Genomic DNA, 223115 nt, shown 5'->3' on the forward strand with positions numbered 1-223115 from the left:
AGGTTCGAATCCTACCCGCGGAGCCACTCTTTCCCCACCACAGCGTCAGACCGAAAAAAAAAGCCCGACGCAGGCGCCGGGCTGAAGAAGTTCGGTGATGGTGGGTGCCCTCGAAGAAAGAAGACGATCCTCCGTTGCCCTGAATTGGTTAATCGATCGTAAAGCGGTCATTCGCCGTCCGGCAGCCAGGTCGTCTGCCGCCCGCCCGCCGGGCCACTCCAGACCACACGCCAGCCCGCGCCCGCCCGTTCGACCCGCGTACCCTCGCCGCCGCCTTCGCCCGGCCAGGTGAAGACGCGACCGCCGACCCGGATTTCGTCCGGCCCCGTGGAAGGGCCAAGCACGAGGCTCCAGCGCCCCGCGGCGTCCGACTTGACCGCCCCGCCCTCGCCCCCGGCCGACACATCAAGCGGCTCACCCGCCAGAGCGCTGAGGCCGGACGCGAGCCGCATCCGGCCGTCGCTGTCGACCGCGCCCAGGGCCGGCGCACGGTCCAGCCGCCGCGTCGCTGCGCCCGCACGGAGGATAGCGACAGGGCCACGCCCCCCGGCGACGATCAGCAGACGTTCCGGCGCCGGCGCGGCGTCCTGCCCCACCTGGGTTTCCGGGCGCAGCAACAGGTCGCCGGCCGGAGCGGTCATGCGAATCTCGAACCGCCCCTGGTCATCGGCGGCCGCGGCATGAGCGGGACCGGACTCACTGCGCAGCACGACACGGGCGCCCGGCTCGGCCTGTCCCGAAAAGACCAGGCCGCCAGGGACGCGCCGCACCGACCGAATCATCGGCGGACGGGTCCATCCCCCCACCGCGGCGGGGGCCCGGGTCTCCTCCGACGCCGCCGGCGCGGGCGGCGAACAGGCGGCGCTCGCGGCGCACAACACGACCGCTATCGCCGCCTTGCCCAATATGGCCCGTTTCATCGCATGCATCCGACCGCTAGGAGTAGCGGTCCAGATAGCGCGCCAAGGCGGCTGCTGTCTCCCATCCGTTCCCGAGGCCCCATGTCTTCGCCTGTCGTCATCCAGCCCTTCGACGGAAAGTCCGTCTGCCTGTTCTGCGGGTCCTCCGACCTCTCCGACCCGGCCTACACCGCCGCGGCGCGCGCCTTCGGCGAGCAGACCGCCCAGGCCGGCTGGCGGCTGGTCTATGGCGGCGGCGGGGTCGGCCTGATGGGGGCCTCCGCCCGTGCCGCGCACGCGGCCGGCGGTCGGGTCCTTGGCGTCATGCCCGGCTTCCTGCGCAGCCGTGAGCGCCTGTTCGACGACGTCGAAACCCTGATCGTGCCCTCGATGCATGAGCGCAAGACGATCATGTACGACCAGTCCGACGCTTTCGTGGTCGCACCGGGCGGCGTGGGCACGCTGGAAGAAGTCATCGAGGTCCTGTCCTGGAAGCGCCTCGACCTCCACTCCAAGCCGGTCATCTTCTTGAATCTGCACGGCTTCTGGGAGCCCCTGCTGGCCGTCATGGAACACAGCATCGCCGAGGGCATGACCCCGGCCAGCTTCCGCCAAGCCTGGGTCGTCTGCGACACGGTCGAGGCCGCGATCGAAGCCATGCAGTCCGCCGACGACATGCCGCACTTGCAACATGATCGCCGTTAAGTAATCACTGGTTAGTCAGCCGGTGTCCGTACGTTTCTTTTAGAGACGCACTTTGACAGTTGCGTATGAAAACGGACATTGGCGCCTCGGGACGGATGACCGCTCCCGCCTAATCGGAGACCTCCCCATGCGTGCTCTGCTCATTGCCGCGGCCCTGTTCGCCGCCGCCCCTGCCTTCGCCCAGACCCCGACCACCAGCGCCGTCCTCGTCGACGCCGCCCGCGCCCCGGTCGCTGCCATCATCATCGACGGTGCCTCCTGGCGTTGCCAGGGCGCGTCCTGCACCGCCAGCGGCGGCGCCAACCAGCCGGCGACCCGCGCCTGCCGCCGCGTCGTGGTCCGCTTCGGTGCCGTGTCGTCGTTCAGCTACAAGGGCGTCGCCCTGACCGCCGAACAGATCGCCGCCTGCAACGCCTGATCGCCTTCAGGCCCTGAAACGACAAAGGCCGCCCTGCGAAGGGCGGCCTTTTGCTTGCGCCGGGCATGGAGGGCGAAACTGCCTCAGGCCGCTTCGCCCTTCAGCCGCTTCACGATCCGCTCCCGCCCGATCATCGGTGCCAGCGTCGCCATGTCCGGGCCATGCTGCTGGCCGGTGATCATCATCCGCAGGGGCATGAACAGGGCCTTGCCCTTGGTACCCGTGGCCTCCTTGACCGCGTTCGTCCACACTGGCCACAGCGTCTCATCGATGGTCTCCGGCAGGGCGGCCAGAGCCGCCGCCGCAAAGGCTGCATCCTCGATCACGGGCGTGACCGGCCCGCGCACGATCGTCGCCATTTCAACGACATCAGCGAACTTCTGAAGGTTACCGCGCACGCCGTTCCAGAAGGCCGCGCCCAGATCGGCGTCCAGTTCGGCCAGCCGCGGCCGGGCCGTCGCATAGTCCATCACATGCAGGGACTGCGCATTCAGCCGGTCCAGGTCGGCCGTGTCGTAACGCGCCGGAGAGCGGCCCATTTTCGAGAAGGCGAAGCTGCTGCCGAGGGCATCGATCGAGGTTCCGACTTCCAGCGGATCCGAGGTGCCGATCCGGCCGAGGTGGCTGGTGATGGCGATCGGCTCATAGCCGAGATCGCGCATCTCGCTGATCGACAGCGAGCCCAGCCGCTTGGACAGGGCCTGACCGTCGGCCCCGACCAGCAGCGGCATATGGGCGAAGGCCGGCGTCGGCCCGCCCAGGGCCTCGAAGATCTCGATCTGGGCACCGGTGTTGGTGACGTGATCCTCGCCACGGATGACGTGGGTGATGGCCATGTCGATGTCGTCGACGACCGACGGCAGGGTGTAGAGGAACAGGCCGTCCTCGCGGATCAGCACCGGGTCCGACATCGAGGTCGTGTCCACCTCGGCATGGCCGCGCGCCAGATCCTCCCAGGCGACCCGCCGGCCCTCGAGCTTGAAGCGCCAGTGCGGACGACGGCCCTCGGCCTCATAGGCCGCCTTCTCCGCCTCCGTCAGCTCCAGGGCCGCGCGGTCGTATATCGGCGGCAGGCCACGCGACAGTTGCACCTTGCGACGGCGATCCAGCTCTTCCGAGGTGTCGTAGCAGGCGTAGAGCCGGCCGGAGGCCTTCAGCCGCGCCGCGGCCTCCTCATAGCGGTCGAACCGCTTGGACTGGTTGTAGCGTTCGTCCCAGACCAGCCCCAGCCAGGTCAGGTCGTCCTCGATGCCCTGTTCGAACTCGGGCGTGGACCGCGCCAGATCGGTGTCGTCGATACGCAGCACGAACTTGCCGCCCTGCCCCTTCGCGAACATCCAGTTCACGAGAGCGGTGCGGACGTTGCCGACGTGCAGCTTACCCGTCGGCGACGGGGCGAAACGAACCTTGACGGACATGGAGCGCAGAAGACCTCGATTGGGAGGCGGCTAGGTCGCGCTCCCTTGCGGCCAAGTCAAGGCGCGGGGGCCGCATCGAACAGCCTGTGCAGGCCCCGACGATAGGCGTCCGGCGCATTGGCGGCATGGGTGCCGCCCTCGATCCGCTCGCCGAACAGCCGCCACGGCCGCTCCGGGCGGGCCTGCCAGACCGACAGCCAGTGGGCGGCCTCGACCTGCAGATCCTGCCGGTCGCGCGTGCCACTGGTTACGACCAGGGTCAGGTCCCGGCGTGTGGCGGGGGCGGCTGCCTCCAGAAGGGATTCGATGCCGGGCGTGATGGAGGGATTGCTGGCGATCCGGCCCCAGACCAGGTCCGGATCGGTGACCGCCGAATACAGCACGAAGGCCCCGCCCCGCGACTGGCCGAACAGCACGCGCCGCGCGCCGTCAGACCGGTGCCGCCGCTCGATTTCGGGGATCAATTCGGTCTTGAGGAAGCGCTGGAAGGCCGCCGCACCGGCCTCGCCGGGCGCCACGCCGGTACCCGGCGACTGGAAGTCGATGTGCCGCCGGTTCACGGCCGGATCGAAGCCGCCATAGGCAATCCCCACCAGGATCGCCTCAGGCAGGCCGTCGTCATACGTCAGGAACAGATGGCCGGGGGCCAGCATCGGAAACAGCGAGTCGCCGTCGGTCAGATAGACGGTCGGGTAACGCGTCGCCGCCGCAGGATCATAGCCGTCGGGCAGGCGGACATAGATGTGATGGGTCCGCCCCGTGGCCGCGGACTGAAGCGCGAAATACTCGCCCCGAAGCGCGGGCAGATAGTCCAGCGGCGTGACCGGCGTTACGGGTCCGGGCCGCGACGTGGCGCAGGCCGCGGCTCCGGACAGGACAGCGATCAGGCAGAGCGCAGTCGCTGTCCGCATCCGTCCCTCCAGGGTCTTCAGCCGGTTCGCCCGGGGTTCAGTCGTCCCGGTGCACGCGCTCGCGGCGTTCATGCCGCTCCTGCGCCTCGACCGACAGCGTCGCCGTCGGGCGGGCTTCCAGCCGTCCGAGGCTGATCGGCTCGCCGGTCTCCTCGCAATAGCCGTAGGAGCCGTCCTCGATGCGGCGCAGCGCCTCGTCGATCTTGGAGATCAGCTTGCGCTGACGGTCCCGGGTCCGCAGCTCCAGTGCCCGGTCGGATTCCGACGACGCCCGGTCGACCAGATCCGGATGATTCTCCGTCTCGGCCTTCAGGTTGACGACAGTCCCCTTGGACTCGCGAAGGATGTCATCCTTCCAGTCCATCAGCTTGCCCTTGAAATAGGCCAGCTGCCGCTCGTTCATGAACGGCTCGTCGTCGGACGGCCTGTACGCGGCCGGCTCGACAATCGCAGACGCCAATGCGGTCATCGTTCGCACTCACGGTCTTAAACAGCGCCCCCCTGTGGCGCAGCCCTGCCTATAGGGAGGACGAGGAGTCGCGGCAACAACACTCGCGCGAGCGTGACCAGTGAAGCTGAGACTCCGTGCGCGACCGTGACATTTCTTCATCACCCGCCGCTCGCGGACCCTGTTTTTACAAAGGATTTCGGAGGCTTATGCTGCACTGCGGCGTAACTCGGCCTTGGCCAATTCGACCGCGGCGCGGAGATCGATCTGATCGAGGAGGCTGTTCAGCTCAGCGTCGGCGTCAACCGGACGTTCTTCGCGCAGGGTCCGCGTCAGCCGGTCCAGGGCGCCTTCGCCCGCCTCACCCATCAGAAGGGCCAGTTTCAGCTCCTCCAGCCGGTCGAGCAGCCCGCCGCCGCGGCGGATCGCCCGGCGACGCCGCTCGGTGGCATCCTCAACACCCTGCAGCGCCATCAGGGCCGAGACATCCGTCACGGCTGACGGTGCCGAGGCCGAGGTCGTGGCGCTCGCGCCGGCCGCCGCGGGGGCGGACGGCACAGAAAAGCCGCCGCCGGCGCGGGCGGCGCGGGGCCCCGGGGCCTGGGACGGCCCGGACGGACCTGTGACCTTCATGGCATGCGACTCCAGTCCATGCCGGACCATCGTCGGAGCCACGTGACCGTTTGGTTAACGGCCCGGCACTTTCTGCCGTGGCCCGCCGCCCCGATCCCCGACGCTCTGTTGTTTTTACGGACCTTTCTGACTGGCACGGCGCTGGCATGACGCAGAGCGCAACAGTTCGTGGACGCCCCGCCTATGCAGAAACTGCTCGCTACCCTCCTGACCGCCGCCGCCCTGGCCGGACTCGCGTCTCCGGTCCTGGCCCAGTCGCGGATCAAGGACATCGCCGCGGTCGAGGGCGTCCGCTCCAACCAGCTGGTTGGCTACGGCCTCGTGGTCGGGCTGAACGGCACGGGCGACAGCCTGCGCAACTGCCCCTTCACCCGGCAGTCGCTGGAAGGCATGACCGAGCGGCTCGGCGTCAACATCCGCGGGGCCAACGCCAACTCCAAGAACATGGCCGCCATCATGGTGACGGCCGAGCTGCCACCCTTCGCAACCCCGGGTGCCCGCATCGACGTGAATGTCTCCTCGATGTGTGACGCCAAGAGCCTGCTGGGCGGCACCCTGCTGGTGACCAGCCTCCAGGGCGCCGACGGCCAGGTCTATGCCGTCGCCCAGGGCTCGGTTCAGACCGGCGCGGTCTCCGGCGGCGGGGCCTCGGGCTCGTCCGTCACCCGCGGCGTGCCCACCGCCGGCCGCATCGCCTCGGGTGCCACGGTCGAGCGCGAGACGGGCTTCCACCTCGCCAATATGAACGAGGTCCGCCTGACCCTGCGCAATCCCGACTTCACGACGGCCCAGCGCATGGCCGCCGCGATCAACCAGGTCTATCCGGACACCGCCCTCGCCGAGAACGGCACCGTCGTCGCCCTGCGCGCGCCGGGCCAGATGGGCATGGCCGGCTTCATCAGCCGGGTCGAGAACCTCGAGGTCATGGTTGACTCCCCGGCGCGCGTGATCGTCGACGAGGTCAACGGCGTCATCGTCATGGGCGAAGCGGTCCGCGTCTCAACCGTCGCCATCGCCCAGGGCAATCTGACCATCTCGGTTCAGGAAAGCCCGACCGCCAGCCAGCCCACCCCCTTCAGTCGCGGCGGCGAGACCGTCGTCCTTCCCCAGACCGATGTGGCGGTCGAGGAGGAACTGGGTCGCCAGATGCGGATCGTCGGCGGCGGGACGTCGCTCTCCACCCTGGTCAACGGTCTCAACGCTCTCGGCGTCAGCCCGCGCGACATGATCAGCATCCTGCAGGCCATCAAGGCCGCCGGCGCCCTCCAGGCCGAAATCGAGGTGATGTGATGATCCAGTCCACCGTCTCCCCCGCCACCCTGCCCCCGGCTGCGCCGCCGGCCGTGACCGCCCGGATGCGCGAAACGGCCGAGCAGTTCGAGGCCTCCTTCCTGTCCCAGATGCTCAAGCCGATGTTCGAAGGCCTCTCGACCGAGGCCCCCTTCGGCGGCGGTGAGGCCGAAGGCACCTGGCGAGGCTTCCTCGTCGACGCCATGGCCAAACAGGCCGTCCGCGGCGGCGGCATCGGCCTGGCCGATCAGGTCGTCGCCCAGATGCTGAAAATGCAGGAGCAGGGTCAATGACCGACACCGCCACGCTGAACGCCACGGCCCGTGTTCGCCAGCTGACCGACCTGACGACCCGCCTGACCGCTCGCCTGAGCGAAGAGTCGAAGGTCTTCGAATCCCATCGCCCCCAGGACGCCGCCGCCGCCCTGGCCGGCACCCAGGATCTCGCCAACACCTACCGGCGCGAGTCGGCCCAGCTGAAGGCCGACCCCGCGTCGGTCGCCGCCGCATCGCTGGCCGACAAGACCGCCCTGATCCGCGCCACCGAAGCCTTTGAGGCGGTGCTGTCGCGTCATGCCCGTGCCGTTGAGGCCGCCCGCATCATCTCGGAGGGCCTCGTCCGCACCATCGCCGCAGAGGTCAATGACCAGCGCGGCAGCCCTTCCGCCTACGGCGCGACGGGCCGGGCCAACGCCGGCGACGGACGCGCCGTGGCGTTCAACCGCCAGGCCTGAATGCGCCGTTAAGCTTCTTCGTGGAGCCAGTGTTCATTTCCATGCAGTAACCGGTAGACATGAACACAAAGTCCCGTCTCCTCGGTATGGCCTTCGCTGCAGCCGACACCCTGCTTGAACTCCAGGCTGATGGACGCGTCGATATCGCGCTTGGAGCCGGCCCTTGCCCGGGCGGCAGCGGTGCGGACTGCTGGAGCGGTGCCCTGCTGACGGAGCTCGTCGGCAAGGCGGGCCAGAAACCTTTGATCGATGCGCTGGCGGCGATCCGGCCAAATGAGCGCCCCGCGCCGATCGAGGTCCTGATCAGCTGCGACACGGAATATGTCCGTCGTGCCCGCCTGCGGCTTTTCCAGCTTCCCGACCTGGCCCCGGCCATTTCCTGCGCCATCACCTATGAAGGCGCGCCCTTCACGCTCACCGTCCCTGAGGCGCCCAGCTTCCTGTCGGCTGACGGGCTGCTGTCACGCGTGCGCGGTTCGATCCTCACCCGGGGCGAGCCGGTCGCCGTCGCCTTCGTCGACGTCCCCGGCCTTGATGCCCCCGGCGAGGCCAACCAGCGCGCCGCGGCCCGTGTCGCCGCCGTCCTCCAGGCCTCGTCCGTCGACGGCGTTTCGGCCGCGCGCCTCGCCCCTGAACGGTTTGCCCTGGTCCGCGACGCCAACTCCCCGACCGATCTGGCCGCCGAGGTTCGCGATGCCGGCGCGGCCGAAGGTATCGATCTTGTCGCCCGCACGACCGAGGCCGCCCTGTCCGGCGGGGTCGGTGCCGAGCCGACGGTTCGCGCGCTGCGCTTCGCGCTTGAGGCCTGCATCAAGGATGGCGGCGTCGAGGGGGCTGGCGCGGCCTTCTCGGAAAGCCTGAAGCGCACGCTCAAGGAGGCCGAACGCTTCGGGGCCATGGTCAAGAGCCGCGACTTCGCCCTCGAGTACCAACCCATCGTCGACCTCGGGACCGGGGTCACGCACCATTTCGAGGCCCTCGCCCGCTTCGGGTCCCGCGGCCCCGCCGACTCCATCCGGCTGGCGGAAGAGCTCGGCCTGATTGAGGGTTTCGACCTCGCCGTCGCCGAAAAGGCGCTGCAACAGCTGCGGCGGCCCGGCTTCGGCCTGACCCGGATCGCGGTCAATGTCTCCGGAGCCTCACTCGGCACCGATGCCTATGTGGAGGGCCTGCTGCGGCTCACGGCGTCCGCGCCGGACATCCGCAACCGGATCCTGATCGAGGTCACCGAGACCGCCGCCGTGGCCGACATCGAGGCCGCCGCCCGTCGCCTCACCGCCGTGCGCAAGGCAGGCATCAAGATCTGCCTCGACGATTTCGGCGTCGGTGCCGCCTCGCTCGACTATCTGCACCGCCTGCCGGCCGACACCGTCAAGATCGACGGCCGGTTCGTGCGCGAGATCACCAGCGACAGCCGCGCGCGCGACCTGGTCGCCCACCTGGTCGAACTGTGCGGCGACCTGAAAATGTCCACGATCGCCGAAATGATCGAGACCGACGAACAGGCGACCGCCATACGGTCGCTCGGCGTCGGCTATGGCCAGGGATGGTTGTTTGGTCGACCGGCCTCCGAACCGACCGTCGCCGTAGCCCAGCCGGTCACCGCGCGTCGCCGCGGGGCGGTTGCGAGCTGGGGCTAGGGCCTGGCCCCGAGGGCTAAGGCCAGGACGTCAGTCGCGCGGTGCTGCGTCGCGGCGGGCGCGAACCCGGACCCGCTTGGGCCGCGGAAGGCTGAGGGCGAAGACGAGCGCCATCAGCGTGGCGGAAAGGCCGAAGCCGATTTCCAGAGCGCTGATCATCATCGTCTGATCTCCAAAAGCCTGTACCAAGCTCGAAGATGCGGTCGAAGCCGCTATCGCGCAAGCCATTTCGGCAATAGCGCTGCTCCAGGACGCATGAGACCATGCCGCCGGAGGAGATTTCATGCGCCGTATTCCCGCCTGCGCCGCCATCGTCCTGGCTGCCGCCCTGTCGGCCTGCGCCCACGCGCCTCAAGGTGCGACCGGGCCCGCCGACTATTCCCCGATCGCCGGCGAACCGGCCCCGCCCAATGCCCGCTACTACGCCGAGTGCATCGCCCAGGCGGCCGGCTCAGGACGCTTCCGTCGCGCTTCTGACGGCGGCGGCGACGAGCTGATCCTGTTCACCTGCACCGGGGCGCCTGCCCGTGCCTTCTGGGACGTCCTCGGCCCGTGGAGCGTGGCGCACGACTCTGCCTTCGTCCATGCCGGCCGCCGCTATCGCTCGACCGCCAGGGTCGTCGCCAATATGTACGGCGTCGATTCCTGCTCGGTGGACGCCTCGGACTCTGACCCTCGCTGCGTCATCACCTTCAACGCCGGGGACTTCCTCGACGGCCAATAGCCGCAATGGCGGACCATCGCCCGACGGCCTAGGTAGGAGCCGTGACCCTGTCCGATGATCCCGAAGCCCGCCGCCAGGCCGCCGTCAGCCGCATTGAGGCCGAGACCGGCATCAACGAACCGATGATCGCGCGACTGGTCGACGCCTTCTACGACCGCGTCCGCGCCGATCCGCTGCTCAGGCCGGTCTTCGCCGACCGGATCAGTGACTGGGGGCCGCACCTCGAGCAGATGCGCCGGTTCTGGTCGTCCGTGGCCCTGATGAGCGGCGTCTATCACGGTCGCCCGATGCCCAAACACCTGCCCCTGCCGGTCGACGCCCACCATTTCGATCGCTGGCTGGAACTGTTCGAGGCCACGGCCGCCGAGGTCTGCCCACCAAGGGCCGCGGCGCATTTCGTCGAACGCGCTCGACGGATCGCGGAGAGCCTCGAACTGGGTATCGCCGGGGCCCACGGCGTGCTGCTCCGCAAGGGCGAACGCTATCTGCGACCGACCGAAGCGTGGCTGCCGCCAGCCTGACGCTGTCCCTGCTGACACATGATGTCAGCAAGGCCTGTCCTGCCGATGGTGTTCCTACATTGTTCTTGCTGAATTCCGCGAATTGCTCCCCATATAGCGGCGTCGCACCGGACCCTCCCCGGCCCTGTCGCGTTCCCTGACTCCCAGCCATCAGGCCCCATGACCGAAAAGCACAACTTCATCCGCGTGCGCGGTGCCCGCGAGCACAATCTCAAGGGCGTCGACCTCGACATCCCGCGGGAGCAGCTCGTGGTCATGACCGGCCTGTCGGGCTCGGGCAAAAGCTCGCTCGCCTTCGACACCATCTACGCCGAGGGGCAGCGTCGCTACGTCGAGAGCCTGAGCGCCTACGCCCGCCAGTTCCTCGAACTGATGGGCAAGCCTGACGTGGACCTGATCGAGGGCCTGTCCCCGGCCATCTCGATCGAACAGAAGACCACCTCGAAGAACCCGCGCTCGACCGTCGGCACGGTGACCGAGATCCACGACTATATGCGCCTGCTGTGGGCGCGCGTCGGCGTGCCCTATTCGCCCGCCACCGGCCTGCCGATCGAGAGCCAGACCATCTCCATGATGGTCGACAAGCTGACCGCCCTGCCCGAGGGTGAACGCCTGCTGCTGCTGGCCCCCGTCGTCCGTGGCCGCAAGGGCGAATACCGCAAGGAAATGGCCGAGTGGCAGCGCGTCGGCTTCCAGCGCGTCAAGATCGACGGCGAATTCTACGCCATCGAGGACGCTCCGACGCTCGACAAGAAGTTCAAGCACGACATCGACATCGTCGTGGACCGGATCGTCACCAAGGCCGGGCTCGAAAGCCGTTATGCCGACAGCCTGCAGACCGCCCTGGGTCTCGCCGACGGCATCGCCGTGGCCGAATGGGCCAGCATCGCCGAGGGTGAGACCGCCCCGCGCCGGCTGACCTTCTCCGAGAAATTCGCCTGCCCGGTCTCCGGCTTCACGATCAGCGAGATCGAGCCCCGGCTTTTCTCGTTCAACAACCCCTTCGGCGCCTGTCCGACCTGCGACGGTCTGGGGGTCAAGCTGGCCTTCGACGCCGACCTGGTCATCCCCGACCGCGACAAGACCCTGCACAAGGGTGCCGTGGCCCCGTGGTCGCGCGGCCCCTCGCCGCTCTACACCCAGACCCTGCAGTCGCTCAGCCGCCACTACGGCTTCTCGATGGACGTGGCCTGGCGCGAGCTGCCGGAAAAGGCCCAGACCGTCATCCTGCGCGGCACCGGGTCCGAGAAGATCAAATTCACCTATGACGACAACGCCCGCAAATATGAGGTCTCCAAGGCCTTCGAGGGCGTGCTGCCGAACCTCGAGCGTCGCTGGCGCGAGACCGATTCCTCATGGGTCCGCGAGGAGCTGGGCCGGTTCCAGTCCGAGACTCCGTGCGAGGTCTGCCACGGCAAACGCCTCAAGCCCGAGGCCCTCGCGGTCAAGGTCGCGGCCACGGACATCGCCGAGGTCTCCTGGCTGTCGATCAAACAGGCCCACGCCTGGTTCACCGACCTCGACGGCAAGCTGACCGACAAGCAGATGGAGATCGGCCGGCGCATCCTGAAAGAGATCACCGACCGGCTGCGCTTCCTGAACAACGTCGGCCTCGACTATCTCAGCCTGTCGCGCGCCTCGGGCACCCTGTCCGGCGGCGAGAGCCAGCGCATCCGCCTGGCCTCCCAGATCGGCTCCGGCCTGACCGGCGTGCTGTACGTTCTGGACGAGCCGTCCATCGGCCTGCACCAGCGCGACAACTCCCGCCTGCTGGAAAGCCTGCGCGGCCTGCGCGACCTCGGCAATTCCGTCCTCGTCGTCGAACATGACGAGGAGGCCATCCTGACCGCCGACTATGTCATCGACATGGGCCCCGCCGCCGGCGTCCACGGCGGCGAGGTCTGCGCCCAGGGCACGCCGGCCGAGGTCATGGCGGATGCGAAGTCCCTGACCGCCAAATACCTGACCGGCGAGCGCGAGATCGAACTGCCCGCCGAGGGCCGCCGCCCGGTCGACCGCAAGAAGATGCTCCGCGTCTCCGGCGCCACCGGCAACAATCTGAAGAACGTCACCGGCGAGATTCCCGGCGGCCTGTTCACCTGCGTCACCGGCGTGTCCGGCGGCGGCAAGTCGACCTTCACAATCGAGACCCTCTACAAGGCCGCCGCCCGACGGCTGCACAACGCCTCCGACGCCCCCGCCCCGTTCGATCGCATTGAGGGGCTGGAGCTGTTCGACAAGGTCATCGATATCGACCAGTCACCGATCGGCCGCACCCCGCGCTCGAACCCGGCCACCTATACCGGTGCCTTCGGTCCGATCCGGGACTGGTACGCCGGCCTGCCGGAGTCAAAAGCCCGCGGGTATGGCCCCGGTCGCTTCTCGTTCAACGTCAAGGGCGGTCGGTGCGAGGCCTGCCAGGGCGACGGCCTGATCAAGATCGAGATGCATTTCCTGCCGGACGTCTACGTCACCTGCGACGTCTGCAAGGGCAAACGCTACAACCGCGAAACGCTCGAGATCGTCTTCAAGGGCAAGTCGATCAGCGACGTCCTCGACATGACGGTCGAGGAGGCCGCGTCCTTCTTCAAGGCGGTGCCCTCGATCCGCGACAAGATGCTGACCCTGAACCGCGTCGGCCTCGGCTATGTCCAGGTCGGGCAGTCCGCGACCACCCTCTCGGGCGGCGAGGCCCAGCGGGTCAAACTGTCGAAGGAGCTCTCGAAGCGGGCCACCGGCAAGACCCTCTACATCCTCGATGAGCCCACGACGGGCCTGCATTTCGAGGACACGAGGAAGCTGCTGGAGGTGCTTCAGGAGCTGGTCGACAACGGCAACACCATCGTGGTGATCGAGCACAATCTCGACGTCATCAAGGTGGCCGACTGGCTGCTCGACTTCGGGCCCGAGGGCGGCGACGGCGGCGGCGAGATCGTTGCGGTCGGCACCCCCGAACAGGTCGCCGCCAATCCGAAGAGCTGGACCGGCAAATACCTGAAAGAGATCCTCGACCGCCACGAGGTCCGCCGCAAGGCGCGGGTCGCGGCCCTCAAAAAGAGCGCCTGACGGCTCAGGCCGGCCCGGCGACCGGGTCCGGAGCGGCTTCGACGCCGTGACCGCGGGTGCGGCCGCGCAGGGCCAGCACGAGCGTGCCGGTCAGCAGGACCGCCGTCGTCACCAGACTGGCCTCGGGTCCGAAGCTCGCGCCGGTCAGCCACCAGGCCGCGCCCGGGGCACCGGTCAGGTCGGTGATCAGCGGCAGGCTGTCGATCTTCATCCCGGACACTTCCAGCCCGAAGCCCAGGCCCAGCAGCCAGTTCCAGGCCGCATGCCAGCCGCAGACACCCCACAGCGAGCCCTCCCGCACGGCGTAGAGGCTGATGAACAGGCCGAACAGGACGATGTTGGCCAGCCCGACATACAGCTCGTTGGACGGCTCGATATTGCCGGCATGGGCGAGGGCGAACAGGGCCGAGTTGCCGATCACCGCGATCCACAGACCGTGCCGCGAGGCGATCAGCTGCATCAGCCAGCCCCGGAACAGCAGCTCCTCCGACGAGCCCTGGATGATGAAGCCCAGCATCAGCACACCGATGGGAAGCAGGGCCGCACCGACCGCGGCGGAGCCGAATGCCCCCGCGCCCTCGACGACATAGCCGCCCGCTGCCCAGATGATCCCGACCACGCCGCCGAGGAAGGCCAGACCGATCAGATAGCCGCGCAGGAAGCGCATCGGCCCCTTCGCATTCAGGCCCAGCGCAGCCGGCCCGCGCCGCTCGAACAGCCAGGCCCAGAGCAGCACCAGCACCGATCCCAGGCCGAAGGAGGCAACCAGCTCATAGGCCAGCTGCGGCCAGCCGTCCGACCCGCCGCCCGGCGTCACGAACCCCGTCGCAATGGCCGGCAGGAAGGCGCCCAGCTGCCCACCGACCATAAAGACCGCGCCGAGCACAATGGCCGCGAGGGTCCAGGTCCGGCGATGCCTCAGCTTGCGCGGGGCGTAGAGTTCAATGCCGGCCATGCGGCGCTCCTTGTGAAAGCTCTGCGGACATCAGTCCGTCCCGGCATGAGGCCGCGACGCCGCAGAATGGATGCGGGGCGCGTGGAATTCCCTTCACCGGGCCTCCCCGCACCCCGAAGCCGCTCTCTATTCAGACGCCGCAGCGCCCTCGGCCGGACCAACGATATCGCGATAGGCGGCCGAGAACGGCGCATAGAGGACGGCGACGGTCAGGGCGTAGACGAAGGCGTTCACGACCGAAGAAGCGATGATCCACGGGTTCGTCGGGTTGAAGTCCCGGAACATTTCGGTGGGGTCGCCGCCCATGTTTCCGAACATGGACATGCCGCCCATCATGCTGATCGGCATCGCCACGATCCCGGCCAGAAGCGAGACGATGACCACCATGACGAAGGCGATGAATGCCATGCCCAACAGGGGCCAGAACCGGCCCTTGGTCACGGCGAATGAATCGAAGATGGCGAATTTCTTCTGAGCGATCGTGATCGGCACGGCCAGGCTCCAGCGCACCGCGAGCCAGATCATGAAGGCAATGGCCGCCAGCATGGCCAGCACCATCACCAGAGCACCCCAGCCCTCGATGGCACTGATGGCGATCCCGCCGATGACGGCCGCGGCGACCACGGCGATACAGGCCGCGATCGAGTACAGAATGGCGATGACGATGGTCACGACGAAGACCCGCACCTCATCCATGCCGAGACGCATATATCCGAAACCGCTGGTCCCGGGCGTGAGCACAGCCCGGGCGATCGCCGCCATCAGCACGGCACCGATGACCAGCGACAGGGGAATGGCCCAGGCCATGTGGCTCATCGCCGCGACGTAGGATTCCATGATCGGGACCAGAGCCTCGGGCGAGCTCGGCGGCGGGCCGGCCTCCAGGGCCTCCACCTGCTCCATCCATACCGACATGGACCGCATCATGCCGCCGGCCGCGAACAGGGTGGCCAGGGTGTAGACCAGATAGAGCAGCGTCCAGCCCACTAGGGCGACGGGGTTGCGGCGGACGAGGCGGAAGCCTTCGAACGCCGCGTCAGTTGCGGAAAACGCCATGGGTCGTTCCTTCTTCGGGATAGTGCTTGGTTCAGTGGGCCGGTTCGGGCGAGACGGTCTCTTCCACCACGGCCGGCTGTGAAGTCCCGGCGAGTTGCCGGCAGGCTGAGGCAAAGGGCGCGACCATCAGCGTCATGAACGCCCCGTACACCCACGAGAGGACCAGCCCGCCCACGACCAGCCATGGCCAGTTGACCGCCATCCACGCGCTTACCCCCTCAAAGGGGTTCGCATCATGGCCCGCGCCTTCAAAGGCCGATCCGGTGGCCGCGATGAGCCCCCCCGCCGCCAGGACGACGACGAGGACGACCACGAAGTAGATGACCAGGATCATCAGGCCGATCAGCAGCTGCATGCCCAGCAGCGACCAGCCCTTGCCCGCCGCCAGCTTCCAGCCCTGGGCGAAGGCGAAGTCCCGGTACAGCACGCTGGCGGGCGCGATCAGGCTGACGCGCGCCAGCCCCCAGAGCAGCGCGACGATCATCGCCAGCCCCACGAGCCCGCAGGTCCAGAGGGCCACCGCCTCGCCCTGGGGCCAGAGGCCGAAGCCGAGCGCGACGCACAGCAGGATGCCGAGGATCATCACGATATAGATGCCGATGCCGATCGCGAGCCCCGCGACCGCGACGCGCAGTTCATCCATGCCCAGCCGCACGGAAAAGAACGAGCGCTCGTCCGGTCGAAGGACGGCGCGGAAAATGGCGGTATAGACAATCCCCATCCCCAGATACTGCCCCAGATTGGCCAGCAGGGAGGCCATCTGGAACTGCATCATCTGGGCGAACATGCCTTCGGAAAACGCGGAATCTGCCGCGGCACCCGAGTCAGGGTCCGGCATGTTGGCGAACATCTCGCCCATCGCCGGGAACATCAGGCCGAGCGCGGCAAACATGGGGGCCACCATCAGCAGACCCCAGGCGAAGACCGCAAACGGTCGCCGGCCGATCAGGCCGAACCCGTCTCCGATCGACGTGCCGATCGAGAATCTCTTCATAGCCCCCTCCTCTTTCCCCGCCTCACGCTAGCCCGGATTGCCTTGCCCCGCTAGAAGCCGCCCATGACGGACACCATCCAGCCTGTACACATCATCGGCGGCGGCCTTGCCGGTTCAGAAGCCGCCTGGCAGATCGCCCGTGCCGGCGTGCCCGTGGTCCTGCACGAAATGCGCGGCGTGCCGGGCGTGAAGACCGACGCCCACAACACAGACGGCCTCGCTGAGCTGGTCTGTTCCAACTCTTTCCGCTCGGACGACTGGGAGCACAACGCCGTCGGCCTGCTGCACGCCGAGATGCGCGCGCTCGACTCCATCATCATGAGCTGCGGCGACGCCCATCAGGTCCCCGCCGGCGGTGCCCTCGCCGTCGACCGCGACGGCTTCTCGCAGGCCGTGACGGCGAAGCTCGAAGCCCACCCCCTGATCACCGTCGTGCGCGAGGAGATCGCCGGCCTGCCGCCGGAAGAGTGGGACAATGTGATCGTCGCCACCGGCCCCCTGACCTCTCCGGCCCTCGCCGAGGCCATCCTCAAACTGACCGGAGAGGACGCGCTCAGCTTCTTCGACGCCATCGCCCCGATCGTCCACGCCGACTCCATCGACTTCGACATCGCCTGGCGCCAGTCGCGCTACGACAAGGAAGGCCCGGGCGGCGACGCCGCGGCCTACGTCAACTGCCCCATGGACAAGGCCCAGTACGAGGCCTTCATCGACGCCCTGCTGGACGGGCCCAAGGCCGAGTTCAAGGAGTGGGAGAACGTCCCCTATTTCGACGGCTGCCTGCCTATCGAGGTCATGGCCGAGCGCGGCCGCGAAACCCTGCGCCACGGCCCGATGAAGCCCGTCGGCCTGACCAATCCGCGTGATCCCCAGGTCAAGTCCTACGCCATCGTCCAGCTGCGTCAGGACAATGCCCTCGGCACCCTGTTCAACATGGTCGGCTTCCAGACCAAGCTGAAGCACGGGGCCCAGGCCGAGGTTTTCCGCATGATCCCCGGCCTGCACGAGGCCCAGTTCGCCCGCCTCGGCGGCCTGCACCGCAACACCTTCCTCAACAGCCCCAAACTGCTGGACCGCCAGCTCCGCCTGAAAGCCATGCCACGCCTGCGCTTCGCCGGCCAGGTCACCGGCGTCGAGGGCTATGTCGAGAGCGCCGCCATGGGCCTTCTGACCGGCCGCCTCGCCGCCGCAGAGCGCCTGGGCCGCCCGCTGGAGGCACCGCCGGTTCACACCGCCCTCGGAGCCCTCGTCGAACACATCACCGGCGGCCACCTCGACGGCCCCGGCGGCATCTCCAAATTCCAGCCGATGAACATCAACTACGGCCTGCTCCCGCCGCTCGAGGCCCCCAAGGTCGACGAGGCCGGGGTCAAGATCCCGATGAAGGAGCGCGGCCGGGCCAAGAAGCGGCTGATGAGCCTGCGCGCCCTGGAGGCGTTGAAGGCGTGGCGGGACGCGGCTTGATCGTCGAGCCCGCCAAGGTCGCGATCCGCCGCCGGATCACCGACCTGTTCAACGACGCCGCAAAGGGCGAGCGCCCCATCCTGCGCCGAGCCGACGCACTGTTCGCCCCGGACTCCGTCGCCTGGCGGGTCAATGGCGACATCGTCACCATGATGATCGGCGGCGTTTCCGGCCTGCTGCTGCAGATGCTGCATCCGGCGGTGCTGGCCGGCGTCTGGGACCATTCCGACTTCCGCTCCGACATGCACGGCCGACTGCGGCGTACGGCCAAATTCATCGCCGTCACCACCTATGATCACGCCGAATACGGCATCGCCGCCATCGACCGGGTGCGCGGCATCCACGACCGGATCGGCGGCGTCCTGCCCGACGGGACGCCCTATCGCGTCAGCGACCCGGCCCTTCTGGCCTGGGTCCATGTCACCGAAGCGATCAGCTTCCTGAACGCCTGGATCCGCTACGCCGAGCCCGACATGCCGCGGGCCGACCAGGACCGCTATTTCGCCGAAATGGCGGTCGTCGCCGAACGGCTTGGCGCCGACCCGGTGCCGCACGACCGCGCGGCCGCCGAGGCGCTGATCCGGTCGATGCACCCGCCCCTGCGCGCCGATGCCCGGACCCGGGAGGTGGCACAGCTGGTGCTGAACCAGTCGGTCGGTGCCGCCATGACCGACGCCGCCTCGGCCGTCATCATGCAGGCGGGGGTCGACCTTCTGCCCGACTGGGCGCGACAGATGCACGGACTGAAGACCCCACCGGCACCGGTGGTCCGCGGAAGCGCCCGCCTGCTGGCCCGCACCCTCGGCTGGGCCTACCAAGGCTCACCGAACCTGGAGGTCTGGCCTGACGAGGTGACTGTCTGGCCGCGAGACTGACGATCAGTCCGGCGTGACCACATCGACCCATTGAGCGGTGTCGGTATACTGCTGGAACCCCGTGACCTTGCCGCCCGTGACGGTGAAGACATGGGCGAACTGGGCGTCCAACGCCTCGCCGGTCGCCCGGTTGGTTCCGGTATAGCGGCCCAGGGCGACCACCCGATCACCACTGGCGATGAAGACCGTGGGCGTGACGACGAACCCTTCGTACCCGGCGCCGATACGGGCAAAAACGCCCTCGAACACTGCGGCGGGGCCATTGTACGGATTGCGGTCCGCATAGGGGCCGCTCTCGGCCTCCATCCAGACCAGGTCAGCGGCCAGAAGCCCGCCGATCGTGGCACCGTCATTGGCGGCAAAGGCCCGGTACAGGGCCTCGACCACGGACTGGTTGGCCGCATCGCTGGCCGCGTCGGTGGCGACGACCGGCGGCGGGGCGGCTGACAGCGGCGTGGCGATCAGGCCGGCGGCGGCCAATGCGATGATCGAAACCCGTCGAAGATTCATGAGGCTCACCCGCCAACAGCGTCAAAGATCACCGTTCGCTAGCGTGCATCCCGCTTGCGGGCAATCACCAATCCGGGGCGATCCACTAGCGCTGGTGTGTGAGCGCAACCGGCGTCTGGTCCGCCTCGGCCTCGTGCAGGGCTTTCTGGGCCACGGCTACGTCGGTGAAATACTCCGGCGTCGGACCCGTCAGCTCATAGACGACGCTGCAGACCTGCCCGCTCACGCCGATGAATTCCGTCTGGACCAGAACCCGATCGCCCACCCGGTCCAGCTCTCGCTTGATCACCATGTTTCTGTCCCCGTCTTCCCCGGAGAGAGGTACGCGCGCCGCGGCAAAGAGTTGCAGGTGCGGCTCGGTCCGACCCGCGGGTCAGGCGGCGATGCGCCCGCGCAGGATGGCCCAGACCAGTCGCAGCCGCTTCACCGGTTCCGGGGCTTCCGGCTCGACGAGGGCGGCATGGGCGACGGCCGGAAAGGCCTTTGCCGGCAGTGTCCGCAGGTCGGCATCCGCGCCCTTTCGGGCGGCCCGCGCCGCCACCGTCTGGCCGGTCTGAGCCTGGCCGCGCACACGCCCTGCCTCGACGACAAGGCGGTCCAGCCCCGGCCCGGCCAGAACCTGCACCGCCGACTGCATCGGCCCAACATAGAAGGCGTCAAGATCATGCGGCTCGCCATGCACCCGACCGATATGGGCCTCGATCAGGGCGTCGAACGGCGCGCGGTCCAGCCCGTGCCGCGCAACGCTGTCAGTGAGCGCCTCAAGCACCGGATGACCCTTGCGCGCCGCCCCGGCGAAAACGCCGTCCATCTGCTCGCGCCACCAGACATAGCGCATCTCGGCCAGCAGCGGCTGGGTCACCCGGGTCGGAATGGCCATCAGCTCTGCCTCGAAGGCATAGAGGGCGATCAGGTCCGCGCGCAGCTGTTCATCCGCCACGAACCGGCTGGACAGCCACCGGTCGAGGTCGGCAGAGCGGACCTGGGCATCGAGATCGGAGGGCGGATTCAAGCCCGGCTTGCCGACAGGGAGCCACGGGCCAGCGCCCAGCCGAACGCCAGCAGGAAGACCGCAAGCGAACCCTCCAGCGCGCGTTGAAACAGCCCGCCCAGTTCAACATCAACGATGATCGCGGCGAACCCGGCCACCGCCACGCCGGCGCAGACCAGACCCAGGGGCCGAAGCCATCCGGCCCCGTCGAACCGGATCGCCAGGGCAGCCAGGGCCACGCCCAGGATCCCGGTCAGATAGCCCGTCCCACCGACCAGATCATGCATCATGGCGTTGAAGGTGACCTCGGTTCGGGCACATTCAAACGCACAGGGATAGACGCCCGCCGCCGACAGGCTGAGCCCGTACCAGGCCAGCATGACGCAGGCCACGACGGCCAGCGCGTTACGCCTCAGCAGCCAGGCGGCCACAAGGCAGAAGGCGGTGATCAACAGACCGCTGGGCACAAAACCCAACCAGCTCACCGCCGGCCCGGTAACCGCCCCGGTGGCTCCCAGTTCGCTGATATACTGCCGTGCGTGGTCATAGCCCGGATAGAAAGCACCGCCCGCAAGCACCGTGCCCAGCTGGATCAGTTCTCCGATGACCAGAAGACCGAAGGCGAGACGGGCGAGCTTCATCGCCGGTCTCAGCCAAACAGGGTCTGGTACATCGCCATCGAGGTCAGCATCGGCAGCGACAGCAGCAGATTGGTGCGGCTGGCCAGCATGGCGACCCGCGCCGCCTTCGCCTTCACATCATCCGCGGCCGGCACGATGCCGAGGGCGCGTTTCTGGTTCGGCCAGATGATGCCCCAGACGTTGAGGAACATGATGATCGCCAGCCAGATGCCGATGCCCATCAGGGTGAAGCCCTTCTGGTCCTCGGTCAGGCCCTGGACCAGACCGAAGCTCATGACCTCGGCGGCATAGGCGTGGCCGCGCGCCAGCATGACGCCCAGCCCGGCCAGCACCGTCACCAGCGCCGACCAGCGGAACCAGAACAGGGCCTCGGGGGCGATGTGCTTGCCGATCGCCGGCTTCAGCTCGGCCGGGATATTGGGCATGACCCGGATCTGGACGAAGTTGAAATAGTACAGCAGGCCGATCCACAGGATGCCGGCCACCACGTGGACCCAGCGCAGGGCCGCCTGCCAGAAGACCTCACCGAAGCCACCGGACACCTCGCCGAAAGCGAGGATCATCACGCCTGCGAGCACAAGGCTCAGCAGGATGGTGGTGCGAAAGTTCGAAAGCAGCTTGCCCATGGTCCGCCCCTCCCCGGGCGCTTCAGGAACGCCGCGCGCCCGACGGGGCGGCGCGACTCATTGAACCGGCACCATAGCGCCGCCGGTCTGCGACAAAAACCGAAAGACTGTAGGGGCTTTCGCCGCCCCTACGGACGGCTGGCCATACCCAGTTTGATCGGCTTGGCGTCGTCGGCCGCACCGCCGCGCTTCACACCCCACAGCAGGATGATCGGCGCGCCGACATAGATCGACGAATAGGTGCCGCAGACGATGCCGAACATCAGGGCGATCGAGAAGCCGTACAGGGCCGGGCCACCGAAATAGGCCAGGGCCGCCAGCACCATCACGGCCGTGAAGCCGGTGATGATGGTCCGGGTCAGGATCTCGTTGATGGTCAGGTCGATGACCTCGCGCAGCGGCATCTGCTTGTACTTCCGCAGGTTCTCGCGAAGGCGGTCGAACACGACGACGGTGTCGTTCATCGAATAGCCGATGACCGTCAGGATGGCGGCCACCATGTTCAGGCTGAACTCGAGCCGCATCAGCACGATCAGTCCGAACACCAGGATGACGTCGTGCAGCAGGCCGGCCACGGCGCCCAGACCGAACTGGGGCTCGAACCGGAACCAGATGTAGGCGAACATCAGCAGGACCGCCGCGCCCAGGGCCAGGAGGCCCGAGGTGAACAGCTCGCCCGAAACCTTGGACCCGACGACGCTGACGCCGGAATAGGCGACCTCGCCGACCGCGCCGGTGATGGCGGTCTGGACGCGCTCGACCACCCGGGCCTGGGGCTCGTCTTCCGGCACCTGGAATTTCACCATGGCGCTGGCGTCGTCGTCGATGCCCTGGACGTTGACGTCGCCGAGGCCCAGCCCGTCGACCGCGTGGCGCACGGCCTCAAGGTCGAGCGCCTGCCCGCCGGGCTTGGTCAGCTCCATCACGGCGCCGCCGCGGAAGTCGATGCCCATGTTCAGGCCGGGCTTGAACACGCCGACCAGCGACGCGATCACGAGCACCGTCGACAGGATCGCGGCGTATTTGGCGAACGAAACGAACTTCAGGTCCGTCTTGATCGGAAGGACTTTGATGAGGGGCCACCAGGACATCGCCATCACTCCGCGATCGGCAGTTTTTTGGGTTTGGCGATCTTCAGCCACCAGGCCAGACCGACCTGGGCCACCAGCACCGCCGACAGCATCGAGGTGAAGACGCCGATGGTCAGGGTCCAGGCGAAGCCCCGCACGGGGCCCGCGCCGAAGATGAACATGATCAGCGCCGCGACCAGGGTCGTCAGGTTGGCGTCGACGATCGTGCCCATGGCCTTGTTGAAGCCCGCGTCCAGGGACGCAATGACGGATCGTCCCGCCCTCGCCTCGTCTCGCATCCGCTCATAGATCAGCACATTGGCGTCCACCGCGACCGCGAAGGTCAGGATCAGACCCGCGATGCCCGGAAGGGTCAGGGTCGCCCCCGTCATGGACATGGCGGCCACGATCAGCAGGCCGTTGAGCAACAGACCCACAACGGAAATGCCGCCGAAGAGGAAGCCGTACGCCAGGAACATGAAGACGACGATGATGGCGAAGCCGATCATGGTCGAAATCTTGCCGGCCTGGACCGCGTCTGCGCCCAGTTCGGCGGTGACGGTGCGGCGCTCGATCACGTTCAGCGGCGCCGGCAGGGCGCCACCGTTCAGCAGATTCACCATTTCCGAGGCCTGCTCGATGGTGAAACTGCCCTCGATGATGCCCGAGCCGCCGGTGATGGCGCTGTTGATCCGCGGAGCCGAAATGACCTTGCCGTCGAGGATGATGGCGAAGGGCCGGCCGATGTTGGCGGCGGTCGCCTCGCCGAACCGGCGGGCGCCGGCCCCGTCGAAGCGGAAGCCGATGGCGGTCTGGTTGTTCTGGTCCGAGGTCACCTCGGCCTTGGTCAGGTTCTCGCCCGACACCAGTACCCGGCGTTTGACCAGATAGAAGGCCTGGCCGGAGTCCGGTGCGCCTTCGATCAGTTCGGAATCCGGCGGGATCGCCCCGGCCATGGCTTCCTGGACCGAGTTCTCGACGTCGACCATCTGGAAGGTCAGCTGGGCGGTCTGGCCGATGACCCGTTCAAGCTGGGCCGGATCGCTCTCGCCCGGGGCCTGGACGACGATACGGTCGGTGCCCTGGCGGGTGATGGAGGGTTCACGGGTGCCGAGGCTGTCGATCCGGCGGCGCACCACCTCGATCGACTGGGTGACGGCGTCCGACGCCATCGAGGCCATCGCCTGTTCGGTGAAGACATAGCGGATGCGATCGGTGCCCTGGCGCTGCACCGACCGGTCAACGACGCCGCTGGTATTGGCGCCGATCAGGCCACGCATCGACTGAAGGGCCAGGTCCATCTGCGACGGATCGGCGAGGGTGACGACGACGCCGGACGGGTCCTTCGCGATGCTCAGCACGCCCACGCGGGCCTCGGCCAGCACGGTGCGAGCGTCCTCACCGAGGTTGCCCAGCCGCTTCTCGCGCATGGCCGGGACATCGACTTCCAGCAGCAGATAGGACCCGCCCTGCAGGTCGAGCCCGAGGTTCAGGCCGCTCTTCGGCAACCAGCCGGGCAGCGCCGCCTTCTGGTCGGCCGTCAGGGCATTCGGATAGCTGAACAGCAGGCCGAACAGCAGCGAAAGGACAAGAAGGACGACCTTCCAGCGCGACAGATGGATCATGCGGGCGTCCCCGGACCTTTCAGGACGGTATCAGGACTTGGCGATTGTCTTGGTGTCGTTGGCAGCCACCGCGGTGCGGTCGCGCACCTGGGTGATCATCTGCTTGACCACCGCGACGTTCACTCCCTGGGCGATCTCGACCATGGCCTGGTCGGCCTCGACGCGGGTGACCTTGCCGATCATGCCGTTGGACAGAACCACCGTGTCGCCGCGCTTCAGACCGGCAACCAGCGCCTGATGGGCCTTCATCGCCTTCTGCTGCGGACGGATCAGCATGAAGTAGAACAGGATGATCACGGGGACGAAGAAGATCAGGGTGCCGAACGGCCCCGCCATAAGTTCCGCCACGATAGTCTCCGAAAACGTCTGGAGCCGCTCAACGCGGCCCTTGAAAATGAGGCGCGGAAACTAGGGTGCGCCGTCACACATTGCAACGCGACGTGTGATCCCCGCGTCGCTTTGCGCTATCGCGGCAACACGGTCAGCGGGTCGACGGCCACCGGCTGGTCCCCGCGCATCCGCCAGGTCTCGAAATGGATCGAGGGCCGACCGTCGCCGGCGGTGTTGCCGACCGTACCGATCTGCTGGCCCGCGCGGATATCGTCGCCGTCCCTGACCGTCGCCGTGCCCAGATGGCCATAGACCGAGCGCCAGCCGTCGCGGTGCACGATCAGCACCGTCAGCCCCTGCCCCGCCAGGTCATCGCCGACATAGCCGACCCGCCCTGCCGCCGCGGCCCGGACCTCGGACCCTGCCGCCGCGCCGATGTTGACGCCGTTGTTCCGCTCGCCCAGCCCGACCGGACCGAACCGCCGCAGGATGTCGCCTCGGACCGGCCAGTCCAGCGCCGTCGTTGAAGCGGCCGGAGGCGGCACGGCAGCCTCCACCGGCGCGCGCGGCGGCGGAGGACTGGTGGCATTGCCCGACGGCGGCGGTGGCGGCGGCGGGGGCGGCGTTCCCTCGTCCGGCACATAGACCCCGCTCGGCGACGGCCCCGTGGCGTAGGGATCGCCCCCGATATCGACCGCGGTCGACGGCAGGATGATCCTCTGGCCGGGGCTGATCGCCGCGCGCGGGCCCAGACTGTTCAGGTCGATCAAGGTCTGCACCGGCGTCTGGAAGCGCCGGCCGATGCCCGAGATCGTGTCGCCGGGCTGGATCTCATAGGCGGCGCCTGCCGCGAGCGCGCCACCGGAGCGCGCGGGCGGCGGCGGCGTCGCGAAGCCGTCGGACGCGGGCCCGGCCGCCGGGGCCGCAGCGGGCGAAGGACGGGGCCCGGTGTTGACCGGTGACCCGAGCGCACCACCCTCGATCTCGGCCACGGGGGCCGTAATGGGCGGCGGAGCCTCGCGGGCGGGGTCGGTCGGACCGCGCACGCCTTCACCGCTCGGTGCCGGTCGGGTCGGATAGGCCGGCTCCCGCGACGGCGGCGGGGCATCGGCGGCGTGGATCGCATAGCGCGGCGCGTCCGGATAACTGGCGCAGGCCGCCAGCGTCGTCACCGTGCCCAGCACCGCCAGGGCCCTGATCGCGAATCGAATCGTCATGCCGTCTCCCACCGCCCGGTCGTCGGCCAGATGTGCCCCGACCGTCGCCCCAAGCCAACCTGTCAAAGGGCGCGAAAGTTGGGCGCGAAGGTTAATGGCGAGGGAATAGGGCTTAGGGCCTAGGGCCTGGGGCTTGGAGGACCGGCACCGTGCAACATACCCCACGGGGCACCATCTGCCTGCTGCCTAAGCCCTAAGCCCCAAGCCCTCACCCCTCCTTGGCCGTCCCCTCGACCAGCGGCACGAACCGTACCTCGGCCAGGCTTTCGCGCTGGAAGCTGCCGTCCGGTTGGCCGACATAGCGGTGCAGCCGCTGCACAGACGAACGGCCCACCGGACAGACCAGAATCCCGCCCGGCTTCAGCTGATGCAGCAGTTCGGTCGGCTCGCCCGGCGAGGCCGCCGTGACCATGATCCGGTCGAACGGGGCCTGCTCGGGCCAGCCCAGGCCGCCGTCGCCGTGGCGCGTGATCACATTGTCGATCTTCAGATCCTTCAGCCGGCCCTCGGCCTCGTTCAGCAGGCTGCGGTACCGTTCGATCGAATAGACGTAGCGCGCCAGCCGGCTCAGCACCGCGGCCTGGTAGCCGCTGCCCGTGCCGATCTCCAGCACCCGGTGACGCGGCTGCACATCCAGCGCCTGGGTCATCAGGCCGACGATATAGGGCTGGGAAATCGTCTGGGCGCAGTCGATCGGCAGAGCCTGGTCTTCCCACGCCTGGTCGAGGAATTTCTCGTGCACGAAGACGGCGCGGTCGATCGACTCCATCGCCGCCAGCACGCGCGCGTCCATCACCCCCTGCTGACGCAGCCCGAGGATCAGCCGTCCGGCGCGGTCGTCATTCAGCTTCATACGGCCACGACCGTCTTCGGCGGCGCCCCGCCCAGCACGCCCTTCAGGTCGTGGAGGCTCGGCGCATGGGTCAGGTCGATGTGCAGCGGCGTGACCGAGATCTTGCCGTCGTCCATCGCCCGCAGGTCGGTGCCCGGCGGATGGTCGTGCTTGGTCCCGCGGAAGCTCATCCAGTAATAGTCGCGGCCGCGCAGGTCGGTGCGCTTCACCGCATGCATCTCGCCTATGTCGCGGAAGCCCTGCCGCGTCACCTCGATCTCCGTCACAGCCTCCGGTGCGCGGGCCGGGAAGTTCAGGTTCATCACCACCCCGGCCTGCCAGGGCTGGGCCAGCAGGCGCGAGATGATCGCGGGGGCGAAGGCCTCCGCCGTCTCCCAGTGCGCCCGCACCTCGTCATGGAACCGCTCCAGCGACTGGCTCAGGGCGATCGAGCGGATGCCGAACGCCATCCCCTGCAACGCCCCCGCCACCGTCCCCGAATAGGAACAGTCCTCGCCGACATTGTGCCCGCGATTGACGCCGGACAGCACCAGATCGGGCCGCTCGGGCATCAGGTCATTGACCGCCAGCACCACACAGTCGGTCGGCGTCCCGGTCACGGCGAACCGCTTCTCCGAAATCCGGTTGACCCGCAGCGGCTCGGTCAGGGTGATGCCCCGCCCCTTGCCCGACTGCTCGGTCTGCGGCGCGCAGACCCAGACGTCGTCCGAAAGGGTGCGGGCGATCCGCTCGAGGCACTCCAGCCCCTCGGCCTCGATGCCGTCGTCATTGGTCAGGAGGATTCGCATGGGGTCTGACTAATGCCTGGGCCGTCGCCGCGCACTCGAAAAATCGTGGCCTCCGGAGCGATCCCTTGTCATCCCGGACAGCGCGAAAGCGCTGAACCGGGGCCAGGGTCGGTTCAACCCTGGCCCCGGACGAGCTGCGCTCTCCGCGGCGATGAAAAAGGCCGGCACCGCGCCCCGGCTCTCCGCCTCACTTCGGCCGGGATGACAGGGGGTTCGAAGCTACCGCAGCACTTCCACCCGGTCAGCCAGGATCACCACATCCTTGCGGCAGTCGTTGGTGATGTTCGAGCCCTGCCAGTCGTGGGTCTGGGCCTGACCGCGGTCGGACCAGGCCAGGGTCCGGCCGCTGAACCGTACCTGCGAGCCGGAAATGTCGCCGGACGCCCGTTGCAGGTTCCGCGGCAGCGCACCCGAGACACAGGCGCGCGAAGCTGGATTGTTCAGGTCGCGCTGCTCGGAGAACAGCTCGAATTCCTCACCGGTCACCCGCACCCAGCCGGTGAACGCGCTGGCCGAGGCGTCGAAGCCGGCGGGCGGCGAGGCGGTGGCCGCGTCGCCCGTGGCGCAGGCGGTCAGGGCCAGGGATCCGGCCAGGATCAGAACAGTACGCATCTCAAGTCCTCTACAGACCGCTCGCACCGGTTCGCTCCGGATTGAGCGGGGTTATCGTTGTCCGCCCACCTGGGTCACGCCGCCCATATAAGGTACGAGCGCATCGGGAACCCGGATGGATCCATCGTCCTGCTGATAGTTCTCCATGATCGCGACAAGCGTGCGACCGACGGCCAGGCCCGAGCCGTTCAGCGTGTGCACGAACTCGGTCTTCTTCTCCCCGGCCCGCTTGAACCGCGCATCCATCCGCCGGGCCTGGAAATCCCCGCAGTTGGAGCAGGAGCTGATCTCCCGATAGGTCCCCTGCGACGGCAGCCAGACCTCGAGGTCGAAGGTCTTCTTCGCGCCGAAGCCCATGTCGCCCTTGCACAACAACATCCGGCGATGGGCCAGGCCCAGCTTTCTGAGAATGGCCTCGGCGCATCCCGTCATCCGCTCGTGCTCGGTCTCGCTGTCCTCCGGACGCGTGATGGAGACCATTTCCACCTTGTAGAACTGGTGCTGGCGGATCAGGCCGCGCGTATCGCGGCCAGCCGACCCCGCCTCGGCACGGAAACAGGGCGTCAATGCCGCCAGCCGCATCGGCGTCTCCAGGTCAGCCTCCACGAGCTGCTGGCCCATCACAGTCGCCGTCAGCGACACCTCCGCCGTCGGAATCAACCAGCGACCGTCCGTGGTCCGGAACAGGTCATCCGCAAACTTCGGCAGCTTGTCGGTGCCATAGGCCGCCGCGTCATTCACCAGCAGAGGCGGATTGACCTCCTGATAGCCGTGCTCGTTCGTCTGCACGTCCAGCATGAACTGTCCGATGGCCCGTTCAAGCCGGGCCAGTCCACCCTTCAGCACCGCAAACCGCGCGCCCGACATGCGCGCCGCCGCCTCGAAATCCAGCAGACCGAGCGCTTCGCCCAGATCGGCATGATCCTTCGCAGGCCCGCCTTCACGGGGTGTCCCCCAGCGCGAAACCTCGACGTTGCCATGTTCATCGTCGCCGTCCGGCACGTCGTCCGCGGCAAGGTTTTTCTGGGCGGCCAGAATATCGCGCAAGGCGTTTCCGGCACGCGCCTCCTCGGCCTCGGCCGCCGCGATCTCGCCCTTCAGGCTCTCGACCTCGCCCTTTAACCGGTCGGCCTCGGCGAGGTCCTTCTTGCCCATCGCCGCGCCAATGAGCTTGGAGCTCTCGTTGCGCTTCGCCAGCGCCGTCTGCCCCGCCGTCTGCGCCGCCCGCAGCGCGGTATCCAGAGTCAGGATCTCATCGACCAGCGCCTGGGCGTCCGCCACCCCGCGCGACGACCAGCCGCTCACGAAGGCGGCGGGATTGTCTCGAATGGCGCGGATGTCGTGCATGGTCGTTCAGTCTGTATGGGAAGGAAGCGATGCTCTAGCCCCGGCAAGGGATTCCGCCAACCTCTCGCCCCCCGCTATCGTCATTCCGGGCGGAGAGGCGCGCAGCGGCTCGCAGACCCGGAACCCAGCGGCGCCGCGACGGCGGCGAAACACCGCGCTCCCGACAGCTTCGCGCTCACGCGCGCCGCTGGGTTCCGGGTCTCGCAGCGCTCGCCCGGAATGACGGCAGCGGCAGGGCTCCCTTCCCTTGCCGTGTCTTCTCACCCCTTTCGACCCCCAACAGTGTCTTCTCGCCCCTGCCCGCCGGGCCGATTCCGCCCTGCGTCCAAACCTGACGCAGCCATATGCCTTACTGCCCAAACCCCCACGGGGCCGGTCTTTGACAGCCTTGATCCACCGCTCTGTCCGCTCCAGGACGCAGCGCCGCCATGCAACGAAGTGCGGACTTCAATCGATTCCGACCACAATTTCGGGGTCGACTGAAGACTCTCAGATCAGCCCGGCCATCGGCGAGCTCGCACTCGCATACATCCGCCGCGGCATCCGTCCGGCCAGATAGCCCTGACGCCCCGCGATCACGGCATGCTTCATCGCCGAAGCCATCAGGATCGGATCCTTCGCCCCCGCGATCGCCGTGTTCATCAGCACCGCGTCGCAGCCCAGCTCCATGGCCAGCACCGCGTCGGAGGGCGTGCCTACCCCCGCATCGACCAGCACCGGCACCCTGGCCTGTTCGATGATCAGCCGGATATTGACCGGGTTCTGGATGCCCAGACCCGAGCCGATCGGCGCCGCCGCCGGCATGATCGCCGCAGCCCCCGCCTCTTCCAGCCGCCGGCACATCACCACATCGTCGGTGCAATAGACCATCACCTGGAAGCCGTCCTTGATCAGCAGCTCCAGCGCGCGCAGCGTCTCGACCATGTCCGGATACAGGTGCGCCGTGTCCGACAGCACCTCCAGCTTGACCAGATCCCAGCCGCCCGCCTCGCGCGCCAGCCGTAGCGTCCTCACCGCGTCCTCGCCGGTGAAACAGCCGGCGGTATTGGGCAGGAAGGTGAACCGGTCCGGCTTCACATAGTCGACCAGCATCGGCTGGTTGGGGTCGGTCAGATTCACCCGCCGCACCGCCACGGTGACGATCTCCGCCCCCGCCGCCTCGGCCGCGTCGGCGTTCTCCTGATAGGTCTTGTACTTGCCGGTGCCGACGATCAGCCGGCTGGAGAAGGTCCGTCCGGCCACGGTCCAGGTGTCTTTGGGAGAGGTCATGGCCGGGGTTTAGCCCCCGCCGACGAACTGCACCAGTTCCACCCGATCCCCGTCCGCCAGCGTGGTCGTCGCATGCAGGGACCGCGGCACAATCTCCAGATTGCGCTCCACCGCCACCTTGCGCACGTCCAGCCCAAGTTCCTCCACGAGGGCAAGAATGGTCGCGGCTTCAACCTCGCGATGTTCCCCGTTGACCTGGATGCGCATGCCCTTACGTCACTCTTTCACGCGCGTGGTTTGATAACCGCCACGCCTCAGCTAAAAGGCCCGTCCGATTCCGGTCGGATCGCCACAATCGCGAGCGCAATGCCCGAGACCCCCGTCCTCTACGTCCTGAACGGCCCGAACCTCAACCTGCTTGGGGTGCGCGAGCCCGACATCTACGGACATGAGACCCTCGCCGACGTCCAGGCCCTGTGCGAAAAGACTGCCGCCCATGCCGTTCCGGGCGCCTCGGTGGTCTTCCGCCAGACCAACCACGAGGGCGAACTGATCGACCAGGTCCAGGAGGCCCGCGAGAAGGCCTCGGCGCTCGTCATCAACGCCGCCGGCTACACCCACACCTCGGTGGCCCTGCTGGACGCGCTCAGGACCCTGACGATCCCGATCGTCGAATGTCATCTGTCCAATCCGGCAGCGCGCGAGCGCTTCCGGCACCGCTCCTATGTCTCGCCGGTCGCCGCCGGCGTGGTTTCGGGCTTCGGCTCATTCAGCTACGAACTGGCCGTCAGGGCCGCTCTGCGGCTGGCGCAGGAACAGCGCGCCGCCGCCGATCGTTCGGTTTAGAAGGTAACAAGAGGCTCCCATGGCCGATTCCAAAACGCCCGCTCCCAAGCTCAAGAACGAAGCCGAGATCGACACCGCCCTGGTGCGGTCGCTGGCCGACATCCTGAACGACACCTCCCTCACGGAGATCGAGGTTGAGCGTGGAGAGCTTCGCATCCGCGTTGCCCGCGAACTCGTGGCCGCGCCGGTCATGCAATACGCCGCCGCCCCGGCCCCCGCTGCCCATGCGCCCGCCGCGGCTCCGGCCGCCGCCGCCCCGGCCGCCATGCCGTCGGACCCCGCCACCATCGTCTCCAAAAAGGGCGAAGAGGTGAAGTCGCCCATGGTCGGCACCGTCTACCTCCAGGCCTCGCCGGAAGCGCCGCCGTTCTGCCAGCCGGGTGACAAGGTCAAGAAGGGCCAGACCCTGCTGATCGTCGAGGCCATGAAGACGATGAACCCGATCCAGGCCCCCCGCGACGGCGTCGTGGTCGAGGTGCTGGTCGGCGACGCCCAGCCGGTCGAGTTCGGCGAGCCCCTCGTCCTGCTCGAGGCGTAAGCCATGTTCACCAAGGTCCTCATCGCCAACCGCGGCGAAATCGCCCTGCGGATTCACCGCGCCTGCAAGGAGATGGGCATCTCCACCGTCGCCGTGCACTCCGAGGCGGACCGCGGCGCCATGTGGGTGCGGCTGGCCGACGAAAGCGTCTGCATCGGCCCGGCGCCCGCCGCCAAGAGCTACCTCAACATCCCGTCGATCATCGCCGCCGCCGAGATCACCGGCGCCCAGGCCATCCACCCGGGCTACGGCTTCCTGTCCGAAAACGCGCGCTTCGCCGAGATCGTCGAGGCCCACGGCATGACCTTCATCGGGCCCAAGCCCGAACACATCCGGGTCATGGGCGACAAGATCACCGCCAAACAGACCGTCCTTGAAGCCGGTATCCCCTGCGTGCCCGGGTCGGCCGGCGAGGTCGAGACCATCGAGGACGCCATCGCGGCCTCGAAGACCATCGGCTTCCCCCTGATCGTCAAGGCCGCCGCCGGCGGCGGCGGACGCGGCATGAAGGTCGCCCTGACCGCCGAAGACCTGGTCGAGGCCGTCCAGACCGCCCAGTCGGAGGCCACCGCCGCCTTCGGCAACGGCGCCGTCTATATGGAGCGCTACCTCCAGAAGCCGCGCCACATCGAGCTTCAGGTCATCGCCGACAGCCACGGCAATGTCGTCCACCTCGGCGAGCGCGACTGCTCCCTCCAGCGCCGCCACCAGAAGGTGCTGGAAGAGGCCCCCTCGCCGGCCCTGTCGGCGGCCGAACGCGTCGCCATCGGCGAGACAGTCAACAAGGCCATCGCCGCCATCGGCTACCTCGGCGTCGGCACCATCGAATTCCTCTGGGAAGACGGCGAGTTCTTCTTCATCGAGATGAACACCCGCCTGCAAGTCGAGCATCCGGTTACGGAAATGATCACGGGCGTCGATCTGGTCCGCGAGCAGATCCGCATCGCCGCCGGCCTGCCGCTGTCGTTCAAACAGTCGGATGTCAGCTTCACCGGCCACGCCATCGAATGCCGGATCAACGCCGAAAACGCCGAGACCTTCACCCCCTCGCCCGGCACCATCACCGACTTCCACGCCCCGGGCGGTCTGGGCGTCCGGCTGGATAGCGCCATCTACGCCGGCTATTCGATCCCGCCCTATTACGACAGCCTGATCGGCAAGCTCATCGTCCACGGCCGCGACCGCGAGGAGTGCATCGCGCGCCTCAAGCGCAGCCTGAACGAGATGGTCGTCGGCGGCATCGACACCACCATTCCCCTGTTCCAGAAGCTGCTGCAGGAGCCCGACATCCTGTCCGGCGACTACGACATCCACTGGCTGGAAAACTGGGCCAAACGCCAGAAGGGCGAAGCCTGAGCGATCCCGGCTTCAGCGCCGGCGGGCCCTTCGGCGGCTTCGGCCCCGACGAACTGCTGAACTGCTACGCCACCGGCGTCTTCCCCATGGGCGAGGCCCGCGACGATCCGCGGATCTTCCTCGTCGAGCCGGAGCAGCGGGGCATCCTCCCGCTGGACCGGTTTCACGTCCCGACCCGGCTGAAGCGCACGATCCGCGCTGACGCCGTCTCGGTCCGCGTCGACACGGCCTTCGACGCCGTCCTCGACGCCTGCGCCGCCTCAGGCCCCGGCCGCGAGGACAGCTGGATCAACGCCCCGATCCGCCGCCTCTACATGGAACTGAACGCCCGCGGTCAGGCCCACAGCATCGAGTGCTGGCGCGACGAGACCCTGGTCGGCGGCCTGTACGGCGTTACGCTCGGCGGGGCCTTCTTCGGCGAAAGCATGTTCAGCCGCGAACGGGACGCCTCGAAGATCGCCCTGGTGCATCTGGTGGCCCGGCTGAAGCGCGGCGGCTGGCGTCTGCTCGACACCCAGTTCCTGACCAGCCACCTCAGCCAGTTCGGCGCGGTCGAAACCCCGCAGGCGGCCTATCTCAAACTGCTGCGGACGGCCCGTCCGCTGCGACCCAATACCCGGTCGCTGTTCGATCCGATGACGGGATCAGAGGCGCTCTTCTACGCCTTGCAGCCCACGATCCAGGCGTCATAGATCGGATGCTGCAGGCCGCTGACGGCGGGCGATGAGGCGAACATCCAGCCCCGGAAGATCTGCCTCGGCTCGCTGACCTGGATGACACCCCGCGGCTGGAGGCTGACTTCCAGATAGGCGACGGCGTCGGACACCTGCTCATCGGGTGCCGAGACCTCACAGGCCCGGGCGGTGAAGATCAGCGTCCGCTGGAACCGGACCGGCCGCCCCCCGACCTCGACCTCGAACCGCATCGTTTCCGCCGTGATCTTGTCGACGGCTTCGACGATGGCCACCCGCCGGCGCTGGCGACGCGACGGCGCAGCCGGTGCCTCGACACGCTGGGTCTGGGCCTCGTCCGCTTTCTCTTCCTCGCCGGCCTTCTCGGCCTCTTCGGAGATCACGATGGGCGGAGTGATGGGCGTGACGGCGATCGGAGACGCCGGCGCCGGCGCGGCTTCCGGTGCCGGCTCCACCGGCGGAGTCTGGGGCGCGGTCTGGCGGTTCAGCGCGGCCGTCGGATCCTGGATCGGCACCGCGTCCTGGGGCAGGTCATTGATCGCCGAGGCAAGAACCGCGCCCGACGCCAGCAGCGCCGCAGCGGTCACCGCGACCATGATTGCCCCCCGCGGCGTCATTCCGGACGCCAGGCTTCGTAGTCGCCGGTCGCGGGCGGACGCACGCCGTCCGAGGCGAGCGACCCCTTGGGCTTCCAGGCCATCGGCGTACCGGTCAGATTGGGTAGATGATCCTCTTCCCAAGCCCGGCGCGGCAGAGGTTGATCGGTCGGCAGCTCGTCAAAGGTGTAGTGCAGCCAGCCGTGCCAGTCGGGCGGCACCTTCGAGGCGTCGGCATAGCCGTTGTAGGTCACCCAGCGACGACGGCGGCCATCGTAGCTCGAGCTGTCGCGCGACAGGTAGTAGCGGTTGCCGAACTCATCGGTCCCCACGTGCTCGCCACGCTTGGCGATGGTGAAGAAGGTGCCGATGGTGGCGCCGCTGGTCCAGCCGAAGATTCTGCCTAGCACGTCGGGAAATCCACTCACGCTCGGTCACCCGGCGGGGGCCGGCGACGCAGACTGCATCATAGAAAGCGCCGGGCCTTCCGTCCAGCACCGCGCAGAGCTCTGAACCCTCAACATCTTGGGGGTAACAGCCCCGCGACACGCCAGATTTATTGCCGAGAGGTCTGCCCCGCCGCTAGTCTGGCCGAAAGGCCACGCCGAGTCCGCCCATGCGATTTCCCTTCGCCACCCTCGCCGCCGCAATGCACCGCCCTCTGCGCGAGATTGAACGTGCGGATCGGGTTGTCGCTCTCCGCGCGCCCGAGGGCTGGACCGACGTCCAGGTCGAGGCATGGCTGGACTGGGCCGAGACAGACGAGATCGTGACGACCGGCGAGGATGCCCTCGCGGAAATCGCCGCCGCCTGGAGCAGCCGCCTGGCTCCCGGCAAGGCAGAGGCTCTTGCGGCGACCCTGATGCTCGGGCTCGTCTCCCCTGCCCGTTCATCGGACCACGCCGTTGGACTGATCAATCTGTCCGAGCCCGACGCAGCCCGCCGCCTGCAAGCGGAAGCGGCCCTGAGGCGGGGCGAGCGACTCGCGGCCGGCGCAGTGGAAGCGGTCGCGGCGGCGCTGGAGCGCGTTGTCGACGCGGTCTCGCGCTGTGAGGGGCCGCGCGGCGATTGCGCCGACCCGCAGCGAAATCCCGCCCTTGCGCGTGCAGCACTCGCAGCCCGGAAGGCCGGTGCCGCCGACGCCGACATCGTCCGTGCGATCCAGGGCGAACGGTTCCAGGTCGCTCCCATCCCCGTGCCATCGCCTCCGCCCCGGATCGCGCTTGCCGACCGGGCCATGATCGCATCCGGCGCGCCTGAAGCCCTGGCAGCTGCCGAGGCCGCCCTTGATGGCGATCTGCTCCTCACCTTCGATCCCGACACCGCCGAGGCCATTTCAGAAGCGACGCGCGCTCCCGCAGTCCTCCTGTCGCTGCCGGCCCTGATGCAGGTCGCCGGCCCTGAGTTTGAGCCCGCCCTGCGCGAGCTCGTGCGCCTCTGGACTGCGGCCCTTACGAAAGATGGTGCGACGGTCGTGGCCTTCGGTCTGGGTGGCCTGGCCGACCTCGTGGTCGGCAGCGCCGGCTCGGCCGATCCCACGACGGCGGCCCGCTTGGCGGACCTGGTGCGGAGGGCGGCAGGCAAGGCCCCGGTGGCATTTTTCGCCGATGATCGGGAGGCCCACCTTCGACTCGGCCTTTCGCCGCTCGCGGCCGTGGACATTTGGCAGACCGCGGATGGCGCAACGGCGCGGCGCCTGCGCCCCGCCTTCGCGGCCGCGATCGCGCGAAACGGTGGTGACATCGACTCTGCTGAACGCCACCTGTTCGGATGGCGCTCCCTCGTTGACGCCCCTAGCCTCGACCACTCAGCCCTGCGCACAAAAGGCTTCACGGATGTTGAACTTGAGGCACTGGAGCACGCGCTGACCTCGGTCGACACCCTCAACGACGCCTTCCGGGCCCCGGTGCTGGATGCCGGATTCCTCCGCGACGTGCTGGGCTTCGACGGCTCCGTGGACAATCTGCTCCCGCAGCTCGGTTTCTCAGCGGAGGATGTCGCGCTCGCCGAAGCATGGGTCTTCGGCCATGGCGACCTCTCGGCCTGGGCCGGCGTTCCGGCGGACCTTGAACCGGCCGTTTCCGATCCGTCCGCCTTTGAGGGCGGGCTTCGTATCGATCTGGACACCGTCAGCGCGATTCCGGACATTGCCCCGTCCCTGATCGACTGGCGCACCACTCCGGCGCAGGCGGCTCGCCTGCTGGCCGATCGTGCCAGGGATGGCCGACGCGCGGTCCGGTTGATGCGGGCGGTGCCACCCGCAGGTCCGCTGCTCGAGCTTCCCGAGCCCGAGCCGGCCCAGCCACCCCGGACAAATCGCTGGGAGCCCGAGGCAAAGGCCGTCGAGCGGGTCGTGGAAAAGGTAATCGAGCGCGACCGCACCCGCCGCAAGCTGCCCGACAGGCGCAAGGGCTATATCCAGAAGGCCGCGGTCGGCGGACACAAGGTCTACATCCACACCGGCGAATACGAGGACGGAGAGCTCGGCGAAATCTTCATCGACATGCACAAGGAAGGCGCCGCCTTCCGCTCGCTGATGAACAATTTCGCCATCGCGATCTCGATCGGCCTGCAATACGGCGTGCCGCTTGAGGAGTTCGTGGACGCCTTCATCTTCACCCGGTTCGAGCCGGCGGGAGCCGTGACGGGCAATGATTCGATCAAGTCCGCGACCTCCATCCTCGACTACATCTTCCGCGAACTGGGCGTGTCCTATCTGGATCGCCATGAGCTGGCCAATGCCGGGACGGACCCCTTGAACGGCAATGGTCTGGGCACGCTGGAAGGCGATGGCGACGCGCCAGAGGCAGTTCCGGCCGCCCGGTTCATCTCCAAGGGCTTTGCCCGCGGCGCGGCCCCGGACAACCTGGTCGTCCTTCCCTTTGGCCAGAAGCGGGATGCGCCGATCGCACCCGCCACGGCCACCGAGGCGGTCGCCTGCCCGGCCTGTGGCGATTTCTCGCTGCAGCAGCGCGGCGCGGGCTGGATTTGCGACACCTGCGGCGCGGCACCCTCGATGCAGGGTTGATCAACGAATTGGCGTCATGATGCTTCGCGTCGAGCCTCGCCCGACACCGAGACCGGAGCCCGCCATGAAGCCGATCCTGACCGCAACCGCCGTCGCCGCCCTTGTCGCCATCGCCCTGCCGGCGGTCGCCCAGAACGCCGGCCAGATCGCCCGCGTGCGGGCGGGCGCAAGCTGCGCCGGCTGCAACCTGTTCCAGGCCGCACTGTCGGGACTGGAGGCGAACGGGCTCAATCTGTCGGGAGCCAGGCTCCGGCAGGCCGACCTCAGCCTGAGCGTGATGAACCGCACCCGCTTCGCCAACGCTGACCTGCGCGATGTCGAGGCTTATGGGGGCGTCTTTTCCAGCTCGAACTTCTCGGGGGCCAATCTGACGAACGCCAGCTTCGTCGGTGCCTGGCTGGACGGCGCGGCCTTCGCGGGCGCGACCCTGACCGGGGCCAATTTCTCGGGCGCATCGATGCGGCGCGCGACCGGCCTGACACAGGTGCGCCTGAACCAGGCCTGCGGCGACGAGGCCACCCAACTGCCCGGCAACCTGTCCATTCCCCGCTGCTGAACCGCCCCGGACCTTACGGCGAATTAAGTAGGGTTTGCCGATGTTTGAAGTCATGAAAGAGGCGTGAAACAGATCGTTTTCCCCCTGTTCCGTCGCCTCTCGACCGCCGGCCTCGCCCTGGGCGCCGCGACGGTGGCCCTCGCCGCGGCCGGATCGGCCAGCGCTGAAATCCAGCTGCAGTACCAGGATCGCGACGTGGCCCGGATGGTGTCGCTGGGCGGGACCTGCAACCGGTGCGAACTGTCCGGCCGGGATCTGACCGGCGCAGCCTTCGCCGGCGCGGTCTTCACCAACGCCACCCTGGTCGGGACCAGCCTGCGCGGCGCGGAGCTGGTAGGCTCGAACTTCTCCGGCAGCGATTTCAGTCGCGCCGACCTGTCGGGCGCGGAGATGATGGGCGCGGACTTCACCGGGGCCAATTTTTCGGGCGCAGACCTGACGGGCGCTGAGGTCCAGAGCGCTACCCTGGTGCGGGCGCGGCTGGCGGGTGCCGATCTGTCGGGCGCTGCGCTGAACTGGGCGAACATGAACAGCGCGATCCTGACGGGGGCGGACCTCGAAGGGGCGGAGCTGAACGCCACCACCCTGGCCAATGTGAACGCCCGTTCGGCGGACTTCTCCGATGCCGAGGTCGCCATGTCGAACATGGCCAATGGCGACTTCCGCTCGGCGGACTTCAGCGACGCCACCCTCAATGGAGCTCGCCTGACGGGCGGGCGGTTCGGCGGGGCTGATTTCGACGGCGCTTCAATGAACCGCACCGATATCCGAGGTGCGGACCTGTCCGGCGCGCGCGGTCTGACCCAGGCGCAGGTCGGACGGGCCTGTGGCGACGCAAACACCCGTCTGCCGGGCAATCTTACCGCCCGTGTCTGCCGTGGTGTCAGCAGCGTCCGCGTTGCGACGCCCCGGCCGCCGGCTCCGCCCACGCCCCCGGTTCCGCCGCGTTCGCGGAACGTGGTCGTGGCCAGCGCCGACAACTGATCTCCGTCAGGTCTTGAGCGGCAGCGCTGCACGGATGTGCAGCTCCTTGTACTGACGCTCGGCCGCGTCCGACGGCGCGCTCATCAGCAGATCCTGGCCCTGCTGGTTCAGCGGGAAGGCAATGACCTCGCGGATGGCGACCTGGTTGGCCAGCAGCATGACGATCCGGTCGATACCGGGGGCCAAGCCTCCGTGCGGCGGCGCGCCGTAGCGGAAGGCGTTGAGCATGCCGCCGAACTGGTCCTCGACGACCGAGGCGTCATAGCCGGCAATCTCGAAGGCCTTGAGCATGATCTCGGCCTTGTGGTTCCGGATCGCGCCCGAGCACAGCTCATAGCCGTTGCAGACGATGTCATACTGGTAGGCGCGGATGGTGAGCGGGTCCTGCGTCTCCAGGGCCTCCAGCCCGCCCTGCGGCATCGAGAACGGGTTGTGGCTGAAGTCGACCTTCTTCTCTTCCTCGGACCATTCGAACATCGGGAAGTCGACGATCCAGCAGAATTTGAACTGGTCCTCGTCGATCAGCTTCAGCTCGGTGGCCACGCGGGTGCGGGCCAGGCCGGCGAATTTGGCGAAGACCGACGGCAGGCCGGCGGCGAAGAAGGCGGCGTCGCCCTTGCCCAGACCCAGCGTGGCCATCAGGGATTCGGTTGGCTCCTGACCGAGGTTCTTGGCGATCGGGCCGCCCCAGGCCTGCTGGTCGTCGGACCAGAAGATGTAGCCGAGGCCGGGCTGGCCTTCGCCCTGGGCCCAGGAGTTCATACGGTCGCAGAAGGCACGGCTGCCGCCGGTCGGCGCCGGGATCGCCCAGACGGCGTTCTTGTCGTCGGCGCCGAGGATCTTGTTGAACAGGCCGAAGCCGCCGTCGCGGAAGTGGACGGAGACGTCCTGCATCTTGATCGGGTTGCGGGTGTCCGGCTTGTCGGTGCCGTACCACTTCATCGACTGAGCGTAGGTCAGGCGCTCGAAGCCGGCGTGCTCCATGGTCTGGCCGAAGTCGTTGGTGAAGGTGTGGGTTCCGGCGATCGGCGACACGGGCTTGCCGTCGGCGAACTCCTCGAACACGCCATGCATGACGGGTTCGATGGCGGCGAAGACGTCTTCCTGGGTGACGAAGCTCATCTCGACGTCGAGCTGGTAGAACTCCAGCGAGCGGTCGGCGCGCAGGTCCTCGTCGCGGAAGCACGGTGCGATCTGGAAATAGCGGTCGAAGCCCGAGACCATCAGCAGCTGTTTGAACTGCTGCGGGGCCTGCGGCAGGGCGTAGAATTTGCCGGGATGCAGGCGCGACGGGACCAGGAAGTCGCGCGCGCCTTCGGGCGACGAAGCCGTCAGGATCGGGGTCTGGTACTCGAGGAAGCCTTGGCCGACCATGCGCTGGCGGATCGAGGAGATCACGCGCGAGCGCAGGACGATGTTCTTGTGCAGGGTCTCGCGGCGCAGATCGAGGTAGCGGTGCTTGAGGCGGATTTCCTCGGGGTATTCGGGCTCGCCGAAGACCGGCAGCGGCAGTTCGGCGGCTTCCGACAGAACCTCGATGCCGGTGACGCTCAGTTCGATCTCGCCGGTGGGCAGGTTGGCGTTCACGACCGAGGCCTCGCGGGCCACGACCTCGCCGTCCACGCGGATGACGCTCTCGGCGCGCAGGCGTTCGACGGCCTCGAAGCCCGGCGTCTCGGGGTGGAGGACCAGCTGCGTCAGGCCGTAGTGGTCGCGCAGGTCGATGAACAGCAGGCCGCCGTGGTCGCGCTTGCGGTGGACCCAGCCGGACAGGCGGACATTCGAACCTGCATCGGTCAAACGGAGGGCGCCGCAGGTGTGGGAGCGGTAGGCGTGCATGGTCGGTTCGTCTTGGATTACAGGCCGCAAGGGGCGCAATTCGGGAGGCCGGAAGGGCGCATCATCGCCCCGGAAAGTCAAGGTTTGCGGGCCTGACAGGGGTCAAAAGACACCACCCGTCCGAAAATCCCGAAAAGCTGTCCTGTCGATACATTCGCCCCCTCCCTACGCGGTTGATGGGCCGAGGCTAGCGGAACCCTGCGTCAGGATCGGACGCAGGCGGGATTCCGGCGGCCCGGGGCGCGACTTTCGGGGCGGGAATGCCGGATCGAGGGTCGGGAAGGCGCAGAAGATCGGGGGCGGGAAGACAGCCCGCGCGTCCACAGGCGCGTAAGCTTGTCCACGGGCGTGCGCGCCGTGCCGTTCCGCGTCTGCTATGAGGGGCTCAATGACTCCCCGTCCCTCGCCCGCCGACCAGATGCGACTGCCGCTGCAGCGCGACCTGCCCGATGGGGCCGAGGGCTTTGTCGTGTCCGACTGCAACCGGGCCGCGGTCGAGGCCCTCGCGGACTGGCCCAATCTGATCGGCGGCGCGATGGCAATCTGCGGGCCGGCCGGCTGCGGCAAGAGCCGGCTGGGGCAGATCTGGGCCGAGCGCGTCGGGGCGGTGGCCATTCATGGCTCGGAGGCGGCGCAGATCGATCCGCTGGAGCTGGACGGCCGGCCGGTGCTGCTGGACCCGGCGCGGGAGGTCGATGACGAGACCCTGTTCCACCTGATCAACCTGGCCCAGGCACCGGGCGGGGCCCTGCTGCTGATCGCGCGATCGGCGCCGTCGAGCTGGGAGGCCGCCCTGCCCGACCTGCGCTCGCGGCTGGACGCGGTCCGGACGTTTCCCATGGGGGTCCCGGACGATGCGGTGCTGTCGGCGATGCTGGAGGCCCGGTTCGCCGAGCGCGGCATTCGGCCGCAAAAGGATGTGGTGCCCTTTCTGCTGAGACGGATCGACCGTTCAGCAGCGGCCGCGGCGGATGTGGTCGAACGGCTGGACGCCCTGCACAGGCCGGTGACCCGGGCGCTGGCGCGGGAGGTCGTGGAGGGTGCGGAGGCGAGCGGGGAGTTGTTTGAGTGAGACTCATTCCTTCTCCCCTTGGGGGAGAAGGTGTCAGGCGGAGCCTGACGGATGAGGGGGATGTGACCGGACACTCGCTACGTGCCGCCGAATCGCGTCCAGCAACTCGTTCGGATTCCGCAGAAAAGCCTCGTTCCCGAACCGAAGGGTGATGAACCCGGCGTCCGCCAGCTTCAAATCACGCTCCGCATCCACGACCTCCCGAAGCCTGTGGATGCCGCCGTCCAGCTCGATCACAAGCTTGAACTCGGGACAGAGGAAGTCTGCGATCGCGCCCGCGACCGGGACCTGACGGCGGAATTTCAGGCCCTCGAAATTTCGGCCCCGCAGCATTTTCCAGAGGTGAGCTTCCGCGCCCGTCATGTCAGACCGGAGTCGACGCGCTTGCCGCGTTCTGGATTCTGTCTGGTGCATCGCCCTGACATCCCCCTCATCCGACCCGCTGCGCGGGCCACCTTCTCCCCCTGAGGGGAGAAGGAAGCGAACTAAAGCCCCAGCTTGGCCTTCAGGATGTCGTTGACCGCGGCCGGATTGGCCTTGCCGCCGGTGGCCTTCATGACCTGACCGACGAACCAGCCGAGCGACTGGGGCTTCTCGGCGACGCCGGCGGCCTTGTCGGGGTTGGCGACGATGATCTCGTCGATGGCCTGTTCGATCGCGCCGGTGTCGGTGACCTGTTTGAGGCCGTGTTTCTCGACGACCTCGGCGGGCGAGCCCTCGCCGTTCCAGACGTAGTCGAAGACCTCCTTGGCGATCTTGGACGAGATCACATTGGTCTCGATCAGTTCGACCAGCTGGGCGACGTGGGCGGCCGGGACCGGGCTCTGGTCGAAGTCGAGATGGTCGGCGGCGAGGCGGGCCGACAGCTCGTTCGTCACCCAGTTGGACACCAGCTTCGCATCACGGCCTTTTGCCGCCGCTTCGAAATAGTCGGCCTTGGCCTGTTCCGAGATCAGCACCACGGCGTCGTATTGCGACAGGCCGTAGTCGGCCATCAGCCGGCGGCGCTTGGCGTCCGGCAATTCGGGCAGTGACGCCTTGATGCCGTCGATCCAGGCCTGTTCCAGCTCCAGCGGCAGCAGGTCGGGGTCCGGGAAGTAGCGATAGTCCATCGCCTCTTCCTTGGAGCGCATCGAACGGGTCTCGCCGGCCGTCGGGTCGTAGAGGCGGGTCTCCTGATCGATCTTGCCGCCGTCCTCGAGGATCTCGATCTGGCGCCGGGCCTCATAGTTGATGGCCTGGGAGATGAAGCGGAACGAGTTGACGTTCTTGATCTCGCAGCGCGTGCCCAGATGGCTGAAATCACCGGTCGCCTTGAACTTCTCGTACTGGCCCTCGCGGCAGACGGAGACGTTGACGTCGGCGCGCAGATTACCCTTCTCCATGTCGCCGTCGCAGGTGCCGAGATAGATCAGGATGGTTCTGATCTTCTTGACGTAAGCCACGGCTTCTTCAGGGGAACGGATGTCCGGACGCGACACGATCTCCATCAGGGCCGTGCCGGCGCGGTTCAGGTCGACGTAGCTCTCGGTCGGCGACAGGTCGTGGATCAGCTTGCCCGCGTCCTGCTCCAGATGCAGGCGCTCGATGCCGACGTTGAAGAAGGAGCCGTCCTCGGCCTCCACCTCGACGACGCCCTCGCCGACGATCGGGAAGTAGAGCTGGCTGATCTGATAGCCGGTCGGCAGGTCGGGGTAGAAATAGTTCTTCCGGTCGAACTGGCTGCGTTTGTTGATCTGCGCATTGAGGCCAAGGCCGGTGCGGACGGCCTGTTCGACGCAGTATTTGTTCAGGGTCGGCAACATGCCGGGGAAGCCGGCGTCGACCAGCGACACCTGCTCGTTCGGCCCCGCGCCGAAGCCGACGGCGGCACCCGAGAACAGCTTGGCCTTCGACGCTACCTGGGCGTGGATCTCCAGCCCCATGACGATTTCCCACGGGCCGGTTCGGCCCTGGATGAGTTTGGACGTGTCAGCTTGGATCATTCTCGCTTTTCGACGGCGGAGGCCCCTAGATCAACCCTGTTTTAGCGGAGCGCTCTGCCGCCAGCTTCAATAGCCAGGGCCTGCCAACGAGTTTCATCAGTTTGGGTGCCGAGCTTGTCCAATTCAGACGATACGCTTTCGTCAGCCATCAGATCACCCATAGCGATCTCGCCTACTGCGCTGAACGCCTCCTCAACGGCGGTAAACCCCTCATACCGGAGTGCGAGGATGGCTTGTGGCCGGCAATCCTCAAGCACGAGACGCTCCATCAGCCGGGCGGTCGCGATTGTATTCTCTTGACGACGGGCTTCAGAAATATTCGAAAAATCGGAAACTGCCGGATGATCGGCAATCGCCCCGAAGAGCCAGCGAACAAACGCCAGTCGGTCCTCAGGTGAAGTCGATGCTACGATGCAGCGCTTGAGATCATCGGCATATACCTCGGCCTTGGCAGTTCCTGCGGAGAGTAGCGAGGCGGCTACAAGAGCCATAAGACCCAGTTTCATTCTTTACTCCCAGCCGACGGAAGAATCCGTTCGCACCTTAACATAGAGTTTTATCGACTAACCCCTTTAGGTCGAGTCTATCACCACCACTTCTCAGGCTTCGCGACAAACCCCGCCGCATCTTCCAGCGCGCTGGCGACCTGGAAGACCGTCGCCTCATCCAGCGCCTTGCCGATGACCTGGAGGCCCAGCGGCAGGCCGCCCTTGTCGACGCCCGCGGGCACGGAGATGCCCGGCAGGCCGGCGAGGTTGGCGGTGACGGTGAAGATGTCGTTCAGATACATCTGCAGCGGGTCGATCTGCCTGTCGCCGATCGCAAATGCCGCTGACGGCGTAGAGGGCGTCACGATGGCGTCGACCTTGTCCCAGACGGCGTCAAAATCCATGGCGATGCGGCGACGGACCTTGAGGGCGCGGACATAATAGGCGTCGTAGAAGCCGGCCGAGAGCACATAGGCGCCGATGGTCAGGCGACGCTGGACCTCCTTGCCGAAGCCCTCGGCGCGGCTGGTTTCATAGAGGTCGGCCAGGCTGGTCGTGCCCTCGGCGCGGTGGCCGAAGCGCATGCCGTCGTAGCGGGCCAGGTTGGACGAGGCCTCGGCGGGAGCGATGATGTAATAGGCCGGCAGGGCGTATTTGGTGTGCGGCAGGCTGATCGGCACGATCTCGCAGCCGGCGGCCTTGAGCCATGCGATGCCCTGGTCCCACAGCGCCTGGATCTCGGCCGGCATGCCGTCGACGACGTATTCCTTGGGCACGCCGATGCGCAGGCCCTTGACCGACTGGCCGAGGGACCGGGTCCAGTCGGGCGTCTCGACGTCGAGACTGGTGGCGTCCTTCGGGTCGTAGGAGCACATCGAGCGCAGCAGGATGGCGGCGTCCTCGACCGTCTTGGTGATCGGGCCGGCCTGATCGAGCGAACTGGCGAAGGCGACCATGCCGAAACGGCTGGCGCGGCCATAGGTGGGCTTGATCCCGACCGTGCCGGTGAAGGCGGCGGGCTGGCGGATCGAGCCGCCGGTGTCGGAGGCGGTGGCGGCGAGGCAGAGGTCGCCGGCGACGGCCGAGGCCGAGCCGCCCGAGCTGCCGCCCGGGGTCAGATCAGCATTGGAAGTCGTTGACTTCCATGGGTTCACGACCGGGCCGAACGCCGAGGTCTCGTTGGACGAGCCCATGGCGAACTCGTCCATGTTGAGCTTGCCCAGCATGACCGCACCGTCGCGCCACAGGTTGGCGGTGACGGTGGACTCATAGGGCGGCACGAACCCGCGCAGCATGTTGGAGCCGGCGGTGGTCTGGACGCCGTCGGTGCAGAACAGGTCCTTGATCCCGAGCGGCGCGCCTTCGAGGGCACCGCCCTCCCCCTTGGCCAGCTTCGCGTCAGAGGCGCGGGCCATGGCGAGGGCCTTGTCCGTGGTCTGGACGACGAAGGCGTTCAGGCGCGGATTGGCGGCGTCGATGCCGGCGACGAAGGCCTTGGTGATTTCCTCGGACGAGAAGTCGCGGGCCTTGAGGCCGTCGAGGGCGGCTTTCAGCGTGAACTTGGTCAGGTCGGACATTCTATTCGACCACCTTGGGCACAACGAAGAAGCCGTCGGCCGAGCGCGGGGCGTTGCCGAGCACGTCAGCAACCTTGTCGCCGTCGGAGACGACGTCGTCGCGCAGGCGCATGGGCTGGGCCACGTTGGAGGTCATGGGCTCGACGCCGTCGACGTCGACCTCGTTGAGCTGTTCGATCCAGGCGAGGATGCCGTTCAGCTCGGCCGCGAGCGGCTCGAGCCTGTCCTCGGGGGTCTTGATGCGGGCGAGGTGCGCCACGCGGCGCACGGTCGCGGCGTCGATGGCCATGCGGCCCTCCAATGCGAAACCAGAACGGGCGGGATTAGCGTTCCAGCCCCGGTTTCACAAGGATTCTGACGCCCTCCGCGTCACTGCGCCGGCGTGACCGTCACCGTGGCCGGGACCGAGCCGTCGGTGGCGACCGCCCAACCGACGATGATCCGCCGGGTCCGGCTGCTGATATTGCCCGAGGCCTCGTCCATCACGCTCTCGCTGATCTCCAGATCGACCCGCCCCGGCGCCTCGGACAGGACGCGGTAGTCGAGGAAGTCACCGATGCGGAAGACGCGCCAGCCCTCGGCCGGAGAATCGAAGAAGGCGACGTGGGTGTAGAGGCCGTTCATCGCCGGATCGCCGCCGGCCGTGCCGAACAGTTTGATGGTGTGGTCGCCCTGACGCATCAGCGGGGTCAGCTCGACGACGGCGGCGGCCCATTGGTTGCCGTCTTCCGTGTCCGGCTGGACCGTGGCGGCGGGGCCTGCGGCAGTCAGGGGCGCGGCGGCGGGTGCCGTCTGTTCAGCCGGAATGGCGGCCTTGCGGCTCTCGACCTGGGCGTCGCAGGCGGCCAGTCCGAGCAGGGCGGCGAGGAAGGTTACGGGCTTCATCGGAGATTCTCCCAACAGCAACGGCGCAGCTTGCACTTTGACAGGGCGGCTCGCCAGTCCTACCGCCAAGCCGTGACAGTTCTATCGCTCGAAGACCTCGCCGCCTCCACCCCGCCGGGCACGCCGTGGCTGGGGCTGGATCTGGGCGAAAAGACCATCGGCGTGGCGGTCAGCGATACGACGCGGATGATCGCCAGTCCGCTGTCCCTGGTCCGCAAGACGAAATTCACCGACGACGCCCATGCGGTGCTGAAGCTGATGGACGGGCGCAAGGCGTCGGGGCTGGTGATCGGCCTGCCGCTGAACATGGATGGCAGCGAGGGACCGCGGGCGCAGTCGTGCCGGGCCTTCGCCCGCAATCTGCAGCGTATCCGCGCCGTGCCCTGCGCCTTCCAGGACGAGCGGCTGTCGACCAGCGCGGTCGAGCGGTTCCTGATCGAGGAGCTGGACCTCAACCGCAAGCGCCGCGCCAATGTGATCGACCGCACCGCCGCCGCCTGGATATTGCAGGGCGCGCTGGACCGGTTGCGCATCGGATGACAGGGCTGATCCTCGGCATCGTCCCGGTCTTCGTGCTGATCGCCATCGGCTACGGCTTGAGAAAATCAGACTTCCTGCCCGATGCGACCTGGCGGCCGATCGAGAAGCTGTCGATCCATCTGCTGTATCCGGGCTTTCTGATCCCGGCGATCTGGAACGCCGATCTGTCGGGCGGCAGCGCCGGGGCGGCGGGGGCCAGCGCGGTGATCGCCGTGCTGATCGTGGCGGCCATCACCCTGCTGTCGAAGCCGCTGATGACCATCGACGGCCCGGCCTTCACCAGCGTGCTGCAGGGGGTGATCCGCTGGAACAGCTTCGTCTTCCTGCCGGTGATCCAGTCGACCTTCGGGGCCGAGGGGTTGGCGCTGGCGGCGGTGATGATCGCGGCGATCATTCCGGTGACCAATATCGTCTGCGTCGTGGCCCTGGCGCGTTGGGGGGCGGACCAGAGAGGCACGCGGCCACTGGCGCTGGCGAAGGCGGTGTTCTCCAATCCGATCCTGCTGGCCTGCCTGATCGGTCTGGCGCTGAATTTCGCGGGTGTGCCGCGGCTGACCGGGATTTCGGAGACGCTGGAGCTGCTGGGCGGGGCGGCGCTGCCGCTGGGCCTGATCGTCGCCGGCGCGGGGCTGAGCTTCGCCGAGGTGGCGCGGCGCAAATGGACGGTGATGAGCGTCAGCTTCGTCAAACTGGTGCTGATGCCGCCGCTGATGTGGGGGATGTGCGTCCTGCTGGGCGGGGATGAGCTGGCGCAGGGCGTGGCGCTGCTGTGCGGCGCGGCACCGGGCGCAGCGGCCAGCTATATCCTCGCGCGGCAGATGGGCGGGGATGCACCGCTGATGGCCGGGATCGTGGCGCTGACGACGGTCGGAAGCGCCTTGAGCATCCCGATCCTGCTGGCGCTATTCCATCTGGCCTAGATGCACCCTATAGGCGGGCCTCGATGAGCCAGCCTGCCGCCCTCACCGATCTGATTCTCGAGCGGCTGGCGCCGTTCCCGCGCAGCCATTTCCTGTCCGCGGGCGATCTGAACGCCGCGACCACCCCGCCGCTGCTGGATCTGGCCGACGCCTTCGTCGACTTCAATCGCCAGTCGTCAAAGTCGCTGGACCTGATGCGCGGGCGCACGGTCATGAACCTGTTCTTCGAGAACTCGACCCGCACCAGCGCATCGTTCGAGATCGCGGCCAAGCGGCTGGGCGCGGATGTGACAGCGCTGAGCCCGCGCACCTCGTCCACCGCCAAGGGCGAGACCCTGATCGATACGGCGGCGACGCTGAACGCGATGAAGCCCGATGTGCTGGTGGTGCGCCACGGTGCCTCGGGTGCCGCGGCCCTGCTGTCGCAGAAGGTCGGCTGCGCGGTGGTCAACGCCGGCGACGGGCGGCATGAGCATCCGACCCAGGCGCTTCTGGATCTGCTGAGCCTGCGCCGGGCCTTCGGCGACGTGGGCGGACTGACGGTCGCGATCTGCGGCGACATCGCCCACAGCCGGGTGGCGCGGTCCAATGTCTCGATGCTGTCAATGATGGGGGCGCGGGTGCGGCTGATCGGGCCGCCGACCCTGGTGCCCGGCGACGCCGACCGCTGGGGCTGCGAGGTCTTCCACGACATGCGCGAGGGCCTGAGAGGCTGCGACGTCGTGATGATGCTGCGGCTGCAGCTGGAGCGGATGGAGGGGGCGCTGATCCCCTCGACCCGCGAGTATTTCCGCTTCTGGGGTCTGGACCGCGAGAAGCTGTCCTGGGCGAACGCCGGGGCGAAGGTGATGCATCCGGGGCCGATGAACCGCGGCGTGGAGATCGATTCCGACGTGGCCGACGATCTGAGCGTCTCGCTGATCCAGGATCAGGTCGAGATGGGGGTGGCGGCGCGGATGGCGGTGCTGGCGGCACTCTCCGCACGGCTGGATGGAGACGCGGCATGAGTGCCATCGCCATCCTGAACGCGCGGCTGCTGGACCCGGCCACGGACTATGACGGTCCCGGCGCGGTGCTGGTCGAGGACGGGCGGATCACCGAGGTCATCCACGGCGGCGGCGCGGTCGCTCCGGCGGGCGTGACGGTGATCGATGCCGGAGGCCTGTGCCTGTCGCCGGGCCTGATCGACATCCGGGTCAAGACCGGCGAGCCCGGTGCCGAGCCGAAGGAGACGCTGAAGTCGGCCAGTCTGTCGGCGGCGGCGGGCGGCGTGACCACCATCGTCATCCAGCCCGACACCGACCCGGCCATCGACGACCCGGCGATGATCGAATTCATCCTGCGGCGCGGCGCGGCCCTCGGGCTGGTCAATGTCCGGGCGGCGGGCGCGGCGACGAGAGCCCGCGACGGCGTCCACATGGCCGAGCTCGGCCTGATGGATGAGGCCGGCGCCCTGTATTTCACCGATGTGGACCGGGTCATCGCCAATACCCGCACCCTGCAAAGGGTGATGAGCTACGCCGCCGCCTTCAACGCCCTGATCTCCTGCCGCCCGGCCGAGCCCTGGCTGAGCGAGGGCGCGGTGGCGACCTCGGGCGAACTGGCGACGCGGCTGGGCCTTTCCTCCGCCCCGGCCATCGCCGAGCGGATCCAGCTGGAGCGGGACCTGGCGCTGGTCGAACAGACGGGCGCGCGCTTCCTCGTCGACCAGATCTCGACCGAGGGTGCACTGGAGACCCTGGCCCGGGCGCGGGCGAAGGGGCTGGAGGTCGCCGCCTCGGTGTCGATCAACCACCTGTGCTTCAACGAGATCGATATCGGCGACTACCGCACCTTCTACCGGCTCGATCCGCCGTTGCGGCCCGAGAGCGACCGGCAGGCGCTGATCGAGGCGGTGCGCGACGGCCTGATCGACGCCATCACCTCGGCCCATGCCCCCGCCCCTGCCGAGGACAAGCGCCGCCCGTTCGCGGAAGCAACGCCGGGTGCCGTCGGGCTCGAGACCCTGCTGCCCGCCGCCCTGACCCTGCACCATGAGGACGGGCTGGAGCTGCTCGACATCCTGCGGCCCCTGACCCAGGGTCCCGCGACCCTCCTGGGGCTCGACGCCGGCGTGCTGGCGGCCGGAGCGCCGGCAGACCTTATCCTGTTCGATGCGGGCGCGCCGGTGGTGGTCGACGCCGACGCCCTGAAGTCCAAGTCGAAGAACTCGCCGTTCGACGGGCGACGATTGCAGGGCAAGGTCTTGCTCACCGTCGTCGGCGGACGCATCGTCCACGACACACGTTAAGAGGGACGAATCACTTGCAGGATCTGGTCGGCCCGGCCCTGGGGACGCTCGCGCTCGCAGCGGCGGGCGGTTACCTGCTGGGCTCCATTCCGTTCGGCGTCATTCTGACCCGCCTGGCGACGGGCGAGGATGTGCGCAGCATCGGCTCCGGCAATATCGGTGCGACCAACGTCCTGCGGACCGGGCGCAAGGACCTGGCCTTCGCCACCCTGATCCTCGACGCCGGCAAGGGCGCGGCGGCCTTCCTGATTGCCCAGGCCCTGTTCCCGGGTGTCCCGGCCATCGCCGCCATCGCCGGCGGCGCGGCCTTCCTCGGCCACCTGTTCCCCGTATGGCTCGGCTTCAAGGGCGGCAAGGGAGTGGCGACATTCTTCGGTCTGTTGCTGGCCGCGGCCTGGCCGCTGGGCCTGATGGCCGGGGCGACCTGGCTGATCGTGGCGGCCCTGTTCCGCATGTCGTCTTTCGCCGCTCTGATCGCGGCGGTCATGGCACCCCTGTTCGCCCTGCTGCCCCTCCCCGTGATGGGCCTCCCGGCCTCGGGCCCGATCCTCGCGCTGTCGGTCGCGACCGCGCTGCTGATCTGGATCCGGCATCATGAGAATATCGCCCGCATCCTGAAGGGGACCGAACCCCGGATCGGCGCGAAGAAGGGGTGACCCTTCCAGCCGCAGAGCGTTTCTCGCGCCTGCGTCTGGCGCGGACCGACCAGGTCGGTCCGGTGACCTTTCAACAGTTGCTGGAGCGGTTCGGCTCGGCGGAGCGGGCCCTCGAGGTCCTGCCCGACCAGATCCGGCGCGGCGGCGCTCATGGCTACGCGATTCCGCCGGTCGAACGGATCGAAACCGAGATAGCAGCGGGCGAGCGTCTGGGTGCCCGGCTGATCGTTCTGGGCGACGCCGACTATCCAGACATGCTGGCGGCGGTCGATCCGCCGCCGCCCCTGCTTTGGACCCTTGGCGACGCGAGCCTGATGACACGGCCCTGTATCGCCGTGGTCGGGGCGCGGATCGCCTCGGCGGGTGGGCAGAGGATCGCGCGCGGGCTGGCGCAGCAGCTGGGCGAGGCCGGCCATGTCGTGGTGTCGGGACTGGCGCGGGGCATCGACGCCGCGGCCCATACCGGGGCCCTGCCGACCGGGACCGTGGCGGTGCTGGGCGGCGGCGTGGACGACATCTATCCGCCGGACAACGCCGACCTCTATGCCCAGGTCGCCGAACAGGGCTGTGTGGTCTCGGAGAGTCCGGTCGGCGCACGGGCGCAGGCGAAAGACTTCCCGCGTCGCAACCGGATCATCTCGGGCCTGTCGCGCGGGGTGATCGTGGTGGAGGCGGAGTTGCGCTCCGGCTCGCTGATCACGGCGCGGCTGGCGGGCGAACAGGGTCGTGACGTCTTCGCCGTGCCGGGATCGCCGCTGGACCCACGCTCGCGGGGCCCGAACGAACTGCTGCGACAGGGCGCCATTCTCTGCGAAGGGCTGGAGGATGTGGAGCGTGCGTTCTCGACCCTGCGGACGCTCCGCGAGCCCGGACCGGACAATCCGTTCGAGGGCGCGCCGGACGAGATCGAGGCGGCGCTGATCGAGCGGGTCGCAGCCCTGCTGTCGCCGACGCCGACGCCGCGGGACGAACTCGCCAGGGCGCTGGGCCTGCCGATCGGGACGGTGGCGGCCGCCCTGCTTGAGCTCAATCTTGCGGGTCGCGCCGAGCTGCTTCCGGGCGGTCTGGCCGCGGCACGATCACCCTGAATTCCAGCGCCGATTGACAGCGGCCTTCCCGCCAACCACGTTCCGCCCCCTTTCCGAGCCCGCGCAAGGCCCCCTCCCCGCATGAACCTCGTCGTTGTCGAGAGCCCCGCAAAGGCCAAGACCATCAACAAATATCTGGGCCCGGACTTCACCGTCCTGGCGTCCTATGGCCACGTCCGGGACCTGCCGTCGAAGGACGGCTCGGTGCTGCCCGACGACGATTTCGCCATGAGCTGGGAAGTCGACGCCCGCGCCTCCAAGCGGATGTCGGAGATCGCCGAGGCGGCGAAAAAGGCCGACCGCGTCATCCTGGCGACCGACCCTGACCGCGAGGGCGAGGCGATCAGCTGGCACGTTCTGGAGATCCTGACCAAGAAGAAGGCGCTCAAGGACACCGCCGTCGAGCGCGTCACCTTCAACGCCATCACCAAATCCGCCGTGCTGGAGGCCATGGCCAATCCGCGCCAGCTGGATATGGAACTGGTCGAGGCCTATCTGGCCCGCCGCGCGCTGGACTATCTGGTGGGCTTCACCCTGTCGCCCGTGCTGTGGCGCAAACTGCCGGGCGCGCGCTCGGCCGGTCGGGTGCAGTCGGTTGCCCTGCGCATCGTCGTCGACCGCGAGATGGAGATCGAGGCGTTCCGGGCCCAGGAATACTGGTCGGTCGAAGCCGATCTGGCCGCCGACAGCCCACCCTTCACGACGCGTCTGGTCAAACACGCCGGCAAGCGGGTGCAACGGCTGGACATCACCTCTGAGGCCATGGCGAACGCCGCGCGCGACGCCATCAAGGCCGGCAGCTTCACCATCAAGTCGATCGAGAAGAAGCCGGTCAAGCGCAGCCCCTCGCCGCCCTTCACCACCTCGACCCTGCAGCAGGAGGCCGCGCGCAAGCTCGGCTTCACCGCCCAGCGCACCATGCAGGCGGCGCAGAAACTGTATGAGGGCGTCGACGATACAGGCGGCCTGATCACCTATATGCGGACCGACGGCCTGTCGGTCAGCCCCGAGGGTATCGCCCAGGCCCGTGAGGTCATCGCCGACCGGTTCGGCCCGGCCTACGTCCCGGAGCAACCGCGATATTACAAGACCAAGGTCAAGAACGCCCAGGAAGCGCACGAAGCGATCCGGCCGACCAACCTGACCCGCCACCCCGACAGCCTGCGGCTCGAGGGCGACCTGTCGCGACTGTACGAGCTGATCTGGAAGCGGATGGTCGCCAGCCAGATGGAGTCCGCACGGCTCGACCGGACCACGGTCGACGTCGAGACTCCGGACGGCCAGACCGGCCTGCGCGCCACCGGCCAGGTCGTGGCCTTCGACGGCTTCATCGCCGTCTATGAAGAGGGTCGCGACGACAAGCCCAAGGACGGCGTCGACGATGAGGACGACACCACCCGCCTGCCCGCGCTGAAGGAAGGCGCCGTGGCCAGGGTCGAGGCGATCCGCACCGACCAGCATTTCACCGAGCCGCCCCCGCGCTTCTCGGAAGCGACCCTGGTGAAGAAGCTGGAAGAGCTCGGCATCGGCCGGCCGTCGACCTACGCCTCGATCCTGACCACCCTGCGCGACCGCGAATACGTCCGCATGGACAAGAACCGGTTCATTCCAGAAGACAACGGACGGCTGGTCACGGCCTTCCTCGAGCAGTTCTTCACCCAGTGGGTCCAGTACGACTTCACCGCCGCGCTGGAGACCCGTCTCGACGAGGTCTCGGCCGGTGATCTCGACTGGAAGGTCGTGCTGCGCGACTTCTGGAGCCAGCTGAAGCCGGCGACGGACGCCGTCACCGCGCGCCAGGGCGTGATCGACGAGCTGGACACGGCGATCGGGCCCTTCCTGTTCCCCGACAAGGGCGACGGGACGGACGCGCGGCTGTGCCCCCTGTGCAAACAGGGCCGGCTGCATCTGAAGGCCAGCTTCAAGATGAAGTCGTCCTTCATCGGCTGCTCCAACTATCCGGAGTGCCGCTATACGCGGGGCTTCGGCGCCGCGACCGGCGTCGAGGATGGCGGGGACCGCGATCTGGGCATCGATCCGGACACCGGCGCGCCCGTGGCCCTGAAGATCGGGCGGTTCGGCCCCTATGTCGAAACCACCATCCCCGGCGAGGAGAAGCCGAAGCGCTCGTCCCTGCCCAAGGGCTGGTCGCCCGCGACCCTGGCGCTGGAACAGGCCCTGCGCCTGCTGGCCCTGCCGCGTGCGGTCGGGATGCATCCGGAGGACGGCCAGCCGATCTCGGCGGGCCTGGGCCGTTACGGGCCGTTCGTGCTGCATGCCGGGACCTATGCCAATGTCGCCGACATCGACGAGGTGTTCGACATCGGCCTGAACCGGGCCGTGGTGCTGCTGGCCGAGAAGCGGGCGGGCAAGTTCGCGGGACGCGGGGCGGCCACCGCGCCGCTGAAGGACCTCGGCGCCCACCCGGAGACGGGCGAGCCGGTGCACGTCATGGCCGGGCGGTTCGGTCCCTATGTGAAGTCGGGCAAGATCAACGCCACCCTGCCCAAGGGCTCGGCACCCGAAGACATGACGATGGAGATCGCCGTGCCGCTGCTGGCCGCGCGCGCCGCGGCCGCTCCGGCCAAGGGCAAGAAGGCACCGGCGGCGAAGAAGGCCGCTCCCAAGGCGGCGGCCAAGAAGCCGGCGGCGAAGAAAAAGCCGGCCGCCAAAAAGCCGGCGGCGAAGAAGACCGGGGCCTAGGGCTTCAGCAGCCGGTCACGGGCGGCGTTCAGACGGGAGGCCAGGCCTTCCGTGCCGCCCTGATCGGGGTGAGCGCGGCCCATCAGCCGCTTCCAGGCCGTGTTGATCTCCTGCGGCGTCGCATCAGCCGAAACACCGAGGAGAGAGCGGGCCTCGGCTGGACTCATCGCCTCGGTCCGGGGTGCCGGCGCGCGCTGGCGCGAGGACAGGGTCAGCCAGATGCCGGCCCCGGCGAGGGCGGCGGCCGGCAGCCATGAACCCCGGGCCGCGAGCAGGACCGCACCGGCGATCAGCACGGCGCTGAACAGGGTGGCGGTGATGCGCCAGTGGCCGCGGCCCCGTCGTTCAGTCTGACGACCCAGCCGGACCAGCGCCCAGACAGCGATCGCCGCCAGCGCCAGCCAGACGAGGCTCAAGACCTCACGCCGCCGCGTCCAGCGGGGCGTCCAGCGCGCTGCCATCCAGCCCGAGGGCCAGCATCAGATTGCGCATCTCCTGGCGGGCCGCGACATGGGCCAGCGACACGGCGACCGGGCGAACCTCATTCGACAGGTCAGCGACGGTCAGGCCGAAGGGGAAGAGCTCGCGATAGATGACGCGGTCGCGCAGGCCGGGGCCGATGCGGAAGCCGACCCGGCGGGCCAGCTTCTCCATCCGCTCCTCAAGCCGCTGGCGGTTGCGGGCAGCGGCGACGGCCATACGGTTGACCACGACGATCCAGTCGATGGCCGCAGTGCGGCCCTCGGTGATCGCCCGGTGCTTGCGGGCCTCCCAGACGCTCTCCGAATAGATCGAGGGCTTGAGCAGTTCGAGCGTGACCGGATCGATCTGACCCAGCAGGTCGAAATCGACGAAGCTGTCGTTCATCGGGGTGACGATCTGGTCGGCGAGGCCGTGGGCGGTCCGCGACAGCAGGGTGTCGCCGCCGGGCGTGTCGATCAGGATGACATCAGCCTCTGCGCGGGCCCGGGCCATGGCGGCCTCGAAACGGGCCAGCTGTTCGGTTTCGTCGGCCCTGGCCAGCGCCTTGCCGTCGCCCATGTCGGGTTCGACCGGCATGGGCAGGACCTGGTTGTTGCCGGCCATCCAGGCGGCGCGGTTGGCGAAGAATTTGGCCATCGAGCGCTGGCGCAGGTCCAGATCGATGATCGCCACGCGCCGGCCCGCGTGCAGCAGGCCGCAGACGATGTGGATGGCGAGGGTGGACTTGCCCGCCCCGCCCTTTTCGTTGCCGACGACGATGACCGAAGGGTCAGCCATGGATGTTCACGCCCCGTTGGCGGCCGCCGACTCAGACACGCGGCCACAGGCTGACAGAATCGCGTCCGGGAAGGCCAACGTCAACGACAGGATGGGCAGCGGCTGTGGATGCGCGCGTCAGGCGACCCGATTGCACCAGGGATCATCGATGCCGGCGGCGGCGCAGACGGCGGCGGCTCCCGCTGAGGGGGCGACAACCTTCAGCCGGGTCAGACGGCGACCGCCGACCTCGACGCCCTCATAGACGGGCGACAGGCCGTTGAGCGCCCAGGCGGCCTCGCCGGACTTGAGGCGGGCCCAGGCCGAACGGGCGGCGGCCTCGCTGGAATAGGCGCCGAGCTGGACGAGACCGCGGTTGGCGCGCGGGGCGGCCGGGCGGGCAGTCGACAGGGCCGGACGCAGGCCGGCGCGGGACGAGGCGGCGTCGATACGGGTGGACACCCGTTGCACCACGGCGTCGGCGACCGCGGGCGCGGCGGCGGCGACCAGTTGCGGTGCCGCGCGCTCGACCGCGCCTTCAAGACCGTCGCGGGCATCCCAGAGCGCATGCGGGTCCATCACCTCAACGCGCAGCGCCGGGCGCAGGCCCGCTTCAGCCGCTGTGTGCCGCGGCGTAGCGGCCACGCCGTTGCCGTCGACATCGATCGCGGCAACGGAATTGGCCAGGTTCTCGAAGCGATTCGGGTCGCTGTCGATCATGCCGCAGGCGTTCAGGGCGACAGCCGACACAAGGACGACGACTGGACGAATGATGAGGCTGGGCTTCATAAGCCCACACTTGCACGGCAAGATTTGCCGCCCGGTTCACAATCAGGCTTAAGCCGGAAGGTTAATCCGTTCATCATGACCGAGACCGACGCCCTTCCCGTGGTTCGCAGCATCGCGGCACTGCGCCAGACCGTAAGCGGCTGGAGGCGGCAAGGGTTCTCCGTCGGTTTCGTGCCGACCATGGGCGCGCTGCACGAAGGTCATCTGACGCTTGTGCGGGAAGCCGGCCGGCGGGCGGACCGGGTCGTGGCCAGCGTGTTCGTCAATCCGACCCAGTTCGCCGCCCACGAAGACCTGGGGACCTATCCGAGGCAGGAGGCGAAGGACGCCGAACTGCTGGCCGGCGCGGGCTGCCACCTGCTGTTCGCCCCGGCGGTCGAGGAGATGTATCCGGCGGGTGCGACGACCACGATCAGCGTCGGCGGACCGGCCGAGGGACTGGAAGGCGCGTTCCGTCCGCAGATGTTCGGCGGGGTGGCCCTGGTGGTGGCCAAACTGCTGAACCAGGTCCAGGCGGATGTGGCCGTGTTCGGCGAAAAGGACTGGCAGCAGTTGATGGTCGTACGGCGGCTGGTCCGGGATCTGGATATTCCCACCGACATCATCGGCTCGCCGACCATGCGGGACGGTCACGGCCTGGCCCTGTCGTCGCGCAATGCCTACCTCTCCGGCCCGGAGCTTGCGATCGCACGGCAGCTGAACGGCGTGCTCGCCGAGGCGGGGCTGGCGGCCGCGTCCGGGGCGGCGCTGGAGACGGTTGAGCGGGACGCCCGCGAAGCCCTGCTGCAGGCCGGCTTCAGCCATGTCGACTATGTCGCCGTTTGCCGCGCTGACGATCTGGCCGGGTTCGAGGCCGGTCGGGTCGACGCGCCGGGCCGGATCCTGACGGCCGCCTGGCTGGGGCGAACGCGGCTGATCGACAATATGGCGGTCACCCCGCCGGCCTGACCGGCCTCAGGCCAGCTTCAGGTCCATCGCCCCGCCGATCCATTCGATCCGCGACCGGCGGCGCGCCTCGGCGGCGGCGGTCGCATCGCCCAGGGCCGCTTCGGCCTCAGCGAGGACGAAATAGCTGTAGGGGTCGTTCGGCCAGTCCTCGATCAGTTCGAGCACCTTGGCCCGCGCGCCGGCGGCATCGCCTTTGAGCAGCAGGGCGGCGGCGAGGCTGCGGCGGGTCGGATACCAGATGATCGGCGGGTCGCCGCCCTCCTCACCCTGCCCCTGGATCGCGGCTGCCCGGGTGAAGGCGGCGATGGCGGCGTCCGCGTCGCCCTCGATCATGGCCGCACGGCCTTCAAGGACGCGCTGGGAGAGTTCGGTGAACTCGCGCCGCTCGGTGGCCATCGGCCCGGAAGCGAATGAGGGCTCGGCGCGCAGCGCCTCGATCGCGGCGGCCTCGGCCCGGACACCCGCGGCGTCACCCGCCCGTGCCGCGGCCTCGCCCCGCGCATAGCGCCAGCTGACACGCAGCATCGGATGGCTGGCGGCCGGCTCCGGCAGGGCCGCGACCTGTTCCGCCGATCCGAACCGGCCGTAGTTGGCGTAGGCATTGTTGGCGACCATCTGCCTCCACAGGTTGTCGGCCGGAATGTCCGGATAGGTGGCCAGGAACCATTCGGCGAGCTTGAGCCCCTCCTCGGCCCCGCCGGCCATGAGGGCACCACCCATGCCGAAATGGATGTTGTGGCCGTGCAGGGGCATGCCGGGCACGCCACCGGGCGGCCGGGCGAGGCGGTCGTACTGCCGGTCCAGCGCCACGGCGTTGACGTTGGACATCATGGCGTCGCGATAGCGGCCGACCCGGTAGAAGGTGTGCGACGGCATATGCACCAGATGGCTGGCACCCGGTGCCAGGGCAGCCAGCCGCTCGCCATACGGAATGGCCTTGTGCGGATCGTCCGACCATTCGGTCAGATGGATGTAGAGGTGGATGGCACCCGGATCATTCGGTGCCGCGGCCAGCGCCTGTTCGAGGATACCCATGGCGCGGGTGATGCCGGGATCTTTCGCCTTCCCGTCGTCATCCCACCACTCGTCGGCCTTGAGCATCCAGGCGTCAGCGGTGATGGCGGCGACGGTGATGTCCGACGGATTGCGGCGGGCGATCCGGTCCATGGCCTGGGCGAAGCGACGGTCTCGGGTGCTCTTCAGCCCCGAATAGCGCTGCACCAGGGCGTCGATCATCTGGCGCTGCATGGGGGTCGCGCGACGCGCCAGCCGACGGGCATCGCGCGCGGCCCTCAGGGCGGCAGCCTGGCTGTCGTCGTCGTTGCCGCCGCCGTTCAGATTGGGCCCGAGCGCCCAGGCCTCGCCCCAGGCGCACATACCGCAGCTCGGGTCGAGCAGACGCGCCTTGCGGAAGGCCCGCACCGATTCCTTGTGCTCAAAGGCCCAGCGCAGCCGGACCCCGTGATTGAACCATGCCTGGGCCTCGGGAATTTCGGTATCGACCGCGAAGCCGCCGGTTCCGAAGCCCTCGACCATGACCATGTCCGCGACCGGTGTGCCGGTGTTGGCGGAGACGGCGGGCCCGCAGACCTGGGGCCGTTCGATCCGGTCGAGCATGGCACGCTCGGCCGTCGCGTCAGCGACGGCGGCTGGGCCGATCAGGGAAACGGTCAGGGCGACGCCGGCCAACAGAAGTTTGCGCATGATCGGGGCCTCCCCTGCCCTTGCCGTCACCTTGTCTCGAAAGCCGGCGTTCGCCAAGCGCCGAGGCGGGGTCAGCCGCAGTCCACACGCTCGATGATACCGGTCGCCTCGACGAACCGGATGTTCAGCCGGTCCGGCCGCAGGTCCTTCGTCGTCGGGCAGGTGGTGCAGACGATCCGGACGTTGGCACCCTGCGGGAAGGACACCGCACCGACATGCGAACCGATCAGGGAGCGGGCGGCATCGGCGTCGCATTGCTGCGGAATCGGCACTGTGTCCGGCTCAACCGGCGCGCAGGCCGCGAGGGCGAGACCGGCGGCGACGATCAGGCCCCTCATCCGCATTTGACCTCGCGGATCACGCCGGTGGGCTCCTCGAAAAGGATGTTCAGGCGACCGGGGCTGTAGTCCATGGTCACCGGACAGGTGGTGCAGGTGACGCGCCAGACTTCGCCGGACGGCCGCGCGGGCAGTTCAGAGCGGTTGCGGCCGACGTAGCGTTGATACTGGTCAGCCTTGCACCGGGAGGGATCGTCTTCCGGCGGAACCGGCGCCGGGTCGCCCGCGTCGACGGGTGCGCAGGCCGCGACCAGCAGGGCCGTTGCGGCGAGGGTGAGGGCCTGGAATTTCATAGGCTCGTCTCCTGTGGCGGGCTCAGCCGCAGCGGACCTGTTCGACGACTTCGGTCTGCTCGTTGAAGAAGATGTTGAGGCGGGTCGGCGAATAGTCCTCGGTGACCGGGCATGTCGTGCAGGTGACGCGCCGGTTCACCACATCAACGGGAACGGGGATTTCGGTCTTCGGTTTCCCGACCAGCCATTGAAGTTCGCCCGCGCGACACATGTCGGCCGTCGGGTTCGACGAGCGTGAGCCGGTCGGCTGGTTGATCTGGGCTTCCTCGATCGTGCGGGGTGCCAGGGCCTCCGAGGCGGGCGCCGCGCACGCCGCCAGCGCCAGCAGGGCGATCAGGCCGCCTTTTCCCAGCGTCCTTCCGGAGACTGTTTCCAGTAGGCCAGTGCCGCGCCCGCATCCTTCAGCGACTTCCACCGGACCCGCGCGCCCGTCAGCGCCGTCTCGTCGCGTCCGTCGAAGATGATGAAGCATCGCTCGAAGCCTTTCGTGTCGCCCAGTTCTGAGCCGTCCACAATGAACAGCGCCTGAGCGGCGTTCGGGTTCTCAAGCGATTCGGTCAGCAGTATGGGCTGACGCGCCGCCTCCGGCCCGGACGCCCGCCCATGGGCGAGGAAGCTGTCGTCGCGGTACGTCCAGAGCCGCTCGTCGATGTCGTCGAGCAAACGCGGATCGGCGGCGCGCACCAGCGCCCGCCAACCCCGCTCGCGCGTCTTTTCCATCAGGCCGGGCAGCACCTGTTCGAGGGTCGACCGCTCGAGGTGGTAGAACCAGATTTCCGGCTTGGCGTCAGACACCCGGTCCTACCTTTTCAGAGCCTCAGGACTCGTAGCTGTCGGCCACCATCCGGTCGAGCGTACGCACGCCCCAGCCGACGGCACCGTCCGGAACCGTCGGGTTGCGGCTGTCCTTGACCCAGGCGGTCGGGGCGATGTCGATATGGGCCCAGGGCACACCATTGGTGAAGCGCTGCAGGAACAGGGCGGCGGTGATCGAGCCGCCGGCGCGGCCGTTGCCGGTGTTCTTCACGTCGGCGATCGGGGTGTCGATGTGGCGCTCGTAGAAGGCCGGGATCGGCATCCGCCAGGCGTTCTCGCCGACCTTGGGACCGGCGGCGAGGAAGTTGTTCGCCAGTTCGTCGGAGTTGGAGAACACGCCGGCATACTCGAGCCCGAGGGCCACGATCATGGCCCCGGTCAGGGTGGCGAGATCGAGCATGAATTTCGGCTTGAACCGGTCCTGGGTGTACCAGAGGCAGTCAGCCAGAACGAGGCGGCCTTCCGCGTCGGTGTTCAGGATCTCGACCGACTGGCCCGACAGCGACATGACCACGTCACCCGGACGCTGGGCATTGCCGTCCGGCATGTTCTCGACCAGGCCGATGACGCCGATCGCATTGACCTTCGCCTTGCGGCCGGCGAGCGCATGCATCAGGCCGACGACGGCGGCCGAGCCGCCCATGTCCCACTTCATCTCTTCCATGCCGTCGGCCGGCTTGATCGAGATGCCGCCGGTGTCGAAGGTCACGCCCTTGCCGACGAAGGCGATCGGCTGATCGCCCTTGTTGCCGCCGTTCCACTTCATGATGACGACCTGGCTGTCGCGCACACTGCCCTGGCCCACGGCCAGCAGGGTGCGGAAGCCGAGCTTCTCAAGCTCTTTCTCGCCGAGGACCTCGACTTCGAGGCCCAGCTTCTCGAGCGCCTTCACGCGCTTCGCATATTCTTCCGGGTAGAGGACGTTGGCCGGTTCGGCGACGAGATCACGGGCGAACTCGACCGCCGTGGCGATGGCGGCATGCGCCGCATAGGCGGCCTCAGCGGCCTTCGGGTCGGCGGCGACGACGCGAATCGTCTCGATCGACGGCGTCTTCTCCGGTTTCAGCTTGGTGCGGTATTTGAGGAACCGGTAGGCGGCCAGACGGGCGGCAAAGGCAGCGCGGGCTGCCTGGTCGGCGGTCAGGTGGGCGGCGTCGAGGGTCAGGGCGGACGCGCCCGACAGCTTCACCGCATGATAGGCGGCACCGGCAGCGGACTCGAGCGCGAGGTCGTCAAACTTGCCGGCCTCACCAGCGCCGCTGAGCAGGATGGTCCCGGCGTCGACCCCGGCCGGGGCGGCGACGATCAGGGTGCTGTTCGAGCCGCCGGTGAACCGGCTGGCAGTCATCGCCTTCGTCAGGGCTCCGGAGGTCGCCGTATCGAGCTGCGGGCCCGTGCCGGCCAGAACCCGGCCTTCGTGGACCAGAACGGCCAGAACCTCAGCGGCGCCCGCGGACGCGACGAACTCGATCTGCATTTACTACTCCCGCCGGGCGATACGCCCCGGCTCTGTGTCGATGGTATGAGCGCGCGCGGTTTCACCGGCGCAGTCGGGTGTGTATTAGATGCGCTCCCTCGCCGTCGCCTGCAATGTGCGAATTCTTTCGAAACATGACACTGATCCAAGGCTACCTTTTCCGGCAGATCGGGCGCCCCGTGGTGGCTGCGTGCGCTGCGCTGGCCGGAATCGGTATCCTGAGCCAGAGCCTCGACCAGCTGGAAGTCATCGTCGAGCGCGGCCAGAGCGTCTGGGTGATGGTCAAGCTGACCCTGCTGGCCGTGCCGCAGCTGCTGGCGGTCATCATTCCGATCGGCCTGTTCGTCGGTGCTCTGATCGCCCTGACACGTCTCCAGCGGGAGCAGGAACTGACCGCGGTCTTCGCCTCCGGGGTCACGCGCTGGTCGGCGATCCGGCCGGCCGTCCGGATCGCGGCGATCGCGGCCTTGCTGACCCTGGTGGTCACGACGGTGGGTCAGCCATGGGCGCAACGTCAGGCGCGGGCCGAGGCCTTTGCCGTCCGCACCGATCTGGCCGCCTTGCTGGTCGAGGAAGGACAGTTCGTCCGGGGGCCCAACGGGCTGACCGTCTACGTCCAACAGATCGAACAAAACGGCCTGCTCAAGAACCTGTTCGTCTACATGACCGACGGCGATGATGCGGTCACATGGGATGCTGCCGAGGCGCGGTTCGGGCGGATTGAGGGCCTGCCGGTCCTGACAATGAAGAACGCGTCGACCACCCGCTACTCGAGCCGGGGGGTCCTGACCTACGCATCATTCGCCCAAACCGTCGTCGATCTCTCGCCCTATGCGGCCATGACCGAGCAGGTCCGCTACAAGCCGTCGGACCTGTATCTGACCCAGCTGTTCAATCCGTCGCCGGCGGACCTTGAGCGGGTCGGATCGGCGGGCGAGCTGATGGCAGAGGGGCACTCCAGACTGTCGGCCCCGCTCTACGCCCTGATGGCCATGGCCATGGCGCTGACGGCGATCCTGGGGGGGCCGTTCAGCCGGACGGGATACGGGCTGCGAATCGCCAAGGTCGCGGGCGTTTTCCTGCTCGTGCGCATCGCCGGCTATGGCGTGGTCTCCGCCAGCGCCTGGAACGGCTGGCTGAACATCTTCCAGTATCTGCTGCCGATCGTGGCGACGGTCGTCGCCCTGAGGTTGCTGTTCCGGGCGCTCAAGCCCCGCCGGCGGCCCGTCTGGCCGGCCTATGAGCGGCTGAAGGCGCGGTTCGCATGATCAGCCGCACCTCCCTGCCCGTCCCCTGGCTGCGACTGGGTCGAATCGAACGCTATGTGCTGGTCCAGCAGGCGCGGTCGCTGGGCATAGCGCTGGGCGTCATCGCCGCCCTGATCATGCTGATCGACTTCGTGGAGATCTCCCGCGGCGTCGGCTCGGATGTCGACCTGTCTGGCGTGCGCATCCTCGGGCTGATGCTGCTGAAGTCGCCGCAGGTGATCATCCAACTGCTGCCGTTCGTCTTCCTGTTCGGGACGCTGGCGGCCTTTGTTGGCCTGAACCGGCGCAGCGAGCTGATCGCCATGCGGGCGGCGGGCGTGTCCGCCTGGCGGTTCGTGCTTCCGGCGGCCGGCGCAGCCCTGATGTTCGGCGTGATCACCGTCGCGGCCCTCGGGCCGCTGGCGGCCTCCGCTGACGGCCTGTTCCAGCGCGAGCGGGCGCGACTGTCCGGATCCGCGGCCGGGGCGGAGGCCCGCCCGACCGTCTGGATCCGAGAGGGCGACGACACCCGTCAGATGGTGATCCGCGCCGAGCGTCAGGACCGGTCGAACGCCCGGCTGCTGGACGTGACCTTCTTCATCTACACCAATGACGCCGCGGGCATGCGGACCTTCTCCGAGCGGATCGACGCCGAGTCGGCGTCGCTGTCGAACGGCAGCTGGCGGCTGGTCGATGCGGTCGGGGCGGAGATCGGCCAGCGTGCCGTGCGCTACGCCACCCTGGACCTGCCCTCGAGCCTGGCCGACGAAGAGGCGTTCGAACGGTTCGCCCGACCGCAGGCGACCTCCTTCTGGTCCCTGCCGGCGCAGATCGACCGGGTGGAGGCCGCGGGCTTCTCGTCGACGGCCTACCGGCTCCGGCTGCAGCAGCTGCTGGCCACGCCACTGATGTTCGCGGCCATGTCGATCCTGGCCGCCGCCTTCTCCCTGCGACTGATGCGGCTGGGCGATCTGGCGCGGATGAGCGTCGCCGCCGTGGTGCTTGGGTTCGGGTTTTTCTTCGTCAATCAGGCGGCGTCCGCCTTCGGATCGGCGGAAGTGATCCCGCCATGGCTTGCGGCCTGGCTTCCGCCCTTGCTGACAGCGCTCGCCGCCTTCACCTTGCTGTTCTATACCGAAGACGGCTAAGCGAACCGGCCTGCCATCCGGCTTGCCGGACCGTCCGCCCTTCAGAGTGATTTCTTGCATGCAGCGTGATCGCCGCGCGCCCGATTTGGGAGCCTTGCGCTACCGGCTTCTGGCCGGTGCGGCCGCCATCGCGCTGTCGTCTCTGGCGGGTGCGGCCCAGGCGCAGCAGGCGCCCGCAGCGACATCCCCGGTGCCGCCCGGTGCCGACGGACTGGCCCCGGAAGCGGTCTATATCGAAGCGGATTCCGCCGGCCGGACGGGCGATGTGATCACGGCGGAAGGTGCCGGAGCCGACCGCGTCCTGGCCCGGTTCCGCGGCGCGACCCTGAGAGCCGGCGCCGTCACCTATGACCTCGGGCTCGGCATCGCCACGGCGGACCGGCAGGTCGAGTTCAGTGATCCCGAGGGCAATGTCGTCTTCGCCAGCCATCTGGAGCTCGGCTCGGATCTGAAGACGGGCGTAGCGGTCGATTTCGCCACCCGCCTGCGCAACGGGGCCAGCCTGATGGCGGCGACGGCCGTGCGCCGGAGCGAGAACGTCAACGAGCTCAACTACGCCCTCTTCACCCCCTGCCCGATCTGCGACACCGACGGAAATCCGAAGGAGCCCAGCATCTCCATCCAGGCGGAGAAGGTCGTCCAGGACGAGGAGTTGCGCGCGATCCTGTATCGCAATGCCGTGTTCCGGGTCGGCGGCGTGCCCGTGTTTTACCTGCCGTTCTTCGCCCACCCTGATCCGACCGTCGAACGGGCCTCAGGCTTCCTCGTGCCCATCCCCAGCTATGATGAGGGACGCGGCCTGAGCCTTGAGGTGCCCTATCTTCATGTGGTGTCGCCGTCCGAGGACTGGCTGATCAGCCCGCAGCTGAACACCGACGTCGCGCCCCTGCTGAACCTGCAATGGCGCCGCCGGTTCGCCGACGGGATGATCGTCGCCCGTGGCGGTTACACCTACGAGCGCAGCTTCGGGGACTTCGACCTCGACAACGACGGCGACGCCGAGAGCAACGTCAAATACGGCGATCGCACGAGCCGCAGCTATTTCCTCGGCCACGGCCGATTCGATCCCATGGGCCCGTGGCGCTGGGGTTTCACTGTCGAGCGCGTGTCGGACAAGACCCTGTTCGACCGCTACGACGTCCGTGATCCCTATCAGGACAACGGCCTCTATTATGGCGACCAGCGGCGGCTGATCAGCCAGCTGTACGCCGAGCGGCAGACCGCGCGGTCCTATCTGTCGGTTGCCGCCTTCGACCTGCAGAGCCTGCGGGTCAGCGTTTTCGATCCCGTAACGCCGGCGTTGAACGAGTTCGAGGCGGACGGTGCCCTGCCGGTGGTCGCACCGCTGGTCGAGGCGCGCTGGGAGCCGGACGGCCCGATATTCGGCGGCCGTCTGCGGCTGCGGGGATCCGCCGTGTCGCTGTATCGCGACGACTATGTCGGCGGCCCCGTGCTGCGGCCCCAGATCATTCCGGCCGTGCTGACGCCGGATCTGCCCGGCGTCGACAGCCGTCGGATTTCGGGTCAGGCCGAATGGCGGCGCACCCTGATCTCGCCGCTGGGCGTGCGGTGGGAAACCTTCGTCGATGTCCGCGCCGACTTCTATTCCGTCGGTGACCTGCCGCCCATGCTGGGGCTGGAGGAGGAAGCTATTTCCCGCGGCCGCGCCACGGCGGGCCTCGACATCAGCTATCCCCTGTTCCGCAGCGTCGGCCCCGGTGCCGACCTGATCCTGGAGCCGATGGCGCAGCTGTCGGCCTCGACCGCGTCCGACCTCGATCCGCGCATCCCCATCGAGGACAGCCAGACGCTGGAGCTGGACGAGAGTTCGCTGTTCCGGACCGACCGGTTCCCCGGCTACGACCTTTATGAAGGCGGTCTGCGTCTGACCCTCGGGACCCGCGCGACCCTGCGCTGGAACGAGGGCCGGCAGGCCAGCCTGTTCATCGGCCGCAGCTATCGCGCCGACGAGGAGCCGGCCTTCCTGACCCCGGTCCCGGACCTGCCGAGCCAGCTCTATGATCCGAGCGGCCTCGCCTCCCAGACCTCCGACTGGGTCGTGCAGGGCAGCTTCTCGCCCTCTGACCGGATCCGCGGCTGGGGCCACGCCACGATCGATGCCTCCGGCGAAATCCGTCGGGCGGAAGCGGCGGTGGATGGCCGCTGGGGCCGGCGCAATCTGGCGACCGTCAGCTACATCATCGACCGCTCCAATCCGTTGCCCGGCCCTTCAAACCGCAACTACGAATTCGTGCAGCTGTCTGCACAGCAGTTCGTCTATGGCAACTGGGGCGTGGCAGTTTCGGCGACGGCCGACTTCGATCCCCAGCCGCGTCCGGGCGATCCCGACCCCGACTTTCTTGTAACCAGGTCCGAAGTCGGCCTGCTGTTCGATGACGACTGTTTCCGCTTCGAGATCGGTTACCGGCGCGACAACACCCGGGTTCGCCCGACCGGGCCGTCCGAGGGCATCTATGTGCGCCTAAACCTCGCCACTTTCGGCGGTACAGGGTATTGACGCAGCGACGGGCGCTGACGGCCGCGCGGCCCGGGGGCGCGCGGTTCGCAAATCCGGGACGAAAACCGGACCAGCGCCGCTTGAGGAACCAGGACTGACATGGGTTTGCAGCGTTACATGACGGGCGTGGCGATCGCCGCCCTCCTGGCCGGTTCGGCCATGGCCCAGACCGCGCCTCCGGCGCAGCCTGCCGCCGCCGGCAATCTGAATCCCGCGGCCGAGGCCGCGCCGGTCGCGCCACCCGCCGCGCCGGCCTTCCAGATGTCGGACGGCATCCTGGCCACGGTCAATGACAGCGTCATCACCGGGTTCGACCTGCGCCAGCGCATGCTGTTGCTGATCGCCATGACCCAGGTGCAGCCGACGCCCGAGAACATTCCGGCCATCCAGCAGCAGGCCCTGAACGCCCTGATCGACGAGCGTCTGCAGACGCAGGAGCTCAGGAGCTTCGAGGATCTGGTCGTCTCCGACGAACAGGTGGAGCAGGAAATCACGGCCATGGCCCAGGAAGTGGGTGCCTCGCCCCAGGCCTATGTGGACTTCCTCACCCAGGGCGGCATCCGTCCGAGCACCCTGCGCGAGCAGCTGCGGACCCAGATCGGCTGGTCGCAACTGGTCGGCGGCCGGTTCCAGAGCCGCGCCCGCGTCAGCCGCTCCGCCGTGGCCGCCGCCCTGCGTCAGGTGTCGGAAGCCGCGTCGAAGAAGCAGTATCTGATCGGCGAAATCTACATCGAGTCCGCCCGGGTCGGCGGCCAGCAGGCCGCGCTGAACGGCGCGAATCAGCTGGTGCAGCAGATGGTCCAGGGCGCGCCGTTCCAGGCCGTGGCCCAGCAGTTCTCGGCGGCCCCCTCCGCAACCCGTGGCGGCGACGCCGGCTGGGTTGTCGAAGGCACCATGCAGCCGGCCCTGCAACAGGCGCTGGACCAGCTTCAGGTCGGCCAGCTCTCGCGGCCCATCCCCGTCGATGGCGGCGTCTATATCGTCTACATGCGCGACAAACGGGACGGCGCATCGGCCAGCCTCGTAACGATCAAACAGGTGATGATCGAACTGCCGGATACGGCCAGCGAAGCGGAAGTGGCGGCGGCGACGACGCGGCTCGAAGCCCTGCGTCCGCAACTGACCTGCGACACCATGCTGGCCCGCGCCACCTCCGAGACGGGGCTGCTCGGTGCCGATCTGGGTGAAGCCGATGTCCAGAACCTGGCCCCGCAGTTCCAGCAGGTCGCCCGGTCCGCGGAAGTCGGTTCGGTCAGCACGCCCGTGCGCACCCCGCTCGGCGTCCACCTGCTGGGCGTCTGCGGCCGTCGCGTCGGCGGCACCGAAGCCCCCAATCCGCAGGAAGTCGAGAACACCCTGTTCCGCCAGAACCTCGCCACCCTCGGCCGCCGCTATATGCGCGACCTGCGCGAGGACGCGCTCATCGAGTACAAGTAATGACCCCCGGCACCGCGCCGCTGGCCCTGTCCATGGGCGAACCGGCGGGCGTGGGGCCGGAGATCATTGCTGCGGCCTGGGCGGCGCTCAGGACAGACGGGCCGGCCTTCGTCGTGATCGGCGACGCCGCCCTGCTGCGGCTGCAGGGCCTGCCCGTGGAAGCGGTTCTGACCGTCGCTGACGCCGTCGACGTCTTTGGCCGGGCCATTCCTGTGCTGGACCATCCCCTGCCCGCGCCCGTCACGCCGGGTCGTCCCGAGCCGGCCAACGCCGGGGCCGTGGCCGACTGGATCGAACAGGCTGTCAATCTGGCCCTCTCCGGCGAAGCCTCGGGCGTCGTCACCGCCCCCATCGCCAAGGCCCCGCTCTACGCCGCGGGCTTCCGCTTCCCCGGCCATACCGAGTTCATCGCCGAACTGACCGCCGACGTCCCGTTCGCCGGTACGCGCGGGCCGGTGATGATGCTGACGGCCAAAGACCTGCGCGCCTGTCTGGTGACCATCCACGCCCCGCTGGCCGAGGTTCCGGAACTGGTCACGGCCGAACGGGTCTGCCGCACCGCCCGCGTCGTGCATGAAGCCATGAAGCGGGACTTCGGCATCGCCGCGCCAAGGCTGGCGCTGGCAGCGCTCAACCCTCACGCCGGCGAGAGCGGTTCGATCGGGCTGGAGGAGATCGAGGTGCTGATCCCCGCCGCCGTGAGCCTTCGCGCGGAAGGCATCGCCATCAGCGACCCCCGGCCCGCCGACACCCTGTTCCACGACGACGCCCGCGCGACCTATGACGCCGTCCTCTGCCTGTACCACGACCAGGCCCTGATCCCGGTCAAGACGCTGGACTTCTGGGGCGGGGTGAACACGACCCTCGGCCTGCCAGTGATCCGCACCTCGCCTGACCATGGCACCGGTTTCGACATCGCCGGCAAGGGCGTGGCGCGGGCCGACAGCCTGATCGCGGCGATCCGTCTGGCGGGAACGATGGCGGCGGCGCGCGCGGCGGGCTAAGCACCGGCTGTGACCGACCTCCCCTCCCTCCGCGAAACGCTCGACGCCCACGGCCTGCTGGCGAAAAAGAGTTTCGGCCAGCATTTCCTGCTCGACCTGAATGTGACCCGAAAGATCGTGCGTCTGGCCGGGCCGTTCGACGGTCGGGCCGTGATCGAGGTCGGCCCCGGTCCCGGCGGCCTGACCCGTGCCCTGCTGGAGAGCGATGCCGGCAAGGTCGTACTGGTCGAGAAGGACCCCCGGTTCCTGCCGCTTCTGGCCGAACTCGACGACGGCACCGGCCGGCTGACCGTGGTCGAGGCGGATGCCCTCAAGGTCCACGAGGCGGCGCTGGTCGATGGGCCGGCCCATGTCGTCTCCAACCTGCCCTACAACGTCGGCACGCCGCTGCTGATCAAATGGCTGACCGGGCCGTGGACGCCCCACGCCCTGACCCTGATGTTCCAGAAGGAAGTCGCCGAGCGGATCACCGCCGCTCCCGGAGACGACGCCTATGGCCGGCTGGCGGTGATCGCCCAGGCGGTCTGCGAGGCGAAACTGGTCATGCACCTGCCGGCCGCGGCCTTCACCCCGCCGCCCAAGGTCGCCAGTGCCGTCGTGCATCTGATCCCCCGCGCCGAGCGACCCGAACGGGCGCTGCTGGCCGCACTGGAGCGGGTGACGGCCGCGGCGTTCGGTCAGCGGCGAAAGATGCTGCGCTCCAGCCTGAAACCGCTGGGCGGGGCCGAGCTGTGCGAAGCCGCGGGCCTGAGCCCGGAGGACCGGGCCGAGGTCATCGATCTGGCCGGCTTCCTGCGGCTGGCGCGAGCCGTCACGGGTGAGGCGCAGCCGGCCACGCCCGGCGACGGCGGGGCAACGATGATGCGTCGCAAGCGGGGCTGAGCGGCTTTCAGCCTGCGTGTCGGCCGGGCTGAAGCGACCGGCCTTGTTTTCAATCAAGGCAAGGGCGGCCCGGGCAGCCCAGGGTGTCCGTCTTCACAGGGGACATGGCCCCGTCATGCGACCGGCAACCGCGCCGGCTGCGGGACGTTATCCAGGCCCCCACACAATCGGAGACCACCAGATGATAATTTCCGCAGGTACACTCGTGGCCGTGGTCGATGGCGAGAAACTGGCGCTGTTCCACAACACGGGGCATCAGTCGGTCGAGCTCACGCCCCAGCCGACACCGGATATCGCAGAGCGCGCCTCGGGCACCGCGGGCCGCGGCTCCAGCGAGGCCAACCCCGACAATGACACCCAGGCCGAGGACGGTTTCGCCATGGGCGTGGCCGAGGTGCTGAACAGGATGGTGCTGAGCCACAAGGTTGAACACCTGCTGGTCATCGCGGCGCCCAAGACCCTGGGCCAGCTGCGCAAGGGTTGGCACAAGGAGACGACAGCGCGGCTTGTCGGAGAGATTTCCAAGGACCTGACCGGACATACCCCGGCGCAGATCGCTGCGGCGATCGACAAGGCCTGATCCAGTCCCCGCCTCCCTGCGGGGAGGCGGACGGCGTCAGACCGCCTCGTTCAGCAGGGCACCCTTGTAGGCCTCGATCCAGATGTTGCGGAACCGCTTCGACCGCTCGGCGTGATAGATGTGGGCCAGTTCGGCATAGCTGCGGTCAAAGTCGTCGTTGACGAAGACGTAGTCGAACTGGCCGCAGTGCTCGATCTCGCCCTTGGCGTTGCGGATGCGGCGCTCGATGACGTCGGCGGCGTCCTGGGAGCGGGTGACGAGGCGGCGGCGGAGCTCTTCCAGGCTCGGCGGCAGGATGAAGACCCGGACGGCGTCCTCGGGGCATTTTTCCGCGATATCGCGGGCACCCTGCCAGTCAATATCGAACAGGACGTCGCGGCCCTCGGACAGGGCGCGATCGATGGGCCCGCGCGGGCTGCCGTAGCGGGCGCCGTGGACGTCGGCCCATTCGAGGAAGGCGTCGGCGTCGATCAGCCGCTGGAACTCGGCATCATCGACGAAATGATAGTCGCGGTCGGCGACCTCGCCGGGGCGGATGCCGCGGGTGGTCATGGAGATGGACAGCTCGAGCCCGCCGTGATCGGCCATCAGGCGGCGGCACAGGCTGGTCTTGCCGGCGCCCGAGGGGCTGGCGACGATCAGCAGGACGCCGCGGCGGGGATGGCGTTCATTCAACATTCTGGACCTGTTCGCGCAGCTGTTCGATCACGGCCTTCAGCTCCAGGCCGATTCCGGTGAGCGCGGTCGTAGCCGATTTCGAGCAGAGGGTATTCGCCTCCCTCATGAATTCCTGCATCAGGAAGTCGAGTTTCCGACCGGCGGGGGGTTGCTGCAACAGGGTGCGGGCCGAGGCGACGTGGGCGGCCAGCCGGTCCAGCTCCTCGCGGACATCGGCCTTTGTGGCCAGCGAGGCGGCCTCAAGGAAGATGCGGTCCTCAAGGCCCGGCGCGTCGGGGGCCAGCTCGGTCATGCGCCGGCTGAAACGCTCGCGAATGGCGGCGGTCTGGGCGGCTGCTTCGGTCTCGGCCTGGGCCGTCAGGGCGGCGATGCGATCGATGAAGTCGGTGATCACCGGCAGGAGCTGGGAGCCTTCCCGATCGCGGGAGACCTTGAGGGCGTCGAGCGCCTGATCGATCGAGGCGGCCATGGCGGCCTCGACCACGGCGCGGGCCTCGGGGTCGTCGACTTCCTCCGGCGCTTCCAGCACGCCGCGCAGGGACAGCAGGCCGTCGGCGGACGGCGGCGTGGCCCCCTCCTCCGCCAGCTGGTTGGCGAGGGTCAGATAGCGGGCGAGGACGTCCTGATTGACCTTCAGCGAGGCGACGCCGACCTCGCGTTTGGCCTGGATTCCCAGCGTGATCTGACCTCGGCTCAAACGGGCCTGGGCGGCCGTCTTGGCCTGGCGCTCGAGGCTGTCGAAGCCGGGCGGGCCGCGGAAGCGGACCTCCAGATTGCGGCCGTTGACCGAACGAGCCTCGACCGACCAGGTCCAGTCGCCCTGTGTGCCATCGGCCCGGCCGAAGCCGGTCATGCCGGAGATGGCGGTCATTGGGCGGGTGCCGGGGCCGGAATGCGGATCACGCGTGCGCCGGGGGGAACAGCCATGCCGGACGTCGGGTTGGCCGGGGGAACTTCCGGGACCGGCGTCAGGGTCGGGGCCTCGGGCGCGGCAGGCGGCAGCCCCGCCCGGCGGCGCTCGACCTCGCGCCAGCGGGCGACATTGGCGAGGTGCTCGTCATAGGTCCGGGCGAAGGCGTGGCCGCCCGAGCCGTCGGCGACGAAGAACAGGTCGCTGGTCGAGGGTGGATTGAGCACGGCGGCGACGGCGTCCCGGCCCGGGTTGGAAATGGCCGTCGGAGGCAGGCCGTCGATCTGGTAGGTGTTCCACGGATTGGGCCGGTCGAGTTCGGACCGTCTCAGGCCCCGGCGCAGCGGCACGCCCTTGGTGATGCCGTATTCGATCGTCGGGTCGCTCTCCAGCCGCATGCCGGACCGCAGCCGGTTGGTGAAGACGGCGGCGACACGCGGGCGTTCGGCGGCCACGCCGGTCTCCTTCTCGACGATGGAGGCAAGGATCATCGCCTCCTCCGGCGTGCGGACCACGGTGGCGGGGCCGCGCGCGGCCCAGAGGCGGGCGAGGTTCTCGTCACGGGCGCGGCGCATGCGGCCAATGACCGAGGCGCGGGTCTCGCCGCGGCTGATCTCATACGTGTCGGGCCAGAGGCTGGCCTCCGCCGGGATGGCGTTGATCGTTCCGGTCAGAATCGCCTGTTTGTTGAGGATCTCGACCGCCTGGGCCGAGGACCAGCCTTCGGGCAGGGTGACATAGTGGCGGACCACCCGGCCCTCGACCAGCAGGACAAGGACGGAGCGCAGCGAGGCCTTGCTCGGCACCTCATATTCGCCGGCGCGCAGCTTGCGGTCGGCGCCGGTCAGGGTGGCGGCGGCCTTGAACATGTCGGTCGAGCGGATCACGCCCGCGGACTTGAGTGTGGCCGCGATGGCGCTGACGCCGGCGCCGCTGGGCAGGCTGACGACGGTCGACTCACCCTCGCGGGCGGCCGGTCCGGGGGCGTAGAAGACGCTCCAGGCCGCGACGAGGGCGATGATCAGGAAGGTGCTGAAGGTGGCCGTGGCGGCCAGAAACGCCGTCTTGCGGCCGGAACGACGCTCCACCGACATCAGCCGACCTTCCGGAAGATGACCGAGGCGTTGGTGCCGCCGAAGCCGAAGCTATTCGACATGGCCACGTCGATCTCCATCGGCTGGCCCTTGCCGCGCACCATGTTCAGGGCCGTCTCGCGCTCGGGATTGTCGAGGTTGATGGTCGGCGGGGCGATCTGGTCACGGATGGCCAGGATGCAGAAGATGGCCTCGATGGCCCCGGCGGCGCCGAGCAGGTGGCCTGTCATCGACTTGGTTGAGGACAGGGCGACGTTGGGCGCGTGCTCGCCCATCAGCTTCTCGATGGCACCGGCCTCGATCCAGTCCGCCATGGTCGAGGTGCCGTGGGCGTTGACGTAGTCGATGTCGGCGGCGGTGATGCCGGCGCGTTTCACCGCCATCTGCATGGCGCGATAGCCGCCGTCGCCGTCCTCGGCCGGGGCCGTGATGTGATAGGCGTCGCCGCTCATGCCGTAGCCGACGACCTCGGCATAGATGGTCGCGCCGCGTGCCTTGGCGTGCTCGTACTCTTCCAGCACCACAATGCCGGCGCCCTCGCCCATGACGAAGCCGGAGTGGTCATTGTCCCAGGGCCGCGAGGCCTTTTCGGGCGTATCGTTATAGGCGGTGCACAGGGCCTTGCAGGCGAGGAAGCCGGCGATGCCGATGGGGACGATGGAGCTTTCCGCCCCGCCCGCGACCATGACGTCGGCGTCGTCCAGCATGATCATCCGCGCCGCGTCGCCAATGGCGTGGGCCCCGGTGGCGCAGGCGGTGACGACCGAGTGATTCGGGCCCTTGAGGCCGTGGCGGATCGAGATCTGGCCCGAGGTCAGATTGATCAGGGCGGAGGGGATGAAGAAGGGGCTGACCCGGCGCGGGCCCTGCTCCTTCAGGATGATGGCGGTGTCGGCGATGGGGCCGAGGCCCCCGATGCCGGAGCCGACCATGACGCCGGTGCGCTCGCGCTGTTCCTCGGTCTCGGGCTTCCAGCCGGCGTCGGCCAGGGCCTCGTCGGCGGCGGCGATGGCGTAGACGATGAAGTCGTCGACCCGCTTGCGGTCCTTGGGAGACATGACCTTTTCGTGGTCGAACACGCCCGGCTGGCCGGGGGCACCGCCGCCGCGGCCATCGACCGACGGGATCTCGCCCGCGATGGTGCAGCCATAGCCTTCGGTGTCGAAATTGGTGATCGGGCCGATGCCAGAGCGACCTTCGAGGATGCCCTTCCAGTTATGCTCCACGCCCCATCCGAGCGGGGTGAGCAGACCGAGGCCGGTGACGACGACGCGGCGCATGAGCGCTCCTCGTTACAGAATCCAGACCACAAACAGTAATGGCCGCCGGGCGGCCCCGCTAGGGGCGCGCCACGGCGGCCATCAAAGCCGTTCGAAAAGGGCGGCGATCAGCCGGCCAGCTTCTCGTCGATGAACTTCACGGCGTCGCCGACCGTCTGGATGTGTTCGGCGGCGTCGTCCGGGATTTCGATGTCGAATTCTTCCTCGAAGGCCATGACCAGTTCGACGTTGTCGAGCGAGTCAGCGCCCAGGTCGTCGATGAAGCTGGCCTTTTCAACGACCTTTTCCGGATCGGCGTCCAGGTGGTCGATGACGATCTTGCGGACGCGTTCCAGGGTGTCGGACATGGGTGTCTCTGCTTTCAGGGCCGCCGCAGCGGCTGTTGTCTCAAATCCTGCCGTATGACGACGGCGACGGCGACGCAAGCCTTGAACGAAGACTCACGACAACCGGTTGCCGAGGCTTTAGCACGGCGGCGCGGGCGGAAAATAGCCCGTTACCGGGTTTGAACGCTCCGGTTCACCCACCAGACCAGCCCGGCACCCACCAGCGCCAGAGGCGCGCCGTAGATGGCCCAGATGATCTGGCCGGTCATGAAGCTGCCCGGCAGGATGTTCAGCCCCTGCAGAACCCAGATGATGCCGATCAGCAGCATGGGGCCGCTGAGGATGGTGGCGAGGATGCGGAGAAATTTCATGTGTTCTGGTCCTTTCGTCATCCTCCGGCGAGCGCAGCGAGACCGGGGGACCCAGCGGCGCCGAAGGCGATCTGTTCACGTACAACGTCTGACGTTCCGGTTCGCGACAGCTTCGCGCTCGCGCGCGCCGCTGGGTCCCCCGGTCTGCGGCGCTGCGCGCCTTGCCGGAGGATGACGAAAGAGATCAGATCATCGCCATGCCGCCGTTCACGTGCAGGGTCTGCCCCGTGACATAGGCGGCTTCGTCCGAGGACAGATAGACGGCAGCGGCGGCGATCTCGTCGCCCGTACCGAGGCGGCCGGCGGGGATGTTCTTCAGAATGGTCTCGCGCTGGGTGTCGTTCAGGACGTCGGTCATGGGCGAGGCGATGAAGCCGGGCGCGATGCAGTTGACCGTGATGCCGCGCGAGCCGACTTCCTGCGCCAGCGACTTGGAGAAACCGATCATGCCGGCCTTGGAGGCGGCGTAGTTGGTCTGGCCGGGGTTGCCGGTGACTCCGACCACCGAGGTGATGCCGATGATGCGGCCCGAACGGCGTTTCATCATCCCCTTCATCGCGGCGCGCGACAGGCGGAAATAGCTCTCGAGATTGACCCGGATCACATCCTGGAAGTCCTCGTCCTTCATCCGCATCAGAAGGCCGTCCTTTGTGATCCCGGCGTTGGCGACGAGGATGTCGAGAGGGGCGCCCGCGGCTTCCTCGGCCCGGGCCAGCAGGCCGTCGACCGATTCTGCGTCGGACAGGTTTGCGGCGGCGGCGAAAGCGCGCTCGCCGAGTTCCTTAGCCAGATCCTGCAGCACGGCCTCGCGGGTGCCGGACAGCACGACGGTCGCGCCCTGTGCGTGCAGGGCCCGGGCGATGGCCCCGCCGATGCCGCCGGTGGCTCCGGTCACGAGGGCGGTCTTGCCTGTGAGATTGAACATTGGCGGGCTCCGTGTCGGAAGAATGGAGGGTGATTGGTGGTTGGTGGCTGGTGATTTGCGCGGAAAGGCTGGTGATCAGAGATCACGGGCGGCGCCCCAAACCGGCCCGTCACCAGTCACCAACCACCAATCACCTCAAAACGACTTCGCGAACGCTTCCAGGTCTTCGGGCGTGTTCAGCGACAGGCTCTCGGCATCCGGCGCGATTCGCTTCGCCATGCCGGCCAGCACCTTGCCCGAGCCGATCTCGGCGAAGCGGGTCACCCCGCCCTCCCCGGCCATCCACTCCATGCTCTCGCGCCAGCGGACACGGCCGGTGACCTGTTCGACCAGCAGGCGGCGCAGGACCTCGGGGTCGCGCTCGGGGCGGGCGGTGACATTGGCGACCACGGCGACCGAGGGGGCGACGATGGTCGCGGAGGCGAGGGCCGTGGCCATCTCATCGGCGGCGGGCTGCATCAGCGGGCAGTGGAAGGGCGCGGAGACGTTCAGCGGAATGGCGCGCGCGCCCAGCTCCTTGGCCTTTTCGATGGCGCGGTCGACGGCGGCCTTGTCGCCCGAGATGACGATATTGCCGGCGTTGTTGTCATTGGCGACGACGCAGACGCCGACCTCGGAGCCCGCGGCAGCGGCAGCCTCGGCGAGGGCCAGGTCGGTCTTCGGCCCGATCAGCGAAGCCATGGCGCCCTTGCCGACGGGCACAGCGCGCTGCATGGCCTGACCGCGCAGTTTCAGCAGGCGGGCGGTGTCGGCGAGGGTGATCGAACCGGCGGCACAGAGGGCCGAATATTCGCCGAGCGAATGGCCGGCGACGAAGCCGGCGCGGCTGACGTCGACGCCGAACTCGACCTTGAGCACGCGAGCGGCGGCCAGCGAGACGGCCATCAGGGCCGGCTGGGCGTTCTCGGTCAGGGTCAGCTGGTCCTCGGGGCCCTCACGCATCAGGACCGACAGCTTCTGGCCCAGGGCCTCGTCGATCTCGGCGTAGACCTCACGCGCCGAGGCGAAGGCGTCGGCCAGCGCCACCCCCATGCCGACCGACTGGCTGCCTTGTCCGGGGAACAGCAGGGCGAGGGTCATGTCGGGTCTCCGGCGGTGTTGAATCGAGCCGGAGGGGTAGGACGATCAGGCCGCAGGGGCAAGATCGCTGGAAACCGCACAGGGTTCATCACAACGGCCACAACGGACTCACAACGAACACGACGGTGCCAGTGGGCCCGCGTCTCCCGTCAGGGAGGCGCAAAAGATCCCGATTGCGGGCAAGGGCCCGCGACGAAGGAACCAGGCTGGCTCCCGTCGTGTCTCTTCGTTGTGTTCGTTGTGATGAAACGGCCTCGCCCCGGGGCAAGCCCGCAACCTCGGAAGCCCACTACGACCCGATCAGAACAACACCGCCGGGTTCATGATCCGGTGCGGGTCGATCGCGGCTCGGACCGCCTGCATGGTCCGGATTTCCAACGGCGACTTGTAGCGCCGGGCCTCTTCCGTCTTGAGCCGGCCGAGGCCGTGTTCGGCCGAGATGGATCCGTCGTAGCGGGCGACGATGTCGTGGACGATCTGCGAGCCTTCCTCCCAGCGGGCAAGAAATGCCTTCAGGTCGCCGCCCGGCGGGCACAGGACGTCATAGTGGAGGTTGCCGTCGCCGACGTGGCCGAAGGCGCTGACCCGGGCTCCGGGGTGGAAGCGCTCGACGGCGGCGGTGGCCTCGTCGAGGAATTCGGCGATGCGGGAGAGCGGGACGGAGACATCGTGTTTCCAGCCGCCGCCCTCCGGCTTCTGGGCCCCGGACTGTTCCTCGCGGACCTTCCAGAAGGCGGCGCGCTGGGCGTCGTTCTGGGCGATGGCGGCGTCGTTGATCAGGCCGGTCTCGAAGGCATGGGTCAGCAGCCGCTCCATGGCCGCGTCGGCCGCGCCGGGCTCGCCCGAGACCAGTTCGATCAGAACGTACCAGGGCGGCGTCGAGTCCAGCGGCTCGCGCGTGTCAGGCACATTGGCGAGGACGAAACCCATGCCGATCCGCTTCATCAGCTCGAAGGCCTCGACTCCGCCGCCGGTCTCGGCCTTGGCGCGGGCCAGCAGTTCGATGGCGGCAGCGGGCGCGTCGAGCCCGACCATGGCCGTGGCCCGGCTGCGCATGACGGGGAACAGTTTCAGCGTCGCGGCGGTGACCACGCCGAGCGTGCCCTCGGCCCCGATCAGCAGCTGTTTCAGGTCATAGCCGGTGTTGTCCTTGCGGAGCCGTTTGAGGCCGTTGAAGACCTCGCCGTCGGGCATGACCGCCTCGATGCCCAGCACCAGATCGCGCATCATGCCGTAGCGGAGCACGGCGGTGCCGCCGGCATTGGTCGAGATGACCCCGCCGATGGTGGCCGTGCCCTCTGCCGCGAGGCTGAGCGGGAACAGGCGGTCGGCGGCGGCGGCGGCCTGCTGGGCTTCCAGCAGGGTGATCCCCGCCTCCACGATCATGGCGTCGTCCAGCGGCGTGACATCCCGCACGGCGCGCAGCTTGCGGGTCGAGAGCAGGACCTCGCCAAAGGGAATCTGGCCGCCGACGAGGCCGGTATCGCCGCCCTGGGGGACAATGGCGATGCGGTGCTCCGCGCAGACGCGGATGGCGGCGGCGACCTGGGCGGTCGAACGCGGCGTCAGCATCAGCGGCGAATGGCCGTGCCAGCGATTACGCCACTCGGTCAGCCACGGCGCGATCTCGGCCGGATCCTCGGTCCAGCCGCCCTCGCCGAGGGCCGATTTCAGGGCAACGAGGGCGGCGGGCAACGGGACGGTCATGCCGCCCTTGTCTCAAAGTCGTGGGCTCGGCGAAAGGGCCGTGTCAGGGTTGGCGCATGTCCATCCCCCTGCCCGCTCCCGTCCCCGCTGTCGGCGTCGTCTGTCTGCGCGGCGATTCGGTGCTGCTGATCCGGCGCGGGACGCCGCCGCGGCAGGGTGAATGGAGCCTGCCGGGCGGGCGCATCGAGCCCGGCGAACGGGCCGTGGACGCGGCCCTGCGGGAACTGCGCGAGGAGACCGGGGTCGAGGCGGAGATCACGGGGCTGATCGACGTGGTCGACGGGCTCTTCCCCGAGGCGGGACGGCACTATGTGCTGATCGACTATGCCGCGCGCTGGCTCTCGGGTGAGCCGGTGGCCGGCGACGATGCCGCGGACGCGCGGTTCGTGGCGCTGGATGAGATCGAGGCCCTGATCGACTGGTCCGAGACGCGGCGGATCATCCGGATGGCCGCCGCCGCGCGCTGAACGACCCGGATTACGCGGATGTCATCTATGCCGCAGCCGGTTTCTGTGGCGTGGCGGCCACAGGGTGCTAACCTGCACGCGACAGGGAGATATCATGGACATGTCGCTTCTATTCACCGTCGCACTGGTCGTGCTGGCCTTCGTGCTGCTGTTCAGCGTGGTCAAGATCGTGCCCCAGGGCCGCGAGATGACCGTCGAACGGTTCGGCAAATACACCCGGACCCTCGCGCCCGGCATCAGCATCCTGACGCCGTTCGTCGAGCGTATCGGCCGTCGCATGAACATGATGGAGCAGGTCCTCGACGTGCCCCAGCAGGAGGTCATCACCAAGGACAATGCCATGGTGAAGGTGGACGCCATCGTCTTCATCCAGGTGATGGAGGCCTCGGCCGCCGCCTACCGGATCGAGAACCTGCCCTACGCCATCACCCAGCTTTGCTCGACCAATCTGCGAACCGTGGTCGGCTCGATGGAGCTGGACGAGGTGCTGTTCCAGCGCGACTCGATCAACTCGCGCCTGCTGACCGTGATCGATGCGGCGACCGAGCCGTGGGGCGTCAAGGTCAACCGGATCGAGATCAAGGACCTGACCCCGCCGGCCGACATCACCAATGCGATGGCCCGCCAGATGAAGGCCGAGCGCGAACGCCGCGCCGTCATCACCGAGGCCGACGGCGAGAAACAGGCCGCCATCGCCCGCGCCGAGGGCGCCAAACAGGCCGCCATTCTGGAGGCCGAGGGCCGCCGCGAAGCCGCCTTCCGCGACGCCGAGGCCCGCGAACGCGAAGCCGAGGCCGAGGCCAAGGCGACCGCCATGGTGTCCCAGGCCATCGCGGCCGGCGACGTCAATGCGATCAACTACTTCGTGGCCCAGAAATATGTCGAGGCCTTCGCCGAACTGGCGCGCAATCCCACGGCCAAGACGGTCATCGTCCCGGCCGAGATGTCCGGCCTGGTCGGCACCATCGCCGGCCTGGGCGAACTGGTGGGTCTGGCCAAGGAACAGCAGCAGGGCCGCAGCGACGTGCGCCGCGACGCCCCGCCGGCGCCGCCCGCGCCCGCTCGCGCCACGCCGCCGCGCCCGCCCCGCCCCTCCGTTCCGAGGACCTGATCCATGGAAGCGCTGACTGACCTGCACGCGGCCCAGCCGTTCTGGATCTGGCTGGCTCTGGGCGTGCTGCTGCTGGCGGTGGAAGCCGCCTTCTCGACCGAATGGCTGCTGTGGCCGGCGGTGTCGGCGGGGGTCGTGGCGGTGGTCACCGCCCTCGGCCTGCCGCTCAACTTCCTCGGCGAAATGGCGCTGTTCGCCGCCCTGACCGTGGCCGCGACCCTGCTGTCACGCCGGCTGATCCAGAGGGTCAATCCTTCAGACAGTCCGGACATCAACGCCCGCGACGCGCGTCTGATCGGCCAGCGGGCCCAGGTGGTCCAAGGCTTCGTGGACGGCCGCGGCCGGGTGTTCGTTTCCGGGGCCGAATGGGTCGCCGAGATCGAGGGTGCCGCCCCTCTGGCCGGCGAGAGCGTCATCGTCGAGGGAATGGACGGGCCGAAGCTGAAGGTGCGGCCGGCCTAACCGGCCCGCATATCCTCGATCCCGCGGTTGGCGAGACCGTCGGCGCGTTCGTTCAGCTCATGGCCGGCGTGGCCCTTGACCCAGTGCCACTTCACCTCGTGGCGGGTACGGGCGGCGTCGAGGCGTTTCCACAGGTCCTCATTCTTGACCGGCTTCTTCTCGGCCGTCTTCCAGCCGCGCGCCTTCCACGGCCCGATCCATTTGGTGATGCCGTCCATGACGTAGCGGCTGTCGGTGTGCAGATCGACGCGACAGGGGCGGGTCAGAGCCTCCAGCGCGCTGATCGCGCCCATCAGCTCCATGCGGTTGTTGGTGGTCAGCGGCTCTCCGCCCCACAACTCCTTCTCGTGACCGCCGCCGGTCTGCAGGATCGCGCCCCAGCCGCCGGGGCCGGGGTTGCCCTTGCAGGCGCCGTCGGTGTGGATGATCACGTGACTCATTCGCGCCTCCTAACAGGTTCGCTTGGCGTCGCGCCACTGAAGCGCCTATATGCGGCTCAAGTGTTTGAACGGGCCGCGCATCGGCCCGAACGAGGAGACGGTTCGTGGGTACTTTCGGCATCTGGCACTGGGCCATCGTCGCGATCGTCGCCCTGCTGTTGTTCGGCGGGCGCGGCAAGCTGTCGGGCCTGATGGGCGACGCGGCCAAGGGCATCAAGGCTTTCCGCGAAGGCCTGAAGGACACCGATTCGGACAAGCCTTCGGACGAGCGCGCGGGTGCCTTGCCCCGCACCGACGCCGAAAAAGAAGACCTGAAGTCGTAACCCCCTCACTGACGTCGGAGACCTGACGGATGGGTGGCCTCGGCCCCGGTATCGGCGGCTTTGAAATCCTCGTGATCGGCATCGTGGCCCTGCTTGTGGTGGGGCCAAAGGATTTGCCGTTGCTGATGCGCAAGATCGGCAAGGTGATGGCCCGCGCCCGCGCCATGGCCAATGAGTTCCGCTCGAGCTTCGACGAGATGGCGCGCCAGTCCGAGCTGGACGAGCTGCGCAAGGAGGTCCAGGCGCTGCGGACCGGCCAGGGCCTGGTCCCGCTGGGTGCCGAGGCCGACGCCGCCTTCCGGGAAATCCGCGATGATCTGAACCGCCCGCTCGACGAGCCGGTCATGCTGGCCGCGCCCGACGAATGGCCCGACAGCCCGCCGGTCATGACGCCGCTTGAGGCCGAACCGGCGCAGGCACCGAAGGCGAAAGCGAAAGCCGCCGCCAAGCCCCGCACGGCGCCGACCAAGGCCGCCGCGCCGGTGGCCTCCATCAAGACCGCCAGCGGCAAGTCCCGGCCCATCCGTGCGAAGAAGGTGGACCTGTGAGCCGGCTCGACACCGACGAGGATGAGATCGAGGCGTCGCGCGCGCCCCTGATGGATCATCTGATCGAACTGCGCGGGCGGCTGGTGATCTGCGTGATCGCCTTTGTCGTCGGCTTCATCGGCTGCTTCTATTTCGCCGAACCGCTGTACATCTTCCTGGTCAAGCCGTTCGCGGCGGCGGCGGCCTTCCACCAGTCGGTCGGGCCGCACGGCCATGTATCGCCGCTGGACCTGATCCTGGGCACCGCGGGGCTGAAGCCCCTGCCCGGCGTCGACGGCCAGACGGTCAATCTGATCTATACGGCACCGCTGGAAATCCTCTTCACCAAGATGAAGCTGGCGGGCTTCGGAGCCATCGTCGTGGCCTTCCCGGTGCTGGCCTGGCAGCTGTATCGTTTTGTGGCCCCCGGCCTGTACCGCAATGAGAAGGGTGCTTTCCTGCCCTTCCTGGTCGCGGCCCCCCTGTTGTTCATGCTGGGCGCGGCCCTTGTCTATTTCGTCATGCTGCCGTTCGTCATGTGGTTCTCTCTGAGCCAGCAGATCACCGGCGGCGGCGTCTCGGCGGCCCTGCTGCCCAAGGTGTCGGACTATCTGAACCTGGTCACCGCCCTGCTGCTGGCCTTCGGCCTGTGCTTCCAGCTGCCGGTGGTGATGACCCTGCTGGGACTCGCCGGGATCATTTCCTCAAAGGTCATGGCCGAGGGCCGCCGCTACGCCATCATGGCCGTCGTGGTGGTCGCCGCCGTCGTGACCCCGCCCGATCCGATCAGCCAGATCATGCTCGCCGTGCCGCTGGTGCTGCTCTACGAGATCTCGATCTGGTGCGTCCGGCTGATCGAGTTCCGCCGGAAGAAGGCGGATGCGGCCGAGGGGCTGACCTGAGCGCTGGCGACGCCTTGCACCCGATTGTGCTAAGGAAGACGACATGGTTGCGCCCGACACTGTCCTGATGCCGCCGACCGGCCGCGCCGCCGTCCTGATCGCGCGGCTGAAGCGGATTCCCGGCGCACGGTACTGGGCCGCGGCAGGTCTGGTGCTCATCTCGCTCTGGGTGCGGCTGCTCGTCTCGCCCTATCTCGCCAGCGGCTATGGCTACACCTGCTTCTATCCGGGCGTGATCCTGTCCGCCTACTGGCTGGGCGCGCGGCCCGGGCTCATGGCGGCCGGCCTTTCGACCGTGATCGTTTATAACTTCATGGGACCAAAGCCCTTCTCCTTCCCGACCGACGGGCGGGCCATGGTCGCCCTGGGCTTCTTCCTCGTCTCGTCCCTGCTGCTGATTCACGTGCTCAGCACCATCCGCGCGCGGCTCAACACCCTGACCACCAAACATGCGCAGGTCGAAGCCCTCGCCATGGGCCAGGCCGAACTGTTTCGCGACCACGCCCAGCGCACGACCGATCATCTGCAGCTGATCTCCGCCATCCTGCAGCTGCGGGCGCGTGAGGAGGCCGATCCGTTGGCTTCGCAGGTTCTGACCAACGCCGCCTCACGCACAATGGTCATCTCGCGCGCCCACAGGGCGTTCACGGGCGGCACAGACCGCCGCATTCCATTCGAGGCCTTCGCGCGCAAACTGGTCGAGGCCGCCGCGGCCCGCGGGGGCGTGCCGTCCGATCGCGTGAGCATCTCAGGCGGCGCGCGCGACATCCCGCTGGAGCAGGCAACCTCGCTGGGTCTGGTCCTGCTGGAATATCTGAACACCCTGAAAGCCCAAGGCGCCGCCGTGGCCCTCGCCGTCACCCTGGACGACGACGGACGGGACCGGTTCCTGGACCTGGCGGTGACCGAGGGCCAGGGCCCCGCCCCCGACGATATCCCCCTGTTCGAGGCGATCACCGAACAACTGGGTGGACGACTGCTGATCACCCGCGGTGCCCCGGGTGGCGGCGGGGGCGGCGTGCGGATCACCTTCCCGGCCGAAATCCAGCCGGTGGAGCGCTGGAACCCTGTCGCGGTCAGCCTCCACTAAACCGGAACAACCCCCGAGCGGGGCCGTTAGCACCGGGTTCCCATCCAGGAGTCCGTCCATGACCATCCGCCACACGCTCACCACGGCCGCCGCCTTCGCCGTTGTCGCCCTCGGCGCCGCCGCCTGCACCCCGGCCGCCAACGATACGGACGCCGCGCGCGACACCGATACGACCACCATCATCGAGCGCGAGGTCCCGGCCGCCCCCGTGGTCATCGAACGCGAAGTCCCCGTCCCTTCCCCGCCGGTGGTCATAGAAACCGATCGCACCGACGACAGCACCACGGTCCGCGCCGGCCGCGACGGCATCGAGGTCGAGACCACCAACCGCTAGTCGCGCGAACGGCCAACGCGCGGGAGCTGCTGGCATCCAGCGCCCACCGACGCTGGTTCAGAGCGCGACGTCAGAACATCTCCAACAGGGCGAGGCCGGCCACGTTCCACACAATGTGTGCAGTCGCCGTCTCGCTCCATGCCCGACGAAGGCCGCCGTCGGTCCGGGCTCGCAGAAAAAGGAGCCCGAGCAGGGCGAATGCGACTCCGCGACTGAGCGCCAGCGGGGTTCCGCCGTGGGCCACGAAAGCGAGCACGGCGACAATGGTCACATAGGCCAAACCGGCTCGCGGGTTCTCCGGATTCCGGGCGAACGTCTTGGTGAGCACAATCCATATCAGCGCCATGACCACGGTTTCGGACAACGGCGTCAGGACGCCGCTGATGACCCAATCCGCGACTTGCGGTTCGAATGAGAACACACGTTCGGCAGCTTGAGACAATGCCGCCCGTCCCAGCCAGCTAGCGAACAGGAGGTTCCAGCCCAGAGTCAGGGCAAGGCAGGCGGCACCGACCGCAACCGGCCTCAATCGCACCGGGCAGGTTACGCCATCGCGCCGGGGCAGGTTCGCAACGTCCATTGCTCGTCCTCAAAGCCAGCGCCAAGCTTTGAGAAGCAAAAGGGGGCCGGTTGGTCGCCCAACCGGCCCCCTTAGTCGATCAGCAGAACGTCTTGTCGATCAGCAGCTGTAGTACATGTCGAATTCGACGGGGTGCGGGTGCAGTTGCAGGCGCATCACCTCTTCCATCTTCAGCTCGATGTAGCTGTCGATGAAGTCGTCATCCATGACGCCGCCCTTCTTGAGGAAGGCGCGGTCCTGGTCGAGGTTGTCGAGCGCTTCCTTCAGCGAGCCGCAGACCTCGGGGATCGAGCCGCGCTCTTCCGGCGGCAGGTCGTAGAGGTTCTTGTCGGCGGGCGCGCCCGGATCGATGCGGTTCTCGATGCCGTCCAGGCCCGCCATCAGCAGGGCCACGAAGGTCAGATAGGGGTTGCCCATCGGATCGGGGAAACGGGCTTCGATGCGCTTGGCCTTGGGCGAGTTGACCCACGGAATACGGATCGAGGCCGAACGGTTGCGCGACGAATAGGCCAGTTTCACCGGGGCTTCGTAGCCGGGCACCAGGCGCTTGTAGGAGTTGGTCGTCGAGTTGGCGAAGGCGTTGATGGCCTTGGCGTGTTTGATGATGCCGCCGATGTACCAGAGGCAAAGGTCCGAGAGGCCGGCGTATTTGTCGCCCGCGAACAGCGGCTTGCCGTCACGCCAGATCGACTGGTGCACGTGCATGCCCGAGCCGTTGTCGCCGAAGGTCGGCTTGGCCATGAAGGTGGCCGACTTGCCGTAGGCGGCGGCGACGTTGTGGATGACGTATTTGTAGAGCTGCAGGCGGTCGGCCATGGTCAGCAGGTCGCTGAACTTGAGGCCCAGTTCGTGCTGGGCCGGGGCGACCTCGTGGTGGTGCTTCTCGGGCTGCATGCCGAGGTCGCGCATGACGCCCAGCATTTCGCCGCGCAGGTCCTGGGCGCTGTCGGTCGGGTTGACCGGGAAATAGCCGCCCTTGTGCGTCGGGCGATGGCCCATATTGCCTTCGGAATACTCCGCGCCCGTATTGGCCGGCAGTTCGATCGAATCGTAGGTGTAGCCCGTGTCATGAGGGGCCGTGGACCAGCGGACGTCGTCGAAGATGAAGAACTCGGCTTCCGGGCCGAAGAAGACGGTGTCGCCCACGCCCGAGGACTGGACATAGGCCAGGGCCTTCTTGGCCATCGAGCGGCTGTCGCGGTTGTAGGGCTCGCCGGTGTCGGGGTTCAGCACGTCGCAGAACAGGAACATCGTCGTCTGCTGGTAGAACGGATCGATCCAGTAGCCGTTCAGGTCCGGCTTGAGCAGCATGTCGGACTCGTTGATCGCCTTCCAGCCGGCGATCGAGGAGCCGTCGAACATCGTGCCCTCTTCGAGGAACTCTTCATCGACCAGGTCGATATCGAAGGTGACGTGCTGCATCCGACCCTTGGTGTCGGTGAAACGGAGATCGACGTATTTCACGTCCTTCTCCTTGATCTCCTTGAGAATCTTTCCGGCGCTCATGTCTTGTGGATCCTGTCTGGCGGGGGAGGAAGAAAAACGGCCGTCCCTTTCGGAACGGCCGGATGGGAGGGTTATACGGCTTGCGCGCCGGATTCACCGGTGCGGATGCGGATGACGTTGAGAACGTCGGAAATGAATATCTTGCCGTCGCCGATCTTGCCGGTGCGGGCAGCGGCCTGGATGGCGTCCACGACTGAATCGACCATGTCGTCGGGAACCACGACCTCGATCTTGATCTTGGGCAGGAAGTCGATGACGTATTCTGCGCCGCGGTAGAGTTCGGAATGCCCCTTCTGGCGACCATATCCCTTGGCCTCCAGCACGGTCATGCCTTGCACGCCCGCGTCCTGGAGCGCTTCTTTTACTTCATCCAGCTTGAAAGGCTTGATGACGGCTTCGATCTTTTTCATCGGCGATCCCAGGCGGGCTATTTCGTGCCGCACACTTGGACCGCAAGGGGACATTGCATTGCACAATAAGGCAAGTGTTTTTCGTCCGGAGTCGCCATCCGTGAACGGACGCAAGTCAGGATGACCCACCCTGCCCTTCCAGACTGGCGTGGAGCCCTGCCCTGGCCGGGGGTGGATGCCCACAAACACGCGCGGGGGCGGCTGGGGGTGGTGTCCGGCAAGGCCAGCCAGACCGGGGCGGCGCGACTGGCCGCGCGGGCCGGCCTGCGGATCGGCGCCGGCCTGGTGCGTATCCTGTGCCCGCCGGATGCGGTCGCCGTCATCGCCCCGGCGATCGAGGCCATCATGCTGACCCCCTTCGGCTCCGATGAGGTCCTGGCCGAGGCCGCCGCGAACCTGGACGCCGTCGTCATCGGGCCTGCGGCCGGGGTCAATGACGCCACCCGGGCCAATGTGCGTGCCCTGGCAGAGACGGGCGCGGCGCTGGTCGTGGACGCGGACGGTCTGACGGTGTTCGAGGGCTGGCCCGACGATCTGTTCGAGGTGCTGGATCGGGATGACGTGCTGACGCCGCATGAGGGCGAGTTCCGGCGACTGTTTCCCGGCCTGCTGGAACAGGGGCGTGAGGCGGCGGCGGTCGAGGCGGCGACGCGGGCCGGTGCGGTCGTGGTGCTCAAGGGGGCCGCGACGGTGATCGCGGCGCCGGACGGACGGCTGGCCATCAACGATAACGGGACACCCTGGCTGGCGACGGCGGGCAGTGGCGATGTGCTGGCGGGCATGATCGCCGGGCTGATGGCCCAGCGGATGGACAGTTTCGACGCCGCCCGGGCGGCCGTCTGGATACACGCCGAGGCCGCGCGAGGGTTCGGACCCGGGCTGATCGCCGAAGACCTGCCGGACCGGATCCCGGCGGTGCTGGCGGCGCTTTATTCACAGGCTGTCTGAGCGCGACGCCCCGCCCGGTTCAATTCGTCACCGAAGCGGCCTATTCCGACGCAACGTCGCCGGAGCCCTGCCTTGTTGATCGTCCTGTCCCCGGCCAAGCGGCTGGATTTCACCGAAGCCGATCCCGGCCTGCCCGCCAGCGAGCGCCGCTTCCTTGAGGATACCGGCTCGCTCGCCAGGACCGCGCGCGGCCGCACGTTGGCCGAACTGCGCCAGCTGATGAGCCTGTCCGACGATCTGGCGCGGCTGAACCGGGAGCGGTTCCAGGCCTTCGACCCCGACTCGACCGACGGGGTGCAGGCGGCCTTCGCCTTTGCGGGCGACGTCTATGAGGGACTGAAGGCGCGGGAGCTGGATGCGGCCGGTCTGGCCTTCGCCCAGGACCATGTGCGGATCCTGTCGGGCCTGTACGGCCTGCTGCGGCCGCTGGACCGGATCCAGCCCTATCGGCTCGAGATGGGGACGCGGCTGAAGACCCGGCGCGGGTCCAGCCTGTATGATTTCTGGGGCGACCGGATCGCGAAACAGCTGAACGCCGACGCCGAAGGTCAGGGCCGGCGGGTGCTGGTGAACCTGGCGAGCCAGGAATATTTCGGCGCCGTCGACGCCCGGGCGCTGAAACTGCCGGTGGTCACGCCGCAGTTCCGCGAGTCGAAGGATGGCGAGAGCCGGATCATCTCCTTCTTCGCCAAGAAGGCGCGCGGCGGCATGACGCGGTTCGCCATCGACGAGCGGATCGAGAAGGCCGAGGACCTCAAGGCGTTCGATCGCGACGGCTATCGCTTTGACAAGGCGGCCTCGAGCGAGACAGAGTGGATATTCATCAGGTCGGGAAATTAATCCCGGCTGTCGCCTTCGCAAACGCGAACGGCTAGGCTGGCGACACAAGACTGACGGACGGACGAGACCCCATGTTCCAATGGCCCAAACGCGGTGACGGCGCTGAGACGGCGAACGAGCCCTTCCGCGACATCGGCGACCTGAAGGGTCAGGTGGCGGTGATCTCGGGCTCGACCTCCGGCATCGGTCTCGCCTTCGCCCGCGCCATCGCCTCGCGCGGCGGCGATGTGGTGCTGAACGGCCTCGGTGACCCGTCAGAGATCGAACGCACCCGGTCGGAGCTGGAGGCCAGCTGCGGCGTGCAGGTGCGCTATCACGCGGCCAATATGCTGCGCGGCGACGAGGTCGCCGACATGGTGGCCTATGGCAAGCACCAGCTGGGCCGGGTCGACATCCTGATCAACAATGCCGGCATCCAGCATGTCGAGGCGGTCGAGAAATTCCCGTCCGACAAGTGGGAACAGATCATCGCCATCAACCTGTCCTCGACCTTCTACGCGACGCGCGCGGCCATTCCGATCATGAAGGCCCAGGGCCGCGGGCGGATCATCAACGTCGCCTCGGCCCACGGCCTGGTCGCCAGCCCGTTCAAGTCCGCCTATGTCGCGGCCAAACACGGCGTCCTCGGCTTCACCAAGACGGTGGCGCTGGAAGTCGCGCAGGACAACATCACCTGCAACGCAATCTGCCCCGGCTTCGTCGAGACGCCGATCGTTGAAAAGCAGATCGCCGACCAGGCCCGCACGCGCGGCATGTCAAAAGAAGCTGTGCTGAAGGACGTGATCCTCGGCTCCCAGCCGACCAAGCGGTTCGTCACCACCGACGAACTGACCGGCATGATGCTCTATCTGGTCAGCGACCTGGGCGCCTCGGCCAACGGTGCCAGCTTCTCGATCGACGGCGGCTGGACGGCGCATTAGGCCGCGGGCAGTCGATGCCAATTCCCGGGATCATGGAATCGAGCGGTTCCCTGTCATTGATTGCGGCGACGCACGCTTCCCTGGACGCCGAGGAAATGGGCGGCGATCACCTGGCCGGGCACCTGGGCGTCGGCGCTCCCCCAACCTGGCCACCCGAGCACAATGACGCAGGGACCCGGGCGTGGATGCGAGCGCTCCTGCTCGCCCATCCTGACGAACCCGGCTGCGGATCCTGGTACATTCTGGCCGACGCCCGGTTGGTCGGCATCTGTGGCTACAACGGCCCCCCGGACGCCATGGGGGCGGTGGAGATCGGCTATTCGGTGATCGAAGCCGAGCAGCGCAAGGGATACGGCAGTGCCGCCACCGGCCTGCTGGTGGCGAGGGCTTTTCGGGACAGTCGGGTCATGTCCATCGCCGGCGAGACCCTGCCGGCGCTTGAGGCGTCGCAGAAGGTGATGATCCGCAACGGGTTCCGGCTGGTCGGTTCGAGAACTGATGACGAAGCCGGAGAGATACTCCGCTTCGTCCGGTCCCGCCCGGCCTAACCGACATACCCCGCCGCGCGCCGCAGACGGTCGTTGATCGCCTCGCCCAGCCCCTTTGCCGGTATCGGCGACACCGCAATCCCCGACGGCCGCTCGCGATCCGCCTCCCGCAGCCGACGGAACAGGTTGGCGGCCGCCTCGCGCAGGTCGCCGGTCGCGCTGAGGCTCCAGCGCGGATCGCCGACGCCGGGACCGAAGCCGAGCAGGATCTCGCCGGGCCGCGTCGCTTCTGCCTCGATGCGCACCGGCGCGTCCGGCGCGTAGTGCAGGGCCATGCGGCCGGGGGAGCGATGCCCCTCCCCGTCCCGGTCCAGAGGGCCGACGACGGCCTCGATCTCCTCGCGGGTGACCGAGCCGGGACGCAGCAGGGAGACGCGACCGTCCAGCACCGAGACGACGGTGCTTTCGACGCCCACGGCGCAATCGCCGCCGTCCAGCGCGGCCGCCGCGAAGGCCCCCGTCTCCTCGACGGCATCGGCGAAGGTGGTCGGGCTGGGGCGGCCCGAGCGATTGGCGGAGGGGGCGACCACCGGGCGGCCGAAGGCGGCGATGACGGCGCGGGCACGGGCGTGGCCGGGCACCCGGACGGCGACGCTGTCCAGCCCCGCCCGGGCCAGGTCGCAGACCCGGTCGCGATCCCGGACCGGGGCCACGATGGTCAGGGGGCCGGGCCAGAAGGCCTCGCCCAGGGCCCGCGCCCGGGCGTCGAATACCGCGATGGCCTCGGCCTGGATGGCGTCGGCGACATGGGCGATGAGCGGATTGAAACGGGGGCGGCCCTTGGCCTCGAAGATGGCGGCCACGGCGGTCGCGTTTCCGGCGTCAGCGCCCAGGCCGTAGACGGTCTCGGTCGGCAGGATGACGAGGCGGCCATCGGCCAGGATGCGCGCGGCCTCGGTGTCGGACACGTTCAGCCGCGTTGCGCCTGAAGCGCCACCCGCACCGTCACCTGTCGTCCGACCAGCCCGTTCCACGGCCCCGATGTCCCTATGCCGAAATCCACGCGATTCAGGACGAATGCGCCCGCCAGATGCGCCCGGTCGCCGGTCACGCGCAAGTCCACGGGAAAGGCGACCGGCCGGGTCACCCCCTTCATCATCACCCGGGCGCGCGCGGTATAGCGGTCGCCCCCGAGCGGCTCCAGAGACTGCAGATCGAAGCGGATCTGCGGATAGCGGGCGGCATCGAGGAAGGCCGGGCTGGTGGCGCGCGCCGAGGCGACGGCCGGTGACATCGCCAGCGAGGCTGACTGGACGATCACTGTGGCGCGCGTCCGGTCCGGATCGGCCGGATCGAAGACGATGTCGCCCCGCCAGTCCCCGAACCGGCCGCTGTGCGAGCCGCCGAAGGCCCGGACCGAAAGCTCGATGCGCGACGCGTCGCGGTCCACCGTCCAGGGGATGGTCGCCGCCCCGGTCAGGGTCAGCAAGGCCAGACCGGCGACAATCAGGGTGGCGACGCGCCTCACGACCGGCGCGGAATCCACGGGATCATCCGGTGCAGGACATTGTCCCGGTCGACGAACTGATGCTTCAGCGCGGCCAGGACATGCAGGGCGATCAGGACATAGAGGCCTTTCATCACCAGCTCATGGATGTCGATGATGGAGCGGAAGGCGTCCCGGCCGCCGGTGATCGGCAGCAGCGGCCAGTTGAACAGGCCAAACATGCTGAGGTCACGCCCGGTCGCGGACACCGCCGCCCAGCCGGTCAGCGGCATGGCGATCAGCAGGATGTAGAACAGGACGTGCGTCACCCGGGCCAGGACCTTCTCCCAGGGCTTCATGCCGTCCGGCAGAGGCAGGGCGGGATTGGCGAAGCGCCAGCCGATCCGCACCAGCGTCAGGATCAGAACGGTCAGCCCCAGCGCCTTGTGAATCTGGACGAATTCGCGGGAGATCGTCTGCCCCTCGGTCGCCTCATGCGCGGTTATCAGGAGCACCTGGGCGAGAATCATCGCCGCGATCAGCCAGTGCAGCATGAGCGAGACGGCAGAATAGCGATTGCGTGGTTCGGCCATGGGTCCTCGGCATATTGAACGCCCCAGACTGGACCAGCCGGACGCCGACGCCAAGGCCGCTTGCATACCGTCGCGGCAAGGCGGCATGAACGCGGATCAGAACGCCAACAAGGCCCGCTCTCCCATGACCTACCGCGCCCCCGTCCGTGATCTCGCCTTCACCCTCCAGGCTGTGGCGGGCATCGACCAGGTCGCGGCCACCGGTGCCTTTCCCGACTATGACGCCGACCTGATGGGTGCCGTGCTCGAGGCGGCAGCGCAGTTCTCCGAGGGCGTGCTCGCCCCGCTGAACCGGATCGGCGACCAGAAGGGCTCGCTCTGGGCCGACGGAAACGTGACCGCGGCACCGGGTTTCGCAGACGCCTACCGCCAGTTCGCCGAGGGCGGCTGGACCGGCCTGTCGGCGCCCGCCCATGCCGGCGGCCAGAACCTGCCCAAGGCGCTGGAGCTGGCAGCCTATGAGACGGTGCACGCCGCCAACATGGCTTTCGGCCTCTGTCCCATGCTGTCGCTGGCCGCCATCGAGGCCCTGGAGGCCCACGGCACGCCGTCGCAGAAGGAGATCTACCTTTCGAAGCTGGTCAGTGGGGAGTGGACCGGCGCCATGGTGCTGACCGAACCGCAGGCCGGTTCCGACCTGGGCGCCCTGACCAGTACGGCGACGCCGAACGGCGACGGGACCTACAGCCTGAGCGGTCAGAAGATCTACATCACCTGGGGCGACCACGACGCCACGGACAATATCGTCCACCTGGTGCTGGCCCGCCTGCCCGACGCGCCCGCGGGGCCCAAGGGGATCAGCCTGTTCCTGGCGTCGAAATTCCTGCTGAACGACGACGGCTCGCTGGGCACCCGGAACGCCTTCCGCGCGGTCGGGGTCGAGCACAAGCTGGGCATCCACGCCTCCCCCACCTGCGTGATGTCCTTTGAGGGCGCGACCGCCGAACTGGTCGGCCAGCCCAACCAGGGCCTGGCCCACATGTTCATCATGATGAACGCCGCCCGCCTCGCCGTCGGGGTCCAGGGCGTCGGTATCGCCGAGCGGGCGTATCAGCACGCCCTCGCCTATGCCCGCGACCGGCGGCAGGGCCGTTCGGCCTGGACCGGCGAGGCCAATGCCCCGATCGTCGACCATCCCGATGTGCGCCGGATGCTGGCGGTGATGAAGGCGAAGATCGCCGCGGCCCGTGCCATCTGCCTCTCGACCGGCGTCGCCGCCGATCTGGCGAAACACGCCGCGACCGAAGAGGATCGCCGTCGCTGGAAGGGCCGCGAGGACCTGTTCACCCCCGTCGCCAAGGCATGGTCGACCGACATCGGCTGCGAGGTCGCCTCCATGGGGGTCCAGATCCACGGCGGCATGGGCTTCATCGAGGAGACCGGCGCGGCCCAACACTATCGCGACGCCCGCATCGCCCCGATCTATGAGGGTACCAACGGCATCCAGGCCATCGACCTGGTGGGCCGCAAGCTGTCGCAGGACGGCGGCCAGTCGGCGCACGACCTGATCGCCGACATGAAGGCCACGCTGGCGGTGTTGCCGCGCCTCTATTCCGGCAAGCCGCTGGAGACGTTCGCCGAGGGCGTCGCAGCCGTCGAGGCAGCCACCGCATGGCTGCTGGAGCGCAAGGGCGCCGCCGACGGTGCCGCGGACGTGCTGGCGGCCGCCGATGCCTATCTGAAACTGGTCGGCGATGTCGCGGGCGGCTGGATGCTGGCGCTGGGCGCGATCCACGCGCGCGACCAGCTGGACGGCGGCCAGGGCGACCCGGCCTGGCTCGAAGGCAAGATCACCCTGTACGAAATCTATGCCGCCAATGTTCTGGCCGGCGCGGCGAGCCGGATGGCCGCCGTCCATCAGGGCGGGGCGCTGCTCGAGCGGATGAGCGCCGACGTGCTGGCGGGCTAGATCTCAATCCTCTCCCTCCCCTCACGGGACGGGAGGGGCGCTACATCAGATGTGGATCACGCGCCCATAGGCGTCCAGCGCCGCCTCATGCATGGCCTCGGACATGGTCGGGTGCGGGTAGACGATGCCGTGGATGTCTTCTTCCGTGGCTTCCATGGCAATGGCGGTGACATAGCCCTGGATCATCTCGGTCACCTCGGCGCCGATCATGTGGGCCCCGATCAGGGCACCGGTCTTCGCGTCGAAGATGGTCTTCACGAAGCCGTCGGTGTCGCCCGAGGCGATGGCCTTGCCGTTCACCTTGAAGGGGAAGCGACCGATCTTGACGTCCAGCTTCGCCTCGCGCGCGCCCTGTTCGGTGACCCCGACCGAGGCGACCTGCGGCTGGGCATAGGTACAGCCGGCGATGGGCGAGTTCACATTGGGGGTCTTGAAGCCGGCGATATATTCGGCGGCGTGGATGCCTTCGTGGCTGGCCTTGTGCGCCAGCCAGGGCGCACCGGCGCAGTCGCCGATGGCATAAAGGCCCTTCACATTGGTCTGGCAGTGGCCGTCGATGGTGATGTGGCCGCGGTCCATGTTGACGCCCAGCGCCTCCAGACCGATGCCGTCGGTGTTGGCGGTGATGCCGACCGCCGAGATGCAGACCTCGGCCTCGAGCGTCTCGGCCTTGCCGCCGGCCTCGATGGCCACCTGGACGCCCTTGCCGCCCTTCGACACCTTCGTGACCTTGCAGCCGGTGCGGAATTTCATGCCGCGCTTCTCGAACGACTTCTGGGCGGCTTTCGAGACCTCTTCGTCCTCGACCGGCATGATCCGGTCGACGGCCTCGACCACGGTCACCTCGGCACCGAGGGCGCGATAGAAGCTGCCGAACTCGATGCCGATGGCGCCGGAGCCGATGACGACGATGGAGGCAGGCATGGCCTTGGGCGCCATGGCCTCGCGATAGGCCCAGATGCGGTCGCCGTCGGCTTCGAGGCCGATCTGCGGAATGGCCTTGGCGCGGGCACCGACGGCCAGCATGACCGCCTTGGCCTCAACCGTACGCGAACCGCCCGCCTTGAGGGCGATGACGACCTTGGGCGCGGCGGTGCCCCTCTCGAGTTTGGCCGAACCTTCGATGACCTCGATCTTGTTCTTCTTCATCAGATAGCCGACGCCCGAGTTCAGCTGCTTCGCCACGCCGCGCGAGCGGGCGATGATGGCGGCGAAGTCGAAGCCGACCTTGTCCGCGGAGAGGCCGTAATCCTTCAGGTGTGAAAGACTTTCGTACTTCTCCCCGGACTTCAGCAGCGCCTTGGTCGGGATACAGCCCCAGTTGAGGCAGATGCCGCCCAGGTTCTCGCGCTCGACGATGGCGACCTTCAGGCCCAGCTGGCTGGCGCGGATGGCGGCGACATAGCCGCCGGGGCCCGAACCGATGACGATGAGGTCGAATTCAGCAGATTGAGAAGGGGTGGGCATGTCAGATCAGCTTCTCGATATCGGCCTTGATGGCCTCGGGTTCGACCTGGGGGGCGTAGCGCGCGACCACGCGGCCCTCTCGATCGGTCAGGAATTTGGTGAAGTTCCACTTGATGTCGCGGCTGCCCAGGAAGCCCTTCTTCTGGCTGGTCAGCCAGGCGTAGAGCGGATGCCGGTCGGGGCCGTTGACCTCGACCTTGTCGAACATCGGGAAGTCGACGCCATAGGTGGTCGAGCAGAAGCTGGCGATCTCGGCGGCCTTGCCCGGTTCCTGGGAACCGAACTGGTTGCAGGGAAAACCCAGCACCTGGAACGGCTTGTCCGCATACTGCCGGTGCAGCGCCTCAAGGCCGGCGTACTGGCCGGTGAAGCCGCATCTCGAGGCCGTGTTGACGATCAGCAGGGCCTGGCCGCGATACTGCTCCAGCGCCGTCTCGGCGCCGTCGATGGCCGTGGCGCGAAAGTCGTAGACCGAGGTCACACCGTGTCTCCGATCAGGCCAGCATCGTCACAGGATCTTCGATCATCGCCTTGAAGACCTGCAGGAATTTCGCGCCAATCGCGCCGTCCACCACGCGGTGATCGCAGGTCAGGGTGACAGTCATGACAGTGGCGACCGCCAGCTGGCCGTTGACCACGACTGGCCGTTGCTCACCGGCGCCGACGCTCATGATCGCGCCCTGCGGTTCATTGATGATCGAGGCAAAGGCCTTGATGCCGAACATGCCGAGGTTGGAGACCGAGAAGGTGCCGCCCTGGAATTCCTCGGGCTTCAGCTTGCGGTCGCGGGCGCGTTTGGCGAGGTCCTTCGACTCCGTTGCGATCTGCGACAGGGTCTTGGTCTCGGCCTTGCGGATGATCGGCGTGATCAGGCCGCCGTCGATCGCCACCGCCATCGCCACATCGGCGTGATGGTGCATGGCGATGCCCTCGGGCGAATAGCTGGCGTTGGCCTCCGGCACGGCCTTCAGGGCCATGGCGCTGGCCTTGATGACGAAGTCATTGACCGAGACCTTGACCCCGTCCTTCTCGAGCAGGGCGTTGACCTTGGCGCGGGCGGCCAGCAGGCCGTCGATGCGGCAGTCGATGGTCAGCGGGAAATGCGGCACGTCGCGGAAGCTGTCCGTCAGACGCCGGGCGATGGCCTTGCGCATGCCGTCCAGCGGGACGAGGTCATAGCTGCCGTCCGGAATGCCCATCTGGGCCAGCGACTGGACCTTGCGGGGCTCGCCGGAGACAGTCGGGGCCGATGCGGCGGCCGGCTTCGCAGCAGCGATCGGAGCGCCTTCGAGATCGCGCTTGACGATCCGGCCGTGCGGGCCGGTGCCCTTGACCCCGGACAGGTCGATATTGCCCTGGGCCGCCAGACGACGGGCCAGCGGCGAGGCGAAGACGCGGCCACCGTCGGCCCTGGCCGGCGCGGCGGGTGCCTTTGCCGCAACCGGGGCGGTCTGAGCCGGCGCGGACTTCGCGGGTTCGGCGCTCGGGGCGGCCTTCGGAGCGTCGGCCTTCGGAGCCGGGGCCGCGGCGCCGCCCTCGTCCTTCAGGCGCGCGATCGGCGTATTGACCTTCACGCCCTCGGTCCCTTCGGCCACGAGGATGTCGGTGACCTGGCCCTCATCGACGGCCTCGACCTCCATGGTCGCCTTGTCGGTCTCGATCTCGGCGATGACGTCGCCGGCCTTGACGGTGTCGCCGACCTTGACGTGCCATTTGGCCAGAACGCCCTCTTCCATCGTGGGCGACAGGGCGGGCATCAGGATGTCGGTCATTGCACGCTCCCGGTCGGTTCCTCGACGACGGTCGCGACGTCAGGGCCGTTCAGCACATCGGAAATGCCGGCGAGAATCTTGTTGTAGGCCTGCTTTTCGTCATGGCCATGCCGGACGTTGTAGCCGTGGGCCATGTGCTGGGCCGCCAGGGCCAGGACCTGGCCGAACTGGCGCGGGTCGTTGAAGGCCGGCTTGATCGACATGACCGGCTCGCCCTTCGACCACCAGATGCGCAGGATTTCGACCGCCTCGGCGTCGGCGGCGACGCTGGCGGGCGTCTTCAGCTGGAATTCCGGGGACTCGCTCATGCCATCACCGCCCGGACAGCCTTGATGATCTTGTCCACGCCCGGGAGCGACAGGACTTCCAGATTGGCGGCGTAGGGCAGCGGCACATCCTCCTGGTGGACACGGAGCGGCGGGGCGTCGAGGTAGTCGAAGGCGTGTTCGATCACCCGGGCCACGACCTCGGCACCGACACCCATCGGGCCCCAGCCTTCCTCGGCCGAGACCAGACGGCTGGTCTTCTTGACGCTCTCGACGATCGTCTCATGGTCGAGCGGACGCAGGGTGCGCAGGTCGACGACCTCGCAGGAGATGCCCTCCTCCGCCAGCTTCTCGGCGGCCTGCAGGGCAAAGCCGACCATGCGGCTGTGCGCCGTGATGGTGACGTCGGTGCCCTCGCGGCGGACCTTGGCCTTGCCGATCGGCAGGACGTAGTCGCCTTCGGGCACGTCGAACTCCAGCCCGTACATCATCTCGTGCTCGAGGAAGACGACGGGGTTGGGATCGCGGATGGCCGCCTTCATCAGCCCCTTGGCGTCGGCCGCGTCATAGGGCGCGATGACCTTCAGGCCGGGGACGTTGGCGTACCAGGCGGAATAGTCCTGGCTGTGCTGGGCACCGACGCGGCTGGCGGCGCCGTTCGGACCGCGGAAGACGATGCTGGCGCGGATCTGGCCGCCCGACATGTAGAGCGTCTTGGCCGCCGAGTTGATGATGTGGTCGATGGCCTGCATGGCGAAGTTGAACGTCATGAACTCGACGATCGGCTTCAGGCCCGCCATGGCGGCACCGACGCCCAGACCGGCAAAACCATGCTCGGTGATCGGGGTGTCGACGACGCGCTTGTCGCCGAACTCCTGCAGCAGTTCGCGGCTGACCTTGTAGGCACCCTGGTACTGGGCGACCTCCTCGCCGATCAGGAAGACCTTCTCGTCGCGGCGCATCTCCTCGGCCATGGCGTCGCGCAGGGCGTCGCGCATGGTCGTTTTGACCATGGGGGTGCCGGCGGGGATTTCGGGGTCGTGCAACTCGACCCGAGGCGCTGAAGCCAGGGGCGCGGCAACGGCTTCGGCGGCGGCCGGAGCCTCTGCCCTGGGCGCGGGCGCGGCGGCACCGGCCTCACCGGCCAGACGGGCGATGGGCGTATTGACCTTCACATTCTCGGAGCCTTCGGCCACGAGAATTTCCAGGACCTCGCCCTCGTCGACGGCCTCGACTTCCATCGTGGCCTTGTCGGTCTCGATCTCGGCGATGACCTGGCCGGCCGAGACGGTGTCACCCGCCTTGATGTGCCATTTGGTCAGCGTGCCCTCTTCCATCGTGGGCGACAGCGCCGGCATCAGAATGTCGGTCATGCCGAGGCCTCCACATAGACGTCGGTATAGAGCTCGGACGGGTCCGGCTCGGGGCTTTCCTGGGCAAACTGCACCGCTTCGGCGACGATGGCCTTGATCTCGGCGTCGATGGCCTTGAGGTCGTCCTCGGTCGCGCCGGCCTGGTCCAGCAGCATCTTGACGTGGTCGATCGGGTCGCGGGTCTTCTTGACCTCGTCGACCTCTTCCTTGGCCCGGTATTTGGCCGGATCCGACATGGAGTGGCCACGGTAGCGATAGGTCTTCATCTCGAGAATATAGGGCCCACCGCCTTCACGGGCGCGCTTGACGGCGCGGGCCGTCGCCTCGCGCACCGCCAGCACATCCATGCCGTCGACCTGTTCGCCGGGGATGCCGAAGCTGGAGCCGCGCTCGCTGAGCTGGGTCGTGGACGACGAGCGCTCGATGCTCGTGCCCATGGCGTACTGGTTGTTCTCGATGATGTAGATGGCTGGCAGCTTCCACAGCTGGGCCATGTTGAAGCTCTCGTAGACCTGGCCCTGGTTGGCCGCGCCGTCGCCGAAATAGATGAAGGCCACACTGTCATCGCCGCGGTAGCGGCCGGCGAAGGCCAGGCCGGTGCCCAGGGCCACTTGCGCGCCCACGATGCCGTGGCCGCCGTAGAAGCCCGTGGCGGTGTCGAACATGTGCATCGACCCGCCCTTGCCCTTGGACGAGCCGCCGATACGGCCGGTCAGCTCGGCCATGACCTCTTTCGGATCCATGCCGGCGCACAGCATGTGGCCGTGGTCGCGATAGCCGGTGATGATCTTGTCGTGGCCCTGTTTGACGCTCTCCTGAACGCCCACCGCCACGGCTTCCTGGCCGATGTAAAGGTGGCAGAAGCCGCCGATCAGGCCCATGCCGTAAAGCTGGCCCGCGCGCTCCTCGAAACGGCGGATGAGGACCATCTCGCGATAGAAGCGAAGCAGGTCCTCTTTTGACGCCGACGGCGCATTGGGAATCTTCTTGGACGCAGTCTTTGCGGCGGGGGCTTTCGCCATCCGTCATCTCCCGGCTGGGCCCACACGGCAGGGCCTCTTGTCGTTACGGAAAGGGGCTTTAGCAGCCTTCGTTCCCGAAAGGCAAAGCGCTCAAGCCGAGCTGTAACGAAAGTTCACGCACGAACGAAACCGGTTCGGATGCCCCGCATCGGACCTCAGGTCTTCGTTCGAGAATACAGGCAGAGCCTGATCTCTGATCAGGCTCGGGGCGCGGAGCCGTTTGTCGCGACCGGGGCCGAGACGCGGATGACGTAGTCGCGGGGATCAGCGAAGCCGAGGACGGCCCGGGCACGCTCTTCCAGCAGATCGCGCGAAAGACTGTCGGTGCGCAGGTAGCGGACCCGAACCTCGAGGTCGCGTCGCTGGTCCATGATTCCGGCCAGCTGCGCTTCGCGCCTCACCATCAGGGCATCGCGCTCATGGCCGCTCAGCAGGCCGCGCTGGCCCGTCAGGGCCTGTACGCCCAGATAGACGACAAGCAGCAACAGAATTGCGGAAGGGAAATACGGCTTCATCCGTTCAGGCACTGGGAACGCTCCTTCTGAGCGTGGACTCAAGATTGAGAGAGTCTGATCGAAAATGCCTAACGAACCGTAGCTTGGCCGTGAGGTTACGCCAAAAACACGAAGCCCCCTCCCCGGCGTTCAGCGGCGACAGCCGGGGCCACCGCCGCCGAACCCGACCCGGACCTATTGCTCGCCGGACGTCGACGTCGGCGTGAGCGGCAGGGAGGCCTGGGCGAAGGCGTAGCGCCAGCCGGACTCCGTGCGGATATAGGTGTCGCTGAACCAGAGCGTCCGGTCGAACGGTCCATGCCCGTTGACGCCCTTGAGCCAGAGCTTGGCGGTCACGATCGCCGTATCGCCATAGACCCGGACGGTCTGGGTGCCCGGTTCTTCGTCCTGCTGCTCATAGGTGGTCTGCCGTTCATTGGCGAAGAGCGCCTCGCGGGTGATCGCCCGGCCATCGCCGAGCATCAGCACGAAGTCCTCGTGAAGAATGCGGTCCATCGTGGCGAAATCATTGTGCTTCACCGCCAGTTGATACTCGATGTCCAGCGCGGCGACCGTGCGGCGATCTTCCTCAGGCGTCTGCGCCATGGCGGCGGACCCGACACAATCGACTGCAATCATCAAAATCCCGCTGATCAGAATTGAACGAAGGCTCATGGCCCGACTCCCCTGGTTTGAGGGCATCAGACCTAGGCACTCGCAGGAATCCGGACTTCCAGAATTTTATGGTCGGACGGTCAGGCCGCCTGGGCGTGAATCGGCGAGCGCGCATTGGCCCGGTACTGCGACGGGCTCTGTCCGAAGCTGGCCTTGAAGGCGGTGCTGAAATGCGCGTGGCTTGAAAAGCCGAGATCGAGGGCCAGGGCGGTGATGTCGTTGCTGTGGGGCAGTTCGACCAGCGCCCGGTTCAGCCGAAGACCCAGTTGATAGCGATACAGCGGCTGCCCCTCGGCGCGCGTGAAGGCCTGGGTCAGATAGACCGGAGAGACGCCGACTTCCCGGGCGATCCGGTCGAGGGTCATCCGTTCGAATCCAAAGGCGTGCAGGACTTCTTTCGCCCGATTTATGACACGCGGAATGGCGCTGACCGGATCACGAAAGCCGACCGTCAGGACCTCGCCCAGGGTCGCCACCACCGATTCCTCATCGCGCAGCGGGTCCGGCTGGTCCTGCCCGAGACGGCGAAGCTCCTGCGTACGAAGGCGGATACCGGCCGTCGTGGGCAGGCCGACACGCTGGAAGCCGGGGTGATCCCTCGGCGTCGTTGTGCCGCAAAGGTCCTCGAGCACGGCGGGCGCGGGCGTCAGGACCAGGGTGGCGTGCCCCAGCCCCTCGACAGGATGGCTGTCCGAATAGTCGCGGCCGGCGGTGACGAACAGCATGCGCTGGGCGTCGAACAGACCCATGCGGCTGCCGACCCGGAAGCCGAACAGGCCATGGTACGGCAGGGCGATCTGAAACTGGGCGGAATGGCCGGATGGTGGCTCGGACGCCGGGGCGCAGATGTCTGTGACGCGCGCAAGCGCGCCGTCATGCAGGGTGTGCCGGTAACTCACGGCCTCCCGCCTGGTCGCCCACCCTTCACCTGTCGATTCGGAGGCGTGCATCCCGAAACCTCGCCACGGCCACAACGCGCCGTGACGCATAGTCTACCGAATCCGCCGGTTTTCGTCGCGCCTGAATGGCCCTTGGTCGCACACCATCCCGCGAGACGGCGGAGACAGCGCCCGAAAGCCGCCTAGCGGTTCAGGAGCATGCCGTCGCCGAAATAGGCCCCCTGGTCACCGAGCATCTCTTCAATGCGGAGCAGCTGGTTGTATTTGGCCGTGCGATCCGAACGGGCCAGCGAGCCCGTCTTGATCTGTCCGCAGTTGGTAGCGACGGCGAGGTCGGCGATGATCGAATCCTCGGTCTCGCCCGAACGGTGGCTCATGACAGCGGTGTAGCCGGCGCGGTGCGCCATATCCACAGCATCCAGAGTTTCGGACAAGGTCCCGATCTGGTTCACTTTCACCAGAATAGAGTTGGCCAGCCCCTCGCCGATCCCGGCGGCCAGACGCGCGGGGTTGGTGACGAACAGGTCGTCACCGACGATCTGGCAGCGGTCGCCCAGACGCTCGGTCAGCAGCCGCCAGCCATCGAAATCATCCTCAGCGCAGCCGTCCTCGATCGAAACGATGGGGAAGCGTTCGCACAGGTCGGCGAGGTAGTTGACCATGGCCTCGGCCTCGAGCGTCTTGCCCTCCCCGGCCATGACGTATTTGCCGTCCTTGAAGAACTCCGTCGCCGCGACATCGAGCCCGAGGTGGAAGTCCTCGCCCGCCAGATAGCCGGCGGCCTGACCGGCGCGGGTGATGAAGCTCAAGGCCTCTTCGGCCGAGGCCAGGTTGGGGGCGAAGCCGCCCTCGTCGCCGACATTGGTATTGTGTCCGGCGTCCTTCAGTTGCTTGCGCAGGGCGTAGAAGATTTCCGAGCCCATGCGCAGGGCCTCGGAGAAGCTGTCCGCCCCGGTCGGCAGGATCATGAACTCCTGGATGTCGATCGGATTGTCGGCATGGGCGCCGCCGTTGATGATGTTCATCATCGGGGTCGGCAGGATGCGCGCCGAGACGCCGCCCAGATAGCGGTGCAGCGGCAGGCCGGAGGAGATGGCGCTGGCCTTGGCGACGGCAAGGCTGACGCCGAGGATGGCGTTGGCGCCCAGCCGACCCTTGTTCTCGGTGCCGTCGAGGGCGATCAGGGCCTCGTCGATGCGGCGCTGGTCCTCGGCGTCCATGCCGCTGAGGGCGTCGAAGATCTCGCCGTTGACGTTGTCGACGGCCTTGCCGACGCCCTTGCCGCCCCACAGGTCCTTGTCGCCGTCGCGCAGTTCCACGGCCTCATGGGCGCCGGTCGAGGCCCCCGAGGGCACGGCGGCGCGGCCGAAGCTGCCGTCATCGAGGATCACATCCACCTCGACCGTCGGATTGCCGCGGCTGTCGAGGATCTGGCGGGCGACGATGTCGGCGATGTCGGTCATGGGTGTGCTCTTCTGTCGGGGACTGGGCGGGGTTTAGCCCAACCCCCGCAGAATCGCCAACCGTCAGGCGCAGCCTTCGACGTACTGGATGCTCGGCCCGCCCGCGGCCACGTGTTCGGCCGTGCCGTCCGTGCCGATGTGATAGGCGATGCCCCGCGCGGCGGGGTTCTGGACGTAGCCGGCGGAGCCGCCGACGCTCCAGGTCGTGATGTATTCCGCCGGGGCGGCGGAATATTTGTGCGGCGTAGCGGTCGCCGTCGGGCCGTAGGCGGCCTTGATCGCCGTGGCCGTATCGCCGACGCCGAAGCCCTTGTCCGTCTTCAGGGTCGCGCCCCGGTCCAGCCAGATGCTGGTCAGGACGCCCTGTTCAATCATGACCCTCAGGCCCGTCGGGGCGCGGGCCGGATGGAAGGTGTCGCAGGCGGCCGGGTCAGGACCACCGACCGAGCCGGGGCTGGAATCGGCCCCCAGGGCCGTCTCGACCTCGGCGCGGGTCATGCCGATACGGAGCGGCCCGAAGCCCTGGGACGTCAGCACGTTCGCGGCCGGGACGGGCGCGGGGACCGGCGCAGGCTCGGGGGCCGGGGCCGGAGCGGTGTCAGGCGCGCCGCAGGCGGCGAGCGCGAGGACGGCGGTGGTGAGCATCAGGCGGCGGATCATGGCGCAACTCCGTTGGGTGGGAGGTACAACGCACGAAAACGGCGCGCGGTGCACCGCGCGCCGTTATTCAGCTTCGTCCCGGCCCGGCCTTCGCGCGTCGCGCTCCGTCGGCCGGGATGAGGAGGTTCTAAGGCCTAGTCTTCCTTGGGCGTCAGGACCTGGCGGCCGCGGTAGGTGCCGGTCTTCAGGTCGATGTGGTGCGAGCGGCGCAGCTCGCCCGTGTCCTTGTCCTCGACGTGCGGGTTGGAGCCCAGCGAGTCGTGCGAGCGGCGCATGTTGCGACGCGAGGGCGATACTTTGCGCTTCGGAACGGCCATGTCCGTCTCAATCTTCTCAAGGGTGGCGCCGGCGGAGGCGCGAAAACAACAGCGGCGGCCCGAAAGAGCCGCCTGCGAGGGCGGGCTTATGCCTCAACCCGGCCCGGAGTTCAAGCGGGAGCTTGTCCGGTCGCCCCGGAAGCCCGATCCGTCCGCGACACGGCGTAGAAGACGCTGTCCTTCCAGACGCCGCCGACGTTCCAGGTGCGCTCGCCAAAGCCGGTCCTGACGAACCCCAGCCGCTCCAGCAGGCGAATCGAGGCGGCGTTCTCCGGGTCGACGTCGGCGGTCAGGGTCTCGATGTCCCGGGTCCCGAAGACATGGTCGACCGCCGCCCCCACGGCCTCGGACGCCAGCCCCTGCCCCCAGCAGTCGGGATGCAGGATGTAGCCGACGTCGGGCAACCTCCAGAATCCCGCCTTGCCGATCACCCGGCCGTCCAGCTCGATGACGAAGTCGGGATGGTCGGGGCCATTGGCGATCATGGCGTCCAGCCACGTCCGGCTCTCGTCCAGCGTCTCGTGCGGGGGCTCCGACCACCAGAGGGTGGCACGGGGGTCCGACAGCACGGCGTGCATGGCCTCCAGATCGTCCGGCCGGGCGGAGCGCAGGATCAGGCGGGGCGTGCGGATCTCCACCGGCTCAGGCCAGTCCATGTTCCATGACGACGAAATACAGGTCGTCACGTTTGGGCAGGCCGAAACGCGGGTTGCCATAAGGGAACGGCAGGGTCTCGCCCGTCCGTTGATATCCGAGCCGTTGGTACCAGGCGATCAGGGTCTCGCGCTGGGGGAGGACCGAGATGCGCACCCGACGGGCACCGAAGCGTTCGGCCAGCGCAGCGTGGGCGGCCTCGACCAGTCGGCGGCCCAGACCGCCCCCCTGAAGCGTCGGGCGGATAGACAGCATGCCGAAATAGCCCATGCCTTCGCCGCGGTCCGCAATCAGGATGCAGCCGACCAGCTCATCGTCGCGCCAGGCCGTCAGCAGGGCCTGCGCCGGATCGGCCAGAATGTCGGCGAGGTCATCGGGATCGGTGCGCTGGCCGTCCAGCAAGTCCGCCTCGGTGGTCCAGCCGGCGCGCGAGGACTCGCCGCGATAGGCGCTCTCGATGAGGGCATGCAGGGCCGGAATATCCGCCGGAGCGGCGTCACGGATCGTGATCTCAGTCATGGGCCAGCATTTCGCTGACCGCCTCGCCGATCGCAAGGGAGCTGGTCAGACCGGGGCTTTCAATGCCGAACAGGGCGACCAGTCCGTCGAGGCCATGAAGATCGCGGCCGTGCAGCTGGAAGTCCGGCTGCGGCTCGCCCGGTCCGTGCAGTTTCGGCCGGATGCCGGCGTAGTCGGGGGTGAGCGCACCGTCCGGAAGGCCGGGCCAGAAGCGGCGGATGTAGCCCTCGAACTCGGCGGCCTTGGCGGCGTCGACCGCATAGTCTTCGGTTTCGACATAGACGAGGTCGGGCCCGAACACGGCCTGACCGCCCAGGTCCTTGCGATAGTGGGTGCCCAGCGCGCCGTGGATGGGCGGTGGATAGATCAGCCGCTCGAACGGCGCCCTTCCGGTCAGGCGGAAATAAACCCCCTTGCCGAAATGCCCCGCCGGGATGCGGTCTTCCGGATAGCCTTCGATCCGGGCCGCCACGGCCTGCGCGGCGAGACCCGGCACGGTGACCAGGAGGCGGGTGGTCAGGGTCGCCCCGCCCTCCCCGCCCGCTGTGAGGGTGAAGCCGCCGCCGGGCAAGGGCTGCGCCCGTTCGAACGGGGTGGAGACCACCACCGAACCGCCCGCCTCAACGATCTCGCCTTCCAACGCCAGCATATAGCCGTGACTGTCGAAGACGCCGCTCTCGGGCGACAGGATGGCGGCGTGGGCGTTCAGGCCCGGCTCCAGCGCCTGCGCCTGGGCGCCGGTCAGATGTTCCAGTCCTTCGACACCGTTGGCCGTCGCCTGGACGAAGATAGCCTCGATCCGCTCGACCTCGGCCGCGTCGGTGGCCACGACCAGTTTGCCGCATTTGCGGAAATCGACCTTGTGGCTGTCGAGGAAGGCGTAGAGCGCCCGCCGCCCCTCGACGCAGAACCGTGCCTTCAGCGAACCGGTCGGATAATAGAGGCCGCCGTGGATGACCTCGGAATTGCGCGAGGACACGCCCTGACCGATGTGGGGTTCCTTCTCCAGCACCAGCACCGACAGGCCCCGCTTCGCCAGCGCCCGGCCGCAGGCCAGGCCGACCGCGCCGGCCCCCACCACCGTCGCGTCGAAGTCGAAGCTCACCGCCTGGCCGTGGAAGATTGGGGTCCGTAGAGTTTCGCCGCCCGCGCCTCGAAACAGCTCATCAGCTTGCTGACGGCGCGGTCGAAATTGGCGTGCAGCATGCCGTCGAGCAGTCGCGACTTGAAGGCGAAGTCGATCATGAACTCGACCCGCGTCCCGGCCGGATCGGGGAAGAATTCCCAGCGGTTCTTGAGGTGCCGGAACGGCCCGCGGATCAGGCCGACCTCGACCATGTCGCGGTTCCGGTCATGCCGCACCCAGGTCGAGAACCTTTCCCTGAGGAAGGAGAAGCCCACGGCCGCCTCGGCGTCGACCAGGCTGACACCGGCCCCCTCCTCGCGCGGGCTCCAGGTCCGCATGGCGGTCACCCAGGGCACGAACTCGGGATAGGCGCGCACATCGGCGACCAGACCGGCCAGCTGGGCCGGCGTGTACGGCAGGATTTTGGTGACGCGGTGGACGGCCAAGCGCGGCTCAGCGTCCGGTCTGCGCCAAACGCGCCGCCCTCAGCCGGGCGAAGTCGTCGCCGGCGTGGTGCGAGCTGCGGGTCAGGGGCGAGGACGACACCATCAGGAAGCCCTTGGCGCGGGCGATGGCCTCATAGGCCTTGAACTCGTCCGGGGTGACGAAGCGGTCGATGGCGGCGTGTTTGCGGGTCGGCTGGAGGTACTGGCCGATGGTGATGAAGTCGACGCCGGCCGAGCGCATGTCGTCCATCACCTGCATGACCTCTTCGCGGGTCTCGCCCAGGCCGACCATGATGCCGGACTTGGTGAACTGGTTGGGGTCGCGTTCCTTGACCATCTGCAGCAGGCGCAGGCTGTGGAAGTAGCGGGCTCCGGGCCGGATCTTCAGATACAGCCGCGGCACGGTCTCGAGGTTGTGGTTGAAGACGTCCGGGGTCGCATCGATCATCACCTCGGCCGCCCCGTCCTTGCGCAGGAAGTCGGGCGTCAGGATCTCGATCGTCGTGTTCGGCGCCTGGATGCGGATCTGGCGAACCACTTCCGCGAAATGGGCCGCGCCGCCGTCGGAGACGTCATCCCGGTCCACGCTGGTGATGACGACGTGATTCAGGCCCAGCTGCGCCACGGCCAGACCGACCTTGGCCGGCTCTTCCGGATCCAGCGGCTGGGGCAGGCCCGTCTTGACGTTGCAGAAGGCGCAGGCCCGCGTGCAGGTGTCGCCCATGATCATCAGGGTGGCGTGCTTCTGGCTCCAGCACTCGCCGATGTTCGGGCAGGCCGCCTCCTCACACACGGTGACGAGGCCCTTGTCCTTCACGATGGCCTTGGTGGCATTGTACTGGCCCGAGCCGGGCGCCTTGACGCGCAGCCAGTCGGGCTTCTTCAGCACCGCCGTCTCGGGCCGGTTCTGCTTCTCGGGGTGACGCAGTTCGGCCGGCGTCTTCGTCAGGGTGTTGATCAGCGTAACCAAGGCGACGCGGGCTCCGGAGCGGTGCGGAACCGCTATGTCGTCCTTCCGCGGGGCGAAGGCAAGGCGGGCCGGCTCCTCACGCGAGGTAACGCACCTTTTCAAGGCGACGCGGCCGCCCTAGTCTGACCGCTGAACATAAAAAGGGCGCGGGACAAACCGCAGCCGCACGGAGGATGGACTTGCGCGTACCCCTGGATCCCCGTCACGTTGAGGAAACGGTTTTTGACGCCCTCATCTCCGCCCGGGAAAAATTCGGCGACAAGGAAATCCTTGAGGACATCGACCGGAATCCGCTGACCTACACCGGGCTGATCCGCTCCGCTTTTGTGCTGGGCCGCAAGATCGCCGCGATGACCGAAGTGGGTGAGCGGGTCGGCATATTGCTGCCCTCCAGCTCTGGTGTCGTCGTCACCTATTTCGGCCTGCATGCGCATGGCCGGGTGCCTGTGATGCTGAATTTCACGTCCGGTCAGGCCAACATCAAGGCGGCGATCAAGGCCGCCGGGCTGAAGAAGGTCCTCTCCGCCAAGCGGTTCATCAACCAGGCCAAGCTCGAAGACCTGATGGAGGAACTGGGCAAGGTCGCCGAGATTGTCTGGCTGGACGATATCCGCAAAACCATCGGACTGCAGGACAAGGCCTATGGCTTGCTGGCCGGCATGCTGCCCAGACAATTCAGGGTCAGGACCGAACCATCCTCGACGGGCGTCATCCTCTTCACCTCCGGGAGCTTCGGCGCCCCCAAGGGCGTGGTGCTCAGCCAGTGGAATCTGGTCTCCAACTGTCGGCAGGGCTCCCAGCATATTGACCTGAAGCCGGAGTGGGTGATGTTCAACCCGCTGCCGACGTTCCATTGTTTCGGACTGACGGGCGGGGTCATGCTGCCGCTGCTGAACGGCATGAAGGCATTCCAGTATCCCTCGCCGCTGCACGCAAAACAGATCGTTGAGCTGCTACCCGAGGTGAAGGCCTCGATCCTGTTCGCGACCGATACCTTCCTGAACCAGTATGCCCGGGTCGCGTCACCCGATGATTTCGACACCCTGGAGTTTGTGGTCGCCGGCGCCGAGCGCGTGCGGCCCGAGACCCACCACCTGTTCAACACCCGCTTCCACGGCCTCAAACTGCTCGAAGGCTACGGGGCGACCGAGGCGGCCCCCGTTGTGGCGATCAACCACCCGGACCGGAACCGGCCGGGGACGGTCGGCCAGATGATCCCGGGCATGGAATGGCGGCTCGATCCGGTCGAGGGCATTCCGGACGGGGGGCGGCTTTTCCTGCGCGGGCCGAACGTGATGCAGGGATATCTGTCGCCGAATGACCCCGAGGTCGTCGAACCGCTGCCCGGCGGCTGGCACGACACGGGCGACATCGTCGACATCGACAAGGACGGCTATGTCTCGATCCTCGGCCGGATCAAGCGGTTCGCCAAGATCGGCGGCGAGATGGTGTCCCTGACCGCGGTCGAGGGTCTGGCCAGCGCGGTCTGGCCCGAGGCGCGGCACGCCGTGGTCTCGATCCCCGACGCGCGCAAGGGCGAGAAGCTGGTGCTGGTCACCGACCGCCGGGACGCCGACGTCGCCCGTCTGGCCGAATGGGCCCGCAGCCACGGCGCGCCCGAACTGGCCGTTCCCAAGAAGATCATGCGCGTCGCCGAGGTGCCCGTGCTGGGCACCGGCAAGACCGACTATGTCCGCATCCAGCAGATGGCCGAACTGGAGAAGGCCGCCTGACGGACGAGCTCTTGACTGCAACAGTAACAGTTTCAATATGACGAACGGTCCGAGCCGGGCCGGTGACGGAAGGAACTGACCATGAGCCTGTTTTCCAAACTCGATCCCCATGCCGACAAGGCGCTGGCGGGGCTGCGCATCGTCTCCGGCCTGATGTTCATGCAGCACGGCGCGCAGAAGATCTTCGGCTTCCCGGCCCCCGCCATGGGTCCGTTCGACATCGCCAGCCAGATGGGCGTCGGCGGCGTTCTGGAGCTGGTCGGCGGGGCGATGATCGTCCTCGGGCTGTTCACCCGACCGGTCGCCTTCCTCATGTCAGGCATGATGGCCGTGGCCTATGCCCAGTTCCACTGGCAGTTCGGTGGCGCGTCCTTCTTCCCGATGGTCAACCAGGGCGAGCTGGCGGCGCTGTACTGCTGGGTCTTCCTGTATCTCGCCTTTGCCGGACCGGGCACCTGGGCCCTGGACCACGTCCTGAAGCGCAAGACCGACCTCGCCTAACCGATCCGCACGCCCGTCATCGAGATTGAACCGCCCTCGATGACGTCGTTGAAGAAGCTGACGTCGTCGCCCGGCCTGCGCTGGGCGGCGACGTAGAGCAGCGGCAGATAGTGTTCGTCGGTCGGGACGCTCATCTGCGCGTCCTCCGCCAGCCCGACCCAGTCGATCAGGGCCTCGTCGTCGCCGCGCAGCAAGGCCGCCTTGACCGCTTCATTGAAGCCTGAGGCCCAGGGGTAGGCCTCTCCGCCGGCCCGCTTCCAGGTCCGCAGATTGTGCACGAAGTCACCCGAGCCGGCGATGACGATCCCCTCGTCCCGCAGCGCCGTGAGGCGTTTCGCCAGCGTATGATGACCGCGCGCTTCGAGGCCGCGGTCCAGCGACAACTGGACCACCGGAACATCGGCCTTGGGCCAGACATGGGCCAGCACCGACCAGGTCCCGTGATCGAGGCCCCACTGCGTCGTCGGCGTCGCTCCCGTCAACGTGGCGACCCGCGCGGCCAGCTCGGGTGAGCCCGGCGCCGGGTATTGCATCGCATGCAGTTCGTCAGGGAAGCCTCCGAAATCGTGAAGGGTTTCGGGCTTCGACTGCACCGTCACGGCCAGGCCGTTCGTCTCCCAGTGGGCCGAGACCATGACCACGCCCCTCGGCTTCCCGACGGCTTCGCCGAGCGCGCGCCAGGCGTCGGCGTAAGGCCCGCCGAGAGCGTTCATCGGGGAACCATGGCCAAAGAAGATCACGGGCTGGCGCATCAGGGTTGGGCTCATTCTATTAGAAACAGTGTATGTTTCTAATATGGGCTGCGGGACAGGCGGCGCAAGCCTCAACCACTGATCCGCGGACCGATCGGACAGACCCGGTCATAAAAGGCTGGATCCGCCGGCGCCGGCTGGCCGCGCGTCAGGCGGAACCGGTGCTCGACCACCATGGCCTGCTGTTCGATGTTCAGGCCGCCCCAGTCGCAGTCCACCCCGACCGGATATTCATAGGACGCGGGTCGATCGCCCGCCCGGATCTTGCCGGTCAGGAGATTGACCCCCTGCTGCGCCTGCCAGACGTGGGTCAGTTCATGGATCAGCAGGGCCTGAAGCTTCAGGGGTGCAGCCGATACGTCCGATGGCAGGGTGCGCGCCGGCCAGACGATCCACTCCCGTCCGAACCAGCGCCCGGGCACAAAGGCGCGGTCGAAAGGCCACGGCGCAGGCAGGAATCGGATGAAGTCGAGCGCAAGGGCGTCGCCGAAGGCCTCGACCGCCAGCGCGCGTTCTCCGTCCGTGAGGGCCCGTATCACGACGGCGGCGGCGGCCCGGCATAGCCGCTCGCCGGACTGACCCACTCCCAGTGCCAGGGCTCGAAGGCGTAGGGGACGAAGCCGAAACGGCCGGCGTTCTTCACCAGCCAGCGATAGGTGGCCCCGCGGCTCATGTGCAGACGGCTGGGCGGCGAGGTGTTGTCGACGCCGAGACCGACGACCTGGCCGACATAGAGGTCGACCGCCGTGCCGGTGCGGTGCGGTGAACAGACCGCACGGCGGACGCCGTCGCAATTGCCGGCCGCCGCGCACCGCGCCGCATCGGCCTCCGGGTCCCGGAAGCCCGAGAAGATCTGCAGCAGCTCCGGATCGTTGGCGACCTCGGGCACCTCGGCCCGGGCGGCAGCAACCATCTGGCGATAGGCCTCAAGCACATCACGGCGCAGCAGGCGGGTCAGACGGTCGGCGTGTTCCTCGGACGCGACCAGATAGCCCAGCTGGTACAGGGGCGGCGGATCAGGACAGGGCTCCTCGCGGACCCGCGCCATGATGAAGGGCCGGCGCTCCTGCCACAGGCCGCGGAAGGTCTGGAAAGTCGCCTGGTCGAATATGCCGGTCGAGGGCAGTTGATGCGCGGTCTGGAAGTCCGCCAGCCGACGCGCGAAGACCGGAGAACTGGCCGCGCAGCCGGTGGCCAGTTCCTGCTGGATCAGCGGCACATAGGTCTCCCAACCCCATTCGGCCGAGCCGAAGGGGGCCCATTCCAGCGAATGCAGCGAAATGCCGTTGGCGAGGGCCGGGCCGCCCCAGTCCTCGATCTGGCGGTCGCAGAACTCGGCCTGCGCCTTCGCCGGCCCGGCGACCAGGACGGTCGCGAGGGCGCTGATCAGCAGCAGGAGCAGACGTATCGGCATCGGGGAAGCTGACCCTGTCTCTGTGTCCGCTGCAAGGCCCTTCACGCCGGGACAGAACGCGGGGTCGACGGCTCGCGTGATGCGCGCAAAGGCGGCATGGTGTCCGAACGGCCGACTCAGGGCCGGACCGCCGGACGCATCCATGACCGACGCCGCCCCGACTGCGCCTCCAGCCGCCGCTCCGGCGCGCCGATCCAACGCCATCCTCGCCGCCTTCTCCGGCCCCTGCCTGCCGCTGGCGGCCTTCGGCGTCGCCCTGCCGGTGACCCTGCCCGAGTTCTACGCGACCTATGTAGGGCTGGAGCTGGGGGTGGTCGCCGCGGTCTTCATGGCCGTGCGGCTGATCGACATCGTCTTCGACCCGTTCATCGGCTGGGGCATGGACAAGACGAAGACGAAGTGGGGCCGATACCGGCCGTGGATGGCGATCTCGACGCCGATCCTGATGCTGTCGGCCCTTATGATGTTCGTCCTGGTCCAGCCGGGGGCCGGCGCGGCCTATCTGTTCGGCTGGCTGCTGGTCCTCTACCTCGGCTTCTCGATCGGCACTCTCGGCCAGCTGGGCTGGGCGGCGGTGCTTGCCCCTCAATACGACCAGCGCAGCCGCGTCTATGGCTGGTGGCAGGTGTTCAACATCATCGGCGTGATCCTGATCCTGATCCTGCCGACGGTGGTGGTGAAGACCGGCATCGGCGACTACGCCGCGGGGGTGCGGATCATGGGCTGGGCGATCATGATCGCCCTGCCCGTCACCATCGGCCTGGCCATGTTCGTCGTGCCCGAGCCGGTCAACGCCGGTGCCGCGCCGCATGGCGGGCCGAAGGCCTACCTCGGCCTGTTCAGCAAGAAGACGGTGCGCAAGCTGCTGTTCGCCGACCTGCTGCTGGGCGTCGCACCGGGCATCACCGGCTCGCTGCTGTTCTTCTTCTTCGGCCAGATCAAGGGCTACGACCACACCCAGGCGTCGCTGTTCATGCTGTTCTATTTCGTCGCCGGACTGGTCGGAGCGCCTTTCTGGGCCTGGCTCGCGACCCGCATCGGCAAGGACAAGGCACTGGCGACGGCCAGCCTTGTGTTCGCGGCCTTCTACATCGGGGCGACCCTGGTCCCGGGCGGCAATTTCGCCCTGACCGCCGCCGCCATGTTCATCGCCGGCCTGCCCTATGCGGCCGGCCTGTTCCTTTTGCGGGCCATGATGGCCGACGCGGGCGACGAGGTGCGGCTGGACACGGGCGTGGACCGCACCGGTCTGATGTTCTCGATCCTGTCGGCCACGACCAAGATCGGCCATGTCGTGGCCCTGATCCCCTATCTGATCCTGCAGTGGGTCGGGTTCAGCGCCCTTCCGGGGCCGGAGGGCAACAGCGAGGGCTCGCTGCTGACGCTGCAGATCCTGTTCATCCTCGTCCCCGGCCTGTTGCTGGCGGCGGCGGCGCTGGTGCTCAAGGGCTATCCGCTGACGCCCGCCCGGCACGACGAGATCCGCAAGGCGCTGGAAGAACGCGACGGCGCGGCGACGGCCTCCGCATGACACCTATCGACCGCCTGATCGGCATCATGGCCCGGCTGCGCGACCCCGACGGCGGCTGTCCGTGGGACGTGGAGCAGACCTTCGCCACCATCGCCCCCTATACGATCGAGGAGGCCTATGAGGTCGCCGACGCCATCGAGCGCGGCGACATGGACGAGCTGAAGTCCGAGCTCGGCGACCTGCTGTTCCAGACCGTCTTCCACGCCCGCATGGCCGAGGAACAGGGGCTGTTCGCCTTCGACGACGTGGCCAACGCCATCGCCGACAAGCTGGAACGCCGCCACCCGCACGTGTTCGGCGACGAGGCGGCGAAACCGGATGGCGTGGCCCAGAAGGCGCGCTGGGAGGACATCAAGGCCGCCGAGCGCGTGGCCAAGGCCCAGCACGGCGCGCTGGACGACGTGCCGGTGGGCCTGCCCGCGTTGGCGCGGGCGGCGAAGCTGACCAAACGCGCCGCCCGCGTCGGCTTCGACTGGCCCTCGACCGACGAGGTCTTCGACAAGCTGCACGAGGAGGTCGCCGAACTGCGCGTCGAGATCGCCGCGGGGGACCTGGACAAGGCCCGCGGCGAGGTCGGCGACCTGCTGTTCGTGGTGGCCAATCTGGCACGGAAGCTGGGCGTCGAGCCGGAGGACGCCCTGCGCGGGGCCAATGCGAAATTCGTCCGGCGGTTCGGGTTTATCGAGGCCGAGCTGGCGAAAGACGGGCGCGGACCGGAGCAGAGCGATCTGGCCGAGATGGACGGGCTGTGGGACGCGGCGAAGGCGGCGGAGCGCAGCGGCAGCTGACGCCCCCTCCCCACAAGGTGCGGAGGCAACTGAATATCACCCTAGATGGTATTATGTAGACACTCTTAACGTACGCACCTACCGTCTCCTCCCTGTGGCGAAGCCATGGGGAGGGGGACCATGCGAAGCATGGTGGAGGGGTGACAGCGCTCCTGACAGTCGAGAGGGCCCGCGAGCTTCGCCGGCGCATGACGCCACCGGAGATGCGGCTATGGGCCTGTCTGCGCGGCAAGCGACTGGCGGGACTGAAGTTTCGCCGTCAGCATCCGATCGGCCCCTACATCCTGGACTTCTACTGTGCTGCAGCGAAGCTGGCAGTCGAGGTGGATGGACGGGGTCACGAGCGTCCGGACCGCATCGCACATGACCGACGGCGGACTGTCTGGCTTCGGGAGCAGAACATCCGGGTTATTCGGCTTGCGGCCGACAGCGTGAGGACTGAGCTTGACGGAGTCCTCGACTTCATCGCGCATATCGCCCGGGAGCGGTGCGGTTGAAACCCCTCCACCACGCTTCGCGTGGTCCCCCTCCCCATTCGCTTCGCGAACAGGGAGGAGACGATTACCCGAACTGCCGCTCGAACCGGCCCAGCGCCGCCGGGTGCAGCCGCACGACCACATGGGTGCGGCCCTCGTCGTCCGTCTCCCGGCGGGTGACCCGCCCGTTCTCATAGAGCCAGGCCAGCGCCTCGCCCTGCGCGGGTAACAGCACCAGTTCCGTCTCCGGGTCGTCGTCGATCAGGCCGGCAATGGTGTCGCGCAGGGGTTCGATCCCCTCCCCGGTCCAGGCCGAGACGGCGACCGCCCGGCCCTCGCGGGACAGGCGTTCGGCCTGGCCGAGCACGGCCTCGCGGACCTCGTCATCGAGCAGGTCGATCTTGTTCCAGACCTCGAGCACCCGGCGGGTCTTGCCCTCGGGCGTCTCGATCTGTTTCAGCACCGCCTCGACGTCCTTCGACTGGGCCTCGCTGTCGGGTGACGCGATGTCGCGGACGTGCAGGATCAGGTCGGCCTCGCCCACCTCCTCCAGCGTCGCCCGGAAGCTCTCGACCAGTTCGTGCGGCAGGTCGGAGATGAAGCCGACGGTGTCGGCGACGATGGCCGGGCGGCCCTGCGGCAGACGGATGGTGCGCTGGGTGGTGTCGAGGGTGGCGAACAGCAGGTCCTTGGCCACCACGTCCGAACCCGTCAGCCGGTTGAACAGGGTCGACTTGCCGGCGTTGGTGTAGCCGACCAGGGCGATGGTCGGGAACGGCACCTTCTGGCGCTGTTTGCGATGCAGGCCGCGGGTGCGGCGCACCTCGTCCAGCTCGACCTTGAGCTTGACGATGCGGTCGGCGATCAGGCGGCGGTCGAGCTCGATCTGGGTCTCGCCGGGGCCGCCGGTCGAGCCGGTGCCGCCGCGTTGCCGCTCGAGGTGGGTCCAGGTCCGCACCAGCCGCGACTTCTCATAGTCGAGCCGCGCCAGCTCGACCTGCAGCCGGCCTTCCTTGGTGCGCGCGCGGCGGCCGAAGATCTCGAGGATCAGGCCGGTGCGGTCGATGACCTTGCAGTCCCAGGCCTTTTCCAGATTGCGCTGCTGCACCGGCGACAACTGGTCATCGATGACCACGGCCTCGGCCTCGGCGGCGCGGACCAGGGCGGCCAGTTCCTCGACCTTGCCCGAGCCGAACAGGGTGGCGGGCGTGACCTTGCGGATGCGCACGATCTCTTCCCCGCGGACGTCGAGGTCCAGCGCCCGGGCGAGGCCGACGGCCTCCTCCAGACGTTCGACCGACTGGCGCGAACTTTCACTCGCGCCGGAGTCGGAGCGTTCGGGGTGGATGACGACCGCCCGGATGAGGGGGACGGCGTGGTCGATATGTTTGGTGGTCAGGTCTCGGGCTTTCGTTACGCCGTCATCCTCGGGCTTGACCCGGGGACCGGATTTCGTGGTGCTGGTCGACAGATAGGAAGTCGCCGGCCATCGGGCCATCCCTGACGCATCGCCGCACCACGTCTGGCCCTCGGGTCAAGCCCGAGGGTGACGGCAGAAGGGACCGGGCCGTCAGTCCTCGTCCGCCTCCGGCTCGTACAGCTGCACGGGCGCGGACGGCATGATGGTCGAAATGGCGTGTTTGTAGACCAGCTGCGACTGGCCATCGCGGCGCAGCAGCACACAGAAGTTGTCGAACCAGGTCACGATGCCCTGCAGCTTGACGCCGTTGACGAGGAAGATGGTCAGCGGCGTCTTGGTCTTGCGGACGCTGTTGAGGAAGGTGTCCTGAAGGTTCTTGGACTTGTCTTGCGACATGGCAGGTTCAGCCTGTTCTTGCTTGTTCTCCGGCCGAGGGAGCGGCGCGGGGCTGGATCGAATGTCCGGCCCGGCACCTTAGCCACCGGCCATACAGGTCCGCAACGCCTGGATGGCGTGGCGGTACCTCTGGTCAAGGCTTCGGATCGCAGGAAGACACCAGCCGCTTCCCGAATCGAGCCCCCGGTGGTGTATTTCGTCACACTCAACCTTGCAGGGGTCAGGTCAATGGATGCGGTTCGTCTGACGGGTCGTCCGGTCACCAAAGTCTGCGGGGTTATCCTGCTGGCTCTGTTTGCAACAGGAGCGAGCCGGCAGGACACCCCACCGAGAACGGGAGCCGAGATGGTTGCGCATGAGCGCGCGCGCTGGCCGTTCATTGTGGCGCCTGACGGACGGGTCGGCATTCCGGTGCGAGCATCGAAGGAACTGGCCCGGTCAGCACAGTTGCGCGTCTGCACGTATCAAGGGGGCAGACCCCGAACGTGGGAGGTGCTTCGGCGGAGTTGTAGAGGCGGAGCGGACTACTGCACGGTGTTCGTCGCGGCCGCGATCCATGATGAGATGCTCTACATCGAGTATGACATCGACAACCCGCCTGTCGCGGTAGCGTCAGACGAACCCTGCACCCAGCCGTATCGCCAGCCCACCGGCATTCTCCCCCGGGTCATGCCTTCGAACTGACCGCGCGGATCAGACCGCGTCCCGCATCGCCTGATCGAGATACAGCTCCCGCAGCCGGGTCGCGATCGGACCGGGCTTGCCGTTGCCGATCTTCACGCCGTCGATCGAGGTCGCCGGCATCACGAAGCCGCTGGCCGAGGTGTAGAAGGCCTCGCGCGCGCGTTTGGCCTCGTCCACAGAGAAAGCCCTTTCCTCGAAGGCCAGACCCTCGTCGGCGATCAGGGCCATGACCGCCGCGCGGGTGATGCCGTGCAGGATATTGGCCTGGGTGTCCCGCGTCCGCAGCGTGCCGTTCTCGTCTACGATCCAGGCGTTGGTCGACGAGCCCTCGGTGACCAGACCCATCTCGTCGACCATCCAGGCCTCCGCGGCGCCGCGTTCCTTGGCCGCCTGTTTGGCGAGGACGTTGGGCAGCAGGCCGACCGTCTTGATGTCGCAACGGCCCCACCGGATGTCCGGATGGGTGACGACGGCCACCCCCTTCTTCGCCGCCGCATTGCCCTTCGACAGCGGCAGGGATTTCGCCGTGATCACAACGCTGGGCGGGGTGCCTTCCGGCGGGAACGGGTGATCCCGGCGGGCCGTGCCGCGGGTGACCTGGATATAGACCAGCCCCTCACGCACCCGGTTGCGCCGGACCGTCTCGTTCAGCACGCGGGTCAGGGCCTCGGGCGTCATCGGGATCGGGATGCGCAGCTCGTTCAGGCTGCGGTGCAGGCGGGTCATGTGGCCGTCGAAATCGGCCATCCGGCCGTCGAACACCGACCAGACCTCATAGACTCCGTCGGCGAACTGGAAGCCGCGATCCTCGACATGGATCACGGCCTGACCATGCGGCTGGTACTGGCCATTCACATAGGCGACGCGGCTCATTCTTCGATTGCCTCTTCGATATCGTCTTCGCCGCCCCTCGACGGGGACACGCCCAGGGATTTGAGTTTCCGGTGCAGGGCCGAGCGCTCCATGCCGATGAAGGCCGCGGTGCGCGAGATATTGCCGCCGAAGCGCATGATCTGGGCCGCCAGATATTCGCGCTCGAACACCTCGCGGGCCTCGCGCAGCGGCAGGGCGATGATCCGCTCGCCGCCGAGCGTGCCGGTCGAATTGGCGTTGGTCGCCTCCTGCGGCAGCATGTCGGCGCTGATCGGCTGGTCAGGATCGCCGGTGGCCAGGATCAGCAGCCGTTCCACGTTATTGCGCAGCTGACGGACGTTGCCGGGCCAGGGATGAACCTGGAGCACGGCGATGGCATCGTCGCCGAGGCGGCGCTTTGGCAGGCCCTGGGACGCCGACAGGGTGTCGATGAAATAGTCGATCAGTTCCTGGATGTCCTCGCGCCGCTCGGACAGGGCCGGCACGCGGATCGGCACGACGTTCAGGCGGTGGAACAGGTCCTCGCGGAACCGGCCCTCGGCGATCTCGACCTTCAGGTCGCGCGAGGTCGAGGTGACCACGCGGATGTCGACCTGGACGTCCTGTTCGCCGCCGACGCGGCGGAAGCGTTGTTCGACCAGCACGCGCAGAACCCGGCTCTGGCTTTCGCGCGGCATGTCGCCGACGTCGTCCAGATAGAGGGTCCCGTTGTGGGCGCGCTCGAAGACGCCGATCTTGCGCGGGCGACCGTCGTGGCCCTCTTCGCCGAACAGTTCGATGTCCAGCCGTTCGGGCGTCATCCCGGCGGCGGCGATGGCGACGAACTCACCCTTGGAGCGGGCGCTGGCCTCGTGGATCTGACGCGCCACAAGCTCCTTGCCCGAGCCCGGAGGCCCCGAGATCAGGACCCGGCTGTTGGCCGGGGCGACCTTGGCGACGGTGCTGCGCAGGGTCTGGGCCGCCGCCGAGCGGCCGATGAAACCGGACGGCGCTGCGACCTGGGCCCGCAGTCGACGGTTCTCGCGCTTCAGCGATGACGCCTCAAGCGCCCGCTGCACAACGACCACGAGGCGATCGGACTTGAAGGGCTTTTCGATGAAGTCATAGGCCCCCCGCTGGAGCGCGGTGACGGCCGTCTCGATGTTGCCGTGGCCCGAGATCATCACCACCGGCAGGTCGGGATCCAGCTCCTTGATGACGTCGAGCAGCTCCAGTCCGTCCAGACCGCCGCCCTGCATCCAGATGTCGAGCAGGGCCAGCGACGGCCGCCGGGCCCGGATCGCGGCCAGGGCCTCGTCCGAGTTGGAGGCGACGCGCACGCCGTGACCCTCATCCTCGAGCAGGCCTGAGACCAGTTCGCGGATGTCGGCCTCGTCGTCGACGACCAGAATGTCGGCTCCCGTGGATCGCATGACGCCTCGCTATTCGGCGGCCGGAACGGTGCGGGACCGGGAAGCTTTCGCCTCCTTCGTCCCGGCGGCGCCGGTCGGTTTCGGTTGGGATTTCAGGGGGAAGATCAGGCAGACGCGCGCGCCGGCCAGGGTCTCGGCGTCGGCGAGCTTCAACTCGCCGCCGTGTTCCTCGCAGATGCGTTTGACGATGGCCAGGCCGAGGCCCGTACCCTTCTCGCGCGTGGTCACATAGGGCTCGGTCAGGCGATCGCGGTCCTTGGCGGGCAGGCCCATGCCGTCGTCCTCGATGATGAAGACCACGGTCTCGTCCTCGACCAGCAGGCGCGCGGAAATGCCCGGGCGGTCGCCGTCACCGTCGCGCGGGGCGATGGCCCGTCGCGCGGACACGGCCTCGCCGGCGTTCTTGAGGATGTTGGTCAGGGCCTGGCCGACCATGGGCCGGTCGGCGTGCAGCACGATACTGGGCAGGGGCTCGATCAGTTCAACGCCAACCGCAGCCGCCGCCACGCGCTGGGCGAACACCGCCTCGCGCAGCAGTTCCGCCGGATCGACGGCGGTAAAGCGCGGTGCCGGCATGCGGGCAAAGGACGAAAACTCGTCCACCATCCGGCCGATATCGCCGACCTGACGGATGATGGTCTCGGTGCAGCGGTCGAACACCTCGACATCCTCGCCGACCTGGCTGCGATAGCGCCGCCGCAGACGCTCGGCCGACAGCTGGATGGGGGTCAGGGGGTTCTTGATCTCATGGGCGATGCGGCGGGCCACGTCGCGCCAGGCGGCGTTGCGCTGGGCGGTGACCAGACGCGTGATGTCGTCGAAGGTCAGGACCATCTCGCCCCCGACGCCGCCCTCGATGCGGACGCGCAGTCGGCGGGTCTCGCCCTCGAGGCTGACATCGATCTCTTCCTCGATATGGGCCTCGGCGCGGGCGGCCAGTTCGCTGAGTTCGGGTGAGACCTCACCCAGCGGCCGGCCGATGATGGCCGGGTCGCGGATGGCCAGAAGCTCGACGGCGCTGTCGTTGATGGCCGAGACCCGACGCCGGCGATCGAGGCCGATGACACCCGCCGAGACGCCGGACAGCACGGTCTCGATGAACCGGCTGCGGCCCGTCGCTTCCTCGCTGGCAGCCCTCAGCGCGGCCTGCTGGGCCTCAAGGTCGCCGGTCATGCGGTTGAAGGCAGCCGAAAGGGTCTTGATCTCGCCGGGTCCATCCTCGCCATCGACGCGGGCCGTCAGGTCGCCCGAGGCCACCCGGTCCGCCGCCTCGACAAGACGGCCGATGGGTGCCGAGATCGAACTGGCGGCCCCCATGCCGAGCCAGATGGCGCCGACAAGCACAAGCAGGGCGGTCTCGAAATAGCCGAGGGCAAAGGCGGTCTGGATCCGCGCGCGGCTCTCCTTCGCTTCCCGGAAGGCGGCGATGGAGTCCTCGCCGTTGCGCATCTGGGCGATCAGGCCGGGCTGCATCGGCCGGACCAGATACAGATAGGCGTCACCGTACCCCGTCAGCGGATAGAGGGTGCGAATGGCGTCGGGATTTTCGGTCACCTCGATCGGCGCGGTCTGTCCGCCCGCGGCGGTTTCGAGATCCTCGCGCGAGGGGGCGAAATAGGGCGGCGCGTCCGGCAGTTCGCCGCGCGCCAGCACCTGCCCGTCTCCATCGACAATATAGAGCGCCGGATAGCCGAACAGGTCAGCGATCTGGGCGAGGAGTTCAGAGAATTGGATCGGATAGTCAAAACGGGCACGCGCCTCAGGCGCGGCCAGTTCGTCTGTGATGGTCTCCAGATCCGACTCAACCTGCAGGCTCACGTCCCGCACATAGGCTTGCCCGATGTCGGCGCTGTTGGTGACGGCCGACTGGACGTTGTCGCTGAACCACTGGTCCACGCCGCGGTTGACCAGCACGCCGAAGACCAGCGCGATCAGCACGGCGGGGATCAGAGCCACCATGGAGAAGAGCGTCACGAAACGCAGGTGCAGACGCGCCCCCGCATCGGTGCGGCGGCGGAACAGCATCAGGGCGCGACGGCCGACAACGACGGCCAGCCCGCCGATCAGCAGCAGATTGACCCCGAGAATGGCCAGAACGGCCTGGCTGGCCGCGGCCCGCGCGCCCTCCCCGCTGGCCCCCGGTGCGACCGCCACCAGCCAGATGGCCGCGGCAGTGACGAGGAAGGCGACGGCGTAGGCGATCAGGAAGCCGTTCCGACGGCGCTCTTCAGACCAGCCGGAGAACCAGCGAACCGCGCCGCGTCGATCAGCGGGCGGAGCGGGCTCTGTCTCGGCGGCGGGCGTATCCGTCATGCCACAGCAGTGTCGACCACCTGTGGCGGAATATCAACACCCGAGTTGCCGGAATGCGTCACTTCGGTCCAGAGCGCCGCCAGACCCTGTTCGACGGCTTCGGGGCTTTCCAGCCGGCACAGCTGTCCCTTGGCCGCACGCCGCTCCAGCGGATCCGCCGGCCAAGGGGCTTGTTCGACGTACCAGCCAAGGTGTTTGCGGAACATCTTCAGCCCAAGCGGCAGGCCGTAGAAGGCGACCGAGGCGCGCAGGTGTTCGATCACGATGCCGAGCCGCTCCTCCCGGTCCGGCTCCAGCAGCACCGTCCCGTCGGCCAGGGCCCGTTCCATATGCGCCGCCAGCCACGGTCGGCCATAGACGCCGCGGCCGAGCATCAGGGCGTCGGCACCCGACTGCCTGAGGGCTTCACGCGCATCGTCGGCGGTCAGGATGTCGCCATTGACGATGACCGGAATGCCCACCGCCGCCTTGACCTCGCCGACGGCGGTCCAGTCCGCGACGCCGGTGTAGAACTGCTGCCGGGTCCGTCCATGCACGGTCACCGCCCGGACCCCGATCTCCTCGGCCCGCCTCGCCAGCAGGGGCGCATTGCGGTGCGCGTCGTCCCAGCCCAGCCGCATCTTGACCGTCACCGGCCGGCTGGTGGCCTCGACCGCCGCCTGCATCAGGCGACAGGCGAGTTCGGGCGTCCGCATCAGGGCCGAGCCGCAGGCGGACCCCGTGACCTCCTTGGCCGGGCATCCGAAATTGAGGTCGACGATGTCGGCACCGGCCTGTTCCGCCATCCGCGCGCCTTCAGCCATGGCGGCCGGGTCGCGGCCGACCAGCTGGATCACCGTCAGGGGCAGGCCCTCACCCACGGCCGCTCGGCGCACGACATCGGGTCGGGCCCGCGCCAGTTCAGCGGCCGCCACCATCTCGGTCGCGACATAGGCCGCGCCCAGCCGCGAGGCGAGCCGCCGGAACGGCAGGTCGGTGATGCCGGTCATGGGCGCGGTCAGCACCCGGCCGGGCACCCACACGTCACCGATCTGCAGGCCGTTTTGCATGGCGGGCAGATAGGGCCTTTAGCGGTCCGGGTCCAACCCGGACTCAGACCTGGAAGACAGCCATCGCGGCGCGGAGGGCGAGGACGACCAGGACGCCGCTCGCGATCATGAACACAGAGAACCTGACGAGGATCACATTGACCAGGGCCTGGATGAGACTGTGCAACACCCGCAGCACCACATAGGCCCAGGCCAGTCCGAGGGTCAGCGCGTCGCCCTGTTCCAGCAAGGCCAGCGTCAGCATGGTCGCATAGAAGAGCGTCGGCTGTTCCATCAGGTGATTGTAGTTGTCGGCCTTCCAGCGCACCCGCGGCGGCAGACCCCCGAGCATGACGTCACGCGGCAGGGTTGGATCCAGTTTCGGCCGCGTCTTCAGCATGGCCGGCACGCGGGTGGCGTAGAGCCAGCCCCACATGACCATCGACCAGAGCACCAGAGCGATGACCGGCTGCAGGATCAGATGCACCATCGAAAGTCCTCCCGACGGGAGGCTGACTCCGCCACAGCCCCTTGTCAAAACCGGATCGACCCGGTGCCGGGAGGCCTCGTCAGGCTCGCGCCGGGTCGATAGAAGCGGCCCCATGAGCTTCTCCGCCATCATCGTCGCCGCCGGAACCGGATCCCGGGCAGGCGAAGCCAAACAGTGGCGCAGACTGGGGGGCCGGCCCGTCCTGCGCTGGTCCGCGGAAGCCCTGCTGTCCGCGGGGGCCTCCGAGCTGGTCGTGGTCGTGGCAGCCGGTGCCGAGGCCGCGGCCGCCGAGGCGCTGGCCGGCCTCGAAGGCTGGTCCGCCGTGGCCGGCGGCGAGACCCGCGCGGCCTCGGTCCAGGCAGGCCTGGACGCGCTGACGGCGGCGGCCGATGCGCGGGTTCTGATTCATGACGCCGCCCGCCCTTTCCTTGACGGGGCCACGATCCGCCGGGTTCTGGCGGCGCTGGAACATCATGAGGCCGCCCTGCCCGTCCTGCCCGTCGCCGACAGCCTGCGTCGCGGCGCGGACGACCTGCTGGGCGAGTCGGTCGATCGGGACGGACTCTGGCGGGCCCAGACGCCCCAGGGCTTCCGGCTGGAGACGATCCGACGCGCTTATGCCGCCTGGCCCGAAGGCCCGGCACCGACCGACGACGTCGAAGTGGCCCGCGCCGCCGGACAGACCGTCGCCATGGTGGCCGGCGATTCAAGGCTGATGAAACTGACCTACCCCGAGGATTTCGACATGGCCGAAGCGCTCATCCCCCGCCAGACCCGGGTCGGTCAGGGCTTTGACGCGCACCGCTGGGGGCCGGGGTCTACGGTCTGGCTGTGCGGCGTCGAGATTCCGCACGACCAGACGCTGATCGGCCATTCCGACGCCGACGCGGGTCTGCACGCCCTGACCGACGCCATCCTCGGGGCCATGGGCGACGGCGACATCGGCGACCATTTCCCGCCGACCGATCCGCAGTGGAAGGGGGCCTCGTCCGACCGCTTCCTGATCCACGCCGTCGAGCGACTGGCCGCGCGCGGCGGACGGCTGGTCAATGTCGACGTCACCCTGATCTGCGAGCGGCCGAAGGTAAAACCGCACCGTCAGGCCATGCGCGAGCGCCTCGCCGAACTGTTGTCGCTCCCGCTCGACGCGGTCAGCGTCAAGGCGACGACGACCGAGGCCATGGGCTTCACCGGCCGTGGCGAAGGCCTGGCCGCTCAGGCCATCGCCACGATCGAGCTTACTGGCTCCTGAGCGCCTGAAGCTCGGGCGTGTCGAACATGCTGCGCTGGAGCGACCCGAACAGATTGACGTAGTCGTCCGTCCACGGCCGCACCGCGGTCCGGGCCGGGCTGTTCCAGCGCTGGTCGGCGCTGAAGTCGCGAAGACCCTCCGCCGTCGGCGACAGGATCAGGGCCTCGGTCGAGGCCTCGGCCATCTCGGGCGTGGTGTCGCTCTCATAATAGAGCTGGTGAAGGCTGGGTTTGCCCAGGGCCTGCGCGGCCGCCACGGCGGGCATGGTGATGTCGAGGTTGCGGTTGGACAGGTGCAACAGCACCACTCCATCGGGCTTGAGCATCGTCAGATAGCCCTGGATCGCCTCGACCGTGAGCAGGTGGGTCGGTACCGCGTCTGACGAGAAGGCGTCGATGATCAGCAGGTCGTAGGAGCCCGGCGTCTCCTTCGCCAGGGTCAGACGGGCATCGCCCAGCACGGTGTTGATCGGGCCGGACGCGCAGGTGGAGATGTAGCTGAACCACTGCGGATCGCGGGACAGCCGATCCACCATCGGGTCGATCTCGAAGAAGGTCATGGTGTCTTCGGTGCGCTTGTAGGTTGCCATGGCACCGGAGCCCTGGCCGACCACGCCGATCCGGGCCGGACCGCGCCGGCCGACCATGGTCGCCGCCTGACCGATCGGCGTGGCTTCGGCGTAGTACAGGGTCGGGACGCAGTCGAACTGCCCGTCGCGCGCCTGCGCCCCGTGCAGGGTCGTGCCGTGCATCAGCACATGGACGTCGCCGCCCAGACGCGGGTCAGGCGCATTGGCGACCCGCATCACGCCGAAGAAGCTGCGCTCCGAATAGCTCCAGTCATACCCCCGCGCGATCCACTGGGCGGACAGGGTGATCATCAGCAGGATGGCGGTGAACAGCAGCGCCCGGTCCCGGAGCAGGAAGGCGCAGATGGCCGCGGGCATCAGCATGACCATGGCCAGTTGATCCATCCCCAACGGGAAGTTGGCGTAGAACCAGCCACGCGCGTCGTCATTGGCATTGAGCCAGATCGACAGCAGCACTGGCGAGGCCGCGACCGCGCATGCGGCGACAAGGGTTCCGATGTGAGTCCCGGTCAACTGCCCCTTGCCCCACGGGCGGGCGAGGCCGACAAGCACCAGCACCAGCGGATACTCCCACACCATGTTGAAGATCACCGGGGCCAGCAGCGCCGTGAAGGCCCCGCCGACGACTCCGCCCAGCGACATCAGCAGATAGAATTCCGTCAGCCGGTCCGGCGGCGGCCGCCTCGACGCGAGCAGCTGGTGACACATCAGGGCGGCGAAGAAGAAGGCGGTCAGGTGCAGGCCGAAGGCCAGCGACCAGTTGGCGGAGCGGAAGGCCACGATCAGGACCACGATGGCACCGGTCGCCCCCTGGATGATCAGGGTGACGTTCAGTGGGATCCACGGGCGGTTCTGGAAGGCGATGACGAAGGTCAGCAGGTAGAGGGCCAGCGGCAGCACCCACAGGAAGGGTGCCGAGGCGACGTCCGTCGACAGGTGGGAGGTCACGCCCAGCATCAGGCTGGACGGGGCCGCCGCCAGCAGGACGAGGATGCCCTTCTCACGCCAGGAGATCGGCGCGCTGGCCTCAAGCTGCGCCGGCTCGGCGGTCTGGTCCAGACGCCGGCGCCAGACGGTGAAGGCCAGGGCCACGACCATCAGCATGAAGGCGACATAGCCTCCGCTCCAGCCCCACCGCTGACCCGACAGGGTCGCCAGCGGCTCGATCAGGATCGGATAGGACAGCAGGGCCAGGAAGCTGCCGAGGTTGGAGGCGGCATAGAGGACATAGGGGTTCTGGCCATCGGCGTGGCCGGCCCGGACCCGGGCGTACCAGGCCTGGAGCAAGGGCGCGGTCGCGGACAGCACGGCGAAGGGTGCGCCCACCGAAAGGGTCAGGGTGGCCAGCAGCCACATGATGGGTGCCGCGGGATCCGGATCGCCCAGCAGGCCATTGACACTGAGCGGCAGGAACAGGGCGGCAACCAGCAGGAGCGCCAGATGGATCCCCACCTGGAGCTTGATCGATCCGACCCTCTGCAACAGGTGGGCGTAGCCGTAGCCGGCCAGCAGCGCGGTCTGGAAGAAGACCATGGCGGTGTTCCACACCGCCGGCGATCCGCCCAGCATGGGCAGGACCAGTTTGGTCACCATGGGCTGGACTACAAAGACCAGCGCCGCGGAGGTGAAGATGGCGACCGCGAACAGGATCGGCGTCAGCCGGTCCGGCGCGCCCGACACAATGCCGGAGTCCCCTGTGGTGTCGCTCATGCCCGCCCCGTATGCTGGCGCCGTCTCCGGGCGCATTGCGCCACCCTGAACCGACTCGCCGCCCTTCCGGAAGGCCCAGAACGCATGTTCCCTGACGACATCCAGACCCTCGCCCGTCAGGTGATCGAAGCCGCCGCCGCGCGGGGCCTGATGATCGCCACGGCCGAGAGCTGCACCGGCGGCCTTGTCTCCGGTGCCCTGACAGCGATCGGCGGCTCCTCGGCGGTCGTCGAGCGCGGGTTCGTGACCTACAGCAACGATGCCAAGACGGAACTTCTGGGCGTGCCCGCAGACCTGGTCGACACCCACGGCGCGGTATCGGAACCGGTCGCCCGCGCCATGGCCGAGGGTGCCGTTGCGCGCTCGAAGGCGCAGGTCTCCGTCTCAGTGACGGGCGTCGCCGGACCCGGCGGCGGCACGGCGGACAAGCCGGTGGGCCTGGTGCATTTCGGGGCGGTCGGGCCCGCCGGAACGATCCACGCCGCGCACCGCTTCGGCGACGCCGGTCGCGAAGCGGTCCGGTTGGCCAGCGTCCGCGTGGCGCTTGGCCTGCTGCTGGACCGGATCGACGCATGATCGTCGATGCCCGCGGCCACCGCTGCCCTGCCCCGAGCCTGAAACTTCAGAAGGCGATCCGCGAGGCCGCGCCCGGTGCACAGCTGACCCTGCTGGCCACCGATCCGATGGCCCGGATCGACGTGCCACATCTGATGGCCGGACTGGGGGGCGAGGTCCTCTCGATCGGCGAAGCCGACGGCGTCCTGACTATCGTGGTCGCGACGCCCGGCGGTCCGACAGGCTGACCACAGAGTCCGGAAGAGGCTCGTCGGGCTCGATCTCCGGTGCACCCATGGAACGGGCCGCGATCTCCATCTCGGTGGCGAAGGCACCCCCGTAGAAGATGGCGTTGACGTTCCAGGACAGCCAGATCAGCAGAACCACCACTGCGCCGACCGAGCCATAGGTGGCCCCCAGGGGCGCGATCTGTTCGACGTAGATGGCGCAGAGCCAGGACGAGACGGTCGACATCACCGTGGCCACCACCCCGCCCGCGATGGACGGGGCCCAGGCCACCGGCGTGCGATGGGACATGGCGTAGCGGTAGAGCATGGTCAGGCCGATCGCGAGGCCCAGCGCGGGCCACAGGCCGTCCAGCGGCACGCCGCCGCTGGACGCTACCGCCCCTTCCGGACCAGCGTGCTCCAGCAGGCGTGACGTCACCACCGCGCCGGACACAACCGTGAACAGCAGGAAGGCCGCCAGGGCGACGAAGAAGGCAAGCAGGTTGAACTTGAAGAAGCCGTGCGGCTCCTTCTCGTCGTGGATCAGGTTGAGCCCGGCCAGCAGGGCCTTGAACCCCCGATGCGCGGCGTAGCCGCCGATGACCACGGCGAAGAAGCTCTGGGCCGAAACGGTCCGGGCCGAGGCATTGGCCAGCCGTTCGATCTCCAGCCGGAAGATGGCCCGCGCCGCCGTCGGCATGACATCGGCGAGCGCCGCCGCCTGTTCGCTGACCTGGGTGATGGACAGCACGGCCTTGTAGAAGCCGATCAGGATGGCGATGGCCGGAAAGACCGCCAGCAGGGCGAAGAAGGACACACCCCCGGTGTAGAGCATCACGTCGCGGCCCCAGCTGCGCGTGAACGCCTTGACCGACAGGTGCCCCCACAGCATGGGCGTGGCCCAGCGGGCCGCCGCTTCGATGTCTGATTTCGCCTGCAATCCGGTCCCCGAGCCCTGCAAGCTCGCACTACTACCGCAATTCGCCCCCGGGGAAACACCGGCGTGGATTGCGACAGCCAGCCGTTGCCTGTAGCCGCCTGCGCTCGCTATGGTCCGCAAGCATGAGACCGCGCCCGGGCTGGGAGCGGCTGGAGATTTTGCCCTTGGGTTCCGATCCACGCATTCTGGTCGTCGCCCCCGACGATGACCTGATCGGCCCGCTGTGTCAGGGCCTTGACGCCCTTGGCTGGCGGACCGTGACTGCCCGCTCCCTGGGCAGCGCCATTCAGGTGCTGATCGACTGGCCGCTGGAGACCGTGATTCTCGACGCCCGCCTGCCGGACGCCGTCGAAGGCATCGGGGCCCTGCGCCGGACCGTCACGCCGCGTCGCCTGCCGGTGCTCGCCATCGGGCCCCAGGCCGCGGCCTGGGAGCCGGGGGTGGCCGATATCGTCATGTCCGCCCCGCCACACGCGGCCCAGGCGGCATTGAGACTGGAGAATCTCGTCCGGTCCGCCATCGCCGAGGAAGAGGTGTCGCTGCGCGAGGCGACCTTCGCCGCACGGGGCCAGCCCCTGCCCAGCGTCGTCATCGATGCCACGCCCTTGCGCGTCCTCGCCGCGGGCAAGCCGGACCGGCACTTCCTCGCCCTCTCCAACGCCCTGACCGAACGGGGCTGTGAAGTCGTGGCCGCGCCGACGCCCTACACGGCGTTCGACTATCTGCACGAACGGCCGTTCGACGCCGCCGTGCTCTGGGGCGCCGAGGACCATACGCCCGCCCTGTCCATCGCTTCGGGCATGAAGCGGAACACGCGGCTCTATCATATCCCGGCGGTGCTCTATCTGCGGGGCTCCGGCGAGATCAATCTGTCGGAGCTCTACAACCGCGGCTTCGCCGACGTGGCCGCCGCCGATACGCCCGAGGATGAGACCGCCGAGCGGATCACCGCCCTCGCCCGCGCGCATCGCCGCCACGTTGCCATCCGCAAGGCACTGGAGAGCGCCCGCGGCTCGGGCCTGACCGATCCCACAACCGGCCTGTTCACGCCGGAACTGTTCGCCAGCCACCTCGCGCGCGTCGCCGAGGGGGCCCGTCTCCGCCGCCGCCCGCTGTCGGTCGCCGTGCTCCGCGTCTCGGAGACCGAGGCCGTGGCCGAGGCGCGCAAGGGCGGCTGGCTGGACCGCGCCCTGCCCCAGATCGGGGCCATGGTCTCGCGCCTGATCCGAACCGAAGACACGGCCGCCCGGCTTTCGCCCGACGTCTTCGCCCTCGCCCTGCCGGCGACCCACGGACCGGCGGGCCGAATCGCCGCCGACCGGATCGCCGCCGTCATCGGCTGCACCGCCTTCGACGCCGGTCCCGACCGCTCGCCCTTCGTGGTCGAATTCGAGGTCGGCGTGGCCGAAGTCAGCGTCGGGGAATCGCCGGCGGCGGTGCTGGAGCGGGCCTCAAGGGACGTCCGGACCTCCGCCTGACATCCATTTGACAAATATTTTTGTCTAATACATTTTGAGGGCATGACGGCCCGACCTTCCGCCCTGCTGGATGATCTGGACACCGCCCTTCTGGCGCTGGCCCCGGTTCGCCGTCGCATCCTGACGGCCCTGACCGAGCCGGCGTCGGCGGCCGGACTGGCCGAGCGACTGGGCCTGCCGCGTCAGAACATCGGCTACCATCTGAACGCACTGGAGGCCGCCGGTCTGGTCCAGCTGGCCGGAGAGCGCCGCAAGCGTGGCTTCACCGAACGCCTGTTCATCGCCGCCCGGAACCACGTCTTCGACCCCGGCATGATGCAGGCTCCGCCCGACCCCGACGCGGTCGAGGCCCAGGACCGTCACGCCGCGGACCATTTGATCTCGACCGCATCGGCCATGGTTCGCGATGTCGCCCGCATGCGCCAGGATGCCGCCGCCGAGGGCTCGCGCCTGCTGACCCTGACGGTCGAGGCCGACGTGACCTTCGCCATCCCGGCCGATTTCGACGCCTTCACCGAGGAGGTCAGCGCCGCTGTGGCCGCCCTCGCCCGCAAATACGCCGCGCCTTCCGGACGGCGCTACCGGCTCACCGCCGTCGCCCATCCCGCCGTCGCCAAATCCGCCCCAGCCAGGAACTGACCGCCATGACCGAAGTCGCCAAACCCATGGAGGACCACGTCCTCGTCGAGGTCACTGTCCCCGCCCCCGCCGACGCGGTCTGGGCCGCCCTCCGCGACCCGCAGAAGATCCACCAGTGGTTCGGCTGGGAGACCGAGGGGCTGAAGGACGAGATCGACTTCATCTTCGTCACCCACGCCAGCGCCGACGACGAGAAGCGGGTGGTCACCTTTGTCGGCGTCAACGACCGCTACGAGGTCGAGGCCCGGGGCGACGCCTGCCTTGTCCGGGTCGTGCGCTCAGCGCCTGCGGGCGACTGGTCCGACGTCTTCGACGGCATGATCGAGGGCTGGATCTCCTTCACCTGGCAGCTGGCCTTCGCCTTCGCCCGCCACCCCGGCCAGACGCGCCGCACGCTGTTCTTCTCGGGCCCGCCCCGCGAGGACCGGCTCGCGCGCTCGCTTCTGGGTCTCGACGCCGCCCCCGCGCCGGGCGAACGCTGGTCCATGCCGATGGGGCCGGATGCCGACGCCGCCGGCGAGGTCTGGTTCCTCGCGCGCCACCAGACCGGCGTGACCGTCGACGCCTGGGGTGACGGCCTGCTGGTTGTCGTGGATCAGCCGCCGACCGAAAAGCATCCGCGCGGAACGACCATGATGACCCTGACCACCTATGGCTTCAGCGAAGCGACCCTCGCCGGGTTGCAGACCCGCTGGCAGGGCTGGTGGGACGCGCGGTTCGAGACCGTGGCACCGGGCTGCGACTGACTGGAGCCATCCGCCCATGTGCAACACCTACCGGTTCAAGCCCTTCGCCGAGCAACCGTTCGAGGAACTCCGGGAGATCGGCATCGAGCTCGAATTCCCGGACGGCAGGCCCAACATCGAGCCGCGCGACGACATCCGCATCGGCGATACGGCGCCGGTCGCCACGCGCACGGACCGTGGCGTGGCCGTGAGGATGACGAAATGGGCCTGGACCTCGCCCCAGGGGCGGCCGGTGTTCAACTTTCGCTCGGACGACCGCTCGTTCGCCAACAGCGTGAGATGCGCCATTCCGGCGGACGGCTTCTATGAGTTCACCGACGCCCTGCCCGGCCAGAAGCGCAAGACCAAATGGCTGTTCACCCTGGTCGACGCTCCGGCGTTCTGGATCGCCGGCGTCATCCGGGACGGTGCCTTCGCCATGCTGACGACGACGCCGGGCCCCGATATCGCGCCGTACCATGACCGGCAGATCGTGCTGCTGGAGCCGGGTCGTGCCATGGAATGGCTGGACCTGACCACGCCGGAAGCGAGCCTCCTCAGGGCCCTGCCCGCAGGCCGCCTGGCGGTTCAGCAGGTCTTCCCGACTCCGGAGACCGGCCAGCTCTTCAGCTGAAGCGGCCCGACACCCGCCGGGCCGGCGACACCGATGCCGACATCTGACCGTGTCAGGACAGTGTTTCATCGAAGTGCGAAGACAACTTCACAGAAGCGCACCGGAACCGTCACCGATCAGCGCTCGGTCTGTCTTATCCCACCGCTAGCTACAGCGACGGGTGGGGGCGAGTGATCGCAACGGGAGGCGAAATGCCTGCCGATCCCTGCCGTGAAATTCCTTGGACAGACACGGTGAAAACGATGACCGGCCTTCGACTGACCACCCTGCTCGCGATTTCCGCCAGCGCCCTTACACTCGCCGCCTGCGGCTCGGCTGAAGTTGCGTCGCCCGGCGAAGGCGATTTCGGTGGCACGGGCGGTGGCACCGGTGGCGGTACGACCCCGCTGCCCCCGGGCACGCCGGCCGCCGACTGCCCCACGGGCTTCGCCAACGTCGGCACCGTCGCCGGTGGCACGCTCCGCGCCTGCCAGCTCCCGCAACAGATCAACGGTGCCCTGACGGTGCCGCTGCGCGCCGGCACCATCTATTCGATCAGCGGCCGCACCGCGGTCGGCACGGACCAGGGCGTCGACCCGGCAGCCCCGATCGCCGGCAGCGTCCAGGGCATTCTGACCATTGAAGCCGGTGTGCGCATCTTCGCCTCGGGCGGCTCCGACTATCTGCTGGTCAACCGCGGCTCGCAGCTGTTCGCTGAAGGCACCGCCACCACCCCGATCGTCTTCACCAGCCGCCAGAACGTCGAAGGCACCACGACCGAGAGCTCGCAGGGCCAGTGGGGCGGCATCGTCCTCGCCGGCCGCGCGCCGCAAGCCAACTGCCAGCTGACCGCGCCGGTCACCTGCACCGGCACGGTCGAGGGCACCAGCGCCTTCTTCGGCGGCAACACCGCGGCCGACAACTCGGGCCGCGTCCGCTACGTCCAGATCAAGTTCTCCGGCTTCGAAATCTCGACCGGCAACGAGCTGCAGGGCCTGACCATGGCCGGCGTCGGTTCGGGAACCACGGTCGAGTTCGTCCAGATCCACAACAGCTCGGACGACGGCATCGAAATCTTCGGCGGTAACGTCAACCTGCGCCGCATCGTCATCACCGGCGCCGACGACGACGGCCTGGACACCGACACCGGCTGGCGCGGCGGTGCCCAGTTCGGCATCGTGACCCAGCGCCCGGCGGGCTCGACCAGCCGCAGCGCCGGCTTCGAGTTCTCGTCCGCTCCGGCCTCCGTGCCGCTCGCGACCCGCTACGTCTCGCAGCCGAAGATCGCCAACTGGACCCTCGTCGGCCGTAACGCGACGACCGACGCCCACACCGTGGCCCACTTCGACACGGGCAACGACGGCACGATCATCAACTCGGTGTTCACCAACGTCGCCGGTTCGCTGGCCGGCTGCATGGCCATCAACGACGCCGACACCGCCACCAGCGGCGTGACCTTCAACTCGGTCTTCATGTCCTGCGGCCTGGCCTACCGGACGGCCAACACCGCCCTGTCGACGGCCGCCTTCACTGCCGGCACCAACAACACGGCGAACGGCGTCTCGACCCTGACCGCTCCGGCCTCGGGCACGAGCCTGAGCAACCAGGTCCTGACCTTCATCAACGGCGCCAACGAAGCCGCCGTGACCCCGGTCGCTGCGGCCACGACCTACGCCTTCTTCCAGAACACCACCTACATCGGTGCCGTCCAGAACGCCGCCGACACCTGGTGGCAGGGCTGGACCTGCGGCCTCACGGCCGGCGCGACCTGCTGACGACGGATGCGGAGGCGGCCCATCCGGGCCGCCTCCGGCTTTCGCCCAGTCCGTTGAACTCCTTCAAGGCGCAGATCATGAAGACCGTTACCCTGACCCTGAGCGGGGTCCTCCTGGCCACCAGTGCGCTGATCGCGCCCGGGCTCGCCTTCGCTCAAACCCCGGCCGTCACGGCACCGGCGGCTGTTCCCCAGGATGAGCCTGAGGCAACCGGCGAGCTGGACGAGGTCGTCGTCCTCGGTCGCTTCATTCCCGAACCGAACCGTGAGAGCGCGGAAGTCGCGGCCTTCCTGACGTCCGAGGACCTCGAGCGCACGGGTGACAGCAGCGCTGCCGGCGCCCTGGCCCGCGTCACGGGCCTGACCGTCGTCGAGGGGCGGTTCGTCTACGTCCGCGGTCTCGGTGAACGCTACTCCTCGGCCCTGCTGAACGGCTCGCCCCTGCCGAGCCCCGAGCCTCTGCAACGCGTCGTGCCGCTGGACCTGTTCCCCTCCAGCATCCTCGAGAGCGTCACCGTCCAGAAATCCTATTCGGTCGACTTCCCGGGTGAGTTCGGCGGCGGCGTGATCGACCTGCGCACGGTCGATGCACCCAACGATCCCTTCTTCTCGATGTCGACGTCGGTCGGCGGCAACACCGAGACGACCGGCGATGAAAGCCTGATCTATTTCGGCTCCCGCACCGACTTCACCAGCTTCGACGACGGCACGCGCGACGTTCCCGACTCGCTGGCCCTCGCCTTCGCCGAGGGGGTTCCGGTCAACAGCGCCAATTTCGGCGCGCTGGAGCTTGAGCGGATCGGCCACTCCCTGGTCAACTCGCCGCTGCGCCTTCTGCAGCGGGATACGACGCCGGTGAATTTCGGCTTTGATTTCGCCGGCGGGTTCAAATCCGACAGCAGCCTCGGCACCTTCGGTCTGATCGGCGTGGCCGGGTACAGCAACAGCTGGTCGACCCGGAACGGCATCCAGGAAGAGGCCCAGTTCTCCGGTGCCGTCCTCGTGCCCGTGACCAGCAAGGCGTTCGAATCGAACCAGAATGACATCCAGCTGAACTTCCTCGGCGGCCTGTCGCTGGTGACGGACAACAGCGACTACCGGTGGACCAATTTCTTCGTCCGCAACGTCACCAAGGAGGCGCGGATCAGCGTCGGTCCCGATTTCGACGCGGGCGGCGAGGTCCAGCGCACCGACTACACCGAATGGTACGAGCGCCAGCTCTTCTCCAGCCAGCTCTCCGGCGAGCACGAGTTCATGGACGGGGCGCTGGAGTTCGCATGGCGGGGTGCCTATTCGCTGACCGAACGCAACGCCCCCTATGAGAGCCGCTTCGAGTACGGGGTCGCCGCAGACGGTGCCTTCCTGCACGAGATCGGCGGCAACCGGATCTCCTTCAGCGAACTGGACGACGACATCGTCTCGGGCGGCGCGGATCTGAGCTACACCATGGCCCTGTCCGACTATCGGGACGCGACCTTCAGCTTCGGCGTCGCCTATTCTGACAACAACCGGGATGCCGAGCGTCGCGACCTGCAGTTCGTTCCCGCCAGCACCCTGACGGAAGAGCAGCGCCGGTCGCGGGTCGACTACCTCTATTCCGACGTCAACATCGGGCCGGCCGGCCTGATCCTGGCGGAAGTCACCGGCAGCGCCGGCAGTGGCGCGGCCGCCTATTCGGCCCAGCTCGAGGTCGCCGCGGCCTATGTCCAGGTCGATGCCGAGTTCATCCCCCTGGTCCGCACCACCTTCGGTGTGCGCTACGAGGACGGCTACCAGTCCGTGACCACGCGCGATCTGTTCGGCGGTGCCGCGCCTTTCGCACCGACCGAGATCGAGGAGCAGTATTTCCTGCCCTCCTTCACGGCGACCTGGAATTTCGCCGAGGACCAGCAGTTCCGCGTCGGGGCTTCGCAGACCATCGGCCGGCCCCAGTTCCGTGAACTGGCACCGCAATCCTATACGGACCCGGAAACCGATCGCGAGTTCACCGGCAACCCGTTCCTGGTCGACACCGAGATCCTGAACCTCGACGCCCGCTACGAGTGGTTCTTCGCCCGGCAGCAGTATCTGACGGCCGGCGTCTTCTTCAAGGATCTGGACAAGCCGGTCGAGGCGACCATCGTCACCTCGGGCAATGCGCGCCAGCAGTCGTATCTGAACTCGCCCCAGGCGACCGTCTACGGTGCCGAGATCGAAGCCAAGAAATACTTCGAATTCCCGGACAGCGGCTCGTCCTTCATCGCCGACAAACGCTGGCTGGTGCAGGCTAACTACACCTGGTCCGACTCCGACGTGAGCGTCGAGGCCGGCGACATCGTCCGGACCCCGGGCGGCGGCGGGGCCAATGAGGATGCGACCTTCTTCATCGAGGACGGCAGCCGCCTCCAGGGCCAGTCGGAGCACGTCGCCAACCTGCAGCTCGGTTGGGAAGACGACACCGCACGGTCCCAGGCGACCATCATCGTCAACTATGTCAGCGAGCGCGTCAGCGCCCGCGGCGCCGGCGGCGCGGGCAACCGCGAACCTGACTACATCCAGGACCCCGGCGTCTTCGTCGATTTCGTCTACCGCAAGGATTTCGAGGCCGGCGGCCGCGAGCTCGGCTTCGCCCTCGAACTCCGCAATCTGCTCAACACGGATTTCGACGAGTATCAGGAGCTGGGCAACAAGATCCTGATCAACAACTATGAGCTGGGATCCAGCGCTTCGGTCAGCCTGAGCGCACGCTTCTAGGCCGTCTGGGGAGGCGGTCGCCTGACCGCCTCCCCTTCCGGACGACAAGACAGATTTGCGGCGGTTCATCCGAACCCCCCGCAACCGTCACAGCAAGTTCGCCGCGCCGTCACGATCCGATGAAGCCCGGACACGGACGATCGGTCTAGGAAGGCCGCGGGCCGTCGGGGTCCGCTTGAGGCACGCCACAGTGATCGGCGCAGTTCACCGTTTCAGCACACAGGTCCGGGACGCGATGGCGACGCGGCCTGACCGCATGCGCCAGAGCGTCGAGGTCGTGCTTGCCCTCGCCCTGACGGCGCAGCTGGCCCAGCTCGGCTGGATTGCACTCGGGCCGGCGGCCGCGGCCGGGGCCGCGACCAACCCGACGCCCGCACCTTTCCAGCCCGCTGACCCGACGGTCTTCCAGCGTTTCGACGCGTTTTTCCGTACGGGTGGTCAGAGCAGTCTTGCGGAGGCGAGTGCGGCGGGGAACGGGCAGATGCGGTTGTATGGTCTGCGCTCGGACGGCGCGGGCGGGGGTTCGGCGATCATCGGGCTGGCGGATGGGCGTCAGGTTTCGGTGGGCGTGGGGGAAGAGGTTGAGCCGGGGCTGGTGCTGCGCGGGGTGGGCGCGGATCATGTGACGCTGGCGCGCGGCGGGTCGGTGAGCCGGCTGGTGTTTACGGATCTGCCGATGGGGGTGGCGCCGGTGCCGCCGCCGCCGCCGGGCCCGCAGACGGTGACGCCTGCGCCGGCGGTGTCGGGCGCGCCGGCGGGGGCTTCGATTGATCCGGCGCGGTTGCTGGGCCAGGCGGGGCTGCGGCCGCGGATGCGCGGGGCGCGGCTGGACGGGTTTACGGTGTCGGGCGCGGGCGATGCGGCGGTGCTGCGGGCGGCGGGGCTGCAGGCCGGGGATGTGATCCTGGCGGTGAACGGCCAGCCGCTGGACAGCCTTGAGCGGATCGCGGCCCTGCGCAGCCAGCTGGCCAACAGCGCGGGCGCCGAACTGCGCATCGAGCGCGACGGACAGGTACAGACCTCCACCCTGGGAAGCGGCCAATGAAGCGATCGAACCTGATCGGCGCCGTGATGGCCGCCGTCCTCGCCGTGCAGGGGCCGCTGGCCGCCGGGCCGGCGTGGGCCCAGTCGCAGACCCTGAACGTGCAGGGGGCGGACATCCGCGCCTTCATCCAGGACGTGGCGCGCTCGACGGGACGGACCTTCATCGTCGATCCGGGCGTGAGCGGCACGGTGACGGTGTCGAGCGACCGGCCGCTGAGCCGGACCCAGCTGTTCGAGGTCTTCCTGTCGACGCTGCGGGCCAACGGCCTGGTGGTGACCCCGACGGCCTCGGGGGCCTACCGGATCAGCCCGGCGCAAGGGGCCGCCCAAGGCCCCGCGACGGTGGGCTCGGAGCGGTTCTCGACCGAGGTGTTCCAGCTGAGGAATATCGATGCGGCGGCGGCGGCGGAGACGATCCGGCCGCTGGTGGGGGCGCAGGGCCAGGTGCTGGCCAACCCCGGCGCCAACAGCGTGGTGGTGGCCGACTTCGCCGACAACCTGGTCCGCATCCGCGCCCTGATCGGGCGGATCGACGTCGACCGGACCGGGTTCGAGGTGGTGACGCTTGAAAACTCCTCGGCGCGCGAGATCGCCGCCGTCCTGCAGACGGTGCTGGCCCCGCCCGGCGGGCAACCCGGCTCGGGTATGGTCAGCGTGACCCCGGTGGAGAGCTCCAACTCGATCGTGCTGCGCGGTGATCCGGCGGCGCTGGCGCGCATCCTGCCGCTGATCGGCGACCTGGACCGCCGGGCCGAGAGCGCCGACGACGTCAAGGTGGTGTTCCTGCAGCATGCCGACGCCGAGGCCCTGCTGCCGGTGCTGCAACAGGTGGTCGGCCAGCCGGTGACGGCGGCCAGTGCCGCTGCCCCGCTCAGCGGGCGAGGCGGCGCGGGCGAGACGGCCGCGGCGGTTGCGCCGGCGAGCGTGCCGGCGGCGCCGGTGGCGGGACAGAGGGCGGTGATCGCGCGCTTCCCGGGGGCCAATGCGCTGGTCATCTCGGCCTCGGCCGATACGCAGCGGATGCTGGCCGAGGTGATCCGCCAGCTGGACCAGCGCCGTCAGCAGGTGCTGATCGAGGCGATCGTGGTGGAGCTGTCGGACAATGCGGTGCGCGAGCTGGGGGTGCAGTGGCTGCTGGCGGGCGAGGACGGCAATCCCGTCGGCCTGACCAACTACTCCGACCGGGCCGCGCCGCTGGTGCCGCTCGCGGGCGGGGCCGGGGCGGGCCAGCTGGAGGCCGACGACCCCTTGCGCGACCAGCTGCAGACGCTGGCGCTGAACACCCTGCTGGGGGCCAATGGCTTCATCGGCGGGGGCGGCGGGCGGATCGGCGACGGCCTGTTCGGCTTCATCATCAATGCGGCCAAGACGGATGCGGGCTCCAACCTGCTGCAGACGCCGTCGCTGATGACGCTGGACAATGAGGAGGCGACCATACTGGTGGGTCAGGAGGTGCCGATCACGACCGGCGAGACCCTGCTGGACGGCAATGCCAATCCCTTCCGCACGACCCAGCGCCAGGACATCGGGGTCAAGCTGGTGGTGCGGCCGCAGATCAATGCAGGTGGCTCGATCACCCTGTTCCTGCGTCAGGAGGTGTCCAGCATCAACGGCGTGCTGACCGACAGCGCCAATGATCTGGTGCTGAACAAGCGCGAGCTGGAGACGACGCTGGTGGTCGACGACGGCGACATCGCGGTCGCCGGCGGCCTGCTGGACCAGAACGACCGGCTGTCGGTGGACGGGGTGCCGGGGCTGGCCAGCCTGCCTTACGTCGGCGGCCTGTTCCGCTCGACCAGCCGCCAGCGCGGGCGGACCAATCTGATGGTGTTCATCCGCCCGACCATCATCCGCAGCCCGGCCGATGCCCAGGCGCTGGCGGCGGACCGCTGGGGCTATATGCGCCAGCAGCAGCTCAGCAATGCGCCGGGGGTGGAGCCGTCGCTGGACGAGATGCTGCGCGACTATATGCGCACGCAGCCTCCAGCAGCGCCCGACGATACGATCACCGCCCCCGTGGGCGAGGTGACCGCCGCGCCGCTGGCTCCGGTCTCTTCAGGCCAGTGAGGCGGCGGTGATCACCCTGATCAATCCGACCCTGCCCTATGGCTTCGCCAAACGGCACGGGGTGATCCTGCTGGAGGCGGGCGAGGTCTGCGTGGTGGGCCTGCGCGAGGGGGCCGATCCCTCGGCCCTGATCGAGACGCGCCGGGCGCTGGGCCGGCCGCTGCGGGTCGAGCCGCTGGACCAGGCCAGCTTCGACCGGCGGCTGTCGCAGGTCTATGCGGGCGATCACCTGAGCGCGACGGACGGCGACGACCTGTCGATGCCCTCGGGGCTGGAGAGCCTGATCGACGACATCCCGGCCGCGGCCGACCTGCTGGACACGGCCGATGACGCGCCGGTGATCCGGCTGATCAACGGCATCATCGCCGAGGCCGTGCGGGCGGGGGCTTCGGACATCCATCTTGAGCCGTTCGAGACGGCGCTGACGGTGCGGATGCGCATCGACGGCGTGCTGCGCGAGACCCTGTCGCTGAACCCGCGGATCACGCCGCTGCTGGTGTCGCGGATCAAGGTGATGGCGCGGCTGGACATCGCCGAGAAGCGGGTGCCGCAGGACGGCCGTATCCCGCTGGCCCTGGGCGGCAAGACGCTGGATGTGCGCGTCTCCACCCTGCCGTCGCGGATGGGCGAGCGGGTGGTGCTGCGCATCCTGGACCGGGATCAGGCCGGGCTGACGCTGGACCGGCTGGGCATGGCCCCCGATGCGCTGGACGCCTTCCGCGCGGCGCTGAGGGAGCCCAACGGCATCATCCTGGTCACCGGCCCGACGGGCTCGGGCAAGACCACCTCCCTCTACGCCGGCCTGTCGCTGCTGAACGACGCCACGCGCAACATCCTGACGGTCGAGGACCCGGTGGAATATGCCATCGACGGCGTCGGCCAGACCCAGGTCAATCCCAAGGTCGGCATGACCTTCGCGGCGGGCCTGCGGGCGATCCTGCGTCAGGACCCGGACGTGGTCATGGTCGGCGAGATCCGGGACGTGGAGACGGCGCGGATCGCGGTGCAGGCGGCCCTGACCGGCCATCTGGTGCTGTCGACGGTGCACACCAATGATGCGGCCGGGGCTGTGACCCGGCTGAGGGACATGGGGGTGGAGCCCTTCCTGCTGGCCTCGACCCTGCGGCTGATCGTGGCCCAGCGGCTGGTGCGCCGGCTGTGTGGCGACTGCCGGCGGCCGGAAGGTGCGGACAAGGCCACCGCGAAACTGGCGGGGGTCAAGGTCGGCCAGACGGTGTGGCGGCCGCAGGGCTGCGGCCAGTGCGGCCAGACGGGCTATGTGGGACGGGTGGGCCTGTATGAGGTGATCCGGGTCGATGACCGGGTGCGCCGGCTGATCGCCGCCGAGGCCGGCGAGGAGGCGATCAACGCCGTGGCCTTTGCGGGTGCCGAAACCCTGACCCAGCGCGCGCGGACCCTGGTGCTGGAGGGCGTCACCTCGGTCGAGGAGGCGGTGCGGGTGACGCGTCAGGAGACCGCCGAGGCGCATGATGAGCCGGGGCTGGCTGTCGCGGTTCCCGCGGTTGCGACCGGGCGTGAGGATGCGGCCTGATGGCGGTGTTCGACTATGTGGCGGTGGACGCGGGCGGGCGCACGGTCAGCGGGACGCTGAGCGCCGATGACGACGCGGCCGCGCGGGCCCTGCTGGCGCGGCGCAGGCTGATGCCGCTGGAGGTCACGGCGTCGCGCGGGGCGGCCCCGGCGCGGGGGGCGGCCCCGTCGCGGGCCGCCGCTCCGGCACTCAAGGGCCCCGGCAAGCTGGATTCGCGCACCCTGGCGCTGGTCACGCGCCAGCTGGCCACCCTGGTGACCGTCTCGCCGGTCGAGGAGGCGCTGCGGGCCATTGCCATCCAGGCCGACCGGCCGGCGGTGCGCGCCGTGCTGGAGGGGGTGCATGGCGGGGTGATGGAGGGCCGGCGGCTGTCGGACGCCATGGCCCTGCAGGGTCAGGCCTTCCCGCCGCTGTACCGGGCCATGGTGTCGGCGGGCGAGACCTCGGGGGCGCTGGCCCCGATCCTGGAGCGGCTGGCCGAGGGGCTGGAGCGCGACCAGGAGGTGCGGGGCAAGGTGATCACGGCCCTGGTCTATCCGGCGGTGCTGGCGATCGTGGCCATCGGGGTGGTGATCGCCCTGATGACCTTCGTGGTGCCGCGGGTGGTGGACCAGTTCGACAGCATGAACCAGACCCTGCCGCTGCTGACGCGGCTGGTGATCGGCCTGTCGGACGCGATGCGCGACCAGGGCTGGCTGGTGGCGCTGCTGCTGGCGGCGGCGGCCGTCGGCGGCGTGTTCGCCCTGCGCAATCCGGCCGTGCGGCTGGCGGTCGACACCGTCCTTCTGCGCCTGCCGCTGATCGGGCGGCTGGCGCGCGACCTGCACGGGGCAAAGATGGCGCGGACCCTGTCGACGATGATCGCGGCGGGGCTGCCGGTGCTGGAGGGGCTGACGATCACGGCGCGGACGGTGTCCAACCGCCGCCTGCGGCTGGCCACGGAGCGGATGGCCGAGGCGGTGCGCGAGGGCGGCGGCCTGTCGGCGGCCATGCGCCGGGCCGACGTCTTCCCGCCCATTCTGGTGACCATGACCGCCTCGGGCGAGGCCGGCGGCCGGCTGGAGCCGATGCTGGAGCGCGCCGCGGAATACCTCGAGCGGGAGTTCTCCACCTTCACCGCGGTGATGCTGAGCCTGATCGAGCCGGCCATCATCGTGGTCATGGGCGGGGTGGTCGCCGTGATCATCCTGTCCATCCTGCTGCCCATCCTGCAGATCAACACCCTGGCCATGGGGTGAAGGGAATGATGATGAACACTTCTCTGGCTCCAGACCTCCGCCACGCAGCCGCACGCATTGTTGCCTGGGCCGCGGTCACAAGGCTCCGCCTTGTCGACCCGACGCGGCCTGGCGCTTCGCGCATCCCACGCGCTCAAGCAGCGAGCCGCCGCGCGGCGAGCGTTAGCGCCCCCCACAGGGCCGGCTTCACCCTGGTGGAGCTGATGGTGGTGATCGTGATCATCGGCCTGCTGGCCACTGTGGTGGCGATCAACGTCCTGCCCAGCCAGGACCGGGCCATGGTGACCAAGGCCAAGGCCGACATCGCCACCCTGGAACAGGCGATCGAGACCTATCGCCTCGACAACCTCGACTTCCCCGACGACCTGCAGGCGCTGGTCACCGCCCCGCCGACCCTGGCCAGTCCGGACCGCTACCGTCCGGGCGGCTATGTGCGCCGCCTGCCCGAGGACCCCTGGGGCGAGCCCTATCTCTACCGCCGCCCGAGCGCCCACGGCGGCCAGTTCGACGTCTACTCCCTGGGCGCCGACCGCAAGGAAGGGGGCGAGGGCAACGATGCCGACCTCGGAAACTGGGAGACCTAAGGGCGCTACCGCTCGCGACGCGGTCGCTCGCTGCTTGAGCGCGGGGCGGGGCGCCAACGCTCGCCGGGCGTGGCATGCGCGAAGCGCCAGGCCGCGTCGGGTCGACAAGGCGGAGCCTTGTGACCGCGGCCCCCACAAAGAAGGCTTTACGCTGGTGGAGCTGCTGATGGTGGTGGCCATCATGGGGCTGGCCGCCGGGGCCGTGGTCCTGTCCGTGCCCGATCCGCGGCCGTCGGTGGCCGCCGATGCCGAGCGGTTCGCCGCCCGGCTGAGCCGCGCCCGCGAGGAGGCCATCCTGACCAACCGTCCGGTCGCGGTCGAGGCGACCGCCGCCGGCTATGTCTTCACCGCGTTCGACGGCGCCGCCTGGTCGGCGCTGGACGAGGGCCCGTTCGGGCCGGAGACCTGGACGGCGGGCACGAGCGTCACCCCCTCAGCCCCGCCCGCCCGGATCGTGTTCGACCCCACGGGCGTCGCCGACCCCGCGGCCCTCACCCTGACCCGCGACCGCCACAGCCGCACCATCACCGTCGACGGCGCCGGAGAGGTCACCCTCAATGGCTGACTTGAAGGAAGGCGCTAACGCTCGCGACGCGGTCGCTCGCTGCTTGAGCGCGGGGCGTGCGCGAAGCGCCAGGCCGCCCACGGGTCCGACCTTCGGTCGGCCCGAGGACAGGCTCAGGGTCGACAGGGCGGAGCCCTGTGACCGCGGCCTCAACAAGGAGGGCTTTACTCTGATCGAGCTTCTCGTGGCGCTCGCCGTGTTCAGCCTCGCGGCCCTGGCCCTGCTGAACCTGTCGGCCGAGAACACCCGCTCGGCCGCCCGCGTCGAGACCCGCACCCTCGGCGGCATCGTCGCCGAGAACCTCGCCGTCGAGACCATGATCGCCCCCGCCGTCAGCGAAGGCACCACCACCGGCCAGACCCCGCTCGCCGGCCGCCCCTGGACCTGGACCCGCACCGTCGCACCCACCGAAGACCCCGACCTCCTGCGCATCCACATCACCGTCAAAACACCCGAAGGACAGGCCGCAGAACGCACAATCTTCCGCTCGAGAACCCGACCATGAAGCCGCGCGCGGGTTTCACCCTGGTTGAGGTCATGATCTCGCTGATGATCTTCGCCATGCTGGCCGCCGCCGGCGCGGCCGTGTTGAGCGGGGCGATCGACAACCGGTTCGCCATCAAGGCGGCCAGCGATCGCGTAGGCGACCTGCAGCGGATGCGCGGCCTGTTGCGCGCCGACCTCGGCCAGGCCGCGGCCCGGCGCTCGCGCGGCCCGACCGGGCGTCCGACGCCCCAGCCCATCATCGGCGCGACCGCGCCCGGCGAACCGATCCTGGTCCTGAACCGCACCGGCTGGAGCAACCCCGGCGAACAGGCGCGGCCGTCCCTGCAGCGGGTGGAGTACCGGCTCGTCGAGGACCGGCTGGAACGGCGCGCCTCCAGCCATCTGGACGGGGCCCGACCCGGCCCGCCCCAGGTGCTCTACCGCGGCGTGAGCGACGTCACAGTCGAGTTCGTCCGGGACGGAGAGGCGGCGCCCGCCTTCATCTCCAGCATCGACCGCCCCCTGCCCGACGCCGTCCGCATCGGCATGACGATCGAGGGCTATGGACGGGTCGATCAACTGTTCATCGTCGGGAGCGGCCGATGAAGCGGCGCGGGACCGAACGGGAAGGCATGGCACTGCTGACCGTGCTGCTGCTCGTCGCCGTCATGTCCGTGGTCGCCGTCGCGATCCTCGATGACGTGCGCTTCTCCGTTCGCCGCACCGCCAATGTCGAGTTCCAGAGCCAGGCCCAGTGGTATGCGGCCGGGGTCGAAAATCTGGCGCGCGGACAGATCGCACGGCTTGTCTCGGCCGGCCCCGCCCGCACGCCGCTGGAGCCGGTCTGGAACGGGCGGCCGATGGCCTTCCCGATCGACGGCGGGACCCTGACCGCCACGGTCACCGACGGCCAGGCCTGTTTCAACCTCAACAGCCTTGCCCTGGGGGTCGGCGAGGATCTCACGGCGCGCCCGCTCGGGGCGGCGCAGTTCCGGGCCCTCGGCCGGGCCGTCGGCGCGCCCGACAGCCGGATGCGCGCGATCGCAGACGCCCTGACCGACTGGCTGGACGCCGACACCACCCCCTCCCCGCTCGGTGCGGAGGACGGGGCCTATGCCGGTCTGGCCAGCCCCTACCGCACGGGCGGGGTGATGCTGGCCGAGGTCAGCGAGCTGCGCGCGGTCAAGGGTGTGGACGCCGCGACCTACCGCCGCCTGCGGCCCTATCTGTGCGCCCTGCCGACCACGCGTCTGTCGCCCCTGAATGTGAACACCCTGACGCCGGAGCAGGCACCGCTGCTGACCATGCTGACGAACGGCGCGGTCGGACCGGAGCAGGCGCGGGCGGTGATCGCTGCACGGCCCCGCGACGGCTGGGCGGACGCCGCCGCCTTCTGGGCGCAGCCGGCCCTCGCGACGGTCCAGGTGGACCTTGAGGCCCGCGAGCAGGTGACGGTCCTGACCCGCTTCTTCGACCTGCGCGTCGATGTCGAACTGGGCGGCTCCCGTGCCGTCCGCACCGCCTTGCTGGAAGCCGGATCAGACGGGCGTGTGCGCACCGTGATCCAACGCTGGACCCCCGAAGAATGAAACCGACCCGCCTGATCCTGATTCCCGCCCTCGGAAACGAACCGGCCCCCTTCCTCGTGATCGAGGACGGTGTGGTGCGCGACCGCGGTTTGCTTGAGCTGCATCCGGACGCGCCGCCCGAGCCGATGCGGACGGTCGCCATCGTGCCGGGCGCCGAGGTCACGATCCGCTGGCTCGCGCTGCCCGACGGCGGACTGGCCCAGCAGCGCGCCGCCGCCCTCTGGATGCTGAAGGACGAACTGGCGGTGTCGCCCGAACGCCTGGCCGTGGCCCTCGGCCCCCTTCCCCCTGCGGGCCGGCCACGCCTGGCCGCCCTCACCGGGCTTCCCCTGCTTGAGGCCTGGGTCGGCTATCTGGAGGCTCTGGGGGTCAGGCCGGACGTGCTCGTGCCCGACGCCCTGATCGTGCCCGAGCCCGACGCGGACGACCGACTGAACGCCGTGGCGTTCGGAAGCGCCACGGCCCTGCGGGGCCGGGGCTTCGCCGCCAGCGTCCAGCCCGATCTGGTCGAGCTGGTGGCCGGCGCGCGCGCCGTCGATCCCATCACCGACCCGTCCGGAGTCGAGCGCGCCCTGGTCGAGGCGGCCCTGGCACCGCCGGTCAATCTTCTGTCGTCCCGGGAGCGGGTGCGCGGCACCGCGCGCCGGGACTGGAGGCTGGCGTCCGCCCTGGCTGGACTGCTGGTCATGTCCCCCCTGGTCCTGATCGCGGCCGCGGCCGCCCGGGACGATGCCGACGCCCAGGCCGCGACGGTCAGCGCACGCGAAGAGGTCGAACGGGTGGCACCCGATCTGGCGGCCCTTCCGGATCCGGTCGAGGCCTTGCGCCGGCGCGTCCGCGCCGCGCCGCCGCCCGGAGGCGTCATCGGCGCGACCGCCGCCCTGTTCGCCGCCGTGGAAGGGGTGGAAGGCGCGGAGCTGGATCTGTTGATCATCGATCCGGCCGCCGGGATGAAGGCCAGCCTGACCCACGCGGGCTATGAGGACACGCAGACCATCGCCCGGGCGATGCGGGCCAACGGCTTGGAAGTCACGGAGACGGCAGCCCTCGACGACCGCGGCCGCATCGTCAGCGACATCACCATCGGGAGCGCCCGATGAACCGGCTGATCGGACAGGCCGAGGCCTGGTGGGCCGGCCGCACCCTGCGCGAGCGGCGGATGCTCATGGTGATGGCCGGCCTGCTGACGGCGTTCGCCCTCTGGATGGGTCTGGTGCAGCCGGTTCTGGTCTGGAGAGCCGATGCGGCGGAGCGGGCCGAAGCGGCCGCCGGTACACTGGCGGAAGTCCGCGCCGCGGCCGCCTCGTTCAGACCGTCCGGACCATCAGCAAGCCCGCCCCCTGAAGGACTCGAGCCTCTGATCCGGCGCACCGCCGAGGCCGCCGGACTGGAGGTGGTCACGGTGATGAGCGCCTCCGGTCAGCTCGGCTTCCAGCTGTCCAGCGTGGGGTCCGGGCCTCTGTTCGCATGGCTCGGAGCGCTTGAGACCGATCACCGGCTGACGATCTGCAGCCTCGGCGTGACCGAGAACGCCGACGCGACGCTGAACGTGGAGGGGGGACTGGCCTCCGGCCGATGCACCGCCTGATCTGAGCCCCTCAATCGTCCGCAGACGGGGCGAATGTAAAAATTTGGACGTCCAACCGTCGCATAACCTTTACATTAGCGGAAATCGGCGCATTATTTCTCCGGGTCCTGATTGTTTCAGGTGTTCGGGAGAGACTGGATGCGCGTTTTTAACCCCACGATGGCTCTGGTGGCCCTTGCCGCTGCGAGCATTCTGCCGGCCGGCCTGGCGAGCGCCGCCGACAACGGGCAGCCTTCAGCGCGGTCCAATGCCCGCGCGGTCATGATCTGCGGCACGGATGCGGCGACCCGCCGGGCGTTCGCGCGCGAGCATGGCGCTTCGCCGATCTTCGTCACGGCCCGCGAGGCCCTGTCGGTCCGCGCCTCGGATCCGGCCTGGAGCACGCCCCGTTGCATGACGGAGCGGGAGCACGCGCGCTACAGGGATGCCGCGACGACCTTCGCCGTGGTGCGCTGAACGGCCGCCCTGACGGCCGCTCTGCGGCCGCCTGCCCTCACTCCCACTCGATCGTCCCCGGCGGCTTGGACGTGACGTCATAGACGACGCGGTTCACGCCCCGGACCTCATTGACGATGCGGGTGGCGCAGCGGCCCAGGACGTCCCACGGGAATTCAAAGAAGTCGGCGGTCATGCCGTCGGTCGAGGTCACCGCGCGCAGGGCCAGCACCTTCTCATAGGTGCGGGCGTCGCCCATGACGCCGACCGTCTTGACCGGCAGCAGGACCGCAAAGGCCTGCCAGATGCTGTCGTAGAGGCCCGCCTTGCGGATCTCTTCGAGGTAGATGGCGTCGGCCTGCTGCAGGGTCTCGACCGCCTCCGGCGTGATCTCGCCGGGGATGCGGATGGCCAGGCCCGGCCCGGGGAACGGGTGGCGGCCGACGAAGGCGTCGGTCAGGCCGAGCTCGCGGCCGAGGGCGCGGACCTCATCCTTGAACAGTTCGCGCAGGGGCTCGACCAGCTTCAGCTTCATGAAGTCCGGCAGGCCGCCCACATTGTGATGGCTCTTGATGACGTGGGCCTTGCCGCTCGAGGACGAGACGCTCTCGATCACGTCGGGATAGAGGGTGCCCTGGGCGAGGAATTCGGCACCGTCGATCTTGCCGGCCTCGCGGTCGAAGATCTCGATGAAGACCCGGCCGATGGTCTTGCGCTTGGTCTCGGGGTCCGACTGGCCGGCCAGGGCGCCGAGGAATTCCTTCGACGCATCAACGTGGATCAGCGGGATGTTATAGTGCTCGCGGAACAGCGTCGTGACCTGGGTCGCCTCGTCCTTGCGCAGCAGGCCGGTGTCCACGAACACGCAGGTCAGCTGATCGCCGATCGCCTCATGGATCAGGACCGCGGCCACCGAACTGTCAACGCCGCCTGACAGACCGCAGACGACTTTCGCTGACCCCACCTGTTCGCGGATCTTCGCGATCTGCTCGTCGCGATAGGCGGCCATGGTCCAGTCGCCCTTCAGACCGGCGATGCCATGGGTGAAATTCTTCAGCATCGTTGCGCCGCGCGGGGTGTGCATCACCTCGGGGTGGAACTGGACGCCGTAGAAGTGGCGGGTCTCGTCGGCGATGACGGCATAGGGAGAGCCGGCCGAGCTGGCGACCACCTCGAACCCGGCCGGGATGGCGACGATCTTGTCGCCGTGGCTCATCCAGACGGTCTCGTCCTCGCCGACCGGGGCCAGACCGGCCAGCAGGGGCGAGGCCTTCTCGACGGTGATCTCGGCGCGGCCGAACTCGCGGGTGTGGCCGCCCTCGACCTTGCCGCCGAGTTGTTCGCACATGGTCATCTCGCCGTAGCAGATGCCCAGAACGGGGACGCCGGCCTCGAACACGCCCTGTGGCGCGCGCGGGCTGCCTTCCTCGTGCACGCTCTCAGGTCCGCCCGACAGGATGATCGCCTGCGGCTTCATCGACGCCAGCGCAGCTTCGGCCTTGGCGTAGGGATGGATCTCGCAATAGACGCTCGCCTCGCGCAGGCGCCGGGCGATCAACTGGGTGACCTGGCTGCCGAAGTCGACGATCAGGACCTTCTGGTGATCAGCGGGGGCGGTCATGCGGACTCCGTGAGAACAGGCGTGAAATGGTCATGCAACAGGTCGAGGGCCTCGGCCAGCCGGAGATCGATCTCGGCCAGGGCGTCGGTCCAGTGTTCGAGGCGGGACAGGTCGGTGCGGCCGTCCGAGACGCCGCGCAGGCCGATCACCGGCACGCCGAAGCGGGCGGCGGCGCGGACGACGGCGAAGGTCTCCATATCGACCATGTCGGCGTCGACGGCGTCATAGCCGGCACCGGAGACGACGCTCCCGCCGGTGGCCAGCCGGGCGGTCGGCAGGCCCGCGGGGCCATCCCACACGGGCAGGACGGCGGGCAGGCGCGGATAGGGTGTCTCGCCCTTCGGAAAACCGAGCACGCTGGCGTCCATGTCGCGGTAGCTGACCTCGGTCACCCGATAGACGCGGGCGTGATCGAGAGTGCGCGAGCCCGCCGAGCCGAGCGAAACGATCAGGTCCGGCAGGGCGTTCTCGGCCTGCAATGTCGCAAGCGCCGCAGCCACCCCGGCGGCGGCCTCGACGGGACCGACGCCGGTGATCAGCGGACGGATGCGGCTGCGCAGGGCCGGGCCGTATTCAGGCTCTGCGGCCATGACGCAGAGGACGGTCTTCGGACCGAAACGGGAAAGGATCCAGTCCCGGCTCACGCCCGCCGCTCGTAGAGGGCCACGAAGAAGCCGTCGGTCCCGGTCGAGGCGGGCGACAGCCGCAGCCGTCCGCCCGTCGCGGCCCCGGCAAGGCGGGTGCGCGCCGCGTCGGTGAGCGTCGGGGTCGCCAGAACGTCAGCGACCGGCAGAGGCTGGAAACCCTTGTGGGCCGCCTCGAAGGCGTCGGCGACGGCCTCGTTCTCACGCGCCAGCACCGAACAGGTGACATAGACCAGTCGCCCGCCCGGCTTCACCAGCGCGGCGGCCTGACCGAGGATGCGCAGCTGCAGGGCGTGCAGCCGCTCGATCTCGTCGGCCTTCAGCCGCCAGGCGTCCTCGGGACGACGGCGCCAGGCGCCGGAGCCGCTGCAGGGCGCGTCGACGAAGACCAGATCGGCCTTGCCGTTGAACTCCTCGACCCCGCCGCCGTTCTGGCCGATCAGCCGCAGGTCGGCCGCAACGCCCGCGCGGGCGAGGCGCGGCTTGATGTTGTCGAGCCGCTTCTGCACCACGTCGCAGGCGATCAGCCGCATGGGCGCAGCCGCCGGCGTGGACTTTGCCGCCGCCAGTTCGTCAGCACCGGTCGGCGACCAGCCGGCGGGGCTGGGCGCGGCGACCCGCGTCGGATCGGCGGCAGGCAGACCCTGCACCGCCAGCGCCAGCGTCTTGCCGCCGCCGCCCGCGCAATAGTCGACGACGATGCTGTCCGGCGTGAACGACAGGCCGGCCCCGGCCACCCAGGCCGTCAGCTGGCTGCCCTCGTCCTGGATCTCGATGCGGCCGGCGTTGAAGGCGTCCAGCGCCTGGACGTTCGGCGCGGGCTCGGACGGCAGACGCAGGCCGACGGCGGACCAGGGCGTCGGCTGGGGTGTGAGGCCCGTGGCCTTCAACTCGGCCCGGGCGGCCTCGACTGTGGTCTTGGCGGTGTTGACGCGCAGATCGACCGGGGCGCGCGCCATCAGGCCGGCCGCCTCCTCGCTCCAGCGGTCGCCGAAGGTCGCCTTCAGGTCCTCGATAACGAAGGCCGGCAGGTCCGTCGCGGTTTCGGGCAGGTCGCCCTCCCCCGCCGCGATCCGGGCGCGCTCCTGCTTTGACAGCGGCCGCGGGCCATAGCCCTCGCCCGAGTGCAGGGCCTCGATCTCTTCCAGCGACAGATTGTCGAGGAAGGCGAGCGCACCGACGACCAGCGCCCGGCCGTCTTCACGGCCGCCCATGGCGGCGACCAGACGGCCGCGCGCGCGCAGCACCTGATAGACGCGCTCGGCAACGGCGCGGCGGTCACCGGACCCCGCATAGCGGTTGGCGGCACCCCAGGCCTTGATCACCACCTCGGCGGGGGCGCGGCCCTGGGCGATGCTGTCCAGGACGGAGGCGGCGGCGGCGAGACGGGCGGCTGGGGTCAATGCGGGCTTTCAGACGAAAAGGGCGACCAGCACCATGATCAGCCCGGCCAAGGCGGCGAGCCAGGCCAGGGTGCGAACATAGGGCGTGCCGAGGGCGTAGAGCGGCAGATAGATCAGCCGCCCGAAAAGATAGAGATGCGTGCCCCAGAGCGTCAGGGGGCCGCCGTCCTTGCCTGCGACATGCGCCATAATCACGGCGGCGGCGAAGATCGGCAGGGTTTCGAACAGATTGGCCTGGGCGCGCATCAGCCGGCCGGCCAGTTTCCCGGGCGGCGGCGTATCACCGTCGCGGGCGCCGGCGTTCCATTTGATCCCGAGTTCGGCGGTCCGGGCGCTGGCGGCCCAGCCGATCTGGACGATGGCCAGGATCAGCACGAAGGCCAACACGATGAATTCAGGCGTCATATCCATGGCTTGAGCCTCCCCGCTCATCCCTGACGATAGTTGGGTGCCTCGCGCGTGATCATCACGTCGTGGACGTGACTCTCACGCAGCCCGGCACCGGTGATGCGCACGAAACGCGCGCGCTCCTGAAGATCGGCGATGGTCGCCGCGCCGACATAGCCCATGGCCGCCCGCAGGCCGCCGACCATCTGGTGCAGCACGGGGGCGATCGGCCCCTTGTACGGCGTCTGGCCCTCGATGCCCTCGGGCACCAGCTTCTGGGTGTCCTCGACTTCCTTCTGGAAATAGCGGTCAGCCGAACCGGCACCCATGGCCCCGACCGAACCCATACCGCGGTACGACTTGTAGGACCGGCCCTGGTACAGGAAGACCTCGCCCGGGCTCTCGTCGGTGCCGGCGAACATCGACCCCATCATGGCCACCGAGGCCCCGGCCGCGATGGCCTTGGCCAGATCGCCCGAATATTTGATGCCGCCGTCGGCGATGACCGGCGCGCCGGACGCCTTTGCCGCGCGCGCGGCCTCCATGATGGCCGTCAGCTGCGGCACGCCGACGCCCGCAACGATACGGGTGGTGCAGATGCTGCCCGGGCCGATACCGACCTTCACGGCGTCGGCACCCGCATCGATCAGGGCTCGCGCCGCATCATAGGTGGCGACATTGCCGGCGATGATCTGGATGCGGTTGGATTCGCGCTTGATGCGCTCGACGACGCGCGAGACCTGGATCGAATGGCCGTGGGCGGTGTCGATGACCACCACATCCACGCCCGCTTCCGCCAGCGCCATGGCCCGCTCATAGCCCGCGTCGCCGACGGTCGAGGCGGCACCGACCAGCAGCCGGCCCTGATCGTCCTTGGCGGCGTGGGGGTGGGCCTGGGCCTTCTCGATGTCCTTCATCGTGATCAGGCCGGTGGCGCGATAGTCCTCATCGACGACGATGACGCGTTCGATCTTGCGGTCCCGCAGCAGGGCCCGCGCCTCGTCGCGTCCCGCGCCCTCACGCACGGTGACCAGGTCGCCCGTGGTCATCAGTTCGATGGCCTTGCGATTCGGGTCGGTGTCGAACCGCATGTCGCGGTTGGTGAGGATGCCGACCAGCTTGCCGGTCACCGGATCCACGACCGGGAAGCCCGAGATCTTCCGCTTGGCCACGATGGCGCGGATTTCGCCGAGCGTGGTCTGCGGCGTGATGGTCACCGGGTTGATGACCATGCCGCTTTCGTAGCGTTTGACCTCGCGGACCATGTCCGCCTGTTCCTCGACCGTCATGTTGCGGTGAAGGATGCCCAGACCGCCGGCCTGGGCCATGGCGATGGCCAGCCGGCTTTCGGTGACCGTGTCCATGGCGGACGAGGTCAGCGGGATGTTCAGCCTGATGTCGCGGGTGAGCTTCGTCGAGACGTCCGCCTCGGCGGGCATGATCTCTGACGGGCCGGGTTCCAGCAAAACATCGTCGAAGGTGAGCCCTTCGCGTATCTCCATGAGGAGTCTCCGTTTTGCGGGCCGCGTATAGCGGTGTGCGGCATGGAACCGCAAGGGCCGCCCGCCCTTATCGTGACGATAAGAACAATTGGCTTGCCGGATGCGGCGCCCGCCCCACATCTGGATCTCTCATGGTTCGTATGTTCATCAGCACCGCCCGCCGCCTCGCGCTCAAGATCGCGAGCTATGGCGTGATGCACCTGGTGGTCGCCATCCTGGTGGCCTTTGCCATCACGCGCGACTGGCGGGTGGCCCTGGCGGTCGGCGTCGTCGAACCCTTCTTCCAGACCATCGCCTATTCCATCCACGACCGGGTCTGGCACCGGATCGAGCGGCGGCGGATGCTGTCAGGGCTGGAAGAGGCATCGGAAGCCTTTACCGCCCGACTGCAGATCATGGCCCCCGAGGAGCAGACCCGCGCCCACGGCCACGACGGCCACAGCCACGCCCTGCCCCGCTCGCTGAAGCAGATCGCCGCCAAGTCCGTCACCTATGGCGTGATGCATTTCGTGGTCGCCGTGACCGTCGCCTTCGCCCTGACGCGGGACTGGCGGGTGTCGCTGGCCATCGGCATCATCGAGCCGCTGGTCCAGACGGTCTTCTTCACCGTCCACGACCGCATCTGGAGCCGGATCGAGGCCCGCAAGGCGGCCCGGGCGGCGGAGATGGCCGCCGTCTGACCTTCAGGGACGGTAGCCGTAGTCCGAACAGCCGGGCCGCACGTCATCCAGCAGCCCACCGGCGTTCAGACACAGGGCGTCGGAGAGGCCGAGCCGTCCCGTCGCGCCGGGCCCCGCGCTCCAGATCACGCGCCGCTCGCGGACGCCGACCAGCGCCAGACGCGGCGAGCTCCCGCGACGGCCCAGTTTGATGGCGACGATGGCGTAGGCCGGATCGGCGCGATCCCGGAACACCCGCACCCCTCGCTGGCCGCGCGCCAGCGCTTCCGGCGTCTGCGGCAGCTCCGCGCCCGGGCGGAACTGCCGCAGCAGCGCTCCACCCTCGCGTTCGGCCCGCGCATCCTCGGCCGCCTCGGTGGGCCGCGTCGCGACGTAGATCGGCCACAGGGTGATCGCTCCGGCCAGGGCGAGGGCCCAGTCGCCGCTGTTCGACGACGTCGCAGACGGCTCTGACACCAGCCGGCAATCACTCCGCATGACGGCATCCGCGCCGACCACCGGGCCGAGGCGCGAGACCGCGCCAGCGTCATCGCTGACCGGAAGCCGGCCCGGCGAGACCGGCCAGGGCGTGCCCTGGGCCCGACTCCGGCTGAACGCCCGTCCTTCCCTCGCGTTGCGCGGCGAGGGTCGGCTGTCGCTGCGGGGCGGCGTGACATGCACGGAGCGGAGACGACCGTCGACGAACACGAACTGCCCCCGGCTCCCGGCGAGAGGCCAGGGAACGGCCCCCTCTGCAGGCTCGCCGGCCGACGAAACGACCCCGGACAGACAGATCTCCCGTTCGGGCCGAACGCCGAGATCGCCGTGTACGGCGGGTTCACGCCAGAATCGCTGGATCGGGTAGATCTCGACGACCTGTTCGCCGGCCACAATCCGCAACGCTTCGTCCCCGGCGGGATCAGGCCCGGCACCAAGCCGCGCCGCGACCTCCGACGGGGCCAGGCCGACAAGATCAACGACCGGCGTGGAGGTCACGTCGCCGGTCGTCTGCAAGGCGACGGCCAGGGCCAGCGCCGTCAGGCTCATCTGCGGTTCATCGCCACGAGAAACACCTCGGCGCTGTCCTTACGGCTCGATTCCGGTTTGACATATTTCACCGTCTCGAACTCGGCACGCAACCGCGCCAGCACGCCGCCGGCGTCGCCGCCCTGGAAATTCTTCGACACGAAATGCCCGCCCGGCTTGAGCGTGCGGATGGCGAAATCGGCCGCGATCTCGATCAGGGCGATGATCTTCAGGTGGTCGGTCTGGCGGTGGCCGACGGTGTTGTGGGCCATGTCGGAGAGGACCAGGTCGGGCGCGCCGCCCAGCAGGTCCATCATCTGCTGATCGACTCCCGGATGGGTGAAGTCCGCCTGGATCATGATCGCGCCCGGCACCGGTTCGACCGGCAAGAGGTCGACGCCCACCACCGCGACGGCCCCGCGCTTGACCGCTACCTGGGCCCAGCCGCCGGGCGCGGCACCCAGGTCGATGACCCGGCTGCCGTGTTTGATCAGGTGAAACCGGTCGTCGATCTCCAGCAGTTTGAAGGCCGCGCGGCTGCGCCAGCCCTCGGCGCGGGCGCGCTCGGACCATTTGTCGGACAGTTGCCGCTTGATCCACTGCTGGCTGGACATCGACTTGGTGTCCGCGGTCTTCATCTTGGTGCCCATGCCACGGCCGGCGGCGGTGCCGCCCGAGGGCGGGCGCACCATCCGTCTGCGCTCAGCGGGCTTTTCTTCGTCAGTCATCGCATCCACATAGCCGTCAGCGGGTTTGCGGGCTATGGACCCGCGACAATTCACAAGGAGCGCGCCGATGGCCGACCAGACCCTGACCTTCACCCTCGACACCGGCGACGTCGTGATCAAGCTTCGCCCTGACCTGGCCCCCGGCCACGTCGCCCGTATCACCGAGCTGGCCAGCGAAGGTTTCTATGACGGCGTGGTCTTCCACCGCGTCATCGCCGGCTTCATGGCCCAGGGCGGCGATCCGACCGGCACCGGCACCTCGGGCTCCAAGAAGCCGAACCTGAAGGCCGAGTTCTCGAAAGAGCGCCACGCCCGCGGCGTCTGCTCCATGGCCCGCACCTCGGATCCCAACAGCGCCAACAGCCAGTTCTTCATCTGCCTGGACGACGCCTCCTTCCTCGACGGCCAGTACACCGTCTGGGGCGAAGTCATCGAGGGCATGGACCACGTCGACGCCCTGCCCAAGGGCGAGCCGCCGCGTTCGCCGGGCAAGATCGTCAAGGCGACGGTGAACTGAGGCCATGATCTCCGGTGCGGTTCGCGATGAGCTGATCACGCGCTACAGCGAGCCGCACCGGCGCTATCACACCATGGTCCATATCGAGGACTGTCTGGCGCAGGTCGCCGCCTCGACGGACATGGACGAGAACCAACGGGCGTTGATGGACGCCGCGATCTGGTTTCACGACGCGATCTACGACGCGACCCGGAACGACAACGAAGCCGAGAGCGCGAAGCTGGCTGCCGACCGGCTCGCTGCCGAGGGTGCACCGCAGGCGTTCATCGACGAGGTCGTCCGGCTGATTCTGTTGACCTCTGGCCATTCGGTAGAGGCCGGCGACGTCATCGGCGCGCGCCTGGTGTCGATCGATCTTTCGATCCTCGGCGCAGAAGCGGACCGCTATGACGCCTACGCCGCCGCCATCCGCTTCGAGTATGGCCACGTCCCGGAGCCCCTGTACCGGGCCGGGCGCGCCGCCATTCTCGGTCGCTTTCTCGAAGGCGGCCGCCTGTTCGCCGACCCGGTCTGGGCCGAACGATTCGAATCGCAGGCCCGGGCGAACCTGGCCCGCGAGATCGCCGCCCTGACCGCGTGACCGGCTATTCGATCTCGACGACCTCGACGCGGGCGCCGTTCAGCACCAGGGCGATCTCGCCGCGTTTGAGCTTCAGCGCATCCTCGCCGAACAGCTGACGCCGCCAGCCCTTGAGGGCGTCGATGTCGGCGGCGTCGTCGAGGGCGATCTTTTCCAGATCAGCGACGTTGGCGATCAGCTTGGTCGCCACCCCGGCATTGTCGCTCTTCGCCTTCAGCAGCACCTTCAGCAGTTCCACCACCGACGGCGGGGCAGGCTGGTTGTGGGCCGGACGGTCCAGCTTGGGCGCATGGGCCTCCGGATCCGCCAGCACCCGCTTCAGCTCGGCCGACAGCTCCAGCCCGAGGCGCGAGGCGCCGAAGCCCTTGGGCACGGAGCGCAGGCGGTTGAAGGCATCCGGATCGGTCGGGGCCTGGGCCGCGATCTCGTCAATGGCCTCGTCCTTGAGGATTCGCCCGCGCGGCTGGTCGCGGTCCTGCGCCGTGCGCTCGCGCCAGACGGCGGTGGCGACGAAGGCGGCGAGGTATTTGGCCGACCATTTCTTGGGCTTCAGCCGCTTCCACGCCTTTTCCGGGTCGGTGTCGTAGAGGGCCGGATCGGTCAGATCCTCCATCTCGGCCATGACCCAGTCGAGCCGGCCTTCCTTCTGCAGCCGGTCGCGCAGCTTGGGATACAGGGCGGCCAGATGGGTCACATCGCCCAGCGCATAGACCAGCTGGGCCTCCGACAGGGGCCGGCGGGCCCAGTCGGTGAACCGGCTGCCCTTGTCGACTTCCTGGCGCAGCATCTGGCGGACCAGCGCCTCATAGGACACCTGGTCGCCGAAACCGGCGGCCATGGCGGCGACCTGGGTGTCGAACATCGGCTTGGGCATGGCGCCCAGCTTGACGAAGATTTCGGTGTCCTGACGCGCCGCATGGAAGACCTTGATGATCTTCGGGTCGCGCAGCAGGTCGAGGAAGGGCTCGAGGTCCAGTCCCTCGGCCATCGGGTCAATGATGGCGGCGTCCGTGGCCGACGCGGCCTGGATCAGGCACAGGCGCGGCCAATAGGTCGTCTCCCGCATGAACTCGGTGTCGACGGTGATGAAGGGCTGGTCGGCCAGGCGTTCGCAGAATGCGCGAAGCGCCTCGGTGGTGGTGATCGGCGTCATTCGGATGCTATAGCCCCGCGCGATGTGGTTGTGGCAAGAGCCGCCGCAGAAATCCGCCCACTGATTCAGGCCCGTGACCGATGAGCGACACCCCCGAGAGCCTGCGTAAAGGCCTGACCTATGCCGATGCCGGCGTGGATATCGACGCCGGCGAGATGCTGGTGGACGCGATCAAGCCGCTGGCGAAGTCGACCCGGCGGCCCGGCGCGGAGGCCTCGCTGGGAGGATTCGGGGCCCTGTTCGACCTCAAGGCGGCCGGATTCGAGGACCCGCTGATCGTCGCCACCACTGACGGCGTCGGCACCAAGCTGAAGATCGCCATCGAGACCGGCCGGCATGACGGGGTCGGAATCGATCTGGTCGCCATGTGCGTCAACGACCTGCTGGCCCAGGGTGCCGAGCCGCTGCTGTTCCTCGACTACTACGCCACCGGCAAGCTCGAGATCGATGCCGCCAAACGCGTCGTGGCCGGGATCGCCGAAGGCTGCCGTCAGGCCGGCTGCGCCCTCGTCGGCGGCGAGACGGCCGAGATGCCCGGCATGTATGCCGGCGGCGACTATGACCTGGCGGGCTTCTCGCTCGGCGCGGTCGAGCGTGGACACGCCCTGCCCTACCTCGACCGTCAGGCCGCAGGCGACATCATCATCGGCCTCGCCTCCTCGGGCCCGCACTCGAACGGCTATTCGCTGATCCGCAAGGTGGTGGAGAAGTCCGGTCTGGCGTGGGGCGACGACGCCCCCTTCGCCCGCGACCGCACCCTGGCCCAGGCGCTGATGGAGCCGACCCGAATCTATGTGAAGCCCGTCCTGCCCCTGATGAAGGCCGGCCTGATCAAGGGTGCGGCCCACATCACCGGCGGCGGCCTGATCGAGAATCCGCCCCGCTGCATCGCCGAGGGTCTTCAGGCGTCGTTCGACTGGAACGCCTGGCCGGTGCCGCATGTGTTCCAGTGGCTGGGCGAGGTCGGCGGAATTTCGGATCACGAACTGCGCCGCACCTTCAACTGCGGCATCGGCTTCATCCTGATCGTCTCGCCCGAAAACGCCGAGCCCGTGCTGGAAGGCCTGCTCAACGCCGGCGAAGCCGCCTTCGTCTGCGGCCAGCTGGAAGCCGCCTAGGAGCCTTCGGCGTCCAGGCTGCTGAACGTCACCCGGACAAGGGCCGCCGCGCCGGGGTTCTGCCGCAGCGAGACCGTGATCCCGGCCTTGGTCCAGATGGGACGGTTGGCCGGCAGCCCCGCCTCCGGTGCAAAGCCCTGGTCACGCATGACCGGCAGTATGGACGCCTTCGCGGCGTCGAAACCGCCGCGTCGCGCCTGGATCACGCAGACCCGGTTGAGATTGCCGTCGGCGACGCTGCCCTCGGTCGTCAGACGCAGCAGATGGGCCTGGTCCTCGCTCTGGAAGGTGCGGGTGTCGGCTTCCGGCGCGGGTGTCTCGACAAAGCCGAGGAACTCGAGCGCGGCGGTATCGCTGGTCTCACCGGTCACATAGGGCAGGCAGACGTCGGTCAGGATGCTGCGTGTCACGTCAGGGGGCGGCGCAGCGCTCGTGAACACTGCGGCGGCGAGAGCAAGGGCAAGCATGGGCGAACTCCGGAGCGGCGGCCGCACTGTTTCCGAGGCCGTCGCCAAGCGCAAGCATCCCCCGCGCCCGCGGCCGTTGACCCGGCCCGACCCGCCCGGCAAGGTCCGCGCCTTCCGTAGTTCGTGAGGTCGCCGATGCGTGCGCTGTCTATCGCCCTGGTCGGAGCGATCCTGGCTTCGGCCCCTGCCGCAGCCCAGACCGTCGAGGAACAGGCCCTTCTGCACCAGCTGACGGGAGAGATCAGACCCGAGCGGATGCGCGCCGATATCGAGGCCCTTGTCGGTTTCGGCACCCGTCACACCATGTCCGAGACCCTCTCCGACACCCGCGGCATCGGGGCCGCGCGGCGTTGGGCCCAGCGCGAGTTCGAGGCGATCAGCCGCGACTGCGGCGGCTGCCTGACGATCGTGACGCCGTCTGACACCGTCACCGCGGCCCGGGTGCCGACACCGACCGAGGTGGTGAACATCGTCGCCATCCAGCGGGGTACGGGCGACCCCAACCGGGTCATCATCATCTCCGGCCACATCGACAGCCGTGTCACCGACGTGATGAATTTCACCGCCGACGCCCCCGGCGCCAATGACGACGCCTCGGGTGTGGCCGCCGTGCTCGAGGCCGCGCGGGTCCTCTCGAAACACAGCTTTGACGCCACCCTCGTCTTCGCCGCCCTGTCCGGCGAGGAACAGGGCCTGCTCGGCGGCAAGATCCTGGCCGACTACGCCCAGGCCCAGGGCTGGCGGGTCGAGGCCAATCTGAACAACGACATCGTCGGCAATTCCGAAGGCCAGTCGGGCGTCCGGGACACCACCCGCGTCCGCGTCTTTTCGGAAGGCACCAAGACCGTCGAGACCGAGGCCCAGGAAGAGCGCCGGCGCTACAACGGCGGCGAGGTCGATTCCTCGTACCGCAACCTGGCCCGGTTCGTGGACGGACTGGCCGACCGCTATCTGGCCAATTTCGACGTCGAGATGATCTATCGCACCGACCGTTACGGCCGCGGCGGCGATCAGGTCGAGATGCTGCGCCACGGCTTCCCCGCTGTCCGCATCTCCGAAGGTGCCGAGAACTACGACCGCCAGCATCAGGACCTGCGCACCGAGAACGGCGTGGAATACGGCGACACCATCGAGGGCGTGGACTTCGACTATCTGGGCCAGGTCGCGCGGCTGAACATCGTCGCCATGGCCGCCCTCGCCAACGCGCCCGCCAGCCCGCTGGGCGTGACCATCGAGGGCGCGGTCAAGCCCGACACCACCGTGAAATGGCGGGCCGTGCCCGGTGCCGCCGGCTATCGCGTCTGGTGGCGCTCGACCACCGCGCCGCAATGGACCCACAGCCGCTGGGCGGGATCGGCGACCGAGCTGGTGCTGCCGGGGATCGTCATCGACGACTACTTCTTCGGGGTCTCGGCCGTGTCGGACGACGGCTATGAGAGCCCGGTCGTCTTCCCCGGACCGGCAGGATCCTTCGTCTCGGTCGGCGACCCGGCCCCTCGCCCGGCGCAATGAGCGCCCGCCGACGGGTCGCCGTCCTGATTTCCGGTGCCGGCTCGAACATGGCCGCCCTGATCGACGCGGCCGGGCCGTCCGATGCGCCGTTCGAGGTGGTCCTTGTCCTGTCGAACAAGGCGGACGCCGGCGGCCTGGCTGTCGCGCAGGCCAGGGGCGTGGCCACGGCAGTGGTCGACCACGCCGCCTTCGGCAAGGACCGTGCAGCGCACGAACAGGCGATCCAGACCGTGCTGGAAGCCCACGGCGTCGAGGTCGTGGCGCTCGCCGGCTATATGCGGCTGCTGACGCCCTTCCTCGTCGGGCGCTGGGCCGGCCGGATGCTGAACATTCATCCCAGCCTGCTGCCGAAATACCCGGGACTGGACACCCACGCGCGCGCCATCGCCGCCGGCGACGCCGAGGCCGGCTGCACCGTGCATCTGGTCACCGAGGGCGTCGACGAGGGCCCGGTACTGGGGCAGGCCGCCGTGCCCGTACTCGCAGACGATACACCCGCCTCGCTGGCGCAGCGCGTGCTGGCCGCCGAGCACACCCTCTATCCGCAGGCCCTCAGCGCCTTCTGCCGGGTGCCAGATTAGAAGTTCGTAATCTCACGCAATTTCCGGCGACAGCCGCGGAAGCCTGAGGCAGCGTGCCGCCGAAATTCAAACGGGGGCATCCATGCTCAAATCCAAACTCCTGGCCTGCGCCGCCGGCGTCGCCCTCCTGTTCGCCGCCGGCGCAGTCACGGCCCAGACGGCGCCGCCGATCGTGGAAATTCCGGCGACCGACCAGGCCCGGATCGGCGCCTTCGGCCTCGACACCGATGGCATGGACACCTCGATCCGACCGGGTGCCGACTTCAACCGCTATGCGAGCGGCGTCTATCTGGCCAACACCCCGATCCCCGCCGACAAGGCGTCGTTCGGCGTGTTCGACATGCTCTACGAGGGGTCGCAGGACAATCTGAAGATCCTGATCGAGGAGAGCGCCGCCAATCCGGGGGCCAGCCCCGACGCGGCCCGGATCGGTGCCTTCTACGGCAGCTTCATGGACGAGGCGACGGTCGAGCGCCTCGGCGCCGGCCCGCTTGAGGCCGATCTGGCCGAGGTCCGCGCCGCCGACACCCGCGAGGAAATCGCCGCCCTGATGGGTCGTACCCAGGGTGGCTTCGGCTCCAGCCTGTTCGGCGTCTATATCGCCGAGGACCTGAAGCAGCCGGATCTGCACAGCGCCTATATCGTCCAGGGCGGCCTCGGCCTGCCGGACCGCGACTACTATCTGGAAGAGGCCTTCTCCGGCCAGCGGGAGGCCTACCGCGTCTATGTGGTCAAGGCGCTGCAACTGGCCGGCTGGCCCGCGCCTGAACAGGCCGCCGCCGACATCATCGCCTTCGAGACGCGGATCGCCGGACAGCATTGGACCCAGGTCCAGAACCGCGACATCGAGGCCGGCTACAAACCGACCACCGTCGCAGACCTGGGCACCCAGGCCCCCGGTTTTGACTGGGTGGCCTGGTCCGGGGCTGCGGGCATCGCTGGCGCGAACCGCCTCGTCAGCTCCAACGACACCGCCTTCCCGGGCATGGCGCGGGTCTTCTCCGAGACCCCGGTCGAGACCCTTCAATCCTGGCAGGCCTTCCACATCATCGACCAGGCCTCGCCCTATCTGTCGCAGGCCTTCGTCGACGCGCGCTTCGACTTCTATGGCAAGGCGCTGAACGGCCAGCCGGAGAACCGGCCCCGCTGGAAACGCGGTGTCTCGCTGGTCGACGGCTCGCTGGGCGAGGTGCTCGGTCGTGAATACGTCGCGCGCCACTTCCCCGCCGAGTCCAAGGCCCAGATGGAGGCCCTCGTCGCCAACCTGCGCCGCGCCATGACCGCGCGCATCGAGGCGCTCGACTGGATGAGCCCGGAAACGCGCCAGCAGGCGCTCTACAAGATGAGCCGCTTCGGGGTGAAGATCGGCTATCCCGATCAGTGGCGCAGCTACGACGGCCTGCGGCTGGTCGAAGGCGACCTCTACGGCAATGTCGAGCGCTCGTCGGCCTTCGAATGGGCTTACAGCGTCGCCAAGGTCAACGAGCCGGTCGATCCGCTGGAGTGGGCCATGACGCCACAGACCGTGAACGCCTACTACAACCCGCCGCGCAACGAGATCGTCTTCCCGGCGGCCATCCTGCAGGCACCCTTCTTCGATCCCAATGCCGATCCGGCCATCAACTACGGCGGCATCGGCGCGGTCATCGGCCACGAGATCACCCACGGCTTCGACGACCAGGGCCGCAAGGTCGACGGCGACGGCGTGCTGCGCGACTGGTGGACCGCCGAGGACGCGGCCAAGTTCGAGGAACGCGCCCGCGTGCTGGGGGCCCAGTACTCGGCCCTCAGCCCGTTCGAAGGGACCAACGTCAACGGCGACCTGACCATGGGCGAGAACATCGCCGACCTGGGCGGCCTGCTGCTGGCGCTGGACGCCTACCACCTGTCGCTGAACGGGGCCGAGGCCCCGGTGATCAACGGCCTGACCGGCGATCAGCGCGTCTTCCTCGGCTGGGCCCAGGTCTGGCGTGAGAACTCGCGTGACGAGGCCCTGCGCCAACAGGTCACCGTCGATCCGCACGCGCCGGCCCAGTACCGGGCCGCGGTGCCGCCGCGCAATATCGACGCCTGGTACGCCGCCTTCGGCGTCCAGCCCGGCGACGAACAATACCTCGCCCCCGAGGCCCGCGCCCGTATCTGGTAGGCGAAGCCCTGCACAAACGACGACGGCCCCGGCGAGCGATCGCCGGGGCCGTTTTCGTTCAGGGACGCCGGGCCCTCGCTTCCGCCCCGGCCACCAGCAGGGCGAGGACCGACACGACCCCGAAGGCCGGCCACAACGCCAGGACGTCAAAGCGCAGGAAACTGACCGCCCCGATCGCCCCGCCGGTCGCCAGCCCCAGCCACAGCATCAGGAACGGGACCCAGTCCCAGCGCGCGCCGCCATGCAGGGCGGTGGCGATCCGCTGGCCCATCCGGACCAGGGTGCCGGTCATATAGGTCAGGCCGACCCCGACATCGCCCTGGCGCTGGAACACGGCGTTCTCCACGCCCATGGCCATGACCACGGCCACCATGCCCAGCTCGCGCCAGCCGGCGGTGCACAGGCCCGCGCCGGTCAGCAGCAGGACCGCCTCAACCGCCAGCACAGCCGACCGCCGTTCCTCGCCGAAGCGCCGCGCAACGGTCGCACCCGCGACCACCCCGACCACGAACAGGGCGATCAGCCCGAAGGCGATCGCCGCCTGGTCCCATTCCCCCAGCGCCAGGCCGACGCCCAGCCGGGTAGAGTTGCCGCTCATGAAGGAGACGAAGAAGCCGCCCAGGGTCATGAACCCCACGGCGTCGACATAGCCGGCGAGGGCCGACAGGGTCGCGGCCAGCATCACGCCCTTGCGGCTGTAGTCCTTCACGGCGATTCCCCGTTGAAGTCCCAGCCTGACACGAAAACGGCCGGATCGTCACCGATCCGGCCGCCGTCAGTCGATTTGGCCAGAGGCCTTAGCCGACGATCTGGTCGTCCGTGAAGAACTGGGCGATCTCGATGCCGGCGTTCTCGAGGCTGTCCGAGCCGTGGACCGAGTTTTCACCGATCGACAGGGCGAACAGCTTGCGGATCGTGCCGTCAGCCGCGTCCTTCGGGTTGGTGGCGCCCATGACTTCGCGATAAGCAGCGACGGCGTTCGGGCCTTCCAAGACCTGAACGACGACCGGCTCGGCGGTCATCTGGCCGACCAGCTCGCCGTAGAACGGGCGCTCGGCGTGGACTTCGTAGAATTTCTTGGCTTGCGCGTCGGTCAGATGCACGCGGCGCTGGGCCACGATGCGCAGGCCGGCGCCCTCGATCACGGCGTTGATCGCGCCGGTCAGGTTGCGGCGCGTGGCGTCGGGCTTGATGATCGAGAAGGTGCGTTCGGTCATGGGAGTGACTTCTTGTTGGGAGATTGAAGGTCGCGGGCTTATAGCGGCGCCCTCCCCGGTTTCCAACCGCCACACAATTTTGCCTCTTTCGCGCGCCGCAAGGCGGTTCGATGCGTCAGCGGCCGCCCGAGATTACGACCGACCATGCTCCAGATCACCGACCTGACCTTCAACGCCTGGGGCCGCAAATTCCTCGAGGACGCCTCCGTCTCCCTGCCGCCCGGCGCCAAGGCCGGTCTGGTGGGCCGCAACGGCATTGGCAAATCGACCCTGTTCAAGCTGATCCTCGGCGAACTGGCCGCCGGCGGCGACGAGATCAGCCTGCCCAAGACGGCCCGCATCGGCTCGGTCGACCAGGAACACCCGGCCACCTCGGTCAGCGTTCTCGAGACCATTCTCGAGGCCGATGAGGAGCGCCACAGCCTGCTGGGCCGGCTCGAGACCGCCGAGCCGGAGGAGATGGGCGAGATCTGGACCCGCCTGATCGAGATCGACGCCGACGCCGCCCCCGCGCGCGCAGCCGAAATCCTCGTCGGCCTCGGCTTCGACCATGACAACCAGCAGCGGCCCATGTCGGAATTTTCCGGCGGCTGGCGGATGCGCGTGGCCCTGGCGGCGGCCCTGTTCGCCGAGCCGGACATGCTGCTGCTCGACGAACCGACCAACTACCTCGATCTGGAAGGCGCCCTGTGGCTCGAGGCGCGGCTGAAGAAATACCCGCACACCGCCCTGATCATCTCCCACGACCGCGAGATGCTGAACGAGGTCTGCACCCACATCCTGCACCTCGCGAACCGCAATCTGACCCTCTACACGGGCAACTACGACCAGTTCGAAAAGGCCCGCGCCGAAAAGGCCCGCCTGCAGCTGTCGGCCAAGGCCAAGCAGGACGCCGAGCGCGCCCACCTGCAGGCCTTCGTCGACCGCTTCAAGGCCAAGGCCTCCAAGGCCGCCCAGGCCCAGTCGCGCATGAAGCGGCTGGCCAAGATGCAGCCCGTGGCCACCACCATCGAGGAGCGCGTCGCCCCCTTCATCCTGCCGTCGCCGCCCCGTCCGCTGGCACCGCCGCTGATCCGGCTGGAGCGCGCCAATGTCGGCTATGAGACCGGCAGGCCGATCCTGCGGAACCTGAACCTGCGCATGGACCTCGACGACCGCATCGGCCTGCTGGGCGTCAACGGCGCCGGCAAGTCGACCTTCGCCAAGATGATCGCCGGGGCCCTGAGCGTCTCGGACGGCGAACTGCACCGCGACCGCAAGATGCGGGTGGGCTGGTTCCACCAGCACCAGATCGAGGCCATGGACCCGACGGACACGCCGCTGGAGATCATCCGCCGCGCCATGCCCGAGGCCTCCGAGAGCAGCCGCCGCTCGAAACTGGCCCAATGGGGCCTGGGCTATGAGAAGCAGGAAACCACGGTCGCCAGCCTCTCCGGCGGCGAGCGCGCCCGCCTGCTGCTCAACCAGGTGGCCATGGACGCGCCCCACGTCCTGATCCTCGACGAACCGACCAACCACCTCGATATCGACAGCCGCCGCGCCCTGCTCGACGCCCTCAACGAATATTCGGGGGCCGTCATCCTGATCACCCACGACCGCTCGCTGATGGAGATGGTCGCCGACCGCCTGTGGCTGGCCGCCGACGGGACGGTGAAGCCCTTCGAGGGCGACATGGACGACTACGCCAAATTCGTCCTCGACCGCGCCAAGGCGGCCGCGGTCAAGCCGAGCCAGATCAAGGACGAGGCGGTTGCCACCGCCGCGCCCGCATCGAACAACAAGGGCAAGAAGAACGAAAAGAAGTCAGGCCCTTCGCCCTCGACCCTGCGCCATGCGGTCAAGAAGGCCGAAGAACGTATGGCCCAGCTGACCGCCGAGATCGCCCGCATCGACGACGACATGGCCAATGCCTCAGTCAGCAACCCCAAGGCCCTGGAAGGCCTGACGCGTGCCCGCGCCAAGACCCAGTCCGACCTCGACGCAGCAGAAACGGCCTGGGTGGCGGCGGAGGAAGCCCTGGCGGAGGTCAGCTGAGATGAAGCCGATCCAGTTCAGCCGCGAGGAGACCGCTGACATCACCGCGAAGCTGCGGGGGTATTTCCGCGACGAGCTGGAAATGGACCTCGCCGCCCTGCCTGCGGAGCTGCTGCTCGATTTTCTGGGCCGGGAGATCGGCCCGTTCTTCTACAACCGCGCCGTCTATGACGCCCAGGCGGTGGTGGCGAAGAAGGCCGAAGACATCAACGAAGCCCTCGCGGGTCTGGAGCGCAGCTAGGCCTGCATCACAGTTCGCTACTTCCGGATGCCGGAAAGCGGCATACTTGCGAATCCATGCCCATCCGCCGCCTCCCCCCTGAAACCGTCAACCGCATCGCCGCCGGCGAGGTGGTCGAACGCCCGGCCAGCGCCATCAAGGAGCTGGTCGAGAACGCGCTCGACGCCGGGGCGACCCGGATCGAGGTCCAGGCTGACGGCGGCGGGCTGACGCGCATCCTGATCGCCGACGACGGGCACGGCATGGCGGCTGACCAGCTGGCCCTCGCCGTCGAACGCCACGCCACCTCCAAACTGGAGGCCGACGACGCCGGCGACGTCGACCTGCTGCGCATCTCGACCCTCGGCTTCCGCGGCGAGGCCCTGCCCTCGATCGGCTCGGTGGCGCGGCTGACCATCACCAGCCGACCCAAAAACGAGACAGGGGGCGAGGGCGGCGACGCCCACCAGATCACCGTCGAGGGCGGCGACCAGCGCCCGGTGGCCCCCGCCGGCTTCCCCGGTCCCCACGGAGCCCGGGTCGAGGTCCGCGACCTGTTCTACGCCACCCCCGCCCGGCTGAAATTCATGAAGTCCGAGCGGTCCGAGGCCATGGCCATCTCGGAAGAGATCAAACGCCAGGCCATGGCCCACGAGGGCGTTGCCTTCACCCTCGACCTCGACGGCAAGACCACCCTGCGGCTGCCCGCTGAGCATCCGGGCGACGCCGGACGTCTGAAGCGGCTGGCTGCCCTGCTGGGCCGCGATTTCGAGGCCAACGCCCTGCTGATCGACCAGGCCCGGGACAATGTCCGCCTGACCGGCTACGCGGGCCTGCCGACCTACAGCCGCGGCAACGCCGGCCACCAGTATCTGTTCGTCAACGGCCGTCCGGTGAAGGACCGGCTGCTGCAAGGGGCGCTGCGCGGGGCTTATGCCGACTTCCTCGCCCGCGACCGTCATCCGGCGGCGGTGCTCTTCCTCGAGATCGACCCGCTCTACGTCGATGTGAACGTCCATCCGGCCAAGGCCGAGGTGCGGTTCCGCGACCCGGCTCTGGTGCGCGGCCTGATCGTCGGTGCCCTGCGCCACGCCCTCGCCGCGGCCGGGCACAGGGCCTCGACGACCGTGGCGGCGGACGCGCTGGCGGGGTTCACACCGCATACAGGAGTTGCTTCCGGCCCTGCCTGGAGCCCCTCGTCGCCCTCCGCCCAGGGCTGGAGCGGCTGGCAGGGCTGGGCGGCGCCGGCAAGCGCCCACGCCCAGGTCATCCCGGGTCTGAGCGAACGCTCCGCGCGTGTCGAACCCGGCTACGCACCCGGCCCGAATGCCGGCTGGCCCGCCGACGCCGCCCCGGCTGCCGCCGATCTGATCGACTATCCCCTCGGTGCCGCCCGGGCCCAGCTGCACGGCACCTATATCGTCGCCCAGACCCGCGACGGCCTCGTCGTCGTCGACCAGCACGCCGCCCATGAACGCCTCGTCTATGAGCGGATGAAGGTGCAGATGGCGCGCGGTTCGGTGACCCGTCAGGCCCTGCTGACCCCCGAAGTGGTCGAACTGGACCCGGCCGAGGCGGAGCGGGTTTCGGCCCGCGCCGAAGAACTGGCGGAGCTGGGGCTGATCGTCGAAGCCTTCGGCGTCGGCGCCGTGCTGGTCCGCGAGACCCCGGCCCTGCTCGGCGACACGGACGTCCAGGGCCTGATCCGCGACATCGCCGACGACCTCGCCGAACACGGCGCGGCCCTGGCCCTGTCAGAGCGGCTGGGCGAGGTGTGCGGCACCATGGCCTGTCACGGCAGCGTCCGGGCCGGCCGCGTCCTCTCGGCTCCCGAGATGAACGCCCTGCTCCGCGAAATGGAGGCCACGCCCCACTCGGGCCAGTGCAACCACGGCCGCCCGACCTATGTCGAGCTGAAGCTCAACGATCTGGAAAAGCTCTTCGGGCGGCGGTGACCTAGCCGGCGGCGGGCAGGCACATCTCGATCACCTGACCGACGATCCGGGACTGGCGTAGCGGTCCCAGGACGGGATCCTGCTCCGGCGGAACCACCAGCAAGAGAAAGAGCACCGCGGACTGGGCAAGGACGACCAGGGCGAGGACGCCGATCAGCGTGGGTGACAAACCGGGCCGGCGCGCCTTCATGGAATTCCCCCCATCGCTGATACCGACGGTATGTCGCCCCGTGGGGCGCTTGCAAGTCCGCCCGGCCTGACCTGATCTGACCCTTGCGATCAGGGGACCCGCGCTTCGACCGCCCCTCCGGCGGCGGCAAGTCAGGCGCCTAGCCCACCCCTGCCGCTTGGCCCCGGACGCCGTTTCACGCTATAGGGCGACGTCCAAACCCCGGGGTCATCCCGACAGGAAGCCTATGTCCGAGATTGCGCGAAAGGCCTGAGGCCTCTCACTGCGCTGAGAAGAGCCTCTGATCCACCCGTCGGCGTGACTGCGCCGGCGAGCGTCATCACGCCTTTCGGATATCTCACAATGAACATCTCCCGAGCGGAGCAGCGCACGCTGCACGCCCTGGCACAGGGCGGCGCGATCGTCCTCGAACGCGACGTCGACGGCCGCATCCTGCGCGCCGACTGTTTCACCCGCGACGGCTTCCTGCTGACCGACTGCAATCTGTCGGTCTGGAAGAAGTTGAAGACCAAGGGGCTGATCGCCTCGATCGGCGGAGGGCCCTACCGGGTCAACCGCGACGGCCTGGCGCGCATGCGCAGCCAGCTCGACAATCGTGTCTCAGCCCGCCGCTGGTAGAACCCTGAGGAAAAGGACGCGCGCGGCGCCATAGTCGCGCGCGTCCAGCCGCTCATAGCCGGGCGTGTCGATTTCCGGCTCGTCCGAGCCGCGCTCGAACACCACGATGGCGCCGGGCTTCAGCCAGTTGCCTTCCAGCAGCCGCAGCAGCGTCTGTTCGCCAAGTCCCTTGCGATAGGGCGGATCGAGGAAGGCCATGTCGAAGGCCTCGCCGTCCGAACCGGGACGCGGCCCCAGGTCCGTGGCGCTGCGCCGGTGCACCCGCGTCCGGCCCATGACGTGATAGGCGTCGGCATTCTCGCGGATGGCCCCACGGGCCTCCTCATCCGTCTCGACGAACAGGGCGAAGGCGGCACCCCGGCTGATCGCCTCGAACCCGAGGGCGCCCGAGCCGGCGTACAGGTCCATGATCCGCATGCCGTCCAGCGGCTCGGCCCAGGCGGCATGCTCCAGCACATTGAACACGGCCTGACGCGCGCGGTCGGATGTCGGGCGTGTGCCCTGCCCCTCCGGCGCGACGATGGTCCGGCCCTTCAGGCTTCCGGCGACGATCCGCACGGATCAGCCCTTGGAGCGGGGACCGCGCGGCGAACCGCGCCCGCCGGCCGGGCCGGCGCCGGGACGCGGGCTGCCCGGCTTCGAGAAGCCTCCCGGACGATCGCCGGTCTTGCCCGCGAACGGCGGCTTGCCGCCGGGCTTCCGGTCGAACGGGCGCTTGTCGCCCGGCCGGTCATCGGAGCGCGCCGCGGGCCGGGCGCCGGTGCGGGCGTCGCCGCGCGGACGGTCGATGAACTGGTCCTCGCGCGGCTTGAACACGCGCTTGGGCCGCTCACCCGTCGCCTCAGCGCCTTCCGGCCGGGCGCGCGGGGTGAAATTCTTCTTCGGATGCTCGAATTTCGGCGCGGCCTTGGCCCAGCCCGCCTTCTTCTGCGGACGGGCGGCGCGGTCGGCGGCGGCGTCAGCGGCGGCTCCGGCAGCACGGACCCGGCTGGGCTTGCGCGACGGATCGGAAATGGCCGAGCCAGAAGTGCCCTTCCTGATCGGGGCCGAGGTCCGGCGACCGGGGATGGGCGCGGGCGTCGAAACGCTGTTCCCGGTCGGCAGGTTCTCGGGCCGGATATGGTCCGCCAGCATTTCGCGGATCACCCGCGGGCCGACTTCCTCGACCGAACCGACCGGCAGGGTGCCCAGCTGGAATGGACCATAGGCGAGGCGGATCAGCCGGTTCACGGTCAGGCCGAGATGCTCCAGCACCTTGCGGACCTCGCGGTTCTTGCCCTCGGTGATCGAGACGCTGATCCACAGGTTGGCGGGGGCATTGCCCTCGCTGTCCTTGGCCTTGTCCAGCGTCGCCTCGATCGGGCCGTAGTGGATGCCGTCGACCGTGACGCCGTCCTTGAGCGAATCGAGCTGCAGCTGGCTGACCCGGCCACGGGCGCGGGCACGGTACTGGCGCACCAGTTCGGTCGAGGGCAGCTCCAGCGCCCGGCTCAGCTCGCCGTCATTGGTCAGCAGCAGCAGCCCCTCGGTGTTGAGGTCGAGCCGGCCCACTGACAAGACCCGCGGCAGGCCGCTGGGAAGGGCGTCGAAGACGGTCGGCCGTCCGGCCGGATCGGTGTGCGAGGTCAGCAGGCCGGCGGGCTTGTGGTAGCGCCAGACCCGGGTCGCCTCGGCCGAGCCGATCGGCTTGCCGTCGACGGTGATGACGTCGTCGCGCGTCACCAGAACGGCGGGCGTGTCGAGGATCTTGCCGTTCACGGCGACCTTGCCGAGGCCGATCAGCCGTTCGACCTCGCGGCGCGAGGCGATGCCGGCCCGGGCCATGACCTTGGCAATGCGCTCGCTGCGTTTCGGACCTTCGTCGGCCTTGGGACCGGGCTTGCCGTCCTTGGAGAACGGCTTTCCTCCGGGCTTCCCGCCCGGTTTGCCGAAGGGCTTGCCGCCCCTGGGCGGGCCGCGATCATCGCTGCTCTCGACGCGCTTGACGTAGGGTTTGCGGGGACCGTCGCGGCTGTCGTCTTGACGCGGGCGCGGCTTCTTGTCGTTGTCTCGGGGATGGCTGGCCATGATGAGCGGTTCATGCACATGGCCTTGGCGTGTGCGCAAGCGGCGGCGGACTCGGGAGAGACTCCCGTGGGCTGTGTGATCGTCGACGAATCGACCGGCGAGGTCGTCTCGGAGGGCATGAACGGCCCCATCGGCGCCCATGACCCCACCGCCCACGCCGAGATCGTCGCCCTGCGCGCCGCCGCCGCGAAACTCGGAAACTACCGTCTCACCGGCCTGACCCTCTATGTGACGCTCGAGCCCTGCGCCATGTGCGCCGGGGCCATCAGCCACGCCCGTATCGGCCGGGTGGTCTGGGGCGCGGACGATCCCAAGGGCGGCGCGGTCGCCCACGGTCCCCGATTTTTCGACCAGCCGACCTGCCACTGGAAGCCCGCCTTCGAAGGCGGGGTCCTGGCCGCAGAGGGCGGAGACATCCTGCGCGCCTTCTTCCGCGCCCGGCGCAAGGGAACAGCGGCACCCGACGCACGTTAGTCCGCCGGGCCTTACGGCACCGCTTGTTCGAGAGTCCGCATGAAGCGCCTGACCGCCACCGTCATTGTCGTCCTGACCGGTCTCGCGACCGCCGCCTGCGGCCAGGAGCCGGCACAGGCGCCGACGGACGGTGATTCGGTGCGCCAACGGGCCCAGGAAGCCCAGACCGCACGGCGCCGCACCGGGGCGGAAGCCCAGGACCGCGCCCTGAACCGCGTCATCCGCACCGTCTATCTGTGCAACAACAGCGAACGCCTGTCGGTGGATTTCGACAACCCGCGCCAGATGGCGACCGTCCGCAACTCCAGCGGCGAGGCCGTGGACCTGTACCAGGAACGCGCCGCCGACGGCATCTGGTACAAGGCCTCGGGCTATGAGCTGCGCGGCAAGGGCGTGATGGCCACCTGGACTTCGGACGGCCGCCCGCCGACCGACTGCCGGGCCGTCGACTAGCCGAACGCCGCCAGTCGCGCCTCCAGCCGCGCACGGACCTCGGGCCAGTCGTCGTCGAGGACCGCGAACTGGGCGGTATCCCGGATCCGGCCCTTGAAGGTGATCTTGTGCTTGCGCAGCACGCCCTCGTCGCGGGCCCCGAGCTTGCGGATCGCGGCCTGGCTACCGGGGTTGATCGCGTCGGTGAGAATCTCGACCCGCACCGCACCGCCTTCGAACGCATGGCCCAGCAGCAGCCGCTTGCACGACGGATTGACCGCTCCGCCACGCGCCTCGGGCCGGTAGAAGGTCGAGCCGATCTCGCAGCGACGATACTCCGGCTTGATCTCATAGAGGCTGGTCGTCCCGACGATGGCACCGTCACTCAACCGACGAACCGCCCAGGCGATGCGGGTCCCCTGCTCCATCGCCTTGAGCGCCGAGCGCCACCAGCCCTCGAAATGCGGACCGTAGCCGGCGGCGACCATGACGTCCCAGGACGCCGCGTCGCAATCGAGGGCGCCGCGCATCTCGTCTTCCAGCGCGGCCGTCAGAGGCTCAAGCCGGACAAAGCGGTTCTCGAGTGGGACGGTGTCCAGACGCATCTTCACGTCGCGCCTTCCGTCACCAGGAAGTCCGCGAGGACCCCGGGGTCGACGGCCTTGTCGACGAAGGCGTCGCCGATCGACCGGGCGAGGATCAGGGTCAGACGCCCACCCTCCGCCTTCTTGTCGCCCGCCATACGCTTGACCAGCGCCTCGGCGGAGAAGGCTCCGACATCCGCCAGCCGGGCCGGCAGACCGGCGGCGGCGGTGACCTGTTCCACCCGGTCGGCCACGCTTCCCTCGCAGAGGCCGGTGGCCGCGGAAAAGCGGAAGGCCATGGCGCATCCCAGCGCCACCGCCTCGCCGTGGGTGATCCTGGTCTCGTCGAAGCCCAGCTCGGCCTCGATAGCGTGGCCGAAGGTGTGGCCGAGGTTCAGCAGGGCGCGCCGCCCGGCCTCCTTCTCGTCCTCGCCGACGATGGCGCTCTTGATCTCGACCGATCGTTCGACCGCACGAGTCAGGGCGGCCTGGTCGCCGGTCGCGCCCACGGCCCCCTCGCCTGCCAGCCAGTCGAAGAAGCCCGCGTCGCAGATCAGGCCGTGCTTCAGCACCTCGGCCCAGCCGGACCGCAGCTGGCGGGACGGCAGGGTCGCCAGCAGGTCGATGTCGGCAATCACCAGCCGGGGCTGGTGGAAGGCCCCGACCAGATTCTTGCCGCGGGGCGTATCGATCGCCGTCTTGCCGCCGACCGAGGAATCGACCTGGGCCAGCAAGGTCGTGGGCACCTGCACGAAATCGATCCCACGCATGAACAGGGCCGCGGCCAGACCCGCCAGGTCACCGACCACGCCGCCGCCGAGTGCCACGATCAGGTCGCGCCGGTCGAGACCGAAGGCCAGCAGCCGATCGATCACCCGCTCCAGCTCGGCGAAGGATTTCGAGGCCTCACCCGGCGGCACGGTCAGCAGCCGGGCGCGGACCCCCGCGGCCTCCAGCGCCGCCAGGACCGCCGGTCCGTGCAGGGCGGCGACGGTCTCGTCCGTAACGACCACCGTCCGATGTTTGGCGAGGCCGGCGATCCGTCGGCCCAGATCGGGCAGCAGACCGCGGCCGATAACGACGTCATAAGGCTGAAAGCCGTCGCCCGAGACCGGAATGACTGTGTTCATACCGCCGCCTCGGTCCAGTAGGCTTCCAGCGCCCGCACAATGCCCTCAACGGCCTCGCCATGGGCCCCGCTGGCCACGTCCACCACGACGTCGGCACAGGCGTAGAAGGGATAGCGAACCTCCGCCATGGCCTTCAGCGCCTCGAGTGGATCGCGGCCCCGCAGCAAGGGCCGGGTGTCGCGACGCTGCACCCGGCTTGCCACCGTTTCGAGATCGGCCCGCATCCAGACGGTTACGGCGCGCGCCTTCAGCTCGGCCCGGGTTTCGGGATTGAGCACCGCGCCGCCGCCCGTCGCCAGGACCATCCGCGGGGCGTGCAGCAGCCGCTTCAGGACCCGCGCCTCGCCGGCCCGGAATTCCGACTCGCCGAGCTGGGCAAAGATTTCGGACACGGTCATGGCCGCCGCCGACTCGATTTCGATGTCGCCGTCCGCGAAGGGCAGACCCAGTCGTTTGGCCAGCCGGCGCCCCACCGTCGATTTGCCCACGCCCATCAGCCCGACCAGGGCTATGGTGCGCTCATGAACGGGAATCGGTGCGTCATCGATCGCCACGGGGCTCATGACCGGCCTCGCGGGAGGCGGCTGGACGGCGACAGAGCGGGCGGCGGCAGGCACGGCATGACCCCACCACCCTCTACACCAAGCGCCGACTTCGCAAAGCGCCGACGCGCATGAGTACGCCCCAGGTCGAGGCCTTTCTGGAAATGATGGCGGTGGAGCGCGACGCCTCGCCCCATACGCTTTCCGCCTATGGCCGTGATCTGGCCGACGCCGAGGCAGGAATCGCGGGCGGCCTGATGACGGGCGACGAGGCCGGCGTCGAGGCCTGGTACGCCGATCTGGGCCGTCGCGGCCTGTCGCCGGCCACCCAGGCGCGGCGGCGATCGGCGGTGCGACAATTCTATCGTTTCGCGCTCGGCGAGGGCTGGCGCGCCGACGACCCCTCCCGGCGGCTGGACGCCCCGAAGCAAGGCCGCAGCCTTCCCCGGACGCTCAGCGGCGACGAGGTGGAGCGGCTGCTGGCCGCCGCCGCGACCCACGACGGAGCCGCCGGCCTGCGGATGGTGGCGCTGGTAGAGCTCGCCTACGCCTCGGGCCTGCGGGTATCCGAACTGCTGGGGCTGAAGGTCGAGGCCGTGCGGCGCGACCCCGCCTTCCTGATCGTCCGCGGCAAGGGCGGCAAGGAACGACTGGCCCCGCTGAACGCCTCGGCCCGCGAGGCGGTGAAGGTCTGGCTGATCGCCCGGGACGCCGCCCGCCCGGAAAAGGCCCCCGACAGCCCGTGGCTGTTCCCCTCCGCCTCGGCCAGGGGTCACCTGACCCCACGCCGCTTCGCCCAGTTGCTGGATCAGGCCGCTCTCGACGCCGGCATCGACCCGGCCCGGGTCAGCCCCCACGTCCTGCGCCACGCTTTCGCCACCCATCTGCTGGAAGGCGGTGCCGATCTTCGGGTGGTCCAGACCCTGCTGGGCCACGCCGACATCGCCACCACCCAGATCTACACCCACGTCGCCACCGACCGTCTGGCGCAGGTCGTGCGTGACAAGCACCCGCTGGCGAGGGATGAATGAACCCGCGCTTGCTCCCCGGCGTTGACCTGACTAGGTTCCGCCGCCTTCCGATGCGCCACGCGGCGCGCCTGTTCCGGACGCCTTATGGCCGTGCACTACCTCGAGTTTGAAAAGCCGATCGCCGATCTGGAGGCGAAGATCGAGGAGCTGAACCTGCTCTCCGCGACCTCCGGCTCGTTCGACGCCGAGGTCGAGCAACTGCGCAAGAAGGCCGAGCAGCTCAGGAAGAAGACCTACGCCAGCCTCGACCCGTGGATGAAGACCCAGGTCGCGCGCCACCCGCAGCGGCCGCATTTCGTCGACTATGTCGAGGCCCTGTTCACCGATTTCGTCGAGCTGAAGGGCGACCGGCAGTTCGGCGACGACCAGGCCATCATCGGCGGCCTCGCGCGGTTCCGCGGTGCCCCCGTGGTGCTCATGGGCCATGAGAAGGGCCACGACACCCAGACCCGCGTCGTACACAATTTCGGCATGGCCCGGCCCGAGGGCTACCGCAAGGCCGTCCGCCTGATGGATCTCGCGGAACGCTACGGCCTGCCGGTCCTGACCTTCGTCGATACCGCCGGCGCCTATCCCGGCCTCGGCGCTGAAGAGCGCGGCCAGGCCGAGGCCATCGCCCGCTCGACCGAACGCTGCCTGACCCTGGGCGTCCCCTCCATCGCCACCATCACCGGCGAGGGCGGCTCCGGCGGCGCTATCGCCATCGCGGCGGCGGGCCGGGTGCTGATGCTGGAGCATTCGATCTATTCGGTGATCTCGCCCGAGGGTGCCGCTGGCATCCTCTGGCGCGACGGCGCGCGTGCCCGCGACGCCGCCATGGCCATGAAGATCACCGCCCCCGACCTGGTCGAGCTCAAGATCGTCGACCGGATCATTCCGGAGCCCATCGGGGGTGCCCATGCCGATCGTGAAGCCGCCATCGCAACAGTGGGCAATGTGCTCGCCGAGGAACTGGCGGCCCTGTCCGGCCTGAGCCCGGATCAACTGCGCAAGGCCCGGGCGGACCGCTTCTACGCCATCGGCCGCGCCGGCTGAGCGAGCCGGACGTCGCGTTAATCACTCATCTACCGGAAGCTGCGACCGTCGCGTAATGTACGCTTTCCGGTCTCCCTCCATGCGTTGGCGTCTGCAATGAGCGCCATCGGCGAGGCGCTACGCAAGAGCGCGGTGATCAACCTCAGTGGTGCGGTCACCATGGTGGTGGACGATTCGCCCTTCGCTATCGAATTGACCAGCCAGGCCCTGATGGGGTTCGGCATCCGCCCCAAACACACCTGCTTGGGCGCCGCGGAGGCCATGGATATCCTCAAGGAGCAGACCATCGATCTGCTTGTGGTCGACTGCGAAATGCCGGGCATCAACGGCTTTGAACTGGTTCGCTGGTTGCGCCGTTCAGGCCTGGACCCGAACGCCTTCGTCCCCGTGATCATGACCGCGGCCCACATCCGCCGCCCGCGCGTGTCCGACGCCCGGGATTGCGGGGCCAGCTTCATCATCACCAAACCGTTCAGCGCGGCCACCCTGCTGGAGCGGATCGTCTGGGTGGCCCGGGACGGTCGCCCCTTCCTCGAGGTCGGCGACTATTTCGGACCGGACCGCCGCTTCCGCAACACCCCCACGCCGCCTGTCGAGCGGCGCGCGGACATGATCCGGAAGAAGGAATTCGAGGACAGCCAGGCCGGCTCTTCGGCCGCGGGAGAAGCCCCTTGACCGTCATTACCCATCCGCGTCGCAAGAACAGGCTCGCCGGCATGATCGACTCGCCCGGCGGGATCAGCGTCGGTGTGGCGCTCGAACAGGCCCGCGCCAATATCGAGGTGTTGCGCGGCCAGGCCATGACCGTGGTCGACGCCGGCATTGCAGCCCTTGAGGCCCTGCCGGCCCCGTCCAGTCTTGCCGAAACGCCGGGGAGACTCGACCAGGCCTATCGCGCCTCAACCAGCCTGCTCGATGCGGCCGGCCCCTTCGAACTGTTCGACCTGTGCCGCGCCGCCGCCGGCCTCTGCGACCTGATCGGCGCGATCGACCCGGAGCAGCCCTTTGACTGGCGCATCGTCACCGTGCACGCCCGGTCGCTGAGGCTGTTGCAGTCCCTGCCGCCGGAAGCCGTGCAGGAGCGCGCGCGCATCCTCGAAAGTCTCAACGAGGTTATCGAGCGCAAGCTCAATCAGCCCGGCTGAGGCTCCGTGCGGGCGCCGCGCGTCTGTTTGCGCCACAGGGCCGCATACTCGCCACCCAGACGCGCCACCAGCTCATGGTGAGCGCCGCGCTCGACGATCCGCCCGGCCTTGAGCACCAGGATCTGGTCGGCGTCGGCAATCGTCGACAGGCGGTGGGCCACCACCAGGGTCGTGCGGCCGGCCCGCGCCTTGCGCAGCGTCTTCTGGATCGCCGCCTCGGTGCGGCTGTCGAGTGCGCTGGTGGCTTCGTCGAGGATCAGGATGCAGGGATCGGCCAGCAGGGCGCGGGCGATGCCGACGCGCTGGCGTTCACCGCCTGACAGCTTCAGGCCCCGCTCGCCGACACGGGTCTCCATGCCTTCGGGCAGTTCGCGGATGAAGCTCGCCAGTTCCGCCGCCTCGGCCGCCGCCCAGATGTCCGCCTCACCGGCGTCGGGCCGGGCGAAGCCGATGTTGGCGCGGATGCTGTCGTTGAACAGGGCCACGTCCTGCGGCACCAGGGCGACCGCGGCGCGCAGCGAGGCCTGGGTCACCTGCCGCGCGTCCAGCCCGTCGATCAGCACCCGCCCCTCCTGCGGGTCCAGCAAGCGCAGGGCCAGCTTCACGATGGTCGACTTGCCGGAGCCTGAGGGGCCCACCAGGGCGGTGGTGGTCCCGGGCGGGGCGATAAAGCTGACGTCCTCAAGGCCGTTGGCGCGGGAGTCATGGCGGAAGCCGACGTGCTCAAAGGCCAGGGCCGCGCCGCGCGCATCCGCGGGCCGCGGCAGCGGGACAGCATCCGGCGCATCGGCGACCTGCGGCGTCTGGCGGGTCACCTTCAGCATCTCCTCCATGTCGATGAAGGACTGCCGGATTTCCCTGTAGGCGAAGCCGAGGATGTTCAGCGGGGCATAGAGGGAGATCATGATCAGCACCGCCGCCATGACGTCGCCCGGCCCCATCCGGCCCGCTGCGGCCTCGAACCCGGCCATCACCGCCATGACGGCGAGGCCGATGTTCATGATCACCGCCTGGATGATATTCAGCATGGCCAGCGAGCTGTTGGCCTTCAGGGCGGCCCGCGTGTAGTCGCCCAGCGCCCGGTCATAGGCGCCGGCGGCCCGCGCCTCGGCACCGAAGGATTTGACGGTTTCGTAGTTCAGCAGGGCGTCGACCGAGACGCCCGCGGCCTCGGTGTCGGCGGCGTTCATCTCGCGCCGGTGTTCCAGCCGCCAATTGGCCAAGGCGAAGGTCGAGGCGGCGTAGACCGCCACGACAGCGACCGCCACAGCCCCGAACCGCCAGTCATAGCGCCCGCCCAGCACACCGGCCGCCAGCACCAGCTCGACCCCGGTCGGGACCAGGTTGAAGGCGAGGATGCGCAACAGGAAGTCCACGGCCCGCGAGCCACGATCCATGGTCCGCGACAGGGAGCCGGACCGCTTGGTCTGGTGAAAGTCCAGTGACAGGCTCAGCGCATGGCCGAAGGTCTCGGTCGCCGCGCGCCGCTGGGCCGCCGATCGCACCGGGGCAAAGACGACGTCGGAGGCATTGGGCGCTATGGCCGACAACAGGCGAACGAAGGCCCAGCCCACGGCGAAACCGGCGAAGCCCATGCCGACGGCCACCGCCGCCCCCTGCCCCGCCGCCAGATGGTTGACCGCCGCACCGAGGACCAGAGGTGCCAGCACCCCCAGCCCCTTGCCACCGAGCGTCATGCCGATGGCCCCGATCAGGCGCAGGCGGAGCTGGGGTGCATTGGACCGGCCGACGAGCCGGATCAGGTCGCCGAGCGCCCGCCAGGCCGGAGGGCCATCCGCAACCGGTGCCGGTGCTCCCGCCTGTGCTGCCTTGGCGACTGAGTCCCCCCGCCGTCCTGCCCGTTCGCCTCGCATCGCCATGCGCGGAGATATGGACCGCGCCGCCGGTTGCGCAAAGGGCGCGCCGGAGATTGGTCTACGTCAGTTTCGGACGCAGGCCCGCGAACGCCCCCTGCCCCGCGGCGCGCGACTCCTGTAAGCCGGTCCCATGGCTCGTGACGGCGCAATCTATGTCTGCCAGGCCTGCGGGGCCGTCCATGGCAAATGGTCGGGCCAGTGCGGGGCCTGCAACCAGTGGAACTCCATCGTCGAGGAGAGCCGCTCGGCTCCGCCGGGTGCGATGAAGCCCGCCACCGGTGCTGCGGCGCGCGGCCGGGGCGTGCAGTTCGAGACCCTTCAGTCCGACACGCCCGAGCCGCCGCGCATCATCACCGGCGTGGCCGAGTTCGACCGGGTCTGCGGCGGCGGCGTCGTGCCCGGCTCCGCCATTCTGCTCAGCGGCGACCCCGGCGTCGGCAAGTCGACCCTGCTGCTGGACGTCGCCGGCCGCGCAGCCCTGTCCGGGCGGCGCGTGGCCTACATCTCCGGCGAGGAGGCGGTCGAACAGATCCGCGCCCGCGCCAAACGGATGGGGCTGGAGAAGGCCCCCGTCGAACTGGCCTCTGCCACCGCCCTGCGCGAAATCCTCGCCACGCTGAAGCGCGAGAACTTCGACATCGTCATCGTCGATTCCATCCAGACCCTGTGGTCCGACGCCCATGAGGCCGGCCCCGGCTCCGTCACCCAGGTTCGCGCCTGCGCCGGGGAAATGGTCCGCCTGGCCAAGTCGCAGGGCGTGGCCGTGGTCCTCGTCGGCCACGTCACCAAGGACGGCCAGGTCGCCGGGCCGCGCGTGGTCGAACACATGGTCGACGCCGTACTCAGCTTCGAGGGCGAGCGCGGCTATCCGTTCCGTATCCTGCGCGCCGGCAAGAACCGTTTCGGCGCCACCGACGAGATCGGCGTGTTCGAAATGGGCGACGCCGGCCTGCGCGAGGTCGCCAATCCCTCCGCCCTCTTCCTCGGCGAGAGCAAGGACCGGGCACCGGGCGCGGCGGTCTTCGCCGGGATCGAGGGCTCGCGGCCGGTGCTGGTCGAGATGCAGGCCCTGGTGTCGAAATCAGCCTATGGCACGCCCCGCCGGGCCGTCGTGGGCTGGGATACGGGCCGGCTGGCCATGGTGCTGGCGGTTCTGGAAGCGCGCTGCGGCTTCGGTTTCGGGGATCAGGACGTCTATCTGAACGTCGCCGGCGGCCTGCGCATCAACGAGCCGGCCGCGGATCTCGCGGCGGCCGCCGCCCTGATCAGTTCCGCGACCGACACCCCCCTGCCCCAGGGCTGTGTGGTGTTCGGGGAAATCAGCCTGTCGGGCGAGATCCGCGCCGTCGGACGGGCCGAGGCGCGGCTGCGGGAGGCGCAGAAACTGGGCTTCGACCGGGCCCTGACCCCACCCCTGACGGTCAAGCACAAGGGCGTCGGGGTCACATCGGTGACGCGGCTTGCGGAAGCGGTCGAACGAATCTCGCAAAACCGCTATTGAGACCGGACTGATCTCAGTTCGGGCGCGCATGACCGGTTTCGACGTTATCGCCATTCTGGTCATCCTCGCCTCGGCCGTGGCCGGCTGGGTGCGCGGAGGCACGCGCGAGATCATCACCCTCCTGAGCTTCGTGCTGGCTGCCTTCATCGCCCTCGTGGCCCTGCCCCTGACGGCCCCGCTCGGGCGGGCGCTGGTCAATCCGGACTGGGCGGGCACCATTGCGGCGGCTGTCGCCTCCTTCCTGCTGATCTATTTCGGCATCCGCATCTTCGGCTCGGTGCTGTCGAAACAGGCCCAGGCCCATCCGCAGCTGGGCGGGATCGACCGCTTCCTCGGCGTCTTCGTCGGCGCGGCGCGGTCGCTGGTCCTTCTGGGGGCCATCCATCTGGTCGTCGTCGCCGCCATGCCGGGCGAGCGCACGCCGCGCTGGCTCAGTGAGGCGACCCTCAGGCCGGTCACCGCCGGTGCCGCGCGGCTCATCCAGATCGTGCTGCCGGGCATCGGCCGGGGCGCTGACGCCCTGGCACCGGTCGTGACTTCGTCCGTGAACGAGGGCTTTTCCGGCGAAGAAGCCTTGCCCTCGCCCCAAACAAACAATACTCCGCCCGCGTCCGCCGCCGACTAGCGTTCCCCGCATCATCGGAGCCCCACGATGAGCAGTCCCGTGCATTCCATCGCTGACCCGGTTGTCCACCGGGCGCATCATCGCGACCCCGACGACGATCGGCCGCGGCTGGAGTGCGGCGTCTGCGGCGTGTGGGGGGCCGACAAGAACGCGGCCTCCGCCATCGTCGCGCTCGGCCTGCACGCCCTGCAGCATCGCGGCCAGGAAGCCTGCGGCATCGCCAGCGTCCACGACACCCGCTTCCACACCGAACGCCACATGGGCCTCGTCGGCGAGGCGTTCGGCGGATCGGACCTGCCGGAGCGCCTGCCCGGCTCGGCGGCGGTCGGCCACACCCGCTATTCCACCGCCGGCGGCAGCTTCCTGCGCAACATCCAGCCGATGTTCGCCGATCTGGACCAGGGCGGAATCGCCGTCGCCCACAACGGCAACCTGACCAACCACCTCTATCTGCGGAACCAGCTGGTCGGCGAAGGCGCGATCTTCCAGTCGACCTCGGATTCGGAAGTCATCCTTCACCTGATCGCCCGCAGCCGTAAGGCCAAGATCGTCGATCGCTTCATCGACGCCATCGGCCGCATCGAGGGCGGCTACGCCCTGGTTTGCGCCACCCGGTCGAAGCTGATCGGCGCCCGCGATCCTCTGGGCATCCGCCCCCTGGTCCTGGGCAAGCTCGGCGAGGCCTGGGTGCTGGCGTCCGAGACCTGCGCGCTGGACACTATCGGCGCGACCTTTGAACGCGATGTGGAGCACGGCGAGGTCGTGGTCATCGACCACGAGGGTCTGAAGTCGCTCAAGCCCTTCCCGACCCGCGGGGCCCGGCCCTGCCTGTTCGAATACGTCTATTTCGCCCGCCCCGACAGCGTGGTGAACGGCCGCTCCGTCTATGGGGTGCGCAAGCGTATGGGCATGAAGCTGGCCCGCGAACATGCCATCGAAGCCGATGTGATCGTGCCTGTGCCCGACTCCGGCGTGCCCGCGGCCCTCGGCTATGCCCAGGAGAGCGGCATTCCCTATGAGATGGGGATCATCCGCAGCCACTATCTGGGCCGCACCTTCATCCAGCCGAACCAGGGGGCCCGCCAGAAGGGCGTGCGCATGAAGCACAGCCCCAACCGCTCGGTGCTGGAAGGCAAGCGCGTGGTCCTGATCGACGACTCCATCGTGCGCGGCACGACCTCGGTCAAACTGGTCCGCGCCGTCCGCGCCGCGGGCGCGACCGAGGTGCACCTGCGCTCGGCCTCGCCGCCGATCCTGTGGCCGGACTTCTACGGCATCGACATGCCCGAGCGGGACCAGTTGATCGCCGCCAACAAGACCCTGGAAGAGATGCGGGCCCACCTTGAGGTCGACTCCCTCGGCTTCCTGTCGGTCGAAGGCCTCTATGACGCCATGGAGGCCGGGCCGCGCGATCCGCACAATCCGCAGTTCACCGACCACTATTTCACCGGCGAATACCCCACCCGCCTGCTCGACCGCGAGATCGAGGAAGGTGGCCGCGAGGTCGCCGCACGGCAACTTTCGCTGTTGGTGAGCGCTTAAGAGCGAAATCGGACCGGACGCGCAAAGCGTCCGGGCCCGGATCTTCGCGCGGCAGGAGGCCTTATGGTCCAGCTCGGCTATTTCACCGTCGACACGCCCGACATCGACAAGGCGCGCGCCTTCTTCAGCGCCCTGTTCGGCTGGACCTTCGACGAAGACGCCTCCGGCCCGACCTACGCCCACGTCACCGACAGCGATCCGCCCTTCGGCTTCACCAAGTCAGAGCGGCCCAGCCAGTTGCCGCATCTGTATTTCCGGGTCGAGGACGTCGACGCCCTGTGCAAGCGCGTGACCGAACTGGGCGGCCGGACCGCCGTTCCGTCCGACAGCGCCACCGGCCGTTCGGTCGTGGTCAGCGACGACCAGGGCGGCAGTTTCAGCCTGTGGCAACCGGCACCGGGGTTCTGACTTCCTCCGGACCGACGGGCGCGCTATCAGGCCCGCCATGACCGACCTCCCCCTCAAGGACCGTATCGCCCTCGTCGTCGGGGCCTCGCGCGGCATCGGCTACGAGAGCGCCCTCGCCCTGGCGAAAGCCGGCGCGCATGTGATCGCCACCGCACGCACCGTCGGCGGTCTGGAAGAGCTGGACGACGCCATCTATGCCGCCACCGGCAAGCACGCGACGCTGATCCCCTTCGACCTCGTGGACGGCGGTGCCATCGACCGTCTGGGCGGGGCCATATTCGAGCGGTTCGGGCGGCTGGACATCTGGGTGCAGGCGGCGGCGACCATGGGGGCCTCGGGCCTCACGCCGGTCAGCCATGCCGATCCGCGCATCTGGGCCAAGGTCGAGAAGACCAATTTCACCGCCGTCTACCGCCTGATCCGCTCGCTCGAGCCGCTGCTGAAGGCCTCCGACGCCGGTCGGGTTGTCCATCTGACCACCAGCGTCGCCGCCGCGCCCAGGGCCTTCTGGGGCATGTATGCCGCGACCAAGGCGGGGGCCGAAGCGCTGCTCAAATGCTGGGCCGACGAGATAGAGTCCATGCCGATCCGGGTCTCGATCGTCGATCCGGGCCGGATGCGCACGGCGATGCGGGCCCAGGCCTTCCCGGGTGAGGACCCGCAGGACGTCGTCCATCCCTCGGCCATCGGCCCTCTGATCGTCGAACTGTCGCGCGGCGATCTGGAGCCACCGCTGCAGGTCAGCTTCAAGGACTGGAGCCACGGGCCTGGCGTGGCGGCCCTGATCTGAGGGCTCAGCCCTCGATCAGTACCGACGGCATGACCACGCGCTGTTCGCATTGCGCATAGGCGGCGGCCTCCTCGACATAGACCGCCAGCTTCCGGGTATAGGCGTTCAATTCCGCCACGTGCGCGGTGAACGCCTGGCCGTACTGCTCCATCTCGGCATTGTAGGCGTTGATGATCCGCCGGCTGCAGTTGTGCCGGCTGCGCGCTTCATCCACACAACCTGGCGTCGCAGGACGGGTCGGCTTCACCGGCCGTTCGACAGCGGGCACCACCGGCGCGACGCAGGCCCCGTCCTGCACAACCCCTCCCGCGGCCAGAAGCACTGTTGCCGCGACCAGCCCTGTCGAAAACGCCACGATTCTTCCTCCACCTTTACGGGAGGATGGGCGAGCCGGGACAGGCCCGTCAATGGGACGTTACTTCTTCGGCGCGTGCTTCTGGCCCGTCCGGACGCGCCCCGAGCGCGACACCTGCCGGGCCCCGCCACGGGCGCCCTTCTGGACGGCCACCGAGGAACCCGCCTTCTTGTTGGCGCTGGCCTTCAGCCCCGCCAGCGGCTTCAGCTTGGTCTTGCCGGCCTTCTTCTGTTCCAGCGCCTTGCCGGGCAGGTTGGACAGCATCTCGGCGCGCTCGGCCTTCTTGATGACCTTGCGCGGCGCGGTCTTGGCGTCGCCCTTGTAGCGTTCGGGGCCCGATTTGGAGCCGCCCGGCGCATAGGGGTTCTCGCTGCCGGACTTGACCAGCAGACGGATCGGCGTGCCCGGCAGGTCGAAGGACTCGCGCAGATTGTTGACCAGATAGCGCTTGTACTGCTCCGGCATGGACTCGGCGCGGCTGGCCATCAGCACGAAGGTCGGCGGACGGGCCTTGGTCTGGGCCATGTATTTGGGCTTGATCCGCTTGCCGTCGACGGCGGGGGGCGGATGCCTCTGGGTGGCCATGGACAGCCAGGTGTTCAGGTCCTTGGTCTTGACCTTGACCGACCAGGTCGCGTGGGCCTGAAGCACGGCCGGCATCAGACGCTCGACGCCGCGGCCGCTGTGCGACGACAGGGCCACGAAGGGCGAGCCCTTCAGCTGGGGCAGTTTGTCCTCGGCCATCTGGGTCAGTTTGGCGAGCTTGGCCTGCGGGCTCTCCTCGAGGTCCCATTTGGCGGCGACATAGACCAGCGCCCGGCCCTCACGCTCGACCAGATCGGCCAGCTGCAGGTCCTGGGTGTCGAAGGCGTCGTCCTTGTCCATGACCAGAACGACCACTTCGGCGAAGGTGATGGCGCGGATGGTGTCGGCGACCGACAGCTTCTCCAGCTTCTCCTGCACCCGGGCCTTGCGGCGCATGCCGGCGGTGTCGACCAGCCGGATATTCTGGCCTTCGTATTCCCAGTCGACCGAGATGGAGTCGCGGGTGATGCCGGCCTCGGGGCCGGTCAGCATGCGGTCCTCGCCGATCAGGCGGTTGATCAGGGTCGACTTGCCGGCGTTGGGACGGCCGATGATGGCGATACGGATCGGCTTGTCGGGCTCATCGACCTCTTCGACGAAGATGTCGGCGCTGGCGGCGACCACGGCCGCATAGAGGTCGGCCATGCCCTCGCCGTGCTCGGCGGAGATGGCAACCGGCTCGCCAAAGCCCAGGGAATAGGCCTCGCCAATGCCGCCGCCGCTCTCGCGGCTCTCGGACTTGTTGGCCAGCAGGATGACGGGCTTGTGCTGCCGGCGCAGCCGTTCGGCGAAGATCTGGTCCAGTGAGGTCACGCCCTCACGGGCGTCCATCATGAACAGGATCAGGTCGCCATCTTCCAGCGCCGCCTCGGTCTGCTCGCGCATCCGGGATTCGAGGCTATCGTCGGTGACATCCTCATAGCCGGCGGTGTCGATCAGGGTCAGGTCCATGTCGCCGATGTTGCCATCTGCGTACCGGCGGTCGCGGGTCACGCCCGGCCGGTCATCGACCAGCGCAAGGCGCTTGCCGACGAGGCGATTGAATAGTGTCGACTTGCCCACGTTCGGGCGGCCAACGATGGCGACTTTGAGAGCCATGTCGGCCTTCTAACGCAGTTCGGGGGCTAAAGGTCAGCGAATGCTGACGAGATCGCCCTTGTCGGTGAGAACATAGAGGGCGCCGTTGTAGGCGGCCGGGGCGATATAGACGGGTCCGCCCAGGCGGATCGAGGCGGTCTGGGCACCGGTCTTGGGATCGAAGGCGACCAGTTCGCCGTCCGAATTGGTCAGCACCAGCCGGTTGGAGGCCATCAGCGGGCCCGACCAGACCGGACGCACCGTGCGATCGAAGAAGCCGAACATGCCGCCCTCCTGACGCACGCGGCCTTCGTTCAGGTCGCGGGTCCAGTAGATCTGGCCGCTCTCGCGGTTGATGACGGTCAGCTCGCCTTCCTTGGACACAACATAGATCACGTCGCCGACCGGCAGGGGCGCATTGACGCCCGCGATCGGCAGCGGTGCCCATTTCGGCTGGCCCGAGCGGATGTCCATGGCGGACAGCACGCCCGAGTGGCTCACGGCGTAGACGACGCCGCGGCTGATCACCGGGCGGCCGGCGATGTCGCGGATTTCCGAGAGCGCGCTGGTGCGGCTGGTGCGCGACAGGACCTGCTGCCACAGCGACTGGCCGGTCGAGGCGCGCAGGGCGACGACTTCGCCGGACGAGAAGGGTGCGATCACCGTATCGCCGGTCACGGCCGGGCTGGAGGCGCGCAGAAGGCGGGCCGGCTCCGGAATGCCGCGATAGGACCAGTCCTGGGCACCGGTCGTGGTGTCGAAGGCCTGGATCTGGTTTTCGACGTCGACGACGAAGACCCGGCCGCCCGAGACGGTGGGCGCACCGTGGATCGGCACATCGACCGGGGTGGTCCAGATGACCGCGCCGGACGCCTGGTCGATGGCGGTGACGGTGCGGTAGCCCGAGGCCACGAAGACCTTGCCGCCGCCGACGGCGACGCCGCCGCCGAAGCCGCCGCCATCCGAACGGCCGCCCATGCCGAGGAAACCGGTCCGGCGGGAATCTTCGGCCGGCTTGATATTGACCCGCCAGGCCTGGGCACCCGTTCCGGCGTCGAGGGCCGAGACGGTGGATTCGCCGTCCAGGACGAAGACGCGGCCGTTGTCAGCCACGACCGGGGCCATGACCTGACGCGTGCGCGACGAGCCGGCGCCGACGCCGCGACGCCAGGCGACCGTGAACTCGGCCCCCGCGATCACGTGTTCGACCGCGTTCTCGGCGTTGCCGCCCGGCTGGGTCCAGGCGATCGCCGCCTGGGGGCCCGGGATGAAGAAGTCACGGCCGGACAGGGCGGCCGAAGGCACCAGCGCCTGTTCGAACTCGAGCACCGAAATCCGCTGGCCCTCAGTGGCCGTGGCCTGCGGCTCGTTGTTCTGGCCGAGGCCGAACGGCAGCATCCCCTGCACCGTGCTGCACGAGGCGAGGGTGACGGCGAGCCCGCTCAGCAGGGCGACTTTAAGCACGCGATTCATGGGGTACGTCCTGAAAGCGGTGATCACGGGCGAGCCGGAGCAGCGGCGGGCGCCGCGGGGGCGGCCGGCGCGGGCGGGGCGACAGGGATGGCGGCCTGGGCGCGAACGATGTCGGCAAGACCGGCGGCGGCACCCGCATCGATCGCCGCGATGGCGAGGTCGGCGCGCTGGGTGACGATCTCGGGCGTGTCCAGACCGTTCTTGAGCAGGACCAGTGCCTCACGGGCCGGCGCGACCTGACCATGCTGCAGGCGGGCCATGGCGAGGGCTTCCACGGCGAAGGCGCTGAACGGACGGCCTTCCTTGGCCAGCGGCTCCAGACGGGCCTGGACCTGTTCCAGGGTCTCGCTGTCCATGGCCAGCCAGGCGGCCTTGAGCGCGGCGGGATCGGACATGAGAGGATCGCTGGAGGCCTTGGCGGCCTCGTCAAGCAGGGCAATGGCGTCGGGAACGCGGTTGGCGGCGAGGGCGATGGCCGCGCGCTGGCTCAGGGCCAGGACCTTGTAGGCCCCGTTGCCTTCCTTGGCCGCCTGGACGAAGGCCGCGTCGGCCCCGATCGGATTGTTGGCCTCAAGCGATTCCATGCCGCGGTCATAGGCGACGGAGGCCTTGTCGGCCTTCGAGGTCTGCCAGCTGTCCCAGCCCCAGAAAGCGAGGGCCGCGACCAGTGCGACAAGAAGCACGCCGCCCGCGACGGGCAGCCAGGTGCGGGCCAGCCGCTTGTAGCGGTCGGAGCGAAGCTCCTCCTCGACCTGCTCGAAGACATCAACCACGGATACGTCGCCCCCAGAAAACGGCTGCAAGGCCGCTGAATTTCAGTCCGGCCGGACCCTAGAGGGTCCCCTGCCCCGCCGCAACGCACGGCTTAGGGCGTGGCGGGCTTTTTCGAGAAGTAGGTCTCGACTTCGGCAGGAAAACGGCGGGCTTTGACATCAGCGGCATAGGCGGCGACCGCCTTGTCGATGTCGCCACGCATATCGGCGTAGCGGCGCACGAATTTCGGGGTCCAGTCGAACAGGCCCAGCATGTCGGGCGTCACGAGGATCTGGCCGTCACAGGCGGACGAGGCGCCGATGCCGATGGTGGGCTTGTCGATGGCCAGAGTGATGTCGCGCGCCAGCCCCTCGGCCACGCCCTCGATGACAACGGCAAAGGCGCCGGCGTCGGCGGTGGCCTCGGCCTCGCTCATCACCCGCAGCCGTTCCTCATCCGTCTTGCCCTTGGCCTTGAAGGCTCCGTCGGTCAGGACGGCCTGGGGCCGCAGGCCGACATGGCCCATGACCGGAATACCGCGCTGGACCAGATAGGCGATGGTTTCCGCCACCGTGGGCCCGCTTTCGACCTTCACCCCCTGGGCACCGGTCTCCTTCATCACGCGGGCGCAGTTCTGGTAGGCCTGCTCCTTGCCGCCCTCATAGCTTCCGAAGGGCATGTCGATGACCACCATGGCCCGACGCGAGCCGCGCATGACGGCCTGGCCGTGCAGGATCATCATCTCGAGGGTGACGCCGACGGTATTGGGCATCCCGTGGACCACCATGCCGACGCTGTCGCCGACCAGCAGCAGGTCGCAGTGATCGTCCAGCAGGGCGGCCGTCGGGGCGTCATAGGCGGTCAGGCAGACGATCGGCTCGCCGCCCTTGCGGGCCCGGATGTCCGGTGCCGCGATGCGTTTGACGGCTTCCTGCTTCTGGCTGGACATGGGGAGGTCCTCCTGTTCGGACCTCTTGATAGTCCCGCGGGGCCGCCCCGTCATCCCTTGGGAAGACGGGGCGTCGGATCAGATGTCCTGCGACAGCTTCATCACCCCGGCGGCGGCCACGGCGATCAGGGCCCCGGCGACGATCCAGAACAGGTGCATTCCGCCCATGGAGCCCAGCTCCAGATTGGCCAGACCCAGTTGGTCGAGGCCGGTCTGCACCGCGCCCTGGGTGTTGAGAGAGGCGGTGCGGATGCCCTGACCGAGCGCATTGCCGGCCACGACGCCGTCTCCGGACCCGAGGTTGACGGTCATGGTTTCACGAATAGCCACGACGCCGCCGACAAGGCCGGCGAGACCCAGCGTGAGGAAACGGACGTTGGAACCCTTCTGCAGCCGCTGCTCGATCTGGGCCGTGAACAGGGCGGCGTCGGGCATCTGGGGCGCGCGCGCGAACAGGCGCTCGATGTCAGGATCGAACTCGTCAGCCGACATGCTGCGCGCTCCCCAGGGGCTGTCCGGCCGGCTGGAGCCGCGCACGGAGTTTATCCAGACCACGTTTGACATGAGACTTCACCGTGCCGAGTGGCAAATTGAGGGCCGCGGCGATCTCTGGATGCGCCATGCCGGCCCCGTGACAAAGGGAGACACACAGTCGTTCGGCCTCGCTGAGGCCCTTCAGGGCCTCGTCGAGATCCACCAGACCCGCATGATCGGTCGCGGGCGCGGCGTCTTCATTCTCGACCTCGGCGACGTAGCGGGCTTCCTTGGCCACCCGCTTGATGTACAGCCGGGCCGCGATCCGCTTGACCCAGGCGGCGAAAGTGCCCTCGCCGCGGAACTCAGCGCACCGCTCGAACGCCTGGATGAAGGCGTCCTGGGCGATGTCGTCGGCAAGCGAGGGCTGGGCCCCCATTCGCCGCAGCAGGCCGCGCACCGCCGAACCGTGGCGACGCACCAGTTCTCCGAACTCCCGCCGTCCGCCCGCCGCCGCAAGGGCGGCGAGCTCGACGTCGTGCCGGTCGACCAGGGATTGGGTCATGATGGTTCCCCCTGCCCGCCCCGACTCAGCCCTTGTTCTTGTTGAAGGCGCTCAGAATGATGAAGGCCAGGCCGATGAAGCCCGGGATGGCGGCGAAGGCCCCGAAGCCCCAGGCCTCGGACTCACCGAACTTGAAGCCGATGAAGGAGAAGGTCGCAGCGATGCCCAGCGACAGTGCGAGCAGGATCACGCCGATGCGCAGGTCCCGGCCGGCGGTCGCAGGCGGTTTGACGGTCTGGCGGGTCAGGGCATCAATGACCTCGGGCGGCAGCGCCTGCCCCTTGTCGATCGACGCCCGCAGCGTCGCCTGCATCTCACGCCGTTCCCTGCTCTTCAGCCAGGTCGGCACGATCACGATGGCGGCGATCATCGCGAACATCGTGATCGGGATCATGACCTCATTCATCTCGCAAATCCTCTGGTTTTGTGTTCGACTGGAGCGTGATGCTTCGGCCTTCTGACGACAAGAGGCGGCGGGGAGGCCGTACGGATGCGAACCGGCAGGTGAAACTTTCGTAAGGCAGGCGAATTCGCCAGAAATGCCGCAACTCCGGGGAAGCACCATGATCGACCGCCGCATCCTGCTGGCCGGACTGGGCGCCGCCCCGCTGGCCGGCTGTGCCTCAATGCCTGCCGGTCACGCCGGGACCGACCTGAAGCTGGTCACCTTCAACATCTGGCATAACCAGGGGGACTGGGCCGCGCGCCTGCCGCTGCTGGTCGCCGCCATCCGGGCCGGGGACGCCGACGTTGTCGGCCTGCAGGAGGTGCTCGAGGACGCCGCTGTCGATCTGCCCAACCAGGCGCGGACGATCGCCGATGCCCTGGGCGGCTATTCGGTGCACTTCGTCTCGACAGACCCTGAAGGGGTGCCGCGGCGTTACGGCAACGCCATTCTCAGCCGCTTGCCCGTTACCGACGTCGAGTCGCGCAAACTCCAGCCGCTCGACGACTACCGCACCGCCCTGAGGGTCCGCGTCACCTTGGGCGGACAGTCCGTGGACGTCGTCAACACCCATCTGGCCTGGCAGGAGGACGCGGCCGCCGTCCGGGCGCGCCAGATCGCCGACCTGATCTCCATGCTGCCGCAGGACGGAACGCCCCTGATCGTCATGGGGGACTTCAATGCCATGCAGGCGGACGCCGGCCTCGCCGCCCTCACCGGACCCCGCTTCTTCAGCGCCCTGCCCCGCGGCGCGGCGCAGACGACACTCAACCCTGCCAGGGGACATCCGGAGCGCGTGATCGACCACATCTTTGCGGAGACGGCCCGCTTCGCCCCGGCGCGTGCCGCGGTGATCGGCTCAGAGCCGGTGAACGGCGAATATCCGTCCGACCATTTCGGCGTGGCCGCAACGGTCAGCGTGCGCTGAACGGGACCCGGAAACCTCTTCCGAAGCGGCGCGACAGCCACAGGGCGGCGGCGGCGGTGACCGCCGCTCCGGCGAGCATGGCGGCGGCGGGCTGGAGCGCGGCACCCAGACTGTCGCTCATCGGCCCGACCACCGGGATCAGCGCCCACAAAACGGCCACGGCGGCCACGGCCCAGGGCACGAGGGCGGCCACGGTCATCCACGCCCGGCGCAGGGCGATCGCCTGCGCCATCCGGGCCTGGAAGGCGTAGTCGCGCGCGGGCGGTGCCTCGGCGGCGAACAGGGCGGCCAGTTTCTGTTCAGGCGTCATCCGGACCTCCCAGCGCCTTGAGCAAACGCGCCCGTCCGCGGGCAACATGCGACTTCACCGTGCCGAGAGGCAAGCCCAGAGCCATCGACGCCTCGCCGTGCGACCAGCCGTCGCCCAGACACAGGGCCACGCAGGCGCGCACATCGGACGGCAGCTCGGACATGGCGGCCTCGACGGACATCCGCTCCTCCGGGGACACGCCAACCGGCGTCACCACGGTCTCCAGCCAGAGATTGTCCCGGGCCGCGCCGCGCCGTGCGGACCGGATCCGGTCCTGCGCCTTGCGCCAGGCGATGCCGCACAGCCAGGCGCGGACTCCGGCGGGCTCCTTGAGCGACCGAAGCGAACGCCAGGCCGCGAGGAAGGCCTCCTGCGCCACATCGTCCGCCTCGGCCCAGCCGCCGCCCAGCATCCGCCGCAGAAAGCCGCGCACCGCCGCCTGGTGCCGCTCGATCAGCCGCGAAAAGGCGGCGTCCGAGCCGGCGAGCGCGCGGCCCACCAGCTCGGCGTCGGTCTGCAATCCTCCCATGGCGCGCGCCCCCGGCCGGCATCAGGTCCGCGGACCGCGCCCGCCGCTGCGCAGGGCCGAGACCAGCGAGGCCAGACACAGGGCACCCAGCACGAAGCTGACAATCAGGAAGGCGTCGCCTGCGCCATACATGTCGGACCAGCTGGCGTAGCCAAAGCCCGCCGACATCACCCCGAACAGCACCACCGAGAACCACGAGCCGTCGCCGGGGCGGCCGCCCTGGTTGCGGGTCTGCCAGGAGTCATCATCCGCATCGATCGGGCGGTCCAGCACCTTGAGCAGGGCGGCCGGCGGCTCCTGGCCCTTCTCGGCATAGGTCTGGATCAGCTTCAGCGTATCCTTCTGCCGGCGGTAGTTGAGCAGGCTCGAAAAGCCGGACGCCACGAACCAGCCGAGCGGAAAGATCAGCCACCAGTATGAACGGAACAGGTCTTCCATCGTCTTCACCCCTCACCGCGCCGGGCCCTTCGCCCGCGCTTTCATAGGGTAGTCGGCGCCGGCCTTGCCAGTGGATGCGGGGGCTTCAATTTTTTTGGAGCCGGCGGGATCGAGCCTTCCCTGCAACGCCCCTGCCCGCCCCGCGTTGAACTGGCATCGTCCACCCAACCCGAGCCGGAGCCTCGCCCCATGGTCCAGATCACCTATCGCATCGTCGAACACGACGGCGGCTGGGCCTATCAGCTGGGCGGCACATATTCGGAGACCTACCCGGACCATGACACGGCCCGCGCCGCCGCCATCGCCGTTGCGCGCGAGCAGAAGGTGCCCGACGAGAACACGCTGATCGAATATGCCGACCCGTCCGGCAACTGGATCACCGAACGCGCCGACGGCCATGACCGGCCCGAGGTCGACGTCGAAGGCTAGATCAGGACGGCGGCGTACCGCTCCGGCTTGAACCCGACCAGGGTCCGGCCACCCAGATCCAGCACCGGCCTTTTGATCATCGACGGCTGCGCCAGCATCAGATCGACGGCCTTGCCCGCATCCAGATCGGCCTTGTCGGCGTCCGGCAGAGCCCGGAACGTCGTACCGGCGCGGTTGAGCACCGTCTCCCAGCCATGCTCGGACACCCAGGCCTCCAGCCGCGGCCGGTCGATCCCGACCTTCTTGTAGTCATGGAAGGCGAAGGGGACGCCGTGCTGCTCGAGCCAGACACGGGCCTTCTTGACGGTGTCGCAGTTGGGGATGCCGTAGAGGGTGTGGGTCATGCGCGCCTTTTGCCCGGACGGTCCGGCGGCGGCAAGGCGGAGCGGGTCTAGTCGTCGTCCGCTTCCCGGCTGCCGGCGACGATCGGCGTCGGACCGCCTGCGAGCGCCGTGTTCAAGGCCTCGCGATCCAGTCCGTTCTCCCACCTTGCCACCACGATCGTGGCCACGGCATTGCCGATGAAATTGGTCAGGGCCCGGCACTCGCTCATGAACCGGTCGACGCCGAGGATCAGCGCCATGCCCGCCACCGGCACGCTCGGCACCACCGCCAGGGTCGCGGCCAGGGTAATGAAGCCCGCCCCGGTCACGCCCGCCGCGCCCTTGGAGCTGAGCATGGCCACCGCCAGCAGCAGCAGCTGGTCGCCCAGCGACAGCTCGACCCCGCAGGCCTGGGCGATGAACAGGGCCGCCAGCGTCATATAGATGTTGGTGCCGTCCAGATTGAACGAATAGCCCGTCGGCACGACCAGCCCGACCACCGACCGGTCGCAGCCGGCGCGGCCCATCTTCTCGATCAGACTGGGCAGGGCCGCCTCGGACGACGAGGTCCCCAGCACCAGCAGCAGCTCCTCCTTGAGGTAGCGCATCAGTTTAAAGATCGAGAAGCCGTTGAACCGCGCGACCAGCCCCAGCACCACAACCACGAACAGGGCCGAGGTCAGGTAGAATGTGGCCACGAGTGCGGCGAGGTTGATCACCGACTCGATGCCGTAGCGCCCGATGGTGAAGGCGAAGGCCCCGAACGCTCCGATCGGGGCCGCCTTCATCAGGATGGCCACCAGTTTGAAGAAGGCCTCCGATACGCTCTCCAGCACGGTCATCACGGGCTGGGCCCGGTCGCCGATGATCGCCAGCGAGATGCCGAACAGGATGGCGAAGAACAGGACCTGCAGGATCTCGCCGCCGGCGAAGGCCCCGACCACGGTCTCGGGGATGATGTTCATCAGGAAGGCCACGATGTCGGTGTCGTGGGCCTTGGCGACATAGGTCTCGACCGCCGCCGGATCGAGCGTCGCCGGATCGACGTTCATGCCCGCACCGGGTTTCACCACATTGGCGACGACCAGGCCGATGATCAGGGCCAAGGTCGAGAAGGTCAGGAAATAGGCGAAGGCCTTGCCCACCACCTGGCCCAGCTTTCCGAGGTCGCGCAGGTGGGCGATCCCCGTCGCCACGGTCAGGAAGATCACCGGGGCGATGATCATCTTTACCAGCCGGATGAAGGCGTCGCCCAGCGGCTTCAGGCTCTCGCCGAAGACCGGCCAGAAATGCCCGATCAGGGCACCGAGGCTGATGGCGACCAGCACCTGGAAATACAGATGGCTCCAGATCAGCTTGCGAACCGGCGGCGGCAGGGGCGCGGCCGGTTCCGGCACGGCGACGCCCGGCGCGACCCGCTTCACAGCCGAGGCGCGCTGGCCTGCGCCGGCGGATGTCGTGGGCTTGCGCGCCATGGCCGTCCCCTCCTGTCCCGGCTCATCCGCCGCGACTCGCGGGTTCAGCCTAGAGCGACTGAAGTGCCGATCACAGCCATGCGTTCCCGGCTCAGGCCGCCGCCACCCGCGCCAGGTCGGCCGTGATCCGCTCGGCCACCTTCAGCCGGTCCGCCGCCGTGTCCCACTCGCCCTTGACGACGATCTTCTGGTCCGGCCGGATCTTCCAGAAGGCGTGGTTCTTCTGGATCAGCCCGACCAGCCCCATCGGATTGGGGAAGGCGTTGTTGCGCAGGGTCAGCACCGCCCCCTTGGGCCCGATATCGATCCGCTCGATACAGGCCGTCTTGCAGTTGGCCTTGATGCCGACGATGCGCAGCAGCTGTTTCGCCTCGTCCGGCAGAGGGCCGAACCGGTCGATGAGTTCTGCCGCCAGCGCCTCGCGCGTCTCCGAATTCTCGGCGTCCGACAGGCGGCGATACAGGCTCAGTCGAACATTCAGGTCCGGGACGTAATCCTCTGGAATTAATACCGCTGCACCGACATTGATCGCCGGCGACCAGCCGCGATCGACCAGCCCGCCGCCCTCACCCGCCTGGCGGAGCTCCGCCACGGCATCCTCGAGCATCTGCTGGTACAGCTCGACCCCGACCTCGCGGATATGGCCCGACTGTTCATCGCCCAGCAGGTTGCCGCCGCCGCGCTGGTCCAGATCGTGGCTGGCCAGCTGGAAGCCGGCACCGAGGTTGTCCAGCGACTGCAGCACCTGCAGCCGCCGCTCGGACGACAGGCTCATCGGCTTGTTCGGCGGCGTGGTCAGATAGGCGAAGGCGCGCGCCTTGGCCCGGCCGATGCGGCCGCGGATCTGGTGCAGCTGGGCCAGGCCGAACATGTCGGCCTTGTGCACGATCAGGGTGTTGGCCGTGGGCACATCCAGCCCGCTCTCGACGATCGTGGTCGACAGCAGCAGGTCGTAGCTGCCGTCGTAGAAGGCGCTCATCACGTCTTCCAGCTGGGTCGGCGACATCTGGCCGTGACCGACCACGAATTTGATCTCCGGCACCTTCTCGCGAAGGAACTGTTCGATGTCCGGCAGGTCCGACAGGCGCGGCACGACATAATAGGCCTGACCGCCGCGGTATTTCTCGCGCAGCAGGGCCTCGCGGACCAGCACCGGGTCCCACGGCGTGACATAGGTCCGCACCGCCAGTCGATCGACCGGCGGGGTGGCGATGATCGACATCTCGCGGATGCCCGACAGCGCCATCTGCAGCGTCCGGGGGATCGGCGTGGCCGTCAGGGTCAGCAGGTGAACGTCGGCGCGGAGGCCCTTCAGCTTCTCCTTGTGCTTGACGCCGAAATGCTGCTCTTCATCAACAATAACAAGGCCCAGATCCTTGAACCCGACCTGATCACTGAGCACCGCATGGGTGCCGACGACAATCTCGAACGAGCCGTCCTTGAGCCCCGCGCGCGTCTCGGCCGCGTCCTTGGCCGTGACCATCCGCGACAGGTGCCGCACCTTGACCGGCCAGCCGGCGAACCGCTCGCTGAAGGTCTTGAAATGCTGCCGCGCCAGCAGGGTCGTCGGGCAGACGATGGCCACCTGCTGCCCCGTCATGGCCACCACGAAGGCGGCGCGCAGCGCCACCTCGGTCTTGCCGAAGCCGACGTCGCCGCAGATCAGCCGGTCCATCGGCGTGCCCTTGCCGAGGTCCTCCAGCACATCGCCGATGGCGTTCAGCTGGTCGTCCGTCTCCTCGTACGGGAAGCGGGCGCAGAACTCGTCGAACAGGCCGTGCGGCGGCGTGATCGGGTCGGACGACCGCAGCGACCGCTTGGCCGCGAGCGCGATCAGCCCCTCGGCCATGTCGCGCAGACGGGCCTTGGCCTTGGCCTTGCGCGCCTGCCAGCCCGCCCCGCCCAGCCGGTCCAGTTGCGCCCCGTCGGTCTCCGAACCGTAGCGGGTCAGCAGGTCGATGTTCTCGACCGGCAGGTACAGCTTGCTGTCGCCGGCGTAGAGCAGTTCCAGACAGTCGTGCGGCGCCTGCTGGATCTCCAGCGTCTTCAGCCCCTCATAGCGGCCGATGCCGTGGTCGAGGTGGACCACCAGATCGCCGGTCGTCAGGGCGGAGGCCTCGGCGAGGAAGTTCGACGCCCGCCGCTTCTTCTTCGGCCGCGCCAGCCGGTCGCCCAGCATGTCGGTCTCGGAGATGACGGCGATCGCGTCCGTCTCGAAGCCATGTTCGACCGGCAGGACGCCGCGCAGATAGATGTCCTTCGGCGCCGTCTGGACATCGGCCCAGTTGCGCACCGCCACGACGTGTTCCAGCCCGTGGTCTGCCAGCATGGCCGCCAGCCGCTCGGACGATCCCTCGGTCCAGGACGCGAACAGAACCCGCTTGCCGGCCGCCTTCAGCGCCTCGGCATGCCGCGCCACGGCCTCGAACAGATTGACGCTGTCCTGCGCCCGCTCGGCCGAGAAGCTGCGCCCCAGCCGCCCGCCGGCATCGTCGCCCGGGCCCTGGAAGGGCGACAGACGCCGCACCCATCGGCCCGCCAGGGCGCTGTGCCAGTCGCTCTCGCCCAGATACAGCCGCTCGGGCGGCAGGGCGCGATAGGCGGCCCCGCCCTTGCCCATCGCCGCATCACGACGCGCCTCATAGGCGTCGCGGGTCAGGGTCCAGCGCTCGCCCCGCGCCGCCTCGACCTGATTGTCGAGGAACAGCCGCGCGTCGTCGGGCAGATAGTCGAACAGGGTCTCGAGCCGGTCGTAGAGCAGCGGCAGCCAGTGCTCCATGCCCTGCCGCCGCGCGCCCTCGCTGATGGCGGCGTAGAGCGGATCGTCTCCCGCCGCGCCGAACAGACCGAGGTAGCCGGTGCGGAAGCGGGAGATACTGTCGGGGTCGAGCAGGGCCTCGGACACGGGTGCCAGGTGCACCTCGCGCAACTGGCCGGTCGACCGCTGGGTGGCCGGGTCGAAGGTCCGGATCGACTCCAGCTCCGAGCCGAACATGTCCAGCCGCACCGGCTCCTCAAAGCCCGGCGGATAGACGTCAATCACCCCGCCGCGCACGGCGAACTCGCCCTTCTCCGACACGGTCGAGGCGCGCATGTAGCCGTTGGCCGCGAAATACCGCTCCAGCGCCGCGGTCTCGAGGTCGAGCCCGACCGTGGTCTGGAACCCGGCGCCGTTGGTGACTTCCCGCGGCGGCGTCCGCTGCATGGCCGCGCCGACCGTGGTGACGACCAGCACCGGCTTGCGGTCGCCGGGCGCGCGCTGCGCCAGCCGCGTCAGGGCCGCCATCCGCTCGGCCGAGGCCGACGAGGTCGGGCTCAACCGGTCGTAGGGCAAACAATCCCAGGCCGGGAACTCCACGATCTCGATATCGTCGGCGAAGAAGCCGAAGGCCTGCACGAACTCGCCCATCCGGGCGTAGTCCCGCGCGACGAACAGACCCACACCGCCGTCGGCCTTCAGCCGTTCGGCGACGACCAGGGCATCCAGCCCCTCCGGCGCGCCGCCCAGATCCTGATCACTGCGTTTGGGAAGCGCGCCGTCCATCAGCCGGCCCCCTCGGCCACAGCCGCGGCGACATGGTCGCGCATGAAGATCCGCAGCTTGATCATCACGGGCGTGTCGTGGACCGGCGGCGTGGGCTCCGTCCCGGTGATCCAGGCGTAGATGCGGTGATCGTCGTCCTCGGCCAGCAGGGCTTCGAGCGAATCCAGCTCGCTCTCGTCCAGCGATGGACCGACCTGGTCGACAAAGGGGCCCAGCACCAGGTCGGCCTCGCGGAACCCGCGCCGCCATGCCCGGAAAGTGATCCGGCCGAGTCGTTGCTTCAGACGTGCGTCAATATCGGCCACAAGGTTCCTTGCCCGGTCGGTGAGGTTCAATCGCGCTGCGGAGATAGCGTTCCAGACGCGCTTTCGCCAGCTATGCTGTCGTCGCATGCGGCCCCAGATTCTCTTTCCCCTGTTCGCGGAGGTTTCCAGCCTGAAGGGCGTGGGGCCGAAGATCCTGCCGCTCGTCCAGAAACTGGCCGGGCCGCTGGTCCGCGACGTGGCCTTCCTGTCGCCCTCGGGCCTGATCGTTCGCCAGCCGATGACGGCGGTGAATGCGGTCGAGGGGCAGGTCGGAATCTTCGAGGTCGTCATCGACCGGCTGTTCGTGCCCGGCAAACCCGGTGCCCCGATCAAGGTCCGGGCCTCTGACGACACCGGCTTTGTCCACATGATCTGGTTCGGCGGTTCGGCCCAGCACATCGATCGCCTCCTGCCCAAGGGTCAGAAGCGGCTGGTCTCAGGCAAGGTCGAACGCTTCAACGCCGAGGTCCAGATCGTCCATCCGGACATCTTCACGCCCGAACAGGCCGGCGAGATCGCCGCCATCGAGCCGGTCTATCCGGCGACCGCCGGCCTCTCCTCACGCGTGGTCCGCAAACTGGTTCAGGCCGCCCTCACCCACGCGCCCGAACTGCCGGAGTGGCAGGACCCGGCGTGGCTGGCGAAGACCCGCTGGCCCGGCTGGCGCGCAGCGCTCGAGTCCCTGCACGCCCCCGCCTCCGAACCCGAGCTGGAGCCCGACGCCCCGGCCCGGCAGCGGCTTGCCTACGACGAATTGCTGGCGCACCAGCTGGCCCTCGCGCGCCGTCGCCGCGCGCGCCAGATCACGCCAGGACCGCGCATCGCGCCGGGCGAGGCCTCCGCTCAGCTGCAGGCCGCTCTGGGCTTCGACCTGACGGGTGCCCAGCAACAGGCCGTCGCCGAGATCCGCCGCGACCTCGCCTCGGGCGAACAGATGGGCCGGCTGCTGCAGGGCGACGTCGGCTCGGGCAAGACGGCGGTCGCCGCCCTGGCCCTGGCGGATGCCGCCGCGTCCGGCTTCCAGGCCGCCCTGATGGCACCCACCGAAATCCTCGCCCGCCAGCACTGGCAGCGTCTGGCACCGCTTCTGGAAGCGGCCGGGGTATCGACCATTCTCCTGACTGGCCGCGACACCCCCGCCGAGCGCCGCGTCCGACTGGCGGCCCTCGCTTCGGGCGAGGCCCAAATCGCCATCGGCACCCACGCCCTGTTCCAGGACGCCGTCCGCTTCGACCGGCTGGCGCTCGCCGTCATCGACGAACAGCACCGCTTCGGCGTCAATGAGCGCCAGCGGCTGCAGGCCAAGGGCGACCCGCGCACCGGTGGCGTCCATCTGCTGACCATGTCGGCCACCCCCATCCCACGCACCCTGGAACTGACCCAGTACGGCGAGCTCGAGGTCTCCCGCCTGAACGAAAAACCGCCGGGCCGAACGCCGATCACCACCGCCGTCCTGCCGCTGGCCCGCATCAGCGAGGTGGCCAAACGGCTCAAGGCGGCGATCGACAGCGGTGCCCAGGCCTACTGGATCTGCCCTCTGGTGGCCGAGAGCGAGGCCATTGACCTCGCCGCCGCCGAGGCCCGCGCCGCCGACCTGCGCCGCATCCTCAAGATCGAGGTCGGCCTGGCCCACGGCCAGATGCCGGGCGCCGAGCGCGAGGCCGTGATGGCCGATTTCGCCGACGGACGTATCCCGCTGCTGGTGGCCACCACCGTGGTCGAGGTCGGGGTCGATGTGCCCAACGCCACCATCATGGTCATCGAACACGCCGACCGCTTCGGCCTGGCCCAGTTGCACCAGCTGCGGGGCCGCGTGGGGCGCGGAGCCAAGGCCAGCGCCTGCATCCTGCTGTACGGCGGCGGGGACGACGGGCTCGGCGAGACGGCGCGGCTGCGGCTCGAAACCCTGCGGCGCACCGAGGACGGCTTCGAGATCGCCGAGGAAGACTTCCGCCTGCGCGGCGGCGGCGATCCTTTAGGTCTCAAACAGAGCGGCTTCCCGGCCTACCGTTTCGCCGACCCGATCCGGCACCGGTCGCTGCTGCTGACGGCGGCCGACGATGCCCGTCTGGTACTCGGCCGCGACCCGGACCTGACCAGCCCGCGCGGTGAGGCGGTCAAGGTGCTCGAGGCCCTGTTCGACTGGCGCAACGACCGGCCTGGGATCGACTAGGCCGGCTTGCGCGCCTGCCAGACCGCGAGCCGCGCCTGAACATCGGCTTCAATATCGCCATAGAACAGATTGTAAGGCCGTGACTTTCTCCGATCGGCCCAGCCGCCGGTCTCGCGGAATGACTCCGTTCGCGGCTCGGTGTGGCGCAGCAGGCCGCCCCGGCACTGGGTAGCGATCTCGCGGGCCATCAGGGCCGGTCGCACGCCCCATTCGAGCCCCGTCGCATTGGTCGCGCCCTGGTGCAGCCGGGCCTCGACCGGGGCCGTGTCGGTCGAACCGGTCACCGGGTTGACGCACAGGGCCGCCCGCCCCCCGAGGTCGACCAGCCGCCCCCGCCCGTCCCAGACCAGCGCCCGCCGCAACCGCCGGCGTCCGGCGCCGTCGTTGTCCTCGCTGACCGGCGACCAGGCCACGATGCAACCGACCTGGTCGCGGCTGACGCAGGCCGGAACCTGCGGCGACAGGCCGTCGGCCGCCACCACGACATCCATCAGATAGGCCGCCACCAGCCGGCCGCGCAGGGTGGGGTCATCCGCCACCCGCTCGCGCACCAGCCGCTCGACCAGATCACCACCCTGCTCCACCCCGGCCAGAACGATGGGGCCGTCCGGGTGTCGCGCGATCCAGGCCGTAAAGGCCGCGTCGATGTCGCGCCAGGCGAAGGCCCGCGCCTCGCGGGCGTCGTCGCGCAGGGTCAGCCGGGTGTAGAGACTGCCCTGTCGATAGCGCGGCGCGCTGATCCCCCCGGCCCGCGCGAACGGTCCCGCATAGTTGGGCAGGACGACCCGCTTCAGCCAGGCGTCGGCCGCAGGATCGCCGATCGGCCCGTTCCACTCGCGACCACCGTCATAGGTGGTCGAATGCACGAAGAAGACGGCCGCAGGCCCTGACTCCGGTCCGGTCGCGTCGCGCAGCGCCCAGGCACCCGGGTCGCCATAGTCGGGGGCCGGCGGCGGCGTATAGGTCTGGAACGGCACCTGCGGATCCAGACTGGCCCTCAGGATGTCACCGCGCCACACCGCCACCGCCGTGACCAGAACGAGCACAAAGGTCAGGCCGATCCAGCCGGCCCATTGGCGCAGGCTCATCCGGCCGGGCGTCATCGATACGGGTCCGCCGTCGCCAGGAAGGACTGGACGTAGCGACGCACCCCCTCCTCCAGCGGGGTCGACTGCCCTTGGAAGCCCGCCGCCCGCACCCGATCCATCCGGGCCTCGGTGAAATACTGGTATTTGTCCCGGATGCTCTCGGGGGTGTCGACGTATTCGACCCGGGGCGTCTTGCCCGCCGCCGCGAAGGTGGCGTTGGCCAGGTCCAGGAAGGAGCGCGCCTGCCCCGAGCCGGCGTTGAACACGCCTGAGACGCCGGGCGTGTCGAGCAGCCACTCGATGATGTCGACCACGTCGTCGACGAAGACGAAGTCGCGCATCTGGCCGCCATCGGCGTAGGCCGGGTTGTGCGAGCGGAACAGGGTGACCGGCTCATCGGCCTGCACCTTCGGCCAGATCTGGGCCACGACCGACTTCATCCCGCCCTTGTGACCCTCGTTCGGGCCATAGACGTTGAAGAATTTCAGCCCCGCCCACTGGCCCGGCGACTGACCCCGGTCCGACTGGCGCGCCGCATACTGATCGAACAGCATTTTTGAATAGCCATAGGCGTTTAGCGGCTTGAGCGAAGCCAATGCCTCAAGGCTGTCATCATCCTCGAACCCCGCCTCACCATCGCCATAGGTGGCCGCGGACGAGGCGTAGATCATCCGCGCGTCGCGCAGGGCGCACCAGTCCCAAATGTCGCGCGACAGGCTGAAATTGGTGCGCAGGATCAGGTCGGCATCCGGCTCCGTGGTCGAGGAGATGGCCCCCATATGCACCACGGCCTCGACCGACTCGGCATGCCGCTCCAGCTGTTCGAACAGCTCCTCAGGCTGCCAGAAGTCGGCGATGGGGTGTTTGGCGATATTCTTCCACTTGCCCAGGGCGGCGTCTTCCAGACGGTCGCAGACGACCACGTCGCGCCGGTCCTCGGCGCACAGTCGCGCAACGATATTGGAGCCGATGAAGCCCGCGCCGCCCGTGACCACGATCATGCGCCGGCTCATGCTTCGTCCTTCATCTTCTCGATCGTCTTCGTGGTGGAATAGCCATCCTCGAAGGTCGCGAGTCTGACTTCCCCGCCCCAGCTCTCGACCAGATCGCCGCCGACCACGCCCTCCCGCGTATAGTCCGCGCCCTTGATCAGCACATCGGGCCGCAGCCGTGCGATCAGGGCCAGGGGTGTCGGATCATCAAAGGCCGTGACGCGGTCCACGGACTGCAGCCCGCCGATCACCACGGCCCGGCTGTCCAGATCATTGATCGGCCGGCCCTCGCCCTTCAGACGCCGCACCGAGGCATCGGTGTTCAGCGCCACCACCAGCCGGTCGCACCAGCCCCGCGCCTGGGCCAGATAGGCGACGTGGCCGCGGTGTAGGATATCGAAACAGCCGTTGGTGAAGCCGACCTTCAGCCCCTGCCGCTTCCAGCCCTCGACCACATGCGCCAGGTCCTCCAGCGGCATGACCTTGGCGTGGGCCCCCGCGGCGTGCTGGCTCATCTCGGCGTCGATCAGTTCGGCCGGCGTAACCACCGCCGTGCCGGCCTTTCCGACCACCACGCCCGAGGCGAGGATGGCGAACTCGACCGCCGTCTCCAGCGACGCGCCCGCGCCCAGCGCCAGTCCCAGGGCCGCCAGTCCGGTGTCGCCGGCGCCCGAGACGTCGAAGACTTCCCGCGCCCGTCCGGGGAAATGCCGTACCGGTTCGCCGCGCCGCATCAGGCTCATGCCCTTGCCCGCACGGGTGACCACCACGGCCTTCGCTGTCGTCTCGTGCAGCAGCGCCTTGAGCGCCGCCTCGACCTCGGCGTCGGTCTCGACCGGCAGGCCGGTGGCCCCGGCCAGTTCGCTGGCGTTGGGCTTGATCAGATCGACCGCGCCATAGCGGGCGAAGTCGCGCCCCTTGGGGTCGACCACCACCGGCGCGCCCGACTCCTCGGCCGCCGCCAGCGCCTGGGCGATCACCAGATCGCTGACCACACCCTTCGCGTAATCCGAAAGAAGATATACGGAAGCGCCCGTAAATGCGTCGCTTTCATCACCCATCAAGGCCGCCGCTTCTTCATCCAGCCGCAGCAGTTGCTGGCCGGCGGCGACAAAGCGGGTCTTGACGATGGTCGCCACCGCCGCGCGCCGTTCGAGGGCGTCCTCGATGCCCGGTTCGGCCGCGATCAGGGCCGCCAGCTCATCCCCGGCCGCATCCTTGCCGGCGACGGCGCCGAGGCGCGCGATGCCGCCCAGCGCCGCGACATTGCGCGCCACATTGCCGACCCCGCCCGGCATGGCCGTGGTCCGGCGCATGCGCAGCACGGGGATCGGCGCCTCGGGCGAGATCCGGCTGACCTCCCCGTAGACATAGCGGTCCAGCATCAGGTCGCCGACGCAGGCGACCTTCAGTCCGCGCACCCGCTCCAGCAGCGCCTGCAGTTGTCCGAGATCGAGCGTCCGTTCAGCCATCCCCTTGGCCTATCGGATTCAGGCAGCTTTCGCCATCCGCGCCTTGGTCAGGTCGTCATAGGCGATCAGATCGGCGGCCAGCGCCTCGAACTGGTCCAGCGGCACCATGTTCGGCCCGTCCGACGGCGCATTGTCGGGGTCCTGATGGGTTTCCATGAAGACCGCGTCCACGCCCACGGCCACGGCCGCGCGCGCCAGCACCGGCACGAATTCGCGCTGTCCGCCCGAGGACGTCCCCTGCCCGCCCGGCTGCTGCACCGAGTGAGTCGCATCGAACACGACCGGGCAGCCGATCTCGCGCAGGATCGGCAGGGCCCGCATGTCGCTGACCAGGGTGTTGTAGCCGAAGCTGGCACCGCGCTCGCAGGCCATGACGTTGGGATTTCCGGCGCCGACCACCTTGGCGATCACGTTCTTCATGTCCCAGGGCGCGAGGAACTGGCCCTTCTTGATGTTGATCGCCTTGCCCGTCGCCGCGGCGGCCAGCAGCAGGTCGGTCTGGCGACTCAGGAAGGCCGGGATCTGGAGCACATCGACCACCTCGGCGGCGATTCGGCAGTGTTCCTCGGTGTGCACGTCGGTCAGCACCGGCAGGCCGGTGACCTCGCGAATCTCGGCGAAGATCGGCAGCGAGCCTTCGAGGCCGAAACCGCGCGCGGCGGTCGCCGAGGTCCGGTTCGCCTTGTCGAAACTGGTTTTGTAGATGATGCCGACGTTCAGGCGCTCGCCGATCTCCTTCAGCGCATGGGCCATCTCCAGCGCGTGCTGGCGGCTCTCCAGCTGGCACGGGCCGGCGATGAAGACGATCCGCTGTCCGCCGCCGATGGAAACGGGGCGCTTCAGCCCATCCTTGATGTCGATAATGGCGTTTGGCTTGGACAAGGCGGATTTCCCGGATTTGCGGCTTGGCGACGCGCGGCTGATGCCGCACTCATGCGGCGATCAGGTGGCGTCGGACAGTGAGGTTCGCAAGCTATCACGGAGCCCACACGCATGACCACCGAGGCCGAGGCACAACCCGTCATCCTGTGGTTCCGTCAGGATCTGCGTCTGGCGGACAATCCGGCCCTCACCCATGCCGTCGGGACCGGCCGTCCGATCATGCCCGTCTACATCCTCGACCAGGGCCCCGCGACGCGGCAGACCGGTGCCGCCTCCCTGTGGTGGCTCGACAAATCCCTGCGCGCCCTCGACGACTCGCTGCGGTCGCGCGGCTCCCGCCTGATCCTGCGTCGCGGCGACAGCGAGGCCGAGCTCCGTCGCCTGATCGACGAGACCGGCGCCGACGCCGTGTTCCTGAACCGCCGGTTCGAGCCCGACGCCTTCGCCCGCGACGCGGACATCGCCCACGCGCTCCAGGCCGACGGCGTGGCCTGCAAGGGCTGGAATGGAACCCTGCTGGCCCGCCCCGGATCCGTGCTCAACGGCTCCGGCCAGCCCTACAAGGTCTTCACGCCCTTCCACCGCGCCCTCCTGGCCGCCGCGGTCGCCCCGACGCCCGCCCCGGCACCCGCCGGGATTCGCACGCCGCCCGGGCCGGCCTCGGACGATATCGACGCCTGGGGCCTGCACCCCACCCGCCCGGACTGGTCGCGTGGTTTCGACTGGACGCCCGGCGAGGCGGGCGCAGAGACCGCCTTGGCCGCCTTCCTGTCACGCGGTCTCAAATCCTACGGCAATGGCCGGGACATCCCCGCCGAGCCGGCCACCAGCCGCCTGTCGCCGCATCTGCATTTCGGCGAGATCAGCCCCTGGCGCGCGGTCGAGGCCGCCCGTTCGGCCGCCGCCGACGGCCGGGTGCCTGCCGCCGAGGCCGACAAATTCGTGGCCGAGATCGGCTGGCGCGAATTCTCTGCCCATCTGCTGCACGCCTTCCCGCAGATCACCGACACGGCCTTCCGGCCCGAATATGACGCCATGCCGTGGCGCAACGACCTCGCCGGCCTCGAGGCCTGGAAGCGCGGTCTGACCGGCTATCCCGTCGTGGACGCGGGCATGCGCGAGCTCTGGACGACCGGCTTCATGCACAACCGGGTGCGCATGATCGTGGCCTCCTTCCTGATCAAACACCTGCTGATCGACTGGCGGGAGGGCGAGGCCTGGTTCCGCGACACCCTCGTCGACGCCGATATCGCAGCGAATGTGCAGAATTGGCAGTGGGTCGCTGGATCCGGAGCGGATGCTTCTCCGTACTTCCGCATCTTCAACCCGATCACCCAGGGACAGAAATTCGATGCAGACGGCCGATATGTCCGCCGGTGGGTCCCGGAGCTCCGCGGAGTTCCCGACCGCTGGCTGCACGCGCCCTGGACCGCGCCCCCGGAAATCCTCCGGGGCGCCCGCGTGCGTCTGGGCGCGGAATACCCCCGCCCGCTCGTCGATCATGACATCGCCCGCAAGCGTGCGCTCGACGCGCTCGGGACCGTCGTGGCGAGCCGCGCCGCCGAAGGGGATTGACGGGCGGGCGGCCCATACCCACCCTTTCCAGCCATGACGTCGGTCACTGCAGAACCCATCCAGACCGCCGCCCGCACGCCGCGTGGGTTTACGCTGCTGCTGCGCCTGCTGGCCGCCAACTGGACCTTCGGCCGCCTGACCGTCATCCTGCCCAACGGCGAGACGCACCAGCTGGACGGCCCCCAGCCGGGGCCCGCCGCCATCTTCGACATCAAGGACTATCGCTTCGCCCGGCGCGTGTTGGCATCCGGCGATATCGGATTCGCCGAAGGCTATATGGCCGGCGAGTGGGAAAGCCCCCAGCTGGCGGCCCTGCTGGAGTCCTTCGCCCACAACTATGACCACATCCGGCGTCTGGCCGACGGCAATCCGGTGATGCAGGCGATCAACTGGCTGTCGCACAAGCGCAAGCGGAACAGCCGCGCCGGGTCGAAGAAGAACATCCACGCCCACTACGACCTGGGCAACGCCTTCTATGCGTCCTGGCTGGACGGGACGATGACCTATTCCTCGGCCCGGTTCACCCGTGCCGGCATGGCGCTCGACGCGGCGCAGCAAGAGAAATACGCCGCCCTCGCCCGGCTGATGGCGCTTCAGTCGGGACAGTCCGTTCTCGAGATCGGCTGCGGCTGGGGCGGGTTCGCCGAGTTCGCGGCGCGGGAGGTCGGCGCGAAGGTCACCGCTGTCACCATCTCCCGGGAGCAGTTCGACTTCGCCCGCCAGCGCATGTTCAACGCGGGTCTGGCCGAGCGGGCCGATATCCAGCTGATCGACTATCGCGACGTTGAGGGCCGGTTCGACCGCGTCGCCTCGATCGAGATGTTCGAGGCCGTGGGGCAGGAATACTGGCCCGCCTATTTCGGCAAGATCCGCGACGTGCTGGAGCCGGGCGGCCGCGTCGGCCTGCAGATCATCACCATCGATGACGCCCTGTTCGACGACTACAATCGGAAGACTGATTTCATCCAGAAATACATCTTCCCGGGCGGGATGCTGCCGTCCGAGGAGCGACTGAAGCCGGTCATCGACCGCGCCGGCCTCGGCTGGAGCCAGGTGGAACGGTTCGGCCAGGACTATGCCGACACGCTCAAGCTCTGGGATGAACGCTTCCAGGCCGCCTGGGACGATATCCGGCGCATGGGCAGTTTCGACGAGCGCTTCCGTCGGCTCTGGCGGTTCTACCTCGCCTATTGCGAGGCGGGGTTCCGGTCGGCGCGCACGGATGTGATCCAGCTCGCGCTTACGCGGGCCTGACCGCGCCCAGCGCCGTGCGACAGGCCTCGGCCTCCGCGACCACCGCCTGCCGCCGCGCCACGTCCCAGCCGTCGAGGGTCCGGTAGGGCATGGCGAGGCGCGGGTTGCCGGCCAGGCGGCCCCGGTTCCGCTCAAGGAAGCCCCAGTAGAGCCGGTTGAACGGACAGGCCGCTTCGCCGGTCTTGAGCTTCACATCGTACCGGCAGCCGGCGCAGTAGTTGCTCATCCGGTTGATGTAGGCCCCGGACGCCGCATAGGGCTTGGTGCCCATGATGCCGCCGTCGGCGAAAGTGGCCATGCCGCGCGTGTTCGGCATCTCGACCCATTCATAAGCGTCGGCGTAGACGACCATATACCAGTCATCGACCGCGTCGGGATGGACGCCCAGCAGCATGGCGAGGTTGCCGGTGACCATCAGCCGCTGGATGTGATGCGCATAGGCGTGATCGCGGGTCGACCGCACCGCATCGGCCACGCAGGCCATGTCCGTTTCGCCGGACCAGTAGAACCACGGCAGGCTCCGGTCCGCGTCGAGCGCGTTCCGCGCCCCGTACTCGGGCATTTTCGACCAGTAGAGGCCGCGCACGAACTCGCGCCATCCGAGGATCTGGCGGATGAACCCCTCCACGGCGTTCAACGGTGCCCGGCCGGCGCGATACTCCGCCTCCGCGCGACGGCAAACGTCCAGCGGATCGAGCAGGCCCAGGTTGAGCGACGTCGACACCATCCCGTGCCACATCCACGGCTGCCCCGCCGCCATGGCATCCTGCCAGGCCCCGAACGACGGCAGGACATCGGACAGGAAGACGGCGAGCACCGCCTCCGCCTCGCCCACGCTCGTCGGCCAGCCGAAGCCTTCCAGTTCGCCGAAATGGTCGCCGAACAGCCGTTCAACATCCATCATCGCCCCGCGCGTCACCGCATCGGGGGTCGTCCGCAATCGCGGCGGCGGCATCACGCCCCGGGGAAGCCCGGCGCGATTGTCCTTGTCAAAATTCCACTGTCCGCCGACCGGATCCTTGCCGTCCATCAGCAGACCGGTCTCCCGCCGCATCTCGCGATAGAAGAACTCCATGGTCAGCGTCTTCTTGTCGGCGGCCCAGCGGTTGAAGCGTGCCAGCGAACAGATGAACCGGTCATCCTCGCGGATTTCCACCGGGACTTTGGTCGATTTGGCGAAGGCCGCGAGGGCCTCGGCCAACCGCCATTCGCCGCACGCCGTCATCACCACGCCGCCGAACGGCCGCCCGGCGAGGACACGGTCCAGCTCTCCCGCGATCGAGCCCGTGTTGGCCGGATCGTCGATCCGGACATGGCGGACCGTCACACCGCGCTCTTCCAGCCGCGCCGCAAACTTGCGCATGGCGGCGAACACGAGGGCGATCTTCTGCTTGTGGTGCTTCACATAGGTCGCCTCGTCGCGCACCTCCGCCATCAGCACGACATCGACCGAGGCATCGAGGCCGCGCAGCGCGGACAGTCCGTCGGACAGCTGGTCGCCCAGCACCAGTCTCAGGGTTCCGCCCGTCGGCGTGCTAGAAAGACCCATGACCGACGCCGTCCCCTTGATCTCGACCCAGGATCTCGCCGCCCGATTGAGCGATCCGTCCCTCAAACTCATCGACGCCAGCTGGCATCTGGATGGCCGCGACGCGCGACCGGATTTCGAGACCGCGCGCCTGCCCGGCGCGGTCTTCTTCGACCTCGAAGCGTCTTCGGAGCAAGAGAGCGACTTGCCGCACATGCTCCCCCATCCCGATTTTTTCGCGGCGCGGATGGGGGCGCTCGGCATCACCGCTGATCACAGCATCGTCGTCTATGACACCGTCGGCATCCGCTCGTCGCCGCGCGTGTGGTGGATGCTCCGGGCCATGGGGGCGCGGGACGTCCGCGTCCTCGACGGCGGCCTGCCGAAATGGCTGGCCGAAGGGCGGCCCGTCGAAACAGGGCCGGCGTCTCCGCCCCGGGCCGCGATCTTCAGCCCCTCCGTCCAGGCCGATCGGGTCGCCGATCTCGACGCGGTCCGCGCAGCCCTGGAGGCGGGAGATCAGGTGCTGGACGCCCGCGCCGCCGACCGGTTCGCCGGCCGCGCACCCGAGCCGAGGTCGGGTCTCCGGTCCGGCCATATGCCGGGAGCCCTCAACCTGCCCTTCCCTGCCGTCCTGAACCCCGACGGTACGATGAAGCAGGGCGAGGCGCTGGCGCAGGTCTATCGCACGGCCGGGATCGACCTGGACCGCCCGGTCATGACCACCTGCGGCTCCGGCGTTACCGCTGCCATCCTCAGCCTGGGTCTCGCGGTCCTGGGCCGGCCGTCGCGTCTGTACGACGGCAGCTGGGCCGAATGGGGCGGACGGGCGGACACCGACGTCGTGTCGGTGCCGCCCGCCTGAGCCTCAGTGCGCCGGCGCCACGTCCGGCAGTTTCAGATCATCGGGAACGATCGAATCGCTCTCACCGCGCGACACCACCGTCGCCGCCACCAGATCGCCGGTGACGTTCAGGGTGGTGCGGCACATGTCGAGGAAGCGGTCGACGCCGAGGATCAGGCCGATTCCCTCGGCCGGCACCCCGACCATGGTCAGGATCAGGGCGATGACCGGCAGGGAACCCGCGGGAACCCCGGCGGTGCCGATGCCGCCGAGAATGCAGACCAGCATCACCACCAGCTGCTGCTGCAGGTTCAGGTCGACGCCGAAGAACTGGGCAAGGAACAGAACCGTGACGCCCTCGAACAGGGCGGTGCCGTTCTGGTTGGCCGTGGCGCCGACGGTGAGCACGAAGCGCGAGATGCGGCGCGGCAGTTTCAGCTTCTCTTCCGCCGCCTTGATGGCGATCGGCAGGGTGGCGTTGGACGAGGCGGTGGAGAAGGCCACCACGAAGGGCTCGCGGACGCCGTTGGCGAATTTCAGCGGGTTCATGCCGCCGAAGATCCAGACCAGCAGCGGATAGACGATGAACATGTGGATCGCCATCGCGCCCACGGCCACGCCCGCATAGGCCCCCAGCCGGACCAGCAGGTCCCAGCCGAACACCGCCGACAGATTGAACATCAGCGCCGCGATCGCGATCGGGGCCAGTTTGATGACCAGGTTGATGAGCTTCATCATCACCTCGAACAGCCCCTGCAGCGTCTGCTGCAGCGCGTCCGTGGCGGGCGACTTGGCCATGACCATGCCGATGCCGAAGATCAGGGCGAAGATCATCACCGGCAGGATCTGGTTCTCGGCCGCCGCCGTGAAGACGTTGGACGGGATCATGTCGAGGAAGAACTGGCCGGCCTCGATGCTCTTGGGCGCATTGCCGACGATGGCCGAGGCCCCCTCGGCACCCTGGGCCAGCAGCTGCTGGGCCAGCACCGGGTCGACCCCGTCTCCGGGACGGAAATAGTTGACCATGCCGAGACCGATGCCGACGGCGATCGCCGAGACGATGACCGTGAACACCAGCGTCTTGAAGCCGACCCGGCCCAGCGACTTCAGGTCGCCCATCTCGGCGACCCCCACGGCCAGGGCGGCGAACAGCAGCGGCAGGACCAGCATGAACAGCAGGCGCAGGAAGATCTGGCCGACGGACTTGATGATGTCCATGACCCAGGGAAGGACCTCAAGGCCCATCAGGTTGACATAGAGCCCTCCGCCCATGCCGACGGCAAAGCCCAGCAGCATCCAGAGATAGAGCGGAATCCCGCCACGTTTCGTCGTTTCCATTTTTCCCCCTGGCACCTGTCCCGGCGTCCTAGCGAATCGGCAGGGCGTAGATCAGCCCGGCCGGTCTTCCGTTCCATTGTGCGTTAAGCCCACGGGCCAGGTCGAGCGAGGAATCTGTCCCGACGTTCCGCGAGAAGATTTCGCCGTAGTTGCCCTCGGCCTTGATGGCCGCCTTCGCCCAGTCCTTGCGCAGCCCCAGCATTGGTCCGACGTCGCCCTCGACGCCGAGCAGGCGGCGAACGGCGGGGCTTGGCGACTCCTCGGCCATCTCATCGGCGTTGTCGCTGGTCACGCCCAGCTCCTCGGCTAGGATCAGGGCATTCAGCGTCCAGCGCACGATCGAGGTCCAGGCCTCGTCGCCCCGCTTCACCGCCGGCCCCAGCGGCTCCTTCGAGATCACATCCGGCAGGATGGCGTGTTGCTCAGGGTTCGACATCGTCGTCCGCGCCGCCGCCAGGGCGGAAATATCGGCGCTCAGGGCGTCGCAATCCTCCCGCGCATAGGCCGCCCGGGCCGCTTCCTCGTTTGCGGCCACCACCGGCGTGTATTCCAGCGAGCGCGCGCGGAACCAGTCGGCGACATTCAATTCCGTGGTCGAGCCGCGCTGTACGCAAACCCGCGCGCCGTTCAACTCGGCCGCCGTGGCCAGGTCCAGCGACCGGCGCACCAGAAAGCCCTGACCGTCATAATAGTTGACCCCGGCGAACCGCACCCCTTCCCGCGCTTCCCGCGACAGGGTCCAGGAGGTCGAACGCCACAGCACATCGATGCGGCCGCTGCGCAGGCCCTCGAACCGCTGCGGGCTCGTCAGGGGCACGAACCGGACGGCGTTGGCATTGCCGAGCACCGCCGCCGCGAGGGCGCGGCAGAAGTCGACGTCAAAACCGCGCCATTCGCCGCGATTGTCCGTATAGGCAAAACCGACCAGCCCCTCGTGAACGCCGCAGTTCAGACGTCCCCGCCGTTTGATCGCCGCAAGGGTGGGGCTGGCAAAATCCGGGGCGGCGATCTGGTTCTGGGCCGCGGGGTCAGCCCCCTCTACGGGGTCGACGGGCGTGTCACCGCGTCCGCAACCCGCAAGGGCCAGGGCCAGCACGATCGCCAGGGCGGACGCAGCGCCGCCCCCCGTCTTTCGCCCCGTCGATAGTGCCCGCATCCGCGCCTCGTCGATTTCGTCAGACCTTGCGCCCCGCCTGCTTTAGAGGCCTTTGGAGGCTGAACCGCAACCCTCAGTTCCGGCGCGCATGACCGATCGAACCGACCGCACCCGCCTGATCGCCGCCGCCACCCGCCGCGGCCGGGGCCGCCGTCCGGTCGCCCCGCCGATCGAGCGGGCGTCGACCCTGCTCAACGACACGCCCGGTGCCATGCGCGACGAAAGCCGGGGTCCAGTCTATGGCATCGAGGATCTTTCGGCAGCGCGCGAACTCCGCGACCTCCTGTGCGATCTCGAAGGCGCGAAGGAAGCCTGGCTGGTCCCGTCGGGCCTCGCCGCCGTCACCGTGCCCCTGACCGCCCTGCTCCGGCCCGGCGATGAGGTCCTGACCACCGACGCCCTCTACGGACCCAGCCGGCGCTTCCTGAAGCGTCATATGGGCCCGCGCGGGGTGACCACCGCCTTCCACGACGCCGGTGCCTCGACGGGCGACATCCTCGCCGCCCTTGGCGACCGCACGCGCGTCCTGCTGATCGAGTCGCCCGCCTCCCTGACATTCGAGATGCTGGACGTCCCCGCCCTCGCCGCCGGCTGCCGCGCACGCGGCGTGCTGACGGTGATGGACAATACCTGGGGCGCGGGCCTCGCCTTCCGCCCGCTGGCGCACGGCGTCGACGTCAGCGTCCAGGCGGTGACCAAATATGTCTCGGGCCACTCGGACCTGCTCATGGGCTCCATCGCCGTCGCCGACCCCGCCGTCGGCCGGCCGATCGCCGAGACACTGGAGGACCTCGGCTGGCGCGTCTCGCCCGACGACGCGTGGCTGGCCCTGCGCGGGCTGCGCACAATGCCCCTGCGCTACAAGGAACAGGCACGGTCCGCCCTCGTCGTCGCGCACTGGCTGCAAGCCCGGCCCGAGGTCGCCGAAATCCTCTATCCCGCCCTGCCCGGCGCTGCGGGCAACGCCCTCTGGGCGCGTGACTACACCGGGGCTGCCTCCCTGTTCGGTATGGTGATGAAGGGCGGTGACGAAGCCGCCGCCCACGCCCTCATGTCAGCCCTCGACCTGTTCGGCCTCGGCTTTTCCTGGGGTGGGTTCGAAAGCCTGATCACCCATGAGACAGGCCAGCTGTCGGGCCGAAGGTCGCCGCCCGGCGTGGCGGGGCAGTTGCTCCGCCTCCACGTCGGGCTCGAGGACCCGGCCGACCTGATCGCTGATCTTGAAGGCGGACTCGCCGCCTGGCGCACCGCCCTCGGCTGACCGACCGTGGCGCGCCCAGCAGGACTCGAACCTGCAACCGTCCGCTTAGAAGGCGGGTGCTCTATCCGGTTGAGCTATGGGCGCCCGAGGGACGAAATGAAGTTCCCGCGGCTCAAGTAGCGCGAAGCGCGGTAGCCGCAACGACTAATGCGTCCAGGGCTGTTTGCGGCCGGTGGCGAAATTGTCGGCATAGGCCTTGAGGATAACCGGCGCTTCCTGCGGCTCGTGCAGGCGGAACGGGATGCCGTGCCGCTCCGCATAGGCCACCGCCTCCTCCGCCGAATCGAAGCTCAGCCGCACCTGGCCGTTCATATCGGTCGAGCTGGTCCAGCCCATCAACGGATCGATGGTACGCGCCGACGCCGGCTCGAACTCCAGCCGCCAGCCTCTCGACGAGGCCTTGCCGGACTGCATGGCGGTCTTGGCGGGGCGATAGATGCGGGCGAGCATGGACGGTCCTCGTAACGACGGCGGGCGAACCCGCGCGGCCCAGATACCGCGCGGCCGACGCCGGGTCCAGCACCCGACTTGGCCTCGCTGCCCACCCGGCCTATGGAGATTGTAACAAACAGGACACCTGTATGACCCGACACCGCAGCCGCACCCTCGGAGACCGCACGCTCGCGCCCGAGACCCTGATGATGGGCTACGGCTACGATCCCACCCTGTCGGAAGGCTCCATCAAGGCCCCGATCTTCCAGACCTCGACCTTCGTTTTCAAATCGGCCGAGGACGGCAAACGCTTCTTCGAGGTCGCCTACGGCCTGCGCCAGAAGGAGCCCGAAGAAGCCCTCGGCTTGATCTATTCGCGCATCAACAATCCGAACCTCGAGATCCTCGAGGACCGACTGGCGGTCTGGGACGCCGCCGACAAGGCGCTGGTCTTCTCCAGCGGCATGGCCGCCATCTCGACCACGATGATGGCTCTCAGCCGACCCGGGGATATCGTCGTCTATACCGCGCCGGCCTACGGCGGCACCGAATACCTCTTCGACCGCATCCTTCCCCGCATGGGGGTTCAGACGATCAGCGTCGCCGACTGCGATGGCGGCGAAGCCCTGGCCGCCGCAGTCCGCTCGGCGTCCGAGGCCGCCGCGTCGACGGGAGGCCGACTGGCGGCGGTTTACGTAGAGACCCCCGCCAATCCGACCAACCAGTTGATCGACCTGGAAGCCGCCGCCGCCGCCATCCGCGACCTCGCGCTCACCGAGCCGCCCCTTCTGGTGGTGGACAACACCTTCCTTGGCCCGCTCTGGCAGAAGCCGCTGCGGCACGGTGCCGATCTGGTGCTCTATTCGCTGACGAAATATGTCGGCGGCCACTCGGACCTGATCGCCGGTGCCTGCCTCGGTCGGGCAGATCTGATGGCCCGCGTGGGCGAGATGCGGACCATCTGCGGAACCATCACGGATCCCCATACCGCCTGGTTGCTGATGCGCAGCCTCGAAACCCTGCACATCCGCATGGAGCGCTCCCAGGCCAACGCCATGGCGCTTGTCGCCCGGCTGCGTGGCCACCCGAAGATCGAATCCGTCCTCGATGCCGGCGGTGCCGAGTCCTCTCCGAGCCAGCAGGCCCTGTTCGCGCGCCAGTGCAGCGGCGCAGGCTCGACCTTCTCGCTGCGCCTCAAAGGCGGCGAGGCCGAAGCCTTCCGTATGCTCAACGCCCTTCAGCTGTTCAAACTGGCTGTCAGCCTGGGCGGAACGGAAAGCCTCGTCTCCCACCCCTCCAGCACCACCCACTCCGACTACAGCGCCGAGGCCAAGGCCCGGTGCGGTATCGGCGACAACCTGGTCCGCCTCTCCGTCGGGATCGAGAACGCCGACGACCTGTACGCCGACCTCGAACAGGCGTTGGCGGCGATTTGACGCCGCGCGAATTGCTTTGACGCAAGGGCAGATGGGCGGATCAGCTGCATCCTTCGAACGATTCCTCCGGAAGGGGCTCAGATGACCGCCGACCTGTCCACGTCCAGCGGGCCCTACAGCCGGCTCTCTATCGCCCTGCACTGGCTGATGCTGGTCCTGCTGGCTGCCGTCTTCGCCTGCATCGAATTGCGGACGAACTACCCGCGGGGCAGCGACATTCGCGAGGGACTTAAGACCTGGCATTTCATGCTGGGTCTTTCGGTGTTCGTCCTGGTCTGGGTTCGACTGCTTGCGCGGCGCAGGATGCCCTGGCTCGCCGCCGAGGGTGGCTGGACTCGATGGCCGGCCTTGGCGGTGCACGTCGCGCTTTACGGCGGCATGATCGCCCTGCCGCTGCTCGGCTGGCTGACCCTGAGTGCCGAGGGCGACACCATACCCTTCTTCGGCCTGTCCCTGCCGCCGCTGATCGGGCAGGACAAGGATCTCGCCCATCAGCTGGAAGACCTGCACAAGACCATCGGCGAAGCAGGCTACTGGTTGATCGGCCTGCACGCCCTGGCCGCCGTTTTCCACCATTACGTCCTCAAGGACGGGACGCTGCGCCGAATGCTGCCCGGCCGGCGCTGATCGGGACCACCGCCCATGAGCCGCCTCGAACGTCACCCCGAGCGCCATCTGGTCGCTCGCATCGGCTGGCTGCGCGCCGCCGTGCTGGGGGCCAATGACGGCCTGGTGTCCACGGCCAGTCTGGTGGTCGGGGTGGCCGCGGCCGAGGCCACGCGCAGCGGCGTGCTGATCGCCGGCGTCGCCGGGCTGGTGGCGGGTGCGATGTCGATGGCGGCCGGGGAATACGTCTCGGTCAGTTCCCAGTCGGACACCGAGAAAGCCGACCTCGCCCGGGAAACCGCCGAGCTGGCGGCCGACCCCGAAGCCGAGATCACGGAGCTGGCCGCCATCTATGCCGCCCGGGGCGTCGAGCCGACGCTTTCCCGGCAGGTCGCCGAACAGCTGATGGCGAAGGACGCCCTCGGTGCCCATGCACGCGATGAACTGGGCATTTCAGAATTCACGACGGCGCGCCCGATCCAGGCCGCCCTGACCTCGGCGGCGACCTTCGCGCTCGGGGCCGCGCCGCCCCTGGTCGTGGCTCTGCTGGCACCGCTGGACGGTCTGGTGATCTGGGTCAGCGCCGTCGCCCTCGCCGGCCTGATGGGGCTCGGCGCGCTCGGCGCTGCGGCGGGCGGTGCCAGTCTGCCGCGCTCTGTGCTCAGGGTGGCCTTCTGGGGCGTCGTCGCCCTCGCCGCCACCGCCGGCATCGGCCGCCTGTTCGGAACGGTCATCTAGAAGGCGAATTGGTCGGAGTGAGAGGATTCGAACCTCCGACCCTCTGGTCCCAAACCAGATGCGCTACCAGGCTGCGCTACACTCCGGCGGCGGGATTTGGCACACTCGACGCTGCGCCGCAACGCGCCGCGTGACTATTCGGCGAAGAAGGGGTGGCTGACCTTGTCGCCGGGCCGGGCCCCGATTTCGTCAGCGCGGCCGGCGCGCAGCTCCAGCACGCCGCTGGCGGGTCCGTTCGAAGGGATGACGGCGTCGGACTGGGGCGTCGCATTCTTCGCGATCGAGACAATCCGCCCGCGCGGGTCGATGTAGATAATGTCCAGCGGGCTGGGCGTATTGCGCATCCAGAAGCCGCGCTCGGCCACGTCGGGGAACTGAAACAGCATGCCGCGGTCGTCGGCCAGGGGTTCGCGCTCCATCAGGCCGCGCTGGCGTTCCGCGTCATCGTCGGCGATCTCGACCATGAAGCGGTGTTCGCCGCTGGACGTGGTGACGGTCAGAGGCTCGAGCGGGTCGCCCTTGGCGTCGCGCGGCGCACCGGCACCGGCGCAGGCCGAAAGCAGCACAAGGCCGGACAACACGAGAAGTCCACGACGGTTAAACATCACCGATCCACCCTCACTGGGGCGGATGGATTATCCGCCCGGTCTGATTTCCGCGACCACCAGCCCCTTGGGGCCCTCGGCGAACCGCACTGTTACCGTCTCGCCGGGCAGCAGGTCATCCAGCCCGCAGCGGCGCAACGTCTCAACATGGACGAAGATATCCCCCGGTTCGCCATCGCGCACCACGAATCCGTAGCCCTTGGTGCGATTGAACCATTTGACGACGGCGGCCTCCATCGGTTCGCCCGAGGTCAGGCCCTCGATTTCGCCTGCGACCCGCGCCGTCTGCTTGAGGCCTTCATAGCCGGTCCGGCGCGGAGCGGCGACCAGCTCGGGATCGCCCTCACCGAGGTCATGGACCTCCGTGACCTGCCAGCCCTTGGGCCGTCTGGCGCATTCGCAACTGATAGGCGCGCCCTCGGCGGCGACATCCCGGCCAGCGTCACGCAGGCTGGAGACATGCAGCAGCACGTCTTTCATGTCAGTCAGGGCCGGATCGTCCGGCACGATGAAGCCGTATCCCTTGCCGGGATCAAACCACTTCACCCGGCCCGCGATTCGGACCGTCGCGACTGTCTCAACGCCCTCGTAGTCCGACACAGCCTTCCCCCTGCCCGCAATCAGAGCGAGCGGAGTTTATTTAACACGGTTCTGTGAACGCCGGAAAAGCGAAAAACGCCGATTTTCGCAGCAAAAGCGAAATGATTTCGACCGCGCGACATCTCGGCCCCGGTCGGACCGCCGGAAAATCTTCGGGACAGGGCCGGCTCATGCGCGGCGTTCTGGTGCTCAACCCTGCCCGTGACCTTCCATCGCGAAAGGCAAACGGACACCCCCGGCCAGGAATGGCTGCGGCGGCGAGGCCGAATCGCGATGTCAGGGAAGAGGCTCCGCGCTGGCAGTCCCTAGGGGAGTCGAACCCCTCTTTTCAGGTTGAAAACCTGACGTCCTAACCGATAGACGAAGGGACCGCTGCGCGGAGAGCGGGCGATATAGCCGCCGATTCCGGGGCTTGCAACCCCTTCTCCTCCCCATTTGCGAAGCAAAGGGGGAGGTGGCTCGGGGGCGCAGCCGACGAGACGGAGGGGGCAGCCGGGAGAACGGTTACGCCATCCGCGGATCGGCCACGTCCTCGATCTCGAATTGGACGCCGCGGCGACCGTTCCAGTCATCGACCTTCAGACGTCCGACCACGCTCAGTCCGCCCTGCCCTGCCAGCAGCGACTGGCCGCCGGGCAGGTCGGCGCAGCGCCAGGCGATGGCCTTGACCGAAGCACCGTCGGCCCCGACCAGCCGGCAGCGCACATGGCCGCCGTTCATGGCCACGGCGTCGCGCGCCTGCACATGTTCAAGGGCGAACAACGGCTCGGGATTGGCCGGGCCGAAGGGGGCCAGTTGCTCGAACTGTTCGAACAGGGCGCGCGTGGCCGCGCCCGGATCGATCAGGGCGTCGATCTCGACGTGGTCGAGGGCGTCGGCGGCCGCCTGCTCGCCAATCATCCGGTCATTGAGAAAGTCGCGGAGCCGGTCGATGTCGTCGGCGCGGACCGTCAGCCCCGCCGCCATGGCGTGGCCGCCGCCGGCGATCAGCACGCCGCTTTCCCAGGCCGCCTGCACCGCCTTGCCGAGGTTCATCCCGGGCTGCGATCGCCCCGAGCCCTTGCC

At 68.5% G+C, this 223115-nt stretch carries 237 protein-coding genes and 4 tRNA genes (2 of these 241 running past the window's edge); 107 read left to right on the forward strand and 134 right to left on the reverse strand.

Features of this window, described 5'->3' with window-relative positions; genetic code table 11:
- Positions 1–26 (forward strand) — tRNA-Asn (locus KB221_08885); it begins 49 nt to the left of the window's first position.
- Positions 27–167: 141 nt separating this feature from the next.
- Here KB221_08885 and KB221_08890 read toward each other — a convergent pair.
- The gene (locus tag KB221_08890; protein ID WIY68218.1) at positions 168–770 is read right to left on the reverse strand and encodes a hypothetical protein; all 603 of its coding nucleotides are present in this window, start codon (positions 768–770) and stop codon (positions 168–170) included.
- A gap of 231 nt (positions 771–1001) precedes the next feature.
- Here KB221_08890 and KB221_08895 point away from each other — a divergent pair, with 231 nt between their 5' ends.
- Both KB221_08895 and KB221_08900 read left to right on the forward strand, forming a co-directional pair.
- The gene (locus KB221_08895; GenBank protein ID WIY68219.1) at positions 1002–1604 is read left to right on the forward strand and encodes a TIGR00730 family Rossman fold protein; all 603 of its coding nucleotides are present in this window, start codon (positions 1002–1004) and stop codon (positions 1602–1604) included.
- Positions 1605–1731: 127 nt separating this feature from the next.
- Positions 1732–2022, forward strand: coding sequence for a hypothetical protein (locus tag KB221_08900; protein ID WIY68220.1), 291 nt, complete (start codon positions 1732–1734; stop codon positions 2020–2022).
- Positions 2023–2105: 83 nt separating this feature from the next.
- Here the strand turns inward: KB221_08900 and gltX are convergent, their stop codons facing one another.
- The 4 genes from gltX to KB221_08920 all read right to left on the reverse strand — a co-directional run bounded on the left by gltX (position 2106) and on the right by KB221_08920 (position 5432).
- A complete protein-coding gene (gene gltX, locus KB221_08905; GenBank protein ID WIY68221.1) occupies positions 2106–3440 on the reverse strand; it encodes a glutamate--tRNA ligase in 1335 nt (444 codons plus the stop codon).
- A gap of 56 nt (positions 3441–3496) precedes the next feature.
- Positions 3497–4351 carry an alpha/beta hydrolase-fold protein gene (locus KB221_08910; protein WIY68222.1) on the reverse strand — a complete coding sequence of 285 codons (855 nt, stop codon included), beginning with the start codon at positions 4349–4351 and terminating at the stop codon, positions 3497–3499.
- A gap of 37 nt (positions 4352–4388) precedes the next feature.
- The gene (gene dksA / locus KB221_08915; protein ID WIY68223.1) at positions 4389–4820 is read right to left on the reverse strand and encodes an RNA polymerase-binding protein DksA; all 432 of its coding nucleotides are present in this window, start codon (positions 4818–4820) and stop codon (positions 4389–4391) included.
- A 186-nt stretch (positions 4821–5006) separates the two neighbouring features.
- Entirely contained in the window at positions 5007–5432 is a 426-nt protein-coding gene (locus tag KB221_08920) for a flagellar assembly protein FliX (protein ID WIY68224.1), read from the reverse strand.
- Between the two features lie 183 nt (positions 5433–5615).
- Here KB221_08920 and KB221_08925 point away from each other — a divergent pair, with 183 nt between their 5' ends.
- The 4 genes from KB221_08925 (at position 5616) to KB221_08940 (ending at position 9095) form a co-directional block, all read left to right on the forward strand.
- The gene (locus KB221_08925) at positions 5616–6722 is read left to right on the forward strand and encodes a flagellar basal body P-ring protein FlgI (protein ID WIY68225.1); all 1107 of its coding nucleotides are present in this window, start codon (positions 5616–5618) and stop codon (positions 6720–6722) included.
- Entirely contained in the window at positions 6722–7015 is a 294-nt protein-coding gene (locus KB221_08930; GenBank protein WIY68226.1) for a rod-binding protein, read from the forward strand. The genes KB221_08925 and KB221_08930 overlap by 1 nt, the downstream gene beginning before the upstream one ends.
- Positions 7012–7455 (forward strand): flagellar basal-body protein FlbY, encoded by a 444-nt coding sequence (locus KB221_08935; GenBank protein WIY68227.1) that lies wholly within the window; start codon positions 7012–7014, stop codon positions 7453–7455. The genes KB221_08930 and KB221_08935 overlap by 4 nt, the downstream gene beginning before the upstream one ends.
- Positions 7456–7541: 86 nt before the next feature.
- Positions 7542–9095 (forward strand): EAL domain-containing protein, encoded by a 1554-nt coding sequence (locus KB221_08940; protein ID WIY68228.1) that lies wholly within the window; start codon positions 7542–7544, stop codon positions 9093–9095.
- Positions 9096–9125: 30 nt separating this feature from the next.
- On the opposite strand, the gene KB221_08945 is transcribed toward KB221_08940, so the two are convergent.
- A complete protein-coding gene (locus KB221_08945) occupies positions 9126–9257 on the reverse strand; it encodes a hypothetical protein (GenBank protein WIY68229.1) in 132 nt (43 codons plus the stop codon).
- A gap of 121 nt (positions 9258–9378) precedes the next feature.
- Between KB221_08945 and KB221_08950 the strand changes: the two genes are divergently transcribed.
- From KB221_08950 to uvrA, 3 genes are all read left to right on the forward strand, one after another.
- On the forward strand, positions 9379–9819 hold the full coding sequence (locus KB221_08950) for a hypothetical protein (GenBank protein WIY68230.1): 441 nt from the start codon (positions 9379–9381) through the stop codon (positions 9817–9819).
- A 41-nt stretch (positions 9820–9860) separates the two neighbouring features.
- On the forward strand, positions 9861–10340 hold the full coding sequence (locus tag KB221_08955) for a group III truncated hemoglobin (protein WIY68231.1): 480 nt from the start codon (positions 9861–9863) through the stop codon (positions 10338–10340).
- Positions 10341–10499: 159 nt separating this feature from the next.
- Positions 10500–13406, forward strand: coding sequence for an excinuclease ABC subunit UvrA (gene uvrA / locus KB221_08960; protein WIY68232.1), 2907 nt, complete (start codon positions 10500–10502; stop codon positions 13404–13406).
- Positions 13407–13410: 4 nt separating this feature from the next.
- On the opposite strand, the gene KB221_08965 is transcribed toward uvrA, so the two are convergent.
- The 3 genes from KB221_08965 to KB221_08975 all read right to left on the reverse strand — a co-directional run bounded on the left by KB221_08965 (position 13411) and on the right by KB221_08975 (position 16411).
- Positions 13411–14361, reverse strand: a complete 951-nt coding sequence (locus KB221_08965) for a type II CAAX endopeptidase family protein (protein WIY68233.1) — start codon at positions 14359–14361, stop codon at positions 13411–13413.
- Positions 14362–14487: 126 nt separating this feature from the next.
- On the reverse strand, positions 14488–15417 hold the full coding sequence (locus KB221_08970) for a hypothetical protein (GenBank protein WIY68234.1): 930 nt from the start codon (positions 15415–15417) through the stop codon (positions 14488–14490).
- Positions 15418–15448: 31 nt separating this feature from the next.
- Positions 15449–16411: a hypothetical protein gene (locus tag KB221_08975; GenBank protein ID WIY68235.1), complete on the reverse strand. Its 963-nt coding sequence runs from the start codon at positions 16409–16411 to the stop codon at positions 15449–15451.
- 63 nt (positions 16412–16474) lie between these two features.
- Here KB221_08975 and trmFO point away from each other — a divergent pair, with 63 nt between their 5' ends.
- A complete protein-coding gene (gene trmFO / locus KB221_08980; GenBank protein ID WIY68236.1) occupies positions 16475–17875 on the forward strand; it encodes a methylenetetrahydrofolate--tRNA-(uracil(54)-C(5))-methyltransferase (FADH(2)-oxidizing) TrmFO in 1401 nt (466 codons plus the stop codon).
- A complete protein-coding gene (locus KB221_08985; protein ID WIY68237.1) occupies positions 17872–18750 on the forward strand; it encodes an oxygenase MpaB family protein in 879 nt (292 codons plus the stop codon). Before trmFO ends, KB221_08985 begins: the two co-directional genes overlap by 4 nt.
- A 3-nt stretch (positions 18751–18753) precedes the next feature.
- On the opposite strand, the gene KB221_08990 is transcribed toward KB221_08985, so the two are convergent.
- The 15 genes from KB221_08990 to thiS form a co-directional block, all read right to left on the reverse strand.
- Positions 18754–19260 (reverse strand): nuclear transport factor 2 family protein, encoded by a 507-nt coding sequence (locus KB221_08990; GenBank protein ID WIY68238.1) that lies wholly within the window; start codon positions 19258–19260, stop codon positions 18754–18756.
- An 85-nt stretch (positions 19261–19345) separates the two neighbouring features.
- Complete coding sequence (locus KB221_08995; GenBank protein WIY68239.1) at positions 19346–19552, reverse strand: hypothetical protein; 207 nt, start codon at positions 19550–19552, stop codon at positions 19346–19348.
- Between the two features lie 81 nt (positions 19553–19633).
- Positions 19634–20272 (reverse strand): squalene/phytoene synthase family protein, encoded by a 639-nt coding sequence (locus KB221_09000; GenBank protein ID WIY68240.1) that lies wholly within the window; start codon positions 20270–20272, stop codon positions 19634–19636.
- Positions 20269–20892, reverse strand: a complete 624-nt coding sequence (locus KB221_09005; protein WIY68241.1) for a DUF998 domain-containing protein — start codon at positions 20890–20892, stop codon at positions 20269–20271. The genes KB221_09000 and KB221_09005 overlap by 4 nt, the downstream gene beginning before the upstream one ends.
- 8 nt (positions 20893–20900) lie before the next feature.
- Positions 20901–21518 (reverse strand): hypothetical protein, encoded by a 618-nt coding sequence (locus KB221_09010; protein WIY68242.1) that lies wholly within the window; start codon positions 21516–21518, stop codon positions 20901–20903.
- A 128-nt stretch (positions 21519–21646) separates the two neighbouring features.
- Complete coding sequence (gene secF, locus KB221_09015) at positions 21647–22615, reverse strand: protein translocase subunit SecF (protein ID WIY68243.1); 969 nt, start codon at positions 22613–22615, stop codon at positions 21647–21649.
- Positions 22615–24213, reverse strand: coding sequence for a protein translocase subunit SecD (gene secD / locus KB221_09020; protein ID WIY68244.1), 1599 nt, complete (start codon positions 24211–24213; stop codon positions 22615–22617). Before secD ends, secF begins: the two co-directional genes overlap by 1 nt.
- A 30-nt stretch (positions 24214–24243) precedes the next feature.
- Complete coding sequence (yajC, locus tag KB221_09025) at positions 24244–24549, reverse strand: preprotein translocase subunit YajC (GenBank protein ID WIY70896.1); 306 nt, start codon at positions 24547–24549, stop codon at positions 24244–24246.
- 128 nt (positions 24550–24677) lie between these two features.
- Positions 24678–25760: a peptidoglycan DD-metalloendopeptidase family protein gene (locus KB221_09030; protein ID WIY68245.1), complete on the reverse strand. Its 1083-nt coding sequence runs from the start codon at positions 25758–25760 to the stop codon at positions 24678–24680.
- Between the two features lie 208 nt (positions 25761–25968).
- Positions 25969–26613: a protein-L-isoaspartate(D-aspartate) O-methyltransferase gene (locus tag KB221_09035; GenBank protein WIY68246.1), complete on the reverse strand. Its 645-nt coding sequence runs from the start codon at positions 26611–26613 to the stop codon at positions 25969–25971.
- Positions 26610–27401 (reverse strand): 5'/3'-nucleotidase SurE, encoded by a 792-nt coding sequence (gene surE, locus KB221_09040; GenBank protein WIY68247.1) that lies wholly within the window; start codon positions 27399–27401, stop codon positions 26610–26612. Before surE ends, KB221_09035 begins: the two co-directional genes overlap by 4 nt.
- A 219-nt stretch (positions 27402–27620) precedes the next feature.
- Positions 27621–28013 (reverse strand): hypothetical protein, encoded by a 393-nt coding sequence (locus KB221_09045; GenBank protein WIY68248.1) that lies wholly within the window; start codon positions 28011–28013, stop codon positions 27621–27623.
- A 51-nt stretch (positions 28014–28064) separates the two neighbouring features.
- Positions 28065–29360: a serine--tRNA ligase gene (gene serS, locus KB221_09050; GenBank protein WIY68249.1), complete on the reverse strand. Its 1296-nt coding sequence runs from the start codon at positions 29358–29360 to the stop codon at positions 28065–28067.
- 489 nt (positions 29361–29849) lie between these two features.
- Complete coding sequence (locus tag KB221_09055) at positions 29850–30629, reverse strand: thiazole synthase (protein WIY68250.1); 780 nt, start codon at positions 30627–30629, stop codon at positions 29850–29852.
- 9 nt (positions 30630–30638) lie between these two features.
- Entirely contained in the window at positions 30639–30836 is a 198-nt protein-coding gene (gene thiS / locus KB221_09060) for a sulfur carrier protein ThiS (protein WIY68251.1), read from the reverse strand.
- 99 nt (positions 30837–30935) lie between these two features.
- Between thiS and aroQ the strand changes: the two genes are divergently transcribed.
- From aroQ to aat, 4 genes are all read left to right on the forward strand, one after another.
- Complete coding sequence (gene aroQ, locus KB221_09065; GenBank protein ID WIY68252.1) at positions 30936–31415, forward strand: type II 3-dehydroquinate dehydratase; 480 nt, start codon at positions 30936–30938, stop codon at positions 31413–31415.
- 19 nt (positions 31416–31434) lie between these two features.
- On the forward strand, positions 31435–31953 hold the full coding sequence (gene accB / locus KB221_09070; protein ID WIY68253.1) for an acetyl-CoA carboxylase biotin carboxyl carrier protein: 519 nt from the start codon (positions 31435–31437) through the stop codon (positions 31951–31953).
- A gap of 3 nt (positions 31954–31956) precedes the next feature.
- The gene (gene accC / locus KB221_09075) at positions 31957–33309 is read left to right on the forward strand and encodes an acetyl-CoA carboxylase biotin carboxylase subunit (GenBank protein ID WIY68254.1); all 1353 of its coding nucleotides are present in this window, start codon (positions 31957–31959) and stop codon (positions 33307–33309) included.
- Positions 33310–33395: 86 nt separating this feature from the next.
- Complete coding sequence (gene aat / locus KB221_09080) at positions 33396–34001, forward strand: leucyl/phenylalanyl-tRNA--protein transferase (GenBank protein ID WIY68255.1); 606 nt, start codon at positions 33396–33398, stop codon at positions 33999–34001.
- Here aat and KB221_09085 read toward each other — a convergent pair.
- Together KB221_09085 and KB221_09090 are read right to left on the reverse strand one after the other, a co-directional pair.
- Positions 33968–34597: a DUF2155 domain-containing protein gene (locus KB221_09085; GenBank protein ID WIY68256.1), complete on the reverse strand. Its 630-nt coding sequence runs from the start codon at positions 34595–34597 to the stop codon at positions 33968–33970. The genes aat and KB221_09085 overlap by 34 nt on opposite strands.
- A 17-nt stretch (positions 34598–34614) precedes the next feature.
- Positions 34615–35007 carry an NADH:ubiquinone oxidoreductase subunit NDUFA12 gene (locus KB221_09090; protein ID WIY68257.1) on the reverse strand — a complete coding sequence of 131 codons (393 nt, stop codon included), beginning with the start codon at positions 35005–35007 and terminating at the stop codon, positions 34615–34617.
- 206 nt (positions 35008–35213) lie between these two features.
- On the opposite strand from KB221_09090, the gene KB221_09095 reads away from it, so the two are divergent.
- The 3 genes from KB221_09095 to KB221_09105 all read left to right on the forward strand — a co-directional run bounded on the left by KB221_09095 (position 35214) and on the right by KB221_09105 (position 39165).
- The gene (locus KB221_09095) at positions 35214–37625 is read left to right on the forward strand and encodes a TSCPD domain-containing protein (GenBank protein WIY68258.1); all 2412 of its coding nucleotides are present in this window, start codon (positions 35214–35216) and stop codon (positions 37623–37625) included.
- A 64-nt stretch (positions 37626–37689) separates the two neighbouring features.
- Entirely contained in the window at positions 37690–38181 is a 492-nt protein-coding gene (locus tag KB221_09100; GenBank protein ID WIY68259.1) for a pentapeptide repeat-containing protein, read from the forward strand.
- A 63-nt stretch (positions 38182–38244) separates the two neighbouring features.
- Entirely contained in the window at positions 38245–39165 is a 921-nt protein-coding gene (locus tag KB221_09105; GenBank protein ID WIY68260.1) for a pentapeptide repeat-containing protein, read from the forward strand.
- A 6-nt stretch (positions 39166–39171) separates the two neighbouring features.
- Here KB221_09105 and aspS read toward each other — a convergent pair whose 3' ends face one another.
- Complete coding sequence (gene aspS, locus KB221_09110) at positions 39172–41004, reverse strand: aspartate--tRNA ligase (GenBank protein WIY68261.1); 1833 nt, start codon at positions 41002–41004, stop codon at positions 39172–39174.
- A 388-nt stretch (positions 41005–41392) separates the two neighbouring features.
- Here aspS and KB221_09115 point away from each other — a divergent pair, with 388 nt between their 5' ends.
- Positions 41393–42076: a chromosomal replication initiator DnaA gene (locus KB221_09115; GenBank protein ID WIY68262.1), complete on the forward strand. Its 684-nt coding sequence runs from the start codon at positions 41393–41395 to the stop codon at positions 42074–42076.
- Between the two features lie 33 nt (positions 42077–42109).
- Here KB221_09115 and KB221_09120 read toward each other — a convergent pair whose 3' ends face one another.
- The 6 genes from KB221_09120 to KB221_09145 form a co-directional block, all read right to left on the reverse strand.
- The gene (locus KB221_09120; GenBank protein WIY68263.1) at positions 42110–42439 is read right to left on the reverse strand and encodes an endonuclease domain-containing protein; all 330 of its coding nucleotides are present in this window, start codon (positions 42437–42439) and stop codon (positions 42110–42112) included.
- A 122-nt stretch (positions 42440–42561) separates the two neighbouring features.
- Positions 42562–44061, reverse strand: a complete 1500-nt coding sequence (gene gatB / locus KB221_09125; protein ID WIY68264.1) for an Asp-tRNA(Asn)/Glu-tRNA(Gln) amidotransferase subunit GatB — start codon at positions 44059–44061, stop codon at positions 42562–42564.
- Positions 44062–44102: 41 nt separating this feature from the next.
- On the reverse strand, positions 44103–44567 hold the full coding sequence (locus KB221_09130) for a hypothetical protein (protein WIY68265.1): 465 nt from the start codon (positions 44565–44567) through the stop codon (positions 44103–44105).
- An 80-nt stretch (positions 44568–44647) separates the two neighbouring features.
- Positions 44648–46126 carry an Asp-tRNA(Asn)/Glu-tRNA(Gln) amidotransferase subunit GatA gene (gene gatA, locus KB221_09135; protein ID WIY68266.1) on the reverse strand — a complete coding sequence of 493 codons (1479 nt, stop codon included), beginning with the start codon at positions 46124–46126 and terminating at the stop codon, positions 44648–44650.
- Between the two features lies 1 nt (position 46127).
- On the reverse strand, positions 46128–46415 hold the full coding sequence (gene gatC / locus KB221_09140; protein ID WIY68267.1) for an Asp-tRNA(Asn)/Glu-tRNA(Gln) amidotransferase subunit GatC: 288 nt from the start codon (positions 46413–46415) through the stop codon (positions 46128–46130).
- An 80-nt stretch (positions 46416–46495) separates the two neighbouring features.
- A complete protein-coding gene (locus KB221_09145) occupies positions 46496–47011 on the reverse strand; it encodes a hypothetical protein (protein WIY68268.1) in 516 nt (171 codons plus the stop codon).
- Between the two features lie 72 nt (positions 47012–47083).
- Here KB221_09145 and ruvX point away from each other — a divergent pair, with 72 nt between their 5' ends.
- From ruvX to topA, 7 genes are all read left to right on the forward strand, one after another.
- Positions 47084–47551, forward strand: a complete 468-nt coding sequence (ruvX, locus tag KB221_09150; GenBank protein ID WIY68269.1) for a Holliday junction resolvase RuvX — start codon at positions 47084–47086, stop codon at positions 47549–47551.
- Positions 47548–48471, forward strand: coding sequence for an AEC family transporter (locus tag KB221_09155; protein WIY68270.1), 924 nt, complete (start codon positions 47548–47550; stop codon positions 48469–48471). Before ruvX ends, KB221_09155 begins: the two co-directional genes overlap by 4 nt.
- Positions 48472–48494: 23 nt before the next feature.
- Complete coding sequence (locus tag KB221_09160) at positions 48495–49478, forward strand: aspartate carbamoyltransferase catalytic subunit (GenBank protein ID WIY68271.1); 984 nt, start codon at positions 48495–48497, stop codon at positions 49476–49478.
- Positions 49475–50761, forward strand: coding sequence for a dihydroorotase (gene pyrC / locus KB221_09165; protein WIY68272.1), 1287 nt, complete (start codon positions 49475–49477; stop codon positions 50759–50761). The genes KB221_09160 and pyrC overlap by 4 nt, the downstream gene beginning before the upstream one ends.
- 14 nt (positions 50762–50775) lie before the next feature.
- The gene (plsY, locus tag KB221_09170) at positions 50776–51417 is read left to right on the forward strand and encodes a glycerol-3-phosphate 1-O-acyltransferase PlsY (protein ID WIY68273.1); all 642 of its coding nucleotides are present in this window, start codon (positions 50776–50778) and stop codon (positions 51415–51417) included.
- The gene (gene dprA / locus KB221_09175; GenBank protein WIY68274.1) at positions 51414–52505 is read left to right on the forward strand and encodes a DNA-processing protein DprA; all 1092 of its coding nucleotides are present in this window, start codon (positions 51414–51416) and stop codon (positions 52503–52505) included. Before plsY ends, dprA begins: the two co-directional genes overlap by 4 nt.
- Positions 52506–52586: 81 nt before the next feature.
- Positions 52587–55208: a type I DNA topoisomerase gene (gene topA / locus KB221_09180; protein ID WIY68275.1), complete on the forward strand. Its 2622-nt coding sequence runs from the start codon at positions 52587–52589 to the stop codon at positions 55206–55208.
- Here topA and KB221_09185 read toward each other — a convergent pair.
- The 3 genes from KB221_09185 to KB221_09195 all read right to left on the reverse strand — a co-directional run bounded on the left by KB221_09185 (position 55205) and on the right by KB221_09195 (position 57236).
- Complete coding sequence (locus KB221_09185; protein ID WIY68276.1) at positions 55205–55624, reverse strand: molecular chaperone DnaJ; 420 nt, start codon at positions 55622–55624, stop codon at positions 55205–55207. The genes topA and KB221_09185 overlap by 4 nt on opposite strands.
- Positions 55625–55628: 4 nt before the next feature.
- Positions 55629–56468 carry a division plane positioning ATPase MipZ gene (locus KB221_09190; GenBank protein ID WIY68277.1) on the reverse strand — a complete coding sequence of 280 codons (840 nt, stop codon included), beginning with the start codon at positions 56466–56468 and terminating at the stop codon, positions 55629–55631.
- A gap of 117 nt (positions 56469–56585) precedes the next feature.
- Entirely contained in the window at positions 56586–57236 is a 651-nt protein-coding gene (locus tag KB221_09195) for an SPOR domain-containing protein (protein ID WIY68278.1), read from the reverse strand.
- A 75-nt stretch (positions 57237–57311) separates the two neighbouring features.
- Between KB221_09195 and panC the strand changes: the two genes are divergently transcribed.
- Positions 57312–58184, forward strand: a complete 873-nt coding sequence (gene panC / locus KB221_09200; protein WIY68279.1) for a pantoate--beta-alanine ligase — start codon at positions 57312–57314, stop codon at positions 58182–58184.
- Positions 58185–58190: 6 nt separating this feature from the next.
- Here panC and KB221_09205 read toward each other — a convergent pair whose 3' ends face one another.
- The 6 genes from KB221_09205 to KB221_09230 all read right to left on the reverse strand — a co-directional run bounded on the left by KB221_09205 (position 58191) and on the right by KB221_09230 (position 62812).
- The gene (locus KB221_09205) at positions 58191–59888 is read right to left on the reverse strand and encodes a hypothetical protein (GenBank protein WIY68280.1); all 1698 of its coding nucleotides are present in this window, start codon (positions 59886–59888) and stop codon (positions 58191–58193) included.
- 71 nt (positions 59889–59959) lie between these two features.
- Positions 59960–60226: a hypothetical protein gene (locus KB221_09210; protein ID WIY68281.1), complete on the reverse strand. Its 267-nt coding sequence runs from the start codon at positions 60224–60226 to the stop codon at positions 59960–59962.
- A complete protein-coding gene (locus KB221_09215; GenBank protein WIY68282.1) occupies positions 60223–60519 on the reverse strand; it encodes an I78 family peptidase inhibitor in 297 nt (98 codons plus the stop codon). Before KB221_09215 ends, KB221_09210 begins: the two co-directional genes overlap by 4 nt.
- A gap of 22 nt (positions 60520–60541) precedes the next feature.
- Positions 60542–60934: a hypothetical protein gene (locus tag KB221_09220; protein WIY68283.1), complete on the reverse strand. Its 393-nt coding sequence runs from the start codon at positions 60932–60934 to the stop codon at positions 60542–60544.
- On the reverse strand, positions 60853–61314 hold the full coding sequence (locus tag KB221_09225) for a DNA polymerase III subunit chi (protein WIY68284.1): 462 nt from the start codon (positions 61312–61314) through the stop codon (positions 60853–60855). Before KB221_09225 ends, KB221_09220 begins: the two co-directional genes overlap by 82 nt.
- A 22-nt stretch (positions 61315–61336) precedes the next feature.
- On the reverse strand, positions 61337–62812 hold the full coding sequence (locus tag KB221_09230; GenBank protein ID WIY68285.1) for a leucyl aminopeptidase: 1476 nt from the start codon (positions 62810–62812) through the stop codon (positions 61337–61339).
- A 134-nt stretch (positions 62813–62946) separates the two neighbouring features.
- On the opposite strand from KB221_09230, the gene KB221_09235 reads away from it, so the two are divergent.
- The 7 genes from KB221_09235 to KB221_09265 all read left to right on the forward strand — a co-directional run bounded on the left by KB221_09235 (position 62947) and on the right by KB221_09265 (position 71628).
- Positions 62947–64080 carry an LptF/LptG family permease gene (locus tag KB221_09235; protein WIY68286.1) on the forward strand — a complete coding sequence of 378 codons (1134 nt, stop codon included), beginning with the start codon at positions 62947–62949 and terminating at the stop codon, positions 64078–64080.
- Entirely contained in the window at positions 64077–65207 is a 1131-nt protein-coding gene (lptG, locus tag KB221_09240) for an LPS export ABC transporter permease LptG (protein ID WIY68287.1), read from the forward strand. Before KB221_09235 ends, lptG begins: the two co-directional genes overlap by 4 nt.
- 94 nt (positions 65208–65301) lie before the next feature.
- Positions 65302–67725 carry an LPS assembly protein LptD gene (gene lptD / locus KB221_09245; GenBank protein ID WIY68288.1) on the forward strand — a complete coding sequence of 808 codons (2424 nt, stop codon included), beginning with the start codon at positions 65302–65304 and terminating at the stop codon, positions 67723–67725.
- A 99-nt stretch (positions 67726–67824) separates the two neighbouring features.
- Positions 67825–69162: a peptidylprolyl isomerase gene (locus tag KB221_09250; GenBank protein WIY68289.1), complete on the forward strand. Its 1338-nt coding sequence runs from the start codon at positions 67825–67827 to the stop codon at positions 69160–69162.
- Positions 69162–70166 (forward strand): 4-hydroxythreonine-4-phosphate dehydrogenase PdxA, encoded by a 1005-nt coding sequence (gene pdxA, locus KB221_09255; GenBank protein WIY68290.1) that lies wholly within the window; start codon positions 69162–69164, stop codon positions 70164–70166. Before KB221_09250 ends, pdxA begins: the two co-directional genes overlap by 1 nt.
- Before the next feature lie 9 nt (positions 70167–70175).
- Positions 70176–71048, forward strand: a complete 873-nt coding sequence (gene rsmA / locus KB221_09260) for a 16S rRNA (adenine(1518)-N(6)/adenine(1519)-N(6))-dimethyltransferase RsmA (protein WIY68291.1) — start codon at positions 70176–70178, stop codon at positions 71046–71048.
- Positions 71049–71229: 181 nt separating this feature from the next.
- Positions 71230–71628 (forward strand): host attachment family protein, encoded by a 399-nt coding sequence (locus KB221_09265; protein ID WIY68292.1) that lies wholly within the window; start codon positions 71230–71232, stop codon positions 71626–71628.
- A 36-nt stretch (positions 71629–71664) separates the two neighbouring features.
- On the opposite strand, the gene gmk is transcribed toward KB221_09265, so the two are convergent.
- From gmk to KB221_09310, 9 genes are all read right to left on the reverse strand, one after another.
- Complete coding sequence (gene gmk, locus KB221_09270) at positions 71665–72306, reverse strand: guanylate kinase (protein WIY68293.1); 642 nt, start codon at positions 72304–72306, stop codon at positions 71665–71667.
- A complete protein-coding gene (locus KB221_09275; GenBank protein WIY68294.1) occupies positions 72296–73177 on the reverse strand; it encodes a YicC/YloC family endoribonuclease in 882 nt (293 codons plus the stop codon). Before KB221_09275 ends, gmk begins: the two co-directional genes overlap by 11 nt.
- Positions 73174–74310 (reverse strand): endolytic transglycosylase MltG, encoded by a 1137-nt coding sequence (gene mltG / locus KB221_09280; GenBank protein WIY68295.1) that lies wholly within the window; start codon positions 74308–74310, stop codon positions 73174–73176. Before mltG ends, KB221_09275 begins: the two co-directional genes overlap by 4 nt.
- Complete coding sequence (gene fabF, locus KB221_09285) at positions 74310–75590, reverse strand: beta-ketoacyl-ACP synthase II (protein WIY68296.1); 1281 nt, start codon at positions 75588–75590, stop codon at positions 74310–74312. Before fabF ends, mltG begins: the two co-directional genes overlap by 1 nt.
- A 107-nt stretch (positions 75591–75697) precedes the next feature.
- Positions 75698–75937 (reverse strand): acyl carrier protein, encoded by a 240-nt coding sequence (locus KB221_09290; protein ID WIY68297.1) that lies wholly within the window; start codon positions 75935–75937, stop codon positions 75698–75700.
- A gap of 149 nt (positions 75938–76086) precedes the next feature.
- Complete coding sequence (locus KB221_09295) at positions 76087–76287, reverse strand: hypothetical protein (protein WIY68298.1); 201 nt, start codon at positions 76285–76287, stop codon at positions 76087–76089.
- A gap of 184 nt (positions 76288–76471) precedes the next feature.
- Positions 76472–77212 carry a 3-oxoacyl-[acyl-carrier-protein] reductase gene (fabG, locus tag KB221_09300; GenBank protein ID WIY68299.1) on the reverse strand — a complete coding sequence of 247 codons (741 nt, stop codon included), beginning with the start codon at positions 77210–77212 and terminating at the stop codon, positions 76472–76474.
- A gap of 135 nt (positions 77213–77347) precedes the next feature.
- A complete protein-coding gene (fabD, locus tag KB221_09305; protein WIY68300.1) occupies positions 77348–78292 on the reverse strand; it encodes an ACP S-malonyltransferase in 945 nt (314 codons plus the stop codon).
- Positions 78293–78592: 300 nt separating this feature from the next.
- A complete protein-coding gene (locus tag KB221_09310) occupies positions 78593–79999 on the reverse strand; it encodes an FAD-binding oxidoreductase (protein WIY68301.1) in 1407 nt (468 codons plus the stop codon).
- A 56-nt stretch (positions 80000–80055) separates the two neighbouring features.
- Here KB221_09310 and KB221_09315 point away from each other — a divergent pair, with 56 nt between their 5' ends.
- From KB221_09315 to KB221_09325, 3 genes are all read left to right on the forward strand, one after another.
- Positions 80056–80466 (forward strand): NUDIX hydrolase, encoded by a 411-nt coding sequence (locus KB221_09315; GenBank protein WIY68302.1) that lies wholly within the window; start codon positions 80056–80058, stop codon positions 80464–80466.
- Between the two features lie 100 nt (positions 80467–80566).
- Positions 80567–81577 (forward strand): SPFH domain-containing protein, encoded by a 1011-nt coding sequence (locus tag KB221_09320; GenBank protein WIY70897.1) that lies wholly within the window; start codon positions 80567–80569, stop codon positions 81575–81577.
- Between the two features lie 3 nt (positions 81578–81580).
- Positions 81581–82039 carry an NfeD family protein gene (locus KB221_09325; GenBank protein WIY68303.1) on the forward strand — a complete coding sequence of 153 codons (459 nt, stop codon included), beginning with the start codon at positions 81581–81583 and terminating at the stop codon, positions 82037–82039.
- Here the strand turns inward: KB221_09325 and rnhA are convergent.
- On the reverse strand, positions 82036–82479 hold the full coding sequence (rnhA, locus tag KB221_09330) for a ribonuclease HI (GenBank protein WIY68304.1): 444 nt from the start codon (positions 82477–82479) through the stop codon (positions 82036–82038). The genes KB221_09325 and rnhA overlap by 4 nt on opposite strands.
- Before the next feature lie 104 nt (positions 82480–82583).
- Between rnhA and KB221_09335 the strand changes: the two genes are divergently transcribed.
- From KB221_09335 to KB221_09355, 5 genes are read left to right on the forward strand one after another with little or no spacing between them, the layout of a single operon-like run.
- Positions 82584–82802, forward strand: a complete 219-nt coding sequence (locus tag KB221_09335; GenBank protein WIY68305.1) for a twin-arginine translocase TatA/TatE family subunit — start codon at positions 82584–82586, stop codon at positions 82800–82802.
- A gap of 29 nt (positions 82803–82831) precedes the next feature.
- On the forward strand, positions 82832–83350 hold the full coding sequence (tatB, locus tag KB221_09340; protein WIY68306.1) for a Sec-independent protein translocase protein TatB: 519 nt from the start codon (positions 82832–82834) through the stop codon (positions 83348–83350).
- Positions 83347–84231, forward strand: coding sequence for a twin-arginine translocase subunit TatC (gene tatC / locus KB221_09345; protein WIY68307.1), 885 nt, complete (start codon positions 83347–83349; stop codon positions 84229–84231). Before tatB ends, tatC begins: the two co-directional genes overlap by 4 nt.
- Positions 84232–84274: 43 nt before the next feature.
- Positions 84275–85321, forward strand: coding sequence for a DUF4118 domain-containing protein (locus KB221_09350; protein WIY68308.1), 1047 nt, complete (start codon positions 84275–84277; stop codon positions 85319–85321).
- Positions 85322–85379: 58 nt separating this feature from the next.
- The gene (locus KB221_09355) at positions 85380–85655 is read left to right on the forward strand and encodes a hypothetical protein (protein WIY68309.1); all 276 of its coding nucleotides are present in this window, start codon (positions 85380–85382) and stop codon (positions 85653–85655) included.
- Between the two features lie 70 nt (positions 85656–85725).
- Here the strand turns inward: KB221_09355 and KB221_09360 are convergent, their stop codons facing one another.
- The 3 genes from KB221_09360 to KB221_09370 all read right to left on the reverse strand — a co-directional run bounded on the left by KB221_09360 (position 85726) and on the right by KB221_09370 (position 88151).
- Positions 85726–86235: a hypothetical protein gene (locus tag KB221_09360; protein WIY68310.1), complete on the reverse strand. Its 510-nt coding sequence runs from the start codon at positions 86233–86235 to the stop codon at positions 85726–85728.
- 99 nt (positions 86236–86334) lie between these two features.
- The gene (gene glnA, locus KB221_09365; GenBank protein WIY68311.1) at positions 86335–87741 is read right to left on the reverse strand and encodes a type I glutamate--ammonia ligase; all 1407 of its coding nucleotides are present in this window, start codon (positions 87739–87741) and stop codon (positions 86335–86337) included.
- A 71-nt stretch (positions 87742–87812) separates the two neighbouring features.
- Positions 87813–88151: a P-II family nitrogen regulator gene (locus KB221_09370; protein WIY68312.1), complete on the reverse strand. Its 339-nt coding sequence runs from the start codon at positions 88149–88151 to the stop codon at positions 87813–87815.
- A 120-nt stretch (positions 88152–88271) separates the two neighbouring features.
- On the opposite strand from KB221_09370, the gene KB221_09375 reads away from it, so the two are divergent.
- The 4 genes from KB221_09375 (at position 88272) to KB221_09390 (ending at position 91407) form a co-directional block, all read left to right on the forward strand.
- On the forward strand, positions 88272–89099 hold the full coding sequence (locus KB221_09375; protein ID WIY68313.1) for an NAD(P)H-hydrate dehydratase: 828 nt from the start codon (positions 88272–88274) through the stop codon (positions 89097–89099).
- Between the two features lie 72 nt (positions 89100–89171).
- On the forward strand, positions 89172–89939 hold the full coding sequence (gene yaaA, locus KB221_09380; protein ID WIY68314.1) for a peroxide stress protein YaaA: 768 nt from the start codon (positions 89172–89174) through the stop codon (positions 89937–89939).
- Positions 89940–90010: 71 nt separating this feature from the next.
- Positions 90011–90859, forward strand: a complete 849-nt coding sequence (locus KB221_09385) for a 3-hydroxybutyrate dehydrogenase (GenBank protein ID WIY68315.1) — start codon at positions 90011–90013, stop codon at positions 90857–90859.
- Positions 90860–91044: 185 nt separating this feature from the next.
- The gene (locus KB221_09390; GenBank protein WIY68316.1) at positions 91045–91407 is read left to right on the forward strand and encodes a GNAT family N-acetyltransferase; all 363 of its coding nucleotides are present in this window, start codon (positions 91045–91047) and stop codon (positions 91405–91407) included.
- On the opposite strand, the gene KB221_09395 is transcribed toward KB221_09390, so the two are convergent.
- From KB221_09395 to KB221_09405, 3 genes are read right to left on the reverse strand one after another with little or no spacing between them, the layout of a single operon-like run.
- Positions 91404–92321: an L-threonylcarbamoyladenylate synthase gene (locus tag KB221_09395; GenBank protein ID WIY70898.1), complete on the reverse strand. Its 918-nt coding sequence runs from the start codon at positions 92319–92321 to the stop codon at positions 91404–91406. The genes KB221_09390 and KB221_09395 overlap by 4 nt on opposite strands.
- Positions 92318–92893, reverse strand: coding sequence for a YceI family protein (locus KB221_09400; protein ID WIY68317.1), 576 nt, complete (start codon positions 92891–92893; stop codon positions 92318–92320). The genes KB221_09395 and KB221_09400 overlap by 4 nt, the downstream gene beginning before the upstream one ends.
- Entirely contained in the window at positions 92872–93426 is a 555-nt protein-coding gene (locus KB221_09405) for a cytochrome b (GenBank protein ID WIY68318.1), read from the reverse strand. The genes KB221_09400 and KB221_09405 overlap by 22 nt, the downstream gene beginning before the upstream one ends.
- A 124-nt stretch (positions 93427–93550) precedes the next feature.
- On the opposite strand from KB221_09405, the gene KB221_09410 reads away from it, so the two are divergent.
- A complete protein-coding gene (locus tag KB221_09410; protein ID WIY70899.1) occupies positions 93551–95335 on the forward strand; it encodes an acyl-CoA dehydrogenase in 1785 nt (594 codons plus the stop codon).
- 45 nt (positions 95336–95380) lie between these two features.
- Here KB221_09410 and lpdA read toward each other — a convergent pair whose 3' ends face one another.
- The 17 genes from lpdA to lipA form a co-directional block, all read right to left on the reverse strand.
- A complete protein-coding gene (gene lpdA, locus KB221_09415; protein WIY68319.1) occupies positions 95381–96802 on the reverse strand; it encodes a dihydrolipoyl dehydrogenase in 1422 nt (473 codons plus the stop codon).
- A gap of 1 nt (position 96803) precedes the next feature.
- The gene (locus KB221_09420) at positions 96804–97283 is read right to left on the reverse strand and encodes a glutathione peroxidase (GenBank protein ID WIY68320.1); all 480 of its coding nucleotides are present in this window, start codon (positions 97281–97283) and stop codon (positions 96804–96806) included.
- Positions 97284–97296: 13 nt separating this feature from the next.
- Positions 97297–98574 carry a pyruvate dehydrogenase complex dihydrolipoamide acetyltransferase gene (locus tag KB221_09425; protein ID WIY68321.1) on the reverse strand — a complete coding sequence of 426 codons (1278 nt, stop codon included), beginning with the start codon at positions 98572–98574 and terminating at the stop codon, positions 97297–97299.
- Positions 98571–98882, reverse strand: a complete 312-nt coding sequence (locus tag KB221_09430; protein ID WIY68322.1) for a DUF5076 domain-containing protein — start codon at positions 98880–98882, stop codon at positions 98571–98573. The genes KB221_09425 and KB221_09430 overlap by 4 nt, the downstream gene beginning before the upstream one ends.
- Entirely contained in the window at positions 98879–100213 is a 1335-nt protein-coding gene (locus tag KB221_09435) for a pyruvate dehydrogenase complex E1 component subunit beta (GenBank protein ID WIY68323.1), read from the reverse strand. Before KB221_09435 ends, KB221_09430 begins: the two co-directional genes overlap by 4 nt.
- Positions 100210–101235 (reverse strand): pyruvate dehydrogenase (acetyl-transferring) E1 component subunit alpha, encoded by a 1026-nt coding sequence (gene pdhA / locus KB221_09440; protein WIY68324.1) that lies wholly within the window; start codon positions 101233–101235, stop codon positions 100210–100212. The genes KB221_09435 and pdhA overlap by 4 nt, the downstream gene beginning before the upstream one ends.
- A gap of 197 nt (positions 101236–101432) precedes the next feature.
- Positions 101433–101762: a septum formation initiator family protein gene (locus KB221_09445; GenBank protein WIY68325.1), complete on the reverse strand. Its 330-nt coding sequence runs from the start codon at positions 101760–101762 to the stop codon at positions 101433–101435.
- Positions 101763–101924: 162 nt separating this feature from the next.
- Positions 101925–102404 carry a nuclear transport factor 2 family protein gene (locus tag KB221_09450; GenBank protein WIY68326.1) on the reverse strand — a complete coding sequence of 160 codons (480 nt, stop codon included), beginning with the start codon at positions 102402–102404 and terminating at the stop codon, positions 101925–101927.
- Positions 102405–102484: 80 nt separating this feature from the next.
- A complete protein-coding gene (locus KB221_09455) occupies positions 102485–103303 on the reverse strand; it encodes an AraC family transcriptional regulator (protein WIY68327.1) in 819 nt (272 codons plus the stop codon).
- A gap of 182 nt (positions 103304–103485) precedes the next feature.
- Positions 103486–104766: a phosphopyruvate hydratase gene (eno, locus tag KB221_09460; protein ID WIY68328.1), complete on the reverse strand. Its 1281-nt coding sequence runs from the start codon at positions 104764–104766 to the stop codon at positions 103486–103488.
- 63 nt (positions 104767–104829) lie between these two features.
- The gene (locus tag KB221_09465; protein ID WIY68329.1) at positions 104830–105426 is read right to left on the reverse strand and encodes a hypothetical protein; all 597 of its coding nucleotides are present in this window, start codon (positions 105424–105426) and stop codon (positions 104830–104832) included.
- Between the two features lie 134 nt (positions 105427–105560).
- Positions 105561–105743 carry a 50S ribosomal protein L32 gene (gene rpmF / locus KB221_09470; protein WIY68330.1) on the reverse strand — a complete coding sequence of 61 codons (183 nt, stop codon included), beginning with the start codon at positions 105741–105743 and terminating at the stop codon, positions 105561–105563.
- Between the two features lie 110 nt (positions 105744–105853).
- Positions 105854–106399, reverse strand: coding sequence for a GNAT family N-acetyltransferase (locus tag KB221_09475; GenBank protein ID WIY68331.1), 546 nt, complete (start codon positions 106397–106399; stop codon positions 105854–105856).
- Positions 106386–106916 carry a GNAT family N-acetyltransferase gene (locus KB221_09480; GenBank protein WIY68332.1) on the reverse strand — a complete coding sequence of 177 codons (531 nt, stop codon included), beginning with the start codon at positions 106914–106916 and terminating at the stop codon, positions 106386–106388. Before KB221_09480 ends, KB221_09475 begins: the two co-directional genes overlap by 14 nt.
- A complete protein-coding gene (locus KB221_09485) occupies positions 106909–108021 on the reverse strand; it encodes an NAD(P)/FAD-dependent oxidoreductase (protein ID WIY68333.1) in 1113 nt (370 codons plus the stop codon). The genes KB221_09480 and KB221_09485 overlap by 8 nt, the downstream gene beginning before the upstream one ends.
- Entirely contained in the window at positions 108018–108488 is a 471-nt protein-coding gene (locus KB221_09490) for a type II toxin-antitoxin system RatA family toxin (protein ID WIY68334.1), read from the reverse strand. The genes KB221_09485 and KB221_09490 overlap by 4 nt, the downstream gene beginning before the upstream one ends.
- 7 nt (positions 108489–108495) lie before the next feature.
- A complete protein-coding gene (gene lipA / locus KB221_09495; GenBank protein ID WIY68335.1) occupies positions 108496–109458 on the reverse strand; it encodes a lipoyl synthase in 963 nt (320 codons plus the stop codon).
- A 173-nt stretch (positions 109459–109631) separates the two neighbouring features.
- Between lipA and KB221_09500 the strand changes: the two genes are divergently transcribed.
- On the forward strand, positions 109632–111191 hold the full coding sequence (locus KB221_09500; protein WIY68336.1) for an AMP-binding protein: 1560 nt from the start codon (positions 109632–109634) through the stop codon (positions 111189–111191).
- Positions 111192–111272: 81 nt separating this feature from the next.
- Positions 111273–111692 (forward strand): DoxX family protein, encoded by a 420-nt coding sequence (locus KB221_09505; protein ID WIY68337.1) that lies wholly within the window; start codon positions 111273–111275, stop codon positions 111690–111692.
- Here the strand turns inward: KB221_09505 and ygiD are convergent.
- The 3 genes from ygiD to KB221_09520 all read right to left on the reverse strand — a co-directional run bounded on the left by ygiD (position 111689) and on the right by KB221_09520 (position 113858).
- Entirely contained in the window at positions 111689–112405 is a 717-nt protein-coding gene (ygiD, locus tag KB221_09510) for a 4,5-DOPA dioxygenase extradiol (protein WIY70900.1), read from the reverse strand. The two genes, KB221_09505 and ygiD, sit on opposite strands and share 4 nt — an antisense overlap.
- Before the next feature lie 110 nt (positions 112406–112515).
- Complete coding sequence (locus tag KB221_09515) at positions 112516–112983, reverse strand: hypothetical protein (GenBank protein ID WIY68338.1); 468 nt, start codon at positions 112981–112983, stop codon at positions 112516–112518.
- Positions 112980–113858, reverse strand: a complete 879-nt coding sequence (locus KB221_09520; protein WIY68339.1) for a D-alanyl-D-alanine carboxypeptidase family protein — start codon at positions 113856–113858, stop codon at positions 112980–112982. The genes KB221_09515 and KB221_09520 overlap by 4 nt, the downstream gene beginning before the upstream one ends.
- A gap of 142 nt (positions 113859–114000) precedes the next feature.
- Here KB221_09520 and KB221_09525 point away from each other — a divergent pair, with 142 nt between their 5' ends.
- The 3 genes from KB221_09525 (at position 114001) to KB221_09535 (ending at position 116674) form a co-directional block, all read left to right on the forward strand.
- Positions 114001–115389 carry an MFS transporter gene (locus KB221_09525; protein WIY68340.1) on the forward strand — a complete coding sequence of 463 codons (1389 nt, stop codon included), beginning with the start codon at positions 114001–114003 and terminating at the stop codon, positions 115387–115389.
- Positions 115386–116177, forward strand: coding sequence for a nucleoside triphosphate pyrophosphohydrolase (gene mazG, locus KB221_09530; GenBank protein WIY68341.1), 792 nt, complete (start codon positions 115386–115388; stop codon positions 116175–116177). Before KB221_09525 ends, mazG begins: the two co-directional genes overlap by 4 nt.
- Before the next feature lie 188 nt (positions 116178–116365).
- Positions 116366–116674, forward strand: a complete 309-nt coding sequence (locus tag KB221_09535) for an endonuclease domain-containing protein (GenBank protein WIY68342.1) — start codon at positions 116366–116368, stop codon at positions 116672–116674.
- A gap of 64 nt (positions 116675–116738) precedes the next feature.
- On the opposite strand, the gene hflX is transcribed toward KB221_09535, so the two are convergent.
- A complete protein-coding gene (gene hflX, locus KB221_09540; GenBank protein WIY70901.1) occupies positions 116739–118052 on the reverse strand; it encodes a GTPase HflX in 1314 nt (437 codons plus the stop codon).
- A 171-nt stretch (positions 118053–118223) separates the two neighbouring features.
- Complete coding sequence (hfq, locus tag KB221_09545) at positions 118224–118469, reverse strand: RNA chaperone Hfq (protein WIY68343.1); 246 nt, start codon at positions 118467–118469, stop codon at positions 118224–118226.
- A gap of 189 nt (positions 118470–118658) precedes the next feature.
- Between hfq and KB221_09550 the strand changes: the two genes are divergently transcribed.
- Positions 118659–119153: a hypothetical protein gene (locus KB221_09550; protein ID WIY68344.1), complete on the forward strand. Its 495-nt coding sequence runs from the start codon at positions 118659–118661 to the stop codon at positions 119151–119153.
- A 9-nt stretch (positions 119154–119162) separates the two neighbouring features.
- Here the strand turns inward: KB221_09550 and KB221_09555 are convergent, their stop codons facing one another.
- From KB221_09555 to KB221_09575, 5 genes are read right to left on the reverse strand one after another with little or no spacing between them, the layout of a single operon-like run.
- On the reverse strand, positions 119163–120026 hold the full coding sequence (locus tag KB221_09555) for a D-amino-acid transaminase (protein WIY68345.1): 864 nt from the start codon (positions 120024–120026) through the stop codon (positions 119163–119165).
- Entirely contained in the window at positions 120023–121438 is a 1416-nt protein-coding gene (locus KB221_09560) for a sigma-54 dependent transcriptional regulator (protein WIY68346.1), read from the reverse strand. The genes KB221_09555 and KB221_09560 overlap by 4 nt, the downstream gene beginning before the upstream one ends.
- A 9-nt stretch (positions 121439–121447) precedes the next feature.
- Entirely contained in the window at positions 121448–123751 is a 2304-nt protein-coding gene (locus KB221_09565) for a PAS domain-containing sensor histidine kinase (protein ID WIY68347.1), read from the reverse strand.
- Positions 123748–124800 (reverse strand): tRNA dihydrouridine synthase DusB, encoded by a 1053-nt coding sequence (gene dusB / locus KB221_09570; protein WIY68348.1) that lies wholly within the window; start codon positions 124798–124800, stop codon positions 123748–123750. The genes KB221_09565 and dusB overlap by 4 nt, the downstream gene beginning before the upstream one ends.
- 43 nt (positions 124801–124843) lie before the next feature.
- Positions 124844–125269, reverse strand: coding sequence for an MAPEG family protein (locus KB221_09575; GenBank protein ID WIY68349.1), 426 nt, complete (start codon positions 125267–125269; stop codon positions 124844–124846).
- Between the two features lie 112 nt (positions 125270–125381).
- On the opposite strand from KB221_09575, the gene KB221_09580 reads away from it, so the two are divergent.
- On the forward strand, positions 125382–126521 hold the full coding sequence (locus tag KB221_09580) for a bifunctional 2-C-methyl-D-erythritol 4-phosphate cytidylyltransferase/2-C-methyl-D-erythritol 2,4-cyclodiphosphate synthase (GenBank protein WIY68350.1): 1140 nt from the start codon (positions 125382–125384) through the stop codon (positions 126519–126521).
- On the opposite strand, the gene KB221_09585 is transcribed toward KB221_09580, so the two are convergent.
- Entirely contained in the window at positions 126508–128820 is a 2313-nt protein-coding gene (locus KB221_09585; protein WIY68351.1) for a fused MFS/spermidine synthase, read from the reverse strand. The two genes, KB221_09580 and KB221_09585, sit on opposite strands and share 14 nt — an antisense overlap.
- 84 nt (positions 128821–128904) lie before the next feature.
- Between KB221_09585 and KB221_09590 the strand changes: the two genes are divergently transcribed.
- Both KB221_09590 and KB221_09595 read left to right on the forward strand, forming a co-directional pair.
- Positions 128905–129396, forward strand: coding sequence for a CinA family protein (locus tag KB221_09590; GenBank protein ID WIY68352.1), 492 nt, complete (start codon positions 128905–128907; stop codon positions 129394–129396).
- A complete protein-coding gene (locus KB221_09595; GenBank protein WIY68353.1) occupies positions 129393–129623 on the forward strand; it encodes a sulfurtransferase TusA family protein in 231 nt (76 codons plus the stop codon). The genes KB221_09590 and KB221_09595 overlap by 4 nt, the downstream gene beginning before the upstream one ends.
- On the opposite strand, the gene KB221_09600 is transcribed toward KB221_09595, so the two are convergent.
- Positions 129586–130542, reverse strand: a complete 957-nt coding sequence (locus KB221_09600) for a YihY/virulence factor BrkB family protein (GenBank protein ID WIY68354.1) — start codon at positions 130540–130542, stop codon at positions 129586–129588. The genes KB221_09595 and KB221_09600 overlap by 38 nt on opposite strands.
- 164 nt (positions 130543–130706) lie before the next feature.
- On the opposite strand from KB221_09600, the gene KB221_09605 reads away from it, so the two are divergent.
- The 18 genes from KB221_09605 to KB221_09690 all read left to right on the forward strand — a co-directional run bounded on the left by KB221_09605 (position 130707) and on the right by KB221_09690 (position 149673).
- Entirely contained in the window at positions 130707–132020 is a 1314-nt protein-coding gene (locus KB221_09605) for a diguanylate cyclase (GenBank protein WIY68355.1), read from the forward strand.
- A 42-nt stretch (positions 132021–132062) separates the two neighbouring features.
- Positions 132063–132659 (forward strand): winged helix-turn-helix domain-containing protein, encoded by a 597-nt coding sequence (locus KB221_09610; GenBank protein WIY68356.1) that lies wholly within the window; start codon positions 132063–132065, stop codon positions 132657–132659.
- A gap of 5 nt (positions 132660–132664) precedes the next feature.
- Positions 132665–133405: a hypothetical protein gene (locus tag KB221_09615; GenBank protein WIY68357.1), complete on the forward strand. Its 741-nt coding sequence runs from the start codon at positions 132665–132667 to the stop codon at positions 133403–133405.
- 16 nt (positions 133406–133421) lie between these two features.
- Complete coding sequence (locus KB221_09620) at positions 133422–134018, forward strand: SOS response-associated peptidase family protein (protein WIY68358.1); 597 nt, start codon at positions 133422–133424, stop codon at positions 134016–134018.
- 242 nt (positions 134019–134260) lie between these two features.
- Positions 134261–135772: a hypothetical protein gene (locus KB221_09625; GenBank protein WIY68359.1), complete on the forward strand. Its 1512-nt coding sequence runs from the start codon at positions 134261–134263 to the stop codon at positions 135770–135772.
- A 77-nt stretch (positions 135773–135849) separates the two neighbouring features.
- Positions 135850–138504: a TonB-dependent receptor gene (locus KB221_09630; GenBank protein WIY68360.1), complete on the forward strand. Its 2655-nt coding sequence runs from the start codon at positions 135850–135852 to the stop codon at positions 138502–138504.
- Between the two features lie 235 nt (positions 138505–138739).
- The gene (locus KB221_09635; GenBank protein WIY68361.1) at positions 138740–139549 is read left to right on the forward strand and encodes a type II secretion system protein N; all 810 of its coding nucleotides are present in this window, start codon (positions 138740–138742) and stop codon (positions 139547–139549) included.
- Entirely contained in the window at positions 139546–141615 is a 2070-nt protein-coding gene (gene gspD, locus KB221_09640; protein ID WIY68362.1) for a type II secretion system secretin GspD, read from the forward strand. The genes KB221_09635 and gspD overlap by 4 nt, the downstream gene beginning before the upstream one ends.
- Before the next feature lie 7 nt (positions 141616–141622).
- Complete coding sequence (gene gspE / locus KB221_09645) at positions 141623–143167, forward strand: type II secretion system ATPase GspE (protein WIY68363.1); 1545 nt, start codon at positions 141623–141625, stop codon at positions 143165–143167.
- A complete protein-coding gene (gspF, locus tag KB221_09650; GenBank protein ID WIY68364.1) occupies positions 143167–144405 on the forward strand; it encodes a type II secretion system inner membrane protein GspF in 1239 nt (412 codons plus the stop codon). The genes gspE and gspF overlap by 1 nt, the downstream gene beginning before the upstream one ends.
- 203 nt (positions 144406–144608) lie before the next feature.
- Complete coding sequence (gene gspG, locus KB221_09655; protein ID WIY70902.1) at positions 144609–144989, forward strand: type II secretion system major pseudopilin GspG; 381 nt, start codon at positions 144609–144611, stop codon at positions 144987–144989.
- Between the two features lie 154 nt (positions 144990–145143).
- A complete protein-coding gene (locus tag KB221_09660) occupies positions 145144–145554 on the forward strand; it encodes a GspH/FimT family pseudopilin (protein WIY68365.1) in 411 nt (136 codons plus the stop codon).
- A gap of 43 nt (positions 145555–145597) precedes the next feature.
- The gene (gspI, locus tag KB221_09665; GenBank protein WIY68366.1) at positions 145598–146059 is read left to right on the forward strand and encodes a type II secretion system minor pseudopilin GspI; all 462 of its coding nucleotides are present in this window, start codon (positions 145598–145600) and stop codon (positions 146057–146059) included.
- A complete protein-coding gene (gene gspJ / locus KB221_09670) occupies positions 146056–146646 on the forward strand; it encodes a type II secretion system minor pseudopilin GspJ (GenBank protein WIY68367.1) in 591 nt (196 codons plus the stop codon). Before gspI ends, gspJ begins: the two co-directional genes overlap by 4 nt.
- A gap of 26 nt (positions 146647–146672) precedes the next feature.
- Entirely contained in the window at positions 146673–147629 is a 957-nt protein-coding gene (gene gspK, locus KB221_09675) for a type II secretion system minor pseudopilin GspK (GenBank protein WIY68368.1), read from the forward strand.
- Positions 147626–148729: a type II secretion system protein GspL gene (gspL, locus tag KB221_09680; GenBank protein ID WIY68369.1), complete on the forward strand. Its 1104-nt coding sequence runs from the start codon at positions 147626–147628 to the stop codon at positions 148727–148729. The genes gspK and gspL overlap by 4 nt, the downstream gene beginning before the upstream one ends.
- Positions 148726–149217, forward strand: a complete 492-nt coding sequence (gene gspM, locus KB221_09685; protein WIY68370.1) for a type II secretion system protein GspM — start codon at positions 148726–148728, stop codon at positions 149215–149217. Before gspL ends, gspM begins: the two co-directional genes overlap by 4 nt.
- 138 nt (positions 149218–149355) lie before the next feature.
- On the forward strand, positions 149356–149673 hold the full coding sequence (locus KB221_09690) for a hypothetical protein (protein ID WIY68371.1): 318 nt from the start codon (positions 149356–149358) through the stop codon (positions 149671–149673).
- 37 nt (positions 149674–149710) lie between these two features.
- Here KB221_09690 and guaA read toward each other — a convergent pair whose 3' ends face one another.
- From guaA to guaB, 5 genes are read right to left on the reverse strand one after another with little or no spacing between them, the layout of a single operon-like run.
- Positions 149711–151273: a glutamine-hydrolyzing GMP synthase gene (gene guaA / locus KB221_09695; GenBank protein ID WIY68372.1), complete on the reverse strand. Its 1563-nt coding sequence runs from the start codon at positions 151271–151273 to the stop codon at positions 149711–149713.
- The gene (locus KB221_09700) at positions 151270–151863 is read right to left on the reverse strand and encodes a 5'-methylthioadenosine/S-adenosylhomocysteine nucleosidase (protein WIY68373.1); all 594 of its coding nucleotides are present in this window, start codon (positions 151861–151863) and stop codon (positions 151270–151272) included. The genes guaA and KB221_09700 overlap by 4 nt, the downstream gene beginning before the upstream one ends.
- A gap of 50 nt (positions 151864–151913) precedes the next feature.
- A complete protein-coding gene (locus KB221_09705; GenBank protein WIY68374.1) occupies positions 151914–153320 on the reverse strand; it encodes an RsmB/NOP family class I SAM-dependent RNA methyltransferase in 1407 nt (468 codons plus the stop codon).
- Between the two features lie 9 nt (positions 153321–153329).
- Positions 153330–153731 carry an MAPEG family protein gene (locus tag KB221_09710; protein WIY68375.1) on the reverse strand — a complete coding sequence of 134 codons (402 nt, stop codon included), beginning with the start codon at positions 153729–153731 and terminating at the stop codon, positions 153330–153332.
- Positions 153732–153748: 17 nt separating this feature from the next.
- Positions 153749–155209, reverse strand: coding sequence for an IMP dehydrogenase (gene guaB / locus KB221_09715; protein WIY68376.1), 1461 nt, complete (start codon positions 155207–155209; stop codon positions 153749–153751).
- Between the two features lie 131 nt (positions 155210–155340).
- Between guaB and KB221_09720 the strand changes: the two genes are divergently transcribed.
- Positions 155341–155889 carry a DUF2061 domain-containing protein gene (locus tag KB221_09720; GenBank protein ID WIY68377.1) on the forward strand — a complete coding sequence of 183 codons (549 nt, stop codon included), beginning with the start codon at positions 155341–155343 and terminating at the stop codon, positions 155887–155889.
- Between the two features lie 3 nt (positions 155890–155892).
- Here the strand turns inward: KB221_09720 and KB221_09725 are convergent, their stop codons facing one another.
- Positions 155893–156915: a hypothetical protein gene (locus KB221_09725; GenBank protein WIY68378.1), complete on the reverse strand. Its 1023-nt coding sequence runs from the start codon at positions 156913–156915 to the stop codon at positions 155893–155895.
- Positions 156912–157622, reverse strand: a complete 711-nt coding sequence (locus KB221_09730; protein ID WIY68379.1) for an RlmE family RNA methyltransferase — start codon at positions 157620–157622, stop codon at positions 156912–156914. The genes KB221_09725 and KB221_09730 overlap by 4 nt, the downstream gene beginning before the upstream one ends.
- Before the next feature lie 34 nt (positions 157623–157656).
- Here KB221_09730 and KB221_09735 point away from each other — a divergent pair, with 34 nt between their 5' ends.
- Together KB221_09735 and KB221_09740 are read left to right on the forward strand one after the other, a co-directional pair.
- Positions 157657–158139, forward strand: coding sequence for a peptidylprolyl isomerase (locus KB221_09735; protein ID WIY68380.1), 483 nt, complete (start codon positions 157657–157659; stop codon positions 158137–158139).
- 4 nt (positions 158140–158143) lie between these two features.
- The gene (locus tag KB221_09740) at positions 158144–158719 is read left to right on the forward strand and encodes a phosphohydrolase (GenBank protein ID WIY68381.1); all 576 of its coding nucleotides are present in this window, start codon (positions 158144–158146) and stop codon (positions 158717–158719) included.
- 4 nt (positions 158720–158723) lie between these two features.
- On the opposite strand, the gene rnd is transcribed toward KB221_09740, so the two are convergent.
- On the reverse strand, positions 158724–159872 hold the full coding sequence (gene rnd, locus KB221_09745) for a ribonuclease D (GenBank protein ID WIY68382.1): 1149 nt from the start codon (positions 159870–159872) through the stop codon (positions 158724–158726).
- A gap of 80 nt (positions 159873–159952) precedes the next feature.
- Between rnd and purM the strand changes: the two genes are divergently transcribed.
- A complete protein-coding gene (gene purM / locus KB221_09750; protein WIY68383.1) occupies positions 159953–160990 on the forward strand; it encodes a phosphoribosylformylglycinamidine cyclo-ligase in 1038 nt (345 codons plus the stop codon).
- On the opposite strand, the gene KB221_09755 is transcribed toward purM, so the two are convergent.
- Positions 160987–161457 (reverse strand): hypothetical protein, encoded by a 471-nt coding sequence (locus KB221_09755; protein ID WIY68384.1) that lies wholly within the window; start codon positions 161455–161457, stop codon positions 160987–160989. The two genes, purM and KB221_09755, sit on opposite strands and share 4 nt — an antisense overlap.
- Positions 161458–161592: 135 nt before the next feature.
- On the opposite strand from KB221_09755, the gene KB221_09760 reads away from it, so the two are divergent.
- The 3 genes from KB221_09760 to KB221_09770 all read left to right on the forward strand — a co-directional run bounded on the left by KB221_09760 (position 161593) and on the right by KB221_09770 (position 165696).
- Positions 161593–162969 carry a M20/M25/M40 family metallo-hydrolase gene (locus KB221_09760; GenBank protein ID WIY68385.1) on the forward strand — a complete coding sequence of 459 codons (1377 nt, stop codon included), beginning with the start codon at positions 161593–161595 and terminating at the stop codon, positions 162967–162969.
- Positions 162966–163550 (forward strand): phosphoribosylglycinamide formyltransferase, encoded by a 585-nt coding sequence (gene purN / locus KB221_09765; GenBank protein WIY68386.1) that lies wholly within the window; start codon positions 162966–162968, stop codon positions 163548–163550. Before KB221_09760 ends, purN begins: the two co-directional genes overlap by 4 nt.
- Before the next feature lie 82 nt (positions 163551–163632).
- Entirely contained in the window at positions 163633–165696 is a 2064-nt protein-coding gene (locus tag KB221_09770) for a M13-type metalloendopeptidase (GenBank protein WIY68387.1), read from the forward strand.
- A 58-nt stretch (positions 165697–165754) separates the two neighbouring features.
- On the opposite strand, the gene KB221_09775 is transcribed toward KB221_09770, so the two are convergent.
- Both KB221_09775 and ndk read right to left on the reverse strand, forming a co-directional pair.
- Complete coding sequence (locus KB221_09775; protein WIY68388.1) at positions 165755–166405, reverse strand: YoaK family protein; 651 nt, start codon at positions 166403–166405, stop codon at positions 165755–165757.
- Between the two features lie 88 nt (positions 166406–166493).
- On the reverse strand, positions 166494–166913 hold the full coding sequence (gene ndk, locus KB221_09780; GenBank protein WIY68389.1) for a nucleoside-diphosphate kinase: 420 nt from the start codon (positions 166911–166913) through the stop codon (positions 166494–166496).
- 144 nt (positions 166914–167057) lie between these two features.
- On the opposite strand from ndk, the gene KB221_09785 reads away from it, so the two are divergent.
- The 3 genes from KB221_09785 to mutL are packed head-to-tail and all read left to right on the forward strand — an operon-like array spanning position 167058 to position 171122.
- Positions 167058–168947, forward strand: a complete 1890-nt coding sequence (locus tag KB221_09785) for an ABC-F family ATP-binding cassette domain-containing protein (GenBank protein ID WIY68390.1) — start codon at positions 167058–167060, stop codon at positions 168945–168947.
- Position 168948: 1 nt separating this feature from the next.
- Positions 168949–169188, forward strand: a complete 240-nt coding sequence (locus KB221_09790; GenBank protein WIY68391.1) for a DUF2164 domain-containing protein — start codon at positions 168949–168951, stop codon at positions 169186–169188.
- 56 nt (positions 169189–169244) lie between these two features.
- Positions 169245–171122, forward strand: a complete 1878-nt coding sequence (gene mutL / locus KB221_09795; protein WIY68392.1) for a DNA mismatch repair endonuclease MutL — start codon at positions 169245–169247, stop codon at positions 171120–171122.
- A 1-nt stretch (position 171123) separates the two neighbouring features.
- On the opposite strand, the gene KB221_09800 is transcribed toward mutL, so the two are convergent.
- A complete protein-coding gene (locus KB221_09800) occupies positions 171124–171312 on the reverse strand; it encodes a hypothetical protein (GenBank protein ID WIY68393.1) in 189 nt (62 codons plus the stop codon).
- Positions 171313–171654: 342 nt separating this feature from the next.
- Here KB221_09800 and KB221_09805 point away from each other — a divergent pair, with 342 nt between their 5' ends.
- Positions 171655–171930, forward strand: a complete 276-nt coding sequence (locus KB221_09805; protein WIY68394.1) for a YjhX family toxin — start codon at positions 171655–171657, stop codon at positions 171928–171930.
- Here the strand turns inward: KB221_09805 and rsmD are convergent.
- Together rsmD and KB221_09815 are read right to left on the reverse strand one after the other, a co-directional pair.
- A complete protein-coding gene (rsmD, locus tag KB221_09810; GenBank protein ID WIY68395.1) occupies positions 171913–172488 on the reverse strand; it encodes a 16S rRNA (guanine(966)-N(2))-methyltransferase RsmD in 576 nt (191 codons plus the stop codon). The genes KB221_09805 and rsmD overlap by 18 nt on opposite strands.
- Before the next feature lie 3 nt (positions 172489–172491).
- Complete coding sequence (locus KB221_09815) at positions 172492–173997, reverse strand: pseudouridine synthase (GenBank protein ID WIY68396.1); 1506 nt, start codon at positions 173995–173997, stop codon at positions 172492–172494.
- Here KB221_09815 and tadA point away from each other — a divergent pair.
- Both tadA and KB221_09825 read left to right on the forward strand, forming a co-directional pair.
- Positions 173986–174471, forward strand: coding sequence for a tRNA adenosine(34) deaminase TadA (gene tadA / locus KB221_09820; GenBank protein WIY68397.1), 486 nt, complete (start codon positions 173986–173988; stop codon positions 174469–174471). The two genes, KB221_09815 and tadA, sit on opposite strands and share 12 nt — an antisense overlap.
- A gap of 39 nt (positions 174472–174510) precedes the next feature.
- A complete protein-coding gene (locus tag KB221_09825; GenBank protein WIY68398.1) occupies positions 174511–174924 on the forward strand; it encodes an MliC family protein in 414 nt (137 codons plus the stop codon).
- Here KB221_09825 and KB221_09830 read toward each other — a convergent pair.
- From KB221_09830 to KB221_09840, 3 genes are read right to left on the reverse strand one after another with little or no spacing between them, the layout of a single operon-like run.
- Entirely contained in the window at positions 174921–175508 is a 588-nt protein-coding gene (locus KB221_09830; protein WIY70903.1) for a GNAT family protein, read from the reverse strand. The two genes, KB221_09825 and KB221_09830, sit on opposite strands and share 4 nt — an antisense overlap.
- A 2-nt stretch (positions 175509–175510) precedes the next feature.
- On the reverse strand, positions 175511–176617 hold the full coding sequence (aroB, locus tag KB221_09835) for a 3-dehydroquinate synthase (protein ID WIY68399.1): 1107 nt from the start codon (positions 176615–176617) through the stop codon (positions 175511–175513).
- On the reverse strand, positions 176614–177180 hold the full coding sequence (locus KB221_09840) for a shikimate kinase (protein ID WIY68400.1): 567 nt from the start codon (positions 177178–177180) through the stop codon (positions 176614–176616). The genes aroB and KB221_09840 overlap by 4 nt, the downstream gene beginning before the upstream one ends.
- A 110-nt stretch (positions 177181–177290) precedes the next feature.
- Between KB221_09840 and KB221_09845 the strand changes: the two genes are divergently transcribed.
- The 4 genes from KB221_09845 to KB221_09860 all read left to right on the forward strand — a co-directional run bounded on the left by KB221_09845 (position 177291) and on the right by KB221_09860 (position 180370).
- A complete protein-coding gene (locus KB221_09845) occupies positions 177291–178190 on the forward strand; it encodes a tyrosine recombinase (protein WIY68401.1) in 900 nt (299 codons plus the stop codon).
- 84 nt (positions 178191–178274) lie between these two features.
- Positions 178275–179225: an acetyl-CoA carboxylase carboxyltransferase subunit alpha gene (locus tag KB221_09850; protein ID WIY68402.1), complete on the forward strand. Its 951-nt coding sequence runs from the start codon at positions 178275–178277 to the stop codon at positions 179223–179225.
- Positions 179226–179321: 96 nt separating this feature from the next.
- Positions 179322–179900, forward strand: coding sequence for a response regulator (locus KB221_09855; protein ID WIY68403.1), 579 nt, complete (start codon positions 179322–179324; stop codon positions 179898–179900).
- Positions 179897–180370 (forward strand): chemotaxis protein CheE, encoded by a 474-nt coding sequence (locus KB221_09860; protein WIY68404.1) that lies wholly within the window; start codon positions 179897–179899, stop codon positions 180368–180370. The genes KB221_09855 and KB221_09860 overlap by 4 nt, the downstream gene beginning before the upstream one ends.
- Here the strand turns inward: KB221_09860 and KB221_09865 are convergent.
- On the reverse strand, positions 180358–182244 hold the full coding sequence (locus KB221_09865; GenBank protein ID WIY70904.1) for an ABC transporter ATP-binding protein/permease: 1887 nt from the start codon (positions 182242–182244) through the stop codon (positions 180358–180360). The genes KB221_09860 and KB221_09865 overlap by 13 nt on opposite strands.
- 133 nt (positions 182245–182377) lie before the next feature.
- Here KB221_09865 and radA point away from each other — a divergent pair, with 133 nt between their 5' ends.
- From radA to KB221_09890, 5 genes are all read left to right on the forward strand, one after another.
- A complete protein-coding gene (radA, locus tag KB221_09870) occupies positions 182378–183748 on the forward strand; it encodes a DNA repair protein RadA (GenBank protein ID WIY68405.1) in 1371 nt (456 codons plus the stop codon).
- Between the two features lie 28 nt (positions 183749–183776).
- Entirely contained in the window at positions 183777–184373 is a 597-nt protein-coding gene (locus KB221_09875) for a CvpA family protein (GenBank protein WIY68406.1), read from the forward strand.
- Positions 184374–184400: 27 nt separating this feature from the next.
- Entirely contained in the window at positions 184401–185915 is a 1515-nt protein-coding gene (gene purF, locus KB221_09880) for an amidophosphoribosyltransferase (protein ID WIY68407.1), read from the forward strand.
- A 63-nt stretch (positions 185916–185978) separates the two neighbouring features.
- On the forward strand, positions 185979–186323 hold the full coding sequence (locus KB221_09885; GenBank protein WIY68408.1) for a VOC family protein: 345 nt from the start codon (positions 185979–185981) through the stop codon (positions 186321–186323).
- A 37-nt stretch (positions 186324–186360) separates the two neighbouring features.
- The gene (locus tag KB221_09890; GenBank protein ID WIY68409.1) at positions 186361–187113 is read left to right on the forward strand and encodes an SDR family NAD(P)-dependent oxidoreductase; all 753 of its coding nucleotides are present in this window, start codon (positions 186361–186363) and stop codon (positions 187111–187113) included.
- Between the two features lie 4 nt (positions 187114–187117).
- Here the strand turns inward: KB221_09890 and KB221_09895 are convergent, their stop codons facing one another.
- From KB221_09895 to KB221_09930, 8 genes are all read right to left on the reverse strand, one after another.
- The gene (locus KB221_09895; GenBank protein WIY68410.1) at positions 187118–187468 is read right to left on the reverse strand and encodes a hypothetical protein; all 351 of its coding nucleotides are present in this window, start codon (positions 187466–187468) and stop codon (positions 187118–187120) included.
- Between the two features lie 60 nt (positions 187469–187528).
- Positions 187529–189151: a ribosome biogenesis GTPase Der gene (gene der / locus KB221_09900; protein ID WIY68411.1), complete on the reverse strand. Its 1623-nt coding sequence runs from the start codon at positions 189149–189151 to the stop codon at positions 187529–187531.
- Positions 189152–189184: 33 nt separating this feature from the next.
- Positions 189185–190603, reverse strand: coding sequence for a PQQ-binding-like beta-propeller repeat protein (locus KB221_09905; GenBank protein WIY68412.1), 1419 nt, complete (start codon positions 190601–190603; stop codon positions 189185–189187).
- Between the two features lie 23 nt (positions 190604–190626).
- Positions 190627–191376: a tetratricopeptide repeat protein gene (locus KB221_09910; protein ID WIY68413.1), complete on the reverse strand. Its 750-nt coding sequence runs from the start codon at positions 191374–191376 to the stop codon at positions 190627–190629.
- A gap of 92 nt (positions 191377–191468) precedes the next feature.
- Positions 191469–192305: a 3-methyl-2-oxobutanoate hydroxymethyltransferase gene (panB, locus tag KB221_09915; GenBank protein WIY68414.1), complete on the reverse strand. Its 837-nt coding sequence runs from the start codon at positions 192303–192305 to the stop codon at positions 191469–191471.
- Positions 192306–192383: 78 nt separating this feature from the next.
- Entirely contained in the window at positions 192384–192797 is a 414-nt protein-coding gene (locus KB221_09920; GenBank protein ID WIY68415.1) for a hypothetical protein, read from the reverse strand.
- Entirely contained in the window at positions 192787–193344 is a 558-nt protein-coding gene (locus KB221_09925; protein ID WIY68416.1) for a sigma-70 family RNA polymerase sigma factor, read from the reverse strand. The genes KB221_09920 and KB221_09925 overlap by 11 nt, the downstream gene beginning before the upstream one ends.
- Before the next feature lie 25 nt (positions 193345–193369).
- On the reverse strand, positions 193370–193750 hold the full coding sequence (locus KB221_09930) for a DUF6249 domain-containing protein (GenBank protein WIY68417.1): 381 nt from the start codon (positions 193748–193750) through the stop codon (positions 193370–193372).
- Between the two features lie 157 nt (positions 193751–193907).
- Between KB221_09930 and KB221_09935 the strand changes: the two genes are divergently transcribed.
- Positions 193908–194717, forward strand: coding sequence for an endonuclease/exonuclease/phosphatase family protein (locus KB221_09935; protein WIY68418.1), 810 nt, complete (start codon positions 193908–193910; stop codon positions 194715–194717).
- Here the strand turns inward: KB221_09935 and KB221_09940 are convergent.
- Genes KB221_09940 through KB221_09950 form a run of 3 tightly spaced genes read right to left on the reverse strand, consistent with a single transcriptional unit; the run spans position 194704 to position 195994 of the window.
- Positions 194704–195027, reverse strand: a complete 324-nt coding sequence (locus KB221_09940; protein ID WIY68419.1) for a hypothetical protein — start codon at positions 195025–195027, stop codon at positions 194704–194706. The genes KB221_09935 and KB221_09940 overlap by 14 nt on opposite strands.
- A complete protein-coding gene (locus tag KB221_09945; protein ID WIY68420.1) occupies positions 195017–195556 on the reverse strand; it encodes an RNA polymerase sigma factor in 540 nt (179 codons plus the stop codon). Before KB221_09945 ends, KB221_09940 begins: the two co-directional genes overlap by 11 nt.
- A 21-nt stretch (positions 195557–195577) precedes the next feature.
- A complete protein-coding gene (locus tag KB221_09950) occupies positions 195578–195994 on the reverse strand; it encodes a hypothetical protein (GenBank protein WIY68421.1) in 417 nt (138 codons plus the stop codon).
- Positions 195995–196183: 189 nt separating this feature from the next.
- On the opposite strand from KB221_09950, the gene KB221_09955 reads away from it, so the two are divergent.
- Positions 196184–196423 (forward strand): hypothetical protein, encoded by a 240-nt coding sequence (locus tag KB221_09955; GenBank protein ID WIY68422.1) that lies wholly within the window; start codon positions 196184–196186, stop codon positions 196421–196423.
- Here the strand turns inward: KB221_09955 and KB221_09960 are convergent.
- The 4 genes from KB221_09960 to KB221_09975 form a co-directional block, all read right to left on the reverse strand.
- Positions 196420–196767, reverse strand: coding sequence for an arsenate reductase (locus KB221_09960; GenBank protein WIY68423.1), 348 nt, complete (start codon positions 196765–196767; stop codon positions 196420–196422). The genes KB221_09955 and KB221_09960 overlap by 4 nt on opposite strands.
- A gap of 47 nt (positions 196768–196814) precedes the next feature.
- Positions 196815–198221, reverse strand: a complete 1407-nt coding sequence (locus KB221_09965; protein WIY68424.1) for a dicarboxylate/amino acid:cation symporter — start codon at positions 198219–198221, stop codon at positions 196815–196817.
- A gap of 91 nt (positions 198222–198312) precedes the next feature.
- Positions 198313–201765 carry a transcription-repair coupling factor gene (gene mfd, locus KB221_09970; GenBank protein WIY68425.1) on the reverse strand — a complete coding sequence of 1151 codons (3453 nt, stop codon included), beginning with the start codon at positions 201763–201765 and terminating at the stop codon, positions 198313–198315.
- Positions 201765–202100, reverse strand: coding sequence for a succinate dehydrogenase assembly factor 2 (locus tag KB221_09975; protein WIY68426.1), 336 nt, complete (start codon positions 202098–202100; stop codon positions 201765–201767). The genes mfd and KB221_09975 overlap by 1 nt, the downstream gene beginning before the upstream one ends.
- A 55-nt stretch (positions 202101–202155) precedes the next feature.
- On the opposite strand from KB221_09975, the gene recG reads away from it, so the two are divergent.
- Positions 202156–204243: an ATP-dependent DNA helicase RecG gene (gene recG / locus KB221_09980; protein WIY68427.1), complete on the forward strand. Its 2088-nt coding sequence runs from the start codon at positions 202156–202158 to the stop codon at positions 204241–204243.
- Here the strand turns inward: recG and KB221_09985 are convergent.
- The 4 genes from KB221_09985 to kdsA are packed head-to-tail and all read right to left on the reverse strand — an operon-like array spanning position 204240 to position 208677.
- Complete coding sequence (locus KB221_09985) at positions 204240–205346, reverse strand: DUF3089 domain-containing protein (GenBank protein WIY68428.1); 1107 nt, start codon at positions 205344–205346, stop codon at positions 204240–204242. The genes recG and KB221_09985 overlap by 4 nt on opposite strands.
- Positions 205343–206344: an ADP-glyceromanno-heptose 6-epimerase gene (gene rfaD / locus KB221_09990; GenBank protein WIY68429.1), complete on the reverse strand. Its 1002-nt coding sequence runs from the start codon at positions 206342–206344 to the stop codon at positions 205343–205345. The genes KB221_09985 and rfaD overlap by 4 nt, the downstream gene beginning before the upstream one ends.
- On the reverse strand, positions 206341–207795 hold the full coding sequence (gene rfaE2, locus KB221_09995; GenBank protein WIY68430.1) for a D-glycero-beta-D-manno-heptose 1-phosphate adenylyltransferase: 1455 nt from the start codon (positions 207793–207795) through the stop codon (positions 206341–206343). Before rfaE2 ends, rfaD begins: the two co-directional genes overlap by 4 nt.
- A gap of 18 nt (positions 207796–207813) precedes the next feature.
- Positions 207814–208677, reverse strand: coding sequence for a 3-deoxy-8-phosphooctulonate synthase (gene kdsA / locus KB221_10000; protein ID WIY68431.1), 864 nt, complete (start codon positions 208675–208677; stop codon positions 207814–207816).
- A gap of 111 nt (positions 208678–208788) precedes the next feature.
- On the opposite strand from kdsA, the gene KB221_10005 reads away from it, so the two are divergent.
- On the forward strand, positions 208789–210252 hold the full coding sequence (locus KB221_10005; protein ID WIY68432.1) for a deoxyribodipyrimidine photo-lyase: 1464 nt from the start codon (positions 208789–208791) through the stop codon (positions 210250–210252).
- Positions 210253–210285: 33 nt separating this feature from the next.
- A complete protein-coding gene (locus KB221_10010) occupies positions 210286–211506 on the forward strand; it encodes a cyclopropane-fatty-acyl-phospholipid synthase family protein (GenBank protein WIY68433.1) in 1221 nt (406 codons plus the stop codon).
- Here the strand turns inward: KB221_10010 and KB221_10015 are convergent.
- A complete protein-coding gene (locus KB221_10015; GenBank protein ID WIY68434.1) occupies positions 211493–213055 on the reverse strand; it encodes a cryptochrome/photolyase family protein in 1563 nt (520 codons plus the stop codon). The genes KB221_10010 and KB221_10015 overlap by 14 nt on opposite strands.
- Here KB221_10015 and sseA point away from each other — a divergent pair.
- A complete protein-coding gene (sseA, locus tag KB221_10020; protein WIY68435.1) occupies positions 213054–213899 on the forward strand; it encodes a 3-mercaptopyruvate sulfurtransferase in 846 nt (281 codons plus the stop codon). The two genes, KB221_10015 and sseA, sit on opposite strands and share 2 nt — an antisense overlap.
- A gap of 3 nt (positions 213900–213902) precedes the next feature.
- On the opposite strand, the gene KB221_10025 is transcribed toward sseA, so the two are convergent.
- Positions 213903–215216, reverse strand: a complete 1314-nt coding sequence (locus tag KB221_10025) for a dicarboxylate/amino acid:cation symporter (GenBank protein ID WIY68436.1) — start codon at positions 215214–215216, stop codon at positions 213903–213905.
- Positions 215217–215244: 28 nt separating this feature from the next.
- Positions 215245–216372, reverse strand: coding sequence for an amino acid ABC transporter substrate-binding protein (locus tag KB221_10030; protein WIY68437.1), 1128 nt, complete (start codon positions 216370–216372; stop codon positions 215245–215247).
- Positions 216373–216460: 88 nt separating this feature from the next.
- Here KB221_10030 and metC point away from each other — a divergent pair, with 88 nt between their 5' ends.
- A complete protein-coding gene (gene metC / locus KB221_10035; protein WIY68438.1) occupies positions 216461–217633 on the forward strand; it encodes a cystathionine beta-lyase in 1173 nt (390 codons plus the stop codon).
- 7 nt (positions 217634–217640) lie between these two features.
- Here the strand turns inward: metC and KB221_10040 are convergent.
- Positions 217641–217717, reverse strand: a tRNA-Arg gene (locus KB221_10040).
- A gap of 60 nt (positions 217718–217777) precedes the next feature.
- Positions 217778–218083 carry an ETC complex I subunit gene (locus KB221_10045; protein WIY68439.1) on the reverse strand — a complete coding sequence of 102 codons (306 nt, stop codon included), beginning with the start codon at positions 218081–218083 and terminating at the stop codon, positions 217778–217780.
- Positions 218084–218214: 131 nt separating this feature from the next.
- Here KB221_10045 and KB221_10050 point away from each other — a divergent pair, with 131 nt between their 5' ends.
- The 3 genes from KB221_10050 (at position 218215) to KB221_10060 (ending at position 220845) form a co-directional block, all read left to right on the forward strand.
- The gene (locus KB221_10050) at positions 218215–219501 is read left to right on the forward strand and encodes a cystathionine gamma-synthase family protein (GenBank protein WIY68440.1); all 1287 of its coding nucleotides are present in this window, start codon (positions 218215–218217) and stop codon (positions 219499–219501) included.
- Positions 219502–219582: 81 nt separating this feature from the next.
- Entirely contained in the window at positions 219583–220128 is a 546-nt protein-coding gene (locus KB221_10055; protein WIY68441.1) for a cytochrome b, read from the forward strand.
- A 15-nt stretch (positions 220129–220143) separates the two neighbouring features.
- Positions 220144–220845 (forward strand): VIT family protein, encoded by a 702-nt coding sequence (locus tag KB221_10060; GenBank protein WIY68442.1) that lies wholly within the window; start codon positions 220144–220146, stop codon positions 220843–220845.
- A 9-nt stretch (positions 220846–220854) separates the two neighbouring features.
- Here the strand turns inward: KB221_10060 and KB221_10065 are convergent.
- The 5 genes from KB221_10065 to recJ all read right to left on the reverse strand — a co-directional run.
- Positions 220855–220931, reverse strand: a tRNA-Pro gene (locus KB221_10065).
- 48 nt (positions 220932–220979) lie between these two features.
- The gene (locus tag KB221_10070; GenBank protein ID WIY68443.1) at positions 220980–221450 is read right to left on the reverse strand and encodes a DUF192 domain-containing protein; all 471 of its coding nucleotides are present in this window, start codon (positions 221448–221450) and stop codon (positions 220980–220982) included.
- Between the two features lie 30 nt (positions 221451–221480).
- Positions 221481–222050 carry a cold-shock protein gene (locus KB221_10075; protein WIY68444.1) on the reverse strand — a complete coding sequence of 190 codons (570 nt, stop codon included), beginning with the start codon at positions 222048–222050 and terminating at the stop codon, positions 221481–221483.
- 296 nt (positions 222051–222346) lie between these two features.
- Positions 222347–222421: transfer RNA gene (locus KB221_10080), tRNA-Glu, on the reverse strand.
- 133 nt (positions 222422–222554) lie between these two features.
- Positions 222555–223115: the end of a single-stranded-DNA-specific exonuclease RecJ gene (gene recJ, locus KB221_10085; protein ID WIY68445.1), read on the reverse strand. Its footprint extends 1242 nt past the window's final position; 561 of the gene's 1803 nt are visible here — the last part of the coding sequence; its start codon lies beyond the right edge, outside the window; its stop codon occupies positions 222555–222557.

The sequence above is a fragment of the Aquidulcibacter paucihalophilus genome, assembly GCA_030285985.1.
Classification (GTDB): Bacteria; Pseudomonadota; Alphaproteobacteria; order Caulobacterales; family Caulobacteraceae; genus Brevundimonas.

Bases quoted from the DNA above. Each gene is read 5' to 3' on its own strand.
- KB221_09055 (WIY68250.1), bottom strand. From the start codon at position 30,629: ATGACCTCTCCCAAAGACACCTGGACCGTGGCCGGACGGACCTTCTCC.
- KB221_09045 (WIY68248.1), bottom strand. From the start codon at position 28,013: ATGCGTACTGTTCTGATCCTGGCCGGATCCCTGGCCCTGACCGCCTGC.
- KB221_09130 (WIY68265.1), bottom strand. From the start codon at position 44,567: ATGAAACTGGGTCTTATGGCTCTTGTAGCCGCCTCGCTACTCTCCGCA.
- KB221_08920 (WIY68224.1), bottom strand. From the start codon at position 5,432: ATGAAGGTCACAGGTCCGTCCGGGCCGTCCCAGGCCCCGGGGCCCCGC.
- aroQ (WIY68252.1), top strand. From the start codon at position 30,936: ATGCCCGAGACCCCCGTCCTCTACGTCCTGAACGGCCCGAACCTCAAC.
- rpmF (WIY68330.1), bottom strand. From the start codon at position 105,743: ATGGCCGTTCCGAAGCGCAAAGTATCGCCCTCGCGTCGCAACATGCGC.
- gatA (WIY68266.1), bottom strand. From the start codon at position 46,126: ATGTCCGACCTGACCAAGTTCACGCTGAAAGCCGCCCTCGACGGCCTC.
- KB221_09760 (WIY68385.1), top strand. From the start codon at position 161,593: ATGCGTGCGCTGTCTATCGCCCTGGTCGGAGCGATCCTGGCTTCGGCC.
- KB221_09565 (WIY68347.1), bottom strand. From the start codon at position 123,751: ATGACGGATACGCCCGCCGCCGAGACAGAGCCCGCTCCGCCCGCTGAT.
- gatB (WIY68264.1), bottom strand. From the start codon at position 44,061: ATGATCCAAGCTGACACGTCCAAACTCATCCAGGGCCGAACCGGCCCG.
- guaA (WIY68372.1), bottom strand. From the start codon at position 151,273: ATGACCGCCCCCGCTGATCACCAGAAGGTCCTGATCGTCGACTTCGGC.
- KB221_08940 (WIY68228.1), top strand. From the start codon at position 7,542: ATGGCCTTCGCTGCAGCCGACACCCTGCTTGAACTCCAGGCTGATGGA.
- thiS (WIY68251.1), bottom strand. From the start codon at position 30,836: ATGCGCATCCAGGTCAACGGGGAACATCGCGAGGTTGAAGCCGCGACC.
- KB221_09755 (WIY68384.1), bottom strand. From the start codon at position 161,457: ATGCTTGCCCTTGCTCTCGCCGCCGCAGTGTTCACGAGCGCTGCGCCG.
- KB221_09735 (WIY68380.1), top strand. From the start codon at position 157,657: ATGGACCCGCGACAATTCACAAGGAGCGCGCCGATGGCCGACCAGACC.
- gmk (WIY68293.1), bottom strand. From the start codon at position 72,306: ATGTTGAATGAACGCCATCCCCGCCGCGGCGTCCTGCTGATCGTCGCC.
- fabG (WIY68299.1), bottom strand. From the start codon at position 77,212: ATGTTCAATCTCACAGGCAAGACCGCCCTCGTGACCGGAGCCACCGGC.
- KB221_09610 (WIY68356.1), top strand. From the start codon at position 132,063: ATGACGGCCCGACCTTCCGCCCTGCTGGATGATCTGGACACCGCCCTT.
- KB221_09920 (WIY68415.1), bottom strand. From the start codon at position 192,797: ATGTCGGCTGACGAGTTCGATCCTGACATCGAGCGCCTGTTCGCGCGC.
- KB221_08970 (WIY68234.1), bottom strand. From the start codon at position 15,417: ATGGCGTTTTCCGCAACTGACGCGGCGTTCGAAGGCTTCCGCCTCGTC.
- KB221_09010 (WIY68242.1), bottom strand. From the start codon at position 21,518: ATGGGCAAGCTGCTTTCGAACTTTCGCACCACCATCCTGCTGAGCCTT.
- KB221_09940 (WIY68419.1), bottom strand. From the start codon at position 195,027: ATGACGCCTGAACAGAAACTGGCCGCCCTGTTCGCCGCCGAGGCACCG.
- KB221_09945 (WIY68420.1), bottom strand. From the start codon at position 195,556: ATGGGAGGATTGCAGACCGACGCCGAGCTGGTGGGCCGCGCGCTCGCC.
- KB221_09100 (WIY68259.1), top strand. From the start codon at position 37,690: ATGAAGCCGATCCTGACCGCAACCGCCGTCGCCGCCCTTGTCGCCATC.
- KB221_09710 (WIY68375.1), bottom strand. From the start codon at position 153,731: ATGGATATGACGCCTGAATTCATCGTGTTGGCCTTCGTGCTGATCCTG.
- gspK (WIY68368.1), top strand. From the start codon at position 146,673: ATGGCACTGCTGACCGTGCTGCTGCTCGTCGCCGTCATGTCCGTGGTC.
- gspG (WIY70902.1), top strand. From the start codon at position 144,609: ATGGTGGTGATCGTGATCATCGGCCTGCTGGCCACTGTGGTGGCGATC.
- KB221_09845 (WIY68401.1), top strand. From the start codon at position 177,291: ATGAGTACGCCCCAGGTCGAGGCCTTTCTGGAAATGATGGCGGTGGAG.
- KB221_09560 (WIY68346.1), bottom strand. From the start codon at position 121,438: ATGCGATCCACGGGAGCCGACATTCTGGTCGTCGACGACGAGGCCGAC.
- purM (WIY68383.1), top strand. From the start codon at position 159,953: ATGAGCGACACCCCCGAGAGCCTGCGTAAAGGCCTGACCTATGCCGAT.
- KB221_09965 (WIY68424.1), bottom strand. From the start codon at position 198,221: ATGGCGCGCAAGCCCACGACATCCGCCGGCGCAGGCCAGCGCGCCTCG.
- KB221_09160 (WIY68271.1), top strand. From the start codon at position 48,495: ATGAGCCAGCCTGCCGCCCTCACCGATCTGATTCTCGAGCGGCTGGCG.
- KB221_09525 (WIY68340.1), top strand. From the start codon at position 114,001: ATGACCGACGCCGCCCCGACTGCGCCTCCAGCCGCCGCTCCGGCGCGC.
- KB221_09890 (WIY68409.1), top strand. From the start codon at position 186,361: ATGACCGACCTCCCCCTCAAGGACCGTATCGCCCTCGTCGTCGGGGCC.
- KB221_09585 (WIY68351.1), bottom strand. From the start codon at position 128,820: ATGAGCGACACCACAGGGGACTCCGGCATTGTGTCGGGCGCGCCGGAC.
- KB221_09730 (WIY68379.1), bottom strand. From the start codon at position 157,622: ATGACTGACGAAGAAAAGCCCGCTGAGCGCAGACGGATGGTGCGCCCG.
- gltX (WIY68221.1), bottom strand. From the start codon at position 3,440: ATGTCCGTCAAGGTTCGTTTCGCCCCGTCGCCGACGGGTAAGCTGCAC.
- KB221_09405 (WIY68318.1), bottom strand. From the start codon at position 93,426: ATGGCCGAACCACGCAATCGCTATTCTGCCGTCTCGCTCATGCTGCAC.
- gspJ (WIY68367.1), top strand. From the start codon at position 146,056: ATGAAGCCGCGCGCGGGTTTCACCCTGGTTGAGGTCATGATCTCGCTG.
- sseA (WIY68435.1), top strand. From the start codon at position 213,054: ATGACCGACGCCGTCCCCTTGATCTCGACCCAGGATCTCGCCGCCCGA.
- KB221_09635 (WIY68361.1), top strand. From the start codon at position 138,740: ATGGCGACGCGGCCTGACCGCATGCGCCAGAGCGTCGAGGTCGTGCTT.
- KB221_10060 (WIY68442.1), top strand. From the start codon at position 220,144: ATGAGCCGCCTCGAACGTCACCCCGAGCGCCATCTGGTCGCTCGCATC.
- KB221_09740 (WIY68381.1), top strand. From the start codon at position 158,144: ATGATCTCCGGTGCGGTTCGCGATGAGCTGATCACGCGCTACAGCGAG.
- rfaD (WIY68429.1), bottom strand. From the start codon at position 206,344: ATGAGCCGGCGCATGATCGTGGTCACGGGCGGCGCGGGCTTCATCGGC.
- trmFO (WIY68236.1), top strand. From the start codon at position 16,475: ATGACGGACACCATCCAGCCTGTACACATCATCGGCGGCGGCCTTGCC.
- radA (WIY68405.1), top strand. From the start codon at position 182,378: ATGGCTCGTGACGGCGCAATCTATGTCTGCCAGGCCTGCGGGGCCGTC.
- purF (WIY68407.1), top strand. From the start codon at position 184,401: ATGAGCAGTCCCGTGCATTCCATCGCTGACCCGGTTGTCCACCGGGCG.
- KB221_09500 (WIY68336.1), top strand. From the start codon at position 109,632: ATGGACTTGCGCGTACCCCTGGATCCCCGTCACGTTGAGGAAACGGTT.
- KB221_09195 (WIY68278.1), bottom strand. From the start codon at position 57,236: ATGAAGCCCAGCCTCATCATTCGTCCAGTCGTCGTCCTTGTGTCGGCT.
- KB221_09905 (WIY68412.1), bottom strand. From the start codon at position 190,603: ATGAATCGCGTGCTTAAAGTCGCCCTGCTGAGCGGGCTCGCCGTCACC.
- KB221_09885 (WIY68408.1), top strand. From the start codon at position 185,979: ATGGTCCAGCTCGGCTATTTCACCGTCGACACGCCCGACATCGACAAG.
- KB221_09275 (WIY68294.1), bottom strand. From the start codon at position 73,177: ATGACCGCCATCTCCGGCATGACCGGCTTCGGCCGGGCCGATGGCACA.
- KB221_09430 (WIY68322.1), bottom strand. From the start codon at position 98,882: ATGAGCGAGTCCCCGGAATTCCAGCTGAAGACGCCCGCCAGCGTCGCC.
- rnhA (WIY68304.1), bottom strand. From the start codon at position 82,479: ATGAGTCACGTGATCATCCACACCGACGGCGCCTGCAAGGGCAACCCC.
- KB221_08945 (WIY68229.1), bottom strand. From the start codon at position 9,257: ATGATGATCAGCGCTCTGGAAATCGGCTTCGGCCTTTCCGCCACGCTG.
- KB221_09435 (WIY68323.1), bottom strand. From the start codon at position 100,213: ATGACCGACATTCTGATGCCGGCGCTGTCGCCCACGATGGAAGAGGGC.
- KB221_10055 (WIY68441.1), top strand. From the start codon at position 219,583: ATGACCGCCGACCTGTCCACGTCCAGCGGGCCCTACAGCCGGCTCTCT.
- accC (WIY68254.1), top strand. From the start codon at position 31,957: ATGTTCACCAAGGTCCTCATCGCCAACCGCGGCGAAATCGCCCTGCGG.
- KB221_08925 (WIY68225.1), top strand. From the start codon at position 5,616: ATGCAGAAACTGCTCGCTACCCTCCTGACCGCCGCCGCCCTGGCCGGA.
- KB221_09350 (WIY68308.1), top strand. From the start codon at position 84,275: ATGGTTGCGCCCGACACTGTCCTGATGCCGCCGACCGGCCGCGCCGCC.
- KB221_09320 (WIY70897.1), top strand. From the start codon at position 80,567: ATGTCGCTTCTATTCACCGTCGCACTGGTCGTGCTGGCCTTCGTGCTG.
- KB221_09700 (WIY68373.1), bottom strand. From the start codon at position 151,863: ATGGCCGCAGAGCCTGAATACGGCCCGGCCCTGCGCAGCCGCATCCGT.
- KB221_09290 (WIY68297.1), bottom strand. From the start codon at position 75,937: ATGTCCGACACCCTGGAACGCGTCCGCAAGATCGTCATCGACCACCTG.
- KB221_08975 (WIY68235.1), bottom strand. From the start codon at position 16,411: ATGAAGAGATTCTCGATCGGCACGTCGATCGGAGACGGGTTCGGCCTG.
- KB221_08910 (WIY68222.1), bottom strand. From the start codon at position 4,351: ATGCGGACAGCGACTGCGCTCTGCCTGATCGCTGTCCTGTCCGGAGCC.
- der (WIY68411.1), bottom strand. From the start codon at position 189,151: ATGGCTCTCAAAGTCGCCATCGTTGGCCGCCCGAACGTGGGCAAGTCG.
- KB221_09475 (WIY68331.1), bottom strand. From the start codon at position 106,399: ATGGACTGGCCTGAGCCGGTGGAGATCCGCACGCCCCGCCTGATCCTG.
- KB221_09935 (WIY68418.1), top strand. From the start codon at position 193,908: ATGATCGACCGCCGCATCCTGCTGGCCGGACTGGGCGCCGCCCCGCTG.
- KB221_09575 (WIY68349.1), bottom strand. From the start codon at position 125,269: ATGGTGCATCTGATCCTGCAGCCGGTCATCGCTCTGGTGCTCTGGTCG.
- KB221_09465 (WIY68329.1), bottom strand. From the start codon at position 105,426: ATGATCCGCCGCCTGATGCTCACCACCGCCGTCCTCGCGCTCGCCGCC.
- ndk (WIY68389.1), bottom strand. From the start codon at position 166,913: ATGACCGAACGCACCTTCTCGATCATCAAGCCCGACGCCACGCGCCGC.
- pdhA (WIY68324.1), bottom strand. From the start codon at position 101,235: ATGGCGAAAGCCCCCGCCGCAAAGACTGCGTCCAAGAAGATTCCCAAT.
- KB221_08895 (WIY68219.1), top strand. From the start codon at position 1,002: ATGTCTTCGCCTGTCGTCATCCAGCCCTTCGACGGAAAGTCCGTCTGC.
- panB (WIY68414.1), bottom strand. From the start codon at position 192,305: ATGTCCAGCCAGAAGCAGGAAGCCGTCAAACGCATCGCGGCACCGGAC.
- KB221_09615 (WIY68357.1), top strand. From the start codon at position 132,665: ATGACCGAAGTCGCCAAACCCATGGAGGACCACGTCCTCGTCGAGGTC.
- KB221_09385 (WIY68315.1), top strand. From the start codon at position 90,011: ATGTTCCAATGGCCCAAACGCGGTGACGGCGCTGAGACGGCGAACGAG.
- KB221_09815 (WIY68396.1), bottom strand. From the start codon at position 173,997: ATGGCCAGCCATCCCCGAGACAACGACAAGAAGCCGCGCCCGCGTCAA.
- KB221_09030 (WIY68245.1), bottom strand. From the start codon at position 25,760: ATGACGATTCGATTCGCGATCAGGGCCCTGGCGGTGCTGGGCACGGTG.
- KB221_09230 (WIY68285.1), bottom strand. From the start codon at position 62,812: ATGCAGATCGAGTTCGTCGCGTCCGCGGGCGCCGCTGAGGTTCTGGCC.
- KB221_09805 (WIY68394.1), top strand. From the start codon at position 171,655: ATGAACATCTCCCGAGCGGAGCAGCGCACGCTGCACGCCCTGGCACAG.
- gspM (WIY68370.1), top strand. From the start codon at position 148,726: ATGAACCGGCTGATCGGACAGGCCGAGGCCTGGTGGGCCGGCCGCACC.
- KB221_10030 (WIY68437.1), bottom strand. From the start codon at position 216,372: ATGCGGGCACTATCGACGGGGCGAAAGACGGGGGGCGGCGCTGCGTCC.
- KB221_09955 (WIY68422.1), top strand. From the start codon at position 196,184: ATGGTCCAGATCACCTATCGCATCGTCGAACACGACGGCGGCTGGGCC.
- KB221_09410 (WIY70899.1), top strand. From the start codon at position 93,551: ATGACCTACCGCGCCCCCGTCCGTGATCTCGCCTTCACCCTCCAGGCT.
- KB221_08935 (WIY68227.1), top strand. From the start codon at position 7,012: ATGACCGACACCGCCACGCTGAACGCCACGGCCCGTGTTCGCCAGCTG.
- KB221_09295 (WIY68298.1), bottom strand. From the start codon at position 76,287: ATGAAATTTCTCCGCATCCTCGCCACCATCCTCAGCGGCCCCATGCTG.
- serS (WIY68249.1), bottom strand. From the start codon at position 29,360: ATGCACGACATCCGCGCCATTCGAGACAATCCCGCCGCCTTCGTGAGC.
- gspL (WIY68369.1), top strand. From the start codon at position 147,626: ATGAAACCGACCCGCCTGATCCTGATTCCCGCCCTCGGAAACGAACCG.
- panC (WIY68279.1), top strand. From the start codon at position 57,312: ATGACCGAGACCGACGCCCTTCCCGTGGTTCGCAGCATCGCGGCACTG.
- KB221_08995 (WIY68239.1), bottom strand. From the start codon at position 19,552: ATGGTGATCAAGCGAGAGCTGGACCGGGTGGGCGATCGGGTTCTGGTC.
- KB221_09580 (WIY68350.1), top strand. From the start codon at position 125,382: ATGAGCTTCTCCGCCATCATCGTCGCCGCCGGAACCGGATCCCGGGCA.
- rnd (WIY68382.1), bottom strand. From the start codon at position 159,872: ATGACGCCGATCACCACCACCGAGGCGCTTCGCGCATTCTGCGAACGC.
- KB221_09085 (WIY68256.1), bottom strand. From the start codon at position 34,597: ATGGTCGCGGTGACCGCTGCGGCGCTGCTGGCGTCGGGCGCGGTTCTT.
- KB221_09960 (WIY68423.1), bottom strand. From the start codon at position 196,767: ATGACCCACACCCTCTACGGCATCCCCAACTGCGACACCGTCAAGAAG.
- KB221_09790 (WIY68391.1), top strand. From the start codon at position 168,949: ATGAAGCCGATCCAGTTCAGCCGCGAGGAGACCGCTGACATCACCGCG.
- KB221_09985 (WIY68428.1), bottom strand. From the start codon at position 205,346: ATGACGCCCGGCCGGATGAGCCTGCGCCAATGGGCCGGCTGGATCGGC.
- KB221_09035 (WIY68246.1), bottom strand. From the start codon at position 26,613: ATGAAGCTGAATGACGACCGCGCCGGACGGCTGATCCTCGGGCTGCGT.
- KB221_09865 (WIY70904.1), bottom strand. From the start codon at position 182,244: ATGCGAGGCGAACGGGCAGGACGGCGGGGGGACTCAGTCGCCAAGGCA.
- secF (WIY68243.1), bottom strand. From the start codon at position 22,615: ATGGCGATGTCCTGGTGGCCCCTCATCAAAGTCCTTCCGATCAAGACG.
- KB221_09095 (WIY68258.1), top strand. From the start codon at position 35,214: ATGCGATTTCCCTTCGCCACCCTCGCCGCCGCAATGCACCGCCCTCTG.
- KB221_09850 (WIY68402.1), top strand. From the start codon at position 178,275: ATGGCCGTGCACTACCTCGAGTTTGAAAAGCCGATCGCCGATCTGGAG.
- rfaE2 (WIY68430.1), bottom strand. From the start codon at position 207,795: ATGGCTGAACGGACGCTCGATCTCGGACAACTGCAGGCGCTGCTGGAG.
- KB221_09825 (WIY68398.1), top strand. From the start codon at position 174,511: ATGAAGCGCCTGACCGCCACCGTCATTGTCGTCCTGACCGGTCTCGCG.
- mfd (WIY68425.1), bottom strand. From the start codon at position 201,765: ATGGACGGCGCGCTTCCCAAACGCAGTGATCAGGATCTGGGCGGCGCG.
- lptG (WIY68287.1), top strand. From the start codon at position 64,077: ATGATCAGCCGCACCTCCCTGCCCGTCCCCTGGCTGCGACTGGGTCGA.
- KB221_09205 (WIY68280.1), bottom strand. From the start codon at position 59,888: ATGCGCAAACTTCTGTTGGCCGGCGTCGCCCTGACCGTTTCCCTGATC.
- KB221_09630 (WIY68360.1), top strand. From the start codon at position 135,850: ATGAAGACCGTTACCCTGACCCTGAGCGGGGTCCTCCTGGCCACCAGT.
- KB221_09250 (WIY68289.1), top strand. From the start codon at position 67,825: ATGGGTTTGCAGCGTTACATGACGGGCGTGGCGATCGCCGCCCTCCTG.
- KB221_08900 (WIY68220.1), top strand. From the start codon at position 1,732: ATGCGTGCTCTGCTCATTGCCGCGGCCCTGTTCGCCGCCGCCCCTGCC.
- KB221_09210 (WIY68281.1), bottom strand. From the start codon at position 60,226: ATGAGGGGCCTGATCGTCGCCGCCGGTCTCGCCCTCGCGGCCTGCGCG.
- metC (WIY68438.1), top strand. From the start codon at position 216,461: ATGACCGATCGAACCGACCGCACCCGCCTGATCGCCGCCGCCACCCGC.
- gspD (WIY68362.1), top strand. From the start codon at position 139,546: ATGAAGCGATCGAACCTGATCGGCGCCGTGATGGCCGCCGTCCTCGCC.
- aspS (WIY68261.1), bottom strand. From the start codon at position 41,004: ATGCACGCCTACCGCTCCCACACCTGCGGCGCCCTCCGTTTGACCGAT.
- KB221_09425 (WIY68321.1), bottom strand. From the start codon at position 98,574: ATGACCGACATCCTGATGCCCGCCCTGTCGCCCACGATGGAAGAGGGC.
- pdxA (WIY68290.1), top strand. From the start codon at position 69,162: ATGACCCCCGGCACCGCGCCGCTGGCCCTGTCCATGGGCGAACCGGCG.
- mazG (WIY68341.1), top strand. From the start codon at position 115,386: ATGACACCTATCGACCGCCTGATCGGCATCATGGCCCGGCTGCGCGAC.
- KB221_09145 (WIY68268.1), bottom strand. From the start codon at position 47,011: ATGAAGCCCGTAACCTTCCTCGCCGCCCTGCTCGGACTGGCCGCCTGC.
- aat (WIY68255.1), top strand. From the start codon at position 33,396: ATGGGCGAGGCCCGCGACGATCCGCGGATCTTCCTCGTCGAGCCGGAG.
- pyrC (WIY68272.1), top strand. From the start codon at position 49,475: ATGAGTGCCATCGCCATCCTGAACGCGCGGCTGCTGGACCCGGCCACG.
- KB221_09720 (WIY68377.1), top strand. From the start codon at position 155,341: ATGGTTCGTATGTTCATCAGCACCGCCCGCCGCCTCGCGCTCAAGATC.
- KB221_09620 (WIY68358.1), top strand. From the start codon at position 133,422: ATGTGCAACACCTACCGGTTCAAGCCCTTCGCCGAGCAACCGTTCGAG.
- glnA (WIY68311.1), bottom strand. From the start codon at position 87,741: ATGAGCGCCGGAAAGATTCTCAAGGAGATCAAGGAGAAGGACGTGAAA.
- tatB (WIY68306.1), top strand. From the start codon at position 82,832: ATGGGTGGCCTCGGCCCCGGTATCGGCGGCTTTGAAATCCTCGTGATC.
- uvrA (WIY68232.1), top strand. From the start codon at position 10,500: ATGACCGAAAAGCACAACTTCATCCGCGTGCGCGGTGCCCGCGAGCAC.
- KB221_09855 (WIY68403.1), top strand. From the start codon at position 179,322: ATGAGCGCCATCGGCGAGGCGCTACGCAAGAGCGCGGTGATCAACCTC.
- recG (WIY68427.1), top strand. From the start codon at position 202,156: ATGCGGCCCCAGATTCTCTTTCCCCTGTTCGCGGAGGTTTCCAGCCTG.
- topA (WIY68275.1), top strand. From the start codon at position 52,587: ATGAACCTCGTCGTTGTCGAGAGCCCCGCAAAGGCCAAGACCATCAAC.
- mltG (WIY68295.1), bottom strand. From the start codon at position 74,310: ATGTCGGTGGAGCGTCGTTCCGGCCGCAAGACGGCGTTTCTGGCCGCC.
- lpdA (WIY68319.1), bottom strand. From the start codon at position 96,802: ATGCCCACCCCTTCTCAATCTGCTGAATTCGACCTCATCGTCATCGGT.
- KB221_09595 (WIY68353.1), top strand. From the start codon at position 129,393: ATGATCGTCGATGCCCGCGGCCACCGCTGCCCTGCCCCGAGCCTGAAA.
- KB221_09480 (WIY68332.1), bottom strand. From the start codon at position 106,916: ATGACTGAGATCACGATCCGTGACGCCGCTCCGGCGGATATTCCGGCC.
- KB221_09310 (WIY68301.1), bottom strand. From the start codon at position 79,999: ATGACCGTCCCGTTGCCCGCCGCCCTCGTTGCCCTGAAATCGGCCCTC.
- aroB (WIY68399.1), bottom strand. From the start codon at position 176,617: ATGAACACAGTCATTCCGGTCTCGGGCGACGGCTTTCAGCCTTATGAC.
- KB221_09590 (WIY68352.1), top strand. From the start codon at position 128,905: ATGTTCCCTGACGACATCCAGACCCTCGCCCGTCAGGTGATCGAAGCC.
- KB221_10015 (WIY68434.1), bottom strand. From the start codon at position 213,055: ATGGGTCTTTCTAGCACGCCGACGGGCGGAACCCTGAGACTGGTGCTG.
- KB221_10050 (WIY68440.1), top strand. From the start codon at position 218,215: ATGACCCGACACCGCAGCCGCACCCTCGGAGACCGCACGCTCGCGCCC.
- KB221_09190 (WIY68277.1), bottom strand. From the start codon at position 56,468: ATGGCTGACCCTTCGGTCATCGTCGTCGGCAACGAAAAGGGCGGGGCG.
- KB221_09625 (WIY68359.1), top strand. From the start codon at position 134,261: ATGACCGGCCTTCGACTGACCACCCTGCTCGCGATTTCCGCCAGCGCC.
- purN (WIY68386.1), top strand. From the start codon at position 162,966: ATGAGCGCCCGCCGACGGGTCGCCGTCCTGATTTCCGGTGCCGGCTCG.
- KB221_09325 (WIY68303.1), top strand. From the start codon at position 81,581: ATGGAAGCGCTGACTGACCTGCACGCGGCCCAGCCGTTCTGGATCTGG.
- KB221_09315 (WIY68302.1), top strand. From the start codon at position 80,056: ATGTCCATCCCCCTGCCCGCTCCCGTCCCCGCTGTCGGCGTCGTCTGT.
- fabF (WIY68296.1), bottom strand. From the start codon at position 75,590: ATGCGCCGCGTCGTCGTCACCGGCCTCGGTCTGCTCACCCCGCTCGGA.
- KB221_09120 (WIY68263.1), bottom strand. From the start codon at position 42,439: ATGACGGGCGCGGAAGCTCACCTCTGGAAAATGCTGCGGGGCCGAAAT.
- gatC (WIY68267.1), bottom strand. From the start codon at position 46,415: ATGGCCATCGACGCCGCGACCGTGCGCCGCGTGGCGCACCTCGCCCGC.
- KB221_09235 (WIY68286.1), top strand. From the start codon at position 62,947: ATGACACTGATCCAAGGCTACCTTTTCCGGCAGATCGGGCGCCCCGTG.
- KB221_09840 (WIY68400.1), bottom strand. From the start codon at position 177,180: ATGAGCCCCGTGGCGATCGATGACGCACCGATTCCCGTTCATGAGCGC.
- KB221_09360 (WIY68310.1), bottom strand. From the start codon at position 86,235: ATGGACGTTGCGAACCTGCCCCGGCGCGATGGCGTAACCTGCCCGGTG.
- dksA (WIY68223.1), bottom strand. From the start codon at position 4,820: ATGACCGCATTGGCGTCTGCGATTGTCGAGCCGGCCGCGTACAGGCCG.
- KB221_09390 (WIY68316.1), top strand. From the start codon at position 91,045: ATGCGAGCGCTCCTGCTCGCCCATCCTGACGAACCCGGCTGCGGATCC.
- KB221_10070 (WIY68443.1), bottom strand. From the start codon at position 221,450: ATGTTTAACCGTCGTGGACTTCTCGTGTTGTCCGGCCTTGTGCTGCTT.
- eno (WIY68328.1), bottom strand. From the start codon at position 104,766: ATGACCGACATCGCCGACATCGTCGCCCGCCAGATCCTCGACAGCCGC.
- KB221_09875 (WIY68406.1), top strand. From the start codon at position 183,777: ATGACCGGTTTCGACGTTATCGCCATTCTGGTCATCCTCGCCTCGGCC.
- KB221_09555 (WIY68345.1), bottom strand. From the start codon at position 120,026: ATGAGCCGCGTCGCCTATGTGAATGGCCAGTACCAGCCGCATGGTCAG.
- KB221_09800 (WIY68393.1), bottom strand. From the start codon at position 171,312: ATGAAGGCGCGCCGGCCCGGTTTGTCACCCACGCTGATCGGCGTCCTC.
- KB221_09535 (WIY68342.1), top strand. From the start codon at position 116,366: ATGACGCCACCGGAGATGCGGCTATGGGCCTGTCTGCGCGGCAAGCGA.
- yajC (WIY70896.1), bottom strand. From the start codon at position 24,549: ATGGCGGGGCCGTTCGGCACCCTGATCTTCTTCGTCCCCGTGATCATC.
- KB221_09505 (WIY68337.1), top strand. From the start codon at position 111,273: ATGAGCCTGTTTTCCAAACTCGATCCCCATGCCGACAAGGCGCTGGCG.
- guaB (WIY68376.1), bottom strand. From the start codon at position 155,209: ATGGAGATACGCGAAGGGCTCACCTTCGACGATGTTTTGCTGGAACCC.
- KB221_09355 (WIY68309.1), top strand. From the start codon at position 85,380: ATGACCATCCGCCACACGCTCACCACGGCCGCCGCCTTCGCCGTTGTC.
- fabD (WIY68300.1), bottom strand. From the start codon at position 78,292: ATGACCCTCGCCCTGCTGTTCCCCGGACAAGGCAGCCAGTCGGTCGGC.
- KB221_09370 (WIY68312.1), bottom strand. From the start codon at position 88,151: ATGAAAAAGATCGAAGCCGTCATCAAGCCTTTCAAGCTGGATGAAGTA.
- KB221_09830 (WIY70903.1), bottom strand. From the start codon at position 175,508: ATGCGTCTGGACACCGTCCCACTCGAGAACCGCTTTGTCCGGCTTGAG.
- KB221_10045 (WIY68439.1), bottom strand. From the start codon at position 218,083: ATGCTCGCCCGCATCTATCGCCCCGCCAAGACCGCCATGCAGTCCGGC.
- ygiD (WIY70900.1), bottom strand. From the start codon at position 112,405: ATGAACGCTCTCGGCGGGCCTTACGCCGACGCCTGGCGCGCGCTCGGC.
- KB221_09215 (WIY68282.1), bottom strand. From the start codon at position 60,519: ATGAAATTCCAGGCCCTCACCCTCGCCGCAACGGCCCTGCTGGTCGCG.
- KB221_09005 (WIY68241.1), bottom strand. From the start codon at position 20,892: ATGAAGCTCGCCCGTCTCGCCTTCGGTCTTCTGGTCATCGGAGAACTG.
- KB221_08990 (WIY68238.1), bottom strand. From the start codon at position 19,260: ATGAATCTTCGACGGGTTTCGATCATCGCATTGGCCGCCGCCGGCCTG.
- KB221_09950 (WIY68421.1), bottom strand. From the start codon at position 195,994: ATGGAAGACCTGTTCCGTTCATACTGGTGGCTGATCTTTCCGCTCGGC.
- KB221_09155 (WIY68270.1), top strand. From the start codon at position 47,548: ATGACAGGGCTGATCCTCGGCATCGTCCCGGTCTTCGTGCTGATCGCC.
- tadA (WIY68397.1), top strand. From the start codon at position 173,986: ATGGCTGGCCATGATGAGCGGTTCATGCACATGGCCTTGGCGTGTGCG.
- KB221_09690 (WIY68371.1), top strand. From the start codon at position 149,356: ATGCGCGTTTTTAACCCCACGATGGCTCTGGTGGCCCTTGCCGCTGCG.
- dusB (WIY68348.1), bottom strand. From the start codon at position 124,800: ATGCAAAACGGCCTGCAGATCGGTGACGTGTGGGTGCCCGGCCGGGTG.
- accB (WIY68253.1), top strand. From the start codon at position 31,435: ATGGCCGATTCCAAAACGCCCGCTCCCAAGCTCAAGAACGAAGCCGAG.
- KB221_09375 (WIY68313.1), top strand. From the start codon at position 88,272: ATGACCCACCCTGCCCTTCCAGACTGGCGTGGAGCCCTGCCCTGGCCG.
- KB221_09265 (WIY68292.1), top strand. From the start codon at position 71,230: ATGATAATTTCCGCAGGTACACTCGTGGCCGTGGTCGATGGCGAGAAA.
- KB221_08930 (WIY68226.1), top strand. From the start codon at position 6,722: ATGATCCAGTCCACCGTCTCCCCCGCCACCCTGCCCCCGGCTGCGCCG.
- KB221_09785 (WIY68390.1), top strand. From the start codon at position 167,058: ATGCTCCAGATCACCGACCTGACCTTCAACGCCTGGGGCCGCAAATTC.
- KB221_08950 (WIY68230.1), top strand. From the start codon at position 9,379: ATGCGCCGTATTCCCGCCTGCGCCGCCATCGTCCTGGCTGCCGCCCTG.
- KB221_10025 (WIY68436.1), bottom strand. From the start codon at position 215,216: ATGGAAACGACGAAACGTGGCGGGATTCCGCTCTATCTCTGGATGCTG.
- surE (WIY68247.1), bottom strand. From the start codon at position 27,401: ATGCGAATCCTCCTGACCAATGACGACGGCATCGAGGCCGAGGGGCTG.
- mutL (WIY68392.1), top strand. From the start codon at position 169,245: ATGCCCATCCGCCGCCTCCCCCCTGAAACCGTCAACCGCATCGCCGCC.
- gspF (WIY68364.1), top strand. From the start codon at position 143,167: ATGGCGGTGTTCGACTATGTGGCGGTGGACGCGGGCGGGCGCACGGTC.
- KB221_10010 (WIY68433.1), top strand. From the start codon at position 210,286: ATGACGTCGGTCACTGCAGAACCCATCCAGACCGCCGCCCGCACGCCG.
- secD (WIY68244.1), bottom strand. From the start codon at position 24,213: ATGATCCATCTGTCGCGCTGGAAGGTCGTCCTTCTTGTCCTTTCGCTG.
- KB221_08965 (WIY68233.1), bottom strand. From the start codon at position 14,361: ATGGCCGGCATTGAACTCTACGCCCCGCGCAAGCTGAGGCATCGCCGG.
- hfq (WIY68343.1), bottom strand. From the start codon at position 118,469: ATGTCGCAAGACAAGTCCAAGAACCTTCAGGACACCTTCCTCAACAGC.
- KB221_09930 (WIY68417.1), bottom strand. From the start codon at position 193,750: ATGAATGAGGTCATGATCCCGATCACGATGTTCGCGATGATCGCCGCC.
- KB221_10005 (WIY68432.1), top strand. From the start codon at position 208,789: ATGACCACCGAGGCCGAGGCACAACCCGTCATCCTGTGGTTCCGTCAG.
- KB221_09450 (WIY68326.1), bottom strand. From the start codon at position 102,404: ATGAGCCTTCGTTCAATTCTGATCAGCGGGATTTTGATGATTGCAGTC.
- KB221_09925 (WIY68416.1), bottom strand. From the start codon at position 193,344: ATGACCCAATCCCTGGTCGACCGGCACGACGTCGAGCTCGCCGCCCTT.
- KB221_09725 (WIY68378.1), bottom strand. From the start codon at position 156,915: ATGAGCCTGACGGCGCTGGCCCTGGCCGTCGCCTTGCAGACGACCGGC.
- KB221_09770 (WIY68387.1), top strand. From the start codon at position 163,633: ATGCTCAAATCCAAACTCCTGGCCTGCGCCGCCGGCGTCGCCCTCCTG.
- KB221_09115 (WIY68262.1), top strand. From the start codon at position 41,393: ATGACTCCCCGTCCCTCGCCCGCCGACCAGATGCGACTGCCGCTGCAG.
- KB221_09520 (WIY68339.1), bottom strand. From the start codon at position 113,858: ATGCCGATACGTCTGCTCCTGCTGCTGATCAGCGCCCTCGCGACCGTC.